The organism is Saccharothrix sp. S26, assembly GCF_021390395.1.
Lineage (GTDB): Bacteria > Actinomycetota > Actinomycetes > Mycobacteriales > Pseudonocardiaceae > Actinosynnema.
The window spans coordinates 1-222,597 of sequence record NZ_JAJUWT010000019.1 but is presented as its reverse complement, the minus strand read 5'-3'; the positions used below and the strand labels follow the sequence as shown (position 1 = coordinate 222,597).

General features: G+C 72.2%; 157 protein-coding genes and 4 pseudogenes. 84 read left to right on the top strand and 77 right to left on the bottom strand.

Going from position 1 to position 222,597, the window contains the following annotated elements; translation table 11 throughout:
• Together LZG04_RS28760 and LZG04_RS28755 are read right to left on the bottom strand one after the other, a co-directional pair.
• Nucleotides 1-260 (bottom strand): endo-1,4-beta-xylanase (locus LZG04_RS28760; protein WP_233822636.1); only part of this gene is annotated, 260 nt, incomplete at its 3' end.
• Between the two features lie 712 nt (nt 261-972).
• The gene (locus LZG04_RS28755) at nt 973-2,019 is read right to left on the bottom strand and encodes a hypothetical protein (RefSeq protein ID WP_233822653.1); all 1,047 of its coding nucleotides are present in this window, start codon (nt 2,017-2,019) and stop codon (nt 973-975) included.
• Between LZG04_RS28755 and LZG04_RS28750 the strand changes: the two genes are divergently transcribed.
• Nucleotides 1,900-2,631 (top strand): sugar kinase, encoded by a 732-nt coding sequence (locus tag LZG04_RS28750; protein WP_308199371.1) that lies wholly within the window; start codon nt 1,900-1,902, stop codon nt 2,629-2,631. The genes LZG04_RS28755 and LZG04_RS28750 overlap by 120 nt on opposite strands.
• 259 nt (nt 2,632-2,890) lie before the next feature.
• Here the strand turns inward: LZG04_RS28750 and LZG04_RS28745 are convergent, their stop codons facing one another.
• The 3 genes from LZG04_RS28745 to LZG04_RS28735 all read right to left on the bottom strand — a co-directional run bounded on the left by LZG04_RS28745 (nt 2,891) and on the right by LZG04_RS28735 (nt 9,833).
• A complete protein-coding gene (locus tag LZG04_RS28745; RefSeq protein WP_267938192.1) occupies nt 2,891-4,114 on the bottom strand; it encodes a glucuronoxylanase in 1,224 nt (407 codons plus the stop codon).
• 557 nt (nt 4,115-4,671) lie between these two features.
• On the bottom strand, nt 4,672-7,077 hold the full coding sequence (locus LZG04_RS28740; protein ID WP_233822631.1) for an RICIN domain-containing protein: 2,406 nt from the start codon (nt 7,075-7,077) through the stop codon (nt 4,672-4,674).
• Nucleotides 7,078-7,265: 188 nt separating this feature from the next.
• Nucleotides 7,266-9,833, bottom strand: coding sequence for a hypothetical protein (locus LZG04_RS28735; protein WP_233822629.1), 2,568 nt, complete (start codon nt 9,831-9,833; stop codon nt 7,266-7,268).
• A gap of 661 nt (nt 9,834-10,494) precedes the next feature.
• Here LZG04_RS28735 and LZG04_RS28730 point away from each other — a divergent pair.
• From LZG04_RS28730 to LZG04_RS28700, 7 genes are all read left to right on the top strand, one after another.
• Entirely contained in the window at nt 10,495-10,710 is a 216-nt protein-coding gene (locus LZG04_RS28730; RefSeq protein WP_233822627.1) for a hypothetical protein, read from the top strand.
• A 45-nt stretch (nt 10,711-10,755) separates the two neighbouring features.
• Nucleotides 10,756-11,223: a hypothetical protein gene (locus LZG04_RS28725; RefSeq protein WP_233822625.1), complete on the top strand. Its 468-nt coding sequence runs from the start codon at nt 10,756-10,758 to the stop codon at nt 11,221-11,223.
• 401 nt (nt 11,224-11,624) lie between these two features.
• Nucleotides 11,625-13,355: a carbohydrate-binding protein gene (locus LZG04_RS28720; protein WP_233822623.1), complete on the top strand. Its 1,731-nt coding sequence runs from the start codon at nt 11,625-11,627 to the stop codon at nt 13,353-13,355.
• Nucleotides 13,356-13,366: 11 nt separating this feature from the next.
• A complete protein-coding gene (locus tag LZG04_RS28715) occupies nt 13,367-15,592 on the top strand; it encodes a CBM35 domain-containing protein (protein WP_233822621.1) in 2,226 nt (741 codons plus the stop codon).
• 244 nt (nt 15,593-15,836) lie between these two features.
• Nucleotides 15,837-16,370 (top strand): RICIN domain-containing protein, encoded by a 534-nt coding sequence (locus LZG04_RS42720; protein WP_233822619.1) that lies wholly within the window; start codon nt 15,837-15,839, stop codon nt 16,368-16,370.
• A 57-nt stretch (nt 16,371-16,427) separates the two neighbouring features.
• The gene (locus LZG04_RS28705) at nt 16,428-16,682 is read left to right on the top strand and encodes a hypothetical protein (RefSeq protein ID WP_233822617.1); all 255 of its coding nucleotides are present in this window, start codon (nt 16,428-16,430) and stop codon (nt 16,680-16,682) included.
• A 331-nt stretch (nt 16,683-17,013) separates the two neighbouring features.
• Nucleotides 17,014-17,193 carry a hypothetical protein gene (locus LZG04_RS28700; RefSeq protein WP_233822615.1) on the top strand — a complete coding sequence of 60 codons (180 nt, stop codon included), beginning with the start codon at nt 17,014-17,016 and terminating at the stop codon, nt 17,191-17,193.
• Nucleotides 17,194-17,561: 368 nt separating this feature from the next.
• Here LZG04_RS28700 and LZG04_RS28695 read toward each other — a convergent pair whose 3' ends face one another.
• The gene (locus tag LZG04_RS28695; RefSeq protein WP_233822613.1) at nt 17,562-20,126 is read right to left on the bottom strand and encodes a sugar-binding domain-containing protein; all 2,565 of its coding nucleotides are present in this window, start codon (nt 20,124-20,126) and stop codon (nt 17,562-17,564) included.
• A 92-nt stretch (nt 20,127-20,218) separates the two neighbouring features.
• Nucleotides 20,219-22,378, bottom strand: a complete 2,160-nt coding sequence (locus LZG04_RS28690) for a carbohydrate-binding protein (RefSeq protein ID WP_233822610.1) — start codon at nt 22,376-22,378, stop codon at nt 20,219-20,221.
• Between the two features lie 483 nt (nt 22,379-22,861).
• Here LZG04_RS28690 and LZG04_RS42035 point away from each other — a divergent pair, with 483 nt between their 5' ends.
• From LZG04_RS42035 to LZG04_RS28680, 3 genes are all read left to right on the top strand, one after another.
• Nucleotides 22,862-22,990 carry a hypothetical protein gene (locus tag LZG04_RS42035; protein ID WP_267938188.1) on the top strand — a complete coding sequence of 43 codons (129 nt, stop codon included), beginning with the start codon at nt 22,862-22,864 and terminating at the stop codon, nt 22,988-22,990.
• A gap of 306 nt (nt 22,991-23,296) precedes the next feature.
• Nucleotides 23,297-24,253 (top strand): hypothetical protein, encoded by a 957-nt coding sequence (locus LZG04_RS28685; protein WP_233822608.1) that lies wholly within the window; start codon nt 23,297-23,299, stop codon nt 24,251-24,253.
• A 1,377-nt stretch (nt 24,254-25,630) separates the two neighbouring features.
• Nucleotides 25,631-27,067 (top strand): RICIN domain-containing protein, encoded by a 1,437-nt coding sequence (locus LZG04_RS28680; protein ID WP_233822606.1) that lies wholly within the window; start codon nt 25,631-25,633, stop codon nt 27,065-27,067.
• 133 nt (nt 27,068-27,200) lie between these two features.
• On the opposite strand, the pseudogene LZG04_RS28675 reads toward LZG04_RS28680, so the two are convergent.
• From LZG04_RS28675 to LZG04_RS28645, 7 genes and pseudogenes are all read right to left on the bottom strand, one after another.
• A pseudogene (locus LZG04_RS28675) lies at nt 27,201-27,323 on the bottom strand (SGNH hydrolase); the annotation flags it as partial.
• Between the two features lie 740 nt (nt 27,324-28,063).
• Nucleotides 28,064-29,662, bottom strand: a complete 1,599-nt coding sequence (locus tag LZG04_RS28670) for a ricin-type beta-trefoil lectin domain protein (RefSeq protein ID WP_374202905.1) — start codon at nt 29,660-29,662, stop codon at nt 28,064-28,066.
• 725 nt (nt 29,663-30,387) lie between these two features.
• Nucleotides 30,388-32,496, bottom strand: a complete 2,109-nt coding sequence (locus LZG04_RS28665) for a family 43 glycosylhydrolase (RefSeq protein WP_233822602.1) — start codon at nt 32,494-32,496, stop codon at nt 30,388-30,390.
• 137 nt (nt 32,497-32,633) lie between these two features.
• The gene (locus tag LZG04_RS28660; RefSeq protein WP_233822646.1) at nt 32,634-34,019 is read right to left on the bottom strand and encodes an endo-1,4-beta-xylanase; all 1,386 of its coding nucleotides are present in this window, start codon (nt 34,017-34,019) and stop codon (nt 32,634-32,636) included.
• A gap of 397 nt (nt 34,020-34,416) precedes the next feature.
• Nucleotides 34,417-35,262, bottom strand: coding sequence for a carbohydrate ABC transporter permease (locus LZG04_RS28655; protein WP_233822599.1), 846 nt, complete (start codon nt 35,260-35,262; stop codon nt 34,417-34,419).
• A 133-nt stretch (nt 35,263-35,395) separates the two neighbouring features.
• Entirely contained in the window at nt 35,396-36,238 is an 843-nt protein-coding gene (locus tag LZG04_RS28650) for a carbohydrate ABC transporter permease (RefSeq protein WP_233822597.1), read from the bottom strand.
• Nucleotides 36,239-36,245: 7 nt separating this feature from the next.
• A complete protein-coding gene (locus tag LZG04_RS28645) occupies nt 36,246-37,586 on the bottom strand; it encodes an ABC transporter substrate-binding protein (protein WP_233822595.1) in 1,341 nt (446 codons plus the stop codon).
• Nucleotides 37,587-37,690: 104 nt separating this feature from the next.
• Between LZG04_RS28645 and LZG04_RS28640 the strand changes: the two genes are divergently transcribed.
• The 8 genes from LZG04_RS28640 (at nt 37,691) to LZG04_RS28605 (ending at nt 48,836) form a co-directional block, all read left to right on the top strand.
• Entirely contained in the window at nt 37,691-38,794 is a 1,104-nt protein-coding gene (locus tag LZG04_RS28640; RefSeq protein WP_233822593.1) for a LacI family DNA-binding transcriptional regulator, read from the top strand.
• Between the two features lie 512 nt (nt 38,795-39,306).
• A complete protein-coding gene (locus tag LZG04_RS28635) occupies nt 39,307-40,953 on the top strand; it encodes a ricin-type beta-trefoil lectin domain protein (RefSeq protein WP_233822591.1) in 1,647 nt (548 codons plus the stop codon).
• Nucleotides 40,954-41,005: 52 nt separating this feature from the next.
• Nucleotides 41,006-42,463: a family 43 glycosylhydrolase gene (locus tag LZG04_RS42715; RefSeq protein ID WP_233822588.1), complete on the top strand. Its 1,458-nt coding sequence runs from the start codon at nt 41,006-41,008 to the stop codon at nt 42,461-42,463.
• Between the two features lie 41 nt (nt 42,464-42,504).
• Nucleotides 42,505-43,887 (top strand): glycoside hydrolase family 43 protein, encoded by a 1,383-nt coding sequence (locus LZG04_RS28625; protein WP_233822586.1) that lies wholly within the window; start codon nt 42,505-42,507, stop codon nt 43,885-43,887.
• 312 nt (nt 43,888-44,199) lie between these two features.
• Nucleotides 44,200-45,465: an ABC transporter substrate-binding protein gene (locus LZG04_RS28620; protein ID WP_233822584.1), complete on the top strand. Its 1,266-nt coding sequence runs from the start codon at nt 44,200-44,202 to the stop codon at nt 45,463-45,465.
• Nucleotides 45,462-46,421: a carbohydrate ABC transporter permease gene (locus LZG04_RS28615; protein ID WP_233822582.1), complete on the top strand. Its 960-nt coding sequence runs from the start codon at nt 45,462-45,464 to the stop codon at nt 46,419-46,421. Before LZG04_RS28620 ends, LZG04_RS28615 begins: the two co-directional genes overlap by 4 nt.
• Nucleotides 46,418-47,266: a carbohydrate ABC transporter permease gene (locus LZG04_RS28610; protein ID WP_233822580.1), complete on the top strand. Its 849-nt coding sequence runs from the start codon at nt 46,418-46,420 to the stop codon at nt 47,264-47,266. Before LZG04_RS28615 ends, LZG04_RS28610 begins: the two co-directional genes overlap by 4 nt.
• Before the next feature lie 25 nt (nt 47,267-47,291).
• On the top strand, nt 47,292-48,836 hold the full coding sequence (locus tag LZG04_RS28605; RefSeq protein WP_233822578.1) for a glycoside hydrolase family 43 protein: 1,545 nt from the start codon (nt 47,292-47,294) through the stop codon (nt 48,834-48,836).
• 318 nt (nt 48,837-49,154) lie between these two features.
• Here the strand turns inward: LZG04_RS28605 and LZG04_RS28600 are convergent, their stop codons facing one another.
• The 6 genes from LZG04_RS28600 to LZG04_RS28575 form a co-directional block, all read right to left on the bottom strand.
• The gene (locus tag LZG04_RS28600) at nt 49,155-49,499 is read right to left on the bottom strand and encodes a hypothetical protein (RefSeq protein WP_233822576.1); all 345 of its coding nucleotides are present in this window, start codon (nt 49,497-49,499) and stop codon (nt 49,155-49,157) included.
• An 80-nt stretch (nt 49,500-49,579) separates the two neighbouring features.
• Complete coding sequence (locus tag LZG04_RS28595) at nt 49,580-50,899, bottom strand: ricin-type beta-trefoil lectin domain protein (RefSeq protein ID WP_233822574.1); 1,320 nt, start codon at nt 50,897-50,899, stop codon at nt 49,580-49,582.
• Between the two features lie 35 nt (nt 50,900-50,934).
• Nucleotides 50,935-51,630, bottom strand: a complete 696-nt coding sequence (locus LZG04_RS28590; protein WP_233822572.1) for a hypothetical protein — start codon at nt 51,628-51,630, stop codon at nt 50,935-50,937.
• 72 nt (nt 51,631-51,702) lie between these two features.
• Nucleotides 51,703-55,170 carry a ThuA domain-containing protein gene (locus LZG04_RS28585; protein ID WP_233822570.1) on the bottom strand — a complete coding sequence of 1,156 codons (3,468 nt, stop codon included), beginning with the start codon at nt 55,168-55,170 and terminating at the stop codon, nt 51,703-51,705.
• 396 nt (nt 55,171-55,566) lie between these two features.
• Nucleotides 55,567-56,283, bottom strand: a complete 717-nt coding sequence (locus LZG04_RS28580) for a FadR/GntR family transcriptional regulator (protein WP_233822568.1) — start codon at nt 56,281-56,283, stop codon at nt 55,567-55,569.
• Nucleotides 56,284-56,544: 261 nt separating this feature from the next.
• Nucleotides 56,545-59,403 (bottom strand): glycoside hydrolase N-terminal domain-containing protein, encoded by a 2,859-nt coding sequence (locus LZG04_RS28575; RefSeq protein WP_233822566.1) that lies wholly within the window; start codon nt 59,401-59,403, stop codon nt 56,545-56,547.
• A 428-nt stretch (nt 59,404-59,831) separates the two neighbouring features.
• On the opposite strand from LZG04_RS28575, the gene LZG04_RS28570 reads away from it, so the two are divergent.
• The 5 genes from LZG04_RS28570 to LZG04_RS28550 all read left to right on the top strand — a co-directional run bounded on the left by LZG04_RS28570 (nt 59,832) and on the right by LZG04_RS28550 (nt 68,430).
• Entirely contained in the window at nt 59,832-62,627 is a 2,796-nt protein-coding gene (locus LZG04_RS28570; RefSeq protein ID WP_233822564.1) for a PQQ-dependent sugar dehydrogenase, read from the top strand.
• 22 nt (nt 62,628-62,649) lie between these two features.
• Nucleotides 62,650-64,347: a ThuA domain-containing protein gene (locus LZG04_RS28565; RefSeq protein ID WP_233822562.1), complete on the top strand. Its 1,698-nt coding sequence runs from the start codon at nt 62,650-62,652 to the stop codon at nt 64,345-64,347.
• A 17-nt stretch (nt 64,348-64,364) separates the two neighbouring features.
• Nucleotides 64,365-65,735, top strand: coding sequence for an RICIN domain-containing protein (locus LZG04_RS28560; RefSeq protein ID WP_233822560.1), 1,371 nt, complete (start codon nt 64,365-64,367; stop codon nt 65,733-65,735).
• A gap of 190 nt (nt 65,736-65,925) precedes the next feature.
• Nucleotides 65,926-67,071 carry an inositol-3-phosphate synthase gene (locus tag LZG04_RS28555; protein WP_233822558.1) on the top strand — a complete coding sequence of 382 codons (1,146 nt, stop codon included), beginning with the start codon at nt 65,926-65,928 and terminating at the stop codon, nt 67,069-67,071.
• A gap of 69 nt (nt 67,072-67,140) precedes the next feature.
• Nucleotides 67,141-68,430, top strand: coding sequence for an EboA domain-containing protein (locus tag LZG04_RS28550; RefSeq protein ID WP_233822556.1), 1,290 nt, complete (start codon nt 67,141-67,143; stop codon nt 68,428-68,430).
• A 143-nt stretch (nt 68,431-68,573) separates the two neighbouring features.
• Here the strand turns inward: LZG04_RS28550 and LZG04_RS28545 are convergent, their stop codons facing one another.
• Complete coding sequence (locus tag LZG04_RS28545) at nt 68,574-69,629, bottom strand: LacI family DNA-binding transcriptional regulator (RefSeq protein WP_233822554.1); 1,056 nt, start codon at nt 69,627-69,629, stop codon at nt 68,574-68,576.
• A 278-nt stretch (nt 69,630-69,907) separates the two neighbouring features.
• Here LZG04_RS28545 and LZG04_RS28540 point away from each other — a divergent pair, with 278 nt between their 5' ends.
• The 7 genes from LZG04_RS28540 to LZG04_RS28510 all read left to right on the top strand — a co-directional run bounded on the left by LZG04_RS28540 (nt 69,908) and on the right by LZG04_RS28510 (nt 79,573).
• A complete protein-coding gene (locus tag LZG04_RS28540) occupies nt 69,908-71,176 on the top strand; it encodes an ABC transporter substrate-binding protein (protein ID WP_233822553.1) in 1,269 nt (422 codons plus the stop codon).
• Between the two features lie 2 nt (nt 71,177-71,178).
• Nucleotides 71,179-72,147: a carbohydrate ABC transporter permease gene (locus LZG04_RS28535; RefSeq protein WP_233822551.1), complete on the top strand. Its 969-nt coding sequence runs from the start codon at nt 71,179-71,181 to the stop codon at nt 72,145-72,147.
• Nucleotides 72,147-72,974, top strand: coding sequence for a carbohydrate ABC transporter permease (locus LZG04_RS28530; RefSeq protein WP_233822549.1), 828 nt, complete (start codon nt 72,147-72,149; stop codon nt 72,972-72,974). Before LZG04_RS28535 ends, LZG04_RS28530 begins: the two co-directional genes overlap by 1 nt.
• 1 nt (nt 72,975) lies before the next feature.
• The gene (locus LZG04_RS28525; RefSeq protein ID WP_233822547.1) at nt 72,976-74,163 is read left to right on the top strand and encodes a mandelate racemase/muconate lactonizing enzyme family protein; all 1,188 of its coding nucleotides are present in this window, start codon (nt 72,976-72,978) and stop codon (nt 74,161-74,163) included.
• 315 nt (nt 74,164-74,478) lie between these two features.
• Nucleotides 74,479-76,839, top strand: coding sequence for an RICIN domain-containing protein (locus LZG04_RS28520; RefSeq protein WP_233822545.1), 2,361 nt, complete (start codon nt 74,479-74,481; stop codon nt 76,837-76,839).
• A 115-nt stretch (nt 76,840-76,954) separates the two neighbouring features.
• Nucleotides 76,955-78,433, top strand: coding sequence for an arabinofuranosidase catalytic domain-containing protein (locus LZG04_RS28515; protein ID WP_233822543.1), 1,479 nt, complete (start codon nt 76,955-76,957; stop codon nt 78,431-78,433).
• Nucleotides 78,434-78,466: 33 nt separating this feature from the next.
• Nucleotides 78,467-79,573 carry a ricin-type beta-trefoil lectin domain protein gene (locus LZG04_RS28510; protein WP_233822541.1) on the top strand — a complete coding sequence of 369 codons (1,107 nt, stop codon included), beginning with the start codon at nt 78,467-78,469 and terminating at the stop codon, nt 79,571-79,573.
• A gap of 104 nt (nt 79,574-79,677) precedes the next feature.
• Here the strand turns inward: LZG04_RS28510 and LZG04_RS43140 are convergent.
• Both LZG04_RS43140 and LZG04_RS28500 read right to left on the bottom strand, forming a co-directional pair.
• A pseudogene (locus LZG04_RS43140) lies at nt 79,678-79,839 on the bottom strand (hypothetical protein); the annotation flags it as partial.
• Nucleotides 79,840-80,129: 290 nt separating this feature from the next.
• A complete protein-coding gene (locus LZG04_RS28500; RefSeq protein WP_233822539.1) occupies nt 80,130-81,140 on the bottom strand; it encodes a PaaX family transcriptional regulator C-terminal domain-containing protein in 1,011 nt (336 codons plus the stop codon).
• Between the two features lie 285 nt (nt 81,141-81,425).
• On the opposite strand from LZG04_RS28500, the gene LZG04_RS28495 reads away from it, so the two are divergent.
• A complete protein-coding gene (locus LZG04_RS28495; protein ID WP_233822537.1) occupies nt 81,426-82,775 on the top strand; it encodes a PHB depolymerase family esterase in 1,350 nt (449 codons plus the stop codon).
• 112 nt (nt 82,776-82,887) lie between these two features.
• On the opposite strand, the gene LZG04_RS28490 is transcribed toward LZG04_RS28495, so the two are convergent.
• Nucleotides 82,888-85,248 carry a family 43 glycosylhydrolase gene (locus LZG04_RS28490; protein ID WP_233822535.1) on the bottom strand — a complete coding sequence of 787 codons (2,361 nt, stop codon included), beginning with the start codon at nt 85,246-85,248 and terminating at the stop codon, nt 82,888-82,890.
• Between the two features lie 50 nt (nt 85,249-85,298).
• Nucleotides 85,299-88,103 carry a family 43 glycosylhydrolase gene (locus LZG04_RS28485; protein WP_233822533.1) on the bottom strand — a complete coding sequence of 935 codons (2,805 nt, stop codon included), beginning with the start codon at nt 88,101-88,103 and terminating at the stop codon, nt 85,299-85,301.
• 685 nt (nt 88,104-88,788) lie between these two features.
• Between LZG04_RS28485 and LZG04_RS28480 the strand changes: the two genes are divergently transcribed.
• From LZG04_RS28480 to LZG04_RS28470, 3 genes are all read left to right on the top strand, one after another.
• The gene (locus tag LZG04_RS28480) at nt 88,789-89,817 is read left to right on the top strand and encodes a LacI family DNA-binding transcriptional regulator (protein WP_233822531.1); all 1,029 of its coding nucleotides are present in this window, start codon (nt 88,789-88,791) and stop codon (nt 89,815-89,817) included.
• Between the two features lie 348 nt (nt 89,818-90,165).
• Nucleotides 90,166-91,959, top strand: a complete 1,794-nt coding sequence (locus LZG04_RS28475) for a glycoside hydrolase family 6 protein (protein ID WP_233822529.1) — start codon at nt 90,166-90,168, stop codon at nt 91,957-91,959.
• Nucleotides 91,960-91,970: 11 nt separating this feature from the next.
• On the top strand, nt 91,971-93,302 hold the full coding sequence (locus LZG04_RS28470) for a glycoside hydrolase family 6 protein (RefSeq protein ID WP_233822527.1): 1,332 nt from the start codon (nt 91,971-91,973) through the stop codon (nt 93,300-93,302).
• Between the two features lie 75 nt (nt 93,303-93,377).
• Here the strand turns inward: LZG04_RS28470 and LZG04_RS28465 are convergent, their stop codons facing one another.
• The 3 genes from LZG04_RS28465 to LZG04_RS28455 all read right to left on the bottom strand — a co-directional run bounded on the left by LZG04_RS28465 (nt 93,378) and on the right by LZG04_RS28455 (nt 97,265).
• Nucleotides 93,378-94,667: a cellulose binding domain-containing protein gene (locus LZG04_RS28465; protein ID WP_233822525.1), complete on the bottom strand. Its 1,290-nt coding sequence runs from the start codon at nt 94,665-94,667 to the stop codon at nt 93,378-93,380.
• Between the two features lie 4 nt (nt 94,668-94,671).
• Nucleotides 94,672-95,748 (bottom strand): LacI family DNA-binding transcriptional regulator, encoded by a 1,077-nt coding sequence (locus LZG04_RS28460; RefSeq protein WP_233822523.1) that lies wholly within the window; start codon nt 95,746-95,748, stop codon nt 94,672-94,674.
• Nucleotides 95,749-95,840: 92 nt separating this feature from the next.
• Nucleotides 95,841-97,265 (bottom strand): endo-1,4-beta-xylanase, encoded by a 1,425-nt coding sequence (locus tag LZG04_RS28455; protein WP_233822521.1) that lies wholly within the window; start codon nt 97,263-97,265, stop codon nt 95,841-95,843.
• Nucleotides 97,266-97,841: 576 nt separating this feature from the next.
• On the opposite strand from LZG04_RS28455, the gene LZG04_RS28450 reads away from it, so the two are divergent.
• Complete coding sequence (locus tag LZG04_RS28450) at nt 97,842-98,420, top strand: DUF1062 domain-containing protein (protein WP_233822517.1); 579 nt, start codon at nt 97,842-97,844, stop codon at nt 98,418-98,420.
• Nucleotides 98,421-98,490: 70 nt separating this feature from the next.
• Here the strand turns inward: LZG04_RS28450 and LZG04_RS28445 are convergent, their stop codons facing one another.
• Both LZG04_RS28445 and LZG04_RS28440 read right to left on the bottom strand, forming a co-directional pair.
• Nucleotides 98,491-98,763, bottom strand: a complete 273-nt coding sequence (locus LZG04_RS28445) for a GlsB/YeaQ/YmgE family stress response membrane protein (protein WP_141976457.1) — start codon at nt 98,761-98,763, stop codon at nt 98,491-98,493.
• Between the two features lie 88 nt (nt 98,764-98,851).
• Complete coding sequence (locus tag LZG04_RS28440) at nt 98,852-99,406, bottom strand: hypothetical protein (protein WP_233822515.1); 555 nt, start codon at nt 99,404-99,406, stop codon at nt 98,852-98,854.
• 458 nt (nt 99,407-99,864) lie between these two features.
• On the opposite strand from LZG04_RS28440, the gene rph reads away from it, so the two are divergent.
• Entirely contained in the window at nt 99,865-102,465 is a 2,601-nt protein-coding gene (gene rph / locus LZG04_RS28435) for a rifamycin-inactivating phosphotransferase (protein ID WP_233822513.1), read from the top strand.
• 70 nt (nt 102,466-102,535) lie between these two features.
• On the opposite strand, the gene LZG04_RS42020 is transcribed toward rph, so the two are convergent.
• The 4 genes from LZG04_RS42020 to LZG04_RS28420 all read right to left on the bottom strand — a co-directional run bounded on the left by LZG04_RS42020 (nt 102,536) and on the right by LZG04_RS28420 (nt 106,845).
• Entirely contained in the window at nt 102,536-102,667 is a 132-nt protein-coding gene (locus tag LZG04_RS42020; protein WP_267938174.1) for a hypothetical protein, read from the bottom strand.
• Nucleotides 102,668-103,297: 630 nt separating this feature from the next.
• Entirely contained in the window at nt 103,298-105,187 is a 1,890-nt protein-coding gene (locus LZG04_RS28430; protein WP_233822511.1) for a multicopper oxidase family protein, read from the bottom strand.
• A 208-nt stretch (nt 105,188-105,395) separates the two neighbouring features.
• Entirely contained in the window at nt 105,396-105,830 is a 435-nt protein-coding gene (locus LZG04_RS28425) for a VOC family protein (protein WP_233822509.1), read from the bottom strand.
• A gap of 4 nt (nt 105,831-105,834) precedes the next feature.
• Entirely contained in the window at nt 105,835-106,845 is a 1,011-nt protein-coding gene (locus LZG04_RS28420) for a PaaX family transcriptional regulator C-terminal domain-containing protein (RefSeq protein ID WP_233822507.1), read from the bottom strand.
• 259 nt (nt 106,846-107,104) lie between these two features.
• Here LZG04_RS28420 and LZG04_RS28415 point away from each other — a divergent pair, with 259 nt between their 5' ends.
• The gene (locus LZG04_RS28415; RefSeq protein ID WP_233822505.1) at nt 107,105-108,430 is read left to right on the top strand and encodes a cellulose binding domain-containing protein; all 1,326 of its coding nucleotides are present in this window, start codon (nt 107,105-107,107) and stop codon (nt 108,428-108,430) included.
• A 155-nt stretch (nt 108,431-108,585) separates the two neighbouring features.
• Here the strand turns inward: LZG04_RS28415 and LZG04_RS28410 are convergent, their stop codons facing one another.
• Both LZG04_RS28410 and LZG04_RS28405 read right to left on the bottom strand, forming a co-directional pair.
• Nucleotides 108,586-109,869 (bottom strand): RICIN domain-containing protein, encoded by a 1,284-nt coding sequence (locus tag LZG04_RS28410; RefSeq protein ID WP_233822502.1) that lies wholly within the window; start codon nt 109,867-109,869, stop codon nt 108,586-108,588.
• A gap of 68 nt (nt 109,870-109,937) precedes the next feature.
• Complete coding sequence (locus LZG04_RS28405; RefSeq protein WP_233822500.1) at nt 109,938-111,443, bottom strand: glycosyl hydrolase 53 family protein; 1,506 nt, start codon at nt 111,441-111,443, stop codon at nt 109,938-109,940.
• A 554-nt stretch (nt 111,444-111,997) separates the two neighbouring features.
• On the opposite strand from LZG04_RS28405, the gene LZG04_RS28400 reads away from it, so the two are divergent.
• Complete coding sequence (locus LZG04_RS28400) at nt 111,998-113,446, top strand: RICIN domain-containing protein (RefSeq protein WP_233822497.1); 1,449 nt, start codon at nt 111,998-112,000, stop codon at nt 113,444-113,446.
• Nucleotides 113,447-113,579: 133 nt separating this feature from the next.
• Complete coding sequence (locus tag LZG04_RS28395; protein ID WP_233822495.1) at nt 113,580-114,134, top strand: cysteine hydrolase family protein; 555 nt, start codon at nt 113,580-113,582, stop codon at nt 114,132-114,134.
• A 7-nt stretch (nt 114,135-114,141) separates the two neighbouring features.
• Here the strand turns inward: LZG04_RS28395 and LZG04_RS28390 are convergent, their stop codons facing one another.
• Nucleotides 114,142-114,744: a hypothetical protein gene (locus LZG04_RS28390; protein ID WP_233822493.1), complete on the bottom strand. Its 603-nt coding sequence runs from the start codon at nt 114,742-114,744 to the stop codon at nt 114,142-114,144.
• Nucleotides 114,745-114,808: 64 nt separating this feature from the next.
• On the opposite strand from LZG04_RS28390, the gene LZG04_RS28385 reads away from it, so the two are divergent.
• Nucleotides 114,809-116,008: a cytochrome P450 gene (locus LZG04_RS28385; RefSeq protein WP_233822491.1), complete on the top strand. Its 1,200-nt coding sequence runs from the start codon at nt 114,809-114,811 to the stop codon at nt 116,006-116,008.
• Between the two features lie 195 nt (nt 116,009-116,203).
• Here LZG04_RS28385 and LZG04_RS28380 read toward each other — a convergent pair whose 3' ends face one another.
• Nucleotides 116,204-117,175, bottom strand: coding sequence for a GNAT family N-acetyltransferase (locus LZG04_RS28380; protein WP_233822489.1), 972 nt, complete (start codon nt 117,173-117,175; stop codon nt 116,204-116,206).
• A 170-nt stretch (nt 117,176-117,345) separates the two neighbouring features.
• On the opposite strand from LZG04_RS28380, the gene LZG04_RS28375 reads away from it, so the two are divergent.
• Nucleotides 117,346-119,028, top strand: coding sequence for a cholesterol oxidase substrate-binding domain-containing protein (locus LZG04_RS28375; RefSeq protein WP_233822487.1), 1,683 nt, complete (start codon nt 117,346-117,348; stop codon nt 119,026-119,028).
• A 4-nt stretch (nt 119,029-119,032) separates the two neighbouring features.
• On the opposite strand, the gene LZG04_RS28370 is transcribed toward LZG04_RS28375, so the two are convergent.
• The 4 genes from LZG04_RS28370 to LZG04_RS28355 form a co-directional block, all read right to left on the bottom strand.
• On the bottom strand, nt 119,033-119,341 hold the full coding sequence (locus LZG04_RS28370) for a hypothetical protein (RefSeq protein ID WP_233822485.1): 309 nt from the start codon (nt 119,339-119,341) through the stop codon (nt 119,033-119,035).
• A gap of 99 nt (nt 119,342-119,440) precedes the next feature.
• Nucleotides 119,441-121,522, bottom strand: coding sequence for a xanthine dehydrogenase family protein molybdopterin-binding subunit (locus LZG04_RS28365; protein ID WP_233822483.1), 2,082 nt, complete (start codon nt 121,520-121,522; stop codon nt 119,441-119,443).
• Nucleotides 121,519-122,508: a xanthine dehydrogenase family protein subunit M gene (locus tag LZG04_RS28360; RefSeq protein WP_233822481.1), complete on the bottom strand. Its 990-nt coding sequence runs from the start codon at nt 122,506-122,508 to the stop codon at nt 121,519-121,521. Before LZG04_RS28360 ends, LZG04_RS28365 begins: the two co-directional genes overlap by 4 nt.
• Nucleotides 122,505-123,008, bottom strand: a complete 504-nt coding sequence (locus LZG04_RS28355; RefSeq protein WP_233822479.1) for a 2Fe-2S iron-sulfur cluster-binding protein — start codon at nt 123,006-123,008, stop codon at nt 122,505-122,507. Before LZG04_RS28355 ends, LZG04_RS28360 begins: the two co-directional genes overlap by 4 nt.
• A gap of 203 nt (nt 123,009-123,211) precedes the next feature.
• Between LZG04_RS28355 and LZG04_RS28350 the strand changes: the two genes are divergently transcribed.
• From LZG04_RS28350 to rhaS, 5 genes are all read left to right on the top strand, one after another.
• A complete protein-coding gene (locus tag LZG04_RS28350; protein WP_233822477.1) occupies nt 123,212-125,521 on the top strand; it encodes a glycoside hydrolase N-terminal domain-containing protein in 2,310 nt (769 codons plus the stop codon).
• A gap of 175 nt (nt 125,522-125,696) precedes the next feature.
• Nucleotides 125,697-127,187 (top strand): sugar ABC transporter ATP-binding protein, encoded by a 1,491-nt coding sequence (locus LZG04_RS28345; RefSeq protein ID WP_233822475.1) that lies wholly within the window; start codon nt 125,697-125,699, stop codon nt 127,185-127,187.
• On the top strand, nt 127,184-128,182 hold the full coding sequence (locus LZG04_RS28340) for an ABC transporter permease (RefSeq protein WP_233822473.1): 999 nt from the start codon (nt 127,184-127,186) through the stop codon (nt 128,180-128,182). Before LZG04_RS28345 ends, LZG04_RS28340 begins: the two co-directional genes overlap by 4 nt.
• A complete protein-coding gene (locus LZG04_RS28335; RefSeq protein ID WP_233822471.1) occupies nt 128,175-129,137 on the top strand; it encodes an ABC transporter permease in 963 nt (320 codons plus the stop codon). Before LZG04_RS28340 ends, LZG04_RS28335 begins: the two co-directional genes overlap by 8 nt.
• Before the next feature lie 12 nt (nt 129,138-129,149).
• Nucleotides 129,150-130,226: a rhamnose ABC transporter substrate-binding protein gene (rhaS, locus tag LZG04_RS28330; protein WP_233822469.1), complete on the top strand. Its 1,077-nt coding sequence runs from the start codon at nt 129,150-129,152 to the stop codon at nt 130,224-130,226.
• Nucleotides 130,227-130,230: 4 nt separating this feature from the next.
• Here the strand turns inward: rhaS and LZG04_RS28325 are convergent, their stop codons facing one another.
• Both LZG04_RS28325 and LZG04_RS28320 read right to left on the bottom strand, forming a co-directional pair.
• A complete protein-coding gene (locus tag LZG04_RS28325; protein ID WP_233822467.1) occupies nt 130,231-130,377 on the bottom strand; it encodes a hypothetical protein in 147 nt (48 codons plus the stop codon).
• 25 nt (nt 130,378-130,402) lie between these two features.
• Complete coding sequence (locus LZG04_RS28320) at nt 130,403-131,134, bottom strand: hypothetical protein (protein WP_233822465.1); 732 nt, start codon at nt 131,132-131,134, stop codon at nt 130,403-130,405.
• Between the two features lie 249 nt (nt 131,135-131,383).
• On the opposite strand from LZG04_RS28320, the gene LZG04_RS28315 reads away from it, so the two are divergent.
• Nucleotides 131,384-133,405: a HEAT repeat domain-containing protein gene (locus LZG04_RS28315; RefSeq protein WP_233822463.1), complete on the top strand. Its 2,022-nt coding sequence runs from the start codon at nt 131,384-131,386 to the stop codon at nt 133,403-133,405.
• Here LZG04_RS28315 and LZG04_RS28310 read toward each other — a convergent pair.
• Complete coding sequence (locus LZG04_RS28310; RefSeq protein ID WP_233822461.1) at nt 133,402-133,722, bottom strand: hypothetical protein; 321 nt, start codon at nt 133,720-133,722, stop codon at nt 133,402-133,404. The two genes, LZG04_RS28315 and LZG04_RS28310, sit on opposite strands and share 4 nt — an antisense overlap.
• Nucleotides 133,723-133,827: 105 nt before the next feature.
• Entirely contained in the window at nt 133,828-135,927 is a 2,100-nt protein-coding gene (locus LZG04_RS28305) for a cellulase family glycosylhydrolase (RefSeq protein ID WP_308199360.1), read from the bottom strand.
• Nucleotides 135,928-136,311: 384 nt separating this feature from the next.
• Between LZG04_RS28305 and LZG04_RS28295 the strand changes: the two genes are divergently transcribed.
• From LZG04_RS28295 to LZG04_RS28285, 3 genes are all read left to right on the top strand, one after another.
• Entirely contained in the window at nt 136,312-137,358 is a 1,047-nt protein-coding gene (locus tag LZG04_RS28295; RefSeq protein ID WP_233822459.1) for an ABC transporter substrate-binding protein, read from the top strand.
• A gap of 140 nt (nt 137,359-137,498) precedes the next feature.
• Nucleotides 137,499-138,218 (top strand): SDR family NAD(P)-dependent oxidoreductase, encoded by a 720-nt coding sequence (locus LZG04_RS28290; protein ID WP_233822457.1) that lies wholly within the window; start codon nt 137,499-137,501, stop codon nt 138,216-138,218.
• A 72-nt stretch (nt 138,219-138,290) separates the two neighbouring features.
• A complete protein-coding gene (locus tag LZG04_RS28285; RefSeq protein ID WP_233822455.1) occupies nt 138,291-139,556 on the top strand; it encodes a hypothetical protein in 1,266 nt (421 codons plus the stop codon).
• Between the two features lie 24 nt (nt 139,557-139,580).
• Here the strand turns inward: LZG04_RS28285 and LZG04_RS28280 are convergent, their stop codons facing one another.
• Nucleotides 139,581-139,724 carry a hypothetical protein gene (locus tag LZG04_RS28280; protein ID WP_233822453.1) on the bottom strand — a complete coding sequence of 48 codons (144 nt, stop codon included), beginning with the start codon at nt 139,722-139,724 and terminating at the stop codon, nt 139,581-139,583.
• A 145-nt stretch (nt 139,725-139,869) separates the two neighbouring features.
• Here LZG04_RS28280 and LZG04_RS28275 point away from each other — a divergent pair, with 145 nt between their 5' ends.
• The 3 genes and pseudogenes from LZG04_RS28275 to LZG04_RS28265 form a co-directional block, all read left to right on the top strand.
• Nucleotides 139,870-140,445, top strand: a complete 576-nt coding sequence (locus LZG04_RS28275; protein WP_233822451.1) for a TIGR00730 family Rossman fold protein — start codon at nt 139,870-139,872, stop codon at nt 140,443-140,445.
• A 73-nt stretch (nt 140,446-140,518) separates the two neighbouring features.
• A complete protein-coding gene (locus LZG04_RS28270) occupies nt 140,519-141,868 on the top strand; it encodes a serine hydrolase (RefSeq protein WP_233822449.1) in 1,350 nt (449 codons plus the stop codon).
• 76 nt (nt 141,869-141,944) lie between these two features.
• Nucleotides 141,945-142,160, top strand: a pseudogene (locus LZG04_RS28265) (ATP-binding protein); the annotation flags it as partial.
• Here the strand turns inward: LZG04_RS28265 and LZG04_RS28260 are convergent.
• A complete protein-coding gene (locus LZG04_RS28260) occupies nt 142,161-142,817 on the bottom strand; it encodes a pentapeptide repeat-containing protein (protein WP_233822447.1) in 657 nt (218 codons plus the stop codon). It lies immediately after the preceding pseudogene.
• A 96-nt stretch (nt 142,818-142,913) separates the two neighbouring features.
• Between LZG04_RS28260 and LZG04_RS28255 the strand changes: the two genes are divergently transcribed.
• The 4 genes from LZG04_RS28255 (at nt 142,914) to LZG04_RS28240 (ending at nt 148,442) form a co-directional block, all read left to right on the top strand.
• Complete coding sequence (locus LZG04_RS28255) at nt 142,914-144,665, top strand: hypothetical protein (protein WP_233822445.1); 1,752 nt, start codon at nt 142,914-142,916, stop codon at nt 144,663-144,665.
• 116 nt (nt 144,666-144,781) lie between these two features.
• Entirely contained in the window at nt 144,782-146,257 is a 1,476-nt protein-coding gene (locus LZG04_RS28250) for an ABC transporter substrate-binding protein (protein ID WP_233822443.1), read from the top strand.
• Nucleotides 146,254-148,014: an ABC transporter permease subunit gene (locus LZG04_RS28245; protein ID WP_233822441.1), complete on the top strand. Its 1,761-nt coding sequence runs from the start codon at nt 146,254-146,256 to the stop codon at nt 148,012-148,014. Before LZG04_RS28250 ends, LZG04_RS28245 begins: the two co-directional genes overlap by 4 nt.
• Nucleotides 148,011-148,442 (top strand): PPOX class F420-dependent oxidoreductase, encoded by a 432-nt coding sequence (locus LZG04_RS28240; RefSeq protein ID WP_233822439.1) that lies wholly within the window; start codon nt 148,011-148,013, stop codon nt 148,440-148,442. Before LZG04_RS28245 ends, LZG04_RS28240 begins: the two co-directional genes overlap by 4 nt.
• 47 nt (nt 148,443-148,489) lie before the next feature.
• On the opposite strand, the gene LZG04_RS28235 is transcribed toward LZG04_RS28240, so the two are convergent.
• Genes LZG04_RS28235 through LZG04_RS28225 form a run of 3 tightly spaced genes read right to left on the bottom strand, consistent with a single transcriptional unit; the run spans nt 148,490 to nt 153,394 of the window.
• Nucleotides 148,490-149,077 carry a nitroreductase family protein gene (locus tag LZG04_RS28235; RefSeq protein WP_233822642.1) on the bottom strand — a complete coding sequence of 196 codons (588 nt, stop codon included), beginning with the start codon at nt 149,075-149,077 and terminating at the stop codon, nt 148,490-148,492.
• 31 nt (nt 149,078-149,108) lie between these two features.
• Nucleotides 149,109-151,745, bottom strand: coding sequence for an RNA repair domain-containing protein (locus LZG04_RS42015; RefSeq protein ID WP_267938163.1), 2,637 nt, complete (start codon nt 151,743-151,745; stop codon nt 149,109-149,111).
• On the bottom strand, nt 151,745-153,394 hold the full coding sequence (locus LZG04_RS28225) for an RNA ligase family protein (protein WP_233822437.1): 1,650 nt from the start codon (nt 153,392-153,394) through the stop codon (nt 151,745-151,747). The genes LZG04_RS42015 and LZG04_RS28225 overlap by 1 nt, the downstream gene beginning before the upstream one ends.
• Before the next feature lie 187 nt (nt 153,395-153,581).
• Here LZG04_RS28225 and htpG point away from each other — a divergent pair, with 187 nt between their 5' ends.
• Nucleotides 153,582-155,402 (top strand): molecular chaperone HtpG, encoded by a 1,821-nt coding sequence (gene htpG / locus LZG04_RS28220; protein ID WP_233822640.1) that lies wholly within the window; start codon nt 153,582-153,584, stop codon nt 155,400-155,402.
• 21 nt (nt 155,403-155,423) lie between these two features.
• Here htpG and LZG04_RS28215 read toward each other — a convergent pair whose 3' ends face one another.
• Nucleotides 155,424-156,137 carry an alpha/beta fold hydrolase gene (locus tag LZG04_RS28215; protein WP_233822435.1) on the bottom strand — a complete coding sequence of 238 codons (714 nt, stop codon included), beginning with the start codon at nt 156,135-156,137 and terminating at the stop codon, nt 155,424-155,426.
• A gap of 394 nt (nt 156,138-156,531) precedes the next feature.
• Here LZG04_RS28215 and LZG04_RS28210 point away from each other — a divergent pair, with 394 nt between their 5' ends.
• The 6 genes from LZG04_RS28210 to LZG04_RS28185 all read left to right on the top strand — a co-directional run bounded on the left by LZG04_RS28210 (nt 156,532) and on the right by LZG04_RS28185 (nt 160,884).
• Complete coding sequence (locus LZG04_RS28210; RefSeq protein WP_233822433.1) at nt 156,532-156,783, top strand: hypothetical protein; 252 nt, start codon at nt 156,532-156,534, stop codon at nt 156,781-156,783.
• A 33-nt stretch (nt 156,784-156,816) separates the two neighbouring features.
• Nucleotides 156,817-157,158: a helix-turn-helix transcriptional regulator gene (locus tag LZG04_RS28205; RefSeq protein ID WP_233822431.1), complete on the top strand. Its 342-nt coding sequence runs from the start codon at nt 156,817-156,819 to the stop codon at nt 157,156-157,158.
• A 172-nt stretch (nt 157,159-157,330) separates the two neighbouring features.
• Nucleotides 157,331-158,242 carry an SDR family NAD(P)-dependent oxidoreductase gene (locus tag LZG04_RS28200; protein WP_233822429.1) on the top strand — a complete coding sequence of 304 codons (912 nt, stop codon included), beginning with the start codon at nt 157,331-157,333 and terminating at the stop codon, nt 158,240-158,242.
• A 1-nt stretch (nt 158,243) separates the two neighbouring features.
• On the top strand, nt 158,244-159,137 hold the full coding sequence (locus LZG04_RS28195; RefSeq protein WP_233822427.1) for an amidohydrolase family protein: 894 nt from the start codon (nt 158,244-158,246) through the stop codon (nt 159,135-159,137).
• A complete protein-coding gene (locus LZG04_RS28190) occupies nt 159,134-159,592 on the top strand; it encodes a MaoC family dehydratase (protein WP_233822425.1) in 459 nt (152 codons plus the stop codon). Before LZG04_RS28195 ends, LZG04_RS28190 begins: the two co-directional genes overlap by 4 nt.
• A gap of 8 nt (nt 159,593-159,600) precedes the next feature.
• Nucleotides 159,601-160,884 (top strand): MFS transporter, encoded by a 1,284-nt coding sequence (locus LZG04_RS28185; protein ID WP_233822423.1) that lies wholly within the window; start codon nt 159,601-159,603, stop codon nt 160,882-160,884.
• 82 nt (nt 160,885-160,966) lie between these two features.
• On the opposite strand, the gene LZG04_RS28180 is transcribed toward LZG04_RS28185, so the two are convergent.
• Nucleotides 160,967-161,749: an IclR family transcriptional regulator gene (locus LZG04_RS28180; RefSeq protein ID WP_233822420.1), complete on the bottom strand. Its 783-nt coding sequence runs from the start codon at nt 161,747-161,749 to the stop codon at nt 160,967-160,969.
• A 121-nt stretch (nt 161,750-161,870) separates the two neighbouring features.
• On the opposite strand from LZG04_RS28180, the gene LZG04_RS28175 reads away from it, so the two are divergent.
• Nucleotides 161,871-163,043, top strand: coding sequence for a 4-hydroxybenzoate 3-monooxygenase (locus LZG04_RS28175; protein ID WP_233822418.1), 1,173 nt, complete (start codon nt 161,871-161,873; stop codon nt 163,041-163,043).
• A 557-nt stretch (nt 163,044-163,600) separates the two neighbouring features.
• On the top strand, nt 163,601-164,989 hold the full coding sequence (locus tag LZG04_RS28170; protein WP_233822416.1) for an endo-1,4-beta-xylanase: 1,389 nt from the start codon (nt 163,601-163,603) through the stop codon (nt 164,987-164,989).
• A gap of 62 nt (nt 164,990-165,051) precedes the next feature.
• Here LZG04_RS28170 and LZG04_RS28165 read toward each other — a convergent pair whose 3' ends face one another.
• A complete protein-coding gene (locus LZG04_RS28165; RefSeq protein ID WP_233822414.1) occupies nt 165,052-165,471 on the bottom strand; it encodes a hypothetical protein in 420 nt (139 codons plus the stop codon).
• 84 nt (nt 165,472-165,555) lie between these two features.
• On the opposite strand from LZG04_RS28165, the gene LZG04_RS28160 reads away from it, so the two are divergent.
• The 4 genes from LZG04_RS28160 (at nt 165,556) to LZG04_RS28145 (ending at nt 168,975) form a co-directional block, all read left to right on the top strand.
• Nucleotides 165,556-165,897, top strand: a complete 342-nt coding sequence (locus LZG04_RS28160; RefSeq protein WP_233822412.1) for a PadR family transcriptional regulator — start codon at nt 165,556-165,558, stop codon at nt 165,895-165,897.
• On the top strand, nt 165,894-166,556 hold the full coding sequence (locus LZG04_RS28155) for a permease prefix domain 1-containing protein (protein WP_233822410.1): 663 nt from the start codon (nt 165,894-165,896) through the stop codon (nt 166,554-166,556). The genes LZG04_RS28160 and LZG04_RS28155 overlap by 4 nt, the downstream gene beginning before the upstream one ends.
• Nucleotides 166,557-166,739: 183 nt before the next feature.
• The gene (locus LZG04_RS28150) at nt 166,740-168,149 is read left to right on the top strand and encodes a cellulase family glycosylhydrolase (protein WP_233822408.1); all 1,410 of its coding nucleotides are present in this window, start codon (nt 166,740-166,742) and stop codon (nt 168,147-168,149) included.
• A 151-nt stretch (nt 168,150-168,300) separates the two neighbouring features.
• Nucleotides 168,301-168,975 carry a hypothetical protein gene (locus LZG04_RS28145; RefSeq protein WP_233822406.1) on the top strand — a complete coding sequence of 225 codons (675 nt, stop codon included), beginning with the start codon at nt 168,301-168,303 and terminating at the stop codon, nt 168,973-168,975.
• A 452-nt stretch (nt 168,976-169,427) separates the two neighbouring features.
• Here LZG04_RS28145 and LZG04_RS28140 read toward each other — a convergent pair whose 3' ends face one another.
• From LZG04_RS28140 to LZG04_RS28130, 3 genes are all read right to left on the bottom strand, one after another.
• Nucleotides 169,428-169,730 (bottom strand): SelT/SelW/SelH family protein, encoded by a 303-nt coding sequence (locus LZG04_RS28140; protein ID WP_233822404.1) that lies wholly within the window; start codon nt 169,728-169,730, stop codon nt 169,428-169,430.
• Between the two features lie 217 nt (nt 169,731-169,947).
• The gene (locus LZG04_RS28135; RefSeq protein WP_233822402.1) at nt 169,948-170,253 is read right to left on the bottom strand and encodes a hypothetical protein; all 306 of its coding nucleotides are present in this window, start codon (nt 170,251-170,253) and stop codon (nt 169,948-169,950) included.
• 58 nt (nt 170,254-170,311) lie between these two features.
• Entirely contained in the window at nt 170,312-173,080 is a 2,769-nt protein-coding gene (locus LZG04_RS28130) for an AAA family ATPase (protein ID WP_233822400.1), read from the bottom strand.
• 92 nt (nt 173,081-173,172) lie between these two features.
• On the opposite strand from LZG04_RS28130, the gene LZG04_RS28125 reads away from it, so the two are divergent.
• Both LZG04_RS28125 and mmuM read left to right on the top strand, forming a co-directional pair.
• On the top strand, nt 173,173-173,772 hold the full coding sequence (locus LZG04_RS28125; protein ID WP_233822398.1) for a phosphoribosylanthranilate isomerase: 600 nt from the start codon (nt 173,173-173,175) through the stop codon (nt 173,770-173,772).
• A gap of 26 nt (nt 173,773-173,798) precedes the next feature.
• Nucleotides 173,799-174,704 (top strand): homocysteine S-methyltransferase, encoded by a 906-nt coding sequence (gene mmuM, locus LZG04_RS28120; protein WP_233822396.1) that lies wholly within the window; start codon nt 173,799-173,801, stop codon nt 174,702-174,704.
• Nucleotides 174,705-174,896: 192 nt separating this feature from the next.
• On the opposite strand, the gene LZG04_RS28115 is transcribed toward mmuM, so the two are convergent.
• Nucleotides 174,897-175,640 carry an SDR family oxidoreductase gene (locus LZG04_RS28115; protein WP_233822394.1) on the bottom strand — a complete coding sequence of 248 codons (744 nt, stop codon included), beginning with the start codon at nt 175,638-175,640 and terminating at the stop codon, nt 174,897-174,899.
• Nucleotides 175,641-175,808: 168 nt separating this feature from the next.
• Here LZG04_RS28115 and LZG04_RS28110 point away from each other — a divergent pair, with 168 nt between their 5' ends.
• From LZG04_RS28110 to LZG04_RS28090, 5 genes are all read left to right on the top strand, one after another.
• Entirely contained in the window at nt 175,809-176,198 is a 390-nt protein-coding gene (locus LZG04_RS28110; RefSeq protein ID WP_233822392.1) for a cytochrome d ubiquinol oxidase subunit II, read from the top strand.
• A gap of 7 nt (nt 176,199-176,205) precedes the next feature.
• Nucleotides 176,206-176,877, top strand: coding sequence for a TetR/AcrR family transcriptional regulator (locus LZG04_RS28105; RefSeq protein ID WP_233822390.1), 672 nt, complete (start codon nt 176,206-176,208; stop codon nt 176,875-176,877).
• A gap of 102 nt (nt 176,878-176,979) precedes the next feature.
• Entirely contained in the window at nt 176,980-178,194 is a 1,215-nt protein-coding gene (locus LZG04_RS28100; RefSeq protein WP_233822388.1) for a cytochrome P450, read from the top strand.
• 25 nt (nt 178,195-178,219) lie between these two features.
• Entirely contained in the window at nt 178,220-178,420 is a 201-nt protein-coding gene (locus LZG04_RS28095) for a ferredoxin (RefSeq protein ID WP_233822386.1), read from the top strand.
• Complete coding sequence (locus tag LZG04_RS28090; RefSeq protein WP_233822383.1) at nt 178,417-179,595, top strand: FAD-dependent oxidoreductase; 1,179 nt, start codon at nt 178,417-178,419, stop codon at nt 179,593-179,595. Before LZG04_RS28095 ends, LZG04_RS28090 begins: the two co-directional genes overlap by 4 nt.
• A 33-nt stretch (nt 179,596-179,628) precedes the next feature.
• On the opposite strand, the gene LZG04_RS28085 is transcribed toward LZG04_RS28090, so the two are convergent.
• From LZG04_RS28085 to LZG04_RS28070, 4 genes are all read right to left on the bottom strand, one after another.
• Nucleotides 179,629-180,276, bottom strand: coding sequence for a hypothetical protein (locus LZG04_RS28085; protein WP_233822381.1), 648 nt, complete (start codon nt 180,274-180,276; stop codon nt 179,629-179,631).
• Between the two features lie 108 nt (nt 180,277-180,384).
• Entirely contained in the window at nt 180,385-181,080 is a 696-nt protein-coding gene (locus LZG04_RS28080) for an alpha/beta hydrolase (RefSeq protein ID WP_233822373.1), read from the bottom strand.
• A 235-nt stretch (nt 181,081-181,315) separates the two neighbouring features.
• Complete coding sequence (locus tag LZG04_RS28075) at nt 181,316-181,843, bottom strand: DUF6630 family protein (RefSeq protein WP_233822371.1); 528 nt, start codon at nt 181,841-181,843, stop codon at nt 181,316-181,318.
• Nucleotides 181,844-181,900: 57 nt separating this feature from the next.
• Nucleotides 181,901-183,082, bottom strand: a complete 1,182-nt coding sequence (locus tag LZG04_RS28070) for a GDSL-type esterase/lipase family protein (RefSeq protein WP_233822369.1) — start codon at nt 183,080-183,082, stop codon at nt 181,901-181,903.
• A gap of 215 nt (nt 183,083-183,297) precedes the next feature.
• On the opposite strand from LZG04_RS28070, the gene LZG04_RS28065 reads away from it, so the two are divergent.
• Complete coding sequence (locus tag LZG04_RS28065; RefSeq protein WP_233822367.1) at nt 183,298-184,119, top strand: peptidoglycan DD-metalloendopeptidase family protein; 822 nt, start codon at nt 183,298-183,300, stop codon at nt 184,117-184,119.
• A 292-nt stretch (nt 184,120-184,411) separates the two neighbouring features.
• Here the strand turns inward: LZG04_RS28065 and LZG04_RS28060 are convergent, their stop codons facing one another.
• From LZG04_RS28060 to LZG04_RS43130, 4 genes are all read right to left on the bottom strand, one after another.
• Nucleotides 184,412-185,200: an NPP1 family protein gene (locus LZG04_RS28060; protein ID WP_233822365.1), complete on the bottom strand. Its 789-nt coding sequence runs from the start codon at nt 185,198-185,200 to the stop codon at nt 184,412-184,414.
• 185 nt (nt 185,201-185,385) lie between these two features.
• Nucleotides 185,386-185,883 carry a hypothetical protein gene (locus LZG04_RS28055; RefSeq protein ID WP_233822363.1) on the bottom strand — a complete coding sequence of 166 codons (498 nt, stop codon included), beginning with the start codon at nt 185,881-185,883 and terminating at the stop codon, nt 185,386-185,388.
• Nucleotides 185,884-186,128: 245 nt separating this feature from the next.
• The gene (locus LZG04_RS43135; RefSeq protein WP_374202901.1) at nt 186,129-186,824 is read right to left on the bottom strand and encodes an asparagine synthase-related protein; all 696 of its coding nucleotides are present in this window, start codon (nt 186,822-186,824) and stop codon (nt 186,129-186,131) included.
• Nucleotides 186,712-187,221, bottom strand: coding sequence for an asparagine synthase-related protein (locus LZG04_RS43130; protein WP_374202900.1), 510 nt, complete (start codon nt 187,219-187,221; stop codon nt 186,712-186,714). The genes LZG04_RS43135 and LZG04_RS43130 overlap by 113 nt, the downstream gene beginning before the upstream one ends.
• 17 nt (nt 187,222-187,238) lie before the next feature.
• Here LZG04_RS43130 and LZG04_RS43125 point away from each other — a divergent pair, with 17 nt between their 5' ends.
• Entirely contained in the window at nt 187,239-187,445 is a 207-nt protein-coding gene (locus LZG04_RS43125) for a hypothetical protein (protein ID WP_233822651.1), read from the top strand.
• Between the two features lie 5 nt (nt 187,446-187,450).
• Here the strand turns inward: LZG04_RS43125 and LZG04_RS43120 are convergent.
• Together LZG04_RS43120 and LZG04_RS28035 are read right to left on the bottom strand one after the other, a co-directional pair.
• A pseudogene (locus LZG04_RS43120) lies at nt 187,451-187,816 on the bottom strand (asparagine synthetase B); the annotation flags it as partial.
• Nucleotides 187,817-188,168: 352 nt separating this feature from the next.
• A complete protein-coding gene (locus LZG04_RS28035; protein WP_308199352.1) occupies nt 188,169-189,434 on the bottom strand; it encodes a substrate-binding domain-containing protein in 1,266 nt (421 codons plus the stop codon).
• Nucleotides 189,435-189,581: 147 nt separating this feature from the next.
• On the opposite strand from LZG04_RS28035, the gene LZG04_RS28030 reads away from it, so the two are divergent.
• From LZG04_RS28030 to LZG04_RS28015, 4 genes are all read left to right on the top strand, one after another.
• Nucleotides 189,582-190,886: a tachylectin-related carbohydrate-binding protein gene (locus LZG04_RS28030; protein ID WP_233822361.1), complete on the top strand. Its 1,305-nt coding sequence runs from the start codon at nt 189,582-189,584 to the stop codon at nt 190,884-190,886.
• Nucleotides 190,887-190,907: 21 nt separating this feature from the next.
• A complete protein-coding gene (locus tag LZG04_RS28025) occupies nt 190,908-192,170 on the top strand; it encodes a M23 family metallopeptidase (RefSeq protein ID WP_233822359.1) in 1,263 nt (420 codons plus the stop codon).
• A gap of 67 nt (nt 192,171-192,237) precedes the next feature.
• On the top strand, nt 192,238-193,209 hold the full coding sequence (locus LZG04_RS28020; RefSeq protein WP_233822351.1) for a magnesium transporter CorA family protein: 972 nt from the start codon (nt 192,238-192,240) through the stop codon (nt 193,207-193,209).
• Between the two features lie 19 nt (nt 193,210-193,228).
• Nucleotides 193,229-193,540, top strand: a complete 312-nt coding sequence (locus LZG04_RS28015) for a DUF4342 domain-containing protein (RefSeq protein ID WP_233822349.1) — start codon at nt 193,229-193,231, stop codon at nt 193,538-193,540.
• A 145-nt stretch (nt 193,541-193,685) separates the two neighbouring features.
• On the opposite strand, the gene LZG04_RS28010 is transcribed toward LZG04_RS28015, so the two are convergent.
• From LZG04_RS28010 to LZG04_RS27970, 9 genes are all read right to left on the bottom strand, one after another.
• Nucleotides 193,686-194,450 (bottom strand): DUF899 domain-containing protein, encoded by a 765-nt coding sequence (locus LZG04_RS28010; protein ID WP_233822347.1) that lies wholly within the window; start codon nt 194,448-194,450, stop codon nt 193,686-193,688.
• Nucleotides 194,451-194,545: 95 nt separating this feature from the next.
• On the bottom strand, nt 194,546-194,923 hold the full coding sequence (locus tag LZG04_RS28005; RefSeq protein ID WP_233822345.1) for a metalloregulator ArsR/SmtB family transcription factor: 378 nt from the start codon (nt 194,921-194,923) through the stop codon (nt 194,546-194,548).
• 5 nt (nt 194,924-194,928) lie between these two features.
• Nucleotides 194,929-195,360 carry an SRPBCC domain-containing protein gene (locus tag LZG04_RS28000; protein WP_233822343.1) on the bottom strand — a complete coding sequence of 144 codons (432 nt, stop codon included), beginning with the start codon at nt 195,358-195,360 and terminating at the stop codon, nt 194,929-194,931.
• A gap of 86 nt (nt 195,361-195,446) precedes the next feature.
• Nucleotides 195,447-195,971, bottom strand: coding sequence for a hypothetical protein (locus LZG04_RS27995; RefSeq protein WP_233822340.1), 525 nt, complete (start codon nt 195,969-195,971; stop codon nt 195,447-195,449).
• Between the two features lie 142 nt (nt 195,972-196,113).
• Complete coding sequence (locus LZG04_RS27990) at nt 196,114-197,175, bottom strand: branched-chain amino acid aminotransferase (protein WP_233822337.1); 1,062 nt, start codon at nt 197,173-197,175, stop codon at nt 196,114-196,116.
• A 28-nt stretch (nt 197,176-197,203) separates the two neighbouring features.
• Complete coding sequence (locus LZG04_RS27985) at nt 197,204-197,572, bottom strand: nuclear transport factor 2 family protein (RefSeq protein ID WP_233822335.1); 369 nt, start codon at nt 197,570-197,572, stop codon at nt 197,204-197,206.
• 26 nt (nt 197,573-197,598) lie between these two features.
• Complete coding sequence (locus LZG04_RS27980; protein ID WP_233822333.1) at nt 197,599-207,834, bottom strand: non-ribosomal peptide synthetase; 10,236 nt, start codon at nt 207,832-207,834, stop codon at nt 197,599-197,601.
• Complete coding sequence (locus LZG04_RS27975; protein ID WP_233822331.1) at nt 207,831-222,089, bottom strand: non-ribosomal peptide synthetase; 14,259 nt, start codon at nt 222,087-222,089, stop codon at nt 207,831-207,833. The genes LZG04_RS27980 and LZG04_RS27975 overlap by 4 nt, the downstream gene beginning before the upstream one ends.
• Before the next feature lie 40 nt (nt 222,090-222,129).
• Entirely contained in the window at nt 222,130-222,336 is a 207-nt protein-coding gene (locus LZG04_RS27970) for an MbtH family protein (RefSeq protein ID WP_233822329.1), read from the bottom strand.
• Nucleotides 222,337-222,597: the final 261 nt, after the last annotated feature.

Below are 222,597 nucleotides of genomic sequence, written 5' to 3'. Positions count from 1 at the left end.
TCGGTCGCGTCCATCTTCATCTCGTTCTCGGCCGTGACCATGTTGAACTCACGGTTGAGAATGCCGACGTAGGTGGAGTCGCCCAGCTTGTTCGCGGCCACCGCCGTGCCGAAGTAGCGGCCGCTCTGCTGTGCCGCCGCGGCGAGCGTCGAGGCGGCGCCGCTGGCGGGCGACGCCACGAGGACCGCTGCGCCCGCGGCTGCGGCCACCAAGGTCGACACGAGGGCGACTCGTGAGACTGACTTCGCTGTCAGCGTCATGTTTGGCACTTTCTGGGGGAGCACCCGCGTGGGACGCGGGTGGCAGGGGACGGAGGGTCGGAGTTCGAAACGTTAAGCAGTATTAGCCGAAACAGTTTGGCCGATCAAGGCTCGGTCATGCCCGCCTCCGACGCTCGTTCACCGACATGAACTCCCGCAGGTTGAGCGGCACGGACCTCTCAGGCCGGATGAAGGTGCAGCTCAAGGAACGCTTAAGCGGTTCGGTTTCCGGATCGTTCACGAAGCCTCGCCGGGGGTCCGACGCGGAAAAATATCGAGAAAATTCGAAAGTATTTTCGCAAATTTCGGCTGGTCGGCGACCTCGCGTGGGTGCGTCGGCACGGTGTGGAAGCCGAAAAGGGCGGCGGTCCCGACGGCCTCGCCGTGCCGGTGAACGCCGGGCCGAGCGGGGTGAAGGTCACGCCGTCGGTGCTGCAGGAGAACCGGTTGGACCGGGGTTGGAGGTCGGCGCTGATCCGCAGCCAGACCCGGCCACCGCCGACGACTCGACCCACTGGGCGTCGGTGACGTCGCTGGGACACCGCCTCGTCCGTCGAGTGGGCTGGTGGGAGGCGGACGAGCGGCGGACCGGCAGAGCGACGCTCGCCAACGTCCGACCTACCAGGAGCTCCTTCGTCCGCGCAACCAAGGGCCTTCGTCCGCCCATGCTCGGGAACGGGACACCTGTCCCTCCTTTCGCGGGGTGGCGGGGTCATCGGCCGCGGAGCAGGGTGTTGCACTCGCGTTGGAGTGCGACGTCCTGCCACATGGGGTGGTGGGGTGCGGCGTTGGAGCACACGACCGAGCCCCATGCGCCGACGCGCGCGGCTTCGCGGGCGGCGGTGCGGCAGAAGGCGGCGCCGACGGGTCCTTCCTCGAAGGTGCCGTGCAGCGGTGTGTAGCCGATCCAGCCTTCGCCGAACACGAGCGGCACAGCGGTTTCGGCGGCCCAGTCGGCGGCGGCGTCGATCCAGGTGGTGAGCTGCTGGTGCATGGCGGTGCGGTGGGTGGCGTAGCGGTCGTAGAGCCAGGCGTCCCACTTGGCGGGGTCGCACCAGTCGTGCACGTAGACCTCGCGTCGGCCGACGATCGTCGTCTCCAGCCGCCACCGCTGGTCGGGTGGCGGTAGCCAGCCGTCGAAGTCGGGAGCACCGGGTCGCAGCAGTTCCCGGTGCGCACGGTCCTGCGGGAACGGGCGGGACGGGTCACGCAGGGCGAACTCGTCGAGCAGTTCGTCCAGCACGCCGTAGACGTAGGGGTGGAACACCGCGACGTCCACGCCGCGGGGGATGCCGCGCATCGAGCCGACCGGCACCCGCGCGTGATTCACCGTGACGAGCCGGTCGGGGTGGCGCTGCTTGAATCGCGCGATCCCGCGTTCCAACCGAGGCCGCAGGGCGACCACGGGGTCATCCTCGAGGTCGTCGGCGAGGTGTCCGGCTTGGACCTCGTTGTGCAGTTCGACGAACGCCACGCGGGAGTCGAGGCCGTGCGTCGCGAGGAAGTCCACCAGATCGGCCAGCGCGTCCGCCAGCGCCACGGCGCGGTCCTCGGGGTCGATCGCCATCACCGCGTCGAACCAGGCGCGCTCCAGGGCGAACGACGGGCTCTGCTGGTACTCCCAGCTGGACAGGATGACGTGGCAGTCGTGCCGCCGCGCGGCGCGGAACAGCGCCAGCAGCCTTGCGACCCGGACGCGCCCACCGGGCTGGTCCTGTTCGAGCAGCGCACCCCCGACGTCACTCGCGTCCTCTACCACCGCGCCGGGTCCGCCGGGTCGCGCTTGGACAGTGACGACGTGGCGGCGGGTTCGGACTGCGACGCACGCCTGCTGCACCTCGCCGGCATCACCCCGGCCCTGAGCACCACCGCTCTCGACGCCGTGCACGCCGCCCTGCTCCACGCCCGCGAACGGCGCTGGAGGGTGTCGTTCGACGTCAACTTCCGCGCCAAGCCGTGGTCGGCCGACCGCGCCGCCGCCGTGCTCTCGCCCTCGGCCTGGAGGGCGGATGTGGTGATCGGCTCGCCGGACGAGCTCGACCTCGTGGGCGGACCCGACGTGCTGCTGGCGGCCGGCGTCGCCGAACTGGTGACCAAGCGAGGCGCCGACGGCGCCTCGCTGCGAACCCACGACGGGCACTGGACCGCGCCCCCGCACCGGGTCACCGTCGTCGACACCGTCGGCGCGGGCGACGCCTTCACCGCCGGTTACCTGTCCGGGCTGCTCGACGACCTGGCTCCGGAGGAACGCCTGGCCCGGGGGAACGTGACCGGCGCGTTCGCCGTGATGGCCACCGGCGACTGGGAAGGACTGCCGACCAGGGACGAGCTGTCGCTGCTCGCGTTGGGCGACGGGGTGGCGTTGCGCTGACCGGCGCTCCGCGACCCGACCACGGCGCGTGCCGGCATCGCCCAACCCGGGCGCGGTCCTCGAAGCCGTGGGACCGGCCGCCCTCACCGTTCCCCGTCAACGCCGGCCGACGGGCGTTGGGGCCCGAGACGCACCCCTGTGCCCTCGAATCCGGCTACCGCGACTTCCCCCGACGGAGCTCCTGGTAGATCGGGCGGTGTCTGTTCGCCGCTCTACCAGGAGCTCCGTTGTTGTCGTGCCCGATGCCCGCGGGCTGCCGTCAGCCGATGAGGAAGGTCCTGATGCTGTGGGCGGCGAGTTGGGCGCCGAAGGTGCCGTTCGACATGGTGATGGTGCTGTCCTGGGAGAGGGTTCGCGTGGCGGTGGTGGTCCAGGTCGGGATGGTCGCGGAGGTGGTGTCGCGGACGGTGAACGGCAGGTAGACCGCGGACGGGTTCTTGTTGACGGCGACGATGACGACCCTGGACCCGCTCTTGAACGCCGTGATGTAGACGTTCGACTGCGGGTTCGCGGTCGCGGTGATCCGCTGGTAACCAGAGCGGACCCACTTGGAGTAGTGGGCCATGTTGGCGCCGCGCTTGCTGATCTGTCCGTCTTCGCGCATCGGGCCGTAGGAGCGGCGGATGTACCACCACACGTAGGTCTGGAAGCGGCCGTGGACCAGCGCGCGGTGCATGTGTTCGCCGACGTCGAGTGCCTGGGGCCAGAGGTCGGCGGAGTCGGTGCTGTTGGGGTGGTAGACCTCGGTCATCCACAGTTCCTTGCCGCCGCCCTTCTCGCGGAACAGCGGGTAGGGCAGGTCCTCGGTCCTGGTGCCGTAGAGGTGGGCGCCGATGATGTCGACGTTCGCCAGCGCGGCGGGGTCGTTGAGGATGGGATCGGAAGCGCTCTTGCGGTACTGGAACGACTCGGGCGCGATGACCCTGGTGTTGATCGAGCCCGCGTTCTCGCGCAGGAACCGCACCATCTCGCTGGGGGTCCACGCGGTCCAGTCGTGCGCGTAGTCCGGCTCGTTCTGCACGGAGATCCCGTACAGGTTCACCCCGTTGTTCCGCATGAAGGTGGAGAAGTCGTTGAGGTGCTGCGCGTAGGCGGCGTAGGCGTTGTAGCGCAGGCGCCTGCCCCCGGAGAAGGTCTCGGTCATCGACGCGGGCGGGTTCCACGGCGAGGCGAAGACCTTGGCCCCCAGCTCGGCGGCACGTCTGGCCGTGGCGACCTCGCGGCTCCAGGTGGCGCGGTCCTCGGGGACGGGGATGCGCAGCACGGTGAAGCCCAGCTGCCCGGTGCCGTTGCCGAAGGCGGTCTCGCGTTGGGAGGCGGTGAGGTCGCCGATCCAGCCGGGGTGGTTCATGCCGCCGAACCCGAGGATCGTCTGCTGCACGACCGACGGTTCGACCAGCACACCGGCCTGCGCCGAGGCGGGTCTGGCCACCGCCAGCGCCGGCAGCGCGACACCCGCCGCCAGCAACGACCGCCGACGCAACAGACCCGAACCCGGGTCTCCGGATCGGTCTCGACGTGATTCCACGGTTCCTCCACAGAATTTGGGCTTGTTCGGATCCGGCGGTCGTCGGGTGCCAGGGCGGGGTGATCGCCCGATCGGTCACCACACCGCCGCCAGGAGACCCGGGGCGTGAGCAGATGTGCGAGGCCCAGGGCAGGGGTAAATCGCAAGCGCCGAGGCCGATCACCGCTACGGGGACGGGCCGGCCGGCTGTCGTCCACGTCCTCCCCTCGTGGTTCGGCGCGACCGCCGCGGTGGCCGAGCGCGGGTGGGTGAGCGATTCGCGGCGGAACCGGGCACCGGAGAACACGCGTCCCGTGCGGGCGGAGGCAGAGCACGGCTGGTCGCTGGAGCGCGAGGACTCCGGGCGCAGGACGATTGAACCGACTCGATCTCTGTTGACCCTAGGCAGGAAAGGTCTGGCGAAGCAATGCTCGAAGACCGTCGAAAACGTTCGACAGTCCTTGATGCCTCCGGGGGTGGAGGGGCGGGCATCCTGTCGCACCGCCCCTCCACCGCGTTGGGTGGTCACCGGATCAGGAGATCCTGACCAGTCGCCACTGCTGGTTGGTTCCTCCGGTGGCGGGCCACTGGGTGACGGCGGCGCCGTCGGCGGTGGAGTTGCCGGAGACGTCGAGCAGGTAGCCGTTGGAGCGGGATTCGATGAAGTAGCCGCCGTTGTCGGTCGGTGCGACCTGCCATTGCTGGTGGGCACCGCCGCCGGCGGTCCAGAGGTTCAGCTGGGTGCCCGGCCAGGTGGTGGCGTTGGGGATGTCGAGGGCTTTGCCGCTGCCGATGCCGGTGATGGTGTAGTAGCCGGCGCTGTTGCGGGCCAGGGCCCACTGTTGGTGGGTGCCCCCGCCATAGGTCCACTGGTCGACCAGGGTGCCGTCGCCGGTCTCCGCCCGGACGGCGTCCAGGGCCTTGCCGCTGCCGACGCTGACGATCCGGTAGGTGCCGGACAGGTCGGGCACCGTGCCGGGCGTGATGGACAGGTTGGCGTACTGCACGGGGTGGTAGCCGGCCGTGCCGAGGCCGACCATGCCGCCGCCGTAGCTGCGGTCGGTGATCGTGGCGACCGTCCTCCCGTCGATCCTGGCGGTGATCGCGGTGGCTTGGAAGGCGAGGGAGAGGTTGTGCCAGGTGTTCGTGCCGGGAGCGGCCACCGTGCCGCTCGCCAGGGTGGTCCAGGTCCAGGACGTGTTCGTCTTCGTCAGCGACCAGGCGCCGGTGTCGGACAGGCGCAGGTGGTAGGCGTTCAGGCCGCCGTTGTTGCGCGATTGGGTGCCGACCCGGCCCAAGACCTCGGCGGCGCTGCCGCTCCTCTCCAGCAGCACGTCCGCGCTGACGGTGTAGTCGCTCCAGCCCAGCTCGCCCATGATGGTGTAGGGCTGGGTGCTCGACTCGTGGGTCCACTTGATCGGTTGGACCTGCGCCATCTGCCGCAGGCACCGGCCGCCGCGGCCACCGGCGCAGGCGGCCGATTCGAACGCGCCGTTCATGGAGGCGAAGTACCTGGCCTCACGCCCGGCGCCGTAACCGGCGAAGGAGTCGGTGTAGGGCAGGCCGAGCCGGCTGCGCTGGGGGCTGGTCGTGACACCCGCGCCCTGACCGGTGGTGGTGGTCACCGTGTAGACGCGGCCGGGTTCCATCCTGAGCGTGTACGTCCCGCCGACGGCCGCCAGGTCGGCACCGCGGACCATGCTCGGGCTGGTCCTCGTGGTGGACAGGTCGGTGGACCACACGCGCAGGGCGCCGCCGGGCAGACCACCGGCAACCTTGAGCGTGACCGTCTGCGGCTCGGTGGCGGTGGTCGTCTCGAAGACGGTGCTCCACGCGCCCTTGTCGGGTGCGGCGTAGCTGACGTAGCTGCCGTTGACGCGGTTGCCGCCGAGGTAGCCGGTCGAGCTGTCGAGGTACTTCCAGCCCGGGGCGGTGAACTGCGCGGTCTGGGCGATCGCCCAGGTGGTGCGGCCCACGCTGTAGGCGCCGGACCACGGCTGGTCGGCGGTGACCAGGCCCACGGTCTCGAAGTCGAGGTTCCGGTAGAGGGACGCGACGATCGGCCAGTTGATGTAGGCGGTGGTCTTGGCGTCGATGTAGCCGCGGTTGAGGGCTCGGGCGACCGGGGCGGCGCCGGTCTCCGCGTCCTGGGAGCCGTTCTCGCTGGCCCAGATCGGCTTGCCGAGCGTCTGGGCGTCCGACGTGGACGAGCAGGCCGTCATCTCGGAGATGCCACCGCACGTGTAGTGGCCACCGGCGACGTCCACCGCGTTGTACAGGGCGCTGTTCCTCTTCATGTCGGTGGCGATCGTCCAGGCGTTGGCGCCCCAGTTGTCGCCGCCGACCAGCTTGGTCGAGGTGTAGCCGTTGGACTTCAGCGCCGCTTTGAGGTTGACGTACCAGGTGGCGTCGTAGGTCTTCTCGTTCCACCCGCCGAGGTACTCGACGGTCAGCCCGCGCTGCTTGGCGCAGCCCAGCCAGGACAGGTAGTAGTCGATCATGTCCTGCGAGTGGAAGTTGCCGTTGCCGACCCAGCCGGGTGCGCCCCAGGGCATGGCCACGAACTTGATCCGCGCGTTGCGGGCCTTGGCCTGCTCCATCAGCCACCACTGGTAGCCGGCGTCGCAGTTGACCACGCCTCTGGTGTGCTGGTGGCTGGCCTCGGCGCCGTCGGTGGAGTTGGTGTCGCCGCCGATCTCCACCTTGAGGATCTGCAGGTTCGCGCCGTAGCCGGGCTTGAACAGGTAGTCGAGCACTTCATCGCGTTGCGCGGTGGGGTAGTCGTACAGCAGGCGGGTGTTGCCGCCACCGCCGCTGATCGCGCCGACGCCGTCGAACGTGCGCCCGCCGCTCGCGCCGTCCACGGTGATCGCGGTGGTGGCGGCGGACGCGGGGACGGGAGCGCTCAGCAGGGCCGCGCCGATGAGCGGGACGGTCACGACCGCGATCCGCCTCGCGTGTCGTCTGTGTCGGGGCAGGGGCGTGCGCAAGGTGGTCCTCCGGTGGTCATGGTCTCGAAGGGTGGTCGGAGCGCGTCGATGACCGCGATGGGCCGACGCGGTGGGACGCGCGGCCCGGGTGGAGCCCCGGCCGACGAAGGGCCGGCCGGGGCGCGACGCAGCCGCGGTCAGTTCGCCGGGGTGACGGACTTCGCGGCGAGCAGCGGTGAGATCCCGACCCAGTCGACGTTCGGCGCCCAGCCGGTGCTGTTGCCGAAAACGAGGGCGCCGGACGCGGTGGTCAGGTCGATCGGCGAGGTCTCCGCCCAGAACCCGTTCCACGTGTAGTTGTGGCGGTAGGGGGCGCGGGTCGTCCGCCCGCCGGCCTCGCCGGCGGTCATGAACCTGGTGATCGCGTCCGTGTTGTAGGCGTGGCCGGTGTTCTTGTCGGCTTGTGCGTAGGCGACGGTCAGGTTGTACTGGCCCGCGGTGCGGGTGGCGGCGGGGCGCGGCACCGTGAAGGTGCTGCCGTTGCCCAGCCACCCCACGTAAGAGCCCCGGGAGGCCCATGGGCTCGCCTCGACCCGTGCACCGCCGCTCAACAGGCCGGCCTCCGCCTCGACCACGACCGACCTCTGGTCGGCGCCGGCCGCGCGGACCGACGTCAGCGTGCCCAGGGTGACCGGGGTCGATCCGCCGTTGGTCAGGACCACCTTGGTGATGCCGGCCCTGAGGTGGACGGTCAGCGAGCCCTCGTACGTGCCGCCGCCGGTCGCGGACAGCTCACCGCCGGCCACGCCGCGGTCGGACAGCGCGATGTCCACCCTGCTGCCACCGGCGGAGGTCCACCGGGTGGACAGCGCGTAGTAGGCGTCCTCGGCCGCGGACACCCACGTGGTCGCCCTCTCCCCGGGGTTCAGCGTGAGCGCACGCGGTGATCGCAGTGCGACGGGTGGGGTGTGGACGACGGTGCCGCCGGTGCGGCGGGCGTCGGCGAGCGGGTAGGCGGTCCTCTCCGGACCGGTGACCTCGGCGAGGTCGATGCGGTCGAGGGTGATGTTGGACGGCGCCCCGATGAAGCCCCCGGGGTTGCTGGTGCGCAGCGAGATCCGGTGCGTGCCGGCCGTGAGCTGGACGGGCGTGTCGAGCCTGCCGCGGTACTGCCAGTTCAGCGTGGCGGGGAAGGTCAGGTCCTGCCTGTGGGCGTTGTCGACGTAGAGGGCCTGCTTGCCGACGAAGCCCCCGGTCCCGTAGATCACGCCGAGCCGGTAAGTGCCGTCGCGCGGGACGGTGGCGGTCACGGTCACCCGCGAGGCCGCCTTGTCCAGGTAACCCACGTCCTTGCCGCCCGAAGCGGTGTACCGCTGCGGGTCGCCGTCCTGCGTGACGACCACGGCGTTCTCGACGATCCCGGATTCGGCCTCCTGCCGGGTCGACCACGGTTCGTCGGCAGTCGGGGCGGCGCCGGTGCCGGCGGGGGTGATGCTCACCCGGTAGGCGGCGAGTCGGTCGCCTCCGGGGACCGGGACCGTCAACCGGCCGTTCACGACGGGAAGGCGGGAGGCCGCCACGACGGGCGGCCGGCCGGCGTCGCCCTCGTAGCCGGTCCAGGCAACCTTGGACACGCGCACGTCGACCGTGCCGCCGAACACCGAGGTGTCGATGCCGGTGACGGCGACGGCGACCGGGTTGGCGGTGCCGCCGAGCAGGACGGTGGCCTCGCGGTCCGCGCGGTCGAGCGTGGCCAGGCCCTGGAGGGTGTCGCGGGTGTTCGGTCGCGGCGGGGTGACGCGGACCGTGTCGCCGGACAGGTCGGCGTACCACTTGGTCAGCCACCAGCCGCCGTTGGCGCGGGCGGTGCGCACGGCCTGGTCGCTGAGGTTGCCGGCGACCGACCAGAAGGCCAACTGACCGTCGACCTTGCCGTCCTCCAGCATGCTGATCCACTGGATCATCTGACCGGGCACGGAGGTGTCGCGGCGGTTGGAGTACTCGGTGATGTTGACCGGCCGGGGGCTGATGCCCAGTGAGCGTTCGATGGAGCGGTAGTCGGCCAGGTGCGCGCGGAAGCTGTTGAGCGACTCGGGTGAGAGCTCGTGCCAGGTGGTGATGTCGGGCAGCACGTTGTTGGCCGCCGCGTAGGCGAAGAAGTCCCGCAGCCGGCCGGGGTTGTAGTACGACTCACCGGGACCGTCGATGCGGGCATTGGGCAGCACGGACTTCACCAGGCGGTAGATCCGCGTCCAGTCGGAGAAGAACTTCTGCTTGCGGCCGGCCCAGTCGCCGTACCAGATCCAGTCGGGCTCGTTGAAGATCGTCCACACGAACCGGTCGCGGTCGGGGCGCCGTGCGACGACGTCGAGCTGGGCCCGGACCTTGGCGGCGTAGTCCTCGATGCCCAGGTCCTGGTACGGCCAGGCGCTGTAGGCGTCCTGGGAGTTGATGTAGATGTCGGTGCCACCGGAGGCGAAGAAGTCCTCGGCCACGACGATCGCGTCACCGTTGGGGTGCTGTTCGCCGTCGGGTGGCTTCTGGGCGATGGTGCGGGGCTCCATGCCTGCGATGAGGTCGCGGGAGGGCACGCCCGGGTCGCCGAGTCCGTAAAGCACGCCGGTGGCGCCCCCGTGGAACGCGCCGGTGGAGGAGGCCAGGTCCACGGTCAGCGTCTCCGCGGCCTGGGCGGTCGCTGCGGTGGGGGAAAGGCCCGCCAGGGCCAGTGCGGTGACGGCCGCACCGACCCCGATTCGGTGTCTCATCGAAACTCCGCTCTGAGTCGCGATCATCTCCAACAGCGCGTCGACCTGCTCGGCGGCCCTCGTCCCGTCCGGGGCGTGGGCCGCTTGGTGAGGACGGGTAGTGATGGACACTGGACGCCTGACGCGCTCCATGGAACGTTCCATCAACGTGACAGCCCCATCACTGCGGCGTCAACGGCGATTTGGGTAACGAACTCGCAACGCCGACTGGTCGGCATCGTTCTGGAGTCGCCGTCGACGTGCTCCGGTTGGGGCGTCTTTCGTGCGTGATGATCGGTTTGCCGGGATTGGCGGGGGAGTCCGCCTCGCCCTGTCGGCCTGGCGAGCGCCACGCGGCTGCGTTGGACTGGTCGGGGTAAAACGCTTACCCACCGCATGGGATCGTGGACAACCTGTTGACCGCGCAGGATGGATGCTCGTACCGTAGCGCCGAGGTAAGCGTTTACATGGTCGCTGGCGACGTGTGCCGGGCGCTCGACCACATCCGATCCGTGCCCGCGATCCGGGCTCCGCGATCGACCCGGTACGAGGTGGTCCGCCGACGACCGGGGAAGTGCGAACAGGTCCTGCCCGCGAGGAAGCAAGGTCGACCCCGCGTGCAGAGCGGGCTCCGGATGCCCGCGCAGTGGGCTCTCAGCCCGTTCCGCCATCAGGAGTGCACATGATGCCTGTCCGTCGGTACAACGTGGTCCGACGAGGTTCGACGCTCGCCGCGGTGCTCGCCGTCGCCCAGTCCCGGGTCGTGGTCCACCGGCCGCACGCGGAGGCCGCACCGGGACCGTCGTCCACCAACCCGGCCGTGCTCGCGCCCAACAGTGCGGATCCCACGCTGGTGCAGCCCGACGGCCGGCACTGCTCCACCGGGAACACGATGTGAGGCCCGCACCTGGAGCAGATCGGCAGTCGTCGGTACCTGTGCTCGGTGGAGCCGGCGGGCGCGCCCCGGCGCACCCACGTGCTGGAGAGCGCGGGCAACGACTCGGGGCCCCGCACCTGTCGGGGCATCCTGAACCTGTTGCCCGACAACGGGTGGGCGATCGACGGGGCGGTGCTCATGCCCAACGGGGCGCTCTGCTCCCGCTACTCGGCCTTCCACGCCGACGGGCCGCAGTCGATCCACCGCGTACCCGGGAGCAGCCCGATCTCGGTGTCAGCCTTCGGCACCCTGATCTCGGCCTCGGCCTCGGCCTCGGCCCCGGCCCCGGCCTCGGTCCCGGCCCCGGCTCTGGCGCGGGAGTGGGAAGGACAGCCGGTCACCGAGCGGCCGTTCGCGTTGCAGCGGGGCGGCCGCACCTTCCCGACTTGTTCGGCCGGCTGCTGCGGCACTCGGGACGACAAGCTGGTCATGCCGGAGTACCGCGGCAGCGCCCCGCTATCGGCGTCGTCCTGAGCGAAGTCCCCGAACCCGATCTTCCGGCGCAACGACGCCGCCTGCGTTTTCGGCCACGGCCACCGTTCCCTTCGGCTGTCGTCACCTGAACGACCATCGCGCCGGGTCGTCGGGTGCGCTTGGAGCCCGCGCCCAGCGCTGCCGCGCGAAGTTCTCCGCATCCCTCCGCATCTCCGATCGGAAGGACATCGACCGTGGACGACAGCACAGCCACCATCGCGGCGCGGCGTGTTGCTCGGCGCGGCGGCAGGACCTGTCCACCATCCTCAAGGGCTGCGGCATCACCGCGATCAGCCTGGGGCAGCAGCGCGTGCGACCTGAGCACCCGCAGCCCGACCGCCGCCCCGGACGGCTTGCCGAACGTGTGACACCGACATCACCAAGAATCCGAGGAGAACCCCGTGCACCTCACAACGCGGTGGCGTGCCGTCCACGTCGTCACCGCCTCCGCAGTCCTCGCCCTGAGCGCCGTGATCGTGCCCGGCACGGCCTCGGCGGCCGGGAACACCTACTACGTCGCACCCACCGGCAACGACAGCGCCGCGGGCACCCGGACGGCGCCCTTCGCGTCCATCGCCCGCGCGCAGGCCGTAGCCACGCCGGGCGACACGGTCTACTTCCGCGGCGGGACCTACGCCTACACCAAGGCGAACTCGGCTTGCGCGAGCCGGACGGCCAGGGTGGACGCGATCACCCTGAACAAGAGCGGCACGGACGGCAACCCGATCCGCTACTGGGCCTACCCGGGGGAGCGGCCGGTGTTCGACTTCTCGCGGATGACGGACGACTGCCGGATCAAGGGCTTCGACGTCACCGGCAGCCGGCTGCACCTCAAGGGCTTGGAAGTGACCGGTGTGCGGCAGAACAACAACCTGAACGCCGAGTCCTGGGGGATTTGGATCTCGGGCAGCTACAACACCTTCGAATCCATCGACACCCACCACCACATGGGTGCCGGCCTGTTCATCCAGAACGGACGCGACAACCTCGTGCTCAACTCGGACTCGCACGAGAACTACGACGCGAACAGCTCGGACGGGCCCGGTGAGAACGCCGACGGGTTCGGCGCGCACATCAAGGCGGGCAACCCCGGCAACGTGTTCCGCGGCAACCGGGCGTGGTGGAACGCTGACGACGGGTTCGACCTCATCAGCGCCTACTCGTCGGTGACCATCGAGAACTCCTGGTCGTGGCGCAACGGGTACGTGCCGGGCACCACCACGAGCGCGGGCAACGGTTCCGGTTTCAAGTCCGGTGGCTACGGCGGCGACTACGACCCCGGCGCGGTCAAGCACACCGTCCGCAACTCGGTGGCCTTCCTCAACAAGGCGGCGGGTTTCTACAACAACCACCACCCGGTGGTCAACGACTACTTCAACAACACGGGCTTCGGCAACCGCCCCAACTTCGACATGCGGGGAGTCGACCCCAGCGGCGCGACCGTCGGCCGGGGCAACCTGCGCAACAACATCGCCTACAACGGCACCGCCACGGCGAACATGACCGGCACCAGCGCCTCGCACAACTCCTGGAACCTGGGTCTGCCCCTGTCGGACGCGCAGTTCCAGAGCGTGTCGACCTCCGGCTGGAACGCTCCCCGCCAAGCCGACGGCAGCCTTCCCGTGCTGCCGCACCTGCGCCTGGCCGCGAGCAGCAGCCTGATCGACAAGGGCGTGAACGTCGGGCTGCCCTACGCGGGAGCGGCACCGGACCTCGGCGCCTTCGAGCAGTCCGGCGGCGCACCGACGCCCGTGCGTCACGAGGTGGAGAGCGCGCCCGCGGTGTGTCAGGGCACGGTCGACTCGAACCAGGGGGGTTTCACGGGCACCGGGTTCTGCAATGGTACGGCGGCTGTGGGGGCGTATGTCCAGTTCACGGTGAATGCGGTGCAGGCTGGTGTGGTGGTGTTGGGTGTGCGGTTCGCCAACGGTCACAGCAGTGGGACCGCTCGCCCGGCGAATCTGGTGGTCAACGGGTCGGTGGTGGGCGCGGTCTCGTTCGAGTCCACCGGGGCGTGGACGACCTGGTCGACCAAGAGCCTCACCGCCTCCCTGAGCGCCGGGAGCAACACCGTGCACCTCGAACCCACCACCGCCGACGGCCTGCCCAACGTCGACCACCTCACCCTGTGAAAGGCATCAAGATGACCAGGACATCACGCACGCCCGTGAAACGGCGCGTGCTGACCGCAGCCGCACTGCTGTTCGCGTCCGTGCTGGCGCCGCAGCCGGTGCTCGCCACGGCGCAGCCCGTCGCCGAAACCGCTCCGGCCGCCGAGGACGCTCAGGTCGTCGAGGACACCGCAGCCGATCCGCACGGTCTCAAGAAGACGGTCGCCGACTACCGGACCCGCGTCCCGGCCAAGTACACCACCGACTCCTGGAAGCCCTTCGCCAAGGCGCTGACCACGGCGGACGACATCGTGAAGAACCCCTCGGCGAGCGCGACGGAAGCCGCCGCGGCGAAGACGGCCCTGATCACCGCCGCCGGCGACCTGGATGCCGCGGACGAGGGCACGTTCCAGACCATCACCAACAACACGTTCTGGAACGACACGAGCGGCAACCCGATCTACTCGCAGGGCGGCGGTGTCTTCAAGTTCGGCGACACGTACTACTGGTACGGCGTGCACTACCGCGGTGCGGAGAGCTACCGCGCCAACCCGACCCGAAAGTACGACGGCGAAGTCTCGTTCGTCTCGATCCCGGTGTACTCGTCCAGGGATCTGGTGAACTGGAAGTTCGAGAACCGCGTGGCGACCCGCTCGACCGCCATCCACAACGGCAACACCCTCGCCGCGGCGGGGTGGGTCGGGCGGCTCGGGGTCGGGTACAACGAGAACACCGGCAAGTACGTCCTCGCCACGCAGGCCTACGTCGGCGGCGAGCACGGGGTGCTGCTCCTGCAGGGCAACACCCCCACCGCCAACTTCACCTACGGCTACTTCCAAGGCCAGATCGTCAACTCGCCGACGACCGGCACCGGCGACCAGACCGTCTTCACCGACGACGACGGCAAGGACTACCTGATCTTCTCCAACCGCGAAGGACGGTCCCGCGGCTTCGTGGCCAAGTTCCGCGAGTCCGACTCGCTGCGGATCGAGCCGGCCGTGGAGATCCGCCGCGGTGACGGCCGCGAGGGCAACGCCATGTTCAAGCTCGACGGCAGGTACTACCACGCCGCCTCGGACCTGCACGGCTGGAACACCTCGGTCAACTACGTCAACGAGTCGACCGGCGGCAACATCCAAGGTTCCTACTCGAGCGAGTTCGTTCTTCCCGGTACCGAGATGGACTACAGCCACGTCACCCAGACGGGGTTCTTCGTCACCGTGAAGGGAACCAAGCAGAACACGGTGATCTACGCGGGCGACCGCTGGGCCGACTTCGCCTGGAACGGCATCGGCTACAACCAGTGGGTGCCGATCACCAAGACCGGGGCGAGGCCCCAGTTCCACTCGGTGAGCCAGTGGCAGTTCAACATCACGACCGGTGAGTGGCGGGTCGGTCCGGACAACAACTACGTCCTCAACCCCGACTTCCAGGCCGACCGGGTCTCCGTCTCCACGCTGACCGGCTGGACCAACTTCCGCGAGTCCGGGCCGACCTCGTTCGTGACCAACAACGTCGCCGGTGCGAACGGGTCCCGTTTCGCGATGCAGGTCGGCGCCGGCCAGTCCTACGCCGGTGGTGCGCGGCAGCGGATCACGATTCCGGCAGGCACGTACAAGATGTCCCTGTACGCCAAGACGTCCGGGTCGCTCAGCGCCGCGCAGATGACGGTCACCGACGCCGCCGGCAACGCGCGCACGCTCAACATCCCGGCGTCCAGCGGCTTCACCCGCCGCGAGCTCGCGAACATCCCGCTGGCCGCCGGCACCGCCACCGTCACCATCCGGGCCGCCAGCGGCAACGGCTACCTCACCGTCGACCAGCTCGGCCTGGTCAGGACCGACGGGACGACGCCGGTGGCGCAGCGCTACGAGGCGGAGAGCGCGCCCGCGGTGTGTCAGGGCACGGTCGACTCGAACCAGGGGGGTTTCACGGGCACCGGGTTCTGCAATGGTACGGCGGCTGTGGGGGCGTATGTCCAGTTCACGGTGAATGCGGTGCAGGCTGGTGTGGTGGTGTTGGGTGTGCGGTTCGCCAACGGTCACAGCAGTGGGACCGCTCGCCCGGCGAATCTGGTGGTCAACGGGTCGGTGGTGGGCGCGGTCTCGTTCGAGTCCACCGGGGCGTGGACGACCTGGTCGACCAAGAGCCTCACCGCCTCTTTGAACGCGGGGAGCAACACCGTGCGCCTCGAACCCACCACCGCCGACGGCCTGCCCAACGTCGACCACCTCGACGTCGCGCCGGCCACCGCCTGATCCTGCTGTTGGCGTGGGTCGGGACGTGGGTGATCCCCTCGTCCCGACCCCGCACGCGTGCGATACGAGACCCGAGGAACGCGAGCCGGTCCCCGCAGAACGGCATCCTCGCCACCGGTGTGCTCGTGGCTCCCGCGCTGATCGCCGTGCCGTCGGCGAGCGCCACGAACCCGATCATCACCGACCCGTCCGCGCACGTCTGCAACAGCCGGGTGCACCTCTACCTCACCGACGATCGAACCTGGTGGACTGGACCGACCACGGTGACGTGTTCCCGGTCGCGGGCGCGTTCTGGGTGAGCCGGTACGCCTGGGGCGCCCGGTGCCGCGGAGCGCAACGACCGCTACCTGCTCTACCTGCCGTGGACTGGACCAAGATCGGGGTGGCGGTCTCCTCGTCGCCGAAGGGCCCGTTCTCCGACGCCCAGGTGACCGGTGCGATGCAGTACGGCGAGGCGCCGAACCTGCACAAGGTCGGCGGCACCTACTACTTCACCTACTCGACCGGCCGGCCGGGCCAGATCCACTACGCCACCGGGACCTCGCTGCTGGTGACTGCGGACCGGGCCGAGCGGTCACGTCGAGGTGATCAACCGCGCCAACGGCTCGTGCCTGGACGTGTCGGGCGGGTCGACGGCGCGAGCGTGGTGCAGCACGGCTGCCACGGCGGTGACAACCAGCAGTGGACCGTGCGCCGGATCGACCCGACCACCATGTCGCTGGTCAACCGCCGCAGCGGCAAGTGCCTCGACGTCCCCGGCGGGCGAGCCGGAGGGTGAACTCGACGTCCAGCGCCGGCTCGCCGACCGAGACCATGATGTCGCTGCGGTCGGCCGGTGATTGGCGTCTGGCTCGCCTCCGGCCAGGGAACCCCGCCGCGTGACCCGGGCGTCCCGGCCCCGCCCGCCGACGAGTGGCCGGACACCGGCGTGAACCTCGTCCTGCCGGTGCTCGGCGGGACGGCGGCGCTGGTGCTCGACCTGCTCGCGCTGCGCTTCGGCAGGGCTGATCGAGGTCCGTCCCGGCTCGGGCCGGAGGGCCGCGGTGCGCCGCCGTTGGCCCCCGCGACCCTCCGGGGCTCGGCGGGCTAGGAGAACTTGATCCAGTTGACGCTGACGTACTCGCGTCGACGTACCAGCGCAGCACCTGCGGGCTGACCGAGGCGTCCCACTCGAAGCGGTAGGTGTGGAAGTTGCCGGTGCAGGAGGTGTGGGGGCACTGTGCGGTGGCGCCAGGCCGGTGGTCTCGTTGCACGCGCCGCCGGGGTTGACGCCGCAGTGCAGGGCGCCCCAAGCCTTGTCGGCGCCGTTGACGTTCTCCATCACGTCGAGCCCGCCGATCGACGGCCAGTTCCAGTAGTCGCCGCGGTAGGGCGAGCCGAGCGCCCAGAACGCGGGCCAGTAGCCCAGGGCGGCGTTGCCGGTGACGCTGGGCATCTGGACGCGGCCCTCGATGGCCATCTTCCCGCCCGCGGGCGGTGTGAAGTTCGCGCGCTGGGTCTCGATGCGACCGGAGGTCCAAGTGCCCGAGCTGTCGCGCAGGGCCGTGATCTTCAGGTTGCCCGAGCCGTCCAAGGCGATGTTGCGGGTGTCGGTGGTGTAGTTCTGGATCTCGCCGGTGCCCCAGTTCCCGGCGCCGCCGGGGTAGCCGTGGCCGGTGTCGAGGATCCAGTTCTGCGACGACGGCAGCGTGCCCGCGCTGCCGGTGAAGTCGTCGCTCCACTGCAACGTCCACCCCGACGGCGTGGACGGCACCGACGCGGCGGCCTGGCTTCGTGCTCATGTGACCTCCTTTTCACTGGTGGAGCATCAGGAGAGCGCTCTCATGGAAGGTCACAATAGGCCGCTCGGTCCTGTCGGCACCGCCTTTCACGGGAGCGGGAAGGGGTTGTGCCTGGTAGGGCACCTTGATCGCTTAAGCGATGGTTGTGCTGCCCGGCACGGCCAACGCACTTGAGCGCCTAAGTCGATTCAGTAGCCGCTCGGCATCTGCGTGGTGAGCCCACCGGGCAGGGTGATCGCGCTGGAGGTGACGGTCGCGGTGGCCGCGGTCAGACCTGCGGACGTGGCCTGGAGGGTGAGCGTGCCGGCGGTGCGCGTGACGCGGACGAAGACGCGGTTGATGCCGGCCTCCGTGTCGACGTAGGACTTGTGGACGCTGCCGGGCTTGCGGGGGTTGAATCCGCCGAGGAACTGGCCGGGACCGGTCAGGGTGAAGTCGACGCGGGCCTGGTGGGTGGGCATCCGGCGGCCCTGGGCGTCGACCGCTTCGACGTCGAAGAACGCGATGTCGCTGCCGTCGGCGCGCAGGCCGTCCGGGGAGGTGTGCGCGGTGAGCTTGAGCGCCGTGGCCGGACCGGTCGTCGTCTTGGTGGTGCGGGTGACCTCGCGGTCGGTCGAGTCGTAGCCCACAGCGGTGATCGTGCCGGACTGCCACCGCACCGAGGGGAACGAGTGCAGGAAGTCGTTGACGGGCCTGGTGCTGCTGCCGACCGAGGTGCCGTTGACGAGCAGCTGGACCCGGCGCACGTGCGCGGACGCCATGACGTAGACGGTCTTCGTCGTGTTGGCGGGGTAAGTCCAGTGTCCGATGATGTGGATGTCCGGGGTGCCGCTCTGCATGACGCGGTAGGTGTGCAGCGACTCCTTGGGGATGCGCACCGCGTCGACGCGGCCGGACAGGCGGGCGCACTCCCAGTTGTACTGGCGGCCGTGCTGGTTGGAGTCCGCCCAGATCAACGCGGCCGCGCCGGAGTAGCGGCGGTCGCCGGGCCCCTGGATGCGCTGGCTCCAGAACTCGCCGCGGGTGGAGGCGGCGACGGGGCCCGCGAACTGCTCCGACTGCCAGTGCCAGGTGGCGTCGGGCCCGGTCTGGTAGCCGAAGTCCGGCGGTGAGTAGTCGTCCCACACCCGCCGCGGTGCCTCGTCACGGGTGTATTCGCACTCGATGATCGGCTTGCGGTCGCGCGCGTAGACCGAGTAGTGCCGGTTGAGCATGGTGCCGACCCACTCGGCCGCGTCCACGACGGCCGTGCCGCCGTAGCCGGGGTCGTCGCTGATGGCGCGGCACCCCATGGCGCGGCCACCGTGCGGGTCCCAGGTCTTGCGGAGGGCGGTCATCTGGGTCATGTGCGCGGCGGTGATCCAGTTGTTGCCCGCCTCCCAGAACAGGATGCTCGGGCTGTTGCGGAAGTAGATGATCGAGTCGCGCATGACCTCGACCCGCTGGTCCCACTGGCGGCCGGTGGCGTCGCGCTCCTTGTCACCGGCCGGTTGGATCGACACGATGCCGTGCCGATCGGTCATGCGGATGTTGGCCGGGGTGGCGGCGATGTGCATCCACCGGATGAGGTTGGCGTTGCTCTCGCGGATCATCTGCCCGTCGAGCTGGGTCATCCACTCCGGGACCGCGCCGCCGATGGCGGCCCACTCGTTGGTGGCGCGGATCGCGTAGCCGGTGAGGAACACGTGCTTGTCGTTGATGAACACACCGCCGTTGCTGGTGCCGCCGCGCAGCGTGACCTTGCGGAACCCGGTCCTGATCGGGTACGCGTCCACCACCGCGCCGTTCTCGCTCAGCACCACTTCGACGGTGTAGAGGTGCGGGTTCCCGGGTTCCCAGAAGTCCAGCCCGTCCACCGTCCCGCCGACCTTGACGGTCTGCGTCTGGCCGGCGGCGAGCGTGACCGGGCTCGCGGTGAGGGTTCGGAGGGTGTTCCCGGCGGCGTCGACGACGTTGGCCGACACGGTGACGGTCCGGGCCGTGCTCTGCTCGTTGCGGACCTGCGCCTCGGCGGTGACGGTGGCGCTGCGCCCGCTGATGGAGAAGTCGGACGCGTAGACGTAGGTGCCGGTGGTGCGCAGGTTCGTGTAGAGGGGCAGGGTGAAGTAGGTCTTCGGCAGCACGTAGAGCCGCACGTTGCGGGTCAGGCCGCCGTAGGTGGGGTTGAAGTCGCGGCTGTCCCACTGGAACGAGGTGTTGGTGGCCTGCTCGGGACGCCACTTCGTGTTGTCCGCCTTGACCGCGATCACGTTCTCCACGCCGAACCGCACCTGCGCGGTGATGTCGAACCCGAACGGGGTGACGCCGTACTCGTACAGCCCGACCTGCACGCCGTTGACGTAGACCGTGGCCGCCTGGCGCACGCCCTCGAACTCGACGAGCACCTTCGACCCCGCCTGCTCGGCCGGCAGGGTGAACCGCTTGCGGTACCAGGTGATCTGCATGGCCACGCTCGACTCACCCGAGCTGGTGATGTAGTTGTCGAACGAGTCGACGTCGTTGTACGTGTGCGGCACGCTGACCTTGGCCCAGGCCGAGTCGTCGAACGACACCGCCTGCGCTCCGGGCACGTCCTGCTGGACGAACCGCCAGAAGGGGTTGAGGTTGTAGACCGTCCGGCTCGACGGGGTGGCCGCGGTCGCCTCGCTCACCGTGCCGAGCACGCCGGAGGCCGCGGCGACCGCCGCGCCCATGCCCGCCAGCACGCTCCTGCGGCTCACGTGGCCGGCGGGGTGTTCCGTTGTGGTGTCCATGGTTGCGCTCCCGTGCTTGGAGGTGTGGACGTGGAGGCGGCGGGGCGCGGTGGCGGCGGCCCGCGGCACGCGGGGTGCCGCGGGCCGACTCGTCACCTCGACTGGTAGGTGATCCTCGGTCGGGGCGGGGTGGCCATGCCCGCGCCGATGAAGTAGTCGACGTGGTTGGACTGGATGTAGCCCTTGAGGGTCATGGCGTTGCGGTAGGCCGGGTTGTGGGCCAACGTGTAGAGCCTGGTGCTGGACGGGATGTTCGTGGTGAAGATGATGAGTTCGTTGAACGCGGCGTTGGTGTAGAGGACCTCTTCGCGCCAGTCGCCGAAGATGTCGCCCTGCAGCACGGGGGAGTTGCCCTGGGCCGCGTCGACCGCGCCGTAGTTCGAGGTGGTGAGCAGCCGCGGCACGCTGTTGGTCGTGGTCGGGCTGGTCGGGTTCCACTTCTCGAACTTGCCGTCGTTGAGCAGTTCCATGGTGGTGTCGCCGTCCCAGTGCAGGCCCAGCTGCGGCCAGGGCTGCAACGACGTGCTGGACTGGGTGAGCCGGTTGGTCGAGGCGTTGTAGAGGCCGTCGAAGGACCAGACCTCCATGCCGGGGTGGCGCGGGTCGACGTCACCGGCCATGCCGCGCCCGACGTCGGCGACGCCGGAGCCGGTGTGGCGCCAGATGATGTTGCCGTTGGCCGCGTCGTAGTAGTACTCGCGAAGGCCGCTGGGGTTGTCCTGCTGGACGCCGTAACCCTCCAGGCCGGGGCGGTTGGGGTCGATGTCGGTGATGTGGAAGCGGTCGCCGTGCACGACGCCCGCCGGGCCGAGCGAGTAGCGCAGGGTGCCGTTGCCGTTGAGCACGAACCCGATCTCGGCGATCTCGTCGCGGCCGTCGCCGTCCACGTCGATGATGCGGGTGTTGTGCCCGTCGGGCAGGTCCTGGTTGCCGCGCAGGAACTTCCACTGCATGGTGAGCGCGCTGCCGGTGAAGCGCCAGGCGGTGAACATGAGGTTGAAGCCGCCGTTGCCGATGCGGTTCTTCATGAACGCGACCAGGCTGGGGTTCACGCCGTCGAGGTAGCCCACGCCGAAGCGCGCGTACATCGGGCCGTCGGCCAGGTAGTCGGTCGGCACCGGCGCGGTGGCGCGCGGCGCGCCGGTCAGGCCGTCCAGGATCGCGATGAACTGGCGGTTGTTGTCGCTGTTGGTGAACCTCACGCCGTTGCCGAACGTGACGCCGTTGGCGATGCGGACGGCGACCTCGGCGCGGCCGTCGCCGTCGAGGTCCTGGACGGTGACGCCGTCGTTGTGGCCGACGTCGATGGTGGCGGAGCCGCCCTCGATGTTGTTCTGGTTGGTGCTGTTGGGCCCCATGTCGACCTGCCAGAGGAACCGGCCGTCGCGGCGGTAGGCCTCGATCTTCTGCGGCGAGGTCTGCCGGTCGAGCACGTAGTCGTACTCGCCGTCGCCGTCGAGGTCGCCCACCCACAGGAACTTCACCGCGCCGCCCGCGCGCAGCGGCACGCGCACCACCGGCTCGGTGGCCGCGTTGGCGCGCAGCGTGAACGCGCCGCCGGCCGGCTGCTCCACGCCGTCGACCACGGGCCGGACCTGGTAGCTGTTGGACTGCGACAGGTTGGCCGTCGAGTCGACGTAGTTGGTGCCGCCGGTCAGCACGGACCCGTTGAGCTTGACCTCGGCGCCGCCCCCGGTCGAGCGGTAGACGTTGAAGCCGATGCCGGTCGGGTCCAGGCCGAGCAACCGCCAGGACACCAGCACCTGGCCGGCGCCCGACCGCACGGCCACGACACCGCGGCCGAGGCTCTCCATCCGCCGGGCCGTCGGGTCGCCGCCGCCGTCCGCGGTGGTGGCGTCCAGGTAGTCGACGTTGGGCAGCCCGCCCGAGGTGGTCGCGGCGAGCCGGACGGTGTTGGCGCCCGCGTTCACCGGCACGGTCAGCGTCCGGGTGGCCCAGACGTTCCAGCCGCCGGTGTTGTCGAACGCCACGCCGGTGTGGCGGACCGTGCCGTTGACGCTGATGTCGGCCGGTCGGCCGACGGCGTTGCCGTTGGCGTAGCGGATGTCCAGGGTCGCGGTGCCCGCGCTCGCCGCGGTGACGGTGAACTGGGCCGAGGCGCCGACGGCGGCGGCACTGTCGCAGAAGCCGGTGCCGGAGTAGCCGGAGTGGTTCGACGCGATGGTCCCGTCGCACGTGGCGGACTCGGCCTCGTGGCGGACGGTCGCGGCGTGGGCCGGTGAGGTGGACACCGCGGTGATCGCGGCGACGGCGAAGGTCGCGACGGAAGCTGCGACGGACGCCCTTGTCAGTCGTGTCATTCGATGCCTTCGGGTGAGTGGTGGAGGCAGCGGGGAGAGGCGGTGCCGGAAGGGGCCCGGCCGAGGATAAAACGTTTACACCGTGCCGTCAACGAGCGGGGCGAGCTGGCTTACCGTAAGGGATTCGTGCGGGTGGAAACGTTTACACGAAGTTGCCGGCTGCCCGCTCTTGCCGGCGGCGAAAAACTTGCGCTACGGTGATCTGGGAGCGCTCCCGGAAAGGTCGCCGGCACCCGACCGCAGACGGGTGATTCCACCCTGTTCACGCGGATGCGACTCGGGAGACGATGGAGGAGCTCGGGCCATGCCCGCACCGCCGACCGGTCCGGTGACGTTCAGGGCCTGTCGCCGGTCGGTGACCGTCCCCGTCGAGGTGGCCGTCCTGCCGGACCGGGTGCTCGCCGCCTCGGAGGCATGCCGTCCCGGCAGACGTACGACGTGTGCTCGGCCGTCGCGGTCGGCGGCACGGCGATCCCGCGCCTCACCCCGACCGGCGTGACCGAGACCTCGGACTGCGGCGAACCGCTCGACACCCGGCCGTGAACCGCACGTCGTCGCAGGTTTGCGAGTTCCGCACACCCTGCACTTCTGCTCGTGCAGCCACACGTCCTGGCCGCGGGCCATGGGGGACACCGCGATGCACCAACGGCATCTCGTGGACGGCGTGGAAGCTCGACGTCGGCACCGACACCACGAACCTGCTCTCCTCGGGCGCACCGGTGACCGGCGGGTGGAACGACTACCTCCGCGGCCACGGCCGGCCTGTTCCTGTCAGGCCCTCGGTCGACCCTGCCTCCTCGGTCAGACTTCGGGCTCGCTGGACACGGATCACGCACCGGGGAGAGGTAGATGCGACGACGTTCGTTCTTCATCGCGGCAGCCGTGGCGGTGGGCTCGGTGGGTGCCGGGACTGCCCGGGCCGAACACCGGGGCTTCCCCGCCGTGCTCCGACCGGCTGCGGCCGACCTGTTCCCGGAGGGGGTGGCGTGGGACCACAGCAGGCGGGCGTTGCTCGTCGGATCCTTCGCCGGGCCGGGCGCGCCGGTGCCGACGATCTCGGCGGTGGGCCGGGACGGGGTGGCGACGACCATCGTCAGAGATCCGGAGGTGCGCGGTTTCTTCGGGCTCGAGGTCGATGAGCGGCGGGACCGGATCGTGGCCGTGGCGGGCAACCCCGCGGGTGCCGAGACGTTCGGGCTGGCTGTCTACGACCTCCACACCGGCGAGCGCGAACAGCTGATCACCTTGTCGGGTGAGCCCGTCGGCGCGCGATCGGTCAACGACGTGGCGATCGGGCCGGACGGCACCGCCTACGTCACCGACCCGCTCGGAGGCGCGATCCACGCCGTGGACACCGCGGGCCGGATCGCGACGCTGGTCCGGGACCCGCGGCTGGCAGGCAGCGGCTTCGGGGTGAACGGGATCGTCTGGCACCCACGCGGCTACCTGCTCACCGTCGTCTACAGCCTCGGCACGCTGTACCGGGTGTCGCGCACGGGCGAGGTGAGCCAGGTGAGGACGCCGGAGCCCTTGGTCGGCGGTGACGGCCTCGCGCTGCGCCCCGACGGCAGGCTGATCGTGGTCACCAACACGATGGGCGGCCCCGGGACCAACGCGGTGAGGGAGTTCCGGCTCGCCGCCGACGCGCGGTTCGCGGTGCCGGTCCGCGGGTTCGCCCCGTGGCCCGACCCCGCGCCGACCACCGTCGCCGTCACACCGCACGGCGCCTACGTCCTCGACGGCCACCTGGACATCTTCTTCACCCCGGGCGGAACGACCACGGACTTCGTCCTGCGTCGGATCTGACCTACCGCCTTGGGGTTCGCTGAATCCTGGTCTGGTGTGTTCGTCGACAACTCGGTGGCTCGTGCGCCACCAGACCGCCTGCGACGGCCCACCCGCGCCGTCGGCCCAACAGGTCGAGAACACCCGCCTCGTCAGCGGGAGGACCGGGTCCAGGGGCCGGGAGAGGCTCGCAGCACACCCGCAGACGCCGCGTCCTGGTCGCGGAGACCCGGGTTCGACCCCACGACGGGCGGCGCAACCGGTTGGACGACCCAGCCCACGGCGGGCAGTTCCCGATCGCCCTGGCCCACGTCACGACGGTCGTGGGGCGGGCCGCGCAGCCGTCGAATCCCAGGTGGTCTCGTCCAACCGATCTGCCCCGTTGTGGGGAAACCGAGATGTCCGAGCCGTGCTCCGATGCCGCAGTCGCGCGATCTTGGCGGCGGTTCGTGCTACCGGTGGCACGCGATGTCGAAGTCGTTGTGGCGGTTGGTGTCCCACCGAGTGGACCTGATCTCGGCGTCGACCGAGCGTCGGGCCCAAGGTGTTCTGGGGCATCTGCGGTGCACTCCTTGTCGGGCAGGGAGCGAGAGGTGCGGCAGGCGGACAGCGGGCGGAGAGGCTGTGAACGTGCACAGTATCCGTCCGTGTCACAGGTGTAAACAGGGGCGATTTTGCTCGGTTTGCGGGGGCGGTGGGGCTCTAGGTGACTGTGCACGTTCCCAGGTTATGGTCCATCCGTCGTAACCGTGAAGTGGCGATCGCCGTGGTCTGCAACGCTCGAAACTCTTTCGACGAAGCCGTTGACACCGGGACGGCGGCGTTCGTATCGTCTGCTCGTACCGTTGGAGCGGATGTTCTGGGCCCCAACGGGTTCCGGACACCGCGCAGATCATGCGAGTGGCTTGACCGACTACGTGACAACAAGTTGGACGGCGCTTTCCAGCGCCGCTTGAATCGTTTCAGTTTCATCCTTACCGGCGGCATCGCTGGGAACGTTCCCAGGGCCTGCGACAAGGAGCAATGGTGCTCACGAACTCGTTCAGGACGGAGGGGCATCGGCCCGGTCGTTCCCACACTCCCAGAGCGTGGCCCGGGGCCGGAACGCGACCTCCACCGTGCCAGGGACGTGCGTGACGATGTCCGATGTGGACCCGAACCGGCTCGTTCCGGTCATCGGCCCGCACCGTCTCCAGCGCCGCCCGCAACACCACCCGCCTCGCGGCCGGTCGACCTCTCGTCGGACAGCGGCGGACGGCAAAGCGTTGCGGCCGTGCTGGAGCACGAGCTCCGGTACCGCGAGCGCTCACCTCCCTGGTCTGTCGACCAACGTTGCTGCCGGACCACGGCGGTCGACGGGAGGCGACCACTGAAAGCCCCCGTCGGAAGGGACGCGACATGAGAATCAACAGGTGGTTGCCGGCACTCGGGGCGGCGCTCGGCCTGGCCGTGGGCGGGGTGGCCGTGGTGGCCGCTCCGGCGCAGGCGGCACCGGTCACCGTCACCAACGGCACGCAGTTCACCGACACCTCCGGCGCGGTCGTGCACGCGCACGGCGGCGGCGTGCTGAAGGTCGGCGAGTACTACTACTGGTTCGGCGAGAACCGCAACCCGAACAACACGTTCCGCGCGGTCTCGGTCTACCGCTCGACCGACCTGCGCAACTGGGAGTTCCGCAACAACGTGCTGACCCAGTCGTCGGCGGCCGAGCTCCAAGTGGCCAACATCGAGCGGCCGAAGGTGATCTACAACGCGAGCACCGGCCGGTTCGTGATGTGGATGCACAAGGAGAACGGGTCGAACTACAGCGAGGCGCGGGCGGCGGTCGCGTCGTCGGCCACCGTGGACGGCGCGTACACCTACCACGGCAGCTTCCGCCCGCTCGGCCGGCACATGTCGCGTGACATCACGCTCTACAACGACAACGGCACCGCGTACATGATCTCGGCCGCTGACGAGAACCGCGACCTGCACATCTACCGGCTCACGTCGGACTATTTGAATACGGCCGGCTTGGTCGGCAACTTCTGGAACAACGCCATCCGCGAGGCGCCGGCCATGTTCAAGCGTGGCAACACCTACTTCCTGCTCACCTCGGGCGCGACGAACTGGAACCCCAACCAGGCGCAGTACGCCACCGCGTCGAGCATCTCGGGTCCGTGGTCGGGTTGGACCAACGTCGGCAACAGCACCACGTTCAGCTCCCAGCCCGCCTACGTGCTGCCGATCCAGGGCACCTCGACGACGAGCTACCTGTACATGGGCGACCGTTGGGCCGGGGCCTGGGGCGGACCGGTCAACGACTCGCAGTACGTGTGGCTGCCGATCACGTTCCCCTCGAACACGAGCATGAGCCTGAGCTGGTCCCCGTCGATCACCATCGACACGGCCGCCGGCACGATCACGGCCGACTCGCCCGCGTACCACCGGCTCACCGCCCGGCACAGCGGCAAGGTGATGGACGTGGTCAGCAGCTCCACCGCCAACAGCGCCGAGGTCAAGCAGTACGCGTGGAACGGCGGCGGCAACCAGAAGTGGGAGTTCCAGGACGCCGGCGGCGGCTACGTGCGCCTGGTCAACCAGAACTCCGGCAAGTGCCTGGACGTCGCGTCCGCGTCCACCGCGGACGGCGCGAACGTCGTCCAGTACACCTGCGGGAGCGGGACCAACCAGCAGTGGCAGTGGGTCGCGACCGGCAGCTACTTCCAGCTGCGGGCCCGGCACAGCGGCAAGTGCCTCGACGTGGCCGGCGCCAACACCGCGGACGGCGCCGACATCCAGCAGTACACCTGCGGCACCGGCACCAACCAGCAGTGGACCAGGACCCAGTCGTGATTCGGTACGACCCCGCCATCCCGACGTGACCGCCGCGGCGGTGGTGGGCCGGGCGCCGGCGAGGCGTCCCCGGCCCACCACCCTGCCGGGTCCACTTCTGGTTGTCGGTGCCGCCGCACGTCCACAGCAGCACCGCGGTGCAGTTCGCGGTGCCCGCGCAGTCCACGTCCAGGCACAGCCCGGACTCCCGATCGACCACAGCGCCGTCGGAGTCGAGGTCCCACTGCCGATTCGCGCCGCCGTTGCAGTCCCGGATCTCGACCGGGGCACCCGGGGCCTGGCGTGGGTACGTCGAGGCACTTGTTGCCGTAAACCTGCAACGCGCCGTTGCGCAACGGGCGGCGCGGCGCGCTCGGCGTCACCTTGATCGGTTCGATCAGGTACCAGCCCCAGTTGCCGGTCACCGTGATCGTGTTGTCGCCCGGCCGCGGCAGCGTCTTGTCGACCCGCCAGGCTCGACTCGACCACGGTGGCGTTCAGGACACCGGTCTCGGGCTCGATCCACAGGTCGGCCGCCGCCGCGGCCCGAAAGGCGACGGCAGCAGTGCGGCCACGAGTACGGATCTCCCGTCAGTGCTCCCTTCACGTCGTTGGTCAGGGTAGGTCCGCGGTGCGGATGGTCTGCGGGGGTCGGCGACCGCGGCCGCCGGCCTGTGCGCACCACGCCGCAGTCAGTCGTACGACGCCACTCTCGGCCGGAAGTCCCGGATCGACCACGAGGACGGCCCGCTACCGACGCCGGCCGCACTGACCCACACCGCACGGCCTCATGTCCGGTGTCTGTGGTGAAGACGGAATCTTTCCTGCGTGCTGCCGGGGCCACGTGTTCGATGCGGATGTCGCGGCGGTGCGGGGACGTGACGTCGCCGCACCGCCGCGACCAGCAGTCGGATCAGGGCGTCGTGCAGGCCGAGCTGTCGAGTCGGACCGGGTGGTCGAGGCGTTGGTGTCGTCCCGGTCGGCGGTGAACCCGGGGCCCGCGGTCGAACCCGGGGATCAGGTGCGGGTCCAGCGCTGGTTGGTGCCGCCGTGGCAGTCCCAGATGATGACCTTGGTGCCGTTGGCGGTGGCACCGCCGTTGACGTCCAGGCACTTGCCCGACGCCACCGCTGTCACGCTGCCGTCGGAGTTGAGGCGGAACTGCTGGTTGCCCTGGCCGTTGCAGTCCCACAACGTCACGGCGGTGCCGTTGGCCGTGGCCTGGTTGTAGACGTCCAGGCACTTCGTGCCGTTGTAGGCGCGCAGTTCACCGGCCGCGGTGGTGGTGAAGCGCTGGTTGGTCTGGTTGTTGCAGTCCCAGATCTGGGCCAGGGCGCCGTTGGTCGGCGTGCTGCCGGGGATGTCCAGGCAGCGGCCGGAGCTCTGACCCACCAGGGAGAACGAGGTGGGCGTGGTGCCCCCGCCGCTGACGATGTACACCGCCGTGCCGTGCGCGGGGACGCTGGCCGAGATGGTGCCCGACGTGGTGGTCGTGCCGTTGGTCCAAGCGTCGCGCAACGTGAACGAGCTGCCCGACAGGCCGATCGCGCTCGCCGTGGTCGAGACGGTGGTCGTGCCGCCACCCTGGTTGAACAAGGCGACCGCGACGTTGCCGTTGGCCAGCCGCTTGGCCAGTACGCGCCGCGTGCCGTCGTTGGAGATCTGCACGGCCTGCAACCCGAGCGGGTCCTGGTTGATGGCGATGAGGTTGGCGTTCTTCAGGATCGTCTGCGTGGCGGCGTCCATGTTGCGCAGGTCGTTGCCGGCGATGAGGGGTGAGGCCATGACGGCCCACAGGGCGAAGTGGCTGCGCATCTCGGTGTCGGTCATGCCGCCGCGGCCGACCTCCATCATGTCGGGGTCGTTGAACCCGCCGGGCCTGGCGTAGGAGGCGAGCGGGACGGTGACGTTGACGATGTTCTGGATGCCCATCGGGTACCCGTTCGTCTGCCCGGTGTCCCACTTGTTGGTGATGTCCTCGGTGGTGCGCCACATGTTCGCCACGTCACCCCAGTTCCGCCGGGGTCCGGTCTTGTCGTGGATGCTGTTGGAGTTGATGCTGTAGACGATCGGGCGGCCGGTGGCGCGCAGCGCGTCGCGCATCTTGGCGAACGTGCGCACCTGGTCGTCGATCGTGCCGCTGGGCGAGCACCAGTCGTACTTGAGGAAGTCCACGCCCCACGCGGCGAACTGGCGGGCGTCCTGCTCCTCGTGGCCCAGCGCCCCGGTCGAACCGGGGTAGGAGTTGAAGTACTGGGCGCACGTCTCGGCCAGCGGCGCCTGGTAGATCCCGAACTTGAGCCCCTTGGCGTGGATGTAGTCGCCCAGGGCCTTCATCCCGCTGGGGAACCGGCTCGGGTCGCCCTGCAGGTTGCCCGCCGAGTCCCGGTTGGGGTTCATCCAGCAGTCGTCCACCACCACGTACTGGTAGCCCGCGTCACGCATCCCGGAGCCGGCCATCGTGTCGGCCATCTGCTTGATCAGCGTCTCGTTGATGTTGCAGCCGAACGTGTTCCACGAGTTCCACCCCATCGGCGGGGTGCGCGCCACTCCGTTCTCCAACGCTTGCGCGGACGACGTGTGCAGTACCGCGGTCATGCCGGACAGCAGCAGCATGCCTGCCGCCAACAGCGTCGCCGCCCTGCGGGTACGGGGAAGTCGTGTTGCTGTCACCCTGATCTCGCTCCTCGGTGCGTAAGGCATTCCGACTGCCATCCGTGTCGACGCACGGCCGGGCAGAGCACTGCCCGGTGGTCCGGAATCGCGGGTTCGACCGATCTGCCGGCGGGCTGTGACGCGGCGGCTTCCCTCAGCGGCGCAGGCTTCGGCGGAGCCAGTGTCGCACCTCATGTTCACGCTCACAAGACAGTGCTCACCCTGAGGTGCACCCGGAAACCGGACCGAATCCCCATTTGAGACGTGCACCGCGCAAAGGCTCAGGTGCTGCTCTTCGTTCAGCAGCAAGCGGTTGCATAGTCAAGCGTTTGATCACGCGAGGTGTAGTTGAACGCTAACAATATGCTGGGCGGCCCCGCGATCCGCGACGGCGTTGTCCTGGGCCTCGACGACCAGGCCCGTGCGCGGACCGTCGGCGGTGGCCCGCCCGACCACGCGCCGTGAGGCGATGCCGATCACCGTGGCCGGGTGGAGCCACCCTTCCGGATGTGAGCATGGGTTGTGTCGCCGCACGAGCGGCTGTCGATCTCCCTTGGTGCGCGGGGCGCAGCTTGTCAGGGGTGTCGAGTTCCTCCCTGTGCGACACGCTGACGTGCTTCGGACGACCCTGGGCCCCGCTCGCGCGTGCGGAGCGGGGCACCGGGTCCCAGGTGCGGTCGGCGACGTTATGGAGTGGTCAGGTCGAACTTGCGCACGGTCACCGCGCCGCCCAGTGCCTGGGTGGCGAAGTTGAAGATCCCGAAGCGGTAGCCCATGAAGAACTGCCAGGTGTTGTTGAGGGTGAACGTCGGGCCGAGCGGGGTGAAGTTCGTGCCGTCGGTGCTGTAGGAGAAGCGGGCGACCCGGTTGGACCCGGGTTGGATGTCGGCGTTGATCCGCAGCCAGACCCGGCCACCGCTGACCGCGGCGCTCGCGGCCTCCGTGCCGGTGCTGGTGGTGCGCCAACTGCCGTCCATGGCCAGACCGTTGGTCATCACCACGCGGGTCTGGCCGTTGTCCCGCCGGACGCCGATCCACGCCGACGACTGGCGCAGCATCGCCAGGCCCGACCGGTCGCCGTCACGCATGGTGCTGTAGTCCAGCTCGATGGTGGCGGTGGACGTCGGGCCCTGGATGCGGTGGGTCAGAGTGTTGCGGGCCGCGTAGAGGTCGTTGGTGACGGTGGCCGTCTGCAACCTCAACCCGTTGTTCACCGAGTACCGGGTCGTGTCCGGGTCGTGGTTCCACTCCCACTGCGGGCCCAGCGCCGTGCCGGCGAACGTGTCGGTCCCCGTGAGCGGCTTGACCGGGCGGGTCGGCAGCGGCGAGGGGTAGTTCACGCCCCACCGGCCGTTGACGGTCTGCAGCGTCGGCCAGCCGTCCGCGGTCCAGGTGATCGGGGCGAGGGCGGGCACCCGGCCGCCGGGGTAGGCGTCGACGAACGACATGTAGTACCAGGACCCGGTCTGCGTCTGGACCAGGCCGCCCTGGTGCGGCACGCCACCGCCGGGGATCGGGCCCGGCAGGTCGAGCAGCACCTGGCGCACGGTGTACGGGCCGAACGGGCCGTTGTCGGACTTGAGCACGTACTGGCCGTTGGCGGGCCGGGTCAGCCAGATGTAGTAGCTGCCGTTGCGCTTGTAGAACCTCGCGCCCTCCAGCGTCCCGATGTTCGACGGGGTCTGGAACACCTGCTGCGCGCGGACCTGGGTGCGGCCGTCGGCGGAGAGCTGCGCGACGCTGATCGTGCTGTTGCCGTAGGCGACGTACATCGTGTCGTTGTCGTCGACGAGCATGCCCGCGTCGTAGTAGCAGTTGTCGATCTGGGCGTGCCGGTTCCACGGGCCCTCGACGCTGGTCGCCGTGTAGATGTAGGTGTCGTTGAAGTCGATGCACCCGGCCCAGTAGTACGTCTTGTTGCTCGGCCGGTACTGCAGGGTCGACGCCCAGATCCCGTTGACGTAGGCCCGCTGCCCGTTGGTCAGGTCGTACTTGGTGCCGAAGTCCAGCGACGGCACCGAGTGCCCGGCGAACTCCCAGTTCACCAGGTCGTACGAGCGCAGGATCGGTGCGCCGGGCGAGTAGTGCATGGTCGACGCGGTCATGTAGTAGGCGTCACCGACCCGGATGACCTCGACGTCGGCGAAGTCCTGCCACACCACCGGGTTGGTGTACTGGCCGCCCGGTTGCTGCGAGGTCGTAGTCGTGGTGGTGGGGCCGGTCCCGCCGACGCGGACGAGCTGCCACTGCTGGTTGGCGCCGCCCCAGTCGCTGTACTGGACGATGTTGCCGCCGTCCGCCGTGGACGCGCCCTGCACCTCGACGGCCTTGTTGCTGTTGCGGTTGATCAGCCGCACGTAGCCGCCGTCGGAGTCGGCCAGCCGGAACTGCTGGTTGGTGCCGTTGCCGTCGGACCACTGGACGATGTTCGCGCCGTCGGCGGTGGAGAAGTTGTAGACGTCGAGCACCTTGCCGGAGTGGCGTGACTTGACGCGGTAGTAGCCGCCGCCGGAGTCGACGAACTGCCACTGCTGCTGGTTGCCGTCGTTGCGGGTCCACTGCGTGATGCGCGCGCCGTCGTTGGTGGCCAGGTTGTAGACGTCCAACGCCTTGCCGCTGTTGCGGTTGACCAGCACGTACCACGCGTTCGTGTCGACGGTCGCCGCCGAGCTGGTCGCCGAGCTGAAGACGACCATCACACCGCCGAGCACGACCGCGGCCACCACCGCGGCCATCCGCGACAACCGGGCGCGTCGGCGCGCCAGGCGTCGTGGGAGTTCATCGGGGACGGACATGACTGCTCCTTACCCGCCGCGTCGGGCGGCGTCGGAAGACCGGAGCCCCCGCACGCGGTGCGGGGGCTCCGGGTCCGGTCAACAGGGTGAGTCGGTCTGGGGCCCAGACCCGTGCGGTGGGGCGGTCGGGGGTCGGATCACCCGACGCGGACGAGCTGCCACTGCTGGTTGGCGCCGCCCCAGTCGCTGTACTGCACGACGTTGCCGCCGTCGGCGGTCGACGCGCCCTGCACCTCGACGGCCTTGCCGCTGTTGCGGTTGATCAGGCGGACGTAACCGCTCGCGTCCACCGCACGGAACTGCTGGTTCGCGCCGTTGCCGTCGGACCACTGGACGATGTTCGCGCCGTCGGCGGTGGAGAAGTTGTAGACGTCGAGCACCTTGCCGGACAGCCGCGACTTCACCCGGTAGTAGCCGCCGCCGGAGTCGACGAACTGCCACTGCTGCTGGTTGCCGTCGTTGCGCGTCCACTGCGTGATGCGCGCCCCGTCGTTGGTGGCCAGGTTGTAGACGTCCAACGCCTTGCCGCTGTTGCGGTTGACCAGCACGTACCACGCGGTGGTGTCGATGACGCCCGGCTGGCTCGAGCCCTCGTTGAGGGCGTTGAGCACCGCGGTGTAGGCGGCCTTCTTGTTGCCCGAGGCGTCGAACAGCAGCGGGTTCTGCCCGGTGCGCCACGAGTCGCTGTCGCGGATGCCCCAGACGGTGATGCCGTTGCACCGGGCGACGGCCAGGCACGCACGCGTGACGGCGGCGTAGGCGTTGGCCTGGTTGGACCCGGAGATGTCGAGCTCGGTGATCTGCACGTCCACGCCGAGGTCGGCGAAGCGCTGGAGGTTGGCCTGGTAGTCAGACGGCGCGGAGTTGGTCAGGTGGGACTGGAAGCCCACGCAGTCGATCGGCACGCCGCGGGCCTTGAAGTCGCGCACCATGTTGTAGATGCCGGTCGACTTCGGGTTGATGCTGTCGGTGTTGTAGTCGTTGTAGCAGAGCTTCGCGCCCGGGTCGGCCGCGCGGGCGGTGCGGAACGCGACCTCGATCCAGTCGTTGCCGGTGCGCTGGAGGTTGGAGTCGCGCCGCCCGCCGCTGGTGCCGTCGGCGAACGCCTCGTTGACCACGTCCCAGGAGTGGATCTTGCCCCGGTAGTACGTGGCGACCCGGGTGATGTGGTTGACCATGGCCTGGCGCAGCGCGGAGCCCTCCATGCGCTGCATCCAGCCCGGCTGCTGCGAGTGCCACGCCAGCGTGTGGCCGCGCACCTTCATGCCGCGGCTGATGGCGTGGTTGACGATCCGGTCGCCGTTGGTGAACGTGAACTGGCCCTGGTTGGGCTCGGTCGCGTCCATCTTCATCTCGTTCTCGGCGGTGACGCTGTTGAACTCGCGGTTCAGGATCGTCGTGTACGTGCTGTCGCCGAGCTTGCCCGCCGCGACGGCGGCGCCGAAGTACCGGCCCTTCTCCGCCGCCGAAGCACCCAGCGTCGTGCCGGCCATGGCCTGGCCGCCGAACACCACCGTCATCATGGTGGTCACGAGTCCCGCGACGAGCAGCAACGCCGTTGTTCTCGGTCGACGCGCGGGCGTCGACCGAATGACCGCTCGTGTCGATTGATTCATCACATGTCCTTAAACACCTGGTGTTAGCGTTAACAACCTTGGGTTTTGATCATCCTCGGTTCGAATGTGATGGCATTGAAGCGCGGTAGTCGGCGCGAAGAGCGCGCGCCTTACCTCTCAGACTGTGAAGGATGACACACGGGCGGTCAAGACGTTACGAAAACATTTCGTGCTGGTAGGCGGCTTCGGTACGACACTGTTGCGCCGTTCGGGCCGGGACGGCGGGCCGTCCAGGGCTGTGGTCAGGTCGAATGTCGTTCGACGGTGAATGCCCAGGCCGAAGCTAAAGTTAGCGCAAACACTTTTAGCTCACCGGGACGTCGTTCCGCGATTGCGTCGGCCGGCGTCCGGCGGGGCGGCCGAATTCGGGCAGTCGGCGGTGCAGCAGCACGACCACCGGCAGCAGCGGCGCGACGAGGAGCAGCGACCCGGCGCACAGCAGGGGGACGTCCGTGCCCCAACGGCCCTGGAACGCGCCGAGCGCGCCCGCCGCCGTGCGCCGCGCCGGGTCGTCCACCAGCACGATCGCCAGCAGGAAGTGGTTCCACGTCCACACGAACAGCAGGACCGCCAGCGGCGACAGCGCGGGCCCGGCCAGGGGCAGGTGCACCCGCCGGAACAGCTGCCACGGGCCGGCCCCGTCCAAGCGCGCGCTGTCGGACAGCTCGGGCGGCACGCCGGCGAAGTGGGCGCGCAGCCAGAACACCGCGAACGGCAGGTGCACCGCGACCAGCGCCGCGACCAGGCCCCACCGGGTGTCGAGCAGGCCGAGGTCGCGGACCTGGTGGTACAGCGGGGTGACGATGGCCTCCAACGGCAGCACGAGCCCCACCGCGAACAGCGCGAACACCACCCGGTGACCGGTGAACCGCAGGTGCCCGAGCGCGTAGCCCGCCGGCGCGGCCAGCGCCAGCGTCACCCCGACCACCCCGAGCGCGACCAGCCCGCTCGACGCCAGCGGGCCGGCCACCCGCCCGTCCCGCCACGCGGTCGCGAAGTTCGACCAGTGCGGGTCGTCGGGCCAGGTGAGGCCCCGAGGGTAGGAGCCGGGCGGGTGCAGCGCCGTGACGAAGAGGTCGGCGAACGGCAGGAGGGTGACGACCACCAGCGCCACCAGCACCAACCTGCCCGCGCCCCGCCCGGTGTTCATCGCGCCCACCGGGGGAAGCACGTGATGACGACCGACCCCACGACCGCCGGCCCGCGTGCGGTCGGCCGGGTTTTCATCGCGTCGGCGCGGGTGCGATGACCGCCGGCACCACGATCACCGGCCCACCCGGCGTTCACCGGGCCCACCGCAACACGGGCGTGATCACGGCCAGGACCAGCACCACGAGCACCACCGCCAGCGCCGACGCCAGGCCCACCTCGCGCTGGGCGAACGCGAGCTGGAACACCTCCAGCCCCGGCACCGACGTGGCCCGGGCCGGGCCGCCCTGGGTGGTGACGTAGACGATGTCGAAGCTCGCCAGCGCCGCGACCGCCGTCACGGCCACGCACACGCCGACCTGCCGCCGCACGCCCGGCAGCGTCACCGCGCGGAACTCCCGCCAGGGGCCCGCGCCGTCCAGCCGTGCCGCCTCGTACAGCGCCGGGTCGATCCGGTCCACGCCCGACAGCAGCACCGTCGTGCACAGGCCCAGCAGCACCCACGCCCCGATCACGCCCACCGCCGCCAGCGCGGTCGTCGAGTCGCCCAGCCACGCCCGCGTCACGCCGCCCAGGCCGACCGCGGCCAACAGCCGGTTCACCGCGCCCGTGGACGACAGCAGCAGGCTCCACGCGAACCCCGCGGCCACCAGCGGCGTGGCCTGGGGCAGCAGCAGGACCGCCCGCACCGGCCGGCTCGCCCTGGCGCGCCGGACCACCGCGGCGGCCAGCAGGCCCAGCGGCACCGGCACCCCGGTGAAGAACAAGACCAGCACGAGCGCGTGCCCGAGCGTGCCGTGCAGGTCCGGGTCGGTCAGCACCGCGCGGTAGTTGTCCCAGCCGACCCAGGTGGACGGGCCGACCCCGTCCCACCGGTACAGCGAGTACTGGACCGTCGAGGCCAGCGGCCGCAGCACGAACACCGCGTACACCACCAGCGCGGGCAGCGTGAACAGCCAGCCGACCAGCCGCGACACCGCGACCTCACCGGCCGATCTGGTCGGCGTAGTCGGCCTGCACCCCGCGCAGCAGCTCCTCCGGGCCCGAGCCGCCCTCGGCCAGCTCCTGCAAGCGCGGCGTCCAGCTCTCGGCCAGGACGGCGCCGGTGGCGTTGGCCATGAAGTCCATGCCCGTGCCGTCCGCGACGACCCGGGACGCGGCGGCGAGGGTGGCGGCCGTGACCGAACCCGGCTCGACCGCGGGCAGCGGCGCGTCCACCGGACCCAGGGGCAGCGAACCGGCCACCCGCACGGTCGTCTCGCGCGCCACGCGGTCCGTGACCGCCCAGTCGAGGAAGAACGCGGCGCAGTCGGCGTGCGCCGCGCCCGCCGGGATGCCGAAGGTCGGCGGACCGGACATCGCCGCACGCGGCTCGCCCGCGCGCACCGGCGGCATGAGGAAGAAGCCGACCCGGCCGGGCATCCGCCGGTCCAGCGCGGCGGACTCCCAGTCGCCGTCGAGCATGAACAACGCCCGGCCGGAGGTGAACCGGTCGACCATCCGCGCGTAGTCGGTGGCGTTGAGGTCGGCGTCGAAGTACCCGGCGCGCAGCCACCGCTGGAGGTGCCGCACGGCCTCGGCGTTGGTGGCCGTGTCGATGGTCGCCCCCGGCTGCTGGAAGGTCCAGTCGTCGATCGCGGACGGGGAGCCGTAGGCGGCCATGAGGCTTTGCAGCGGGAAGACGAGCCCGGCCGTCGCACCGGAGTTGAACCCGGCCAGCGGCGTGATGCCCGCGTCCTTCGCCCGCGCCAGCGCGTCGTCGAACTCGGCCAGCGTCGCCGGTTCGCGCAACCCGATCCGCGCCGCCAGGTCCTTGTTGTAGAACACCCCGGTCACGCTGGTGGAGAAGCCCATCGCGTACAGCGGGCCCACCCCGCGCGGACGCCCGCCCGGGCCGACCCGCATCGGCCTCAGCTGCGCCGCGGGCCAGTCGTCCCAGCCGAACGACGCGGCGTAGCCGTCGAGGTCGCGCAGCAGGCCGTCGCCCGCCAGGTCGGACACCTGCGGCAGCCGCACGAGGTCCGGCGGGTTGTCGGCGAGCAGGCGCGGCGCGTTGCGCGTGAGCACCGCGTACTGCTCCTCGCGCACGTCCCACGTCACGTTCGGGTGCTGCCGGGTGAACTCCTCGGTGAGGGCAGCGGCCAGCGGGAAACCGGTCTCGAACCGGGCCCGCAGCACCACCGGCTCCACGCCGCAGCCCGGTCGCGGTACCGCGGTCGCCGACGCGGGGTGGGTGAGCTCGCCGCCGGGAGCCGCGCAGCCGACCGGCGCGACCGCCAGCGCGGCGGCGATCGCGAGTGGACCGAACCGTCCCCGACCGCGCAACTCGTCTCCCTCGCCTGTGCTAAAACGTGTTAGCCTCCCGGAGTTTCGGGTTGGCGCGGCCGCGTGTCAAGCGCCGCGGTGTCCGATGAGGACGGAGGATCGCGGTGGGGCGACGACGCATCACGCTGGCCGACGTGGCCAAGGCGACCGGTGTCTCGACCACGACCGTGTCCCTGGTGCTCGCCGGTCGCGGGCGCGACCTGCGCATCTCCGAGGAGGTGGAGCGCCGCGTGCGCTCCACCGCGCAGGAGCTGGGCTACCGCCGCAACACCCTCTCGGTCGGCCTGCGCACGGGCCGCACCCAGACGATCGGGTTCGTGTCCGACACCGTGGCGTCGTCCCTGCTGGCCGGCAACATGATCAAGGGCGCGCTGGATGCCGCCCACGAGCGGGGCTTCATGCTGTTCTTCGGCGAGAGCGGCGGCGACCCCGACGTCGAGCGGGCGCTGGTCGAGGCGATGCACGACCGCCAGGTCGACGGCATCATCTTCGCCGCGATGTACACCCGCCGGGTCGCCGTGCCCGAGGGCTTGGACGACGGCCCGGCGGTCCTGCTCAACGCCCTGCCCGCGGCGTACTCGACCGTGCCCGCCGTGCTGCCCGACGAGGTGGAGGCGGGCCGGGCCGCCGCACGGGTCCTGGTCGACGCGGGCCACCGCGACGGCGTCCACGTGGTCGGCGCGGGGCCGCGGCTGCGGGACGTGCCGCCCAACAGCATCGCCGCCACCGAGCGCCTGATCGGCATCCACGAGGTGTTCCGCGCCGCCGGTGTCGAGCCGGCGAGCGCCCGCCAGTGCCCGAAGTGGATGCCGGAGAACGGCTACGAGACCACCCGGGAGATCCTGCGCCACCACCGCCCGCGCGCCCTGCTCTGCCTGAACGACCGCCTCGCGTTCGGCGCGTACCAGGCGCTGGCCGAGGCGGGGCTGTCCGTCCCGGACGACGTGTCCGTGGTGTCCTTCGACGACCACCCCATCGCCTCGTGGGTGCGGCCGCGCCTGACGACCATCGCCCTGCCCCACCAGGAGCTCGGCGCGAAAGCGGTGGAGGTGCTCTTCGCGGCGTCGGAGCGGCGCAGGCGCGGCAAGGGCGCGCCCGTGGTGCACCGCGTGCCGATGTCGGTCCGGCCCGGCGAGTCGGTGAAACCGGTCGGGCCGGTGCCGCCCGGGGGTCGCAACGCCGTTGTTCACGCTCACAACCCCAAATGATCCACTGGTCGCGTTCAATGGGCTGAACGGAGCAACTTCGGCATGATAGCGTCTCAGCTGCGCGGATATCGCGAGTGCCACCACGCTTCGGAACCGATTTTGTCGGCCTTCCGCTAAAGTTAGCGCTCACAATTTTAGCTTTGACCCCGCTGTCGGCGCGTAGTTACATTGGCGTGACGATCAAGGCCGCTCCGCTGCGGGCGCAACCCCGCCCCGCCTCGCCGAGCGCCGCACTGAGCGCCGTCAACGACGACGTGGGGACACTTCCGATGCGACGAATGCACTGGCGCCGATCGCGACCGACGCTTCCCGCCGACACCGGGTCCCCCCGCGCCCGGCCTCGCCCCCGATCCCCGATCCGCGGGAGCCGACCCGGTGCGCGTGACGCCGCCCGGGTGCTCACCGGCTTTCCGGGGTGAGGCCACCACGACCGCCGCCGACCACCCACCCACCGGCGCGGGAGGACCCTGCCCGTCACGGCGTCCTCCCCGTCACCTCGGAAAGGGACGATGATGTCCACTCCAGCACGCAGACGACTCCTCGGCCTGGCCGCGGCCGCCCTGGCGGTGTTGGGCGTGGTCACCGCGACCCACGCCGAGCCGGTCGCCCAGGCCGCGCCCGGCAGCCCGGCGCTCACCCCGCCGATGGGGTGGAACAGTTGGAACAGCTTCGGCTGCGGCATCACCGAGGCACAGGTCCGGCAGGCCGCCGACGCGATGGTCTCCTCGGGCATGCGCGACGCCGGCTACCAGTACGTGGTGGTCGACGACTGCTGGTTCGACCCGAACCGCGACTCGTCGGGCAACCTGCGCGCCCACCCGACCAAGTTCCCGTCCGGCATGAAGGCGCTGGGCGACTACATCCACTCGAAGGGCCTGAAGTTCGGCATCTACCAGGCGCCCAACGAGAAGACGTGCGCCCAGGGCGTCGGCACGTTCCCCGGTGCCACCGGCAGCAAGGGGCACGAGGTCCAGGACGCCCGCAGCTTCGCGTCCTGGGGCGTGGACTACCTCAAGTACGACTGGTGCTCCGGCAGCGGCACCCGTGACGAGCAGGTCGCCCGGTTCACCATCATGCGCGACGCGCTGCGCGCCACCGGCCGCCCGATCGTCTACAGCATCAACTCCAACAGCTTCCACGCGCCCACGGGCGACAAGTACGACTGGGGCGAGGTCGCCGACCTCTGGCGCACCACCGAGGACCTGCTCGACATCTGGCAGAACGGCAACACCAACAGCTACCCGATGGGCGTGGGCAACGTCCTCGACGTCACCGCTCCGCTGGCCGCGCAGACCGGACCGGGCAACTGGAACGATCCCGACATGCTGGTGGTCGGCCGACCCGGTCTGACGCTGACCGAGTCGCGCACCCACTTCGCCCTGTGGGCGCTGATGGCCGCGCCCCTCATGGCGGGCAACGACATCCGCACCATGTCCGCGGACATCAGCGCCGTGCTGCGCAACCCGCGCCTGATCGCGGTCAACCAGGACCGGCTCGGCGCGGGCGGGCGGCGCGTGCGCGACGACGGCAACACCGAGGTCTTCGCCAAGGCGCTGAGCGACGGCTCCGTCGCGGTCGGCCTGATCAACCGGGGCAGCGCGACGAGCACCATCAGCACCACCGCCGCGCAGGTCGGCCTGACCGGAGGCTCGTTCACCCTCACCGACCTGTGGACCGGCGCCACGACGAGCAGCACGGGCCCGATCTCGGCCAGCGTGCCGGCGCACGGCTCGGCCGTCTTCAAGGTCTCCGGCGGTGCGCCCGCCGCGGCCACCACCTCGCGCCTGCGCGGCACCGGCTCCGGTCGGTGCGCGGACGTGGACAACGCCTCGACCGCGGCCGGCGCGGCCACCCTCATCTGGGACTGCCACACCGCGGCCAACCAGCTGTGGACGTCGTGGGCCAACGGCGAGATCCGCGTCTTCGGCGACAAGTGCCTGGACGCCTACAACCAGGGCACCGCCAACGGCACGCGCGTGATCATCTGGTCGTGCAACGGCCAGGACAACCAGAAGTGGACGTTCTCCTCCGACGGGTCGGTCCGCAACGTCCGCGCCGGGCTCTGCCTCGACGTCAACCAGGCGGGCACGGCCAACGGCTCGACGCTGATCCTGTGGACCTGCAACGGCCAGGCCAACCAGAAGTGGACCCGCGTCTGACCCGGACGCCCGACCCGACCAGCCCCACGACCTCGACACCAGGGGGAGCACCGTGCCCGCCTACCTCAGTCCCGTGATCGGCGGACACCACCCGGACGCCAGCGTGTGCCGGGTGGGGGAGGACCACTACCTGGTGTGCTCCAGCTTCGAGTACTTCCCGGCGGTGCCGATCTGCCACAGCCGCGACCTGGTGCGGTGGCGGCAGATCGGCAACGTCCTCGCCCGCCCGGACCAGGTGCGGCTGCCCGCCGACGTGCCCGCGTCCAGGGGCATCCGCACGCCGACGATCCGCCACCACGACGGGCGGTTCCACGTGATCGCGACCAACGCGTCGGCGGGCGGCACGTTCCTGGTCACCGCCGAGCGCCCCACCGGGCCGTGGTCGGACCCGGTGCGGGTCGACCTGCCCGGCGACGCACCCGACCTGGCGTGGGACGACGACGGCGGGTGTTGGTGCGTCACGCCCGCCGGGCAGGTGGCGCGCATCAACCCGACCACGGGCGCGGTGCTGGACGGGCCGTGGCAGGCGTGGCCCGGTGGTCGTGGCCGGGGCACGCCGCGCCTGCACCGCGTCGGCGACTGGTGGTACCTGGTGTCCGCGCACCGGCACGGGCTCGACGTGGCCCGCGCGCGCACGCCCCGCGGACCGTTCGAGCCGGCGCCCGCCGACCTCGGGGGCCCCCCGATCCGCGGCGCGGACCGGGCGGACCTCGTGGACACCCCGGACGGGCAGTGGTGGCTGGTGCTGTCCGGCGCCCGCCCGGACGCCCACGGGACCGGGCCCGAGACCGTCCTGGCGCGCGTGCGGCAGGAGGACGGGTGGCTCGTCGTCGACGGCGACGCGGGCGTGCCGCCGGTGCCCGAGTCGCGCCACCCGTCGCCGCCACCGCGCGAGGACTTCGACGAGTTCACCCTGGACCCGTGCTGGATCTCGCCGCGGGAGCGCCGGCACGGGTCGTGGTCGTTGACCGAACGCCCGGGCTGGCTGACGCTGCGCGCCACCGGGGACACCCTCGACCGCCCCGGCTGCACGTTCTTCGGCCGTCGGCTGCGGGACCGCGACTCGCGCGTGTCGGTGCGGCTCGACCCCGGCACGGCCCGGGCGGGCCTGAGCATCCGGTGCGACGAGGCGCACCACTACGACCTGGAGGTCGTGTCCGGCCGGGTGGACGTGGTCGCGCGGATCGGCCCGGTGCGCCAGGTCGTGGCCAGCCGGACCGTGCACCCCGGGCCGGTCACGCTCACCGTCGTCACCCGCACGGACGACCTCGTGCCGCCGTCGTTCGTGCGGCCGACGGACGAGCCGACGGGTGTCGAGCCCACCGGACCCGACACCATCGCGTTCCACGTCGACGACGACCCCGGACCGCTGGCCGAGCTGAACGGGCGGTACCTGTCGCCGGCGTTCACCGGTGGCCCCGCCGGGAGGGTCGTCGGCATGTACGTCACCCGCGGCGTGGCGGCCTTCGACTGGTTCGACCACCGCGACCGGCTCACGCCCGCCGGGTGAGACCCGTGACCGCCGACCACCATCCCCCCTCGGAGGTTCCCGTGAGAACAACAGTGCCGTTGTCATCGCTCCCGCGGCGCGCCGGCGCGCTGCTCACCGCCGTCTTCTGCGCGCTGGTGCTCGCGCCCGCGGTGGCCAAGGCGGACAACCCGATCGTGCAGCACATCTACACCGCCGACCCGGCCCCGCTGGTCCACAACGGACGGGTGTACCTCTACACCGGGCACGACGAGGACGGCTCGACCTGGTTCACCATGAAGGAGTGGCGGGTCTGGTCCTCCGACGACATGGTGAACTGGACCGACCACGGCTCGCCGCTGAACATCGGCACGTTCGCGTGGGCGAGCAAGGACGCGTGGGCCGGTCAGGCGATCCAGCGCAACGGCAAGTTCTACTGGTACGTGCCGGTGGTCAACCGGGCCACCGGCCGGATGGCGATCGGCGTGGCCGTGGCCGACAGTCCCACCGGCCCGTTCCGCGACGCCATCGGCCGGCCGCTGGTGGAGAACGGCGAGATCGACCCGACCGTCTTCATCGACGACAACGGCCAGGCGTACCTGTACTGGGGCAACCCGAACCTGTGGTACGTGCGGCTCAACGCCGACATGACCTCCTTCTCCGGCAGCCCCACCCAGATCCCGCTGACCACGGCCGGGTTCGGCTCCCGCAGCGGTGACGCGAGCAGGCCGACGCTGTACGAGGAAGGGCCGTGGGTGTACAAGCGCAACGGCCTGTACTACAACGTCTTCGCCGCCAAGTGCTGCTCGGAGTTCATCGCCTACTCCACCGCGCCCAGCCCCACCGGGCCGTGGACCTACCGCGGCACGATCATGCCGACGCAGGGCTCCAGCTTCACCAACCACGCGGGCATCGTGGACTTCAAGGGCAGCTCGTACTTCTTCTACCACAACGGCGCGCTGCCGGGCGGCGGCGGCTTCACCCGCTCCGTGGCGGTGGAGAAGTTCACCTACAACGCCGACGGCACGATCCCGACCATAAACATGACCACGGGCGGTGCGCCGCAGGCCGGCACGCTCAACCCCTACGTGCGCCAGGAGGCCGAGACGATCGCCTGGGGTTCGGGCATCGAGACCGAGCCGTCGTCCGAGGGCGGGATGAACGTCGGCTGGATCGAGAACGGCGACTACGTCAAGGTCAAGGGCGTCGCGTTCGGCACGGGCGCGAGGACGTTCAGCGCGCGGGTCGCGTCGGCCGGGTCCGGTGGCACCGTCGAGGTCCGGGTGGACGGTCCGAACGGTCCGGTGGTGGGGCGCTGCGGCGTGTCCGGCACCGGCGGCTGGCAGAACTGGACCACGGTGTCCTGCGCGGTCAGCGGCGCGACCGGAACGCGGGACCTCTACCTCCGGTTCGCGGGCGGCAGCGGTTACCTGTTCAACGTGAACTGGTGGCAGTTCACGGCGTGACGCGGAGCGGGACGACCTCCGTCGCGGACTTCATTCTCCGAACTTACATAGTTCGCGCTCACAGCGAACCTGGTCGGGGAACCGCCGACGGAGGTCGTCTTCCATGGTTGTCACGAGGTGCCAACGGTTCTTGACGGGTGTTGTGACACAGCTTACTGTCGTGAGCGCTAACAATCGGAGTTGAGGCCGAAAGTTTCGCACCAGCCGGTGCGGCCGGTGCTCGGCCCGGTTGCCGCACAATCGCCGACCCGCGGTGGCCAGCTGTTCGGTGGCGGTGCCTCCTGTTCCTCGCCCAACGTTGGAGATAGCGTCGTGACACTCCGCTTGCCCCTGCTCTGCTCAGCCGTGATCCTGGCCCTGCTCGCTGCCTGCACACCCGGCACGGGCGGCGGCGGGGGAGGGGACGGCAAGTCGTTCGAGTTCTGGTCGTTCTCCGCGATCAACCAGAAGTTGACCGTGGACGCCTACCAGGCCAAGCACCCGGACGTGCAGATCAAGCTGACCGAGGTGGGCACGTCGACCGAGACCGCCCAGTCGCTGACCACGGCGCTGGCCGGCGGCAAGGTGCCGGACCTGGTGCTCATCCAGGGCGACAACCTGCCGCAGTTCGTGGAGCAGCCGCAGAACTTCGTCGACCTGCGGACGCTGGGCGCGGACGACATCAAGGGCGACTACCTCGACTGGGTGTGGAAGCAGAGCGTCGCCAAGGACGGCGAGGTGCTGGGCGTGCCCACCGACGTGGGCGGCATGGCGGTGGCCTACCGGACCGACCTGTTCGCCGCCGCCGGGCTGCCCACCGACCGCGAGGCCGTGAGCGCCCTGTGGCCCACGTGGGACGCGTTCATCGAGACGGGCAAGCGGTACAAGCAGGCCACCGGCAAGGCGTTCACCGACAACGCCGCCACCAGCGTGTTCTACCAGGCGGTCAACCAGGTCTCGGAGAAGTACTACAGCCAGGACCGCAAGCTCGTCTACTCCACCAACCCGCAGGTGAAGGCGGCGTTCGACCTGGGCATCAAGGCCGCCACCTCCGGCATCACCGCCGGGCAGACCTCGTTCGAGACCGCGTGGAGCGCCGGCATGGCGCAGGGCCAGTACGCGGCCGTGTCCGCGCCGTCGTGGATGCTCAACAGCATCCGCAGCACCGCGCCCGACACCAAGGGCAAGTGGGACATCGCCCGCATCCCCGGCGGCTCCGGCAACTGGGGCGGCAGCTACCTCGCCATCCCGAAGCGCGCGAAGAACCCGCAGGCCGCGTGGGAGTACATCAAGGAGATGCAGTCGCCGCAGGGCCAGTTGGAGCACTTCGCCCGGGTCGGCGCGCTGCCGTCGACGCCGTCGGTCTACAAGGACGACAAGCTCACCTCGGCCAAGGACCCGTTCTTCTCCGACGCGCCGACCGGCAAGATCTACACCGACTCGCTGCTCGAGCTGAAGCCGTTCTACATCGGCCCCGACAGCGCGGCCATCGGCCAGGAGTTCCTCAACGCCATCACCAACGTGGAGCAGAGCGGCGGCAACCCGGCCACCGCGTGGGACGACGCCATCCGCAACATCAAGACCGCCATCGGCGAGTGACGACCGTGACCACCACGCTGCTGCCCGCCCCGTCGGCGGCGCTGCCGCCCCCGGCCTCCCCGCGAGGCCGGGGGTGGGGCGAGCGCCTGTCGGCCTACGCCTACATCGCGCCGTTCTTCGTGCTCTTCGCGGTGTTCGGGCTGTTCCCGTTCGCCTTCACGTTCTACGTCGCCCTGTTCGACTGGAACCCGATCGGTGACCAGGTGTTCATCGGGGTGGACAACTTCACCCGCATGTTCGCCGACCCCCGGTTCTGGAACGCGGCCGGCAACACGGTGAGCATCTGGGCGCTGTCCACGGTCCCGCAGCTGCTGCTGGCCCTGGTGCTCGCGCACGTGCTCAACCACGCCCGGCTGCGGGCCGCGCTGTTCTTCCGGATGTCGGTGCTGGTCCCGTACATCACGTCGGTCGCCGCCACCGCGGTCGTGTTCGCGCAGCTGTTCGACCGCGACTACGGCCTGCTCAACTGGCTGCTCGGGCTCGTCGGCGTCGAGCCGATCGACTTCGTCCAGTCCACGTGGGGCAGCCACGTGCTCATCGCCACGATGGTGACCTGGCGGTGGTTCGGCTACACCACCCTGCTCTACCTCGCCTCGCTGCAAGCGGTGCCGCGCTCGGTGTTCGAGGCGGCGGCCATCGACGGCGCGGGGCCGTGGCAGCTCTTCCGCCACATCACCGTCCCGGCGCTGCGGCCAGTGATCATCTTCACCGTGGTCACCTCGACCATCGGCGGCTTGCAGATCTTCACCGAGCCGCTGCTGATCGCCACCGGCGCGCCGCTGACCTGCGGCGCGGTGCGGCAGTGCCAGACGCTGACGCTGTTCCTCTACGAGCAGGGCTTCGGGCAGTTCGAGTTCGGCTACGGCTCGGCGATCGGCGTGGCGCTGTTCGTCATGGTCGTGGCGATCGCGGCGGTCAACTACCTGCTGTCCACCCGGATCAAGGCGGACCGATGACGAGCACCGCGCCGCGCCGCCGGCACCTCGGACGGGTCCGGTGGTGGACCTACCTGCTGCTCGGGCTCGCCGCCGCGATCTGCCTGTTCCCGCTGTACTGGATGTTCATCGTCGCCACCACCGACACGGCGACCGCGACGAAGATGCCGCCGGAGGTCGTGCCGGGCGGCAACTTCTTCCACCTGGCCGGCCTGGTGCTGGAGACCGTGCCGTTCGTGCAGGCGTTGCTCAACAGCCTGTTCGTGGCCACGGCCATCGGGGTCGGCCAGGCGGTGCTGTGCGCGTTGGCCGGGTTCGCCTTCGCCAAGCTGCGCTTCCCCGGCCGCAACACCCTGTTCCTGATCGTCGTGCTGACGATGACCGTGCCGACCCAGCTCTCCGTGATCCCGCAGTACCTGATCATGTCGGAGCTGGGCTGGGTGGACACCCTGCAAGCCCTGATCGTGCCGGGCCTGGCGAGCGCGTTCGGGATCTTCTGGATGCGCCAGCACATCTCCGCCACGATCAGCGACGAGCTGCTCCAGGCCGCCCGGATCGACGGTGCCGGCACGTGGCAGGTGTTCTGGCGCATCGCGTTCCCGATCGTGCGGCCGGCGGCGTTCGTGCTGGGCCTGTTCGGGTTCGTCACCGCGTGGAACGACTTCCTGTGGCCGTTCATCGTGCTCAAGTCGCCCGAGCGCTACACCGCGCAGATCGCGATCAAGGCGTTGCAGAACAGCTACGACGTCGACCTCGGCCTGGCCATGTCCGGCTCGTTCCTGGCGACCATCCCGCTGGTCGTGCTGTTCGTCCTGGTCGGGCGGCGCATGGTCGCGGGCATCCTGGACGGCGCGTTCAAGGGCTGACGGCCCCCGCAGAACAAGGAAAACGATGACTTCACCGAAGTCCGAGGCGGACTTCTACGACAACCCCGTGATCCCCGGATTCCACCCCGACCCCAGCGTGTGCCGGGTGGGGGAGGACTACTACCTGGTGTGCTCCAGCTTCGAGTACTTCCCGGGCGTGCCGCTGTTCCACAGCCGTGACCTCGCGCACTGGCGGCAGATCGGCAACGTCCTGGACCGGCCGTCCCAGCTGCCGCTGCCGGCCGACGCGATGGCGTCCGACGGCATCTACGCGCCGACGATCCGCCACCACGACGGCCGCTTCTGGATGATCACCACGAACGTCTCGCACGGCGGCAACTTCATCGTCACCGCCGAACGCCCCGAGGGGCCGTGGTCGGACCCGGTGTGGATCGACCTGCCCGGTATCGACCCCGACCTGGCGTGGGACTCCGAAGGCAACTGCTGGTGCGCCTTCGCGGGCGCGCACGGGCCCGACTTCTCCGGCGTGCAGATCGCCCGCATCGACCCCGAGGCGGGCAAGGTGCTGGAAGGGCCGACCCCCGCCTGGGCGGGCACCGGGTTGCAGTGGCCGGAAGCGCCGCACCTGTACCGCGTCGGCGAGTGGTGGTACCTGATGATCGCCGAGGGTGGCACCGAACGCGGCCACACCGTGGCGATGGCGCGGTCCCGTTCGCCGAGGGGGCCGTGGGAGGGCGCGCCGGGCAACCCGATCCTGTCGCACCGCAGCACGAACCACCCGATCCAGAGCACCGGCCACGCCGACCTCGTCACCACCCCGGACGGCCGGTGGTGGATGGTGCTGCTGGCCACGCGTCCCGTCGGGTACAGCCCCAAGTTCCACGTCCTCGGCCGGGAGACGTTCCTGACGCCGGTGGACTGGGAGTCGGACTGGCCGCGCGTCGGTCCCGTCAAGCTGCGGGAACGCGTGCCGGTCGCGGTGACGCGGGCGGAGGCGGAACCGGGGCGGGACGACTTCGACGGGCCCGCGCTCGACCCCCGGTGGATCTCGCCGCGGTCGCGCCCGGAGGGCACGTGGTCGCTGGAGCAGCGGCCGGGGTGGCTCGCGCTGCACGCCACCGGCTCGACGCTGGACAGGCCGGGCTGCACGTTCCTCGGCCGGCGGCAGCAGCACACCGCGAGCCGGACCGCCGTCCTGCTGGACCACGCCGCCGGCCGCGCCGGCCTGTCGGTGCGCTTGGACGAGGGCCACCACTACGACCTGGAGGTGGCCGACGGCCAGGCCCAGGTGATCGCCCGCATCGGTCCGTTGCGCCAAACGGTGGCCACCCGCGCCGTGCCGCAGGGCCCGGTGACGCTCACGGTGACCACCCGCCCGTCCCGCCGGTGGCCTGCGGCGGAGGAACCGTCGGGCCTGCACGTCGCCGCACCGGACTACGTGGCGTTCCACGTCGGCGACGACCCGGAACCACTGGCGGAACTGGACGGCAGGTACCTGTCCACGGAAGTCGCCACCGGCTTCACGGGCCGCGTGATCGGCATGTACGTCACCGAGGGCACCGCCTGGTTCGACTGGTTCGACCACGGTCCGCTCGAGGAGCTGGAGTAACGACCCCCGTGCCGGCGGTGTCCCGACCACGAGGGGTGACCGGGACACCGCTCGGCGCTGCGGCCACTGCGGATCGCCGCAGGGCTGTCGCGCGCGGCCGGCTGCCGGATCGCGGCGGAGCTCGACCGCTGAGGGAACCGGGCCGAACCTGCCGCGCAGGGAACTACCTCGGGATCGCCGCGGCTGTCCCACGCGGCCCGCCACCGGAAATCCCGCCGGAAACCGCCGCCACGACTGCGACACGAACCCGACCGGGGCTTCCGCACCGGGACCGCCCTGGGGATCCGCATGCCAGGGGCCCGCATCGAGCGCTGCCGCCTACCTGCCGCCGCCGCGCGCCTGCTGCCTGTCGCGCGCCTGCTGCCACCGCCACCACCCGCTGCCCAGCGCCGCCTGCTGCACGTCGCCTGCCTGCCACCCGCCGCTTGCCCACCACTCGCCGCTTGCCCACCACCCGCCGCCTGCCTGCGGCCCGCGGGCTGCCGTCGCCTGCCTGCCGCTTGCCGCCTGCCTATCGCGCGCCTGCTGCCTACCCGCCGCCCGCCTGCCTGCTGCCGCCTGCCGTGCCACCCGCCGCCCGTGCCACCCGCCGCCCGTGCCACCCGCCGCCTGCTGCCGCCTGCCGCCTGCCGCCCGCCTGCGCCCCCTGCCGGAGGACTTCATCGAGCGCTCCCGCTCAGGGCCCGCTGCCAGAACCGCCGCCGGGCTGCCGCGAAGCAGTCCGGCGGCGGTCGGGGGGTGGGCTAAGCCCTGGCCCAGCGCTGGTTGGCGCCGGTGTGGCAGGTCCAGACGATCACGGCCGTGCCGTTGGCCGTGCTCGCGCCGTTCACATCCAGGCACAGTCCGTTCTGGGCGTTGCTGATCGTGCCGTTGTCGTTGAGGTTCCACTGCTGGTTCGTGCCGCCGGTGCAGGACTGGATCCGGACCGCGGTGCCGGCGGTGGCGTTGGCCGGCACGTCGAGGCACTTGCCCAGCACCTGCAGGGCCTTGTTGTTCTGGGTGAACTGCTGGTTCGTGCCGCCGCCGCAGTCCCAGATGATCATCGCCGTGCCGTTGGCCGAGTTCGCGCCGTTGACGTCCAGGCACCGGCCGCTGGCCTCGCCGCGCAGCCGGAACGTCGTCGGGACCGGAGGCTGCTCGCCGGTGAAGAACTTCCACACCTCGCCCTTGACCCAGCTGCGCGCACCGGACTCGCAGCCGCGGCACCCGTCCACCGGACCCTGCTGGTGCCCGCCGTCGAACGGGGCCCACACGACCGGGTACCCGGCCCGGCACCCCGTGTACGCGGTGGTGATGTGGGTGGCGCTGCCCGCGGTCGGCTCGGGCGGGTTCTGGGCCGTGCAGCCGTTGTTGCGGACCCACCTGTCGCGCTGGGCGCGGCCACTGCCGATGTTGTCGCCGATGCCGTGGATGCCCATGTAGGCCACGGGTGCGGTGCCGCCCGCGCAGCCGCTGATCTCACCGGGCGAGGCGATGGCGGCGATGGCGCGGAACATCGTCGGACGGGAGCACGCGAGCGAGATGCTCATCGCGCCGCCGTAGCTGAAGCCGAGCGCGAAGCGCTGCGTGGTGTCGACGCAGAGGTCGTCCTCGATCCGCTTCATCATGGCGTCGACGAAAGCGACGTCCTCGCCGCCGGAGTTGCCCCAGCCGTTGTTGAGGCCCTGGGGCGCGACGAAGATCGCGGTGTTGTTCGCCAGCCGGCGCAACCCATAGTGGGCGTAGACGTCCCCGTCGCTGCCGCCGCCGGCGACCTGCTCCATGGTGCCGCCCAGCCAGTGGAACCCGAAGACCAACCGGTGCTGGTAGGTGTTGTTGTAGTTGTCGGGGATGCTCAGGATGAAGCTGCGGTTCTTGCCGCCGCTCTGGATGGTGTGCGTGCCGCTGCGCAAGGTCGGCGCCTTGCCGCAGCCCGCGGTCGCGGCGGCGGTGGTGACGGTGTCCGGTGGCGCCGGCGCGGCGGTCGCGGACGCGGTGGTCGTGGCCGTCACGCCGGCCAGGAGCAGCGCGGCCGCGGCGGCCGTCGACGCCCACCGGCGGTGTGCGCGGTTGTCCTTCGTCACGGGTGTGCTCCCGTTCTCGGTGTGGTTGTGCTCGGTCATCGATGGCCTTCCGGCGCGGTGTCGGCCGGGATCGTCCCGGCGGACGGCCCGGACGGCAGGTGCACGTGCACGTGCCCCTTGCCCGCGCCGATGCTGATCACGTCCAACTGGAGCGCGGCGACCGACCAGGCGCGCAGCGCCAGCGTGCGCTGCGCGCCGGCCAGGACCAGCAGGTCGCGCGACAGCGGCTCGGGCGCGCCGACGGCGGCGGCGAAACCGTCCACCGCGGCGGCCAACTGCCCGACGGCCGTGCGCAGCCCGGTGCGGGCGACGTTCACGCCGTTGCCCGCGGACGGCGTCTCCTCGTACCGCCGCACCTCCGCGGCCACCACGTCACGCCACCCGCGCACGTCGTCCATCGTCGGTGCGGCGGCCGGCGCGGAGTCGTCGAGCGGGGACGCCTTGGCCATGGCCTCCAGCACCGGGGTCAAGCGCTCCCGGCCGCCCCTGGCCAGCTCGATCAACGCCCCGACCTGCTCGACGTCGCGCCGCGCCTCCTCGTCCTGCAACTCGGCGATCCGGCGCTGCGTCGCATCCGGCCCGGTGGTCCACGACCCGGACACGAACGCCACGGCGAACCCGAGCGCGAACGCGGTGACCAGCGCGGTGATCGAACCCCAGAGGGGTCGTGCCGCGACGCGGCCGGCGGGCTTGCCCGACCGTGCCCGCCCGACCGGCGTGGTCCTGCCCATGACGCTCCTCCTCGGCACGCGGTGGGACGGTCCGCGGCCCCGGCACGCGCCGGGGCCGCGGACCACTGGGGGTCAGGACAGCGTCCACCGCTGGTTGGTGCCGCCGTTGCAGGTCCAGATGATCAACTGGGTGCCGTCGGCCGAGCTGCCGCCGTTGGCGTCCAGGCACTTGCCGCCGTTGCGGATCGTGCCGTCCGACTGCACCGACCAGTTCTGGGCGGACGAGCCGTTGCAGCTCCACAGTTGCGCGAGCGCGCCGTCCGCGGTGCCGTTGACGTTGAGGCACTTGCCCAGGGCCTGGAGCGTCTGCCCGGTGCGCGTCCACGTCTGGTTGGCCCCGCCGTTGCACGTCCACAGCTGGACCTTCGCGCCGTCGGCGGTGCTGCTGCCGTTGACGTCGACGCACTTGCCGCCGATGCCGACGATCCGGTTCGTGCCGCCACCCGTCCCCGGCGTGCCGACCCCGTTGCCGATGAACGTCAGGGAGTCGACGTCGAAGGAGTTGGTCGACCCGGTCTTGAACACCAGGAACAGCTCGGTGGTGCCACCGGGGTTGGTGACGTTGACCGCGGGTGTGCCCGCGTAGTTGTCCCAGCCGCCGGTGCTCGGCACCGGGACCGTGGCGATCAGCGCACCCGTCGGCGAGCCGGCGCGCAGCTCGACCGACCCGCCGCCGCTCGGCGACGACAGCCGCAGCGAGACCTGGTTGACGCCGGTCAGGTTGTACGGCGTGAACGAGATCCAGTCGTTGTTGCTGATGTCACCCACCCGGCCGCCGGACTCGGCGCCGGCCTGCGCCACGACCCGCACCCCGGACGAGCCGGTGAAGTACTCGGCCTGCTTGCGCTTGGGCTGGAGCAGCACCTTGCGGCTGCCCTCCAGCGCCGGCACGCCGGTCGCGCCGTTGTCGGTGTACTTGCTCGCCGCCACCCAGAACGAGTTCAGCTCGGCGTGCGCGGTGTCGGTCTCCGCCTTGAGCGTGCCCGAGCAGCCGGGGATCGGCGCGAGGTCGTGCCCGTGCTGGTCGTGACCCAGCGCCGGGGTGGTGGTCACCCGGGCGCAGTCGATCGCGCTGTCCTCGGGATCGGTGACCGTGACCGTGTACGGGATCGTGTCGCCCCAGCCGAACACACCGCCGTCGGGGATGCTCAAGTTCACCGTGGGCGCGGTGTTGCCCGAGGTCACGACCACGCTGGTGACACCCGACTTCCCGCCCACGTCGGTGACGGTCAGCTTGGCGTTGAACTGCCCCCGGCCGGTGTAGGTGTGCATGGGGTTGGCCTCGGTCGACGTGGTGCCGTCACCGAACTCCCACCGGTAGGTCACCGGCCCGCCCTCCGGGTCGCCGGAGCCCGCGCTGGAGAACCGGACCGTCAGCGGCGAGGAACCCGAGGTGGGCGTGCCGGTGGCGGTCGCGACGGGACTGCGGTCGCCGCTCTTGTAGTCGATGCGGTAGAGCCCGGAGTCCGGGTTGTCCCGCCCGTACCCGGAGCCCCACTCCAGCAGGTACATCGCGCCGTCCGGGCCGAACTTCATGTCCAGCGGCGACTTGAAGCTCAGGTTCGGCAGGAAGTCGTTGATCTTCAACAGCTTCCCGTCCTGGCCGACGCGGAACTCCCACATCCGGTTGCGCGACCACTCGCCGAAGAACGGCGTCTGGTCGAAGTAGGCCGGGAACTTGGTGGGGGAGGGGTTGTTCGGGTCGTACTGGTAGATCGGGAACGCGCCGGGCGCCTCGCCGCCGGAAGGGCTGCCCATCTCCGGGAACTTGTTGCCGTTCGCGCCGTTGCCGTACCAGACCTCGGCCTTGCGCGCGGCCGGCAGGTCGGTCAGGCCGGTGTTGTTGGGCGAGTTGTTCACCGGGCGGTCGCAGTTGAACTTCGCGCCCGACTGGCCGGTGGCGAAGTTGTAGTCGTTGAACGGGATGTTGTCGCCGATGCAGTACGGCCAGCCGTAGAAGCCGGGCGAGGTGATGACGTTCCACTCCACGATCCCGCCGGGACCGCGGTTGGCGTTGTCGTTGGCGGCGTCCGGGCCGTAGTCGGCCGCGTAGATCGTGCCCGTGGTCGGGTGCACGGAGAACCGGAACGGGTTGCGGAAGCCCATCGCGTAGATCTCGGGCCTGGTCTTGGCCGTGCCCGGCGCGAACATGTTGCCCGCCGGGATCGTGTAGGTCCCGTTGGCCTCCGGGTGGATGCGCAGGATCTTGCCCCGCAGGTCGTTGGTGTTGGCCGCGGTGGCCTGGACGTCGTTGTTCGACCAGCCCGGTCGCTCGTCGATCGGCGCGTAGCCGTCGGAGCGGTGCGGCTGCACGTCGTCGCCGGTGCCGATGTAGAGGTTGCCGTTCGGCCCGAACGCGATGTAGCCGCCCGTGTGGCCGGGCTCCGGCGCCTGCCGCGACGACGGCACCTTCATCAGGATCCGCTCGCTGGCCAGGTCGAGCGCGTCACCGACCACGGTGAACCGGGAAACCCGCGCGATGTCCTCGCCGCCGCCTGCGGGCGAGTACATCAGGTAGATCCACTTCGTGGTGGCGAAGTTCGGGTCCAGCGCGAGGCCGGTCAGGCCGTCCTCACCGCCGGTGTAGACGCTCAGCGTGGCCGCGGTGACGGTGGTGCGGGTGTCGGGCTTGTAGACCTTCACCTTGCCGCCGTACTCGGCGTAGAACACGCGGCCGTCCTTGGCCACGTCCAGCTCCGCCGGGCCGACGGTGTTATCGTCCAGCGCCACCTTCTCGAAGCTGCTCCACACCGTGGGGCCGCAGTCGGCCTGCACCTTGCCGCCCGCCGACTCCACGCCGCCCTTGACGTGCTCGCGGAACAGCGGCTCGGAGTAGCTGGACGCCTGGTGGCCCATGGCGGTGGCCCACAGCCGGCCGCCCTCGAAGTTGCGGCACCACGAGATCGGGTGGTCGTAGCCCATCCGGCTCGTGCCGGGGTCGTACGTCGTCTCGTCGGCGGTGACCAGCACGTGCGCGTTGCCGCGGACCGAGCGGGTGAAGTTGTACCACTCCTCGGTGCGCGTCCAGCGGTCCGGCAGCGCCGCGCCGGACGGGTGCTTGCGGTCGGCGACCTTGGCGGTGCCGGACACCGTGGCCGAGTGCTGGGTCATGGTCGCGCCGAGCATCTGGTCCCACCACGGGAACTGCTGCTCGATGTTCATGTCCGTCGCGTTGTGGATCGCGACGAACCCGCCGCCGCCGCGCATGTACTTCTGCGCCGCGGCGCGCTGGGCGTCGTTGTCCCACACCATGCCCGACGTCTGGAGCATGACGACCACGTCGAACGTGGCGAGCGAGGCGTCGTTGAAGATCGACGAGTCCTCGCTGCGCGTCAGCTCCCACTCGTTCTGGGCGGCCAACTGCTCGAACATCGTGATGCCGGCGGGAATCGAGTCGTGTCGGTAGGCCCCGGCGGCGGTCTTGCTGAACAGCAGCACGTGGAACCCTTCGGGGTGCGCGGGTGCCGGCGCGGCGGCCAGCCCCATCAGCACCAGCGCGCAACCTGCTGTCGCAAGCAGGCGCGCGAACCTGTGTCGCATTGCCACTCCTCTGGGGCACTGGAACGACGACGGATCGGATTACGCGGCGGCGGTGTGCACAGCAGGCGCAGGGTCGGACTCATCCTCCGGTGCCGGAGCGGCTCGGTGAGTCGGACACGGTGGACTGCCGCGCCGGGGCGGAACGAGGGCGGATGCAGGTCGAACCGGCGCGGCGCACGGCACCGCGCCGGTTCGGTTTCGGATTCCAGTCAGCCTGTGGCGGTCCTGGAGCTCGACCGCTGAGGACGCACGACCGGTGCGATGGCGCCCTGCGCACCCGGTGTAGTACAGCGAAGCGCAACTTCGCTGAGATTTGTAGCACACATCCGAGCGATGAGTCCAGACGCGACGAAGCCGCCCCGCGACGGACGGCGAGGCGGTCGGCGTCGGCGTCGGTCAGCCGAAGAGGCGGCGCTGGATCTCGCTGCGGTAGTCCTGCAAGGTGTTGTCGATGTGCACGCCGGCGGCCCGCGCGGCGGCTTCGGGGTCGCCGTCGCGGATCGCGTGGTAGATCGCGAGGTGCTCCTCGACCGCCTCCGCCGCGTGCCCGCCGACGGTGCCGTGCAGGCCGATCGTGCTGGACTGGCGTTGCAGGCGGCGGGCTTCCCGCACCGCGGCGACGAGGAACTGGTTGTGCGACGCCGCGGCCACGGCGAGGTGGAACTCCTCGTCGCCGCGGTCGAACAGGGCGATCTGCCCGGTCACGTGGCCGTGCCGGCAGGTCTCGGCCGCCTCGCCGATGGCGCGCAGCTCGGCCGGGGTCGCGTGGGTCGCGGCCAGCCTGCTGGCCGCCGTCTCCTGCACGCGGCGGAACTCGAACAGCATGTAGACGTGGTCGAGGTCGGTCGGCAGGAAGAACCCGCCCCACCGCGACGAGCCGAGCATGCCCTCGTCGTCGGCCACGTACAGCCCGCGACCCTTGTGCGCCCGCACCCGGCCGATCGCGGAGAGGATCTTGACGGCCTCCCGGACCACCGTGCGGCTGGTGCCCATCCGGGCGGCCAGCTCGTTCTCGGTGGGCATCCGGTCGCCCGGCCGCAGCTCCAGCTCGGCGATGAGCTGCAGGATCTGCTCCGCGACCAGCTCGTAGCCGGGCCGGTACGGGCCGGTCACCGGGGTGGCTCCCGGCCGGCCGGGAGACCCGCCGGTGGGGTCTCCCGGCGCGACTGCGCCATCCGTCAACGCCGCTCCTTCGTGACGGGTCGCCTGAAGACGACGGCTCAACACCGTTAGGACAGCTTACATCCGACCGGTCAGCCGCAGGAGCGAGGTGGCCGGTATGAGTAGTACTCATCGGTGTTGTGCCGACGTCGACGCGTCGGGGCAGCGGGTGGTGGACGCCTCCTCGGGGTGGGTCGGGCGGAACGCCGGTGGTCAGACGCGCTGGAGCTGGAAGCGCTGGTTGGAGCCGCCGGTGAGGGTCCACTGCGAGATGCGGGCGCCGTCGGCCGTGGACGCGGACCACACGTCCATCGCGAGCCCGCTCTGCTGGTTGACCAGGCTCACCACGCCGCCGCCGTGGTCGACCAGCCGCCACAGCTGGTTCGGGGTACCGGCGTCGCGCTGCTGGGTGATGTCCGCGCCGGTGCCCGTGCCCGAGACCTGGAGCACCAGTCCGCTGTGCCGGGCCCGGACGCGGTAGTGGTCGCCGGAGGGCAGGAAGTCGAACTGCTGGTTCAGGCCGGTCGTGGCCGCCCACTGGACCAGGGCGGCGCCGACGGCGGTCGAGGCGCCGCTGATGTCGGCCCGCTTGCCGCTGTGCTGCGCCACGAGGCGGTAGTTCACGCCCGGCTCGACCAGCGGCGGACGTCCCTGCGAGGTCGCCCGGTAGGTGCGGCCCGCCTGCCCGGCGAACCGGACCACGTCGGCCTCGACCCGTTCCGGCTGGACCACCACGCCACCGGTCTCGTCACGCAGCTCGAACGCGCCGGTGAACACCCGGCTGCGCACCTTGACCGCGCCGTCCCGGTCGGGGGTCACGGACAGCTCCGTCGCCCAACCGCCGCTCCACGCGGCCCCGACGGTGTACCCGCCCCGGCCGCGCAGCCCCGACACCCTCCCGGTCGGCCAGGCGGGCGGCAGCGCGGGCAGGACGTGCAGCTCGCCGTTGTGGCTGTGCAGCAGCATCTCGGCGATGCCGGATGTCGCGCCGAAGTTGCCGTCGATCTGGAACGGCGGGTGCAGGTCGAACATGTTGGGCGCGAGCCGGTCGGGTGTGACCAGGGAGCGGATCAGGTCGTGCGCCCGGGTGCCCTCCTCCATCCGGGCCCAGTAGTTGATCTTCCAGGCCAGCGACCACCCCGTGCCCGCGTCACCGCGCAGCTGGAGGGTGCGCCGGGCGGCCTCGAACAGCTGGGGCGTGCCCCGCTTGGTGATCTGGTTGCTCGGGTGCAGGCCGTACAGGTGGGAGACGTGCCGGTGGTTCGGCTCGGTCTCGACCCAGTCGTACAGCCACTCCATGACGTTGCCGCGGGAGCCGACCCGGGTGGGCGCGAGCCGCGCGCTCGTCGCCCGGACCCGCGACCGGAAGTCCTCGTCCACCCCCAGCACCTCCGAGGCGCGTGCGCAGCCCTCGAACAGGTCGCGCAGGATCTGCATGTCCATCGTCGGACCGGCGCAGACGCTGGCGTTGGCGTGGTGGGGCAGCTCCGGTGAGTTCGACGGGTTGGTGACCAGCCACTTCAGCCTCGGCTCCTCGACCAGCGTGTCGAGGAAGAACTGGGCGGCGCCCTTCACCGCGGGGTAGTAGGACCGCAGGAACGCGACGTCGCCGGTGAACAGGTAGTGGTCCCACACCATGGTGGCCAGCCACGCACCGCCGGTCTGCCACATGCCCCAGAGGGCGCCGTCGACGACCGAGGAGCCCCGCCACCCGTCGGTGTTGTGGTGGGTGACCCAGCCGCCCGCGCCGTACTGCGCCTTCGCCGTGCGGGCGCCGGTCACGGTCAGGTCGTTCATCATGCGGAACACCGGCTCGTGGCACTCGGCCAGGTTCGTCGAGTCGGCCGGCCAGTAGTTCATCGGCAGGTTGGCGTTGATCGTGTACTTCGAGTCCCACGACGGGGCCATCTGGTCGTTCCAGATGCCCTGGAGGTTGGCCGGCTGGGTGCCCGGCCGCGACGACGAGATCAGCAGGTAGCGGCCGTACTGGAAGAGCAGGGCCGAGAACTGCGGGTCGGTGGTGCTGTTGTGCTGGGCGATCCGGACGTCGGTCGGCTGGTCCGCCGCCGCGGTGCGGCCGACGTCGAGGGTGACGCGGCCGAACAGCCGCTGGTAGTCGGCCACGTGGCGGCTGCGCAGCGCGTCGTAGGTCAGGCCCTGGGCGCCGCTGAGGCGGCCGCGGGCGATGCCCTGGTAGTCGCCCGCGACGTTGCGGTAGTCGACGTAGCTGGTGCCGATCGAGATCAGCAGCGTCACGCTGGTCGCGTTGGTCACCCGCAACGTACCGCCGGAGCTGCTGGTGGTCCCGCCCTCGGCGATCGCCTTGGCCAGCGCGAGGAACCGCACGGAGCCCGCGATGCCGCGCTGGTCGCCCGACCGGCCGTCCAACCCGATCGTCGTGCCGTCCGGGCTGGAGGCGGTCGCCCGCTGGGGCGTGCCGAACGCGGCCGTGAACGAGATGGAGCCCGGCGTCTCGGCCGTCAGGCGCACCGCGATCACCTGGTCGGGGGCACTGGCGATCACCTCGCGCCGGTACCGGACGTTGTTGGCCGTGTAGGTCACCACCGCGGTCGCGGTGGTCAGGTCGAGCCACCGCTGGTAGCCGGAGACGCCGCTCGCGGTGGGGAAGGTGAGCCGCAGGTCGCCGACGGGTTGGTAGGCGAGCTGGCCCGCCGGGCTGCCCAGCATCGCCTGGTCGATGAGGCCCTGCGCCTGCGTCCACTGGTCGGCGAACACCAGCCGCCTGATCTCCGGCAGCGCGGCCGCGCCCCGGGTATTGGTGTAGTCGTGGGGACCGCCGGCCCACACCGTGTCCTCGTTGAGCTGCAACCGCTCGGCGTCGACGTTGCCGTACACCATCGCGCCGAGGCGGCCGTTGCCGACCGGCAGCGCGCGCAGCCAGTCCGTCCCGGCCCCCTCGTCGTACCACAACGCCAGGTCGTTCACCGCGCGCACGGCCGGCGGCGCGACCGACTCGGCGCGGGCGACCGCGGTCCACGCCCCCGGCGCGAGCGCGGCCCCGGCGCCCGCCGCGCCGAGCTTCATCAAACTCCTGCGGGGCAAATCCGTCATCGGAGGATCCTCCAAAGGGGACGGTCGTGGACGCGCCGGCGGTGTGGTGGGCGGAGACCTCGCGACCGGAGCCTGCGGGCAACGTAGCCACGGCCGATCGCGGCCGTCAATCATCGGCGACTGCTCAATGTGAGCGCTAACAATTTAGCACCGCCCTGACCTCATCGAATCTGTATTCGACGAGGACGATTGTTCGTGCAACGGTGAAATGCCTGGTCATCGAATGGTTAGCGCTAACATTTTTAGCAGCCCTGAGCGTTGACGCCCGGTGTCGGCGGTGGTTACGGTGCCGAACGGGTGCCGGTCTCGCGCGCCCCTTCCGGTCCGCCCGTCGACGATGACGAGGAGACGCTGCCATGCGACGATACCCTTTTGCCGCCGGGCGGATAGCCGGTACTGGACGATCCATAAAGGACAGATTCCGGGCGTTGACGACCGCCGCCCTGCTGGTGGCCGCCGGCGTGGTCACGACGGTCGTGGGCTCCTCCTCCCCGGCCGCCGCGCACGCCGTCAACGCGGCCGACTTCCAGCAGGTCGAGCTGGCGCGCGGGGTCGCCGAGATGGGCGAGCCGATGACGCTCGCCGTGCTGCCGGACCGCTCGGTGCTGCACACCTCGCGCAACGGGACGCTGCGCCGCACCACCGCCGAGGGCGTCACCAGCGTGATCGGCAACGTCCCGGTCTACACCCACGACGAGGAGGGGTTGCAGGGCATCGGGGTCGACCCGGGCTTCGCGACCAACCGGCACATCTTCCTGTTCTACGCGCCGCCGCTGAACACCCCCGGCGGTGACGCGCCGGCCACCGGGACGGACTTCTCGGCGTGGAAGGGCGTCAACCGGCTGGCCCGGTTCACCCTCAACGCCGACTACACGCTGAACCTGGCCAGCCAGGTCACCGTGCTGGAGGTCGGCACCGACCGGGGCATGTGCTGCCACGTCGGCGGTGACATCGACTTCGACGCGGCGGGCAACCTGTACCTGTCCACCGGCGACGACTCGAACCCGTTCGACTCCGGCGGCTACACCCCGATCGACGAGCGGACCAACCGCAACCCCACCTACGACGCGCAGCGCAGCGCCGGCAACACCAACGACCTGCGCGGCAAGGTGCTGCGGATCAAGGTCAACGCCGACGGGTCGTACTCGATCCCGCCCGGCAACCTCTTCGCGCCCGGCACCGCGGGCACCCGCCCCGAGATCTACGCGATGGGCCTGCGCAACCCGTTCCGCTTCAACGTCGACAAGGCGACCGGGGCGATCTACCTCGGCGAGTACGGCCCCGACGCGGGCACGAGCAGCTCCACCCGCGGGCCCGCCGGCATGGTCGAGTTCAACCGGATCACCTCGGCGGGCAACTTCGGCTGGCCGTACTGCGTCGGCTCGAACACCACCGCCGAGGCGTACGTGGACTACACGTTCCCGTCCGGCCCGTCCGGCAGCCGGTTCAACTGCGCCGCGCCGGTCAACAACTCGCCGCGCAACACCGGGCTGGGCACCCTGCCCGCCGCGCGCGCGGCGTGGATCAAGTACGACAACTGCTCCTTCGCCGCGTTCGGCTGCGGCTCGGAGTCCCCGATGAGCGCGCCGGTGTACCGGTACGACGCGGCCAACCCGTCGTCGGTCAAGTTCCCGGCCGCGCTGGACGGGCACGTCTTCGCCACCGAGTTCGGCCGCCGCTGGATCAAGACCATCGACGTCAACGCCGACGGCTCGGCCGGGCAGGTCAGCGACTTCCCGTGGCGCGGCACGCAGGTGATGGACGCCGCGTTCGGCCCGGACGGCGCGCTCTACGTGCTGGACTACGGCACCGGCTGGGGCAGCGGCGACGCGAGCTCCGCGCTGTACCGCATCGAGTACAACCCGGCCGGGAACAAGGCGCCGACCGCGCGGGCCGCGGCCGACCGCACCTCCGGCAGCGCACCGCTGACGGTGAACTTCTCGTCGGCGGGCTCCTCCGACCCCGAGGGCGGCGCGCTGAGCTACTCGTGGAACTTCGGCGACGGCACCACGTCCACGGCGGCCAACCCGAGCCACACCTACACCGCCAACGGCCAGTTCTCCGCGACCCTCACGGTCACCGATCCCGGTGGGCGCTCGGGCGCGGCCACGGTGTCGATCTCGGTCGGCAACACCGCGCCCACCGTCCGGATCGACGGGCCGGCCAACGGCACGCTGTTCAGCTTCGGCGACGCGGTGCCGTACACGATCACCGCGTCGGACCGGGAGGACGGCACGATCGACTGCCAGCGGGTGAAGATGAGCTACGTGCTGGGCCACGACAGCCACGGCCACCCGATCACCACCCAGACCGGCTGCTCGGGCACGTTGCAGATCCCGGTGGACGGCGAGCACGACACGGCGGCGAACCTGTTCGCGGTGCTCGACGCCGAGTACACCGACCTGGGCGCGAACGGCCAGCCGCCGGTGACCACGCACACGCAGCACGTGCTGCAACTGCGGCACCGCCAGGCCGAGCACTACTCGACCCAGTCCGGCACCGCCCTGTACGACAAGGCGGCGGCCGAGGGCGGGCGGACCGTCGGCGACATCCAGAACGGCGACTGGATCGCGTTCCAGCCCTACGCGCTGGGCGGCGTCAACAGGTTCACCGCCAGGGTCTCGTCCGCGGGCTCGGGCGGCACGCTGTCCGTGCGCACCGGCTCGCCCACCGGACCGGTGCTCGGCACCGTGACCGTGCCGGTGACCGGCGGCTGGGAGACCTTCACCGACGTCTCCACCGCGCTGTCCAACGTGCCGACCGGCACCGTCACGCTCTACCTCACCTTCGCCGGCGGCACGGGCACGCTCTTCGACGTCGACGCGTACACGTTCGGCACGTCGGCCGCGACCCGCACCGGGCCGATCGTCGGCGCGTCGGGCAAGTGCGTGGACGTCAACGGGGGCGGCACGGCGGACGGCACGAAGGTGCAGCTGTGGACCTGCAACAGCGGCGCGAACCAGCGCTGGACGGTGACCGGGTCGACGTTGCGGGCGCTGGACAAGTGCCTCGACGCGGCCGGCACCGGTGACGGCGCGCTGGTGCGGCTGTGGACGTGCAACGGCGGCGCCGGCCAGAACTGGATCGCGGGCGCGAACGGGTCGTTGGTGAACGCGCAGTCCGGCAAGTGCCTGGACGCCAACGGCGCGAGCTCGGCCGACGGCACGCAGTTGATCATCTGGAGCTGCCACGGCGGCACCAACCAGCGCTGGACCCTGCCCTGACCAACCGCGAGGACGGCGAACGATGAGACGCTCACTGACCCGACGCGTGATCGGCCTGGCCGCGGCCGCGATCACGGTCACCGCGCTCAGCTCCAGCCCACCGGCCGTCGCCGCGGACGCGCCGTACGACGTGCTGGTGTTCTCCAAGACCGCGGGCTTCCGCCACGACGCGATCCCCGCGGGCATCCAGCTGATCCGCGACCTCGGCGCGGCCAACAGCTTCACGGTCACCGCCACCGAGGACTCGGCCCAGTTCACCACCAGCAACCTGGCCCGGTTCGAGGCCGTGGTGTTCCTCAACACCACCGGTGACGTGCTCAACGCCACCCAGCAGACGGCGTTCGAGTCCTACGTCCGGGGCGGCGGCGGGTACGTCGGCGTGCACTCGGCGTCCGACACCGAGTACGACTGGCCGTTCTACGGCGAGCTGGTCGGCACGTACTTCAGCTCCCACCCGGCCATCCAGCAGGCGACGGTCCGGGTGGAGAACCGGGCGCACGCGGCCACCGCGCACCTGAGCCCGGCCTGGACGCGGACCGACGAGTGGTACAACTTCCGCGGCAACGTCCGGTCCACGGCCCGGGTGCTGGCCACCCTCGACGAGTCGACCTACAGCGGCGGCTCGATGGGCGGCGACCACCCCCACACGTGGTGCAAGACCGTGCAGGCTGGGCGCTCGTTCTACACCGGCAGCGGTCACACGCAGGCCAGTTACGCCGAGCCCGGGTTCCGCGCCATGATCCTCGGCGGCATCCGGTACGCGGCCAACCGCACCAAGGCCGACTGCCGGCCGGAGACCGGCTACACCGCGCTGTACAACGGCTCCACCACGGGCTGGTCGCAGGTCGGCCCGGGCGGGTTCAGCAACAGCGACGGCACGCTGACCTCGTTCGGCGGGCAGGGCCTGCTGTGGTACAGCGGGCGGGAGTTCCGCTCGTACTCGCTCAAGCTGGACTGGCGGCTCGCGGGCGACGACAACTCCGGCGTCCTGGTCGGCTTCCCGGCGGGCTCCGACCCGAACTCCGCGCTGGCCAACGGCTACGAGGTGCAGATCGACGCCACCGACACCGCGGACAAGACCACGGGTGCGGTCTACGGGGTCAAGGCCGCCGACCAGGCCGCCCGTGACGCCGCGCTGAACCCGCCGGGCGAGTGGAACACCTTCGAGCTGCTGGTCGAGGGCGAGCGCCTGCGGGTGTTCCTCAACGGCGTGCAGGTCAACGACTTCACCAACACCGACCCCGCCCGGTCGCTGACCTCCGGGCACATCGGCCTGCAGAACCACGGCGACGGCGACGACGCGTCGTTCCGCAACGTCCGGATCAAGGAGCTGGGCGGCACGACGCCGCGCACCGGGCCGATCGTCGCCGCCTCGGGCAAGTGCGTGGACGTCAGCGGCGGCAGCACGGCCGACGGCGCGCGGATCCAGCTGTGGAGCTGCAACGGTGGCGCCAACCAGCGCTGGACCGTCAACGGGACGACGTTGCGGGCGTTCGACAAGTGCCTCGACGCCTCCGGCACCGCCAACGGCGCGGCCGTGCGGCTGTGGACGTGCAACGGCGGCGGCGGTCAGAACTGGACCGCGGGCGCGAACGGGTCGCTGGTGAACACCCAGTCGGGCAAGTGCCTGGACGCCAACGGCGGCAGCTCCGCCGACGGCACGCAGTTGATCATCTGGACCTGCCACGGCGGCACCAACCAGCGGTGGACCCTGCCGTGAACCGAAGGAGTGCTCCGATGAAAGCCAGCGGTGAGGCGTCAGCCCCCACCCAGACCCGTCGACGGCGACCGGTGACGTCCGCCGTGGCGGCCGTGGTCCTCGCGGCCGGTGTCGTCACCGTGCTGCCCGCGACCCAGGCGTCGGCGGCGACGGTCGACCCGACCGCGTGGTACGTCCTGGTCAACCGCACCAGCGGCAAGGCGCTCGACCTGGTGGGCTCGTCCACCGCCGACGGCGCGCGGATCACCCAGTGGACGCGCCACGACGCGACCAACCAGCAGTGGCAGTTCGTGGACTCCGGCGGCGGCTACTACCGGATCCGGTCCCGCCACTCCGGCAAGGTCCTCGACGTGTCCGGCCAGTCGACCGCCGACGGTGCCGCGATCCAGCAGTGGACCGACCACGGCGGCACCAACCAGCAGTTCCGGCTGGCCGACTCCGACGGCGGCCACGTGCGGCTGATCGCGCGCCACAGCGGCAAGGCGGTGGAGGTGCAGGGCGCGTCCACCGCGGACAACGCCAACATCGTGCAGTACTCCGACACCGGCGGCGGCAACCAGCAGTGGCAGTTGGCCAAGGTGTCGGGCGGCGGCGACCCCGGCGGCAGCGGCTGCGGCAAGGCGCCGACGTTGCGCAGTGGCACGCACACGATCCAGAGCGGTGGCAAGAGCCGCAGCTTCATCCTGCGCATCCCCGACGGTTACGACAACGCCCGTCCGTACCGGTTGATCTTCGGGTTCCACTGGCGTGGCGGCACGATGAACGACGTGTCGTCGGGTGGTACGAGTGGGACGGCGTGGTCGTACTACGGGATGCAGGAGCAGTCGAACAACAGCGCGATCCTGGTCGCGCCGCAGGGCCTGGGCAACGGCTGGGCCAACTCCGGCGGCGAGGACGTCACGTTCACCGACGACATGATCCGGCTGATCGAGAGCAACCTGTGCGTCGACCCGAAGCTCCGCTTCGCCATGGGCTTCAGCTACGGCGGTGGCATGAGCTACGCGTTGGCGTGCACCCGGGCGACGGTGTTCCGGGCCGTGGTGGTGTACTCGGGTGCGCAGTTGAGCGGTTGTTCGGGCGGTACCCAGCCGATCGCGTACTTCGGCATCCACGGCATCTCGGACAACGTGCTCAACATCTCGATGGGGCGGCAGTTGCGGGACAAGTTCGTGGCGAACAACGGGTGTGCCGCGCAGAGCCCGCGCGAACCCGCGCCGGGCAGCCGCACCCACATCACGACGGCGTACTCGTGCCGTGCGGGCTACCCGGTGCAGTGGGCGGCCTTCGACGGCGGGCACGGGCCCGGTCCGGTCGACGGCTGCGCGTGCGAGGACGGCGTCCGGACGTGGACCAAGGGCGAGGCCTGGAGGTTCATCTCGCAGTTCTGACCCCAGCGGTCACCGGCCCTGGTTCCCGTCCGCCGACAGCGGACGGGGGCCAGGGCTTCCCGGGTTGGCGACCGGCGCACGCCGCACCGGGTCGAACGGCCGGTCGCCTCGCGGCCGCACTTCCTCGGTGCCGCAGGTGCGGCGGCCGGGATCCAACGCGCCGGAAGCAGCCGAGAGCGGAGTGGGAACCATGGTGGAAGAGACCACCGGACTGTGGTTGGTCGGCGCGCGCGGGTCGGTCGCGACGACCGCGGTGAGCGGGTTGCTGGCCCTGCGCGCGGGGCTCGCGCCGGCGATCGGGTGCGTCACGGAGCTGCCCGAGCTGGCCGGTGTCGCGCTGCCCGCGTGGTCGGAGCTCGTCGTCGGCGGGCACGACGTCGCGCAGACACCGCTGGACAAGCGGGCCGAGCTGCTGGCCGAGGGCGGTGTGCTGCCGCACCACCTGCTGGACAGCATCGCACCCGGGCTGCGCGAGGTGGACGGCGAGATCCGGACGGCGAGCTTCGACGGCGTGCAGGCCGACGTGGCCCGGCGGTTGGCCGCCGACATCGCCGAGTTCCGCCGGCGGCGCGGGCTGAGCCGCGTCGTCGTGGTCGACGTGTCGTCCACCGAGCCGCCCGTGCCGCCGCAGCCCGAGCACGCCGACCTGGCCGCGCTGGAACGGGCGCTGGCCGACCCCGGCCGGCGCGTGCTGCCGCCCAGCTCGCTGGCCGCCTACGCGGCGCTCACGGCGGGCTGCCCGTTCGTGCAGTTCACGCCGTCGACCGGGATCGCGCTGCCCGCGTTGGACGAGCTGGCCCGGCGGCAGGGCCTGCCCTACGCCGGGCGGGACGGCAAGACCGGCGAGACCCTGGTGCGCACGGTGCTCGCGCCGATGTTCGCCGCGCGGGCGCTGCGCGTCCGGTCGTGGGCGGGCACGAACCTGCTCGGCGGTGGCGACGGCGCGACGCTGGAGGACCCGGCGCACGCCGACAGCAAGCTGAAGACGAAGGCGAGCGGCCTCGCGGCCCTGCTCGGCGGCGAGGTGACCGCGCCCCTGCACATCGACAACGTGCCCGACCTCGGTGAGACGAAGACCGCCTGGGACCACGTGTCGTTCGAGGGGTTCCTGGGCGCGCGGATGAGCCTGCAGTTCACCTGGACCGGGCTGGACTCGGCCCTGGCGGCACCGCTGGTGCTCGACCTCGCCCGGCTGGTCGCCGCGGCGGACGCGGCGGGGGAGAGCGGCGCGCTGGGCGCGCTGGCGTTCTTCTTCAAGGATCCGCTGGGTTCCGACGAGCACCGCTTCGCCGAGCAAACGCGCGCGCTGCACGAGTGGGCGCGGGGGTTGGGGTGAGGGGGTGGTGGCTCCCGTGCCGCACCGGGTGGTGGAGCCGTCGGCCGCGGGCCCGGAGGTGAGCCCGGCGTGACGTTCCACCTCGGTTACGGCACCAACGGGTTCGCCGACCACCGCCTCGACGACGCGCTCTCGATCATCGCGGGCCTCGGCTACACGGCCGTGGAGGTCACGCTCGACCACCACCTGGACCCGTTCGCCGTCGACATCGGCGCGCGGACCGGACGGCTCGCGGCCCGGCTGTCGGCGCTGGGGCTGCGCGCCGTCGTGGAGGCCGGGTCGCGGCACCTGCGCGAGGACCGGGAAGGGCGGGTCGACTTCCTGGTGCGCGCGAAGTGGATCGCGGCCGACCTCGGCGCGGGCTGCGTGTCGTTCCGGTCGGGTGCCGGGTCCGCGGCCGACCGGGAGCAGGTGAAGTCCGTCCTCGCCACCGCGCTGGACGGCGGGCCGGACGTGCCGCTCGCGCTGGAGCCCGAGCCCGGCATGGCGGTGGCGCGGCTGGACGAGGCGTTGCGGCTGTGCGCCGAGCTGGGCCACCCGGAGCCGCTGGGCGTCACCGTGGACGTGGGGCACTGCGTCGCGGTGGAGTGGCAGGACGCGGCGGCCTGCCTGCGCCGGGCGGGCGGGTTGCTGAGGAACGTGCACCTGGACGACATGCTGCCCGGCGTGCACGAGCACCTGGAGTTCGGCGAAGGGCGGCTGGACCTGCCCGACACCCTCGCGGCGCTGACCGGGATCGGCTACACCGGCGTCGCGGCCGTGGAGCTGCCCCGGCACAGCCGCGCCGCGCCCGTGGTGGCGAGCCGGGCGTTCGAGTCGCTGCGCACCGCGCACTGGCTGGCCCGCGCCGAACAGGAGGTGAGGTCTGATCCGTCGACCATCCGGACCCTGTTCCCCGCGGTGGGCCGGGCGGTGCGCGCGGGGGTGTGCGAGGCCCGGACGCGGCTGCTCATCGCCTACGTCGACAGCTGTGACGACGCGGCCGAAGGGCTCGCCGCGCTCTACCGGCACGGCACGTCGGCCGAACGCCTCGGCGTGCTGCGAAGCCTCGCCGGGATCGGTGACCGCGTGCCGCACACGGGGGTCGAGCTGGTCGAACAGGCCCTGCGCGGCAACGAGGCCGGGCTGGTCGCGGCGGCCATGGGGCCGTTCGCCGCGCGGCACCTCGACCAGCGCGCGTGGCGGCACGGGGTGCTGAAGTGCCTGCTCATGGGCATCCCGCTGACCGTGGTGAGCGACCTCGACCGGCGTGCCGACGACGAGCTGCGGCGCGGGGTGTCCGCGTTCGCCGACGAACGCCGCGCGACCGGCCGATCGGTGCCCGGCGACGTCCTCGACCTGCTCGCGACGTCCGACTGACCCGCCGGGCCCGGTCGGTCGAGCACGGCGTCGAGCGGGTGTCGACGGACTCGCCGCCGACCCGGCCGTGCCGTCCCCGGTCGAGCGTTGGTTTCCTGTCGCCTGTCGAGGGCGGACGTGCGGCCACACCGTCCAGCGGGCGCTCAGCCGGGCGGTGCGACGGAACCGCGGTCCCGGACCGGCATCGGGACGTAGTGCCGCCTGGCCCGGTCGGGTCGGCGCTCGTCCGCCCGACCGTCCTCGGCGAACAGGAGGTCCACGGCCTTCGCGCCGAGCTCGTGGCGCGGCAGGGCGACGGTGGTGAGGCCGGGGCGCAGCCACGCGGCCACGGGGTGGTCGTCGAACGAGACGACGGAGACGTCGTCCGGCACGCGCAGGCCGGCGTCCTGCAACGCCTGGTAGGCGCCGAACGCGAGCCGGTCGTCCAGGCAGATCAACGCGCGGGGCCGGGTGCGGCCCAGCAGGTCGCGCGTGGCGTCGAAGCCGTGCTCCGGCAGCCACCACCGGCACGGCCGCCCGCTCTCCACCTCGACGCCCACCGCGGCCAGCTCCTGGCGGATGCCGGTGAGCCGGTCGAGGACCGCGGACCGTCCCGGCGGGACGTCGTCGCCGTCCGCGCCGGCGCCGATCACGTGGATGCCCTCGCCGTGGCCCGCGTCGAGCAGCACCCGCGCGGCGGCCCGGCCGCCCTGGACCTCGTCGGGTAAGACCGACAGCAGCGGCGACGGCTCCCGCGGCACCACGTTGAGCAGCACCGCCGGGCCGGTGTCGAGGCCGGCCGGCACGCTGATCGCCCGGGTGTGCGCCGAGGCCAGCACGATGCCGTCGACCGGGTAGCCGTGCATCGTCTCGATCAACGTGCGCTCCAGGCCGGCGTCACCCTCGGTCTCGCCGAACAGCAACGTCACGCCGTGCCGCCGCGCCGCGCCGAGCGCGCCCGCGACCATGTCGCCCGCCAACCGCGAGCTGGCGACCGCATCGGACACGAACGCGATCGTCCGCGTCCGCACCCCGCGGTGCGCCAGCGAGGCCCGGTTGCGGCGGTACTCCATCTCGGTCGCGGCCTCGCGGACCCGGCGCTGCACCTCCTCGGAGATGCGCAGGTCGCGGCCCCGTCCGGAGAGCACCAGCGACACCGTGGTCTGGGAGACGCCGACGACCTTCGCGACGTCGGCCAACGTGACCCGTCGTGCGCGCAACGTCGACCTCCCACCGCCTCGTGGGCCCGGAGCTCCGACGAGCCGGAGCTCGCCTGGATGAGTCAGACTCATCCGGCCACTGGTCCTGGCCCTCCATCACAGCTCTTGTGTTGCCACGCCGTCAAGAGGAACAGCGCAGTTGGCGCGGACGACCGCATTAAGTACGACTCATCGTTCCCAGATGGCCGGTGGATCAGTATGCTGCGGAGTGGTTTCGTCGGCGCAACCAAAGCCGGCCGGGTGGGTCACCCGGCCGCTGTCTGGAGAAGTGATCAGCGATGGGGCAGCGCGCACTGTGGTCGGCCGTCCTGGTCCTCGGGTTGGCGTTGAGCGCCGGCTGCGGCAGCGCGGGGGTGTCCTCCTCGCCCGGCGGCGCGGCTGACAAGCTCGTGGTCTGGGACTGGAAGTCCGGCGACCCCGCCGCGAAGGCCTACGTCGACAAGGCGAAGGCCGACTTCGCCAAGGGCCACCCCGGTGTCGAGGTCGAGTTCGTCGCGCAACCGTTCGACCAGTACTACACGTTGCTCGGCGCGGCGATCCAGGCGGGCAAGGGCCCCGACGTCATCCTCTTCAACGGCGGCGGCCAGCTCCGCGACCGCGCCGACTCGCTGGTGCCGCTGGACGACTACGTCGCCGCGGACCGGCAGCGGCTGGCCGGGTGGGACGCGTTCGCCGAGGACGGCAAGACCTACGCCTCGCCCGTGACGCTGCAAGGACATCCCTTGTACTACAACAAGGCGCTGTACGAGCAGGCGGGACTGGACCCGGAGGCGCCCGCCGCGACGTGGGACGAGTTCGTCCGGGACTGCGGCGTCATCACGGACAAGACCGGCGCGAAGTGCTTCGCCGTGGGCAACAAGGAAGGCATCGGCATCCAGTTCTTCCTGTCCGCCATGGGATCCGCGGTGCTGACGCCCGACGAGTACGACCGGTGGATCGCGGGGAAGCGGGACTGGACCTCGCCGGCCGTGAAGCGGATCTTCGAGCTCTGGCGGCAGGTCGACGCGTCCGGGCTGAACAACGACGGGGTCAACTCCACCGCGATGTTCAACGACGCGTTCGCGGTGTTCCAGTCCGCCAAGGCCGCGCACGTCGTCGGCCTGATGTCGGACGTGGGGCACTGGAAGGACTTCGCCGAGTTCCTCGACCCCGCCGACGTGGGCGTGATGGCGGCCCCGGTGGTCGACCCGGCCGCGAAGCCGAGCCTGCCGTACGACGGCGGCATCGGTTACGGCGTCGCCAAGTGGACGCGCGACCCGAAGCTCGCCGCCGACCTGGTGCGGTCGTTGACGTCGACCGAGGCGTTGCAGGCCTTCTACGCGGACGCCGGCGCGATCGCGGCCGACACCACGATCGACGTCTCCGCCGCCGGACCGGCCGTCACCGCGATCTCGAAGGGCCTGGCCACCGGCAAGCCCGCGCTGCACGTCGCGCTGCCGAGCAAGACCGTCGACCTGATGGGACGGCTGTCGCAGCAACTGCTCAGCGGCTCGGTCACGGTGGACGAGGCCGTGGCGCAGCTGGCCGCCTCCGACGCGGCGAGCTGACCGTGTCGCCCGGAGCACCGCCGTCACCCGTCCGCCCGGCCCCGGCCACGCCGTCCCAGGGCCAGGCGCGGGACACGGCGCCCCGCCGCCGACCGCGTCGTCGGCGCGGGTCGCGGACCGAGCGGCTCGCGCCGTTCGTCCTCCTCGCGCCCGCCGTGCTGATCATCGTCGTGCTGCGCCTGTGGCCGCTGGTGCTGGGGGTCAACTTCTCCTTCACCGGCGACGGCGACCGCAACGGCACGCCGGTCGGGCTGGACAACTACGTGACGTTGTTCGCCGACCCGCTGTTCCGCACCGCGTTGCGCAACGTCGGCCTGCTGGTGCTGCTGCTCCCGGTCGCGGTGGCGATCCCGGGGCTGCTCGCCACGTTCATCTACCTGCGCACACCGGGGCACCGGGTCTACCGGGCCGTGTACTTCTTCCCGGCCGTGCTGTCCCCGGTGATCGTGGGCGCGATCTTCAACCTGCTGCTGGCCCACGACGGTCCGGTCAACGAGGTGCTCGGCGCGGTCGGGCTCGGGTCGGTGGACTGGCTCGGCGATCCGGACGTGGCCATCTTCGCGGTCGCGGGCGTGCACGTCTGGGCCACGTTCGGCATGGCGCTGGTGGTCTTCCTGGCCGGGTTCGCGAACCTCGACCCGTCGCTGCTGGACGCGGCGCGGGTGGACGGCGCGTCCCTGGCGCAGTCCATCCGGCACGTGATCGTGCCGGGGCTGACCCGCACCATCCAATTCGTCTTCGTCACCACCATGATCGGGATGCTGACCTCGATGTTCGGCCTGCTGTTCGTGATGACCAGCGGCGGGCCGGAGGGCTCCACCTACCTGCCGGAGTACTACATCTGGGTGCAGCAGGGGCAGTTCAACCAGCCCGCGCTCGCCTCCGCGGCGTCCACGGCGCTGTTCCTGATCATGCTGCTGGTGGGGCTGGCCCAGATCGGCGTGCTGCGGCGCGCGGGCAGGGAGGTCTGATGGCCGGCCGGAGGTGGTCGAGGTGGGTCGTCGCGGTCCCGATGGCCGCGCTCGCGCTGGCGACGGTCTACCCCATGGTGTTCACCACCAACGTGGCCATGAAGACCCGCCGCGAGTACGTGCTCGACCGGTTCTCCCTGACCGACTCCCTGCGGTGGGACAACATCGCCTCGGCGTGGACGAGCGTCGGCATGTCCCGGTACTTCCTGAACTCGACCGTCGTGGTGACGTGCTCGGTCGCGTTGCTGCTGCTGTTCGGGTCGATGGCCGGGTTCGCGCTCGCCCGGCTGCGGTTCCGCGGCTCGTCCGCGCTCTACCTCGGCTTCCTGGCCGCGCTGTTCGTCCCGTTCCAGGTGATCATGGTGCCGTTGACCCGGGTCATGGCCGACACCGGGCTCGTCGACACCTACCCGGGGCTGGTCCTGGCGTACGTGGCGCAGTTCCTGCCGTTCACCGTCTTCCTGATGACCAGCTACTACTCGACCGTGCCCGCCGAGGTGGTGGACGCGGCCCGGATCGACGGCAACACCGCGTTCGGCGTCTACTGGCGGATCATGCTGCCCATGGGCGTGCCGGCGCTGATCTCGGTCGGCGTCCTCAACGCCCTGTTCTGCTGGAACGACGTGCTCATCTCCCTGCTCATGATGCCGTCGGCGGAGCACCGCACGCTCATGGTCGGGGTCACCTCCCTGCGGGGGCAGTACTCGGACGACATCCCCGTGTTCGCCTCGGGCGTGCTGATCGCCGCGGTGCCCGTCCTCGTCGTCTACCTGTTCCTGCAGCGCCAGATCGCCGACGGCGTCAGCGCCGGAGCAACGAAGGGCTGATATGCGCATCACCGGTTATCGGACCCTCACGACCGTCAAGGCCTGGGGCAGGCCGGTCGGGGACGCCAACGGCGTCTTCGCCGACGGTGTCATCCGGGTGCCGATCGTCCTCGTGGAGACCGACGTCGGCATCACCGGCGTCGGCCTCGGACCGCACGTCGAGATCGAGACCGTGTTCGCCGCCATCGAGGGCGAGGACCCGCGCGGCGTCACCGCCCTGTACGACCGGATGCTGCGCCGGGTGTTCAAGGCGGGCCACGCGGGCGCGGTGTTCGGCACCATCGGCGCCCTCGACACCGCGCTGTGGGACATCAAGGCGCAGGCCGCCGGCGAACCGCTGTGGCGGCTGCTCGGCGGCCGCGACCGCCGCGTGCCCGCCTACGCCTCGGGCCTGTGCATCGGGCTGGGCGACGACGAGCTCGTGGCGGCCTACGAGGCCTACGCCGCCCACGGGCTGCGGGTGGCGAAGATCAAGGGCGGGCTGGACGTCGACCGCGACCGCGACCGGCTCATCCTGGTGCGCGACGTGCTCACCGCCGCCGGTCGCGGCACGCGGCCGGGGCTGATGATCGACGTCAACGAGGCCCTGACCCGCAAGCAGGCCGTCCGCCACGTCGCCGAGCTGGAGCGCACGCTCGACCTGATCTGGGTCGAGGAGCCGGTGCGGCGGTGGGACGCGGAGGGGCACGCGGCCGTCAGCCGAGGGATCCGGGCGTCGGTCGCCACGGGGGAGAACCTGACCGGGCTGGAGCAGTACCGGCCGCTGATCGCGGCGGGAGCGGTCGACGTGGTGCAGGCGGGCGCGGGGTGGGGCGTGACCCACTTCCTGCGGGTGGCGGCCCTGGCGCACGCGCACGACCTGCCCGTGAGCCCGATCGGCAACTCGCCGGTCGGCCTGCTGCACGCGGCCACGTCCGTGCCGAACCACCTGGTCAGCGAGTTGCAGGAGCTGCAGCCGCCGTCCGGTCTGTCGTTCGACCTGCACATCGAGGACGGCGCGTTCGTGCTGGGTGACAGCCCGGGGCTGGGCGTGAGGGTCGACGAGGAAGCGATCCTCGCCGCGGGCCTGGGGCTGGCCGCCCCGCCCTCCGACGGCCCGCACGTGCGACCGGAACGCGCCGGGCAACGCCTGCTGGCGGTGGTGCGCGACTCGATCACGCCCGACCGCCTGGACGCCCTGCCGTCCTGACCGACGTCCGGGCGACCGCCACCGGACCGCACTCCGATCCGCCGCTCGGCCGGCCACCCCGGCGGGCTTCCCGAGCCGCCGCTCCAACCGGCCGCCTCCGCCGGCTGCCCTCGTCACGACTTCCCGACCCGCCTGCCTTCCCCGACTCGCCCTCGCAACCGCGGCTTCCCGGCACCTGCCCCGCCCGCAGCCCGATTCGTGGCTCCGCTTCGGACCCACCTCGCTCATCCCGCCGCACCGACCGGCCATCAGACCGCCGCACACCATGTTCCCCCCGCCAGGAGGTCCCCCTTGTTCGCGTCCTCGTCCTCTGCGGTGCGCAGGGCCTTGTCGGCCGGAGCCGCCGCCGCGGTGGTGGCCGCGGTGGTGGCCCTCGCGCCACCCGCGCAAGCCGCCACCACGACCCTCTACGCGTCACCCACCGGCAGCGGCACCGCTTGTTCCGCCGCGCAGCCCTGCTCCTTGCCCGCCGCACAGGCCGCCGTGCGGTCGCAGAACAGCTCGATGTCCGGCGACATCGTCGTGCAGTTGGCCGACGGGGTGTACCGGCTCACCGAACCCCTGCGGCTGACCGCGGCGGACTCCGGCACGAACGGCTACCGCGTGCTGTGGCAGGCCGCGCCCTCCGCGCGTCCGGTGATCAGCGGCGCGCGTGCCGTCACCGGCTGGACCCTCGCCGACGCCGGCAGGAACATCTGGCGCGCGAACGTCCCCACCGGGCTCGACTCGCGCCAGCTGTACGTCAACGGCGCGATCGCGACCCGCGCCCGCACGCAGGTGAACCGGGCCGACTTCACGTTCACCAGCACCGGCATGAGGTTCTCCAACTCCGCCCTGGGCTACCTGAACAACCTGGCCAACCAGAACCGGGTCGAGGTGGAGAGCGTCAACTCCTTCACCGACCGCTACTCGCCGGTGCAGAGCATCAGCGGGAACTTCCTCACCATGCAGCAGCCCGCGTGGAACAACAACACCTTCGGCTACGACACGCTCAGCCAGCCGCACCGGGCCGGGCCGTTCTACCTCGCCAACGCCTACGAGTTCCTGGACTCGCCGGGGGAGTGGCACCTCAACCCCGGCACGGGCGCGTTGTCCTACATCCCGTTGGCCGGGCAGAACATGAGCGCGGTCAGCGTGGAGCTGCCCACGCTCCAGTCACTGGTCCAGGTCGGCGGCACCTATGACGCGCCCGCGCACCACATCTCGTTCACCGGCATCACCTTCACCGGCACGAGCTGGCTCGGACCCAGCAGCAACCAGGGTTACGCCGACCAGCAGACCGGCAGCTACATCGCGGGCAACTGGAACTGGCCGGCCGACCGGCTGACCTCCTGCCAGAACGGCTGCACGCAGTTCGAGGCGGCCCGCCCGCACTGGAACCAGATGCCCGCGGCGGTGCAGGTCTCGGCCGCCAACAACATCACGTTCAGCGAGTCGCAGTTCGTCAACCTGGGCCAGACGGCCATCGGCATCGGCAACGACGCCAACGCCCACGGCAGCGGCGTCGGCCTGGGCGCGAGCAGCATCACCGTCACCCGGTCCGAGATCGCCCGCAGCTCGGCGGGCGGCATCGTGGTCGGCGGCGTGCGCGCCGACGCGCACCACCCGAGCGACCAGCGGATGGTCAACCGGGACATCACCGTCAGCTACAACCGCATCCACGACCTCGGCGTCGAGTACCGGGGCAACGTCTCGGTGCTCAACACCTATGTCAGCACCGCCACCGTGGCGCACAACGAGGTCTACAACATGCCGTACTCCGGCATGTCCATCGGTTACGGCTGGGGCGCCAACGACGCGGGCGGCAACAACAACTACGCCAACCGGGGGCTCTACAACTACCAGCCGCGTTACACGACACCCACCACGGCGTCGAACAACCGGCTCATCAACAACTACATCCACGACGTGATGCAGCAGATGAACGACGGCGGCTGCATCTACACGCTGGCGTGGAACCCGAACGCCTCGATCAGCGGGAACCACTGCCTGCGAACCAACGGCTACTTCGGGCTCTACTTCGACGAGGGATCGAAGTACTACTCCGCGACCGGCAACGTCTTCTCCAACACCGGCACGTGGGCCACGGCCAACTACTGGGGTGGCGAGAACATGGGCAACTGGACGCTGACCAACAACTGGTCGACCAACAGCAGCACGAACATCACCAACGGCGACCGCGGCAACGTGGTGTCCGGCAACGTCGTGGTCACCAACGGCAACTGGCCGTCGGGCGCGCAGGCGGTGATGGCCAACGCCGGTCCCGGTGGCGGCAGCGTCGGCGGCCCGCAGAACGCCATGCTGGTGGGCGGTCAGTCGGGTCGCTGCCTCGAGGTGGCCGCCGGCAGTGGCAACGGCGCGCAGGCCCGGCTGTGGGACTGCGCCGGCGGGGCGAACCAGCGCTGGACGTACACCTCGGGCAAGCAGCTCGTGGTGAACGGGAACAAGTGCCTCGACGCCAGCGGCAGGGGCACCACCAACGGCACCGCGGCGATCATCTGGGACTGCAACGGCCAGGCGAACCAGCAGTGGAACGTCAACGCCAACGGCACCATCACCGGCGTGCAGTCCGGGCTGTGCCTGGACGCCAGCGGCCAGGCCACCGCCAACGGCACGCTCATCCAGCTCTGGTCGTGCCACGGCGGCACGAACCAGCAGTGGAGCGTGCGCAACTGACACCACCGCGCGGGGGTCGGACCTCCCGACCCCCGCGCCACGCCCGAAGCCGCCGCCACGACGCCAAAGGAGCATGACCGTGCAACCTCCACGCGTTCGTCCAGCAGGATCGTCGATGCGCCGGTGGCGTGCACGCGCGGCGATGCGCCTGCGCGTGGCGCTGGCGGTGGCGTTGTTGCCCGCGGCCGCGGTGGCGGTGGCCGCGCCGACCGCCGCGTCGGCCGCCGGCACCGGGCCGTGCGACATCTACGCCTCGGGTGGCACGCCGTGCGTGGCCGCCCACAGCACGACCCGCGCGCTGTACGGCTCCTACGCGGGCAACCTTTACCAGGTCCGGCGCTCGTCGGACAACACGACCAGGGACATCGGCGTGACGGCCGTCGGCGGCACCGCGAACGCGGCGGCCCAGGACTCGTTCTGCGCCGGCACCACGTGCGTGATCACGGTGGTCTACGACCAGTCCGGCCGGGGCAACGACCTGTGGTACCAGGGCTCGACGGTGGTGCCCGGCTCCACCCAGAGCAGGCCCGCGGTCGCCACCTCGGAGTCGCTGTCCGTGGGTGGCGGCAAGGCGTACTCGCTCTACATCAACCCCGGCAACAGCTACTGGCGCGACGGCCACCTGACCGGCGTGCCGACCGGTAGCGCGCCCGAGGGCATGTACATGGTGACCAGCGGCACGCACGTCAACAACGGGTGCTGCTTCGACTACGGCAACAGCGAGACGACCCGCAGCGCCGACGCGGCCGGCGCGATGGACGCGATCAACTTCAGCACCCAGTGCTGGTTCGGCGGGTGCTCCGGCACCGGCCCGTGGGTGCAGGCCGACCTGGAGTGGGGCCTGTACCCCGGTGGCAGCCAGTCGTGGAACCCGAACCAGCGCGCGTTCCCGAACAGGTTCGTCACCGCCATGTTGAAGAACAACGGGACCACGCGGTTCGCGCTCAAGGGCGGCGACGCGCAGGCGGGCAGCCTGACCACCCTCTGGGACGGCCCGCTGCCCAACGGCTACAGCCCCATGAAGAAGCAGGGCGCGATCATCCTGGGCAGCGGCGGCGACTGCTGCAAGCCGGGCGGCGGCGCGAACCTCAGCGCGGGGACGTTCTACGAAGGGGCCATGGTCGCGGGCTACCCCTCGGACGCGACCGAGAACGCGGTGCAGGCCAACGTCATCGCGGCCGGGTACAGCACCGGCGCCACCACCCCCGGCGGCGCGGTGCGCGCGGTGGGCGCGGGCAAGTGCCTCGACGTGCCGGACGGCACGGTGGGCGCGCAGGCCCGGATCTGGGACTGCCGGGGCGGTGCGAACCAGACCTGGACCCGCACGTCGTCGGGGCAGCTGGCGGTGTTCGACGGTAGTGCCCAGCGCTGCCTCGACGCGTACGGTCAGGGGACCGGCGCGGGCACCAGGGTGGTCATCTGGTCCTGCAACGGTCAGGCCAACCAGCGGTGGAACGTCAACGCCAACGGCACGATCACCGGCGCGCAGTCCGGCCTGTGCCTGGACGTGTCGGGGGCGTCCACCGCCAACGGGGCGCAGGTGCAGCTGTGGACCTGCCACGGCGGCGCCAACCAGCAGTGGAACCTCACCTGACGCCCGACCGGGCGCCGAACCACAGGAGAACGCATGCGACCACGCTTCCGGACGCTCGCCGCCGCGGCGGCGGCGGTGCTCACCGCCGCGCTGCTGCCACTGGGCACCGCGTCCGCAGAGTCCAACGGCGGGGTGCGGGTCATGCCGCTGGGTGACTCCATCACCGAGGGCACGCAGGTGCCCGGCGGCTACCGGATCGGGCTGTGGCAGCGGTTCGGGTCCGGCAACTACCGGGTCGACTTCGTCGGCTCGCAGTTCAACGGCCCCGCCTCGCTCGGCGACCACGACCACCAGGGCCACCCGGGGTGGCGCATCGACCAGATCGACGCCAACGTCGTCACCTGGTTGCGCAACACCAACCCGCGCACGGTGCTGCTGCACATCGGCACCAACGACATCCTGCAGAACTACAACGTGGCCAACGCGCCCGCCCGCCTGTCGGCGCTGATCGACCGCATCACGGCGACCGTGCCGAACGCCGACGTGTTCGTCGCGACGATCATCCCGCTGTCCAACTCCGGGCAGGAGGCCGCCGCCCGCAACTACAACGCCGCCATCCCCGGCATCGTGCAGGGCAAGGTGAACGCGGGCAAGCGGGTGCGCCTGGTGGACATGCACGCCGCGTTGACCACGGCCGACCTGATCGACGGCGTGCACCCCACCGCCACCGGCTACGACAAGATGGCCGCGACCTGGTACGCGGCCCTGCGGGCGGTGCCGGGCAGCATCGGCGACCCGGTCGCGTCGCAGGGCAGGCAGGTCGTCGGCGTGCCCTCGGGCCGCTGCCTCGACGTGCCGGGCTCGTCGACCACCAACGGCACCCAGCTGCAGCTGTGGGACTGCCACGGCCAGCCCAACCAGTCGTGGACGCAGACCTCCAACCGGCAGCTCGTCGTGTTCGGCACCAAGTGCCTCGACGCCTACGGTCGCGGCACGACCAACGGCACCCAGGTCGTGATTTGGGACTGCCACGGCGACACCAACCAGCAGTGGAACGTCAACGCCAACGGCACGATCACCAACGTGCTGTCCGGCCTGTGCCTGGACGCGTCGAACTTCGGCACGGGCAACGGGACCAAGCTGGTCCTGTGGTCGTGCAGCGGCCAGTCCAACCAGCAGTGGACGGTGCGCGCGGCGTGACCCCAGGAGGCCGGGCTCCCCGTCGGCGGGGGCCCGGCCTCGTCGTGCCGGGCGGGCGACCCGGTCCGGTCCGGAGTCCTGCTCGGTGTCGCGTGGCTGTACCCGGCCTTGCACGGAGAAGTCGCTGTACGCACGAGGTCCGGTTCCACGACGACGTCCGCATACTCCAGTGCGCTGCGGTACCCGTCGACGCGGGCACGGCTGCACAGCGTGGTCGTGGGCCCGGAGATCACCGAGATCCGGCGCTGTCCGAGCGCGGGCAGGTGCCGGGTCGCGGCCGGCCCAGTTCGCCGACAGCCCGGCCGGCACGAGGATCACGCCGAGCGGGCGGCGGGCCGGCAGGTCGTCGAACCACTCGCGCCGCGGCCGGTGCTCGCCGCCCAGCTCGGACAGCACCACGGCGGCGCGCTCGTCGGCCGCGGCCGGCTCGACGCCGCGGATGACCTCGGTCGACCACGCCGGGTGCATCTCGTGGAACACCAGGTCGATCGTGCTTCGTCGGCTGGCGGGTGTGTCGGCGCGGTGTGGGATCGGTGTCGTCGTGTTGGGCGCGTGGTCAGGGGCCGGTGGGTGAGCCGGAACGGTCCGCTGCGCAGTCCTGCTCGGCGTCGGGCGCCCACGCGCCCTGGAGGCCGATGAGCATGTCCTCGACGGTGTGGGCGCGCACGTCGGTGAGCGGATCGGTGGTGAAGCGGCTCGCGACGGCCCGCACGTGGTCCTGGGCGGGGCCGGCCAGGCCGTCGTAGACCGCGGTGAACACCTCCCGCGCGGGTTCGCGCGGCCAGCCCGGTGGCAGCAGCCGCAGCGGCAGGCGGGGGTCGAGGATCGGCAGCCGGCGGTAGGTGTCCATGACCTCGGTGCGGGCGCGGACCGCCTCGACCCCGGTGATCCGACCGGCCCGGATGTCGGGCAGCAGCGGCCGCCAGCGCCGGAGGAAGTCCTCGTAGTGGCGGGCGATCGCGGCGGTGTCCCAGGCGTCGAGCGGGTCGCGGCCGGTGGAGTTGCCGAGGTCGACGTGGCGGGCGCGGAAGACGGTCATGGCGCCGAAGGCCAGCTCGGCCAGGTGCGCCCTGGTCTTGTCGGTGAGGTCGTGCGGTGAGACCCACAGGCCGTCGTAGAGGGGCGCGCAGCCGAACCAGCGCAGCCAGGTGCGCAGTTCGCGCCGGCGGGAGACCGCGTCCTGCGGCACCGAGAAGGCGATCAACGTCCACCGGCCGTCCCACGGCTCGTCGGCCGCGGCCGCGGCGACGATGGAGCGACCACCGGCGGCCAGGTTGAGCGCGGCGGCCGTCGTGAGCCGGTAGGAGCTGTTGCGGCCCTGCTTGCTGCCTTCGAGCACGCCGCGGCGGGCGAGCCTGCTGATGGTGGTGCGGGCCCCGGCGTGGCTGACGCCGGCCTCGGCCAGCAGCGCCACGATCGCCGCCGACGGCAGCCACCCCCTGGCGCGCAACGTGTAGTCGGCCAGCAAGGTCACGGTCAGGCCCTGGGGCGAGTTGCCGGACTGCCGTCGGGGAAGCCGGACCGAGTCGTCCGGGAAGATCTCCTCGATATCGTACGGGCTGGTCACGGCGGCTCCGGCGGTGGCTCGGACAGGTCGTCGCCACCGACCCTAATCCGCCGCGCGGCACGCCGACCGGTCAAGACGGTCGATTGACAGTTTCCGGGCCGAACGGCAGGCTAACTGTCACACGATGGACGGGATCCGACCGGCCGGGACCGCGCGCTCGACCGCACCGGCCGGTCAACCGCCGGACACGTCCACGCGTGCAGCTCCCACCGCCGCACCGCGGGTCGCACCAGGGCCCGCGGGCCAGCCCTGTCCGGCCGTGCGCGAACCAAAGGAGTCAAGCGCATGAAGGTCACACCGAGTCTCATGCTCGCCGCGGCGACGTCACTGGTCGTGGCGGGCCTCGTCGCCGTCGCGCCCACGCCCGCCTCCGCGGCCTCGTTGACCGAGGTCACGAACTTCGGCGCCAACCCGGGCGGGATGCGGATGCACGTCTACGTGCCCGACTCACGCCCGACCAACCCCGGCATCGTCGTGGCCATGCACGGCTGCGGCGGCTCGGGCCCCGGCTTCTACTCCGGCAGCGAGTTCGCCTCGCTGGCCGACCGGCACGGTTTCGTCGTCATCTACCCCAGCGCCCAGCAGGAGGCCGGGTTCGGCAAGTGCTTCGACACCTGGTCCGACGCGGCCAAGCGCCGCGGCGGCGGCAGCGACCCGGTGTCGATCGTGTCCATGGTGACCTACGTCCAGCAGCGCTACGGCGGCGACCCGAACCGGGTCTACGCCACCGGCTCGTCGTCGGGCGGCATGATGACCAACCACATGCTGGCCCTGTACCCGGACGTGTTCAAGGCCGGCGCGGCGTTCATGGGCGTGCCCTACAACTGCTTCGCCAACGCCGCCGACTACCCGCCCGGCAGCAGCCGGTGCACCGGCGGCGGTGGCGCCAACCGCACCCCGCAGGAGTGGGGTGACGCGGTGCGCCAGGCGTACCCCGGCTACACCGGCGTCCGGCCGCGCGTGCAGCTCTGGCACGGCACCAACGACACCCTCGTGCCGTACGCGCTGCTCCAGGAGTCGATCGAGCAGTGGACCAACGTGTTCGGGCTGAGCCAGACCCCGTCGTCCACGGACACCCCGCAGTCCGGCTGGAACCGCCGCCGCTACAACGACTCCTCGGGCGCCACCAAGGTCGAGGCGTACAGCATCCAGGGCGCCGGGCACAGCCTGCCGTCGACCGGCATGGCCGCCCAGGCGATCGCGTTCTTCGGCCTCGACCGCCCCGTCGATCCGACCAGCACCACGACCACCACTTCGACGACGACCACCACCACCACGACCAGCACCACGACCACCACGACCACCACGGGTGGCAACGGCTCGTGCCGCGTCACGAGCACCGTCAACGCCTGGAACACCGGCCTGACCGAGTCGATCACCATCACCAACACCGGCGCCACCGCGGTCAACGGCTGGTCGCTCGTGTTCACCCTGCCGGGCGGGCAGACCATCACCTCCGGCTGGAGCGCCACCTACTCGCCGACCTCCGGCCAGGTCACCGCCAAGAACGTGGCCTACAACGCCTCGATCCCGCCGAACGGCTCCATCGGCATCGGCTTCCAGGCCACCCACGGCGGCAACACCGCCAAGCCGGCGTCGTTCACCCTCAACGGCACGCCCTGCGCCACCGCCTGACCCACCGGACCAGGACCACCCACGACGCCACCGGCTGAACCGGGGCCGTGCGAGGGGAGCGCTCCGCACGGGGCGAGGTGGCCCGGGACACCCGGGCCACCTCGCCGAGCGGTCAGCGGCAGGTGCGCGCCGCGTACGGCACCGACACCTCGACCGACTCCTCACGCCCGTCGACGGTGGCGGTCGCGGTGACCGTCGCCGCGCCGGCGGGCAGGGCCCGTTCCCGGGTCATGAACGGGTGGAAGCGGGTCTTGCCCGGCTCGACGTCGTCGAACGACTTCGAGCCGTACGCCGTCTCGACGACCGCGTCGACCGGCACGGCCTCGCCGTTGGTCACCCGCACGGTCAGCATGACGTTCGGGCCGGCGCACCGCGTGTCCGCGGAGCCCTCGACCTTCAGCGACGGCTTGGTGAACCGCCAGTTGTCGACCTCCACCAGGTCCTGGCCGTCGGGCCCGACGAACGTGAAGTACACGTCGTGCACGCCCGAGACGCCGGACAGCTCGGTCCCGACCTCGGCCCACTGCCCGACCGGCCCGTCGACCGGGATGGTCGCGACCACCGGGCCGGCGCGGTCGTCCAGGCGGACCTGGATGCCCGTGCCCGCCGTCAACGGCTTGACGCGGGCGGACACGCCGGTCGCGCCGGTGCCGAAGTCCGCCGACGACAGCGACGTCCAGTCACCGTTGTCCACGTCGTGCAGCGCCAACTGCGGCACGTCGTCGACCGCGTTGAGCCGCTTGGTGGCCAGGCCCTGCTGCCACGCGATGGTCTCGGCCTCGACCACCCGGTAGGGGTCGAGCCGGCGGATCTGCTCGACGCCGTCGAAGGTGCCCAGCACCTCCTTCACCGTGCCGTCCGCGTTGAACTCGAGCTTCGCGATGTGCGGGCTGCGGAAGCCCTGCGTCGCGCCGCCGGTGATGCGGCGGTTCAGCGTCTGCGCGTGGTAGGTGAAGTAGTACTCACCGCCCAGCTCGAAGACGGACTGGTGGTTGTTGCCGCCCGCGCCGAAGTAGACGCCCGGGTTCTTGAAGATGACGCCCGCGTACTTCTCCGGCGTCCACGGGCCCATCGGGCTGTCGGCCATCAGGTAGGCGATCGCGCCGGTCGGCGGGCCGTTGGGGTCGATCGGGCCGCCGAAGCCGAAGTTGGACGAGTAGGAGTAGTAGTACTTGCCCTCGCGCTTGAAGACGTGGCCCGCCTCGAACATCAGCGGCGCGTCGATGGTCTCGGCCGCGCCCTCGGTGCTGATCATGTCGTCGCCGAGCTTGATGACGCGGGTCGACTTCGGGTGGTTGGTGTTCTCGTAGGAGTTGGACCCGTCGTTGCCGCCGCCACCGAAGTACAGGTAGCCCTGGCCGTCGTCGTCGATGAACACGCCCGGGTCGAACAGCCAGTTGCGGCCGTCCGACGCGCCCGGCGTCTGGGCGGTGATGAGCAGGCTGCCGCGTTCGTCGCGCCACGGGCCCAGCGGCGAGTCGCCGACCAGCACGCCGGTCGCGGCACCGTTGTTGGCGAAGTAGAGGAAGAACTGCTCCTTGCCGTCGACGACCTTGCTCTCGACCGCGGGTGCCCACGACTGCGAGGCGTACTTCGCCAGGCCGTTCGGCCCGGCGACCGCGATCTCGCCGTGGTCGGTCCAGTTGACCAGGTCGTCGGAGGAGATCACGGTGATCGTGTTGATGCCGCCGTAGGTGTTGGTCGGCGAGATCCCGTCCGGGCCCGGGTTGTACACCTGGGTGTCGTTGGTCATGTAGACGTAGACGCGGCCGCCGTGCACGAACGCGTTGCCGTCGGCACCGAACTTGTGGGAGATCAGCGGGTTGCCCTCACCGGGGTTCTTGCCGAGCACCTCGATGGTGGTGGACGGCGTGAACTCGCGCAGGACGACGTCGTCGACCTTGAAGTCCATCAGGTGGACCGCGGGCGCGGAGGCCGGGTCGGCCGTCCACGGCGTCTCGACGAACACGCGGGGCGTGGTGACCGCCTGGCCCGCCGGGATCGTGAACGTGCCCTGGAGCAGGCCCCACTGGCCGCGCGGCACCGTGCCGGTGCCCAGGTTGGTGTAGGTCGAGCCGCCGTAGTGCATGGTGACGAAGAACTGCTTGGTCGCCGGGCTGGCCGGGTTCTCGTACTTCACCCGGGCGGTGACGGTGTAGGTCTTGCCCGCCCGCACCTTGCCCGCGAGGTCCTGCGCCGGTCCGGAACCGGTGGTCTTGCGGTTGGTCACCAGCACCGCGCCGGTGCCCGCGTAGGCGTCACCGGTGGGCGCGAGGGTCGCGCCGTCGGTGGCGTTGCCGTTGTTGACGGTCCACCCGGACAGGCCGTCCTCGAAGCCCGGGTTGGTGATGAGGTTCGGTCCGGCGGCCGCCGCCGTCGGCGCTGCCGCGAGGCCGCCCGAGAGCAGGGCTCCGACGGCGGCGAGGACGACGGCCCTGCGCCGTCTCGACCGATGTGGACGTTGTCGGTGCACGTGGTTCTCCTTGTTCTGCGTGTGCGGATCGTTCCGGGTGCGTGGGTCGCTCACCGGCAGGTGCGCGCCGAGTAGGGGGCCGAGAGCTCGACCGTGCGCGGCTCGCCGTCGACCGTCGCCGAGGCGGTCACCGTCGCCGAACCGGCCGGCACGTCCCGCGCACGGGTCGTGAACGGGTGGGAACGGGTCTTGCCCGGCTCGACGTCGTGGAAGGACTTCGTCCCGTACGGGGTGCCGACCGAGATGTCCACCGGGACGGCTTCGTGGTTGACGACCTCGACGGTCACCATCACGTGGGGCCCGGCGCACCGGGTGTGCGCGGAGGCCGCCACGGCGACGGGGAACCGCGCCACGCCCAACCGGGCCAGCTCCAGGCTCAACGCCCGCTCGGGCGCGTCGACCTGGTTCTGCGTGCCGAACGCGCCCGCCCGCGCGGCCTGCGCCTTGTCCAGCGCGGCCCGCATCGCGGCCCACGCGTCGGCGGGGTAGTGGTGCTCGTCGAGGGAACGCGCGTGCGCGATCGCGGCGTCCAGGCGGCCGGTGTCCAGCGGCTTGCCCTCGGCGGTCAGCGTGTCGCTCAGCAGGTAGTGGTCGAAGTCGACGTGCCCGCCCGCCTGTCGGGTCGCGTAGTTGAACAAGCCCCACCGGTGGCCCATGAAGTGGGCCAGGCTGCCGTCGAGCGCCTGCGGCCCGACGCGGTCGCCCAGCTCGTGCCAGGTGAGCCCGTCCAGGCTGTAGTGGAAGGTGGTCCACCCCTGGCCGGTCGGCGCGTCGAACTCGACGTCACCCTTGAGGTGGACGGCGGTCGCGTCGCCGAGCGGGACCGCCGTGCCGGGCACGAAGCTCTCCGCGGTCGCCTGGTCGAAGGTGACCGGGAACGGCTGCACCCGGTTGACCACCCCGAGCGTGGCGCGCCCGTCCACCCGTTTCACGGCCACGTAGGAGAAGCCGCGGTTGTACATCGCCAGGCCGGCGACGTCACCGTCCCGCATCCCGGAGAAGTCGAGCTTGGTCTCCGCCGACGACCTCGGCCCGAACGTGCGCTGCGACAGCGTGTTGCGAGCCTGTTCGAACCACGTCAGCTCGGCCCGGTTGGACAGCTTGGTGTAGACGTAGTCGCCGGTGACGACCTTGCCGGTGGTGAGGCGCAACCACCCCTCGCGGTCGGTGAGGGACCAGTAGCGGTTGTCCGGGGCGTGGTTCCACTGCCAGGTGGGGTCGAGCCGCGAGCCGTTGGGCCTGATCTCCGCCTCGGTCGGGTGCTCGGTGGTCACCGGCTGTCCCACCACCGAGACGTCGTCCACCAGGTACTCGACGGTGGACGAGGGCGGCTGCGGGTTGCCCCACGGCGTCTCGATCGCGAACTTCACCTTGCCGGTCGCGGCCGTGCTCGGGACGGTGTACCGGCCGGAGACCGTCGTCCAGCGGCCGGCCGGGACGTCGCCCGCGGCCATCACCTGGACGCCCGCGCCCCAGTCCGCGACCAGGTTGAACCGCACGGTCGCCGGGCCCGCGGCGTACTTCACCTTCGCCGAGACCTGGTAGGTGACGCCGCGTTGCAGCACGCCGTCCAGCGACTGGTTCGGCCCGGAGCCGTTGAGGGTCCGGTTGCCCACCCGCAGGGCCGTCGACCCGGTCGCCGGGTCGGTCCGGTCGAGGCTCAGGGAAGCGCCGAACTGGGCGACCCACGGCGAGGGGTCCGCCGACTCGAAGCCGGGGTTGCGCACCAGCTCGACGCCCAGCAGCGACTCGTCGACCCGGGGCGGGGCCGGGATCGTCCACCGTTCGTCCATGTAGGCCTTGTGCGGCGCGTCGTTGGCGAAGTCGTCCGAGGAGACGACGCTCTTCTGCCGCTCCAGCGCCTCCTGCGCTGGGCTCAACCGGATCGGCTTGTCGAACACGCCGTCCACCGGCACCACGCCGTCGTGGCCGAAGGTGGGCCAGCCGTCCTGCCACGTGGCCGGGATGAGCGCGGGGATGCGGCCGACCGGGAACGAGTCGCGGAAGAACATGCCGTGCCAGTCGGTCCGGCCGTCGTCACGCGTGATCGGCACCAGGCTGCCCTGGGCGAAGCCGTTCGAGTTCAGCACGCCGCGCGCCTGGTAGGGGTTGGCGCCGTCGGTGGTCGCGTACCGGCCGAGCAGGTGCGGCGAGCGGAAGAGCACGACCTGGCGGCCCTGCCCGGCGGGCCACGTGATGATCACGACGTAGTAGTTGCCGTCGATGTACTGCACCTGCGCGCCCTCGAACAGCCCGCCCAGGAACGGTGAGCCGGGGTAGTCCGCGGGCCGCAGGACGTCCGGGTACTCCGCCACCACCTTGGTCAGGCCGCTGTCCAGCTTGACCGCGCTGGTCGAGCCCGACCCGTAGAAGATGTAGGGCGTGCCGCCGTCGCGGTCGTCGAAGAACAGCGACGGGTCGTGGAAGGCGCGCCCCAGCGGCAGCCGGGTCCAGGCGCCGTCCTCGATGTCGTCGGTGGTGTAGAGGTAGGAGCCGCCGAGGTTGTTGGTGTTGAAGGCGACGTAGAACTTGCCGCGGTGGTAGCGCAGCGACGACGCCCACTGCCCCTGGCCGTAGGAGTTCTGGCCGTTGCGCAGCGAGAACGAGTCGCCGATGTCCGCCCGGTCGAAGACGTAGTTGACGATCTCCCAGTTGACCAGGTCGTAGGACTTCATGATCGGCGCGCCGGGGCTGAGGTGCATCGTCGTGCTGATCATGTAGTAGACGTCGCGGCCCTCGTCGTTCTCCGCCGCCGGCACCCGCTCGACGCTGACGTCGGGCACGTCGGAGTCGAGCAGGGGCACGGAATAGGTCCCGTCGCCCCGGTCGGTGGACGTGTACGAGGACCGGGGCATCCATTCCTCCGCTGCCTGGGCGGGCGGGCTGACCGAGGCGAGGACCGCCGCCAGGGCGACCAGGGCGGCGGTCGGCCGTCTCCGGTGCGGGCGGCGGGCATGTCGACGGTGGGCGGGAAAGGGCATGTACGACTCCAGACGCGGTCGTGGGGGAGCGGCGCGCGAGTTCCGGGCAGCACGGGGCGAGGACACATGTGACCGTTAACATCCGGGCCCGCGAAAACCCGGTGATCGGCGGTCGAGGTGTCCTGGTGAACGGCATGGGTCGGCGATGTCAACGCGATGTTGCCCGACAGTGTTAGCGATAACACAAAGGGGTGTCAAGGCTGACCTGCGACGCGGCGCTGGGCGCGGGGCGGGTCCGCGAAACATTTGCGTGGCCGGTGGGCGCGACCAGCGGTGATGGCCGCTAAAAAATGGTGCTCGAATCTTTAGCGCACCCCCGCGTTGACTCCACAAATGGGCCGTGACTACATTGGGATGCTGATCACCGCCGATCAGTCCCGAAGTCGAAACAGTTCGATCGCGGGCCGCCGTTCACCGCTGTGGCACCCCGTTGACGACGACGTCGGGAGTTCCCCTGCGCTGGACCCGGCGGTGCGCTCCGCGCTGCTCGGTCCCTGGTTCGGCGGGAACGAGCGTGGAGGGGGCGGTAGTGGGGAACAGGACATCCGGTGCGCCTGCGATGGCCGACGTCGCCCGGCTCGCCGGGGTTTCGCACCAGACGGTGTCGCGGGTGCTCAACGGGCACCCGTACGTGCAGGAGCAGACGCGCTTACGCGTGCAGGCCGCGATCGACGAGCTGGGCTACCGGCCGAACCGGGTCGCCCGCGCGCTGGTCACCGGCCGCTCCCAGCTGATCGGCGTGGTGGCCCAGAACACGACCCTGTGCGGGCCGGTCTCGCTGCTGGCGGCGTTCGAGCAGGTCGCGGTGGCGGCCGGCTTCGTGGTGACCGCCCACCGGGTGAACGTGCTGGACCGCGAGTCGATCACCAAGGCGTTGGAGCGGCACCGCGACCAGCGGGTGGCGGGCATCGTCGTCATCGCGCCCACGGCGTCGGCGCACGACGCGGTGGACACCGTGCCGCCCGGCGTGCCGCTGGTGATGGTCGACGGCGACGCCGAGCGCTCGACGCCGCTGGTGCGGGTGGACCAGGAGGCCGGGGCGCTCGCCGCGACCACCCACCTGCTGGAGGCGGGCCACCGCACGGTGTGGCACGTGTCCGGGCCCTCGGACTGGTTCGACAGCCTCGGCCGCATCAAGGGCTGGCGGTCGGCGCTGGAGGCGGCGGGCGCGGAGGTGCCGCCGCTCGTCCCGGCCGACTGGAGCGCCGCGTCCGGGTACCGCGCGGGCCAGGTCCTGGCGCGGATGCCCGAGGTCACGGCCATCTTCGCGGCGAACGACCACCTGGCGCTGGGCATCCTGCGCGCGATGAGCGAGCGCGGCCGCCGGGTGCCGCACGACGTGAGCATCGTGGGCTTCGACGACGTGCCGGAGGCGGCCTACTTCATCCCGCCGCTGACCACCGTCCGGCCGGACTTCGGCGCGGTCGCCCGCGACGCCCTGGAGCTGCTGATGGCGCAGATCGCGGGCGACCCGGTGGACGAGGTGCGCCGGGCCTCCACGCCGCTGCTGGTGCCGCGCGACAGCGTCCGACCGCCGGCGCGACCGCGCCGGCGCGTCGCCGAACCGGTCCGGCGCACACCTTCCTGAAAAACTTGCGAAACTGTCTCCCGGTGCGCCCCGGCGAACTCGCGCGCGGTGTGAGCTAAATTCCGCGCGCTATTTTTTAGCCGGGGCCGGCGATTGACTGCGTGATCGCGCCGTGGCTAGATTGAATCGAAGTCGGACCCCTGAATGTGACGGCAGTCGTCGGCGCGCACTCGTGGCGGGCCGACCTGGCGGCGCGAGTGGTCGCGCCTTTCCTCGATTCCGGGTCGAACAGTCTTCCGGTCATGCCGCCGTGGCGGGTGACAATCGGCGACCACACGACTGGGAGCGCTCCCGGAAACGCTGACCCCCTATCCCCCAACACAGCAACGACGCTGCGAGGACATCGGAATGAGAGCAACGAACCTGGCACGCGGCGGCGCCGCTGCCGCCGCCTTGACCCTGTCCGCGGGGCTGTTGACGCTGGCGAGCACCTCGGCCAGCGCGGCTCCGGGATGTTCGGTCGACTACCGGGTCAACCAGTGGGACACCGGCTTCACGGCCACCGTCACGCTGAAGAACCTCGGTGACCCGATCTCCAGCGGCTGGACCCTGGAGTGGGACTTCCCGGGCAACCAGAAGATCACCAACGGCTGGAGCGCCACGTACTCGCAGTCCGGCCAGCACGTGAGCGCGAAGAACCCCTCGTGGGCGGCGTCCCTGCCCACGGGCGGCTCGGCGAGCATCGGCTTCAACGCCTCGTACTCGTCCGCGAACCCCGCTCCCACGAGCTTCAAGCTCAACGGCACCACGTGCGGCGACGGGCCCACGACCACCACGTCCACGTCGACGTCGACCTCCACGTCCACGTCCACCACGACGTCGACGACCACCACGACGACCACGACCACGACGACGGACACGAACCCCGGCGTGCACGTGGCCAACCCGTACGTCGGCGCCAAGGGCTACCTCAACCCCGACTACGTGGCGAACGTCAACAACCTGGCCGACGCGACCGGCGGCGCCCTCGGCACGTCCATGCGCAAGGTCGCCCAGAACTCCACCGCCGTGTGGATGGACCGCATCGGCGCCATCACCGCCGGGCGCGGGCTGACCGGCCACCTCGACGAGGCGCTGCGGCAGGCCGCCGGCGGCACGCCGGTCGTGATCCAGGTCGTCGTCTACGACCTGCCCAACCGCGACTGCGCGGCGCTCGCGTCCAACGGCGAGCTCAAGGTCAGCGAGAACGGCCTGGCGCGCTACAAGGCCGAGTACATCGACCCCATCGCCGCGATCCTGGCCGACCCGAAGTACCGCTCCCTGCGGATCGTCGGGATCATCGAGCCGGACTCGCTGCCGAACCTCGTGACGAACCTGAGCAAGCCCAAGTGCGCCGAGGCCAACTCCAGCGGCGCCTACGTCCAGGGCATCCAGTACGCCCTGAACAAGCTCAGCGCCATCCCGAACGTCTACAACTACGTGGACATCGCGCACTCCGGGTGGCTGGGCTGGGACTCCAACATGGGCCCCGCGGTGCAGCTGATCGCCAACACCATCAAGGGCACCACCAAGGGCGTCAACAGCGTGGACGGCTTCGTGTCCAACATGGCCAACACCTCGCCCACCGACGAGCCGAACCTGCCCGACCCGAACCTCACCGTCGGCAGCCAGCAGCTGCGGTCGGCCACGTTCTACCAGTGGAACCCGTACTTCGACGAGGCCGACTTCGGCACCGAGATGCGCAACCGGTTCATCGCGGCCGGTTTCCCCAGCGGCATCGGCATGCTGATCGACACCTCCCGCAACGGCTGGGGCGGCCCGAACCGGCCCACCGCGGCCACCGGGTCCACTGTGGACGCCTACGTGAACTCCGGCCGGGTGGACCGCAAGCTGCACCGCGGCAACTGGTGCAACCAGGCGGGCGCCGGCATCGGCGAGCGGCCCACCGCCGCGCCGCGACCGGGCTTCGACGCCTACGTGTGGATCAAGCCTCCGGGTGAGTCGGACGGCATCGCGACCAAGACCGACGGCCCGAACGAGGAGGGCAAGCAGCACGACCCGATGTGCGACCCGGCGTACCGCGGTGACGACCAGGCCAACGGCGGCAACCTGACCGGCGCCATGCCGGGCGCGCCGCACGCCGGCGTGTGGTTCCCGGCCGGGTTCACCTCGCTCGTGCAGAACGCGTACCCGGCGCTGTGAGGGGACACGCGATGACGCGGACGAAGCGCGCGTTCGGCGCGTGCGCCCTGTCCGGCGCGCTCGTGGCCGGCGCCGTGGCGCTGGTCGTGGGCGGCGGCACGGCCGCCCAGGCCGCCGACTCGGCGTTCTACGTCGACCCGTCGAGCTCCAGCGCGAAGTGGGTCGCCGCCAACCCCGGCGACTCGCGGGCGGCGGTGATCCGGGACCGGATCGCCTCGGTGCCGCAGGCGCGGTGGTACACCACCAACACCTCGACGGTCCGCTCGGAGGTCAGCTCGTTCGTCGGTGCGGCGGCGTCGGCGGGGAAGATCCCGATCCTGGTGGTCTACAACATCCCCAACCGCGACTGCGGTGGCGCCAGCGGTGGCGGCGCGCCGTCGCACTCGGCGTACCGGGCCTGGGTGGACGAGGTCGCGGCGGGCCTGGCGGGCCGCCCGGCGGCGATCATCCTCGAACCGGACGTGCTGCCGATCATGAGCAACTGCCAGAGCTCGACGCAGCAGGCCGAGACCCGGGCGTCGATGGCGTACGCGGGCAAGAAGCTCAAGTCCGGCTCCGCGCAGGCCAAGGTGTACTTCGACATCGGCAACTCCGCGTGGCTGAGCCCGTCGGAGGCGGCCAACCGGCTGCGCGCCGCCGACGTGTCCAACAGCGCCGACGGCATCGCGTCGAACGTGTCGAACTACCGCAGCACGCCCGACGAGGTCGCCTACACCAAGAACATCCTCAACGCCCTCGGCGACAGCAGGCTCAAGGCCGTGATCGACACCAGCCGCAACGGCAACGGCCCGCTGGGCACCGAGTGGTGCGACCCCGCCGGTCGGGCGATCGGCAGGCCCAGCACGGCCGACACCGGGGACTCCCGGATCGCCGCGTTCCTGTGGGTCAAGCTGCCCGGTGAGGCGGACGGCTGCATCGCGCCCGCCGGCCAGTTCGTGCCGCAGCGCGCGTACGACCTGGCCATCGCGGCCGGACCGACGTCGACCAGCACGACGACGTCGACCACCACCACCACCACGAGCAACAACCCCGGCAGCGGCTGCACGGTGACCCACCGCGTGGTCAGCCAGTGGTCGGGCGGGTACACCGGCGAGATCGTGATCGGGAACCGGGGACCGGCCCTCACCGGCTGGACCCTCACCTTCTCGGCGCCGGGCGTGTCCGTCACGCAGGGCTGGAACGGGACGTGGAGCGACACGGGTGACGCGGTCCGTGTCTCCAACGCGTCCTGGAACGGTTCGCTCCCGACCGGTGGGTCGACGACCATCGGTTACAACGCGAACTACAACGGAACCTCGCCGCCGTTCTCGTCACCCGCCTTGAACGGCACCGCGTGTTCCTGATTCCGTAACCGGCCCTGAGCGCGGTTCCCCGTCCGAACATCGCCTCCGTCGGACGGGGAACCGCGTGCGCCGGCGTCAGAAGTTCTTGCGCTGCACGCTCCACGGCGCCTTGGCGGCCAGCCCCGACGGGTCGAGGACGTAGGCGCGCGCCGTCGGGTTGGCGTTGAGCACCATGTCGAGGAAGTGGACGAGCACCGTCATGCCGTCGGCCATCTGGCTGCCGCCGATGAAGCCGCCGTGCCCGGCCTCGGGCTGCCTGGCCAGCACGGCGGGGACGGTGGCCAGGTCGTAGGTGGCCTGGTTGTTGGCGTAGGCGATGTCGGAGGGGCCGCCGTCGAGGAACAGGGCGGGTGTGTGCAGCTTGCCGACCTCGGAGCGCGGGTAGCCGAACGACCCGTCGGCGAAGAACCCGCTGTTCAGCGAGACCACGGCGGCCACGCGCCGGTCCTGGGCGGCGACGAGCGCCTCCAGGCCGCCGCACGAGTGACCCGCGGTGGCCACCTTGACCAGGTCCAGGCGCTGCCACAGCGGGGAGCCCGGGCGGGCGTGCTCCCGTTCGGCCCACGAGATCGCGTCGGTCAGCAGGGACGGGATGGGGGAGCCGCTGGGCAGGCCGTTGGGCGAACCGTCGACCGAGCCGATGTCGACCACCACGAAGCCCTTCGACGCGATGAACGTCAACGCCCGCGTCACCTCGCTGTTGTTCGTGTGCGCGCACGCGCCGTTGCCGAACGCCAGCACGGGCAGCGGGCGGCCGAGCGCCTGCGGGTTCGACGGCCGGAACACCGTGTACCGGTTGTCGCCGAACGCGCCCTCACGGGTCACCGGGAAGTTGTTCTCCGCCATCGGCCGCGCGGGCGGCGCCGTCGTGGTCGTGGTCGTGGTCGTGGTCGTGCTCGTGGTGGTCGTTGTTGTTGTGGATGTCGTCGTTGTCGTTGTCGTTGTCGTGCCGGTGCAGACGACACCGTTGAGGGTGAACGAGGACGGGACCGCCGCAGGTGCGCTCGTGGTGGCGTTGAAGCCGAACGAGACGGTCGCGCCGGTGGCGAGGCCGCCGTTCCACGCCGCGTTGGCCACGGTCACCTGGGCGCCCGACTGGGTGTGGGTCCCGTTCCACGACTGCGTGATCCGCTCGTCGCCGCGGAACGCCCACGACAGCCGCCACCCGCTCACCGCGTCACCCAGGTTGGTGACGGCGACGGTCGCGCCGAACCCGCCGGGCCACTGCGAGGGGACCGAGTAGTCGACCCGGCACCCGGCGGCCGCGGCGGCGGGCTGGGGCCAGGCCAGCGCCGCGGTGGTCACCGCGACGGCGGCGACGACCGCCGCCGCGGCCGGTCGGATCGGGGAGTGCTGTGCACGCACGTGATCACTTCTCCTTCGAGGGGTGTGCCGGGATCGGCGGGTCAGCCGGTCGGGCGGCGCGTGTGCCGTCGTGCCAGTGGCGGGCGGGCGGGTGCGACGTGCTCGCGCGGTGGACCAGCGAGGTGGGCAGGACGAGCCGGTGGTGCGGCGGTGGTTCGAGGCGGGCGATCCCGATCGCCATCAGGGTCGCCTCGGCGGCCATGTCGGCCAGGGGTTGGCGGACCGTGGTCAGGCCCGGGGTGACCCACACGGCCGGCGGCAGGTCGTCGAAGCCGACCACGCTGAGGTCGTCGGGCACGCGCAGCCCCAGGTCGTAGGCGGCCTGGTACACGCCCAGGGCTTGGGCGTCGTTGCCGGCGAAGACGGCGGTCGGCGGGTCGGGCAGGCGCAGCAGGCGGTGGGTGTGCCTGCGGCCCTCCTCGACCTGGTAGTCGCCTTCGCGGATCAGGGCCGGGTCCGGCGCGATGCCCGCGGCCAGCAGCGCCGCGCGGTAACCGTCCAGGCGCGCCCGCCCGGACAGCGCACCACCCGGGCCGGTGATCGCCGCGATCCGCCGGTGCCCCAGCTCCAGCAGGTGCCGGGTCGCGGCCAGGCCGCCCTCGTGGTTGGCCGCGCGCACGGTCGGGATCTCGGGGCCGGGCTCGGTGAGCGGGTCCACCTGCACGACGGGGATGGCCCGGCCCGCCAGGCGGGCGCGTTGCTCGTCGGTCGGACCGCACAGCACCGCCACGACGCACCGGGACCGGTGCAGCAGGGCGTTCTCGACCCACTTGCCGTCGAACGCGTGCCCGCCCGCGAGTTCGGACACGACCACGGCCATGCGGTGGGCGTCGGCGGCGCGCCGTGCGCCCCGGATGACCTCCATCGCGTACGGGCCGGCCAGTTCGTGCAGGACCAGCTCCAGCAGCGGCGCGGTGACGAACCGGGTCCGCGGCCGGTAGCCGTGGGCCAGCATGATCTCCTCGACCGCGGCGCGGGTGTCGGCCGCGACGTCGCTGCGGCCGTTGAAGACCTTCGACACCGTGGCCGTGGAGACCCCGGCCAGTTCCGCTATCCGGGCGATGGTGTGCGCGGGCTTCATGGGCGGCGTCCTGGCTCCGGTCGGCGGTGGGCGGTTCGGCGGACGCGCGACACCGGCGGTCGGACGGGGTCCGACCGCCGGTGTCGCGGTGCTCAGCGCGAGGTGCAGGTGAGGGAGAGCGCCCCCGCGGTCCCGTTGGCCTGGAAGCCGAACTCGGTGGAACCGCCGGCCGGGAGGCCGCCGTTGTAGGCGACGTTGCCGAACGTCACCGTGCCGGTGCTGCCGCTGCGCTCGGAGTTCCAGGAGTTGACGATCGTCACGCCCGGCGGCAGCGCCAGCGACGCGGACCAGCCGTTGACCGCGGCCGAGCCCGCCGTGACCTTGATCGTGGCCACGAAGCCCGAGCTCCACTGGTCGAGCGCGGACACGGAGGCGGAGCAGCCGGCCGGCCCCTGCGTGGTCGACGTGGTCGTCGTCGTGCTCGTCGTGGTCGTGGTGGTGCTCGTGGTCGTCGTCGTGCTGCTGGTAGTGGTGGTAGTCGTCGTGGTGGACGTGGTCGGGGCCGCGTTCAGGGCGTTCAGCACCGAGGTGTAGGCGGCCTTCTTGTTGCCGTTGTTGTCGAACAGCAGCGGCGTGCCGTAGGAGCGCCACGAGTCGCTGTCGCGGATGCCCCACACGGTGATGCCGGTGCAGCGCGTGACGGCCAGGCACGCCTTGACGACGCGCTCGTAGTTCTGGGCTTGGGCGGTGCCGGAGCCTTCGATGTCCAGTTCGGTGATCTGCACGTCGACGCCGAGGTTGGCGAAGTTCTGCAGGGTCGTCTGGTAGTTGGAGGGCACGGGGCTCTGGCTGTTGAAGTGGGACTGCAGGCCGACGCAGTCGATGGGCACGCCGCGTTGCTTGAAGTCCTGGACCATGCGGTAGACGGCCTGGGTCTTGGCGTGGGTCCAGTCGTCGGTGTTGTAGTCGTTGTAGCAGAGCTTCGCACCCGGGTCGGCCGCACGCGCCGCCCGGAAGGCCGCCTCGATCCAGTCGTTGCCGGTGCGCTGGAGGTTCGAGTCGCGACGCGCACCGGTGGAACCGTCGGCGAACGCCTCGTTCACCACGTCCCAGGCGTAGATCTTGCCGCGGTAGTAGGTGGCGACCTGCGTGACGTGGTTCAGCATCGCCTGCCGCAACGCCGAACCGCTCATGCTCTGCATCCAAGCCGGCTGCTGGGAGTGCCACGCCAACGTGTGCCCGCGGACCCGCATGCCCTGGCCGCGGGCGTGGTTCACGATCCGGTCGGCGTTGGTGTAGGTGAACCTGCCCTGCTGCGGCTCGGTCGCGTCGATCTTCATCTCGTTCTCGGCCGTGACCATGTTGAACTCACGGTTGAGGATTCCCACGTACGTCGAGTCGCCGAGCCTGCCGCCGGCGACCGCGGTGCCGAAGTACCGGCCGCTCTGCGCCGCCGACGCGCCGAGCGTGCTCGCGGCCGAGGCCGTCGTCGCGGTGAGGACCACGGCACTGCCGGTGGCGGCCACCAAGGCTGTCACGAGCGCGGCTCGTGACACTGACCTCGCTGTCAGCTTCATGTGTGACACCTTCTGGAGTGCACCCGTCGCGTTCGGCGGCGGGTGGTGGTGAGAGAACGGGACATCCAGGCGGTGCTCGAAGTGAACCACCGATTGTTCACGCTCACAAGACGGTGAGGGCACTGGCGGTTTTCGCAAACTCGCTTGCTAAAGGTTGCTAAAAGCCCGTGATTGCTCCGTTCGCGGCAACCGGGTCGGGCCATTGGCGGCGTGGCGTTGTTAGCGCAAACATTTCGTACGGCTCGGATAATCCGTTGCCGGTGCGCCGAGGGGTCGCCATCATGGCGAACATGCAGAAGTGATCAGTGACGCACGTGGGGGAGCGCCGGCGGGGCCGAGCCGCTCCGCGCCTCCCACCACCGTGCCGCTCGGAGCCCGCAACGCCTGACCGGCGCGGGTTCCGCTCACCCGACGTGGTGTGCCACGTCGTGCCCGCGCGCCGCCGTGACCCGTCCTCGGGACGTCGGCCGCACGTCACTGGATCCGAGAGGCGATGCCGCGCGCCCGATCGCGCCGTGCCGTCCTGCACGAACCCTGGAGTTCCCCATCACCACGAACGACGTCCACCACACCGACGTGTCCGGCCTCGACCGGAAAGCCCTGTGGGTGGTCAAGGAACTGGGCCTGCCCGCCATCGTCACGCCGTGCGTGGCGTGCCGGTCCACGCGCCACCACCCCACCGGCAAGGTCCGGGAGAACGCGAGCGGCAAGCTCCTCGACGTGTGGCTGCTGATCGGGTGCGCGCGGTGCGGCCGCACGGCGAAGATCCCCGTGCACGAACGGGTCCACGTGCAGGCGCTCGACCGCGAGCGGCTGGTGATGTTCGAGGACAACGACCCGGCGATCGTCCGGCTCTTGGCCATGGACACCGCACTGGCCGCCAAGTCCGCCTACCGGCTCGACTGGAGCGGTACGTGGGAGCTGGAGACCGATTCGCCGTTCTACCGGCCGGAGGAGGACCGGCCAGGGCTCGAGGTCATCGTCAGGTTCGAGTTGCCCGCGCCGGTCCGGGTCGAGAAGCTGCTCATGGCCGGGTTCGGCCTGAGCCGGGCCGCCGTGCGCGGGATGGTCGCCTCCGGGCGCATCCGCCTGCCCCTGGCCGTCGACGCCAAGGCGCGTGAGGACTTCACCTTCTCGGTCGTCGCGTCCGGGTGAGTCCGGTGACGGCAAGCGTCGGGCCCGCCGGCGAACAGCCGGCGGGCCCGTGCGCTGTGGTGGTGCGACGTCAGCCGTGGGCGCGGTGGCCCCGGCTGGTGACGAGGTGGTAGACGGCCAGCACGACGACCGAGCCGAGGATGGCCAGCAGCCAGGTGCTCAGGTCGAAGAAGCTGCCGATGTCGGAGCCGAAGATGGCGCGGCCGATGAAGCCGCCGATGATGGCGCCCACGATGCCGAGCAGCATGGTGATGACGATGCCGCCGGGGTCCTTGCCGGGCATGACGGCCTTGGCGATGGCGCCGGCGATGAGACCCAGAACGATCCAACCCAGGATGCCCACGGTGCTTCCTTGTCCTCGTGCCGCGTCGTCTCCTGCTGCGACGCGGCGTGATCGTTACCGGACCCTGGTTGCCCATCCCGCGTGGATTTCACACCTGTGGAGGTCGACTCACCGCGAGGACCGACCCCGCCACCACCGCCCACCTGCGCATCCGTGCCGCGTACAGCCGACGGTTCAGCGGCCCGAGCAGCACGGCCACCACCTCGTCCGCACGCGGCCGCACACCGAGGCGCAGCAACGACCGCAGGTGCGCGACCCTCGTGCGGTGGGGATCACCACCCCGCTCGAACCGCCGCCACGCGCGGGCCCGCGCACGTCCGTCGGCCGACGCGAGCCGCACGGCGAACGCCAGGCGGGCGCGCCGCACCGGGGCCGACGCGCGCGGGTCCGCCGAGTCGAACGGGCGGTTGACCGAATCGGCGCAGAACCGGTGCTCGGGCCACGCGCCCGGGACGGCGGGCCGGGCCGGCGTCGCGGCGACCAGGGGCGCGGCCGGGTGGTCGGCGGGCCACCGCGGGTCTACCTCCAGCCCGCACCACCAGCACAGCGCCTCCGGGTCCACGGCGGCCGGCGCGTGGTCCAGCGGCACGGCCTGCGGACGGTGCGCGAACGGGTGAGTCGTGATGTGGACGGCGAACTCCATGATCGTCAAGTTACCGCCGCGCCCCGACCCGAACGGCCCTGATCAGCGTGCCGCACCGAAAGTTCGGCCGAGGTGATCGGCTCTGCCGATCACCGACCGTCCACCTGGGACCGCTCGTCATGGCGGAACCGACGCCTACCGCTGAACGGGCGATCGGAGGTGTGATCGGTCACGACGGTGTCCACGGCGGCCGAGGCGCGACCGGGGGTCGTCGTACGCGAGAGGGGGCCGGACCCGGCCCGAGCGGGGGAGCGCTGCTGTCCACCTGGGGGAACGTCACCGCGCGGCGATCGACGGCGGGAAGAGGGCGCGTTTGGACGGGCGATCTTCTCCCGCCATGTTCAACATATAGCGCACGGTGGGTCTTGCGGCAAGGCCCCGGTGATGCCGCAGAATCTCCGGCCTATGCCACGACCTGCGCAAACGGGTCGTGGTGAACGGACGGGGGAAGGCGAAGAATGGGCAACCACGTGCTCGGTCTCGAGGAGATCGACCAGACGCAGGTCGCGGTCGTCGGTGGCAAGGGCGCGCACCTGGGTGAGCTCTCGCGCATCGAGGGCGTCCAGGTGCCGGCCGGCTTCTGCGTCACGACGGAGGCGTTCCGGCGGATCGTCGAGGACGCGCCGTCGATCGACGGCCTGCTGGACCGGCTGTCGCGGCTCGACCCGGACGACCGGGAGGCGATCCGCGCGGGCAGCGCGCAGGTCCGACAGGCCCTCGAAGGGGTCGCCGTCCCCGACGACGTGGCGGCGGCGGTCACCGGCGCGCTCGCCCGGCTCGGCGAGGACGCGCCCTGCGCGGTCCGGTCGAGCGCGACGGCGGAGGACCTGCCCGGGGCCTCCTTCGCGGGCCAGCAGGACACCTACCTCAACGTCGTGGGGCCGGCGGAGGTGCTCCGGCACGTCAGCCGGTGCTGGGCGTCGCTGTTCACCGAGCGGGCGGTGACCTACCGGCTGCGCAACGGCTTCGACCACCGCGAGGTTCACATGGCCGTGGTCGTGCAGCGGATGGTGTTCCCGGAGGCGTCCGGGGTGCTGTTCACGGCCGACCCGGTCACGTCCAACCGGAAGGTCGCGACCGTGGAGGCGTGCTTCGGCCTCGGCGAAGCCCTGGTCTCCGGCCTGGTCAACGCCGACTCCTATACGGTGCGGGACGACGAGGTCGTCGCCAAGGCGGTCGCCACCAAGGAGGTCGCGCTCGTCGCCGCACCGGACGGCGGGACGCGGGAGCAGGCGGTCGAGCCCGCGCGCCGGGAGCGGCCCGCGTTGACCGACGAGCAGGCCGTGCGGCTGGTGCGGCTCGGCCGGCGGATCGAAGCGCACTTCGGTCGTCCCCAGGACATCGAGTGGTGCCTGGTCGACGACGGGTTCCGGATCGTCCAGAGCAGGCCGATCACCACCTTGTTCCCGATCCCGGAGGCCGCCGACCGGGACAACCACGTCTACGTCTCCGTCGGCCACCAGCAGATGATGACCGACGCGATGAAGCCGCTGGGCCTGTCGCTGTGGCAGATGACGACCCCTCGACCCATGGCCGAGGCGGGCGGGCGGCTGTTCGTCGACGTCACCCGGTTGCTGGGCTCGCCGGCGGGCCGTGCCGCCTTCCTCGGCGTGGCCGGGAAGTCCGACCCGCTCATGGGTGACGCGCTGCGCACCCTCCTCGACCGCGACGGCTTCGTGCCGGCGCTGCCGCAGGACAGCCCCGTCCAGGCGGTGCCCGGCGCGGAGCCGGTCGGGATCGAGGCCGACCCGGCGCTGGTCACGGAGTTGATCCAGCGCGGTGAGGAGTCGATCGCCGCGCTCGCGCGCGACATCCGCGGCAAGTCCGGGACGCGGCTGCTCGACTTCATCCTGGCCGACCTGCCGGAGCTGAAGCGGATCCTGTTCGACCCGCGCAGCCACGACGTGATCATGGCCGGGATGCAGGCGGCGTGGTGGCTCAACGAGCGGCTGCTGGAGTGGCTGGGGGAGAAGAACGCGGCGGACGCGCTCTCGCAGTCCGTGCCCCACAACGTGACCTCGGAGATGGGGTTGGCGCTGCTCGACGTGGCCGACGTGATCCGGCCGCACCCGCAGGTCGTCGCCTTCCTGCGCGACGTCGAGGACGACGACTTCCTCGACCGGCTCGACGGCCTCGACGGCGGCCGCGAGGCGCGTGACGCGATCGTCGGCTACCTCGACAAGTACGGCATGCGCTGCGTCGGCGAGATCGACATCACCAGGCCGCGGTGGAGCGAACGGCCGACCATGCTCCTGCCCCTGCTGCTGTCCAACATCAGGAACCTCGAGCCGGGGGCCGGTGCGCGCCGGTTCGAGCAGGGGCGGCAGGAGGCGTGGAAGAAGGAGCAGGACGTGCTGGAGCGCCTGCGCGCCCTGCCCGACGGCGAGCGCAAGGCCGAGGAGACCAAGCGGAAGATCGACCTCGTCCGCACGTTCAGCGGGTACCGCGAGTACCCGAAGTACGGCATGGTCAGCCGCTACTTCCTCTACAAGCGGGCGTTGCTGGAGGAGGCGGAGCGCCTCGTGCGGGCCGGCGTGCTGGGTGAGCGGGAGGACGTCTACTTCCTGAGGTTCGAGGAGCTCCGGGAGGTCGTGCGGACCGGGCGGGCCGACGAAGGGCTCATCCGCCGGCGCAAGGACGCGTTCAGGTCCTACCAGGCGCTCACGCCACCGCGGGTGCTCACCTCGGACGGCGAGGCCCTCACCGGGGCGTACCGGCGCGACGACCTGCCGCCCGGCGCGCTGGTCGGCCTGCCGGTGTCCGCGGGCACCGTCGAAGGCCGGGCCAGGGTCATCCTCGACATGGCGACCGCCGACGTCGAACCGGGCGACATCCTGGTCACCGCGCACACCGATCCCAGCTGGTCGCCCCTGTTCGTGGCCATCGCGGGCCTGGTCACCGAGGTCGGCGGCCTGATGACCCACGGCGCGGTGGTCGCGCGCGAGTACGGCCTGCCCGCCGTCGTCGGGGTGGAAGGCGCCACGCGGCTGATCCGGGACGGTCAGCGGATCCGGGTGAACGGCACGGACGGGTACGTCGAGCTCGTCGAGGCGACGTGACGGGCTGAGCACGGGGCCGCACCGGCACCTGGCCGGTGCGGCCCGTCGCGGTCCGTGACGCGGCGGATCGTCAGAAGCCCCACGGGTCCGGGTGGGGCTCCAGCCCGGGGCCGACCAGGTCCAGCAACCGGTCGACCAACCAGCCGTTCCAGTGGGCCTTCGTGGACTGTGGCGCCCGGAACGCCGGGAAGCGGGTCGGCACCGCGTCGGCGCGGATCGCGGACTCCCTGCACGCCGTTCCACTCCGGCTCCGACGACGCCTCCGCGTCCAGGCAGTCGACGACCTCCACCAGGAACAGCGACCACTCGTCGCTCTCGACGCGTCGACGCGCTGCGGTTGCAGGCGACCGGCCGACTCGAAGTCGGCCCGGAACCCTCCGCGATCCGGCGGCCGACGATCGGGGCCTCGTCCGCGCCGGGCGAGAACTCCACCGCGCGCCACGACGGGTCGCCGACCCACTCGGCCTCGACACCGTCCGGGTAGTCGTCCGGCGAACCGGACAGCTGCCGGCGGATGACCCGGGTCAGCTCGCCGCCGACGGTCAAGGCCCGGTAGTGGCCCCGGTCCGCGGAGGTGCTCCGGGAGCAGGCGGTACACCGCGCGGTCGTGGGGGAGGTCGGCCATCACGTTGATGTCCACGCCGTGCGCGTCCGGCAGGTCCCTGCTCTTCGCGCCCGACGACCGGTCGATCGGCGTCGGCGTCCGCTCGATGGCGACCCCGCCTGTCGCACCGGCTCGATCTTCTGCCATCTCGATGACTTTAGTACAGACCAAAGATGACCGCCTCGGAATCGAATGCGATCCCGAGGCGGTCCGGTGGGAGAGCGGCTCTTACCGAGCGTCGCCCTCGTGGCTGCGGGTGTCGTTCGCCGCTTCGCCGTGGTGGTGGCCGCCGCCGAAGCGGTGGACGTGGAAGCGCGCCGCCTCGGCCGGCATCACCACGAAGGGCCGCATCATGCCCTCGTCCTCGTGGTCGAGGATGTGGCAGTGGTACATGAACTCGCCCGTCGCGCCGGCGAAGTGGCCCGCGATGGTCAGCCACTCGCCGGGGCCCACCAGGTAGGTGTCCTTCCAGCCCTCGTCGCGCTGGTCCAGCGGCCTGCCCGGGCCCGGCACGGGCAGCGGCGCGGTGGTGCCGCCGATCGCCACGTCGAAGCCCGTGACGTTGCCGGTGGCCGCGTCCCGCGGGTACTGGTTGCGGGCCAGGGCCTGGAACTGCGCCATGTGGACGTGCATCGGGTGTGCTGGACCGCCCAGGTGGATGAAGTTCCACACCGCCCAGCGGCCGTGGTCGACGAACACGCTCGTGGTGTCGTCGAACAGGCTCGCGACCCGTTCGAACGTGCGCACCAGCCCGCTGTTCGGGTCGGTGAGCTGGATGATCCCGGCGGCGGGCAGTTCCGCGGGGATCCGGTCGGGGTCGGTGATCTCGTGCAGCTCCCACAGCTGCGGGTGGCCCTCGCCCGCGGTGCCGGGCGGCACCAGTCCGATGTGGACGTGGTCGTGGTCGTCGGGGACCGTGGTGCCGTGGTGCAGCCGCACGTAGGACTCCGACAGCTTCGCCGGCAACCGGAACCGGTCGTGCCGGTCGCGGTCCTCGACCCGGAACTGCATGACCGACGGCTCCGGCGCGGCCGTCGGGTGCGCGTTGGTCAGCCGCACCCGCCTGCCGCGCAGCCGGGAGAAGTCGACCAGCAGGTCGGCCCGCTCGGCCGGGGCGAGCACCAACCCGCCCGAGGGCAGCGGGGCGGGCGCGGGCAGCAGGCCGCCGTCCGTGCCGATCTGGCGCACGGCGTCGTCCAGCGGTTCGCCGGTCTCGTCGTCGACCAGGCGCAGCTGGTAGGTGCGCGCGTTCGAGGCGTTGACCAGGCGGAACCGGTACCAGCGCGCCTCGACGTCCAGGTGCGGCCAGATCACCCCGTTGACCAGCGTGAACGGCCCGCTGAACGGCAGGTGCAGCACCTGGCCCGACGGTGTGGTCAGGTAGGGCACCTTGTAGAGCAGCTGCCCGGTGAGCGCGCCCGTGGCGTCGGTGTCGAGGTTGCGGTCGGTGATCACCAGCGGCACCTCGTGCTCGCCCGAGGGCAGGTCGAGCGCGGCTTCCTCCTCGTCGCGGACCAGGTACGCGCCGACCAGGCCCGCGTGGACGGTGAAGCGGGTGATCGCCATGGCGTGGTCGTGGTACCAGAGCGTGGTGGCCCGCTGCCGGTTCGGGTACTCGGCGAGCTGCGAAGCCTCTTTGAGCACCGCGTTGTGCGCCCACCCGTCGTTGCCGGCGCCGGTGAGCGCGCCGTGCAGGTGCACCACCGTCCACGACGGCAGGTCGGACACCCCGTCGACCAGCTCGACGCCCTCGGGCAGCGTGCCGTCCGGCGCGCGGAAGCCGGGGCTGTTCTGGGGCGTGGACGCGAGCGGCGCCCGCACCGCGATCAGCGGGATCTTCCCCTCGATCTCGTTGGTCCAGGACACGCGCAGCCGGCGTCCGCTGCGCACCTCGATGGTGGGGCCCGGGAAGTGGCCGTCGTAGGTCCACACGGCGGTGGGCGGCAGTTGCGAGTGCAGGCGCACGGACGTGCGGACCATGGTCACGGTGAGCGCGTCCTGGTGCCACCACGAGTGCGGCCGGATCACCGGCGGCACGCGCAACGGGTCCAGGAACCTGGTGAGGCCGAAGGTGGGCCCGTCGGCGACGGACAAGGGCGTGCTGATGAGTTCGGTCATGAGAATTGCCCCCCGGCAATCTGCTGCGCGCGGCCCACCCGCCCCCGGAGGGGCGGGTGGCGCGCTATCCCCCCTGCGCGGGGTCCGGCTCCCCAACCGGAAACCCCCGACACAGGAGAAGAGGGGGCGGCGCGGCGCTGGATACACCGGGGCGGGGAATTCGTCCCGAGCCCGCGGACGCCGTGGTGGTGGACGCGGTGGTGGCGCGTCAGTCGAGGCAGAACTCGTTGCCCTCGACGTCCTGCATGACCAGGCACGACTCGTTGTCCCCGTCGGCGAGCAGCAGTTCCACCCGTGTCGCGCCGAGCGGGATCAGCCGGGCGCACTCGGCTTCCAGGGCGGCGACGCGCTCCTCGCCGACGAGCCCGGTGCCGACCCGGACGTCGAGGTGCACCCGGTTCTTGACGACCTTCCCCTCGGGGACGCGCTGGAAGTACAGCCTCGGGCCCACGCCCGTGGGGTCGACGCAGGCGAACGCGGCGCCCCGCTTCTCGGGCGGCAGCGAGTTGTTGAAGTCGTCCCAGGTGGCGAAGCCGTTCGGCGCGGGCGGCACGACGTAGCCGAGCACGTCGCACCAGAAGCGGCCGACCCGCTCGGGGTCCGCGCAGTCGAAGGTGACCTGGAACTGTTTGACCGACGCCATGGCCTCACCCTAATGCGGGGTGCGGTGAGCCGTGGGATGACCCGGTGACCGCGGGTGCGGCGAGGCCGATGCCGGTGGCCATCTCGGCGATGGTGTGCGCGCGGATGTCGGGGCGCGGTTCGCCGGTGATCCGTGCGGCGGCGGCCCGCACGTGGTCCTGGGCGGGTTCGGCCAACCCGTCGTACACGGCGAGGAACACCTCCCGGGCGCGGGCGCGGGGCCAGTCGGGTGGCAGGAGCCGGGTCGGGAGCCGGGGGTCGAGGGCCGGGAAGCGGCGGTAGGTGTCCATCACCTCGGTGCGGGCCCGGACGGCGTCGGCGCCGGTGATGTCGCCCGCGTGGACGCGCGGTGTCAGCGGGGTCCAGCGCCGGATGAACTCCTCGTACCGCTCGGCGATGGCGGGGAGGTCCCAGGCGTGGATGGGGTCGCGGGTGGCGTTCGACGTGAACGGCAGTTGCTTCGCGCGGAACGCGGTCGTGACGCCGGGCGTGAGCGCGACGAGCTCGGCGTGGTCGGCCGGTGCCGGCGGGTGCGGGGACACCCAGATGCCGTCGTAGAGCGGTGCGTAGCCCAGCCAGCGCAGTTGGGCGCGCAGCGCGGTGCGCCGGGTCTCCTCCTGCGTGGGCATGGTGAAGGCGATGACCGTCCACTCGCCGTCCCAGGAGTCCGGTGCGGCGGCGAACGACGCGATGGACGTGCCGCCGCGGGACAGGTTCGCGGCGGCCGGTCCGGTCAGCCGGTAGGAGCTGTGCCGGCCGTGACGGCTGCCCTCCAGCACGCCCCGGCGGGCCAGTCGGCTGACGGCGGTCCGCGCCGCGCCTGCGGTCACGCCGAACTCGCCGAGCAGGGCCACGATCGCCGCGGTCGGCAACCACGCGCGGGCGTGGACGGTGTAGTCGGCGATCAGCGTCACCGCCAGGCCCTGGGGCGAGCTGCCGGTCTGCCGGCGTGGCAGCCGCACGGGACCGGCGTCGACGTCGGGGAAGATCTCTTCGACGTTGAACGGGCTGACCACGGTCGCGCTCCCCCACCTATCGAGACCGATCGTTGACACTTCTCGGGCGTCCGACAAGACTATGTGACACATGGGTTCGATGCGAGCCGGCGGTGCACGACCGGCGCAGCCGCGGCCGGTCGATCCGATCTCCGCCCGCGGCGCTCAACACCCTCCGCGACCGTGATGCCGCTACCTCACGGCTCGTCATCGGGGTTGGCACCGGATCAGGCGACTGTCGAGCCTGTCCGTCGCACTCTCTCTTCAGGAGGTATGCGCAGTGTCAGGACTGGAAGGCACTTCCCCGGCGACGGGCGCGGCCGGGACGGGCCGTGCCGGCGCGGGGCGCTGGTGGCCGCGGGGCGCGGCCGCGGCCGCCGCGGTGATCATGTTAGGCGCGTTGGCGATCGTGGGCGGCACCCGTCCGGCGACCGGCGCGGACAACCCGTACCAGCGGGGTCCGGACCCGACGCCCGCCAGCGTCTCGGCCGGTCGGGGCACCTTCGCCACCGCGCAGGTCTCCGTCGGTGCGGGCAACGGCTTCGGCGGCGGGGTGATCTACTACCCGACCGACACCAGCCAGGGCACGTTCGGCGCGATCGCGGTCGTGCCCGGCTACACCGCCACGTGGGCCGCCGAGGGCGCGTGGATGGGGCACTGGCTGGCGTCGTACGGGTTCGTCGTCATCGGCATCGACACCAACACGCGCAACGACTGGGACACCGCCCGCGGCACCCAGTTGCTGGCGGCGTTGGACTACCTGACCCAGCGCAGCTCCGTGCGCGACCGGGTCGACGCCACGCGGACGGCCGTGATGGGCCACTCGATGGGCGGCGGCGGTGCGGCGTACGCGTCGCTCCAGCGGCCCTCGTTGAAGACCTCGGTGGGGCTCGCGCCGTTCAGCCCGTCGCAGAACCTGACGACCACGCGCGTGCCGACCATGCTGCTGTCCGGGCAGAACGACGGCACGGTGACGCCGTCCAGCGTGCAGAACCTCTACAACGGCATCCCGGCCGGTGTGGAGAAGGCGTACCTGGAGCTGACCGGCGCGGGCCACGGCTTCCCCACGTCGAACAACCCGACGATGATGCGCACGGTCATCCCGTGGTTCAAGATCTTCGTCGACAGCGACACCCGCTACACGCAGTTCCTGTGCCCGCTGGCGGACTCCAACGGCATCCGGACCTACCAGAGCACCTGCCCGCTGGTGCCGTCCACGCCGCCGACCACCACGACGACGCCCACCTCGACCACCACGACGTCGACCACGAGCACCACGCCCACCACCACGACCACGACGCCGCAGCCCGGTGGGGCGTGCAGCGCCACCTACCGCACCGTCAACTCGTGGTCCGGTGGCTACCAGGGCGAGGTCACGGTGACCGCCGGCACGTCGGCCGTCACGGGGTGGACGGTCCGGTGGTCGCTGGGCAGCGGTCAGACCATCAGCCAGGTCTGGAACGGCACGCTCACCGTCGACGGACCGACCGCGTCCGTGCGCAACGTCTCGTACAACGGCTCGCTGGGAGCCAACGCGTCGACCACGTTCGGCTTCATCGGCGGCGGCACCCCGCCCACGTCCACCTTGTCCTGCACCAGTCCGTGACCCGATAGGTCGTGCTTGGCCGGACGCCGGGTGGCGGCTCTCGCCCCCGGCGTCCTTCTGCGTCCACTGGGAACGACTACCGGCCACTTCCTCGGGCAAGGCGTCGGGGCACCGCTCGGGCGGGTGGCGAGCGGTGCCCCGATCGGTCCTCCGGGTCAGACCCGGCGGCGGGTGAAGCGCTGGTTGGCGTTGCCGTTGTAGGTGTAGAGGGCGATGCGCGCGCCGTCGGCGGTGGAGAACTCCCAGACGTCCAGGGCCAGGCCGGACTCGCGGTTGACCAGGCTGATCACGTCACTGCCGTGGTCGACCACGCGCCACTGCTGGCCGGTGGCGCCGCTGTCGGGCTGCTGCACGACGTCGGAGCCGTTGGTGGTGCCGGTCGGCTGGAGGAACAGCCCGCTGTGCCGGGCCTTGAGGCGGACGTGCCCGTCGCCCGCGTCGACGAACTCGAACTGCTGGTTGGGTCCGTTGTTCCCGGCCCACTGGACGAGCCGGGCCCCCGCGGCGGTGGAGGCTTCGTTGACGTCGGCGGCCTTGCCGCTGTGCTGGGCGAGCAGGGTGTAGGCGGCCGGGCCGCCGGGGGTGCTGCCCAGTTGCGCCTCCCACCGGGTGTTGGAACCGGACGCGTCGGCGGGGAGGCGGTCGCGGGCGGCGGTGTCGCCGTACATGGTCCAGCGGGCCCAGTCCACGACGGTGCGCGGGAAGCGCTGGTCGCTCCAGAAGCTGGTGTGGCTGCCGCCGACGAAGGTGAGGAACGCCTTGGGCCAGGCCATCTCCGCGTACGCCTGCCGCGCCGAGGAGTACGAGGTGGTCGAGTCCTTGTCGCCGTGGACGAACAGCACCTTGGCGTTGACGCTGGAGGACGGGTTGCCCATGTCCACGCAGGACTGGGGGTTGGCGGAGACGATGCGGCTGTCCGGCCAGGACGTGAGCAGGCCGTGGGTGGTCATGCCGCCCAGGGAGTGGCCGGAGACGCCGACGCCGATCGAGGTGTTGATGTGCCCGGCCAGTGGCCCGCTGGTGTTGAGGGCGAGGGTGTTGGTGAGGATCTGGGAGACGTCCTTGGAGGTGTTGCCGTTGTTGACGTCGGCGAAGTTGTGGTTGAAGTGCGGCGCGGGGACGATGAAGCCGGCCGAGGCCAGGGCGCTGATGATGAACAGGGAGCCCTGGGGGCTGCTGCCGTAGCCGTGGGTGAAGTTGTAGATCGGGAAGACGCCGTTGGCCGGGGTGCCGTTGGTGACGGGGCTGCCGCCGGCCGCGCCGGTGGCGGGGTAGTAGACGTAGGTGGTGCACGGTCGGCTGCCGCGGGTCCAGTCGTAGCGCCGCACGCCGACCGCGAACGGTGTGGTCGGTGCGGTGGCCGACGTTCCGACGGAGGCGAGGGCGTGGCCCGTGCCGAGCAGGGACAGGCCGAGGCCCGCCGCTCCTGCCGTGCCCATCCTGAGGAACGTACGCCGTTGCAGGGTCATCATCGACTCCTTGGTTTCGGGGGTTTTCGGGTGCGGCGTCACGGGAGCCAGCGGATGTCGGGGTTGATCCGGCCGTTGCGGTCGAAGACGGCCATGTTGTCCCACTCGTTGCCGGAGTTGGCGATGTCGGTCGGGTTCCAGCCGTTGCCGGGCACGGCGTACCAGGTCGGCTCCCAGTAGAAGACGCCGGATGCGCCGGCGTTGCGGGCGGTGGTCTGCACGGCGGCGAAGTTGGCCTGCTGCCCGGCTTGCGTGGCCGGGTGACCCGAGCACGGCTGGGAGGACGTGACGACGTTGGCGGTGCTGTCGTGGTTGGTCGTGGTGAATGGGTAGGCGGTCTCCACGATGACGACCGGTTTGCCGTAGCGCGACTTCATGTCGGAGACGACGTTCGCCATGTTCGCCATGCCGCCGTGCCAGAAGCAGTAGTACGACAGGCCGGTGACGTCCCACTGGACGCCCTGGGCGCGGATGCCGTCGTAGAACGAGCGGGCCCCGCTCTCGACCCGCGCGGTGTGGATGACGACCTGGGTGCCGCTGTTGCACGCCTTGGTGGCGTTGTAGCCGGCCTTCAGCAGCAGCCCGAGGTTGTAGTAGTTGCCGTTGACGACCCGGCCGTCGTCCCAGAGCATGCCGGTGTTGATCTCGTTGCCGATCTGCACGCTGTCGGGCGCGGTGCCCTGGGCCTTGAGGCTGGTGCACACGTCGTAGGTGTGGTTGTAGACGTCGGTCTGGAGCTGGGTGATGCCGTGGTCGGCCCACGCGGCGGGCTTGAACTGCTTGCCCGGGTCGGCCCAGGTGTCGGAGTAGTGGAAGTCCACCATCAGCTTCAGGCCCTTGGCCTTCACCGTGCGCGCGTACTGCAGGACCTTGTCCTTGTTGTTGTAGCCGCTGCGCGGGTTGTTCCAGATGCGCAGTCGGGCGTAGTTGACGCCGGCGCTCTTGAGGATGTCCAGCGGGTCGGCCTGGACGCCGTCGGGCCGGTAGAACCTCGTGCCCAGGTCGGCGGCCCGCTGCAACGTCGACACGTCCGCGCCGCGCATGATCGAGGTGTCGCCGACGTCGGTCGTGGTCACTTCGAGGTGGTCCACGTTGGCCAGTCCGCCGGCGGTGGTCGCGGCCAGCCGCACGGTGTTCGAGCCCGCGTTCAGCGGCACGGTCACGGTCTTGGTCGCCCACGTGGTCCACGCGCCGGTGGCGTCGAACGCCACGCCGGCCTGCGCCACCGTGCCGTTGACGCTCAGGTCGCCGGGCCGGTTCGCGCCGCTTCCGTTGGCGTAGCGGAACCCCAGCGTCGCCGTGCCCTCGGTCGGCGCGGTCACCGTGAACGAGACCGCGCTGCCGACGGCGTTCGACGTGTCGCAGAAACCGCTGCCGGAGTAGCCGGAGTGGTTCGAGGCGACGACGCCACCGCACACCGCGGGCGCGGACTCCGCTTCGTACCGGTTCGTCGCGGCGGTCGCGGTGACCGGCAGCGCGACGACCGCACCGGCCAAGGCGGTCACCACCGCCGCGGCCGACGAGATCCGTGAAGCCATCCTCATTGATGCTCCTTTGCGCACAGTTCCGTCATGGACCCCGCGGGTCCGGGCCCGAGGTGGACTCGCGATCGCGGGCCACCTCACCGCGGCCGGTGGCGGCCGGAGGAGGCGCGGCACACGAGGCCAGCGGCCGAAGACGCTGTGAACGTGCACAGTATCCGGCCGGGTCACGTATGTAAACACATCGAACATCCTTGGTAGCACTGGACAAACGGACCAACGATGACTGTGCACGTTCCCATCGACTAGGCCGTTCGAGCGAACGTCCAGGACGGGTGCGAAAATGTTTCGAAGAACCGTTGACACCGAGGCGACCCGTTCGTACCGTCGTTTGGATAGCGCTTTCCGCAGCGGTGCCGGCCGCGCGGCGAAAGGCTGTGCGAGTCACCTCAATCGAATGTTCGACACCTCGTCCCATACGAGATGCGTCCATTGACGGCGGTGTGAAACCAGCGACACGATCTCCTCCGGAGAAAGTCCTCCCACCCGGCGGCGCTGCCGCTGTGCCAACTCAGGGGAAAGGCACGCACATGACATTGTCGTCATGCGGTGCGGTCGTGCGATCGGCACTGGTGCTCGCCGTGGGCGCGGTCGCGGCGCTCGCACCGGTCGCACCGCAGGCCCAGGCCGCCACCGTCGACACCACGGCCACGTACGCCGTCGTCGCACGGCACAGCGGCAAGGCGATGCAGGTCCAGTCCACTGCGGACGGTGGCGCGGTGGTGCAGTCGACGCGGGTCGACTCGGCCGCGCAGCAGTTCCAGTTCGTCGACTCCGGCGGCGGCTACTACCGGCTCAAGTCGCGTTACAGCGGCAAGGTGGTGGACGTGTCGGGTTCGTCCACGGCCAACGGCGCGGACGTCGTGCAGTGGACCGACAAGAACGCGGCCAACCAGCAGTTCAGCCTGGTGGACACCGACAGCGGGTACGTGCGGATCGTCAACCGCAACAGCGGCAAGGCTTTGGACGTGTGGGAGCGCTCGACCGCCGACGGAGCGCGCGTGTCCCAGTACGACGTCAACGGCGGCACGAACCAGCAGTGGCAGCTCGTCCGGCTCGGCGGCGGTGACACGCCCGGCGGCAACGGCTCGCCCACCGACCCGAACGTCAAGTACTTCGGCCGCTGGAACACCGCCGACCCGACCGCGTACGTCTCCGAGTGGGCGGGCGCCTACCTGGTCGTCGGGTTCACCGGGCGCACGGTGCAGCTGCGCCAGCGCAACACGATCGACTTCTTCGTCAGCATCGACGGCGGACCGGACGTCGCCTACGTCAACCGCAGCGGCACGGTGAACCTGACGCCCACCCCGTTGGCGGCGGGCAACCACACGCTGCGCGTGTCCTACCGACCGGTCGCGGGCTCCTACCGGGGCGACGCGGTCTACCGGGGCATCCAGTTGGACGCCGGCGCGACGACGTTCGCGCCGCCCGTGCCGGCGAAGACCGTCGAGTTCGTCGGCGACTCCATCACCGTGGGCCAGCAGTCGTCCAAGCAGGCGTTGACCGCCTACGGCTGGCTGGTCGGCGAGCGCCTGGGCACGGGACACACCCAGATCGCGGTGGGCGGCGCGTGCCTGGTCTCCGCGGCCGACGGCTGCATCGGCATGAGCGACCGGTTCCTCAAGACCGGGATCACGAACAACACCGACTGGAACTTCTCCCGGTACACCGCGAACGTCGTGGTGATCAACCTGGGCACCAACGACGTCGGCCACAGCGTGTCCGGCGCGCAGTTCCAGAGCGCCTACGTCACGCTGATCCAGCGCGCCCGGCAGAAGTACCCGGACGCCACCATCCTGGCGATGCAGACCTTCCGCAAGCGCTACATCCCCGAGACGCAGGCGGCCGTGCGCCTGGCCAACGACCCGAAGGTGCGGTTCGTCGACACCACGGGCTGGATCGTGGAGTCGACCGACACCACCGACAACGTCCACCCGAACGACCAGGGCCACCGCAAGATCGCCGACCGCCTGGCGCCGATCGTGTCCGCCGCGCTCGCCGGCTGAACCGATCGCGCACGCCGCACCGCCCGGGGCCGTCCCGCCCCGGGCGGTGCGTCCACATCGGTATGATCACCGCCGTCGGGATGGCTGTCCTGTTGGCCGCGGGGCGCCGGGGGCTGAGGGCCGGGAGCCTGTCGTGACCACCGCACTGATCATCGGGGACGTCCAGCGGGGCATCACCGGCAACTACCCGTTCGCCGCGCGGGTCGTGCCGACGCTCACCGGGTTGCTGCCCCGCGCCCGTGCGGCCGGCGTCCTGGTCGTGTTCGTGCGCATCGCGTTCCGCCGCAACCAGGCGGACCTGCCGCCCGGCAACGCGCTGTACCGGTCGTTCTTCGACGCCGGTGAGGCGTTCCACGAGGGCTCGGCCGGCACGGACCTCGCCCTGCCGGTCGCCGACGAGGACGTCGTCGTGGTCAAGCGCCGCGCGAGCGCGTTCGCCGGCACCGACCTCGACCTGGTGCTGCGCGCGGCCGGTGTCGGCTCGGTCGCGGTCGCCGGGGTCGCGACCAGCGCGATGGTCGCCGCCACGTGCTACGACGCGGCCGACCGCGGCTACGCGGTGACCGTGCTGCGTGACGGCTGCGCCGACGGCGACGAGGAGATGCACGACTTCTTCGTGGACGCCGTCTTCCCCAGCCGGGGGTTCGAGGTCGTGCCCTGCGCCGAGTGGCCCGGCGACCGCGCCTGACCCCCCGTCAGGCGGGTGCGGAGTCGCCGCACAGGAACGCGTACAGGGCGTCACCCGTGGGCACGGGCTGGTCGGCCGCGTGGCGGACCACCCACGGGCACGCGTCGTCGGCCAGGCCGCAGGTGTCGGAGTTCCCGCCCTGCGCCGGCACCACCAGGCGGTCGCCCACCCGCCAGGCGGCGTGGTGCCACTCGTCGTCGTGCGTGCCGACGAGGTGCGGGACACCCGACCTCGCGGTCAACCGCGCCGCGGCCTCGCGGTGGCGCGCGTCGAACCCGGCTCGCGTGGCGAGCACGTCGGCCGGCCGCGCGCGGACACCAGGGTCGCGGACGTCCTGGTCCTCGGGGTCGCGCTCGTCGAGGCAGGTGGCGAACGGGTGGAAGAAGCCGACCACCTCGTCCGCGTCGAACCTCCTGGCCACGCCGACCCACCGGTGGTCATCCACGGCGAACTGATACTCCGCCCCGCCGTGGAACTCCTCGGCCACCGACCGCCCCTCGGGCAGCGGCCACCCGATCGCCACCCACGCCTCGTTCAGCGCGATCCACACCAGTGACATGCGCCGGGAACGCAGGGCGTGCACGGCGGGCCGCACCGGCCGTTCGCGCATCCGGTCACTGCACAACCCGTACAGTGTCTTGTACGGTACGTGATCATCCGGTAACGATGAGTGCGTGTCGATACACGTGTTGGACCTGAGCGGCCGGGACATCCAGGCCGAGGCGGCGGCCCTGCGCGCCCGCGGCCCGGCGACGCGGGTCGAGCTGCCGGGAGGGGTGCGCGCGTGGGTGGTCGGTGACCTGGACCTGGTGCGCCGGCTGCTCTCCGACCCCCGCGTCTCCAAGGACGCTCGCCGGCACTGGCCCGGCCTCGCGGGCATCTCCGAGGACTGGCCGCTGTACCTGTGGGTCGCGGCGCGCAACATGTTCACCTCCTACGGCGCCGAGCACCGCAGGCTGCGCACGTTGATCTCCAAGGGGTTCACCGCCCGCCGCGCCGAGGCGATGCGGCCGGACGTGGAGCGGATCGTCGCCGACCTCGTCGACGGGCTCGCCGCCGGACCGGACGTGGTCGACGCTCGCGCCGAGTTCGCCTACCCGCTGCCGATCGAGGTCATCTGCCGGTTGATGGGCGTGCCCGACGACGCGCGCCCCGAGCTGCGCCGGATCGTGGACAGCCTGTTCGTCACCACGACCACGCCCGAGGAGGCGATCGCCAACCAGGTCCTGCTCTACGAGATCCTCAACGACCTGGTGGCCGCCAAGCGGGCCACCCCCGGTGACGACCTGACCAGCGGCCTGATCGCCGCCCGCGCCGAGGACGACGCCAGGCTGACCGAGGCCGAGCTGGTCGACACCCTGATCATGATGATCGCCGCCGGCCACGAGACCACGGTCAACCTCCTCGACCAGGCCGTCACCGCGCTGCTCACCCACCCCGACCAGCTGCGCCTGGTCACCTCCGGCGAGCGGACGTGGACCGACGTGATCGAGGAGGCGTTGCGCTGGCAGGCCCCGGTGGCCAACCTGCCGCTGCGCTACGCCGTGGAGGACCTGGAGCTGGACGGCGTGACGATCCGCCGCGGCGAGGCGATCCTCGTGGGCTACGCGGCGGTGGGCCGCGACCCGGCCCACCACGGCGACACCGCGGGGGAGTTCGACATCACCCGCGCGGACAAGACGCACCTGTCCTTCGGCCACGGCGTGCACTACTGCCTGGGTGCGCCACTGGCCCGCATCGAGGCGGAGGTGGCGCTGCCCGCGTTGTTCGACCGCTTCCCCGACCTCGCGCTCGCCGTGCCGGTCGAGGAGCTGGAGCCGGTCCCGTCGTTCATCTCCAACGGCCACCGCACCCTGCCGGTCAGGCTGCGCTAGCCGCTCCGGCACGACGCGGTGGAGAACGCGGCCACCCCTCCGTCCGGTGACCGGGTGGACCACCTCGCCGATCGGGGAACCCCCGTCACCGGGTGGCAGCCCACCGCGCGCGGGCGCGCGGTGGCAGCTCGCCACGAGCGTCGAAGCCCTCTCGCCCTCGTGGTCGCGCGGACCGCGCCCGGGGGGCGCCGACGATCACACTTCGAGCGCCCAGCGCACGTGCCGCATCGTCGGTGTGAAGCCGGCCCGTTCGAAGAGCCCGGACGCCCCGAAAGGACTCGCCGAGTCCACGCTCGCAGTGGCCCGGTCGTAGCCGTGGTCGGCGGCGGCACGCAGCGCGTGTCCGACCAACGCGCCCGCGACGCCGCGCTCGCGGTGCCGCCGCAGCGTCCCGATGAGCATGAACCGGGCGTCACGGACGCCGGTCGCCGCCGTGTCGGCGTCCCAGCACATGGTCACCAGCACGCCCACCGCGGTCCCGGCCGCCGCGTCCCGCAGCAGGAAGCTGACCTCCGGCCGGAACGTCTGGTTGGTGATCTTGTTCCGCCAGGCGTCCGCCGGCATCGGCGTCGCACCCCAGTGGTCCTGGTAGGACTCGTTGCGGACGGACCGGAACTCCTCGTCGTTCGCCGCCGACCACGGCTCGACCCGCAGCCCGTCGGGAATCGCCGCGTCGGGGATCGCCTCGCCCAGCGGGTGTTCCAGGTACTCGTAGTAGCGGACCGGCTCGAAGCCGTGAGAGCGCAGGAGTTCGGCGAGGCCGGCGATGTGCTCGCCCTTGTGCACGTCGACCACGAGCTTCGACGTCGGGTGGTGCAGGTCGTGCACGACCTTCGCCGCCGCCACCCCGGCCGAGACGAGCGCGGTGCCCAGGCCCCGCCGCCGGTGGTCGGGGTGGACCCCACCGTCGAGGAAGACCCGGTGCACCTCGTCCGCGGTCGGCTTGTGGCGGACCTTCATGAAGCCGACCATCACGTCACCGTCGAAGACCGCGAGGCTCGCGCGCCCCAGGTCCGCGTAGGGGTCGATCAGCTCCTGGAGGGTGTCCTCCTCGGTGTAGTGCTCGCCGATCCGGTCGACGGCCTCCATGGCGTTGAGGAGGTCGGCCGACACCTTGGCGTCGTCGCGGGTGAGCGGCCGCCACGTCAGGGAGGGTTGTGCGCGCATGCGGCGGGACGGTATTGCCCGCACGTGCCGGCTGTCGCTTCGTTTTCGGGTCGCCCCCGGTGATCGGATCCTTGACCGGCCGCGCCATCCGAGACGATCCCGGTGCGCTGTTCGGCCCAACCTCCCGGCGGCGCCGCGCGGCCCGTCGGCGGCGCACTTATGGTCGGATCATGAGCCCCGCCTTCTCCCGCCGCGGCTTCCTCGGAGCCGCCGCCTGGTTACCCGTCGGCGCGCTCCTGCCCGGTCAGGTGTCGGCCGACCCGCCGCCCGCGTTCCCCTCGGGGATCGAGCTGTACCGGCAGGCGTACCGGAACTGGGCGGGCGAGATCCGCACCGACGACCTGTGGACCTGCGCGCCACGCACACCGGCCGACGTGGTGCTGCTGGCGAACTGGGCGCACGGCCAGGGCTTCACCCTGCGACCGAAGGGCTTCCGGCACGGGTGGGCGCCGCTGACCGTCACCGCGGGCACCACCGACGCGGACCGGGTCGTGCTGGTGGACACCACCCGGCACCTCACGGCCATGACCCTCCTGCCGGGCGCGGTGCGGACGCAGACCGGCGCGTCGATGGACGAGCTGCTGGCGTTCCTGGAGGACGCGGGCCTGGGCGTGACCAACACCCCCGCGCCGGGCGACCTGACCGTCGGCGGCGTGCTCGCGATCAACGGCCACGGCACGTCCGTCCCGGCGGTGGGGGAGACCCTGCCGGCCGGCCACACCTACGGCTCGCTGAGCAACCTGATCCTCTCGCTGACCGCCGTGGTGTGGGACGGCGGCGAGTACCGGTTGCGCACGTTCCGGCGCGACGAGCCCGAGTGCGCCGCGCTGCTGACCCACGTCGGCCGCGCGTTCCTGACCGAGGTGACGCTCCGCGTGGGTGCGAACCGGAACCTGCGCTGCGTGAGCCGGGTCGACATCCCGGCCCGCGAGCTGTTCGCGCCACCCGGCAGCGGCGCGACCCGCACGCTCGCGAGCTTCCTCGACGAGGCGGGCCGGGTCGAGGCGATCTGGTTCGCCTTCACCGACCACCCGTGGCTCAAGACGTGGAGCGTCGCGCCGACCAAGCCGCCGACCTCGCGGCACGTCGTCACGCCCTACAACTACGTGTTCTCCGACAACGTGCCCAAGGCGGTGTCCGACCTCGCCGACCTGCTCATCACCGGCGCGTGGGCGCTCACCCCGACGTTCGGGCAGTTGCAGTACACGACCGCGGCCACCGGGCTGACCGCCACGCTCACCACCGACCTGTGGGGCGCGTCGAAGAACCTGATGCTCTACGTCAAGCCCACCACCCTGCGCGAGACGGCGAACGGCTACGCGGTGCTGACCAGCCGGGCCGAGGTGCAGCGCGTGGTCAGCGACTTCGCCACCTACTACGAAGACCTGCTGCTGGCCTACCAGAGCCGCGGGTTGTTCCCCGTCACCGGCCAGGTGGAGATCCGCGTCGGCGGCCTCGACGACCCGGCGCACGTGGGCGTGCCCGGCGCGCAGGCGCCCGCGCTGTCGGCCGTGCGGCCGCGCGAGGACCACCCGGAGTGGGACGTCGCGGTGTGGTTCGACGTGCTGACCTTCCCGACCGCGCCGGGCGCGGCGGCGTTCTACCGGGAGCTGGAGCGGTTCTTCTTCACCCGGTACACCGGCTCGTACGCGTTCACGCGGGCCGAGTGGTCCAAGGGCTGGGCCTACACCGACCAGGCGGCGTGGGCCGACCACACCGTGCTCACCTCGACCGTGCCCGACTCCTACCGGCAGGGCCCGAACCCGACCTGGGACGCCGCCCGCGCGACGCTCAACGCGGTCGACCCGCACCGGGTGTTCAGCAACCCGTTCCTGGACGTGCTGCTGCCCTGAGCCCCTACCGGGAGGCCTTCGCCAGTTCTTTCAGCACGGCGTCAAGCGGCCGCCGGGTGAGCCGTCCGGGCGGGGTCCAGGTGTGCACCACGTCCGCGGCCTTGACGACGCTCGCCTGGTCGAGCCGGACCCAGTAGTCGTCGACCCAGGTCTTGGCCTCGACGGCCCGGGCGCTGCCGTCCGGCTTCGGCTTCGCCGTGCCGAACGGGGCCACCAGCACCGCGTCCGCGCCGTCGAGGGTCAGGCCGACCCGCAGGACGAGGACCTTGCGGTGGTTGTGCTTCATGATCATGCCGACGTGCTTCGCTGCCATGCGGTGAGTCCTCCGAAAGAGGTGGAGTTCGCACCGTAGGCACTACCGAGAGTGGTGGGCGAGGGCCGAACGGACCAACTCGTCCGCGCACGGCTGCGGTCAGAGGAAGTGGTCCAGCGTGATCGGCAGGTCGCGGACGCGGACGCCGGTGGCGTGGTGGGCGGCGTTCGCGATGGCGGCGGCGGTGCCGACGATGCCGATCTCGCCGACGCCTTTGGTGCCCATGGGGTTGGTGTGCGGGTCGTGCTCCTCGACCCAGTGCGCCTCGACGCGTGGCACGTCGGCGTTGGTGGCGATGTGGTACTCGGCGAAGTCGTGGTTGACCACGTGGCCGAACCGCTCGTCCACGACGCTGTGCTCGTGCAGCGCCATGGACAGGCCCATGGTCATGCCGCCGACGAGCTGCGACCGGGCCAGGCGCGGGTTGACCACGCGGCCGACCGCGAACACGCCCAGCAGCCTGGCCACCCGCACCTCGCCGGTGTCGACGTGCACCCGGACCTCGGCGAACTGCGCGCCGAACGCGTGCATCGCGTACCGGCCGGCGGCGGGGTTGTCCGGCATCCCGGCCCGGACCTCGTCACCCGCGGCGGGGTCGTCGCCGAACCGCTCCCGCAACGCCTCCGCCGCGGCCACCACGGTCGAGCCCCACGACGTGATGCCGGACGACCCGCCCGCCACCGACGCCTCGGGCAGCGCCGTGTCACCGATGCGCAGCTCCACGTCGCCGAAGTCCACGCCCAGCGCGTCGGCCGCGACCTGCGCCAGCGACGTCCACGTGCCGGTGCCGAGGTCGGCCGCGCCGATCCGGACCAGGTAACGGCCCGGTCCCGTGCAGCGGATCGCGGCGACCGAGCCCGGCGTCCGGCTCACCGGGTAGGTCGACGCCGCCACCCCGGTGCCGACGAGCCACCCCGCCTCCTCGCGGGCGCGCGGCGTCGGGTCGCGGTGCTCCCAGCCGAACCGGCGGGCGCCCTCGCGCAGGCAGGCGACCAGGTTGCGGCTGGAGAACGGCTTGCCCGTCTCCGGGTCCACGTCCGGCTCGTTGCGGACGCGGAACTCCACCGGGTCGACGCCGCAGGCCGCGGCGAGCTCGTCCACCGCCACCTCGGGCCCGAACATGCCGGGGCACTCGCCGGGTGCGCGCATCCACGACGGCACCGGGACGTCCAGCGCGGCCAGCCGATGGGTCGTGCGGCGGTTCGGCGCGGCGTACATCATCCGGGTGGGCCGGGCGGTCTGCTCGGCGAACTCCTTGACGCGGGAGGTCTGGGACACCGCGTCCAGCGCGACCGCGGCCAGCCGCCCGTCCGCGTCGCACCCCATCCGGACCCGTTGGACCGTCGGCGTCCGGTAGCCGACCAGCGAGAACATCTGCTGCCGGGTGAGCGCGAGCTTGACCGGTGTGCCGGGCACCGCCCGCGCGGCCATCGCGGCGACGATCGCGTGCACGTGCGCGGTGCCCTTCGCGCCGAAGCCGCCGCCGACGTGCGGCGAGATGACGTGCACCCGGCGCGGGTCCAGCCCGAGCACCTTCGCCGTCGCCTGGCGGGTGGTGTGCACGCCCTGCGTCGAGTCGTAGAGGACCAGGTCGCCGTCCAGCCACAGGGCCGTCGTGGTGTGCGGCTCCATCGGGTTGTTGTTGTACCAGGCCGTGGTGTAGGTCTGGTCGAGCGTGAACGGCGAGTGCGCGAGGCCCGTGCCGAGGTCTCCCCGCGAGGTGTCGGTGTCCGCGCCCCCGTTCACCTTCTCCGGCGCGTACAGGTCGTCGCGGTCGGCGCTCAGGTGCACGTCGTGCGGCCGCGGGTCGATCCGGACGCGGACCAGCGCCGCGGCTTCGCGGGCGATCTCGCGGGTGCGCGCCACCACCGCCGCGACGACCTGGCCGCGGAACGCCACGTCGTGCGACTGCAACGCGGCCAGCTCCGCGTCCCGCGCGGACGCCAGGCGCGGCGCGTTGTCCGGGGTCAGCACGGCCAGCACCCCGTCCAGGGCTCGCGCCGCGCCCACCTCCACCTCGGTGAGCACGCCTCGGGCGACCTCGGCCTGCACCAGGTGCAGGTGCGCGGGGTCCACCACGTGCTGGTCACCCGCGTACCGGGCGGTGCCGGTCACCTTGGCCGGACCGTCGACGCGCCGGGGTGACCGGCCGAGCACGCGCGGCCGCAGCAGGTCCGTCATCGTTCCCCCCGGCTCAGCTCGCGCAACGCCGACACGACGAGGTTGCGGGTCAGCGGCACCTTGAAACCGTTGCCCGCCAACGGTGCCGCGCCGGCCAGCTCCGCGTCGATCGCCCGCCGGAACACCTCCTCGCCGGTCCGCTCGCCGCGCAGGACGTCCTCCGCCCGTCGGGCGCGCCACGGCTTGTGCGCCACACCGCCCAACGCGATCCGCACGTCCCGCACCACGCCCCGTTCGACCCGCAGCACGGCGGCGACCGACACCAGGGCGAACGCGAACGACGCCCGGTCGCGCACCTTCCGGTACAGCGACCGCGTGCCCGGCGGCAACGGCGGCAGGTCGACCCACGTGATCAGGTCGGCGGGTGACAGCACGGTGTCGCGGTGCGGCTCGTCGCCGGGCAACCGGTGCAGCTCCACCAGCGGCACGACCCGCCGCCCGCCCTCGCCCAGCACGGCGACCTGCGCGTCGAGCGCGGCCATCGCGACCGCCATGTCGGACGGGTGCGTGGCCACGCAGTGCGCGGACGCGCCCAGGATCGCGTGGTGCCGGGTGTAGCCGCCGATCGCCGAGCACCCCGTGCCGGGCTCGCGCTTGTTGCACGGTGTGGTGATGTCCTGGAAGTACACGCACCGGGTGCGTTGCAGCAGGTTCCCGCCGGTCGTGGCGAGGTTGCGGATCTGCCCGGACGCGCCCGACAGCACCGCGCGGGCCAGCACCGGGTAGTCGCGCCGCACGACCGGGTGCGCGGCCAGGTCGGTGTTGCGCACGGTCGCGCCGACCCGCAGGCCGCCGTCCGGCAGCTCGTCCACGGCGTCCAGCGGCAACCGGCTGATGTCGACCAGGACGTCGGGCGCGACGAGGCCGAGCTTGAGGTGGTCGACCAGGTTGGTCCCGCCGGCGAGGAACGCCACGCCGGACCACCCGGTCGCGGCGGCGACGGCGCTCTCGGGGTCGGGCGCGCGCCGGTAGTCGAACGGCATCACCGCGCACCGTCCCGCACCGCGGCCACGATCCCGACGTACGCGCCGCACCGGCACAGGTTCCCGCTCATCCGCTCGCGGACCTCGTCGTCGGTCGCCTCCACCGGCCCGGTGAGGTCCGCGGTGACCGCGCTCGGGTGACCGGCCGCCAGCTCGTCCAGCACGCCGACGGCCGAGCACACCTGCCCCGGCGTGCAGAAACCGCACTGCAACGCGTCCCGCTCCAGGAACGCCTCCTGCACCGGGTGCAGCCGCTCGCCGTCGGCGAGCCCTTCGGCCGTGGTAACCTCAGCCCCGTCGTGCGCCACCGCGAGCGCCAGGCACGTGATCGCCCGCCGCCCGTCGAGCAGCACCGTGCAAGCCCCGCATTGACCGTGGTCGCAGCCCTTCTTGGGGGCGAGGGCTCCGACCCCGTCGCGCAACGCGTCCAGCAACGTCGTCCGGGTGTCCACGCGCAGCCGCCTGCGCCGACCGTCCACGCGCAGCTCGATCTCACCGTCCACGGCCCGGCTCCTCCGACTCGACGTCACCCTGGGCTTCCCGGGCTCCGGCGGGCCAACCCGCGATCCACCGAACGGTTCAGCCATCCGATGTATGTGCGCCGCTTGCCGTCTGAAGGAGCGTCCGACTGGCGAAGGACTATCGATACTTCGGATGTCTTGTTACCGTCACGCACGGATGCAGGTGCGGACGAGGCGGAGGCCGGGTGGACCAGCGGACGCTCACGCTCTGGTACGACGAGCCCGCGACCGACTGGGAGACCGAGTCGCTGCCCATCGGCAACGGCGCGCTCGGCGGCGGTGTGTTCGGCGGGGTGGAACGGGAGAGGGTGCAGCTCAACGAGAAGACGTTGTGGACCGGTGGGCCCGGCTCCGCTGAGGGGTACGACTTCGGCAACTGGACCAGCCCCCGGCCCCACGCGCTCGCCGGGGTGCGGGAGCTGGTCGAGCGGGACCACCGGGTCTCGCCGGACGCCGTCGCGGCGGCGTTGGGGCAGCGGCGGCGGGGGTTCGGGGCCCACCAGCCGTTCGGCGAGCTGGTCCTGGCGCTCACCGACCCGCCCGCCGAGGTCGCGGACTACCGGCGGGCCCTGGACCTGTCCCGCGCGGTCGCCTCGGTGACGTACCGGGCGGACGGCGCGCGCTACACCAGGGAGTACTTCGCCAGTGCCGCCGACGGGGTGATCGTAGCCCGGCTGTCCGCCGACCGCCCCGGCCGGATCGGCTTCACCGCCTCGATCACCGCACCGGACAACCGCTCGCAACGTTTCACGGCGAAGTGCGGGCGTGCGGTGTTCACCGGAGCGCTGCACGACAACGGAATGCGCTTCGAATCGCAGCTCCAGGTGCTCCACGACGGCGGCACGCGCACCGACAACCCCGACGGCACCGTCACCGTGGCCGACGCCGACCGCGCGGTGCTGGTGTTCGCCGCGGGCACCGACTACGCCCAGGGCCACCCGACCTACCGCGGCCCCGACCCGCACGAGCGCGTCCGGCGGACCGTCGACGCGGCCTCGGCCAAGGGCTGGCACGTGCTGCTCGACGCCCACCTGCGCGACTACCGCGCGTTGTTCGACCGCGTCCGGCTCGACCTCGGCCACCAGCCGGTCGACGTGCCCACCGACGACCTGCTGCGCGGTTACGCCACCGCGCCCGCCCCGGCCCGCCGGGCGCTGGAAGCCCTGTACTTCCAGTACGGCCGCTACCTGCTGATCTCCTCGTCCCGACCCGGCTCGCTGCCCGCGAACCTGCAAGGCGGGTGGAACAACTCCGTGACGCCGCCGTGGAGCGCCGACTACCACCTGAACATCAACCTCCAGATGAACTACTGGCCCGCCGAGACGACGAACCTCGCCGAGACCACCGAGCCCCTGTTCGACTTCGTGGACGCGCTGCGCGAACCCGGCGCGGTCACCGCGCGCGAGGTGCACGGCGGCCGCGGCTGGGTGGTGCACAACGAGACCAACCCGTTCGGCTTCACCGGTGTGCACGACTGGCCGACCGCGTTCTGGTTCCCCGAGGCGGGCGCGTGGCTCGCGCTGCACCACTACGAGCACTACCTGTTCACCAAGGACGAGGTGTTCCTGCGCGAGCGGGCGTACCCGGTGCTGAAAGGGCTCGCCGAGTTCTGGCTCGACGCGCTGCGGGTCGACCCGCGCGACGGCACGCTCGTCGTCACGCCCGGCTACTCGCCCGAGCACGGCGACTTCACCGCGGGACCGGCCATGTCGCAGCAGATCGTGCGGCAGTTGTTCGCCCACGTCGTCTCCACCGCCGACGACGTGGGCGACACCGCGTTCGGGGCCGAGGTCCGCGCGGCACTCGACCGCCTGGACCCCGGCACGCGGATCGGCTCGTGGGGCCAGGTGCAGGAGTGGAAGGACGACCGGGACGACCCCACCGACACCCACCGGCACGTGTCGCACCTGTTCGCCCTGTTCCCCGGCAACGCGATCAGCTTGCGCACCACGCCCGAACTCGCCGCCGCCGCGAAGACCTCGCTGACCGCGCGCGGCGACGGCGGCACCGGGTGGAGCAAGGCGTGGAAGATCAACTTCTGGGCGCGGCTGCTCGACGGCGACCACGCGCACCGGATGCTCGCCGAGCAGTTGACCGGCAGCACCACCGCGAACCTCTGGGACACGCACCCGCCGTTCCAGGTCGACGGCAACTTCGGCGCGACCTCCGGCGTGGCGGAGATGCTGCTCCAGAGCCACGAGGGCGTGGTGCACGTGCTGCCCGCCCTGCCCGCCGAGTGGCATGACGGCTCGTACACGGGCCTGCGGGCACGCGGTGACGTCACGGTCGACGTGCGGTGGTCCGACGGCGCGGCCCGGGAGATCACCCTGACCACCGGCCAGGACGGTCCCGTCACGGTCCGCAGCACCCTGTTCGGCGGCCACGTCCGCTTGGTGGACGCCCGAACGGGCCACCCGACGCCGACCCACGCCAACGGTGACACCATCACCTTCACCGCCCACGCGGGCCACCGCTACACCGCCACCGCCCGCTGACCACGCCGTGCGCGTGGTGAAGTTCCACCAGGGGCACGCGCGTCCGCCGTCGAAACCCGCCGGCCTCTGGAACGTGGCAGCCGCAGCGGTGCCTTGACGGGTTCCGCTCGACCTGGCTAGCGTCGGCGGCATGGAATGAAACGTTTCAGGACGCCTCCGGAGAGCGAGGTCCCAGGTGAGCCCGGTGCTCCAGCTCCGCGACGTCAGCAAGTCGTTCCAGGCCGTGCGGGCCCTGCGCGGCGTCTCCCTCTCCCTGCACCCCGGCGAGGTGCACGCCCTGGCCGGTGAGAACGGCGCGGGCAAGTCGACCGTCGTGCGGATCATCGGCGGCGAGCACCGGCCGGACGCGGGGGAGCTGCTGCTCGACGGCGAGCCCGCGCGGTTCTCCTCGCCGCGGGACGCCCGGCAGCGCGGGGTCGCGGTCATCCACCAGGAACCCGTGCAGTTCCCGGACCTCAGCGTGGCCGAGAACGTCTTCATGGGCAGGCAGCCCCTGCGCCGCGGCCGACGCATCGACCGGCGCGAGATGCACCGGCGCGCGGCGGAGCTGTTCGACCGCCTCGGCGTGCCCCTCGACCCGACCCGACCGACCAGGGGCCTGTCGATCGCCGACCAGCAGATCATCGAGATCGCCAAGGCGCTGTCGGCGGACGCGCGCGTGATCGTCATGGACGAGCCGACCGCCGCGCTGTCCGCGGTCGAGGCGCAACGGCTGTTCCGGGTGGCGCGCGGCCTGGCCGGGCGCGGGGCCGCGCTGCTGTTCATCTCGCACCGGCTGGAGGAGATGTACCAGCTGTGCGACCGGGTCACGGTGCTGCGCGACGGCGCGCTCGTGTCGACCGACCCCATGGCGGAGGTGCCGCACGACGAGCTGGTGCGGCGCATGGTCGGCCGTTCCGTCGAGCAGCTCTACCCCGAGCGGCGCGCGGACGTCGGCGAGCCGCGGCTGGTGGTCGAGGGGCTGACCAGGGTCGGGGTGTTCCGCGACATCTCGTTCACCGTGCGGCGGGGCGAGGTCGTCGGCCTCGCCGGGCTGGTCGGCTCCGGCCGCACGGAGGTGGCGCGGGCGGTGTTCGGGGTGGACGGGCGGGACGCGGGCACGGTGTCGGTGGACGGGGTGGCGCTGCCCGCCGGCGACCCGCGCGCCGCCATCGACCGCGGTGTCGCGCTGGTGCCGGAGGACCGCCGCGAGCAGGGCCTGGTGCTGGAGCTGTCGATCGAGCGCAACGCGAGCCTGGCCCGACTGCGGGACGTCTCGCCCGGCTGGATCACCCGCCGTGCGCGGGAACGGGCGCTGGCGCGGAGGTGGGGGGAGCGGCTGTCGTTGAAGGCCGGTCGCCTCACCGACCCGGCGGCCACGTTGTCCGGCGGCAACCAGCAGAAGGTCGTGCTGGGCAAGTGGCTGGCCACCGAGCCGTCCGTGCTGATCGTGGACGAACCGACCCGGGGCATCGACATCGGCACGAAGGTCGAGGTGCACGCCCTGCTGTCCCGGCTCGCGGCCGACGGCCTGGCCGTGCTGCTGATCTCCTCCGAGCTGCCCGAGGTGCTCGGCATGGCCGACCGGGTGCTGGTGATGCACGAGGGCCGGATCACCGCGGAACTGCCCGCGGCCGACGCCACCGAGGAATCCGTGATGCGCGCGGCGACGGGGGGCGGGGCATGAGGCTGCGCGCGTTGCTGTCCGGGCGTGAGCTGAGCATCGTGATCGCGCTCGTCGTGGTGGTCGGGGTAACCGCGGCGGTGCGGCCCGCGTTCCTCAACGCGCAGGGGCTGCACGACCTGTTCCTCAACGCATCCGTCATCGCCCTGCTGGCCATCGGCCAGGCGCTGCTGGTGATCACCCGGAACATCGACCTGTCCGTGGGCTCGGTGATGGGGCTGACCGCGTTCCTGTCGGGACAGCTCTTCCTCGCCGACGTCGACACGCCGGTCGTCCTGGTGGTGGTGGCGGGGATGGCGCTGGGCGCGGCCTGCGGCGCGGTCAACGGCGCGCTGGTCGCGGTGGCGAAGGTGCCCGCGCTGGTGGTCACGCTCGGCACGCTGTACGTGTTCCGCGGCCTGGACTACGGCTGGGCCAGTGCGACCGGCGTGCGGCAGGTCAACGCCGACCAGATGGCGCCGGAGTTCCTGGCGTTCGGCAGCGGCGCGGTGCTCGGCGTCCCCAACCTCACGCTGATCGCGCTGGTGGCGCTGCTGGTGACGGGGTACGCGCTGCACAACTGGCGGTCCGGGCGCGAGCTGTACGCGATCGGGTCGAACCCGGAGGCCGCGCGGCTGGCGGGCATCCCGGCGGGCCGGCGCGTGTTCACCGCGTTCGTCGTGTCCGGCGCGCTGGTCGGGTTGGCGGGCGTGCTGCACGCGGCGTACTTCGGCACGATCAACGCCTCCGTCGGCACCGGCCGCGAGCTGGCGGTGGTGGCCGCGGTCGTGGTGGGTGGCGTGGCGATCTTCGGCGGCAGCGGCTCGGTGCGGGGCGCGGTGCTCGGCGCGCTGCTGCTGACCACGATCACCAGCGCGTTGCCGATCCTGGGCGTGCCCGCGTTCTGGCAACGCGCGGTCGACGGCGCGGCGCTGCTGCTGGCCATCTCGCTGGACCGGGCCGTGATGCTGCGGGTGGCCGCCCGGCTGCGGCGGGAGAGGGGGCTGCGCCGTGCGTGAGAAGGTGGTGCGCTGGGAGGTCGTGCTGCTCCTGCTGTGCGGCGCGGTGTTCGCGTTCGGCTCGTCGGGCACGCCCGGTTTCGCCGACGCGGGCAACATCGCCTTCCTGTTGCAGGACTTCGCCGAGGTGGCGTTGCTGGCGATGGCGCTGCTGCCGATCGTGCTCACCGGCGAGATCGACCTGTCGGTGGCGTCGATCCTGGGTTTCTGCTCGGCGCTGATCGGCGTGCTGTGGGACGCGGGCGTGCCGTTCGAGACGATCGTGCCGCTGGCGCTGGTCGCGGGCGCGGTGCTGGGTTCGGTCAACGCGGCGCTGGTCGTGTGGTTCGGGTTGCCGGCGCTGGCCGTCACCATCGGCACGCTCGGCCTGTACCGGGGCCTGGCCTACGGGGTGCTCGGCGACGGCGCGGTGACCGGTTTCCCGGAGAACTACCGGCCGTTCGCCACCGACGCGATCCCCGGCACGTTCCTGCCTTACACCATGATCCCGGTGCTGCTGGTCGGGCTGCTGGCCGCGCTGGTCGTGCACCACACGCCGGTGGGGCGATCGCTGTACGCCATCGGCCTGGGTGAGCAGACCGCGCGGTTCTCGGGCATCCGGGTGCACCGGGTCAAGTTCGCGTTGTTCGTCGTGTCGGGCGTGCTGTGCGCGGTGGCGTCGCTGATCTACACGCTGAGGTACAACAGCGCCCGCGCGGACAACGCGGCGGGCATGGAGCTGATCGCGGTCACGGCGGTCCTGCTCGGCGGTGTGTCGATCTTCGGCGGCCGCGGCACGGTGCTGGGCGTGGCGAGCGCGTTGCTGCTCATGGCGGGCCTGCGCAACGTGCTGTTCCTCGACGACGTCACCAACGAGGTGCAGAACGTGATCAACGGCCTGCTGCTGATCGTGTCGGTGCTCGTGCCGGTGGCCGCCAACACGCTGCGGGGACGTCGTCGCCCGCGGCTCGGATGAGGAGGACCAACGATGATCCGTTCCGCGTCGGTGACGAAGGTGGCGGGCGCGGTGCTCGCGCTCGTGCTGGTCGGTGCGTGCGGCGGCACGACCAAGGACTCCTCGGCGGGGACCGCCGCGGGCGGCTCGACCGGCGTCGGGCGGACCGCCGACCCGGACGCGCCGATCAAGGAGGGGGTGAAGGTCGCGTTCCTGCCCAAGGAGGTCGACAACCCCTACGAGATCATCATGGACAAGGGCGGCATCGAGGCGGTCACCGAGCTCAAGGGCGAGGGCAAGGAGGTCGGCCCGTCCGACGCCTCGGCCTCGTCCCAGGTGTCGTACATCAACACGCTCGTGCAGCAGCGGCAGGACGCGATCGTGATCGCGGCGAACGACCCGAACGCCGTCGCGCCCGCGTTGAAGGACGCGATGGCCAAGGGCATCGCCGTGGTGACGGTCGACTCCGACGCCGCACCGGACGCGCGGCAGGTGTTCGTCAACCAGGCGGACTCCGAGGAGATCGGGCGGTCGCAGATCAGGCTGGTCTCCGCGCAGGTCGGCGGTCGGGGCAAGATCGCCATCCTGTCCGCGACGCCGAACGCCACGAACCAGAACACGTGGATCGAGTTCATGAAGGACGAGCTCGCCAAGCCCGAGCACGCGGGGCTGGAGCTGGTCAAGGTGGCGTACGGGGACGACGACGACCAGAAGTCGTTCCAGGAGACGCAGGCGCTGTTGCAGTCCATCCCGGACTTGAAGGGCATCGTGTCACCGACCACGGTCGGCATCTCGGCCGCCGCGCGGTACCTCTCGTCGTCGCCCTACAAGGGCAAGGTGGCGTTGACCGGGCTGGGCACGCCGAACCAGATGCGGCAGTTCGTGAAGGACGGCACCGTGACGGCGTTCGCGCTGTGGGACCCGAGCGAGCTGGGCTACCTGGCCGGTCACGCCGCCGCCGCGCTCGCGTCCGGCCGGATCACCGGGGCCGAGGGCGAGAAGTTCAGCGCGGGCAGGCTCGGCGAGCGGACCATCGGCGCGAAGGGCGAGGTGATCCTCGGCCCGCCGACGACGTTCGACGCGGGCAACATCGACGAGTTCGACTTCTGACCGGTCACGGCTGCTTGAGGCGGTCCAGCACCGACCTGGCCTGTGATCGTGCGATCCCGGACAGGTCGTCCAGCGTCAGCGGTCCATCGCCACGTGCGCGGTGGACCGCGACCTGGACCTCCACCGACACGTTGCCGTCCTGCACCTCCACGATGCAGCTCGCCGCGGGCGCCGGGTCAGTGGTGGCGATGCCGCGCCAGCGGTTGCGGGCGCCGAGCCCGGGGATCGTGCCGGTGCTCCACCCCTGCTGAGCTGTCCCGGTGTCCCCCCCTGTCGTATCCCGGTGGCTCTCCGGCGGAGGTGAACTCGACGCTGACGCCGATGCCAGCCTCGTCGGTCGTGACGCCGTCGACGGGGGACGTGCTGGTGTACCGCAGGGTGCACGTCAGGCTGCCACCGAAACCGCCGTCCGGCGGGTGCTCCGCGTGCACCGGCGGGGTCGGCGTGGAGGACCACCTCAGCAACGGCGTGGGGTCGAGCAGGTCGCAGGCGTTGGTGATCGCGCTCATCGAGTACTCGCCGGATGGCGCGGAAGGCGGGGCGGTCGTGGCCGGGACCCGGCTCGGCGCGGCCGGAACCGACGTGGACCCGGCCTCGGTGGACGAGCCGCCGCCCACGGCGAGCCCGATCACGACCCCGACGCCCAGCACCGCGACCAGCCCGATCACGAGTCCGGCCTTGGCGCCGCCGGGCGAGGCCGGGGGAGTGGGACCGGGGGTCGGGACCGGGGCGTGTTCGGGCACGGGCGTGGGCGAGCCCGCGACGACGCCGGGCGTGGCCGGAGCAGGGCCGTGCGTGCCCCACACCAGCTCGACCCGACGCACCGGGATCGGGTCCGACGGCCCGGCGGCGGGCTCGGGGTCGTCCGCGACGCGGCGGTCGTCGGCTTCCTCGGGGTGATCGGTCATCGGTGCCGTACCTCGTTGTGCCGCATCACGTCCCCCCTGGTCCTGTGGGCGCGGTGCACTGGGGAACTGTCCTCGCGGTGGCCGGTCGATCGTAGTGGATCCGTGTGCCTCGCGGTCGGCGATCGATCACGAGGGCGCAGCCCGCCGGCTGAGGCCGCGACGAACCCGGTCCACGCCGCTGCGGACAGCTCCTCCGCGGTGCGGTTGTGGCGTCACGGCGCTTCGGTACGGGCGGGTAGCCTCCGCGGAGTGGATCTCTTCCCCGGCTTGGACGACGTCGACTGGCACGCGGTGGCACACGCGTACGGCCCGGCCGACGACGTGCCGGGCCTGCTGCGCGGCCTCGTGTCCGACGACCCGGCGGTGCGCGAGTCGGCGTTGGACGGCATGTACGGCGCTGTGCACCACCAGGGAGATGTCTACGACAGCACGGTCGCCGCGCTCCCGTTCCTGCTGGGGCTCCTCGACCACGCCGGTCTGCCGGGGCGGGCCGGGGTGGTCGGGTTCCTGGCGAGCGTCGGTGAGGCGGACGGGGAACCGGGCTCGTGGCAGGGACGGGCCGTCGAGGCGGTCCGGGCCGCGTTCCCGCTGTTCCTGACCCTGTTGGACGATCCCGAGCCGGCCGTGCGCAAAGCCGCGTGCGAGGCGCTGGCGGTGTGCCGGGCGGACGCCGCGCAGGCAGCCGACGCGTTGGGCGAGCGGATGCGGGTCGAGACCGACGCCGACGTGCGGTCCGCCGTCGTGGCCGCACTCGGGACGATCGGTGCGCACGGGTGGCTCACCGGTCAGGCCGCGGTGGACCTGGCCCGGCGGCTCGCGACCGCGGCGGTCGAGCACGCCGACCCGGCGGTGCGCCTCGGCGCGCTCGCCGAGCTGGCCGCCTCGGCCCCGGACGTGTTGCCCGACGACGTGCCCGCCTTCGCGCTGGACGCGTTCGCGCGGCTCTACGCCACCGGAACGCCGACCGCCGAGCCCGCGGGCTTCTCCACCCCCACGTTGCTCGGCAGGCTCCGCGAGCAGGCCGAGGAAGAGGCGGCCGGTCGGCGTGCGTCCGAGGCGTTCCCCTTGCTGGCCAGGCTGAGCCGGGCCCTCGGCGACCGGGTCGAGGACCGCACCCGGCTGCTCGTCCCGCTGCTGGAGTCACCCGACTGGGAGCAGCGGCTCGACGCCGTCCGGGTCGCGACCGCCCTGGTCGAGCACTGGCGCGGCGACCACCGGGAGCTGGTCCGCCTGGTCGCCGACCAGCTCCTCGCCCCGGAACCGCGGCTGCCGCCGGCCGCCGCGACCGCGCTGCGCCACCTCGGCCCCGTCGCCGCGCCCGCCGCCGATCAGCTCGCGCGCGGCGTCGAGGCCGCGCCCCGGGAATCGGGCCCGGACGGACCACCGGCCTGGATCACGGTGTGGCCGGCCGGCGGGTCGAGCGTGGGGCCCGCGCTGCGGACGTTGGCGGAGCTGGGCGACCCGAGGGCGTTGCCGCCCCTGCGGTGGGCGCTCGAACGCCCGGAGCCGCCCTCGGACATCGGTCACGCCGTGCGCGCGCTCGGCCCGTCGGCGGCCGACCTCGTGCCGGTGATCCGGGCGCGGTTGCGCGACCTGCCGACCGCGGAGGGGCACGATCCCGTCCGGGGCGGCCTGCTGCTGGCGCTGGGCGCGGTGGGGGAGGCGGCGGTTCCTGCCGTGGGGGACGTCGTGCGGCACCTGCCCGAGTACACCGCCCTGGGCGCCCTCGGAGCGCTCGGCGCCCACGCCGTCGAAGCGATCGGGGCGCTGCACGCCCTGCTCGACGACGCCGAGCCGCGGCTCGCCGCCGAGGTGGCGGGCGCGCTGTGGCGGGTGGAGGGCGACCCGGACCGCGTGCTGCCGACGTTGTCGCGCCACCTCGACCACGTCAAGGCGGTGGAGGTGATGTCCGAACTGGGGCCGGCTGCCGCCGCGCACCTGCCCGCGCTGCGATCACGGCTGAGCCCGCCCGACCCGACCGGGTGGCTGGACCTGTTCGTGGCGCGGGCGTCCTGGCGGGCGGCCGGTGACGCCGAGGCCGCGGTGGAGCTGCTGTCCGCCGCCTGGCGCAAGAACGTGCACGTCCGCCTCCCGGTCGCGCGCTGCCTGGCCGAGCTGGGACGGGCGGCCGAGCCGATCGCGCCGTTGCTGCGCGAGGAACTGGGACGCCCGCGGCGGCACGGCTCGGCGGACGACGGGTGGAGCAGCGGGACCGTCACGGCCGACGAAGAGCTGGTGCGGCTGTGCCGGGACGTGCTCGCGGCGCTCTAGGTCGGACTCCACTGCGAGAAGGCGACGAGGAACAGCGCGAGGACCGCGAAGACGGCCACGAAGCCGAACGTGCCCGCGAGGAGCAGCCCGGTGCCGACCGACCTCCACGGCGGCCGGAAGAACTTGAGCACGCACCCCAGCACGATCGAACCGACCGCGACCCCGATGAACGCGTAGGCGTACTGCCCACCGCGCCAACCGGCGTCCCAGAGGTACCGGCCCTGGTAGGCCGCCACCACGGCGACCTGCAAGGCGAACGGCACCGCGAACCCCGCGAGCGCCACCCCGGGCCGTTTGCGCTGCTCGACGTCGACCACGCGCCCAGTGTCACCGCCCCACGGCCCCGCGCGCATGAGTAGCACTACGCGAACCGGCGGCCCGGAGCGTGGTGCTCCGGGCCGCCGGCCGTCGTGCCCGAGGGGTCAGGCGGTGGTGCCGGTGACCGTCGAGCCGGACTTGGTGACGTAGTAGGTCACCGTGGCGCCGCTCCAGTAGTGGAACGTGAGCGTCACCCGCGAGCCGTCCGTGACCTCGGCGAAGAACTCCGGCTTCAGCGTGGTCGTGTTGGCCGTGTAGTTCGGCGCGAACGTCACGTCGAACTCCTTGTACGAGGTCCAGTTGTGCGGGCCGGCGTTGCTGCCGTCGGCGTACTTGGCCTCCATCGTGGCCAACTGGTCGCCGCGGAACTGGGTCGGGATGGCGAACGCGCTCGTCGTCCCGGTCGCGTTCTGCAGCACCGGCGTGTCGTAGGTGACCAGGTTGATCCGCCACGGCACGCCCGCCGAGAACCGGGCCGACAGCGTCGCGTTGGTGCCGTACGCCCGCGACCCGCTCAACCGGGTGATCGTCGCCGCCTTGATGGTCAGCTGGTCGCCGCTGACGGTGTAGTCCGTGCCGCGCACCAGGTCGGTGGTGCCCTGGCGCAACCCGACGAACGACGTGCCGTTCAGGTTGAGCGTCAGCGTTTTGTCGGTGACGGCCGAGGACTTCGCGCTGAACACCTGGTCCGACGACGCCGTGCCGGACCGGGTCGTCCAGCTCGACTTGATCTGCGCGGCCAGCTCCGGGTCGCTCCACTGGTACGAGGTGCGGCCGAAGTGCTGGCCGTTGTCCCAGAGCATCGTGGTGATCTTCTTGGTGCGGGCGTAGTAGCCGAGGAACTCGAAGAACTTCAGCTTCTCGCCCTGCTGGATGGTGCCCGTGTGCCGGTCGAAGCCCAGCAGCCCGTACTCGCCGAGGATGACCGGGATGCCGCGCGCCACGAACGCGTTGTACATGCGGTCGAACGAGTCGGTCAGGTCCTTCTGCACGGTGGCGTCGAACTTCGTCCCGCCCGCCACGTTCACGCTGAACGGCCAGTAGCCGTAGAAGTGGAACGTCGCGATGAGGTTCGGGTCGTTGAGGGCGTTGAACGTGGCGACCAGCTCGTCCACCCGCGCCTGCTCCGAGGACGTGTGCAGGGTGGGCAGGACCAGCAGGCGGGTGGCGTTGTTGCCGCCCGAGCCGCGCACGATCCGGTGGAACGACTTGTTCAGCTCGTCCAGCAGCTGCGCGTTCTGCGCGTCACCGGAGCTGTTGGCGAACTGCGGTTCGTTGACGCTCTCCAGCATGAGCTTGGGCGAGGAGTCGCGGAACGTGCTCGCGATCTGCGTCCAGGCCGCGTTGTAGCGGGCCAGCACGTTCGCGCGGTCGGTCGGCATCGCGTTGATCCACTGCCACGAGTCGTGGTGGATGTTGATCATCACGTAGAAGCCGTCGGCCAACGCCCAGCCCACGACCTCCTTGACGCGCGCCAGGTACGCCGCCTCGATCGTGTAGCCGGGCGCGCCGCCCTGGTGCGCGCTCCACGTGACCGGGATGCGGATGCTCTTGAAGCCCTGCGCCCGGACGTTGTCCAGCAGCGCCTCGGTGATCCGCGGGTTGCCCCACGAGGTCTCGTCGGCGCCGGTGGCGTCCAGCGAGTTGCCCAGGTTCCAGCCTGGCTGCATCTCCGCGACCCTCGCCATGGCGTCGCCCACCGGCGGGTTGGTGGTCGTGGTGGTGGTGGTCGTCGTCGTTGTGGTGGTCGTCGTGGTCGTCGTCGTGTCGCCGGTGCAGGTGACGCCGTTGAGCGCGAACGACGTGGGAGCCGTGTTCGAGCCCGTCCACGAGCCGTTGAAGCCGAACGAGACCGTGCCGCCGGTGGCGATGCTGCCGTTGTAGCTGACGTTGGTGGCGGTGACCTGGCCGCCGGACGCCGTGACGGTCGCGTTCCACGCCTGGGTGACGGTCTGGCCGGCCGGGAACGCCCACGTGAGCCGCCACCCGCCGGTGATCGGGTCGCCCAGGTTGGTGATGGCCACGTTGCCGGTGAAGCCGCCCTGCCACTGGCTGGGCACGGAGTACGCCACCCGGCACCCGGCCGCCGCCTGGGCGTCGGTCACCGCGACAACGCCCATGCCCGCGAGCAACGACGCCATTCCGGTGGCCAGCAGGCCAACCCGCCAACGGATCTTCCTGAGCTTGTCGCGCATATCGGCCATGACGCTCCTCGTAATCGCCTGCGGCAGCGGGAGGGGTGGGAACCGAACGCGCGCGGGCGACGAGCCCGGCCGCGGTGGGGATCCAGATGCGCCGGTCGCCGCACGGCGCACCCGCGTGCCGCGCCCGTCGGACCGGTCGCGGCGGCGTGTTCCAGCGCTGCCTCGCCATGATGTTGACCGTGCCGGATGATCGGCGCAAGGGTTTCGACGCTAATCGACTCGGCGCCGTCGGCGATGAATTCGGAATCGTGCCAGCGAGTCGAAAGAATTCGACGTGACCGCCGTTCGGCATTCGACAAATCGGTCGAACTGGTTCGACGATCGGTGGTCGAACCCGCCGGGATCGCCCGATCGTGGCGGGTGCGGCGTCGCTAGGTTGCCGCCGTGCCCCGACCCAAGATCGGCGTCGTCCTCGCGGCGACCGGACGCCTGTCCCCGCTCGGCGCGCCGCTGGAGTACGTCGCCACCGGCCTGCCGTGGCCCGTCGACGTGGAGCTGCGCGACAGCGGCTCGACGCCCGAAGGCGCACGCGCGGCGGTGCGGTCGTTGGCCGGGGTCGGTGCGCGGGTCGTGGTCACGTTGGGCGGCACGGCGACGTTGCCCGCCGTGGTGGACGCCTGCGCCGAGCGCGAGGTGCCGTGCGTGTCCACGACGCTGCCCTGGCAGGTGTTCGACGCCGGGCGGCGGCCGGGTCCGGCGTTCCACTTCTGCTGGGGCCTGGACGACATCGCGGCCGTGTTCGCCGACCTGTGGGAGCGCCTCGGCCCCGCCCGGGCGGTCGGCTGCGTGTGGAACGACGGCACGCAGGGCGACGCGCTGCGGCGGTGGTTCGCGCCCGTCGCCGCCGCGCGCGGGCACCACCTGGTCGACCTGCCGTACCGGGAGTCGAGCGGCGTCGTGCCGGCCGTCGGTGACGTGGAGGTGGTGACCAGCGCGGCGACCGCCGCCGACCTGGCCGCCGTGGTGCGCGCGCGGCGGCCGCGGCTGGTGACGTGCTCGCGGTGGCTGACCTACCCGTTCGGCGTGGCGCGGCACGGCCTGGACCGGGTCGCCACGATCGTGTCGTGGACGCCCGGGCACGAGCACGTCGGGTCGGGCGGGCGGACGCCGCGCGACCTCGCGCGCGCCTACGAGCGGGCCACCGGGTCGCCGTGGCTGCAACCGCTCGGGCTCGCGCACGCGTTGTTCGAGGTGGCGGTGCACGCGGCGCAGGAGGCCGACTCGCCCGGGGCGGTCGCCGACGTGCTGGCGCGCACGCGGCTGGCCACGATCGCCGGCGTGCTCGACTGGACCGCCGGACCCGCGCCCGGCGTGGCCACCGTGGCGTTGGCGGGCGGGCAGTGGCGCGGCGGGCCGCGGCCCTCGCTGGTGGTGGTGGACAACCGCCGCGCACCTCTCGTGCCGGTGTCCGGCGACCTGCTGGTCGATTAGCGCCGTGACCGGAAATGGCTGCCCGGAAAATCTCCCCGCTGGTCACGGATGCGAACCGGGTCACGAATGTGAACAATCGCCGGAATTGTTCGGCCGTGGAGGGGATCGACCTCGTCGAATTCCGCTGATACGAATCAGGCATGACGAGAACAGCGGTCGTGACCGGTGGCGGGACGGGTATCGGCAGGGCGGTGGCCGCCGCGTTGGTGAAGCAGGGCCTGGACGTCGTGATCACCGGCAGGCGGGAGGACATGCTGGTCGCCGCCGCGGCCGAGATCGGTGCGCGTGCGGTCGTGTTCGACGCCGCCGACCCGGCGCAGGTGCACGCGGCGGCGGCCGAGCTGCCCGAACGCGTCGACGTGCTGGTGAACAACGCCGGCGGCAACGTCGCCCGCCGCCGCCCCGCGCCCGAGGGGCTGGCCGACGTGCGCGAGCTGTGGCTGGCGAACTTCGAGGCGAACGTGCTCACCGCCGTCCTGGTGACGACCGCCCTGCAACCGCGACTGGCCGACGACGCCAGGGTCGTCACCATCGGCTCCATCGCGGCCAGGCGGGGATCGGGCAGCTACGGCGCGGCCAAGGCCGCGATCGAGGCGTGGACCGCCGACCTGGCGTTCGCGCTGGGTGGGCGCGGCATCACGGTCAACGTGGTGTCGCCGGGCGTCACCGAGGAGACCGAGTTCTTCGGCGGGACCCTGTCCGAGGACCGGCGCCGGAAGCTGGTCGGCAACCCGGCCAACGGCCGCACCGGCACCCCCGCCGACGTCGCCGCCGTCGTCATCTTCCTGACCTCGCCGGAAGCGGGCCACGTCACGGGTCAGGTGATCGGCGTCAACGGCGGCGCCGGCCTGGGCCGCTGACGGGCGCTCCCAGATTCCTCCCAGCCCCGGCCGGCACGGTGACCCCTTCACGACCTCGGGGAAGGGGAGCTCATGAGGGGCAGGCGCAGATCGGGGACGAGGTGGCTCGCCGCACTGGGCGCGGCCGTGCTCGCAGTCGTGGGCACGGCCGCACCCGCAGCGGCCGAACCCGTCGAGACCATCACGGCCGGGCAGTTCACCATGCGATGGACCGACACGACGTACATGGCGGAGCACATCGGCATGGTGAAGACCAGCCTCAGCGCCGTGCTCGCGTCCGCCGACTGGCAGGCGACGCGGCGCGGGTCGTGCGCGGCGAGCGCCATGGGCTCGACCGCCCGGCCCGCGGACTGGTGGTGCTTCACCTCCGGCGACAACAGCACGCAGGAGTGGATCCCGCAGGGCGTCTCGTCGGTGAACGACGCCCAGGAGGACCAGGTGTGGGGCTCGTACAAGGGCATCATGGTCAGTTGGTACGACGACGAAAGCTACGTGGGCAGCCCGGCCAACGAGGACGACGACCACGTCCTGAAGAAGGGCGTGCGGGTCAGCGTGCTCAACACCGAGACCGGCAAGTACAAGCACATCCTGCTGGTGGAGCCGGTGTCGGGCGACAACGGCGAGGTGAGCTACCAACCCGTCCAACTGCACGCGGGCGGGATGGTCTGGTACGGCCGCTACCTCTACCTCGCCGACACCGCCCGGGGCATCCGCCAGTTCAGCCTCGACGCGATCTACGACCTGGTGGACGACCCGCGTGGTGACAGCACGAACAAGTACCTCGTCGGCTACGAGCCGGTGGCGAACAAGTTCTACAGCCACGGGTACCGGTACGTGATGGCGCAAAGCGGGACGTGGAAGAGCCCGACCGCGTGGGCGGGCGGCTGCGAGACCTCCGGGCCGTTGCGCAACTCGTGGCTGTCCCTCGACCGGGCGGCCGTGCCGGACCGGCTGGTGACGGGCGAGTTCTGCGAGAAGGAGAGCGGACAGGCCGGGCGGGTGGTCGCCTGGGACCTCAGCGACCACCGGATCGCGTCGAGCGGCGGCGTGGCCACGGCCGACAGCGCGTTCCGGCAACCCGGTCTCACCGGCGGGGTGGGCAACCGCACCCAGGGCGGTCTGACCACCGACGGCGGCACGACGTGGCACTTCAACGCCTCCGACGGCAGCAACCCCGGCCGTCTGCGGACCTGGCGGCTCGGGTCCTCCTGGTCGCTCGTCCGTGACGTCGCGACGGCGATCGGCCCGGAGGACCTGTCCGCTTGGCGGGACACCGGCCTGATCTGGTCGGTGTCGGAGTACGCGGGCAAGCGCATGCTCTACGGGCTGGTGGCCTGACGCGCTGGTCGGCCGCCTTCACCGTCACCAGGCGTTCGACGGTGCCCAGCTTCGCGGCACGGTGACGCCCGCCGCCTCCACCAGTGGCCTGGGGCGGCGGGTCTGGTGGTCGCCGATCAGCCGCAAGGCGGGGTGCAGCTCGGCGATGGCCGCGCGGTCGTCCGGCACGCGAGGGTGCACCCGACGGTGCCGCCCGCCGAACTGGAGGCGTCCGCACAGCCGGATGTCCTCGTCGCACCGGGGCGCGTACCCGTCCCGCCTGGCACGCCACCGCCCGTCCGCGGTGTCCTCCCGATGCGCCTAACCTGCGCCCATGCGGGTGTGCGTGTTCTGCGGTTCCTCCAGCGGACGGGTGCGGCACGTCGAGGTGGCCCGGCAGGTGGGCCGCGCGGTGGCCGAACGGGGCATCGAGCTCGTCTACGGCGGCGGCCGGGTCGGCACGATGGGCGCGTTGGCCGACGGGGCGCTGGCCGCGGGCGGGTCGGTCATCGGGGTGATCCCGCGCAGCCTGGTCGACTGGGAGGTCGCGCACGGAAATCTCACGCAACTGCACGTCGTGGACTCCATGCACGCGCGCAAGGCGTTGATGGCCGAGCTGGCCGACGCCTTCATCACGCTGCCGGGCGGCGCGGGCACCCTGGAAGAGCTGTTCGAGGTGTGGACGTGGGCGCAACTGGGCCTGCACGCCAAGCCGGTCGCGCTGCTGGACGTCGACGGCTACTTCACGCACCTGATCAGGATGGTCGACCACATGGTCGCGGAAGGGTTCCTCAAGCCGCCCTATCGGGACATGCTCCTGGTGGACGACGATTTCGACCGGCTCCTCACCCGGTGCGGCGAGTACCGCACGCCGGATTACGAGTGGACCGACGACGAGCCGCTGCCGTAGATCACGGAAATCGGTACGGTGGGCAATGCGAAGGCTTTTCGCAAATGTTTCGCGCCACCGGGGGGAGCCGGCGATGGACATCAACCACTGGCAGCGGAGGCTGACGGAGCTGTGCGAGGCGCACCGGGTGCCCGGCGCGTCCTTGGCCGTCCTGGTCGACGGCGAGATCCACGAGTGCGCGACCGGGGTGCTGCACCGCGGCACCGGGGTGGAGGCCACCGCGGACTCGTTGTTCCAGATCGGCTCGATCACCAAGCTCTACACCGCGACGCTGATCATGCAGCTGGTCGCCGAGGGCGCGCTCGACCTGGACGCGCCGGTGGTGTCCGTGCTGCCCGAGTTCGCCGTGGCCGACGCCGTGGCGACCAAGACCGTGACGCCGCGCCACCTGCTGTCGCACACCAGCGGCATCGACGGTGACTTCTTCCACGACACCGGGCGCGGCGACGACTGCGTGGCCGCCTACGTCGCGGCGTGCGCGCGGCTGGGCCAGATCCACCCGCCGGGCGCGACGATGTCCTACTGCAACAGCGGGTTCACCGTGCTCGGCCGGATCGTCGAGGTGCTGACCGGCCGGGTGTGGGACGACGCCCTGCGCGAACGCCTGCTCGACCCGATCGGCGCGCGCAGCACCGTGACGCTGCCCGAGGACGTGCTGCGGTTCCGCTCGGCCCTGGGTCACCTCGGCGAGCCCGGTGACGAGCCCGTGCCCTCGCCGGTGTGGGGGCTGTCCCGCTCCGCCGGACCGGCCGGGACGATCAACGCCACCGCCGCCGACGTCGTCCGCTTCGCCCGCCTGCACCTCGACGGCGGCCGGGCGCCCGACGGCACGGTGGTCCTGCCCGCCGAGCGGGTGGCCGAGATGCACCGGCCGTTCGTGCAACTGCCCGCGAGCCACGCGCACCACATGTGCTGGGGCCTCGGGTGGATCGTCTACGACTGGCCCGGCGGGCGGGTGCACGGGCACGACGGCGCGACCGTCGGGCAGAAGGCGTACCTGCGGGTGGTCCCCGAGGCCGGGGTCGCGGTCGCGCTGCTCACGAACGGCGGCGTGCCGGCCGAGGTCTACCAGCGGCTGTTCACCGAGCTGCTGACCGAGCACGCCGGCGTGGCCGTGCCGAACTTCGAGCCGCCCGCCGACCCGCCCGCGGCGGACCTCTCCCGCTACGTCGGCTCCTACGTGCGCGAGGGCTACGACGTGCAGGTGACCGAGCGGGACGGCGTGCTGAACCTGCGCGGCGAGAGCACCGGCGAGCTGGCCTCGATCAACGCGGTGACCAACGCCGTGCTGGTGCCGGTGGAGGACGGCCTGTTCGCCGCGCGGCGCAACGAGCACGAGCCGTGGGCACCGGTCGTCTTCTACACGCTGCCGGACGGCACGCCCTACCTGCACTTCGGCATGCGCGCCACGCCCCGGAGCTAGGGGTACGGCCACCCGTTCGGGCGGCACACCTTGCCGTCCGCCGGGATCACCACGCCCTGCGGCACGCCCGCGAGAGGTGGCCGACACCGGCGTCGGCATCGCCCCGGACGACCTGCCGCACGTGTTCGACCGGTTCTGGCGGGCCGACAAGTCGCGCAGCCTCAGCACGGGTGGCGGCGGGCTCGGTCTCGCGATCACGCGGCACCTGGTGGAGGCGCACGGCGGCGCGGTGACGGTGTCCAGCGGACCGGGCGCGGGCTCGACGTTCCGCATCACGCTGCCCGTGCCGTGATCAGGCGTCCTTGACGGTGATGCCGAGCGTGCCCGCGAACGCGGGCGCGAGGTCCAGCGCCTGGGTGAGCGTGATGGTCGCGCCGCGCAACGAGCCGAACCCGTCGCGGATGCCCAGCTCGGCGGCGTCGCGCAGGTCCACCCGCTCGAGCCGCACGCCCTCGAACCGGAGGTCTTCCAGCGTGGAGCCCGGGAAGGTGACGCCGGTCAGCTCGGCTTCGGTGAGGTCCACGTCGCGCAGGACGCTGTTGACGAACGAGACGTCGCGCAGCGCCGCGCCGCGCAGGTTCACCGAGACGAGCTTGCAGCCGAAGAACGTGACGCGGCTCAGCCCCGCCTCGAACATCGCCACCCCGGCGAACGCGCTGTTGACCACTTCCGCGTCCAGCCACCCGGTCTCGGCCAGGTCGGTGCCGATGACCTGCACGCCGTGCAGCCACACGTCGTTGAACCGCGCCCGCCGCAGCGACCCGTCCGTGAACCGGACGCCGGCCAGCGCCGACTCGCTGAACCTGGCGTTGCCCGCCGCGGGTTCGGCGAACTCCCGGTCGGTGAAGTGGACGACGTTGTAGTCGCCACCGGACCGCAGCCCGGACCCGTCGTGCTCTTCCAGGTAGGCGGCGAACGGCAGGTCCGCGAGCGCCCGGGGTTCGCGCATGCGCGGATCGTAGTGGTCCACCGCGGTGGTTTGTCGCAGAACGGGACGCGGCGGCGATACCGGAGAGGGGGGACGGTCGCAGAAAGGAACCACCGCATGTCCCGATTACGAAGATCCGCCGGTGCCCTGCTGCTGTCGGTCGTCGTCTGCGCGAGCGCCTCGACCGGACCTGCCTTCGCCGGCACCGACGCACCACCGGCCGCCGGAGCTCCGCTCGCCCATGAACCGGCTGCCGAAGTCCCTGCCGTCGCCGAACCGGTCGTCGCCGAACCGGTCGTCGATGCTCCGGTCGCCGGGGAGCCGGGTGCCGACAAGCCGGGTGCCGACAAGCCGGGTGCCGACAAGCCGGGTGCCAGGTCGGCGCCGGTCGCCGTCGAGCCCGTCGCCGACCCCGTGGCGGCCACGGTCGACCTGACCATCTCGGTCACCTTCGACAAGCCCGAGTTCTTCGTCGACGAGCAGGTCGTCGCCCGAGCCAGGGTGACCAACCGCGGCACCACCACCGCGACCGGCACGTGGCTGCTGACCTCCGGGAACGTGGTGGACCGCGAGTGGACCGGCTTCCCCGACCGCGTCGAGCCCGGCCAGACGGTGGAAGGCGTCCTGACCTCCTGGGTCCGGACCGCCGACGCCGTGCTCACGCTCGAAGTCGAGGTCCACGGCGCGCAGCCGGACGCGAACCCGGCCGACAACACGACCACGGCCAGCGTGCCCATGAAGGTGCACCGCGGCGGCTACACCGGGGTCGTCTACGGCGACCGCGACGGCGACAAAGCGATGGACCCGGGCGAGGCCCTGGCCGGCTTGACGATCACCGCCACCGGCGGCGTTCCCCGGGACTCCTACACCGCGACGACCGACCCGGCCGGCCGCTTCACGTTCCGCGACCTGCCGCGTGGCAGCTACACGACCTCGATCGACTCGGTCCAGTGGGTGTTCCAGCCGCCCGGGGTCGACGTCGGCGGCGCGGACGAGCCGGACGTGGTGCTGCGCGGCGCGTGGCGGGTGACCTCGGTCCTCACCGCGGCGGCGAGCTTCGACCGGCAGACCTACCGGCTGGGCGAGACCGCGCGCCTGTCGCTGGTCCTGACCAACGGCGGGCCGGACCCCATCCCGGGGATCACCGCCCAGTGCTACTCGACCGGCGCGGCCCTGCCCGACCTCGGTGACCTGGTCGACGTGGGCGTCACCGTGCCCGCGCACGCCACCTGGACCACCAGCACGTCGATCGGGATCGACGCCGAGGCCGCGGAGGGCGGCGCGCTGGTGGTCGGGTGCACGTTCGGCTCGCCGCCGAACTCCAACGGCACCGTCTCCGCGCGGGCGATCGCGCGGGTGCCGGGCGCCCGGGCGGACCGGGTCGTCGGCCAGGTCGGCTTCTCCGGCCGCCTGCCGGCCATGAGCCCCCGACCCGGGCCGCCGCTGCCGAACGTGAAGGTGTACCTGAAGGACCAGGTCACGGGTGCGGTCATCGTGCGGGCGACCACCGACGCGCAGGGCCGCTTCGAGTTCCGGGACGTGCCGGCGGGTGTGCACGACTTCGGCCTCGTCGGGCCGTACGCGTCGCTGTCCGGCGAACGGTTCCAGGAGGTCCACGTGCGAGCCGGCCCGTTCCAGGACCTCAACTTCCTCTACGTGACCCACGGACCGGACCAGCCTGATCCGGACCCCGCGCCGCGGCCCGGCGACCCGTCCGCGCCCGCACCGCCGGCCGGGCCGGGTCACCGGCCGACGCTCGCCGCGACGGGCGCGAACGTGGCCTGGCTCGCCCCGGGGCGGGCTGCTCGTGCTGGTCGCGGGCATCGGCTTGGTGGTGCCCGCGGTGCGCAGGCGCGCCTGACCAAGTGACAACGGGGGCGGGCCCGTGCGGCCCGCCCCGCGTGGCGGTGCCCACATCCACTACTGAGAACGATAATCATGTTGTTAGGTTCACGGGGCCCTGTCACCGAACGCTGGGACGACCTGTGCGCCACCGCTCCGCCGCCGCCCTCGCGGCCTGTGCCCTGTTGCTGACCGGGTGTTCCACCACCCCGAGCGCGGAAGGGGCCGACGGGCGGATCAAGCTCGCGATGCTGCAACCGCCCCGGTCCGGCCTGACCCCGTTCAGCGACGACGCGTTCAAGCTCTCCCGCTGGTCCACCGCGGAAACGCTGGTCACCCTCGACGCGGACGGCAACGCGCAGCCGGGCCTGGCCACCGGGTGGCGCCGGATCTCCGACCACGCGTGGGAGTTCACCGTCCGCCAGGGCGTCACCTTCCACGACGGCAGCGCGCTGACCGCCGCCGCCGTCACCAACACCTTGACCCGCGCCACCACCGCCTCGCCCAAGCCGCGCATCCTCGACGGCGTCGAGCTGACCGCCGAAGCGGTGGGGGAGAACGTCGTCGTCACCACCGGGACACCGGACCCCCTGGTGCCCCAACGGCTCTCGTCGCCGCAGTTGGCCATCCTCGCCGAGAGCGCCTACCGCGCCGATGGCAAGGTCGACCCGGTCGGCACCGGCACCGGCCCGTTCGAGCTGGTCGCGGTCGACGGCACGACCACCGCCACGCTCGACCGCTACGACGGCTACTGGGGCCGCAAGGCCGAGGCCGCGGGCATCGACGTCTCGTTCGTCCCCGACGGCACCGCCCGCGCCGCCGCGATCCGCGGCGGCGAGGCGCACATCGCGGAGGCCGTGCCCGTCTCGCAGGCGGCGTTGCTCGACCCCGCCACCATCACCGAGGTGCCGATGCCGCGCACCAACACCCTGTACCTGAACACGAAGTCGGGACCGTTCCGGGACCAGGGCCTGCGCGCCGCCGCGCGGGAGGCCGTCGACGCCGACGAGATCGTCCGGGGCGTCTACGAGAGCCGGGCCGACGTCGCCCGGGGCCTGCTCGGACCGGCGCTGCCGTGGGCCGCCGCCGGGCGCGTGCCGCTCGCCGACCGCACGCGCGCCGCCGACCCGAAGGGTACGGCGATCACCCTGGCCACGTTCTCCGACCGCGCCGAGCTGCCCGAGGTCGCCTCCGTGCTGCAACAGCAGCTCGAGGACGCCGGGTTCACCGTGACGCAGGTCGTCCGCGAGTACGCGCACATCGAGGAGGACGCGCTGGCCGGTGCGTTCGACGCGTTCATCCTGTCCCGGGCGACCGTGCTGGACTCGGGTGACCCCGTGGCCTACCTCCAGTCGGACTTCACCTGCGCGGGCTCGTTCAACCTCGCCCAGCTGTGCGACGGCGACGTGGACGCGGCCGTGCGGACGGCCGCCGCGACCGAGGCGGGCGACCAGCGCCGGGCCGCGATCCTGGCGGCCGAGGCGGCGGTGCTGCGGACCGATGCCGCGATCCCGATGCTGCACGAGCGGGTGATCCAGGGCGACGCGACCTCGGTGGTCGACTCGGCCAAGGACCCGCGCGAGCGGACGTTGATCACCTCCGCCACCCGGCTGCGGTGACCGCGCTCGTCTCCCGCACGTGCGGGCTCGCCGCGGTCGTCGCCGTGATCGGGCTGCTGCCCTGGCTGTCCGGGCGCGACCCGGCGCTGTCGGTGCTGCGCGCCCGTTCCGCCGAGCAGGAACCGACGGCGGAGGCGCTGGGCGCGGTGCGCCGCGAACTGGGGCTGGACGCCGGGCCGGTGGCGTTGTTCGGCCGGTGGCTCGGCGACGCGCTGCGCGGCGACCTCGGCCGGTCGTGGGTCGGGGGCGGCGAGGTGCTGCCCGCGGTGCTGGCCGCGTCGGGCGTGTCGCTGGCGCTGATGGGCGCGGCGCTGGTCGTGGCGCTGGCGCTGGCCTGTGCGTTGTCGGCGACGACCTGCACGCGTGGCGCGCGGGGCACGGCACGTGCCCGCACCGGCGGCGCGGCGGCCGTGCTCGCCGCGCTGCCCGAGTTCCTGGTGGCCACGGTGCTGCTGGTGGTGTTGTCGGTGTGGCTGGGCTGGTTCCCGCCGTACGGCTGGCAGGGGCCGCAACACCTGGTGCTGCCCGCGTTGGCGTTGGGCCTGCCCGCGGGCGGCATCCTGGGCCGGCTGGTGGACGACGCCCTGCCCGCCGTGTTCGAGGAGCGCTGGGTCGTGCTGTGGCGGTCGTGGGGCTGCTCGCCGGGCGTCATCGGGCGGGCCGCGGCACGGCGTGCGCTGCCGGCCGTGCTGCCGCAGTTCGGGCTGGTCGCCGTGGGGCTCACCGGGGGAGCGGTCGCGGTGGAGGTGGTGTTCGCCGTGCCGGGGCTGGGCCGGACGGCGTTGGGCGCGGCGGAGTCGCAGGACCTGCCGTTGCTGCAAGGATCCGTGCTGGTCCTGGTGCTGCTCGGGCTGGTGGGCGGTGCGCTCGTGGCCGGTGTGCGGCGGCGGATGCTCGGCGCGGCGTTGCGCGCGGCGGCGCTGACCGCCCCACCGCCCGTGACGACGCCGGCCGGTCGGTGGCACCGGGTGGTCCTCGCGGTCAGCACGGCGGTGCCCGCGGTCGTCGTCTGCTGGGGACTGCCGGGTGAGCCGCTGCGGGTGGACCCGTCCGCGCGGTTGTCGCCGCCGAGCTGGGCGCACCCGTTCGGCACGGACGCGCTGGGGCGTGACGTCCTGGCCAGGGTGGGGCACGGCGCGGCGGCCACGCTCACCGTGACGGTGCTGGTGTGCGCGTGCTCGTTCGCCGTGGCGCTGGTCGTCGGTTTCCTGCCGGGCCTGGCGGAGGGCGCCGCGGAGACCGCCAACGCCGTGCCGCCGGTGATCGCGGGCATCCTGGTCGCGGCGATCGCCGGCCCCGGCCCGGTGGGCGCGTCCCTCGCGGTCGGCCTGGTGTCCTGGCCACCGCTGGCCGCGCACGCGGCGGCCCTGGTGCGGGAGAACCGCGCGGCCGCGCACGTCGCCGCGCTGCGCGCCCTGGGCGCCGGTCCGACGTGGGTGCTGACCCGGCACGTCCTGCCCGCGGTGGCCGGACCGGTCGCCCGCCACGCCGTGCTGCGCCTGCCGGGCATCGCGTTGGCGTTGGCGTCACTGGGTTTCCTGGGGCTGGGCACCCCGCCGCCCGCTCCGGAGTGGGGCCTGATGCTGGCCGAGTCCTTGCCGTACCTGGAACGCGCGCCGTGGGCCGCCCTCGCCCCGACCGCGATGCTGGTGCTCCTGGCGATCTCCGCGGTCTCGCTGTCGACCGCGCGGTTCACTCGAACGAGAGCCGGGAACGCGGAATACCGGGCCGTCCGCCGCGGGTTGGTGCCGGCATGACCGACACAGGGTTCGACCCGCACGCGCTGCTGGCCGAGAGCAGGATCGCCGTGCTCGCCACGATCAAGGCCGACGGCCGCCCGCAGCTGTCCCCGATCATGCCCGCCTACGACCGGGACGCGAACGCCATCAGGGTGTCGACCACGGAGGGCACCGCCAAGGTCGCGAACCTGCGCCGCGATCCCCGCGTGGCGCTGGAGGTGACCAGCTCGGACGGCTGGGAGTGGGCCACCGTCGAGGGCACGGCCACGATCACCGGCCCCGGCGACGACCCGAACGGGCCGGAGGTCGAGGCGCTGGTGGAGTACTACCGGGCCGCCGCGGGCGAGCACCCCGACTGGGACGAGTACCGGTCGGCCATGGTGGCCGACCGCCGCGTGCTGCTGACGATCTCGATCGACAAGGTGTACGGCCAGAAGGTCGACTGACCCCGCCGCCCGTGCGGTTCCCGGCGGGGGAACCGCACGGGGAAGGGCTACCAGCGCCCGAAGCGCACGGCGTCGTCGAACGGGCGGCGCCGGCGGGTCCGCGGCGAACCGCCCGGCGAGGCGTCCTGCTCCGCGCCGTGCCCGATCGCGATCGCGCCGATCGGCACGTGGGTGTCCGGCACGCCGAACTCCGCGCGCACCCGGTCGAAGTCGTCCGCGCCGATGCCGAAGTACACCGCGCCGAGCCCTTCGTCGACCGCGGTCTGCAAGACCAGCAAGACCGCCATGCCCGTGTCGACGTACCAGAACGGCACCGGCCAGCGGTCCTCGCTGCGGTCGGTCCACCCCTTGTCCGGTTCGGCGTACCGGTCGAGGTAGGCGTCCTTCACCGCGAACGCGACCACGACCACCGGCGCCGTCTTCACCGTGTCGTAGGTCCACAGGTGCGACAGCGACCCGTAGAACGACGCCGTCTCCTCGCCCCGCAGCACGAGGAACGCCTGGCCCTGCGAGTACCCGGCCGACGGGCCGCGCAACGCGTTGCGCATGATCCGCCGCACGCTCTCGTCCGACACCGGCTCGTCGGTGAACTCGCGCACCATCCGCCTGCGCCGCACCACGTCCTGGAACTCCACGACAACCCCCGTCTCCTCGGTCGGCACCGGGTCAGCGCAGGGTCGGCACCTCACCGTTGCCCACCCGGACGACGTCGACACCGCGCAGCCCGCTCCGCCACGAGGCAACCACATCGGCGAGCACGGCGGCAGACACCGGACGGCGGCCCAACCCGATCGCGAACCGCACCGCGTCCGGCCCTCGCCGGACGGGCCGGGGCCACGCGTGCACGTCCGCCGTCCCGGCCGCCTCCAGTGCCGCGAGCAACGCCCGCACCCGGCCGCGCACCGGGCCGACCAGGCCGTGCGGCACGGTGACCAGCGCCCACGCGGCGTGCACGCGGTGCGCGTCCGGCGGTGCGGCCAGCCCGGCAGCCCCGGACTCCGCGATCTCCCACGCCCGGTACAGCTCGGCGGTCAGCAGGTCGCGGAACCCCGCGCCGACCTGCTCGGTGCACGAGCGCACCGGCGCGGTCGGCGTCAGGATCGTCACCGGGGCCCCGGTGCGCGCCGGGGACGTCGTCAACCCGATCGCGTCACGCCAGTCCCACGCGGCCCACGTGGCGAAGAACCCGGTCAGCAGGTCCGGCCCGGACCACTCGCGCACGGTACGCGCGGCGAGCACCGACCAGCCCAACCCCGGCACGCCGCCGAACGGCGCGGAGTCCAGGCCGCGCGCCCGCGCCCACGCCTTGACCGCCCGCGCGAGCCGCGCGAACTCCCCGGCACGGCCGCCGACCGCCGCCGACACCGCCTCGGCGTCACCGACCGCGCTCAACGCCACCCCGTCGTCACCGGCCACCGCGAGGTCGACCCCGAGCCCGTCGACCTCCAGCCGGAACCCGGGCGACCGCGCGCCGACCACCGGCCGGACCGCGACCCCGGGCAGGGCGGCGGTCACCCGTTCGGCCACCGCCGCCGGCCGGGCCGCCTCGACGACCAGGTCGAGGTCCGCGTCGGGCAACCCGCAGCCCATCCGCCGCGAGCCGACGACGTGCACCACGTCCAGCGCGTCGGACAGGGCGCGGGTGACGCGGTCAGCCACGGCGTCCAGCGCCGGCCCCGGTGCGGCGGCAGGCTCCTCGAACCACCGCACCTCGCCCGTGCCCAACGCGATCGCCGCGCGGGGCAGCATCGGCCCGTCACCCCGCCGCGACAGCACCACCACCTCGTCCACCCGGTCCGACCGGGGACCGATCCCCTCCGCCGCGGGCCGCGACCCGCCGACCGTCAGGTGCGGGGTGAACCCCTCCCGGGTCCGGCAGGCGGGGAACCGCCGGCGCACCGCGTCGTGCAGCGCCGTCCACGGCGTGCCGCCGGCCGCGGCCGGGTCGAGCCAGACCACGCCGTGCCCGAACTCCCGCACGCCGGCCACCCGCACCGGGAACGGCGGCACGCCGGCGACCTCCTCGGCCAGCAGCGGCACGGCCCGCTCGAACTCGGACTCGGCGACGAAGCCGAACAGCAGCGTCACGTGCGGCGGCCAGCGGTCGGCCCGCCGGTCGTGCTCCCGGCGGACCCGGTCGACCTCCGGCCACGGCCCCGGCAGCCACACCACGGCCGTGCGCGGCGTCGGCGGCGAGTCCAGCACGTCGCCGTGCTCCGGCACGACGACCGCCAACCGCGCCAGCACCCCGTAGTGATCGGAGGCGAACAACCCGGCCGCGGGCCGGTCTCCCACCAGTTCGGCCCCGACGCACCGCAGCCGTCCGCGCAGGAACACCCGGTCCAGCCGCGACCGCCTGCCGGTCAGCGACGACACCGCGGCCAGCGGGTTCGCCACCGGGTCGAACGTCGGCGGCTCGTCGTCCCGCGCCTGGAGCCAGGCGTCGCGCATCCCGAGCGCCTCGGCCGGTCGCCGTCCGCCGTCGTTGAAGTCGCCGACCAGCGCCACCTCGCCCTCGACCCCGGTGAACGCCTCCGCGACCCGGGCGAGCTGGGCCCGCCGCTTGGCCGGGCCGTTCGTGGTGTGATCGCTGGTCAGGTGCGTGGCGGCGACGACGAGCGGCCCGCTCGCGGTCTCCACCACGACCGCGCTCACGGCCTTGTGCGAGCCCAGCGGCAACCGCGCGGCCTCCAGCACCGGCAACCTGCTCAACACCACCAGGCCGGTGCGGTCGACGTCGGGCCCGGTCGGGTCGACGTCGACGGTGTACGCCGCCCGCACCCACGGCTGGGCCAGGAGCGCGGCGAGCAGGTCCGGTTCCACCTCCTGCAACGCGATGACGTCCGCGTCGGCCGCGGCCAGCTCGCCGAACAGCAGGGGACGGCGGCGGGCGGTGTCGATGCGGTCGCGGTCGTAGCGGTCCCACAGCACGTTCCACGTCAGCACGGTCACGGTGGCCGCGGGGGTGCCGGTGGGCTCGGCGGGCGCCCAGCCGTGCAGCGGGTCCCAGGCGTGCGGGGTGCTCGCGGTGAACAGCGGCGCGCGCAGGCGGCGCGGTGCGCGCACCCGGCCGGCGCCCGACTCGCCGACCCGGTCCAGCCCCGTGGCCCGGTCCCACACCACCTCGCCGTCCGCCTCCACGAACAGCACCCGGTGCCACGGCACCTCGCCGCCCGGCGTGAACGCGGGCAACGCCACCCGCTTGGGCCGCGCCCCGCGCTGCTGCACGCCGAGCACGAACCGGGCCGGGTCGAACCGGGCGTCCCAGCGGATCTGGTGGTAGACCTCCTCGCTCGTGCGCATCACGGCTCCCCGTCGTCCACGACGCCGTCCGCGCCGACGTGCCAGGTGCGGTGGGCGTGCCACGGGTACGGCGGGCTGAACCGGTGGGCCTGCGCGGCGAGCACCGCGGCCGGCACGGGGTGCGGCCGCGTGCCGTTGCGCCGGGCGACCTCCCGTTCGTCGACCAGCACCACCGCGTGCGTCACCATGGCATCGTGCCGCCGTGCGACCGCGTGCACCACCGCCCGCTGCGGCTCGACCAGCGACGTCGCGTCCCACACCACGGTCCGGTGAGCGCGCAGCGCGACGTCGAGCCGGTCCAGCCCGGCCCGCAGCACCCGCGCGTTGGCCCGCTGGTCGGACCGGTCGCCCGCCTCGCCGCGCAGGTCGTCCAACGACACGCGCACGTCGGCGGCCAAGCCGGCGGCGAACGTCGACTTGCCGCTGCCCGACAGCCCCACCAGGTGCACCAGCGCCGGGAAGTCGCCGGAGCGCCACCGCCACGTCGCCGCCACCGCCTCGTCCACGCCCAGCACCCGCCCGGCCCGGGTGCTCGCGTCCCGCGCCTCGGCCCAGCACCGGTCGGCGGCCGGGCCGGACAGGCGTTCCCGCAGCCCCGAGCGCAGCCGGTCGAACGACTCGACGTCCTCGGCGTGCAGCGCGGACCAGGCCACGTGGTCACGCGCGGCCTGGTCGGGCGCGACGGCGGCCGACACCGCGTGCAGCACGTCGAGGTCCACCGCGGTCGACAGGCGCAGCAACCCGGCCCGCCGGGCGTCGTCCGGGAACGGCCGGTGCAGCAGCCCGTGCAGCCCCACGACGTCACCGACGCGCCGCGCCACCCGGACCCCCACCGGGCCCGCCAGCAGCGACATCACCCGCCCGCGCCGAACCCGGTGCAGCGCCGCCGCGAGCACGCCCACCAACCGGGCCTCACCGGTCGACGACGACGCCACCGCCGAGGCCGCCTCCACGTCACCGTCGACCCCGACCACCGCGAGCAGCGCCGGTACGTCCACGGGCGCGCCCGACCGCACGTCCCAGAGCACCGACGACGGCGCGAGCCCGTTCGCCACCACCGGCGCCGTCATCCAGTGCCGGTCGGTCCGCACGTGGTGCGGCCGCACCCACTTGGCCACGCGCCGCCCGAACTCCTCGCGTGCGAACCCCTCGACGGTCCGCACCACGAACCCCTCCTGCCGGGCCGTGTCGACGCGCAACCGGCGCAGCGCGCGCTCGTCGAACACACCGCGCCACAGCACCGGGGGAACGGGCACCCCCACGTCCCGCAGGAAGCGGACCGTCCGGTCCCAGTCGAGGCAGCGGTCGCCGTCCCACACCGAGAACCCGTAGAACCAGCTCTCCAGCCCTTCGTACCCGATCGAGTGACGTGCGTGGACGTTCTCGCCGCAGATCCGCCACCCTCCGGGCAGCCGTGCCCCGATCCGCCCCTGCAACCCCTTGACCCACGACCGGGACGGGTGGTGCGCCGAGTCGAGCGACCGCGCGTGCAGCCCGTCGGCGTAGAGGGTGGTGTTCTCCCCGTCGAGCTTCTCGGTGACCACCACGTCACGGCCGCGCAGCCCGTCCAGGTCGGCGACCCGCACGTCGTCGGCCGACGCGCCGGGCGACCACGGCAGGTGGGGCGTGCGCGGGTAGGCCGTCCGCATTACCCCTCCCGCCGCCGGATACCGCGTGAACGATAGGGAGCCCGACCCGCCCGATCGACCGGTTTTCGGCTCCGCGCCCGCCGGGCCGGCGACTGGATACGATGACGGGTCGACGAAGGTCGGAAGAGAAAGGACGAACGTGGAAACGCTCGAGTTCCAGTCGGAGGCGCGTCAGCTCCTGCGGCTGATGATCCACTCGGTCTACTCGAACAAGGACACGTTCCTGCGCGAGCTGGTGTCCAACGCCTCCGACGCGCTGGACAAGCTCAGGCTGGAGACGTTCCGCGATAAGGCCCTGGTCGCGGACACGTCGGACCTCCACATCGCCATCGAGGTCGACCGGGAGGCGCGCACCCTCACCATCCGGGACAACGGCATCGGCATGACCCGCGAGGACGTGATCGGGCTCATCGGCACGATCGCGAAGTCCGGCACCGCCGAGTTCCTGCAGAAGCTGAAGGAGTCGAAGGACGCCGCCGCCTCGCAGGACCTCATCGGCCAGTTCGGCATCGGCTTCTACTCCTCGTTCATGGTCGCCGACAAGGTCACCCTGGTGACCAGGCACCCGCGTGCCGAGGGCGTGCGCTGGGAGTCGACCGGCGAGGGCACCTACACGATCGAGGACGTCGAGGACGCGCCGCAGGGCACCTCCGTGACGCTGCACCTCAAGCCGGCCGACCCCGAGGACCACCTGGCCGACTACACGTCGACCGCCAAGATCACCGAGATCGTCAAGCGGTACGCCGACTTCATCACCTGGCCGATCAGGATGGCCAAGGAGGACGGCGCCGAGCCGGCCACGATCAACTCGCGCAAGGCGCTGTGGGCGCGGCCCGCCTCCGAGGTCACCGAGGACGAGTACACCGAGTTCTACCGGCACGTCAGCCACGACTGGAACAAGCCCCTCGAGACCATCCGCATGCACGGCGAGGGCGTGTTCGAGTACCAGGCGCTGCTGTTCATCCCGTCCCAGGCGCCGCTGGACCTGTTCATGCGCGAGCGCAAGCGGGGCGTGCAGCTCTACGTCAAGCGCGTCTTCATCATGGACGACTGCGAAGAGCTGATGCCGGAGTACCTGCGGTTCGTCAAGGGCGTGGTGGACGCCCAGGACCTGTCGCTGAACGTGTCGCGCGAGCTGCTCCAGCAGGACCGCCAGATCCAGCTCGTGCGCCGCCGGCTGGTGAAGAAGGTGCTGTCCACCGTCAAGGGCCTGATGACCGACAAGCCGGAGTCGTACGAGACGTTCTGGCGCGAGTTCGGCAGCGCGGTCAAGGAGGGCCTGCTCAGCGACCCGGACAACCGCGACGCGATCCTCGACATCGCCTCGTTCGCCTCCACGGCCGACGCCGAGAAGCCGACCACGCTCGCGCAGTACCTCGAGCGGATGAAGGACGACCAGCAGCACATCTACTACATGACCGGCGACTCGCGGGCCACCGTGGAGAACTCGCCGCACCTGGAGGCGCTGCGGGCCAAGGGCTTCGAGGTGCTGATCCTCACCGACCCGATCGACGAGATGTGGGTCGACGCGGTGCCGGGGTACAAGGAGAAGACGTTCCAGTCGATCGCCAAGGGCCAGGTGGACCTGGAGACCGACGAGGAGAAGGCGCGGACCGAGCAGCGGCAGAAGGACTTCGCCGACTTCCTGGGGTGGATGACGACCACCCTGTCCGACAAGGTCAAGGAGGTGCGGCTGTCCTCGCGCCTGACCACCTCGCCCGCGTGCGTCGTCGGCGATGCCCACGACCTGACCCCGACCCTGGAGAAGATGTACCGGGCGATGGGCCAGGAGCTGCCGCCGGTCAAGCGGATCCTCGAGCTCAACCCCGACCACGCCCTGGTGGCGGGCCTGCACAAGGCGTTCACCGACCGCGGCGGCGAGGACGCGTCCCTCGCCGAGTCCGCCGAGCTGGTCCACGGCATGGCGCTGCTGGCCGAGGGCGGCGACCTGCCGGACCCGTCCCGCTTCGTCCGGCTCATGTCCGAGCACCTGGAACGGGCTTTCTGAGGTCCTGGCGAGGGCTCCCGGTCACCGCCGGGAGCCCTCGCGGACGAGGTCCAGCACCCACCCGACGACCTGGTCGCGGTCCTGCGGGCGCAGGGTCGCGTCGTGCCCGGCGTTCGGCAGGGTGCGGACGTCGGCGCGGGGCAGCAGGGTGCGGAGGCGGTCGGCGGCGAGGGCCGCGTCGTGGACGGCGCCGCGCGCGCCGAACACCGCCGGCACGGGCACCCGCACGGGGCGCAGCTCGTCGTCGGCGGGCCGCGCCCGCAACGGCACGCGTGGCCGGTACTCCCGGATCGCGGCCAGGACCAGCCGCGCGTCCGGCCGGTGTGACAGGTCCGCGCCGACGGCCCGGCGCAGGAACCACCGCCACTCCCGCTCCCGGTGGACGACCGCGCCGACCAGGCCGATCGCGATCAGGGTCCGGCGGAACGGCGCGGTCACCGCGGTGGGGTCGAGCAGGGTGATCGACGCGATCCGGTCGGGTGCGTGGATCGCCTGGTTGACCGCCTGCCACCCGCCGCTGGAAGCGCCGACCAGGTGCACGCCGGTCAGGCCGAGGCGGTCGAGCACGTCGTGCAGCCACCGGGCGCGGTCGGGGCGGTCCCGCAAGGGCGCGGTCTGCACGCTCCGACCCGCCTCGCCCAGGACGTCGACGGTGTGCACCGGGTGGTGCGCGGCCAACGCCGGGATCAAGTGCGCGTAGCACGCCGACGTGGCCATGAGCCCGGGCAGCAGCACGATCGGCGGCCCGTCGCCGTCCCGAAGCGGTAGACGCGGGTGGTGCCGTGCCGGGTCTCGACGTCGTGCACGCCGTCGGGGTCGGGCACTCGCCCGTCGCCCGTTCGTACGCGGCGAAGTACCGCGCCCGGCCCGCCTGGCTCTTGAACTCGCCTACCTGTGACATGGGTGGACCCCCTTCGCTTCGGAGGAGGCCGACGTCAGGTGCCGGGCCGGGACGTCGCACGGGCTCCGGCCGAGCGCGTGTTCGGCCTGCCGGACCCGAGCTTGGCCGGTCACGTGCTGTCTTACACCGCGCACGACTACCCGCGGATGGACCTGATTCCGTGGCGGGTGGCCCCGCTCGGCGTGGTCGTGCTGACGGTGGAACTCCGAAGCGCCGCCGGTCCGCCGGGTGATCCCGCCGGACCCGCGCGCGGGCCGGGACGTGCCGGCGTCGCCGGTCATGGGGCTGCGCGACCGCCCGTGGGCGGTGGAGCAGGCGGGCCCGTCGCGGGGGATCACCGTCGCGATGACCCCCGTGGCCGCGTACGCGGTGCTCGGCCTGCCGCTGCGGGAGTTGGCCAACGCCGAGGTCGGTCTCGCCGACCTGCTCGGCCGTGACGCGACGCGGCTGACCGAGCGGATCGCCGAGGCCGGCGACTGACCGACCCGCTTCCGGCACCTCGACCGCTACCTCGTGACCCGGCTGCGGCACGGCCCCGCGCCGACCAGGCAGGTGCACGGGACGTGGCGGCGGGTGACCGGGTCGGCGGGCCGCGTGCGCATCGACGCACTCGCCGACGAGGTCGGCTGGACCCGTAGGCACCTCGACGCCGGGTTCCGCGAGCAGATCGGCCTGTCGCCCAAGAAGGTCGCCCGCATCGCCCGGCTCCACCGCGCGGCATCCCTGCTGCCCGGGGCATCCGACTGGGCCGAGGTCGCGCACACGTGCGGCTACGCCGACCAGCCCCACCTCAACCGCGACTTCCGGGCGCTCACCGGCTGCACGCCCACCGAGTACCTCGCCGGCCCGGCCTGACCCGGCCTCCGGTCGCCGTACCGGGCTGCCCGCGATCGAGGCGCTCGTCGGTGGCACCGCACCGATCGCCTCCGCCGCCCTCCTCCTCGACCGGCCGCCGGTTCCACCTGCCCGCGAAACGATATTGGGCAGAGTGTGGACGGCCGTCACGAAACTGCCGTATGTTCCCGTCATGGACTTGCGAGGGAAGGTCGCGGTGGTCACCGGCAGTGGTCGGGGGTTGGGCCGGGCGTACGCGGAAGCCCTGGCCAGGGCCGGAGCGGCGGTCGTGGTCAACGATGTGGACGCGGAGGCCGCGAGCGCGGTCGTGAAGGGGATCGCGGCGGAAGGTGGACGGGCGGTGGCCGTGGTCGCGCCGGTCGGTCCCACCGAGACCGCGGACCGGTTGGTCGCGACCGCCGTGGCCGAGTTCGGCGGGCTCGACGTGCTGGTCGCCAACGCGGGCATCCTGCGCGACAAGGTGCTGTGGAAGATGTCGGACGACGACTTCGACGCGGTAGTCGACGTGCACCTGCGCGGCACGTTCACCTGCGCCCGCGCGGCGGCGGTGCGGATGCGGGAGCAGGGCCGGGGCGGCAGCCTCGTGCTGATCTCGTCGCCCGCGGGCCAGCGCGGCAACTTCGGGCAGACCAACTACGCGGCGGCGAAGGCCGGCATCGTGGCCATGGCCCGCACCTGGTCGCTGGAGCTGGCCCGCGCGGGGATCGCGGTCAACGCCGTGGTGCCGATCGCGGCGACCGAGATGACCCGCACCATCCCGGCGTTCGCGCCGATCATCGAGGAGGCCGAGCGCACCGGCGCGCCGTTCCCGGACTGGCTGCGCAAGGACGAGGGCCTGGGCACGGTCGAGGACGTCGCCTCGCTGATCGTCTTCCTCGCCTCCGACGCGGCGCGCGACATCACCGGGCAGGCCATCGGCATCGGCGGCGACCGGCTGTCCCTCTGGGCGCACCCCCGCGAGAAGGCGGTGGCGCTCGCCGACGGCGGGTGGAGCGCGCGGGCCATCGCCGAGCAGTGGGCCACCGGCGTCGGCGCGGAGCCCGAGACCTCCGGCATCCCGGCCCCGCACCCGCCGGCGGCCTGACGTGGGCCTCGCCTTGGACGACCTGGTGGCCATCGACGTCCACACCCACGCCGAGGTGTCGAGGGACGGCCGCACCGCGTTGAGCCCCGAGCTGCTGGCGGCGTCGGAGAAGTACTTCGGCGCGCACGGGCACCGCAACCCGACCGTCGACGAGATCGCGGCGCACTACCGGGAACGGCGGATGGCGGCGGTCGTCTTCACCGTCGACGCCGAGCACGCCACCGGACACCCGCGCATCGCCAACGAGGAGGTCGCGCAGAACTGCGCCGAGCACCCCGACGTGCTCATCCCGTTCGCCAGCGTCGACCCGTGGAAGGGACGCGCGGGCGCACGGGAGGCGCGCAGGCTGGTCGAGCGGCACGGCGTGCGCGGCTTCAAGTTCCACCCCAGCCTCCAGGGCTTCGCGCCGAACGACCCGATGGCCTACCCGCTGTACGAGGTGATCGAGGAGCTGGGCGTGCCCGCGCTGTTCCACAGCGGCCAGACCGGGATCGGCGCGGGCGTGCCCGGCGGTGGCGGCATCCGGCTGAAGTACTCCGACCCGATGCTCGTGGACGACGTCGCGGTGGACTTCCCGCAGCTGCGGATCGTGCTCGCGCACCCGTCGTTCCCGTGGCAGGACGAGGCGCTGGCGGTGGCCACGCACAAGCCGCACGTGCACATCGACCTGTCCGGGTGGTCGCCCAAGTACTTCCCGCCGCAGCTGGTCCGCTACGCCAACACGCTGTTGCAGGACAAGGTCCTGTTCGGCTCGGACTACCCCGTGATCACCCCCGACCGCTGGCTGGCCGACTTCGACGCGCTGGAGATCAAGCCCGCCGTCCGACCCAAGATCCTCAAGCTCAACGCGGCCAGGCTGCTCGGCCTCGACACCACGACCCCGGAGCGCGCATGACCACCACCGTGAACGGCAAGGCCGACCTGCTCGCGCTGACCGGGCGCGACCTCGGGCACACCGCCTGGCGCGAGATCACCCAGGACCGGATCGACACGTTCGCCGACGCCACCGACGACCACCAGTGGATCCACGTCGACCCCGGTCGGGCGGCCTCCGGGCCGTTCGGCGCCACCATCGCGCACGGCTACCTGACGTTGGCGCTGATCATCCCCCTGTTCGGCGAGCTGCTGGCCATCGAGGGCGTGCGGATGAGCGTCAACTACGGACTGGAGAAGGTGCGCTTCCCCAACCCGGTGCGCGTCGGCGACAAGATCAGGCTCGCCGGCCGCGTCGTCTCGACCGAGGAGGTCGCGGGCGACGGCGTCGCGCTGGTGGTGGACTTCACCGTCGAGATCGACGGCTCGGACAAGCCGGCGTGCGTCGCGCGCGCCGTGTACCGGCACTACACCTGAGGACCGCCATGCCGAACGTCCAACTTCGCCGCGCCGTCGCGTCGAGCTTCCTCGGCAGCGTGATCGAGTACTACGACTTCCTGCTGTACGCCACCGCGTCCGCCGTGGTGTTCAACAAGGTCTTCTTCTCCTCCCTCGACCCGCTCGTGGCCACGATCGCGAGCTTCGGCACGTTCGCCACCGGCTACCTGGCCCGCCCGCTCGGCGGTGTCCTGTTCGGACACTTCGGCGACCTGCTCGGCCGCAAGCGGATGCTCGTGCTCACCATGACGCTCATGGGGGTGGCGAGCTTCCTCATCGGCCTGCTGCCGACCTACGCCCAGGTGGGCGCGCTCGCGCCGGTGGGCCTGGTCGTGCTGCGCGTGGTGCAGGGCATCGCGGTCGGCGGCGAGTGGGGCGGCGCGGTGCTGATGTCGGCCGAGCACGCCACCCGGCGGCGAGGGCTGTGGGCCGGGTTCACCAACGCGGGCGCGCCGTGCGGGATGGTGCTGTCCACCCTGGCGCTGACCGCGACCGCCGCGGCGGTGGGCGAGCGGGCGTTCCTGGACTGGGGCTGGCGGATCCCGTTCCTGATCAGCATCGTGCTGCTCGGCGTCGGGTTGTTCGTGCGGCACCGGGTCGAGGAGACGCCCGCGTTCCGCGCGGTGGTGCGCGAGACGGGCGTCCGTCGGCGCGTTCCGGTGGTGGAAGTGCTGCGCGACCACCCGCGCGTGCTGCTGCTGGGCATCGGCGTGGGGCTGGCGGCGTTCGTCGCGCAGTCGACGTTGACGACTTTCGTCCTGGCGCACGGCGTGGCGGCCGGTCACGCGCGCCAGACCGTGCTCAACGCGCTCACGCTGTCCTCGGCCTGCGCGGTCGTGGGCATCCTCGGCTGGTCGGCGGTGTCGGACCGGTTCGGCAGGCGTCCGGTGGTGGTGGCCGGCGCGGTGGCGATGGCGGCGTTCGCGTTCGTGCTGTTCCCGTTGGTGGACAGCGGTGACCCGGCGTTGCTGACCTTCGCGCTGGTGCTGGGCCAGGGCGTGCTGCACCCGATGATGTACGGCCCGCTCGCGGCCCTGTACAGCGAGCTGTTCAGCACGGAGAACCGGTACACGGGCGCGTCGCTGGGCTACCAGGTCGCCGGGCTGGGCGCGGGCATCGCGCCGCTGCTGTTCGCCGAGATCCAGCGGGCCAGCGGGGGGCAGGGGCTGGTGCTGGTTTCGTCGTGCATCGCCGGCTTCTGCGCCCTCACCGTCGTGTGCGTGCTCGCCTTGAAGGAGACCAACACCCGCACCCTCCAACCCGCCCTCTAACCCGCGAGTCCTACGTTCAGAACGCGTGTGTCCTACACTCAGAACGCGCGTGTCCTACGTTCAGGACCCCCGAATTTAACGCTCAGGTCACGTCGACCGCCCGGTGCGCCGCGTCCTCCAGCCGCCGGGCGATCGCGTCGGCGGCCGCACGCAGATCGGGGACGAGGCGGTGCAGGTCCGTCCGCACCGAACGGACGACGATGCCCAGCGCACCGGCCGGTTCGTGCCCGTCGGCCGGGATCGCGACGGCGACCGAGCACGAGCCGAGCGTCATCTCCTCGTTCGTCACCGCGTACCCGCGCTCCACAGTGGCACGCAGCTCGCGCACCAGCCGCGCCCGTTCGGTGATCGTGTAACGGGTGAACCGGGGCAGGGGGCGTTCCAGGTACCGCCGCACGAACCCCGCGTCGGCACGGGCCAGCAGCGCCTTGCCGACACCCGTCGAGTGCAGCGGCAGCCGTGCGCCGATCCGGGAGATCACGGGCACCGACCGGTGCCCGGACAGCTTCTCCACGTACAGCGCGTCGTACCCGTCGTGCACGGCCAGGTGGATGTTCTCACGGGTCGCCTCGTACAGGTCCTGCATGAACGGCAACGCGATCTCGCGCAGCCGACCGGCCACTGGGGACAGCGTCGCGGCCTCCCACAGCCGCAACCCGATGCTGTAGTACCCCTCCGCGTCACGTTCCAGCGCACCCCACGACACCAGCTCCCCGGTCAACCGGTGCACGGTGGCCAGCGGCAGGTCCGCGCGCCGCGCCAGCTCGGTCAGCTTGAGCCGGGGGTGGGCGGAGTCGAACACCCCGAGCAGCGCCAGCGCCCGCCCGGCCATCGACCGCCGGGGCGCGTCGCGGTTGACCGCCATGCCGTCTCCTTCGAACGCCGGGTCTCGAACGTAACCGCGCCCCCGTCTCGAAATCGCCGCCACTTTCACCCAGTGGAAGGCGATCCTGGCGCACGGTCGCGCGCCGTCCTTGGGTTGTCCCATGCGAACTCGAGTCGGAATCGTCGGCGCCGGCCCCGCCGGACTGGTGCTGTCCCACTTGCTGGCCGAACGCGGCATCGACTCCGTGGTGGTCGAGACGCGCGGCCGTGCGGCGATCGAGCAGACCATCCGCGCCGGTGTCCTGGAGCAGGGCACGGTGGAGCTGCTGACCTCCCTTGGCGTCGGCGCGCGGGCGTTGGCCGAGGGCGCGCGGCACGAGGGGATCGAGCTGCGGTTCGGCGGGCAGGGGCACCGGATCGACTTCACCGGGCTCACCGGCCGCGCGGTCTGGCTCTACCCGCAGCACGAGGTGCTCAAGGACCTCATCGCGGCACGGCTGGCGGGCGGCGCGGACATCCGGTTCGAAGCGCGTGACGTGACGCTGCACGCCATCACGTCCGACGAACCGGTCATCTCGTTCACCGACACCGACGGCACGCCGGTGGAGCTGCGCTGCGACGTCATCGCCGGCTGCGACGGCTCGTCGGGCGTCAGCAGGCGCGCCATCCCGGACGACGCGCGCACCGACTACTTCCGCGCCTACCCGTTCGGGTGGTTCGGCATCCTGGCCGAGGCACCGCCGTCGTCGAAGGAGCTGGTCTACGCGCACTCCGCGCGCGGTTTCGCGCTGATCAGCACGCGGACCCCGCAGGTGCAGCGGATGTACTTCCAGTGCGATCCCGACGAACGCGCCGAGGACTGGAGCGACGACCGGATCTGGGCCGAGCTGAACGCGCGGGTCGCGGGCGACGGCTTCAGCCTGGCCGAGGGCCGCATCTTCGACCGGGGCGTGATCCCGATGCGCAGCTACGTGTGCGAGCCGATGCGGCACGGTCGGCTGTTCCTGGCGGGCGACGCCGCGCACGTCGTGCCGCCGACGGGCGCGAAGGGCCTCAACCTCGCGGTGGCGGACGTGGTCGTGCTGGCCCGTGCGCTGGAGGAGCACTTCGCCACGGGCGCGACCGAGCCGCTGGACGCCTACGGCCCCACCGCGTCCCGCCGGGTGTGGCGGGCGCAGCACTTCTCGTGGTGGATGACGTCGATGCTGCACACCGATCCGGCCGGCTCCCCGTTCGACCTCAAGCGGCAGTTGGGCGAGCTGGAGCTGGTCACGTCCAGCACGGCCGCCGCCACGCACCTCGCCGAGGCGTACACGGGCTGGCCCCTCGGGTGAACGGGACGGTAGCGAAATACGGGCGATCGGGCTAATGCGCGTCCGGTGATCGGAGCATTCACGTCGAGAAAGTTGCGAACATTGTTTCGAAGACTTTCGAAGACGGCCGACCCTAATCCACGACAGGTCTCCCGTCGTCCGCAGTGGAGTTCCGGCGGCCTTGCTATGGTGCCTCAACAGGCTTTTTGATATACACGGCCGAATCGGGGCCGGTTGATCGCGCTCGACCGGTCCGGTTCGCCACTCGTGCGGTGATCGTCGCAGGTCCGCGCGTGCGCGCTGGTTCGGTGCTTGCCAGACCTATCTGTTTCGGTTAATACTTCTAAAAGTTTCAGGCCGGACGCGGTCGGGTGCCGCCCCCGACGGTGTCCGCCTGCGCTGAGCACGCTCTGGAGGATCGACTCAACCCACTGTCGTTGGCGGGGAGGAATCCCGTGGCACCGGGCCCTCCTCGGCCAAGTGAGCGGATCCGGACCACCCCGCCCCGGCGGTTCCGGGTCGCCCGAGCAACCAACCACCACCTGCCGAACCCGCAGGTGCTCCCAGAAGGTGCAAACATGAAGCTGACATCGAGGTCAGTGTTGCGAGCGGCACTCGTGTCGACGTTGGTGACCGCCACCACGGGTGCCGCGGTGCTCCTGGCGACGTCGGCCAGCGCCGGCACCACCCTCGGCGCCTCGGCGGCCGAGTCGGGTCGCTACTTCGGTACGGCCGTCGCCGCGAACAAGCTCAGCGACTCCACGTACGTCGGCATCCTCAACCGTGAGTTCAACATGGTCACGGCCGAGAACGAGATGAAGATCGACGCGACCGAGCCGCAGCAGGGGCAGTTCAGCTACGCCAACGCCGACCGGATCGTGAACCACGCCCGCGGCCAGGGCATGCGGGTCCGCGGGCACACGTTGGCGTGGCACTCGCAGCAGCCCGGCTGGATGCAGAACATGTCCGGCACCGCGCTGCGCAACGCCATGCTCAACCACGTCACGCAGGTCGCCACCTACTACCGCGGCAAGATCTACGCGTGGGACGTGGTGAACGAGGCGTTCGCCGACGGTTCCACCGGTGCGCGTCGCGACTCGAACCTCCAGCGGACCGGTGACGACTGGATCGAGGCGGCCTTCCGGGCGGCGCGTGCGGCCGACCCGGGTGCGAAGCTCTGCTACAACGACTACAACACCGACGACTGGACCCACGCCAAGACCCAGGCCGTCTACCGGATGGTCCAGGACTTCAAGCAGCGCGGCGTGCCCATCGACTGCGTCGGCCTGCAGTCCCACTTCAACAGCCAGAGCCCCGTGCCCTCCAACTACCAGACGACCCTGCAGAACTTCGCCAACCTCGGCGTCGACGTGCAGATCACCGAACTGGACATCGAAGGCTCCGGCACCGCCCAGGCCCAGAACTACGAGCGCGTCGTCAAGGCGTGCCTGGCCGTCACGCGCTGCACCGGCATCACCGTGTGGGGCATCCGCGACACGGACTCGTGGCGCTCCTCGGGCACCCCGCTGCTGTTCGACGGCTCGGGCAACAAGAAGGCCGCCTACACCTCCACGCTGAACGCCCTCAACTCGGGCGGTTCCACCGTGCCCACGTCGACCACGACGTCCACGACGGAGCCGACCGGCCCCACCACGACGACCACGATCCCCGGTCCGGGTGGCTGCACCGCCTCGGTGTCGCTGAACTCCTGGAACGGCGGCTTCGTCGCCACGGTGAAGGTCACCGCCGGGTCGTCGGCGATCAACGGGTGGACGGTCACGACGAACCTGCCGTCCGGCGCGTCGGTCACCAACGCGTGGAACGCCGACCGCTCCGGCAACAGCGGCGCGGTCCAGTGGCGCAACGTCAGCTACAACGGCCGCCTCGCGGCCGGGACGTCGACCGAGTTCGGCTTCCAGGGCACGGGTTCGGCCTCGGGCCTGACGCCGACCTGCGCCGCCGGCTGATCAAGTAGGGCACCTGCCCGGTGCGGGGACACCGTGTCGTCCTCGCACCGGGCGCAGCCGCGTCACGCCCCCGTAGTGGAGCCGGGGCGCACGATCATCAGCACGACCACGACCGCCCACAGCAGGTTGAACACGCCGGTAGTCATGGCCAGCCGCTTGGCCGCGCCGGTCGCGCCGTCGAGCACGCGGCGCTGCGCGGGCAGGATCGACAGCGCCAGCACGCCCGCGGCCGCCGCCGTCAGCACGACCGACACGAGCAGCCACGCGTCACCGAGGACGCCCAGGCTCGCGCCCGTGGCCACGCCGAAGACCGGGACGGCCACGCCGAGCACGGCGTACGTGCGGCACGTCCGGTGCAGGAACACGGCGACCCCGGTCGCGGACTCCCGCGCGAAGCGGGGGAACAGCGAGGCCGCCACCGCGATCGGCCCGACGGCGAGGATCGCGGCGATGACGTGCACCGAGAGCAGCAGCTTGGTCACCAGGGCTCCTTGTTGCGTAGACAGCCAACGTATGTCGGCTGCCAATAGGTACCACACCTACGTAGCTGTGTAGGCTGCCAACCCATGAAGGCGGACGCGGTGCGCGGGCACCTGGACGCGATGCTGCTGGCGGTGCTCGAACCCGGACCGCTGCACGGCTACGCGATCATCACGGCGGTGCAGCAGCGCAGCGGCGGGGCGCTCGAACTGCGCACCGGCACCGTCTACCCGGCGTTGAACCGGCTGGAGCGCTCGGGCTTGCTGCGCAGCCGCTGGCAGCCCGTGTCCGACCGGCCGCGCCGGTGCTACGAGCTCACCGAAGCCGGGCGGCGCGGCCTGGCCGACGCGCGTTCGACCTGGCAGGAGTTCACCGCCACCATCGGTGCGGTGCTGGACCTGACCGCGACGGCGAGGCGCGCCACGTGAGCGCCGGGCCGCACGTCGACCCGGTCGAGGACTACCTGGCGACGCTGACCGCGTCCCTGCACGGCCCCGTGCGGGCGAAGGCCGCCATGATGCGCGAGGTGCGCGACGGGCTCGTGGACGCGGTGGAGGCGCAGACCTGCTTCGGCGTGCCCTACGCCCAAGCCGCCCACCGCGCGGTGCGCGACTTCGGCCCGGCGGACGAGATCGCGCCGTCGTTCCAGCGGGAGCTGACCATCGCCCAGACCCGCCGCACCGCCCGCGCGGCCGCGGTGACCGTGCCGGTCCTGGCGCTGTGCCTGTTCCTGGTGCGGGCCGGCGACCCGGAGTGGCGGCTGGGCGCGCTCGCCGCCCACCTGACCGTCGTGGCGACCGCGGCCGGCCTGCTCGCCGTGACCGCACTCGTGGTGACCGGCCCGTTGACCCGCCTGCTGCCCACCCCGCACCGGCTGCCGTCGGCGGTGGCGTGGACGGCGACCGCCGCCGCGGTGGGCATGGCGGTCGCCGCGGTCGCGCTGGGCGTCACCTCGGCCCTGTCCGCCGACTGGCCGCTGACGGCGTGCGCCGGCGTGCTGGCCATCGCTGCTCACGGCGTGGTCGCCGCATCGGCCCGCGATTGCCGTGAATGCGCGCGGGCGGGCCGTTCCCCTCGTGCTCGGTGACGCGTCCGACCGACTGCGCCTGGTCGTCGCGCACCTCCTGGTCCCGGCCGGTTCGCCACGCAACGTCACCGGCGGATGTCACTCCGCGAGACGGTCTCTGTACTTGGCCGCACTTCCCGGTGTACGTTCCCCGACGGGTCTGGGAGCGCTCCCAGACATAGTCGAACGATGAGGAGGGGCTCAGTGAAGCGCTCCACCGCAGTGCTTGCGGCTTGCGCGGTGGCCCTCGGTTCCGCGGCGACGATGTTGCCGAACGCCGTGGCCGCCGCCCAAGGTTGCAAGGTTGACTACACCGTCACCAGCCAGTGGTCCGGCGGGTTCCAGGCCAGTGTCAAGGTCACCAACCTCGGTGACACCGTGTCCGGCTGGACGCTCGCCATCGCGTTCCCGAACACCTCGCAGCGGGTGACCCAGGGCTGGAACGCCACCTGGACCCAGTCGGGTTCGACCGCCAACGCCACCAACGTCGACTGGAACCGGACGCTGGGCACCGGCGGTTCCACCGACCTCGGGTTCGTCGGCTCGTACTCGGGCAGCAACCCCACGCCGACCTCGTTCACGCTCAACGGCGTGGCCTGCACGGGTTCCACGACGTCGGCGAGCACCACGAGCACGACCACCACCACGACGACGACCACCACCCCGCCGGTCGGCCGCACGCCGGTCGAGATCAACGGCCAGTTGCGGGTCTGCGGCGTGAACCTGTGCAACCAGTACAACCGCCCGATCCAGCTGCGCGGCATGAGCACGCACGGCATCCAGTGGTTCGACAAGTGCTACAACAACAACTCGTTGAACGCGCTGGCCAACGACTGGAAGTCCGACCTGCTGCGCATCGCGATGTACGTGCAGGAGCAGGGCTACGAGACCAACCCGTCCGGGTTCACCAGCCGCGTCAACAGCCTGGTCGACATGGCCGAGGCGCGCGGGATGTACGCGATGATCGACTTCCACATCCTCACGCCGGGTGACCCGAACTACAACATCGACCGCGCCAAGACGTTCTTCGCCTCCGTGGCGCAGCGCAACGCGGCCAAGAAGAACGTGATCTACGAGATCGCGAACGAGCCGAACGGCGTGAGCTGGGCGGCGATCAAGAGCTACGCCGAGCAGGTCATCCCGGTGATCCGCGCGGCCGACCCGGACGCCGTGGTCATCGTCGGCACGCGGGCGTGGTCGTCGCTGGGCGTCTCCGAGGGCTCCAACGAGACCGAGGTCATCAACAACCCGGTCAACGCCACCAACATCATGTACGCGTTCCACTTCTACGCCGCGTCCCACAAGGACAACTACCGCGCCACGGTCAGCCGTGCGGCCTCGCGGCTGCCGCTGTTCGTGACCGAGTTCGGGACGGTCCTGGCCACGGGTGGCGGCACGTTCGACCGGACGAGCACCATCGCCTGGTTGGACCTGCTGGACCAGCTCAAGATCGGTTACGCGAACTGGACGTACTCGGACGCGAACGAGAGCAGTGCGGCGCTGCGCCCGGGCACGTGCAACGGCGGCGACTACTCGAGCAGCGGTGTGCTGACCGAGTCGGGTGCGCTGTTGAAGAGCCGGATCAGCACGGCGGACAACTTCCCGACCAGCTGACCGCTGCTCCACTGAGGACGGGGCCCCGCGTTGCCGCGCGGGGCCCCGTCGTCGCTCGATCGGGTGGCCCACTTGGCGAAGGGGCCGGAATTGTCGGTGCCCGCCGCTAACTTGCCGATCGGGGGCACGAACCGATCAGGGGGAGCGAGTCATGGCGGACATCATCTACCGGGATCCTCAGGGGCGGCTCAGGTCGTCTCGCGGCAAGAAGACCGGTGCTGGGACCGTGGTGGCGGCCGGGGCGCTGGTGCTGGGCTTGGTCGGCGCCACGGGCGCGGCCGGTGGCGGTGGGGTGCTCGGGTCGAGCGCGGGCGGTTCGGCGGGGTCGTCGAGCCTGGCGGCGCGCGAGCTGGACGGGCGGAAGGCGGCGAAGCGGGGCGACCGTGACGGCGCGTGGCAGCGGTTGGGGCTGCGGAGGTTGGACGACAAGCTGCGGCGGCAGGCGGAGTGCCTGTCCGCGTCGCACGGCGAGGTGAGGGAATTCTTCCTGCGCACCCCGTGCACGTCGTTGGACCGCATGGTGATCGCGGTGGGGGACGGGGCGGGCAACAACGCCGTGGTGTCGGTGGCGTGGGTGGGCTTCCGCGGCACCCGTGACCTGCGGGCGTTCAAGCGGATCGAGGACCGTCACGGCAGCGGTGACATCCACCCGCTGGGCGCGTCGTTGTTGGGCTTGGCGGACATCAGGTTCACGGGCCACAACTACGGCACCGACACCAACGGCACGACGATCACGATCGCCGAAGCCGAACAGGTCACCGGCCACCTCGACCCCTGGGTGTTGGACGCGCTGGCCGAAATCACCGCCCACTTACCGCGCCCCTGATCGCGGAGCTTGCGGTCGCTGCGCTCACGGCCGCTGCGCTCGTGGTCGCCGCGCTTGCGGTCGTGGTGCTTGCGGTCGCTGCGCTCACGGCCGCTGCGCTCGTGGTCGCCGCGCTTGCGGTCGTGGTGCTTGCGGTCGCTGCGCTCGTGGTCGCCGCGCTTGCGGTCGTGGTGTTTGCGGTCGCGGTAAGTGGTCGCCGTGCTTGTGGTCGCGGCGCTGGTGATCGAGGCTCGTGACCGCTGCGTGCGTGACCGCTGCGCTTGTGGTCGCTGCGCTTGTGGTCGCTGTGCTCGTGGTCGTGGTGTCGGTGGTCGCGGCGCTGGTGATCGAGGCCCGGGACGGCTGCGCGCGTGAGCGCTGGTCTCGTGGTCGCCGAGCTTGTGGTCGCTGCGCGCCTGATCACCGCGCTCGTGGCCGCCGTGTCGGAGACCGCGTCCCCGACCGACTCCCGCCTACCGGGGCGAGGACTTCCGGCCGCGGTCGGTGTGTCCGAGATCCCGGTCTGGAGCGACCCGGTCCCGCACGAGCTGCTTGAGCACCGCGAGGTCGGGGAAGCCGTCCTGTTCCTTGCGGGACCAGAGCGTCTCGCCGTCGAGCCGGACGTCGAACACGCCACCCGTGCCGGGCACGAGCGCGACCTCGCCGAGCTCGGTGGTGAACGTGGTCAACAGCTCCTGCGCCGTCCACCCGGCGCGCAGCAACCACCGGCACTGCGTGCAGTACTCGATCTCCAGGCGGGGCTCTCTCACGGTCACCACGCCAGTATCACCACCCACCCACCATCCCGCCGACCCCCGGTGGCCACCATCACGCTGGTCCGACCGCCGAACGGTCGCGTCGGTGCTCGCCAGGCGTGGGCAGGGTGCGGGGCCGGTGTCAGCCCCCAGGTGTGACACCGGCCCCGGTCGGCGAGAGCGCGTGGGATGCTCTTCGCCGGGTCATCGACGGCAGTGGCGGGGTTGGCGCGATCCGTCACGCGGGTTCGAGCTCGGTGGGCCGTTCCACCGGCACGGCGGTGGCCTCGACGATCCGTTCGAACGACACCCCGGCCCGGTCGAAGACGTGTTCCAGGGCTTCGACGTCGTCGGCGGCGAACACGCCGAAGTAGCTGTCGTCACCCGGCACGGCCAGGCAGCACCGCATGGTCACGGGACGGGCGCACCCGTCGGCGGCGGCACGCACGGCGGCCATCGCGGCGGCCACCTCGCGCGGGTTCGCCGCGTGCAGGTAGCACTCCGCCAGGAACAGCCTGGTCGGCTCCACTCCGGTAACGGTCATGCGCACCACCCTCACCCCCGCACCGCCACCGGCGAATCGGGGACCGACCCCACAGTTGCTACTCGCGCAGGAACGCCAACCGGGCCAGCTCACGACGCGTGCGCACCCCGGTCTTGCGGAAGATGCGGGTCAGGTGCGCCTCGACCGTCTTCTCCGTCACGTACGCCGCCCCCGCCACCTCCCGGTTGCTCATCCCGGCCGCCACCAACCGCGCGATCCGCAGCTCGGTGGCGGTCAGCTCGTGCTCGTCACCCCGGCGCAACCCGAGCCGGCCCACCTCCCCGTCCACCTCCCGCACCCACGACGGCGCACCGAGCCGGTCGAACGCCCGCCGTGCCGCCAGCAACGCCTCCCGCGCCGCGAGCTTCATCCGACGCCGCCGCAGCACCCTCCCGCGCACCAGGTCGGTGCGCGCCCGCTCGAACGGCATCGGCAGCCGACCCAACGCCTCGGCGGCCGCCGCCAACGCCTCGTCCGCACCCTCCGGATCACCCCACGCCATCCGCACGAGCGCTCGCGACCTGGCCGCGACCACCGTGATCCACGGTCGGGGCGCGCGGTCGCGCCGCTGCTCCAGCTCCGCCAGCAGCCGGGTCGCCTCGGCGTGCTCTCCCAGCTCCACCACGGCCTCGACCAGGTCGCCGTACAGCGTGCTGATCGGGAAGTCGGCCATGCCCACCTCCGCGCACAACGCCACCGCCGCCGCCAGGTGGTCACGTGCCGCGCCGGGCTCGTGCCGTGACAGCGCGACGAACCCGAGCACGGCCCGCTGGTGCACGACGACCCACGGGTCGCCCAGCCCCGAGGCCACCTCCAACCCCCGGCCCGCCGCGTCGAGCGCCCGCTCCCACCGGCCGCGATGCGCGTCGACCAGCGCACGGGCGTAGAGCGCGTAGGCGAACCACGGCCGCTGCCCGGTCTGCTCCGCCGCCTCCACGGCCTCGTCCGCCCGCAGCCCGGCCCGCGCCCAGTCACCCAGCCACACGTCCAGCTCGGCCAGGTGGACCAGCTCGTGCATGGCCACGGCCTCGTCCTCGCGCGCGGTCTCCTCCTGGTGCGCGGCCTCGATCAGCGCACGTCCCCGCTCCGGGTCCAGGTACTTCGTCAGCACGCGCAGGGTGCTGCGGGCCATCCGCGCCTCACGCGCCTGGCTCGTCGGCGACACCAGCGCCGCGCCCCGCTCGACGTCGTCGGTGAACAGCCCGACCCCGGCCAGCAGCCGGTAGTACGCGCTGGAGATCAGGATGCACGCCACCAGGTCGGCGGGCACGGCGTCCTCGTGCCCCGCGATCGCCTCCAGCGCCTGCTCGGTGTTGCGGCACCGCAGCCGGGTGTCGTCCTGGCAGAACAACGACCGCCGCAGGAACGCGGTGGCCCGCAGCACCGGGTCGTCGCCCACGTGCGCCAGCGCCTGGTCGGTCAACGCCGTCGCCTCGACCGGGCCGTCCTCGAAGAACACCACGATCGCCAGGTCCAGCAGCACCGCCGCGCGCTCCGGCCCTGCGGGCACGTCCCGCACGTCGAACGTCCCCACCAGCTCGCGCGCGCCCGCCGCGTCACCGGCGAAGTACCGGCACACCACCGCCGAGGCCAGCAGGACGGCCCGGTGTCGTGGGTCCGCCGCGTGCGCCCCGGCCAGCTCCCACAGCCGGGCCGCGGTGCTGGGCGCGTTGCGCGCTTGGGCGCTGCGCGCCGCCTCACCCAACGCCTCGGCCACCGCCGGGTCCGGCCCGTCGGTGCTCAACGCCAGGTGCAGCGCGCGGGTCTCCGGGTCGTCCACGACCTCGGCCAGCCTGCGGTGGACGCGCCGACGCCTGCTCGCGGACGCGGCGGAGAACAGGGTGGAGCTCAGCAGCGGGTGGGTGAACCGGATCGCGCCCGACACGACCTCGATCACGCCGTGGTCCTCGGCGTCGACCAGCGCGTCCTCGGCGCGCCCCGGGTCCTCCGACGCCCGGCGCACCAGGTCCACGGTCGGGTGCGACAACGCCGCCGCGCACAGCAGCGCGTCCCGGCAGTGGTCGGGCAGCGCGGCGAGCCGGTCGGACAGCAGCTCCTCGACGGCGCGCGTCGTGGGCAGGGGCAGGCCGAACGCGCCCGGCTCGGGCAGCGCGAGGGCGATCTCCAACGCGTAGAACGGGTTGCCGCCGCTGGCCCGCTGGAGGCGGATCAGCGTCGGCCGGGGCAACGGCGTGCCGAGGTGCGCGCGGACCAGCCGGTGCAGCGCGCCGATGCTCAACCCGGCCGGCCGCAGGTGCACCAGGTCGTCCCGCCCGGCCAACCCCAGCGGCACGTCCCCGTCAGTCGAACGGACCGACACCACCACCGCGACGTGCTCGTCGGCCAACCGGCGCACCACGTACTCCAGGACGGTGGCGGTGGGCTCGTCCAGCCACTGCACGTCGTCCACCGCCAGCACCACCGGAGCCGCCGCGGCCATCGCCCGCACCACGTTGAGCACGGCCACGTGCACCGCCCGCGGGTCGCCCGGCCCGCCCTCCGCGTCACGGCGCAGCAACGCGACCTCCAACGCCGTGCGCTGCGGCCCGGGTAATCGCGCGATCAGCTCGTCGTCCACGCGTTCGGCCAGGTCGATCAGGCCGCCGTAGGACAGCCGCGCCTCCGGCTGGGCGGGTCGGCACGACAGCACGGCGTAGCCGCGCCGTTCGGCGTCCCGCAGCACGTGCTCCCACAACGCGGTCTTGCCGATGCCCGCCTCGCCGGACAAGACCAGGCACGTGGTGCCCGTCCGGGCCCGGTCCAGCACGTCGGCCGCCACCGCGACCTCGGGCTCCCGCCCGACCAGCTCCCGACCGGTCTGCCGCACGCGCGCCACCTCCCCGCCGCGGTGGACGCAGCGCCACACCCACTATCACGGCGCGATCGGGGCACGGGAAGCCCACCGCTAGGGTCTTCGGCATGTACGTGAAGTTGTGCGGGCTGCGCACCCCGGCCGACGTCGCGACCGCCGTGGACGCGGGGGCCGACGCGGTCGGCTTCGTGCTCAGCGCGAGCGTCCGCCAGGTCGACCTCGACACCGCGCGGCGACTGGTGCGCGAGGTGCCGCCGCACGTGCTGTCGATCGGCGTGTTCAGCGGTGTGGCGGCGGCGGACGTGCGGCGGCTCGCCGAGGAGTCCGGCATCGGCGCGGTCCAGCTGCACGGCGACTACCCGAAGGTCGCGTTCGACGAGGTGGCCGCGGCCGGGGTGCCGCTGGTCCGGGCGGTGTCCCTGACAGCGGACACCGACGTGCGGGTCGGTGCTTACGGCGAGCAAATGCTGCTGCTCGACTCGCCGCAGGCGGGTTCGGGGCACCGCTGGGACCTGGCCGCGCTCGACGGGGCCAGGCCCGAGGGCCGGTGGTTGCTCGCGGGCGGCCTGGGCGTGGACAACGTGGCCGAGGCCGTCGCGCGCGCCCGCCCGTGGGGCGTGGACGTGTCCAGCGGCATCGAGGCGAGCCGCGGGGTCAAGGACCACGGGCTCATGCGCGCGTTCGTCGCCGCCGCGCGGTCCGCCTGACCTCAGCCGGTCTGTAGGGTCGTGACGTGCCCCGGGAACGACTGTCCGACGCGCTGGCCCGTCGCGTGGTGGTGCTGGACGGCGGCCTGTCGACCGCGCTCACCGCGGTCGGGCACGACCTGTCCGACTCGCTGTGGTCGGCCCGCCTGCTGCTGACCGACCCGGACGCGATCCGGGCCGCTCACCTGGCCTACTACCGGGCCGGCGCAGAGGTCGCGATCACGTCCAGCTACCAGGCGACGTTCGAGGGCTTCGGCCGGCGCGGGCTGGGCGAGGCGGAGACGGCCGGCCTGCTGCGCGACAGCGTGGCGCTCGCCCGCCGTGCGGCGTCCGAAGTGGACGGGCCGCGGTGGGTGGCGGCGTCGGTGGGCCCGTACGGCGCGATGCTCGCCGACGGTTCGGAGTACCGCGGGCGGTACGGGCTGTCGATGGGTGCGCTGGAGTCGTTCCACCGGCCCCGGATCGAGGTGCTGGCCGACGCGGGGGCCGACGTGCTCGCGGTCGAGACGATCCCGGACGTCGAGGAGGCCGAGGCCGTGCTGCGGGTGGTCGCCGGTTCGGGCGTGCCGCTGTGGCTGTCCTACAGCGCGCGGGGCACGCGGACGTGCGCCGGCCAGCCGTTGACCGAGGCGTTCGAGGTGGTGCGCGACGTGGCCGAGGTGGTGGCGGTCGGCGTCAACTGCTGCGACCCGGCGGACGTGGACGAGGCCGTGGCGACCGCCCGGCGGATCACCGGCAAGCCCGTCGTGGTGTACCCGAACAGCGGCGAGACCTGGGACGCGACCGCCCGCGCCTGGACCGGCGCACCGGCCTTCGAGCCCGCGCGGGTGGCCGGCTGGGTGGCGGGCGGCGCGCGGCTGGTGGGTGGCTGCTGCCAGGTCGGACCGGGGACGATCGCGGACCTGGCGGCCGTGTTGTCGGCTGACCGCTGACCCCGGCGCGGTGGGGGCGTGGCTGCGCTGAGGGCGGCGTGCGCCGGTGGTGCCGCGCCCGTTCGTGGGGTTGGCCGCCGGGTTGTCGGGCTGATCGCCGAGGCTGGGCCGTGGCCGCTGGTGGAACCGACTGGCGTCCTGCCGGGTGATCGGTGCGGCTGGTCGCGTCCGGTCGCGTGACCGGTGGCGGTGTCAGCCGCGGCCGATGAAGGGCATCGTGGTGGCCATGACGGTCATGAACTGGACGTTGGCCTCCAGGGGCAGGGCCGCCATGTAGCGGACCGCGTCGGCGACGTGCGCGACGTCCATGGTCGGCTCGGCGGCGATCGTGCCGTCGGCCTGCCGGACGCCCGCGGTCATGCGTTCGGTCATCGGGGTGGCGGCGTTGCCGATGTCGATCTGGCCGCACGCGATGCGGTGGCGACGGCCCTCCAGCGAGATCGACTTCGTCAGGCCGGTGATGGCGTGCTTGCTCGCGTTGTACGCGACGGCGTCCGGGCGCGGGGTGTGGGCCGACACCGAGCCGTTGTTGATGATCCGACCGCCCTGCGGGTCCTGGTCGCGCATCACCCGGTACGCGGCGCGGGCGCACAGGAACGCGCCGGTCAGGTTCGTGTCGATCACCGTCGACCACTGGTCGAGGGTGAACTCCTCCAACGGCGTGGCCGCGACGTTCGTGCCGGCGTTGTTGAACAGCACGTCGACCCGTCCCCACCGCTCCCGCACGGCGTCGAACAACGCGTCGACCGACGCCTCCACCGTGATGTCGGTCGGCACGACGAGCACGCGGTCGGGCTCCACGCCGGCGGCGGTCTCGGCCAACGGGTCCGCGCGGCGGCCCGCCAGCGCCACCCGGTGCCCGGCGTCGAGCAGCGCGCGGGCGACCACGCGGCCGACGCCCGAACCCGCGCCCGTCACCACGGAAACCGGGGCCATGGCGTCCTCCTCCCAGCCGGCACGCCACCGGAGCCTAATCGGCCCGGCAGCGAGGTCGGGGTGGACCTGACGCTCGAACGGGTGATCAGCGGCCGAGTCGCGGGACGGCCCGATGCCTGGTGTCATGTTCCGGGTGACTGGGCCGCCGGGTGCACGGTTCCCGGTGAGGTGACGGGCGCGGTCGGCCTCGCGGGCATCCTGGTGTTGCGGGCCGACGCGCCGCTGCTCTACACCGGCCTCACCGGTCGGGGCCTGCCGGTGGTGCTGCTCTCGGTGGCGGCCGGGGTGGCGGCGATCGTGCTGCTGGCGCTGCGCCGGTACGCGCTCGCACGGGTCGTGTCCGCGGTGGCGGTGGTGGCGATCCTGGTGGGGTGGGCGGTCGGCCAGTACCCGTACGTGCTGCTGCCCGGCCTGACCATCGAGCAGGCCGCGCAGGGCCGCCCGACCCTGACGGCCCTGCTCGTCGCGCTCACCGTCGGCGCGGTCGTGCTCATCCCGGCGCTGGTGTACCTCTACACCCTGTTCCAACGTCCGACCAGCGCTGATCGGGCCGGGTGACGGTACGGTGTCGACCGTGGTGGCGGACGTCGGCAGAACACCCCGGGCGGAGCAGGTCGGAGCGACGCGGCACCAGATCCTGACCACGGCGGAACGGCTGTTCGCCGAGCAGGGCCTGTACGCGGTGTCGAACCGGCAGATCAGCGCGGCCGCCGGGCAGGGCAACAACACCGCGGTCGGCTACCACTTCGGCACCAAGGCCGACCTCGTCCGGGCGATCATGCTCCGGCACACCTCCCGCATCGAGTCGCTGCGGCAGGACGCGGTGGCCGCCGTCGCCGGGTCGCGGGAGGTGCGGGACTGGGTGGCGTGCCTGGTGCGGCCGGTGACCACCTACCTCGCGTCGCTGGGCGACCCGACCTGGTTCGCCCGGTTCAGCGCGCAGGTCATGACCGACCCGGCGTTCCGCGTGATCATGGCCGAGGAGGCGCTGGCCGGAACCTCGTTGCGGCTCGTGGTGGACAACCTCATCGCGCTGCTGCCCGACATGCCCGCCGACGTGCGCGAGGACCGCGCCGCCATGGTCCGCCACCTCATCGTGCACGTCTGCGCGGAGCGCGAGCGGGCGCTGGCCGAGGGCACCGCCACGCCGAGGCCCACCTGGGACGAGGCGGCGACCGGCCTGATCGACGCCATCACCGGCCTGTGGACCGCCCCGTACACCGAACACCGCCGGTAACGGCCCTTCCCTACGCGCTTGAGCCATCACGTTGCGTCGCACCCCGATCGCCGGCACTCTTAAGTCAGTCGATTGACTCAAAATCTGAGGAGGCGGTTGCCGGTGGCGCTCGGAGACACCGACCACGTGCTGGACTACCCGATCCCGAGCCCGGCCGCGCTGGAACCGCCCGCGGAGTGGGCGCGGCTGCGGCAGGGCTGCCCGGTCGCCCACGTGCGCCTGCCCAGCGGTGACGCGGCGACGCTGCTGACCCGCTACGACGACGTCAAGCACGTGCTGTCCGACCCGAGGTTCACCCGCGACCTCAACGCACCCGACGCGGCCCGGATCGCGGCGAACGAGTCCGGCGGCGTGTTCAACAGCGGCCTGGGCCGGGCCCTGCGCGAGGAGCACCACCAGCAGTGGCGGCGGATGGTCGGCAAGTGGTTCACCGCCAAGCGCATGACGGCGCTGCGGCCGGGCATCGAGGCGATGGCCGAACGGCTCGTCGACGGCATGGTGGCGAGCGGCGCGCCCGCCGACCTCAAGGCGGCGCTCGGGTTCCCGCTGCCGGTGTGGGTCATCTGCGACATGCTCGGCGTGCCGGAGAGCGACCGGGACAAGTTCGCCTACTGGTCCAACACGCTGCTCAGCCTCACCCGCTACACGCAGGCCGAGATCGACGCCGCGCAGGCCGAGTTCGCCGACTACATGGGCGCCCACATCGCCGCCACCAGGCAGGACCCGGGCGACGACCTGATCAGCGAGCTGATCGCCGCCGCGGCGGGCGCGGGTGGCGTGATGCCGGACGAGGCGTTGCTGGCCACCGCGCAGGGGCTGCTGGTCGCCGGGCACGAGACCACGGCCAACATGATCGGCAAGATGGTCGGGATGCTGCTGGCCGACCGGGCGCGGTGGGAAGCGCTGCTCGCCGACCCGTCCCTGGTGCGCACGGCGGTCGAGGAGGCGTTGCGGGCCGACGCCAACCCCGGCTTCGGCATTCCCCGCTACATCACCGAGGACGCCGAGGTCGGCGGCACGGTGATCCCGCGCGGCACGACGGTGGTGTGCAACCTGGCCGCGGCCAACCGCGACGAGGACGCCTTCGCCCGCGCCGACGAGCTGGACCTGGCCCGCACCCCGAACACGCACCTGGCGTTCGGCGCGGGCGCGCACTCGTGCCTCGGGCAGTCCCTGGCCCGAACCGAGTTGCAGGCCGTGCTGGACGTGCTCCTGCGCCGCCTGCCCACGCTGGAGCTGGCCGTGCCCGCGGCCGAGCTGGAGCGCGTCGACGGCCTGGTCGTCGGCGGGCTGCGGGCACTGCCCGTCCGCTGGTGACCGGGACAACCGAGAGGAGTGCGAGATGCAGGTCCGGGTGGACGAAGACAAGTGCTGCGGGGCGGGCTCGTGCGTGCTGGCCGCGCCCGAGGTGTTCGACCAGCGCGACGAGGACGGCGTCGTGGTGCTGCTCGACCCCGAACCCGCCGAGCACCTGCACGCCGCGGTCCGCGAGGCCGCCGAGGTGTGCCCGGCGGCGGCGATCGCGCTGGGGACGCGGGCGTGAGCACGGTGTCCGACGTGCTCGTCGTCGGAGCCTCGGCGGCCGGCCTGGCCACCGCCGAGGCGTTGCGCCGCAAGGGTTTCACCGGCGGGCTGACCCTGCTGGGCGACGAGGCGGAGCCGCCCTACGACCGGCCGCCGCTGTCCAAGCAGGTCCTCTCCGGAGCGTGGGAGCCCGAACGGGCGCGCCTGCGCGACCGGGACGCGCTCGACGCGTTGGGCGCCACGTTCGCGCTCGGCGACCCGGCGGTGTCCCTGGACCTGACCACGCGCGGCGTCCGAACGGCCTCGGGGGCGGTGCTGCGGGCCGACGCCGTGGTCGTGGCCACCGGCGTGCGGCCGAGGGTGCTGCCCGACCAGGCAGGGCTCGGCGGTGTGCACGTGCTGCGCACGCTGGCCGACGCGGTGGCGCTGCGATCCGACCTGCGCAACGCCGGCCGGCTCGTCGTGGTGGGTGACGGCGTGCTCGGCGCGGAGGTCGCCGCCACGGCCCGCGGCCTGGGCGTGGACGTCACGCTCGCCGGGCCGCAGCCCGCGCCGCTGGCCGCCCAACTCGGTCCGCTCGCCGCCGGCCTGCTCGCCGACCTCCACGCCGAGCACGGCGTCCGGCTGCGCCTCAACGCCGCCGTGGTCGGCCTGGTCGGGCGGGACGGCCGCGTCACGGGTGTCCGGTTGGCGGACGGCGACGTGCTCCCGGCCGACGTGGTCGTGGTCGCGCTGGGGGCCGTCCCGAACACCGAATGGCTGCTCGACAGCGGACTGGTGATCGACAACGGTGTGGTGTGCGACGCGGGGTGCCGTGCCGCGGCCGGCGTCTACGCGGTCGGTGACGTGGCGCGGTGGCACCACGAGCGCCTGGGGGCGTCGCTGCGGCTGGAGAACCGCACCAACGCCACCGAACAGGCGGGCGTCGTGGCGGACAACGTCCTGGGCGCGGACCGCGCCTACCTGCCCGTGCCGTACTTCTGGACCGACCAGTTCGACGCCAAGCTCCAGGTCTTCGGCGTCCTGCCCGCCGACGCGGAGGTGTCCGTCGAGGACGGTGACGTCACCGCCCGCCGGTTCGTCGCGGTCTACCGGCGTGCGGGCGAGCCCGTGGGCGTGCTCGGCTGGAACATGCCCAAACAGGCACGTCAGCTTCGGCAACGCGCGCTCGGCCAAGCCGCCGTGCCACGATGACCGGCACGTGGGGCCGCGGTCGACGACCGGCGGTCACGACATCCAGGTGATCGGCGACTTGTCGTAGCCGTCGCCCTTGTTGTACTCCGCGCCGGCCACCGCCGAGCCCTCGCGCGCACCCTGGAGCACACAGGTCTCGTACTTCGCGCCCGCCGTGGTGAAGTCCTTCTTCGCCGACTCCGACGCGCACTGCTTGGTCTCGCCGGTGATGATGACGCCCGTGCCCTTGCCGTCCGCGCCGACCGCGCGCAGGCTCACCGAGCTGTAGGCCAGGTCGGTGCCGCCGACGTTCTCGACGGTGACGCGGATGTAGTACGGCGTGATGCCCTTGGCCTTCTCGCCGAACGCCGCCAGGTCGGCGTTGTCGCCCTTCTCGATCGCGGTGACGGTGAGCGCGATCGTGCCGTTCTTGTCCGTGCCGTACTTGAACGGCACCACGGCGCGCTCGCCGACCTTCAGCTCCGCGCCGGGCGCGGTGACGTCACCGACGGGCGCGTCCTTGGCGGTGGTGGTCGTGGTCGAGCTCTTCGCCGCGGCGCTGGAGGTGGTCTCGGTCGACGCCTCGGTGGTGGCCGCGGTCACCGCGGTGCCGGAGGTCGAGCCGCCGCACGCCGACAGCAGGAGCGCGAGCGCGCCCACGGAAGCGACCAATGTGCGGTTGACGTGCGTGAACGACTGCATGGGCGGCACCGTAGCCGTGGTCGGGCAGGCGCACTGTGGTCCGTTCGCACCACAGACGCCTGTGCCGTCCGCCACAGCGGGGGCGGGCGGCACAGGCGTCCGGATGGGTCAGCCCAGGTTCTTGCGCTGCACGTCCCACTCGGTCGCGCACAGGCCGCAGTTCGCGCCGACGAACTGGGCCCTGCCGGCTTGGTCGCCCTTGAGCTGCCACTTCAGCCAGTGCGCGCCGACCCGGCCGAACTCGCCGCCGTTGGGCTGGTCGAACGTGCCGAAGTGCCCGACGTCCAGGTTGCCCATGAACGCGGGCAGCCCGGCGGGCAGGCGACGCCAGTCGTCCATCGCGTTCTCGTAGGCGATGTCGGTGGGCCCGCCGATGAAGTACGCGATCGGCACGCGCAGCCGCTGCAACAGGTGGTTCTGCGAGTCGCCGAGCAGGCCGCTGTTCCACAGCACGGTGGTGGTCAGCCGCGGGTCGGACGCGACCTCGTAGGTCTCGATGCCGCCGCACGACTGGCCCATCACGGCGATCTTGGTGGTGTCGATCCTGCCGTAGTACTCGCTCGTGCGCCGCGAGTTCTCCGCGATCGCCCAGTCGATGGAGTCGAGGAGCATGTCGGAGTCGGTGGACCCGCTGCCGCCCGGCCGGCCGTTGGCGATGACCAGGAAGCCGTGCGACGCCCACTCGGTGAGGATGTTCTCGAACCACGTCCCGTCCGCGCGGCACGCGCCGTTGCCCCAGGCCACGATGGGCAGCTTGACGCCCGCGGGCAGGGTGTCGGGCCGGTAGACCGTGTGGTTGGTCAACCGCAGGGTCGTCTCGTAGCCGGCCGGGTAGGGCCCGGACCCGCCCGCGGCCGACGGTGGCGCACCACACCCGCCGACGACCAGCGACCGCGCGTGGGACCGGCGAAACCGCCGATGCCCACCACCGGTGCCGGCGAGGGACACGGCTCACCGCGCCGGTGGTCGCACCCATCGGGCTCGGTGGACCCGAAGGGCCGCGCCGATGGCAGTGCTCACCCGCGTCGGGCTCCGCGTCCTACGACGGCGACGTGGCGGGCGCGCCGAGGACGCTCGCGGTGAAGGGGGTGGCGGCGGCCAGGGCGCGCAGGTCGTCGGCGTGGCCGTTCGGGAGCAGGACCAGCGGGTAGCAGTCGGACTCGATGTCGAGCACGGCGAGGGTGGTCCCGGTGGCGCGCAGCTGTGCGCCCGCGCGTTCGAGGAAGTCGTAGGCGGGCAGGTCGGCGACGTCGGCGGACCAGGACCAGGCGCCCGCGTCGGCGGGGCTGGAGCGCAGCTCGCGCAGCTGGGCGACGATCTCGTCCCCCGCCTCCTTCCAGTCCACCTCGGCGAGCAGGCCGTGGTCGGTGAGGGCGTCGACCAGGGCGATCCACGCCAGGTCGGGGATCGGCTCGTCGATGCCGCGCTCGTCCAGCCGGTCGGCGTGCGCCTCGACGTAGCCGGACGGGTCGTCGTGGGCGCTCGCCACCCGGTCGGCCACCTGCGGCACACCGGGTGCCAACAGGGCGGCCAAGCCGACCAGCGCGTCCCGAACCGTTGACGACACGTGTCCCTCCTCGTTGCACGGGGGCCGTGATCGTAACCAGGTCCGGGCGGGAGGCGATCAGAGGTCGGGGGAGCGGTTGATCGCGGTCAACGTCATCCGGCCCGGGCCCGCGTCGGGGGTGTTGTGGCACGCGTGGTTCCCGGTGGCCTTCTGGTGCATCAGGCGAAGGCACGTGCCGAGCGCGCGTTGGCCGTAGTGGTTGGGGTGCATGCTCTCCTGCCGATCACCCTGCGCGGAGTAGCCCGTGACGACCCACCGCACCCACTCCGCCTCCGTGCCGGGCAGCGGGTTGGCGGCGCTGTTGGCGTCCGTCGCCTGCCGGGAGCCGGACGCGCACACCTCGCGGCCGTCGAACGCGTCGCGCAGGTCGAGGAACCGCACACCGCGGTTCGCGGCCACCTGCGCGAGCTGGTCGGCGATCGTGGGCACGAGCTGCTTGCGCGCCCAGTCCGCGTCGCTGTTCCAGACCGGGCAGCCGCCCTGCGACCACCGCGGCCCGCTCTCCGGGATGCGGAAGCCGGCGGCGGCCGGCATCGGAGCGGGGTAGGACTGGAGCACGAACTGGTAGGTGCCGGTGCCCTGGGCGGCGTTGACGACCTCCTTGATCGCCTTGATCGTCGCGCCGACGTCCGCGCGGAGCTGGTCCAGCTGCCCGGCGATGGTGGAGTCCCACTTCGGCGCGCACCGGTAGGACGACAGGTAACCCTTGGCGCAGTCGGCGATGATGTCGCCGAACCCCAGGTCGTTGCCGCCGATCGACAGCACGACCAGCTTCACCTGGTGGTCGCGGACGGCCGCGCGCAGCAGCTCGACCTGGTCGGGCTGGTTGCGCGCCGGGTCGCCGTCGCGCACGTCGGCCGTCGTCGCGCCGGAACAGGCCAGGTTGATCGCGGTGACGTCGGGGATGGCGGCGCTGACGATCTCGGCCGACGTGGAGCGGTGGCACATGTTCGCGCCGTCGTGGGTGTCGCCGTAGACCCGTTGCGGATCCGTGGTGCAGCCGCTCCCGTCGCACTTGGTGGCCAGGTCGGTGCCCCACTTGTCGCCGGAGTTCTCCAGCGCGTTGCCGCGCCACCGACCGGCTTCGCCGGAGATGTAGCTGTCGCCCAGCGAGATGACCGCCGGGGTCTTGGCGACCTCGGTGCTGGGGAGGGCGGCGGCGGTCAGGGCGGTGGCCTGGGAGGCGGTGATCAGGACGGCGGCGGCGACGGCGACGCGGCGGCGGAAGGCACCGGACATCGGCCTCAACTCCTTGGTGCGGTCAGGCCACGGTAGGAGCGGGAGTCGTCCCGGGAGAACGGCGTGCGAGCCGGAGCACCCGTTGGTGCGGCGAGGTCACCCTGGCCAGGTGACCCCGGCTCGCGGACGGTGACGGATGCCGGTGCGCGTGCACCCGGATGGCCGTCGGTCGAACGCACCCTGTCCGCGCGCCGCACCGTCCCTACGTTCGAGTCATGACCAACCACGGGTTGAGCAGGCGCACCTTGTTGCACGGGACCGTGGCGGCCGGTGTCGTCACCGCGGTCGGCGCGGGCTCGGCGCAGGCCGCCGTGCCGGGGTTCTACCACCCCTTCACCGGCTACCCGATCACGGGCACCTGGCAGGACCACCTCGACCGCGGCTCGCTCGGCGGCATCGACTTCGGCATGGCCGTCGGCACCCGGCTGCCCGCAGCCGGTGGGGGCGTGGTCACGAACATCCCGAACAACGGCACGGGCGGCCACACCGTCACCATCCAGCACGACAACGGCTACCGCACCCAGTACATGCACCTGTCCCAGTTCCTCGTGGCCACCGGCACGCGGGTGGCCATGGGCGGTGTCGTCGGCCTGTCCGGCGGCGCGCCCGGCGCGCCCGGGTCCGGCTCGTCCACCGGGCCGCACCTGCACTGGCACATGATCGACCCGAGCGGCACGCGCATCAACCCGCTGACCTACCTCGGCAGCGGCACGGGCCTGCCGAAGACCTCGACCGAGCAGGACGGCGTGCCGGGTTCGATCCTGTGGAAGCGGGCGCAGAACTGGCTGCGCCTCGAACACGGCTACACCGGCCCGATCGACGGCGTGCCCGGCTCCAACACCTACGCGGCGCTGCAACGGGCCATGCGCGCGTACGGCTACACGGGGCCGATCGACGGCGTGCCCGGCTCCAACACGTGGGCGGCGGTGCAGCGGCTGGCCGCGAGGTGGGGTTACACCGGCCCGATCGACGGTGTGATGGGCCCGAACTCGTGGCGCGGCTTCGCCCGCTTCCTCAACCAGGACAAGTACGACTGAGCCGTCATGCGGCCCGACGCCCGGACCGCCGCCGTGGCCAGGTGGTGGCACGGCGGGTTGTGCTCGCGGGGCGCGAGCGCGGGAACAACGCGCGAACCGGCAGGGGTCGACGATGGCGGGGATCACCGGACGTGATGGCTCGGGGATGCGTGGAGCCGCGGGAACTGGCGTGACCCTGTTCGACCGCGGCGGGCTGGACACCTCCGAAGCGCTGGGGTGCGAGCAGGAACGCTGCGACGTCCACCTCACCGGGTGACGCGGAACCCCGCCCGGACGGGGTTCCGCGCCGGGATCAGGCGTTCGGGTCGAACGGGATGCCGCTCGGCTTGGCCTGGGCGAGGTTGTGCGCGAACGCGCCGTCCTTGATGGCCAGGCTCGCGCTGCCGAAGTCCGCGGCGACCAGGATGTCCCGGATGCCGGCGGGGAAGCGGTCCCAGCTGACCAGGTCCGGGTACTGCCACGTGCCGTAGTGGTTCTCCGGCTGCTCGCTCGCGCCCGCGAGGCGGAAGCAGTGCGTGCTCAGGCCGTCCTTGTGGTAGACGATCTTGGGGTGGGTGCCCTCCCACGCCACCTGGGACCGCGGGTAGGTGGAGTACTTGCCGTGCGCGGAGGTGGAGACGTACTGCGCCTGGTCGCCGCTGACCCACACGACCACGTGCTCGATGTCGTGCCGGTGGCCGCAGCAGTCGATGCCCGGCACGGCCTGGTCCTTCTCGAAGTACAGGTCGTAGAGGTAGGCGCACCAGCCGTTGTTGCACTTGGAGCGCGAGTAGGAGTTGGTGTTGTCCAGGTCGGACTGGTCGCGGCACTGGCCGTTGAGCGCGCCGGAGTTCTTCAGCCCGGTGGCCACCGCCCCGGTGGGCGAGATCGCCGGGGTCGGGTAGCAGCCGTCGGTGTCGTAGTCGAACGCCGGCTGCCACTTGCCGTCGGCGGCGGCGTGGTCGGCGGGCAGCGCCCGCGGCGGCTCGGCCCACGCGGCCGCGGGCACGAGCACCGCGAGCAGCGTCGCGCCCACCAGGGCGCTGAGCAGTCGCACGGCGGTTCGGGACGGGTGCGTCATCTGGGCGGTCACGACGACCATGCCCTCCATCCGGTGTCGAGTGGCACGGCGGCGGAGTCGGCCGGTGTCGCGGAGGTCATCGGCCGGCACCGAGGTTCCCGGCCGGGGCCCGACGTCGTCAACCCGTCGATGGTCGCGCCGAGGCGAACAGGCGGCGAACATCGGCCGACCGGGTGGCGGGGGCCGCCACCCGGTCGGCGGACCCGCTAGTTGAACGGGTTGTCGTAGAACGCGCCGCGGGACACCGGCGTCGCGGTGGAGCCCGAGAAGTGCAGCCCCTCGTAGACCAGCCCGATGTTCTGCACGACCCCGGAGTACGGCAGGTCGGCGTTGACGACGCCGGACAGGCCGTGCCCGCCTCCGCACGCCTCGGGCCGGTAGCCGTCCTCGCGGGAGTACCACTGGTGGAAGGCGCCGTTGACGTTGACCGTCAGCTTGGTGCTCGTGTAGCTGGACTGGCGGCACAGCGTCAGGTCGAGCCGGTACATCGAGTTGCCGTCGTCGAACCGGACCGTGCCGACCAGTCGGCCGACCAGCGTGGTGTAGCCGCTCGGGGAGTAGCCCCTGAGCTGGATGTCGACCGGCTGCGCGGGACCGTAGGCGGCCTGCGCGGGTGCGGCCGCCAACGAGGCGCCGAGGAACACGGCGAGCGTGAGGGCGGAGAGGTGGGACAGGCGTCTGCGTAAGCCGCTGCTCCGAGGCATGTACGCGCTCCTTGTGTGAACGAGGGCGGCGCCGCGCGCGCTGGGAGCGGACGCGGCGGTTGTGGCTTGAGCAGGGTGAACGGCGAATCACCCGATCACCATCCCCTGTCCAGGCGCAACCGCGAAGTTGGTCCGTTGCGCGGCAGCGGTATGCCTCCGCCGAGAGGCGGCGGGTTCGCACGACCGGACCGGATTGCGCAAGGTTTCGCAATGCCGGACTCGGTCGCCGACGACGCCTGGGGGCATTACGAGAGCGTCAGGTCCGGGCGGTAGAGGTCCAGCCACACGCCGAAGTCGAGCGCGCGTTCCAGGCCGAGCCGCGTCACGCGGTCGACGGCGGCCGGCTCCCGGCCGGTCACCTCCCGCAGCCACTCGCGGTCCACCAGCTCGAACACGCCGTGACCCCGGTCGGACAGCAGCTCCTCGGCCTGCGCCTGCAACTGGCGCACGTAGTACGGGTCCTGGGTGGACGGGTAAGGGCTCTTCACCCGCCAGGCGACCGACTCCGGCAGCACGTCCTTCACCGCGCTGCGCAGCAGGCTCTTCTCCCGGCCGTCGTGGTGCTTGAACGACCAGGGCGCGTTGTAGACGTACTCGACCAGCCGGTGGTCGCAGAACGGCACCCGCACCTCCAGTCCGACCGCCATGCTCAACCGGTCCTTGCGGTCGAGCAGGAACCGCAGGAACCGGGTCAGGTGCAGGTGGATCATGATCCGCATCCGGTGCTCGTGGTCGTCCTCGGCGTCACCGCGCTCGACGTCGAGCACCGCGCTCTCGTACTGGGCGCGCCGGAACGCCTCCAGCGCCAGCCGTCCAGCACCGACCGGTTCAACCCGTGGCCGTCCTTGTCGATCGGGCCGACGTTGAACGCGATCCACGGGAACGCGCGCGCCCGCTGGACCTCGGGGGTGTGGATGTGGCGGTAGCGCCGAACAGCTCATCGGCCGACTCGCCGGACAGCGCCACGGTCGACCGCTTCCGGATCTCCTTGAACAGCAGGTACAGCGACAGGTCCATGTCGCCGAGGGTCAGCGGCACGTCCCGCGCGGTCAGCACGGCCCGGCGGACCGCGGGGTCGGCCGGCGTCTTCGGGTCGAGCACGATGTCGGCGTGCTCCGAGCCGACGTGGTCCACCACGTCCCGCACGAACGGGGTGTCCGGGGTGTCGCGCAGGTCGTCGGGCTCGAAGTTCTCGGCCTGGCCCGTGAAGTCGACCGCGAAGGTCCGCACCCGCTCCCCGCCCAGGTGGCCCGCGGCCAGCGCGGTCAGCGCGCCGGAGTCCAGCCCGCCCGACAGCAGCAGGCAGCGCGGCACGTCGGCGACGAGCTGCCGCCGCACGGCCCAGCCGCCAGTACGTGCGCTCGCGGACCCCGCCGGCGTCGACCGTCACCACGGTCCCCGGCTCGACCTGCCGCATGCCCGCCCAGATCGCGTGGCCCGGTGTGAAGGTGTACGCCAGCGACTCCCGCACACCACCGGCGTCGACCACCCGCTTGGCCAGCGGGTTGGCCAGGATCGCCTTCGGCTCGGAGCCGAACAGGATCCCGTCGGACGTCCGGTAGTGGTAGAGCGGCTTGATGCCGAGCCGGTCGCGGACCAGGACCAGCTCGCGCTCCCGCTCGTCCCAGATCGCGAACGCGTACATGCCGTTGAGCCGGTCGGCCACCGCCGCGCCCCAGCGCAGGTACCCGCGTAACACCACCTCGGTGTCGCTCGCCGTGGCGAACCGCTCGCCCGCCCCGACCAGCTCGTCGCGCAGCTCGGCGAAGTTGTAGACCTCGCCGCTGTAGACCAGCGACACCTCGCCGTCGGGTGTGCGCACCGACATCGGCTGCGCGCCGCCGGGCAGGTCGATCACGGCCAGCCGCCGGTGGCCGAGCGCGGCGTGGTGGCCGAACCAGGTTCCGGAGGCGTCCGGGCCGCGGCAGGCCATCGTCGCGGTCATCGCGTCGAGCACCTCCCGCTCACGGGTGAGGTCGCGGTCGAACGAGACCCAGCCGGTGATTCCGCACATCGTCGTGCCTCCTGTGGTGTTCGCGAGAGGTTCGGTCTTCCGCGGTCCGGCCGCGGCTTTCCGGACCCGTGCGCGTTGCCGCCAACCCGCATTTCCCAATCTGGCACCGAACTAGCGCGCTCGAAATGACCTGTTAGAACCACCGATCGATCCCGGCCGCCGGAAAACGGCGGAATGGCCGGGATGTCGGATTAGTTTCCCTTCCCGCCCGGGACGGTGACCGGCACTGTCCTCGAAACCGTTCGATCACCACGAGAAACGCTTCCGCACGTCACCGGGGCGGCGCGGTGCTGTCCCGGACGATGAGCGTGGTGGGCAGCTCGACTCTGGGCTGCGCGGGCGTGCGGCCCGCGGCCAGCGCCAGCACCAGCTCGGCGGCGGCCGCGCCCATCTCGACCATCGGCTGCCGCACGGTGGTCAACGGCGGCCCGCACCAGCGCACGGCGGGGATGTCGTCGAAGCCGACCACGCTGAGATCGTCCGGGACGCGCAGCCCCGCCTGCCGGGCGGCCTCGTAGACGCCCAGCGCCTGCAAGTCGTTGCCGCACAGCACGGCGGTGGGCGGGTCGGGCAGCCGCAGCAGCTCGCGGGCGTGGTCGAAGCCCTCCTCGAAGGCGAACCACTGCCCGACGCGCACCAGCCGCTCGTCCAGCGGCACGCCGTGCTCGTCCATCGCCGCGCGGATCCCGCCGAGCCTGGCCCGCGCGCACATCCGCTCGGGCGGACCCGCGATCACGGCGACGCGCTCGTGGCCGAGCGAGAGCACGTGCCGGGCCGCGGCGATGCCGCCGCTCCAGTTCGTCGCGCCGACCGACGGCACGGAGTGCTCCGGCTCGCCCGTCGGGTCCAACGCCACCAACGGGATGCCGCTGGTGGCCAGCAGGCCGAGCTGCTCGGTGGCGAAGCCCAGGTGCACCGCGACCACGCCGTGCGGCTGCCGTGCCAGCAGGTCGTGCGCCCAGGACCGGCCGGTCGCGGTCTGGCGGGCCGCGTCGGTGAACCCCACGGCCAGCCGGTGGCCGCCCGCGACCCGTTCCACGCCGTGCATCACCTCGACCGCCAGGTAGCTCTGCATGCCGAAGAAGACGACCTCCACGTTCGGCGCCCGCACGACCGCCTCCGGCCGCCGGTAGCCGTGCTCCCGCAGCGCCGCCTCCACCCGCCGCCGGGTCGCCGCCGCCACGCCGGGACGCCCGTTGAGCACCTTCGACACCGTCGGCGCGGACACCCCGGCCAGCCGCGCGACCGCCGCGACGGTCAGCTCACCGCGCCGCCGACCCCGCCGTCGCGCGCCCGCCAGGGCGCCCGGCCGCTGCTCGACCCCCGGGTTGCGCCGCGCGTCCACCTCGGCCAGCAGCCGGGTTCGGACCGCCTCGGCCCGGCGTTGCGCGCCCGGCCCGGCGGGCACCGTCTCGGTCAGGTAGCGCCGCTTGCCGGTCTCGCGGTCGACTCCGGCGTACACCCGGACCCGCAACGACCCGCTCGGCAGCCGTTCGACCTCGCCCCGCGCCTGCCGCCGCGCACCCGGAGTTCCCATGGAGCCGACGGTACCGAAATTCCGGCTCCACGACGAGCCTTCGATGGCTCCACGAAAACGCGATCTCCCTCTTCTCTCGAGTTAGCGACTTGTTAGAGCGCCCTGTGAGGGTCGCGCTCACACAGGACTCACCGGGGAAGGACGAACATGACCGGAATCTCGATCAGAGCGGCGACCGCGGCGGTGGTCGCCGTCCTCGCCGCCGCGACGGTCGCCGTCACCGCCGCGCACGCCGAGACCGTGACCACCGCCTCCGCGATCGGCGGCCAGATCACCAGGACCGAGGTGCTGGCCAGGGCCACCGACTGGTACAACCGCCGCCACGACGCCGACCTGACCTACGACTGGGACGCCAAGGCGTGGGACGTCGGCCGCACGCGCCAGTACCGGCGCGACTGCTCCGGCTACGTCGGCATGGCCTGGCACCTGGGCTCCGACCCGAACACCGACGGCCTGGACTCCCCGACCCTCACCGTCCCGATCCCACGCGCCGACCTGCGCCCCGGCGACCTGCTCAACGACCGGGTGAACGACGACGGCGGGCGCTACCCGTACCACGCGATCCTGTTCGGCGGCTGGGAGAACGCGGCCAAGACGACGTTCTGGTACTACAGCTTCGGCTCGACGCCGATCGACAAGGTCACCGGCGCGTCGTTCGGCCAGGCCACGCTGTCGGGCCACCCGACCTCGCAGTACCAGGCGCTGCGCTACCGCAAGATCGTCGACGACCAGGTCTCCGGCACCGCCTCGATCTACGGCGTCCTGGCCGACGGCCGCCTCACCTACACGGCCGTGGACGCGGCCGACGGCACCCGCACGCACGGCGCGGTGACGTCCGGCGCGTCGTTGGGCTTCGTGCCGAAGGCGATGGCGACGCTGAACTTCAACACGCTGCTGGTCACCTCACCCAGCGGTCAGCTCTACCGGGTCGACGTGATCACCAACAACACCTCGCTCGCGTTCAACGCGCCCGTGCTGCTCGGTGGCGGCTGGACCCACGACCTGCTGGCCTACGACGGTCGCGGCAGCCTCTACGGCATCGCGGCCGGCACGCTGCGCCGCTACGCCGTCCCGGTGCACAAACCGGCGGCGGGTGACATCACCAGCGACGGCGTGATCGACAGCGGGTTCACGCTCAAGACGCTCACCGCCACGGGCCCGGACTGGCTGCTGGGCACGACCAGTGGCGGCGAGCTGCTGTCCTACAAGATCCGGGGCGCGGGCGACTGGACCCGCTACGAGTTGAAGTCCTCGACCTGGCAGGTGTTCACCGACCTGGTCTCGCCGGGCGGCGGCGTGTACTTCGGGCACAACGCCGAGGGCGCGCTCTACCGCTACCTCGACGACGACCCGTTCGACGGCAGCGGCGCGGACCTGCGCGGACTCGACGCCGTGGACGCGCAGGGCTGGTCGCAGGTGCTGCTGTCCGCGCAACCGGCGACCGTCGCCTGATCGACTGGAGGAGACGTGAAGATGCACAAGGGGATCAGCGCGGCCGTCATGGCCGTGACCGCGAGCGTGGTGGTGGCGGTGCCGGCCCAGGCGGCGGCTCCGCTGTTCCAGCTGCCGTTCCCGTGCGGCCAGACCTGGCGGGGCGACTCGGACGGCAGCAGCGCCCACGAGTCGTGGGAGATCGACTTCAACCGCGGCTCGGGGTCCGACGACCTGGGCGACCCGGTCGTCGCGGCGGCGGCCGGCGTGGTGCGGACGGCGTCGCACCAGGGCTCGGCCAACGGCTACGGCAACCTGGTCAAGATCGAGCACAGCGGCGGCTACTTCACCTACTACGCCCACCTGGACTCGATGGCGGTCTCGGTGGGCCAGAGCGTGGCGCAGGGCGCGACCATCGGCGCGGTCGGCAACACCAGCAGGCCGGGCAACGACATCAGCCCGCACCTGCACTACGAGGTCCGGCTGGGTTCCAGCTACCCGAGCAACATCCAACCCGCCTACTTCAACGGTGTGCGGTTCGGCTACCCGGACCAGACGCTGACGTCCCGCAACTGCGGCGGCGGTGTCTCGGGCACGGCGTCGATCTACGGCGCGACCTCCGACGGCCGCCTGACCTACACCGCCGTCGACGCGGCCACCGGCGACCGCACGCACGGCGCGGTCGTGTCCGGTGCGGCGTTGGGCTTCGTGCCGAAGGCGATGGCGACGCTGAACTTCAACACGCTGCTGGTCACGTCCACCGCGGGCCGGCTCTACCGGGTCGACGTGATCACGAACAACACGTCGTTGACGTACAACGCGCCGGTGCTGCTCGGCGGTGGTTGGACGCACGACCTGCTGGCCTACGACGGCAGCGGGAGCCTGTACGGGATCGCCGACGGCACGCTGCGCCGTTACACGGTCTCGGCCACGAAGCCGGCGGTCGGTGACATCACCAGCGATGGCGTGATCGACAGCGGGTTCACGCTCAAGACGCTCACCGCGACCGGCCCGGACTGGCTGCTGGGCACGACCAGTGGCGGCGAGCTGCTGTCCTACAAGATCCGGGGCGCGGGGGACTGGAGCCGGTACGAGCTGCGGTCGAGCACGTGGCAGGTCTTCCGGCACCTGCTGTCGGCCGGTGGCGGCGTCTACTTCGGACACGACGCCGACGGCGGCCTGCTGCGCTACACCGACGCCGACCCGTACGACGGCAGCGGTGCCGACCTGCGCGGACCGGACACCGTGGACGCGCAGGGCTGGACGCAGGTGCTGCTGTCCGCCCGTCCGGGCACGGTGAGCTGAGCGGGCGACCCCGGCCGCGGTCCTCGCCGAACCGCGGCCGGGGTCGGCCGTCGCTACTGTGGCACCCGTGCCACGAAACCGCCTGTACCGCGACGGCACGCTCGCGGAGGAGGACTTCCCGGTCGCCGACGTGCCGCGGCTGCTGCGCGACGAGGACGCCGTCGTCTGGCTGGACCTGTGCGGCCCCTCGGAGGCGGACCTGGCGGCCTTGGCGGAGGAGCTGGGCCTGCACGCCACGTCGGTCGAAGACGCCCTGGAGAACCACGAGCGGCCCAAGCTGCACCAGTACGACACGCACCTGCTGGTGAACGCCTACGCGGTGAGCCTGGACGAGCGGTCTGGCCGGTTGACCGCGGCGGAGCTGTCGGCGTTCGTGACGCCCCGGGCGCTGGTCACGGTCCGCAACGACGACCGGTTCGACATGGACGCCGTGACCAGGCGGTGGGACGAGTCGGCGAGCCTGGCCGGCAGCGGGGTCGGGTTCCTGCTGCACGGGCTGCTGGACGTGATCGTGGACAGCCACTTCGACGCCGTGCAGGCGTTGGACGACCACATCGAGGGCCTGGAGGACCTCGTGTTCGCCGAGCGCCCGGACGACCCCGACATGCAGCGGCGGGCGTTGGCGATGCGCAAGTCGCTGGTGATGTTGCGCCGGGTCGTGCTGCCGATGCGGGACGTGCTCAGCGGCCTGATGCGCCGCGACCACGCCGTGGTCGACACCCGGATGACGCCGTACTACCAGGACGTCTACGACCACGTGCTGCGCGCGTCGGAGTGGACGGAGTCGTTGCGGGACATGGTCGCGACCATCCGCGACATCCAGCTCAACCTCCAGGGCAACCGGCTGAACCTGATCATGAAGAAGGTGACCGGCTGGGCGGCGATCATCGCCGTGCCGACCGCCGTGACCGGCTTCTACGGCCAGAACGTGCCGTACCCCGGTTTCGACGAGGTGTGGGGCTTCTGGACGTCCACGATCGCCATGCTGCTGCTGTCGGCCGGGCTGTACGCCCTGTTCAAGCGACGCGATTGGATCTGAGCGAGCGGCGACCGGCAGGATGGTCGGCGAGGAGGGGGTGGAGATGGTGGAGCAGGGCGTCGACGCGCTGACGGAGAAGATCAAGCAGCTCGTGCACGAGGGCAACACGCGCCGGGTGGTGGTGCGCAACGGCCAGGGCGAGCCGGTGCTGGACATCCCGGTGACGGCGGGCGTGGTGGCCGCGGTCGCCGCACCGGTGGTGACGGCCGTGGCGGCGTTCGCCGCGCTCGCTGGGCCGTGGTCGGTGGGCGTGGAGGGGCCGGAGGACGGCGCGCCGGCCGGTTCGGACGAAACGGCGTCGGACGAGGCTGGGCCGACCGGGACCGGCTGAGCACCGGGCCGGGATCGCAGGGGCTCGATGGCCGGGCGGCCGCTCACCGGAGCGGTTGCCCGGTCATCGCCGTGCCGCGGGTCGTGCGGTGTACGTCCGGTGCGGAGTCCGGCACGCGGGTGGGGTTCCTCCGCGTTCCGGCTCGTCAGTGGCAGCAGTCGTCGTGCGTCGCCGTCGGGCGCACGGAGGTCACCGTGCCCTCGGCTTCGGCGACCTTCTCCAGCCAACCCTCGGCCGGGCCCGCGTCGCTGTACTCGTCGTGCCAGTTCCACCACGCGTACGGCGGCGTCCGGGGGTAGCCCTCGGGCGAGTCCTCCCAGTCCTCCTGCCGCCCGAGCGCGGTGATGTCGAGGTAGCTGAACGTGCTGCCCAACGCCTCGTCGCCCCGGCCGTTGACGAAGTACGTGCGGAACACGCGGTCGCCCTCGCGGAGGAACGCGTTGGTGCCGTGCCACTCGTCCACGCCGAAGTCGGCGTCGAAGTCGTCCAGCAGGGTGACCCAGGGCATCGTCCACCCCATCCGCGCCTTCAACCGCTCGATGTCGGCCTGCGGCGCGCGTGAGGCGAACGCCAGGGTGGTGTCGCGGGCGTGGAGGTGGGCGACGTGCCCGACCTGGTCGGCCGTCACGAGCGAGCAGCCGCGGCACGCGTGGTCGGGCCAGCCGTACACGCCCGGCTCGTAGAACGCGCGGTAGACGACGAGCTGCCGGCGGCCCTCGAACAGGTCGAGCAGGCTCATCCGCCCGCGCGGGGTGTCGAAGGCGTACTCCTCGTCCACCGCCAGCCACGGCATCCGCCGGCGCGCCGCGGCCATGGCGTCCTTGGCCCGGGTCAGCTCCTTCTCCCGCACCAGCAGCTCCTGCCGGGCTTGCTCCCAGGCTGCCGGGGAGACGATCGGCGGGGTCTTCATCGTGGAGGTCCACCTTCCAGGTTCACGCGCGCGGTCCGGGTCGCCGGCGTCGATGGGCGGCGGCACGCCGGCTCACGGCAGCGGGCGGTCCGTGGTCAGCCGCGGTTCTTCGGTGTCGTGCCCGGTGGTGCCGCGGTCGGGGCACTGCGGTCGAGGTGGTCCTTGAGCGCGCTGAGCGGGCCGTCCCAGTCACGCGCCAGTGAGGCCAGGTACTGCTGGGCCACCTGCATCGGCGCGGAACGCAGCCGGAAGCGGACTCGCCGCCGCTCGCCGGGCTCCGCCGTCACCAGGCCCACCTCGGTGAGCAGGGCCAGGTGCTTCGCGATCGCCTGGCGGGTGATGGGCAGGCGGTCGGCCAGGTCCGTGGCCGTGGCCGGGCCACCCGACGCGAGTGCGGCCAGGATGGTCCGTCGGGTCGGGTCGGCCAGGGCGGTGAAGACCTGTTCGGCGACCGCTTCGCCGTCGCGCGGCATCGGCGTCAGGCGGGCGCGAGGTGGTCGACCAGCTCTCCCAGCTCGCTCGCCCAACCCTTCGTGTGCGCGTCGTACCCCTTGCCGTAGGCGTCGTCCGGCAGTTGCGAGAACCCGGTCTCCACGACCGTGAGCCGGGTGCCCGCGGCCACTTCCTCCAGCGTGAACTCGACGTACGTGCGGCGCGGGTCGTCGGAGGGCATCCCGAAGACCGGCCAGGTGAAGCCGAAGACCGTCGGTTTCTCGACCCGCTCCACCCTCATCTCGACGGAGTGCCCGTCGTCCCAGCTCATCCGGGCGGTGCCGCCCGGGCGCAGGGCGATCGAGGCCTCGTGGCCGAACCACGCGCCCAACCCCTCGGCCGTGGTGAGCGCCGCCCAGACCTCGACCGGGGTGCGGGCGATCTCGACGACGCGCTCGATGCGATCAGGAAAACCCATCACGGCCTCTCACGAGTGGCAACCATTCGGTTGCCGACCGTATCGCAACCAAATGGTTGCGTCAACGACCGCGGTGGGTGGGGACGTCAGACCCCCACGGTCAGGGCGCCGAACAGGCTCAGCCCGGTGATGCCGGTGGTGGCGCAGCGCAGCGGGTCGGGGTTGACCGCGTCCAGCTGCATCTTCGCCGGTTCGGTGGCGAACGTGCCGGAGGTGATCGAACCCAGCAGCACGATGACGATGTTCGCGCCGACCCGGCTGGACGTCCGGTTGTACGAGTAGGTGCTCGGCTCGACGCCCGGGTCGTTCCACGTGAAGACCCGCGTGCCCGCACCCTGGTAGAACAGCGAGGTGCAGCTGTAGTTCGGCAGTTCGGCCGTCTCGGTGTAGGAGCCGGTGGCGGCGGGGCCGCCGACGCAGGTGAAGAGCTGACCCTTGACCGTGACCGTGACGGTCTTCGGGGTGTTGGTCACCGGTTCGCTGAACGTCACGACCTCGTTGGTCAGGCAGGTCGCCACGGCCGCCGCGTGGGCGGTCGGCCCGAGGCCGGACAGCGCCGCGGTCAGGCCCGCGGTCGCGCAGAGGGCGGTGACGGCTTTGCTCGCGTTCATCGGTGAACCTCCCGGCGTACGGCCCTGCGGGACACCCGTGCCATCGGCGACGCCTCGCGAGGCGTTACCGGGCGATCACCGAACGTCACCCGGATGGGGGCGGGCCGGGTCGCACCGACTCGGCCCGCGTCGCCCGTCCCGGTCAGCACACGCGGTGCAGCCAGCCGTCCACGTCCGGCACGCGGCCGTGCTGGAGGTCGACCAGGGCGGTGCGCAGGGCGCCGGTCACCGGCCCCATCCCGCCGTCGCCCACGGTGAAGTCGCCGTCCACGTCACGCACCTGCCCCACCGGCGTCACCACCGCCGCCGTGCCGCAGGCGAACACCTCCGTGATCTCGCCCGCCTCGCACCCGGCCCGCCACTGGTCCACCGACACCGGTCGCTCGGCGACCCGGTAGCCCAGGCGCGCGGCCATGCGCAGCAACGAGTCCCGCGTCACGCCGGGCAGCAGCGTGCCGGTCAACGGCGTGGTGAACACCTCCGCGCCGGGGCCCGAGCCGCGCACGAAGAACAGGTTCATGCCGCCCATCTCCTCGACCCACTTGCGCTCGGCCTGGTCCAGCCACACCACCTGCTGGCAGCCCGCCTCCTGCGCCTTGCGCTGCGCCACGAACGACGGCCCGTAGTTCGCCGCGCACTTCACGTCGCCCGTGCCGCCGGGCATGGCCCGCGCCTGGTCGCGCGACACGAGCACCGACACCGGCCGCACCACGTCGCCGAAGAACCCGCCCGCGACGAACGCCATGACCAGGAACAGGTACTCCTCCGAGGGCCGCAGCATCAGGTTCGCGTCCGTGCCGAACATCAGCGGGCGCAGGTAGAGGCTGTGGTCGGGGTGGTCGGACAGCTCGCCGTGGTCGGCGGCGACCAGCCGGTCCACGCCGTCGACGTAGAGCTGCTCGGGCAGCGACGGCATCGCCAGGCGCGCGGCGGACCGGTTGAAGCGCCGCGCGTTCTCCCACGGCCGGAACGCCGCCACCGAGCCGTCCTGCTGCCGGAACGCCTTCATGCCCTCGAAGATCACCTGCCCGTAGTGCAGGCCCAGCGTCGCCGGGTGCAGCGACAGGTTGTCCATCGGCAGCAGGTCGCCGTCGTGCCAGCCCAGGTCGGGGGAGTACTTGAGGCTGTACAGGTGCGGGGTGAACGCGGCACCGTGGCCGGGCGAGGCGGCGGCGGTGGCGGGCTTGTTCAGCAGAGAGGTCATGGCGGTGCTCCGATCGGGGAAGTGGGTGTCAGACGAGGGGGGCGAAGAAGAACGTCTCGCGCTTGCTGAAGCGGCCGTCCGCGGCGAGGGTGAAGAAGTCGGCGTAGCGCAGGCTGGTCGGCGAGCCGTCGCGCAGCACGCCCTCGAACGACCCGCGCACGGCGACCTGGTCGCCTTCCAGCACCACGGACTCGACGCGGTGCTCGCCCTCCCGGATCACCCGCACGTGCGTGTAGAAGTGCGCCACGCCGTCGTGGCCGGCGACCGGCGGGTAGCCGGGGCGGTGGTAGGTGGTGTCCTCGGTGAACATGGCGACGAGCGCGGTCACGTCGCCGGTGTCGACGAACCGGTAGAAGTCGTGCACCAGGGCGGCTTCGCGGGTCAGGGCTGCGGTCATGGCGGTGCTCCTCGGTACTCGTTCTCTCAGGGGTGGGTTTCCAGGTGTGCGGCGAGCGCCGCGCCGACCACGGCCAGCGGGCCGGGTCGGGTCAGGTCGCCGTGCCGGCAGTCGACGTCGTGCACGGCGACGTCGCCGGTGACGTGCGCGCGCCAGTCGGCGGGCACGGGGGACAGGTCGGTCTTGTCGGCCGTGGCGGCGAAGAACAGCGCGTCGCCGTCGAAGCGGGCGGTGGTGCCCTCGCCCATCAGGGTCAGGTTGTCGGCGAAGACCTCGGCGAGGTCGGCGAGCCGCGCCGGCACCACGTCGGCGAGCGGTCCGTCCGCGACGCGTGCCGCGAAGTCCGCCACCGACCCGGGCGCGGGTTCGTCCGGGTAGCCGAGGGAGCGCAGCAGCGCGGCCAGCACCCGCGGGTCGCGGGCGGAGTGCACCTCGCCGGTCGCGGCGGTGGGGTAGCCGTCCAGCAGCGCCAGGGTGGCCACCTGCTCGCCCTCCTCGCGCAGGGCGGCGGCCATCGCGTGCGCCACGCCCGCGCCGAACGACCAGCCGAGCAGGTGGTACGGCCCGTTCGGCTGCACGGCCCGCACCTGGTCGAGGTAGTCCTTGACCATCTCGGCCAGGCTCGTGGGCCGGGCGTCGGGCTGCGACAGGCCGCGGGCCTGCACCGCGTACACGGGCCGGTCGGGCAGGTGCGGCAGCAGACCCGCGTACACCCAGCCGACGCCCGCCGCCGGGTGCACGCAGAACAGCGGCGCGGCGGACCCGTTGGCGCGCAGGGGGAGCAGCACGGCGGGCGGCTCGTCCTCGGCGGGTCCTTCGTGCAGCCGCCGGGCCATCGCGGCGACCGTGGGCGCCTCGAACACCGCCCGCACGCCCAGCCGCACGCCGAACTCCACGCCGATCCGCGCCACCAGCCGAGTCGCCAGCAGGGAGTGGCCGCCCAGGTCGAAGAACCCGTCGTCCACGCCCACCGCGGGCACGCCCAGCGCCTCGGCGAACAACGTCGCCAGCGCCTCCTCGGCGGGCGTGGACGGTGCGCGTCCGGCGGACCGGACGACCGGCGCGGGCAGTGCCTTGCGGTCCAGCTTGCCGCTCGGGCCGACCGGGAGGTCGTCGAGCACCACCACGGCCCACGGCACCATGTGCTCGGGCAGCCGGGACGCGGTGTGCGCGCGCAGCTCCGACTGCTCCGGCACGCGGTCACGGGCCACGACGTAGGCGACGAGCCGCAGGTCGCCGGGCGCGTGCTCGCGGGCGACCACGGCGGCACGTGCCACGTCCGGGTGGGCCTGGAGCACGGCGGCGACCTCGTCCGGCTCGATCCGCTGGCCGCGGATCTTCACCTGGTCGTCGGCGCGCGACAGGTACTCCAGCACCCCTTCGCCGCACCACCGCACCACGTCGCCGGTCCGGTACAGCCGCGCGCCCGGCGCGAACGGCGACGCGACGAACCGCTGCGCGGTGAGCCCCGGCCGCGCGTGGTAGCCGCGGGCCAGTTGCACGCCCGCCAGGTACAGCTCGCCGGGCACACCGGGCGGCACCGGCCGCAACCGGTCGTCCAGCACGTGCACGCCCGTGTTCCACACCGGACGTCCGATCGGGACGGTCGCCGTGGTCTCGTCGCCCCGCACCGCGTGCGCGGTCACGTCCACCGCCGCCTCGGTCGGACCGTACAGGTTGTGCAGCCCCGCGTCGGACACCGCGGCGAACCGGCGGGCCAGCGCGGTCGGCAGGGCCTCGCCGCTGCACACCACCCGGGTGAGGCTCGGGCACCGCTCGCCCGACCCCTCCAGGTGCGCGACGAACGCGTCCAGCATCGACGGCACGAAGTGCGCGGTGGTGACGCCCTCGCGGCGGATCACGTCGGCCAGGTACGCGGGGTCGCGGTGCCCGTCCGGGCGGGCCACGACGAGCGCCGCGCCCACCTGGAAGGGCCAGAAGAACTCCCACACCGACACGTCGAAGCTCGACGGCGTCTTCTGCACCACGCGGTCGTCCGGGCCGAGCCGGTACTCGTCCTGCATCCACAGCAGCCGGTTGACGATCGCCCGGTGCTCGACCACCACGCCCTTGGGGCGGCCGGTGGAACCGGACGTGTAGATGACGTAGGCCGGGTCGCCGCCGCGGACCTCCGGCAGCGCCACCGCCGGCCCGTCCTCGAGGTCGCGGAGGGCGTCCGCGTCGAGGACCAGCACGGGGTCGGCGTCGGCCAGCATGAACGCCACCCGGTCGGCCGGGTAGCCGGGGTCCACGGGCAGGTAGGCCGCACCCGCCCGGTGCACGGCGTGCAGCGCCACGACCAGGTCCACCGACCGCGGCAGCAGCACGGCCACGACCCGCTCCCGAGCCGCGCCCTTCGCGTGCAGGGCCGCCGCGAGCCGGTCGATCCGCGCGTCGAGCTCGGCGTAGGTGAGCTGCCGGTCCACGTCGACCAAGGCGACGGCGTCGGGCGTGCGGCGGGCCTGGGCGGAGAACAACGCGGGCAGGGTGGCGTCCGGCACGGTCCGCGCGGTGTCGTTCCAGGCCACGACGATCCGGTCGCGCGCGGCCTCGCCGAGGACGTCCACGTCGTGCAGCCGGACGTCCGGGTCCGCGGTGACGGCGGTCAGCACGCGGACCAGCCGGTCGGCCAGGGAGCGGGCGGTGCCGGCGTCGAACAGGTCCTCCCGGTAGAGCAGGGCCCCTTCGACGCCGGCGGGCGAGCCGTCGCCGGCGCGGGTCTCGCGCAGGCCGACGCTCAGGTCGAACGCCGTGGTGCCGGACGTGACGCCGACCGGCTCCACCACCAGGCCGGGCAGGGTGAGGTGGGCGTCACCGGTGTTCTGGAGGGTCAGCAGCACCTGGCACAGCGGGTGGCGGGTCAGCGAGCGGGGCGGGTTGAGCCGCTCCACGAGCCGTTCGAACGGCACGTCCTGGTGGTCGTAGGCGGCGAGGTCGGTGTCTCGGACGCGGGTGAGCAGTTGGGCGAAGGTGGGGTCGCCGGAGGTGTCGGTGCGCAGGACGAGGGTGTTGACGAAGAAGCCGACGAGGTCGTCCAGTGCTTCGTCGGTGCGGCCCGCGACGGGTGTGCCGATCGGGATGTCCGTGCCCGCGCCCATCCTGGTCAACAGGGTCGCGAACGCGGCCTGGAACACCATGAACGGCGTGGTGCGCGTGCGCCGGGCCAGGTCGAGCACGGCGCGGTGCAGGTCGGCGTCCAGCACCAGCGGCACGCGTCCGCCGGTCTGCGCGGACGTCGTGGGTCGGGGCCGGTCCGCGGGCAGTTCCAGTTCGTCGGGCACGCCGGCGAGCGCGTCGGCCCAGAACGCGATCCGGTGCGCGAAGGGGCCGTCCGGGTCGTCCTCGTCGCCGAGCAGTTGTCGTTGCCACAGCGTGTAGTCGGCGTACTGGACGGGCAGCGGTGTCCAGTCGGGCGCGCGGTCGGTGTGGCGGGCGGTGTAGGCGGTGGTGAGGTCGCGCAGCAGCGGCCCCATCGACCAGCCGTCGCCGGCGATGTGGTGCAGGACGAGCAGGAGCACGTGGTCGTCGTCGGCCAGCCGTACCAGGGCGGTGCGCAGCGGCAGGTCCGAGGTCAGGTCGAACGGGGTGGAGACGATCCGGTGCAGCGTCGCGTCGAGGTCGTCGGGTGCGCGGTCGAGCAGCGTGAACGGCGCGGTGACGTCGTGGCGGACGTGCTGGTGGGGCGTGCCGCCGACCTCGGGGAACACCGTGCGCAACGCCTCGTGCCGGTCGACCACGTCGGCGAGCGCGGCGCGCAGCGCGGTCACGTCCAACCCGCCGTGCAGCCGCAACGCGACCGGTACCGCGTAGCTGGGGTTCCGCTCGTCCAGCCGGTTCACGAACCATAGGCGGCGTTGCGCGAAGGACAGCGGGACCAGGTCCGGGCGGGCCGCCGGGCGGAGGGCGGGTCGGGCGGGCGTGCCGCGGTCCAGGCACGTGGTGAGGCCGGCGGGCGTGGGGTGGGCGAACAGGTCGGCCACGGCCAGTTCGGCGTCCAGGGCGGTGCGGACGCGGCTGACCAGGCGGGTGGCCAGCAGGGAGTGCCCGCCCAGGTCGAAGAAATCGTCGTCCGGCCCCACCGCGGGCACGCCCAGCAGTTCGGCGAACAGGCCGCAGAGGATCTCCTCGCGGGGGGTGCGGGGCGCGCGGTGGCCGGTGACCAGCTCCGGCGCGGGCAGGGCCCGGCGGTCGAGCTTGCCGTTGGGGGTCAACGGGAGGGCGTCGAGCACGACGAGCGCGGTGGGCACCATGTGCTCGGGCAGGAGGGTCGCGAGGTGGGCCCGCAGAGCCGCCGTGTCCAGCGATCCGCGCGCGACCACGTACCCGACCAGGGTCTTCAGCCCGGGCCGGTCCTCGCGGACCACGACTGTGGCGTGCGCCACCGCCGGGTGGCCGGCCAGCACGGACTCGACCTCGCCCAACTCGATCCGGAACCCGCGCAGCTTCACCTGCTGGTCGGCCCGACCGGCGAACTCCAACTCGCCCCGCGAAGTCCACCGCACCAGGTCGCCGGTCCGGTACATGCGCTCACCCGGCTCACCGAAGGGACATGCGACGAACCGCTCGGCCGTCAACCCCGGCCGGTCGTGGTAACCCCGCGCCAGCCCGGCGCCGGCGAGGTACAACTCGCCGACCACCCCGACCGGCACGGGCCGCAACCGCGCGTCCACCACGAACGCGCGGGTGTTGGCAACCGGCCGCCCGATCGACGGCGCGACATCGGACCGGGCGCTGTCGGACCGGGGGCTGATGGATGGGAGGTTGTCGGACCCCAGGTTGTCGGACTCCACGGCGTCGGACCGGAGGGTGTCGGACCGGAGGGTGTCGGACCGGAGGGTGTCGGACCGGAGGGTGTCGGACCGCAGGCTGTCGGACCGCAGGCTGTTGGGCCGGGGGTTGTCGGACCGGGGCCTGTCGGGCCGGGGGCTGATGGATCGGAGGGTGTCAGACTGGGGGCTGTCGAACCCTAGGGTGTCGGAGCGCACCGTGTCGGACCCCGCGGTTACGTCGCCCGCCGTCGCCACCACCGAGAACTCGGTCGGACCGTAGTGGTTGACCAGGCGGAACGGTGTGGTCGCCGGTGGGCGGCGGTGCAGGGCGTCGCCGCCCGTCAGCACGGCGCGCAGCGCGGTCGGTCGGGCCGCGAGGTCGTCCAGCACGAGTTCCAGCCGGGGTGTCGGCAGGAAGCACGTGGTCAGGCCCGTGTCGGCGATCCACCCCACCAGTGCGTCGCCGTCGGCCAGCACCGGGGCGTCGGGCAGGTGCACGGACGCGCCCGCCACCAACTGCGGCCACACCTCCCACACCGCCGCGTCGAAGCCCTGAGCCGCCACCTGGCCGGTGCGGTCGGCCGGCGTGATGCCGTAGGCCCGCACGTGCCACGCGCACAGGTCGGCCAGCCCGCGGTGGTCGACCACCACGCCCTTGGGGCGGCCCGTCGAACCGGACGTGTAGATCACGTAAGCGGCGTCGGTCGGGTGCACGGGCACGTCCACGGCCGGCGCGTCCGGCAAGTCCTCCAGGCACACAATCGACGGCCCTGCCACCAAGTCCCGCAACGCCCGCTCGGTCACCACGACCGGCGCGGCGGAGTCGGTGAGCATGTGCGCCAGCCGTTCGGCCGGGTAGTCGGGGTCCAGAGGCAGGTAGGCCGCGCCGACCCGCAGCACGCCCAGCAGCGCGGCGATGCCTGCGGGCGAGCGGCGCAGGCACACGCCGACCACCGAGCCGGGCCGCACGCCGAGCGCGAGCAGGCGGGATGCCACCCGGTTCGCCGAGGAGTCCAGCCCGGCGAACGTCAGCTCGCCGACGGCGGGCGCGTCGGGCGTCTCCCGCACCCACCGCGCCACCTGCGCCGGCACGGACTCCCAGGCGTCGACGGGCGTGGCGGTGTCGTTCCATGCCGCGAGCACCCGGTCCCGCTCACCGGGCACGAGCACGTCGAGGTCGCTCAGCCGGGTGGCCGGGTCGGCGCTGGCGAGCAGGCGTTCCAGCCGCGTCACCAGCGACCGGGCGGTGTCGTGGTCGAACAGGTCGACGGCGTACTCCAGGTTCGCGGTGAGCCCGTCGTCGTGCTCGGTGACCGCCAGCACCAGGTCGAACTTGGCCGTGCCGGTCCACGTCGGCACCGGCTCCACGGCCAGGCCGGGCAACGCGGACCCGCCACCGGCGTTGTTCTGCACCACCAACGTCACCTGGAACAACGGGTGCCGCGACAGCGACCGCGCCGGGTTCAGCTCCTCCACGACCCGTTCGAACGGCACGTCCTGGTGGTCGTAGGCGGCCAGGTCGGCGGCGCGCACGCGGGCCAGCAGCTCGCCGAACGCGGGGTCGCCGGAGGTGTCGGCGCGCAGCACGAGGGTGTTGACGAAGAACCCGACGGCGTCGTCCAGCGCTTCGTCGGTGCGACCGGCGACCGGCGAGCCGATCGGGATGTCCGTGCCCGCGCCCAACCGGGTCAGCAGCGCGGCGAGGGCGGCGTGCAGGACCATGAAGGTGGTGCTGCCGGTCGCGTCGGCCAACGCGCGCACCGCGTCCTTGATGCCGGGCCCGAACTCGGCCGCCACCAGCCCGCCCCGCCCGGACGGCACCGCCGGTCGGGGCCGGTCCGCCGGCAGGTCCAGCTGCTCGGGCACGCCGGCGAGCGCGTCGCGCCAGAACGCGAGCTGGGTGGATCCGAGGCTGCCCGGGTCGTCCTCGTCGCCGAGCAGTTGTCGTTGCCACAGCGCGTAGTCCGCGTACTGCACGGGCAGCGGTGCCCAGTCGGGCGCGTCACCGGCCGCACGGGCGGCGTAGGCGGTGGCGAGGTCGCGCAGCAGCGGGGCCTTGGACCAGCCGTCGCTGGCGATGTGGTGCAGCACCAGCACGAGCACGTGCTCCACGGGGGACACCACGAGCAGGTGCGCCAGCAGCGGCGGTTCCACGGCCAGGTCGAACGCGTGCGCCGACAGGTCCGCGATGTCGACGTCGTCGGCCGGCACGACCGCCAACCCCGGTGCCGCGTCGAGGATCCGTTGCACGGGCTCGCCGTCGATCGACGGGAACACCGTGCGCAGCGACTCGTGCCGGTCCACCACGTCGGCGAGGGCGGCGCGCAGCGCGGTCACGTCCAGCTCACCGCGCAGCCGCAGCGCCCACGGCGAGTTGTAGGCCGCCGAGCCGAGCTGGTCGAGCACCCACAGGCGGCGCTGCGCGAACGACAGCGGCAGCTCCTCGGGGCGGTCGGCCCGGCGCAGGGCGGGCCGGGTGGGGTGCGACGTCGTGAGCCGGGACGCGAGACCGCGCGGGGTCGGCGCGGCGAACAGGTCGCGGATGCGCAGTTCCGCGCCCAGCGCGCCGCGCACCCGGCCCACCAGGCGGGTCGCGAGCAGCGAGTGGCCGCCCAGGGCGAAGAAGTCGTCCTGGGCGCCCACGGGTCCGGGCAGGCCCAGGACCTGGGCGAACAACCCGCACAGGATCTCCTCCTGCGGGGTGCGCGGCTCGCCGTCACCCGCCGCGTACGAGGGCGCCGGCAGGGCACGCCGGTCCAGCTTGCCGTTCGGCGTGCGCGGCAACGCGTCCAGCACGACGACGGCCGACGGCACCAGGTGCTCGGGCAGGAGCCGCACGACGTGGTCGCGCGCTTCGGCGGGCGTGACGCCGCCGACGACGTAGGCGACCAGCCGGTCCTCGCGCACCACGACCGCCGCGCCGCTCACGTCCGGGTGCGCGGTCAGCGCGGCCTGCACCTCGGCGGGCTCGATCCGGAACCCGCGCAGCTTCACCTGGTCGTCCGCGCGGCCCGCGTACTCCAGCACGCCGTCGGGCCGCAGCCGCACCAGGTCACCGGTCCGGTACATCCGCCGCCCCGGCCGGGACGGGTCCGCGACGAACCGCTGCGCGGTCGCGGCCGGTGCGCCGAGGTAGCCGTGCGCGAGACCCGCGCCGGTCAGGTGCAGCTCGCCGACGCCGCCGGGCGGCACCAGCTCCAGCCGGCCGTCCAGCACGTAGCCGTGCTTGCCCGCGACGGGCCGGCCGATCGGCACGGACCGGGCCGACAGGTCGGCGGCGGTGATCTCGTGCGCGGTGCTGTAGCCCATGCTCTCGGCCGGCCCGTAGCCGTTGGTCAGCCGCACGTGCGGGTGGTCGCGCAGCGCTTTCGCCGCGTGCGCGGGCGACGCGGGCTCGCCACCGGTCATGGCGCGGCGCACGGTGGCGAACACCTCGGGGTGCTCGTCCAGCACGTGGTTGAACAGGCTGGCCGAAGCCTTGAACACCGTGACGCCGTGCTCGACCACGAGCCGGGCGATGTCGGCGGGGTCGGGCGGGCCGGCCGGGTGCAGCACGCACGTCCCGCCGTGCAGGAGCGCGCCGAGCAGCTCGGTGGCGAACGCGTCCCACGAGACCGGCGCGGCCTGGAGCCACACCTGGTCGGCGTCGAACTCGGCGTAGCCCTGGCCGGTGAGCGTGGCGACCAGCGCGCGGTGCGGCGCGAGCACGCCCTTCGGCTCGCCGGTCGAGCCGGAGGTGAACATGACCACGGCGGGCGACTCGGGGCGGACCCGCACTCCGGGTGCGTGGTCGGGGCCGGGCGCGTGCGGGTCGAGGACGTCGACCCCGTCCAGCGGTGCTCCGACGACGGTGGTGGCACCCGCCCGGCGCACCACCGCGCGCAGCCGCTCGACGGGGAACGCGGTGTCCAGCAGCGTGTAGCAACTGCCCGCCTTGAGCACGCCCAGCAGCGCGGCGACCAGCGCCGGCCCGCGGTCGAGGTGCACGCCCACGACCGCGTCGGCGGGCAGGTGGTGGGCGATCCGGTTGGCCCACCGGTCGAGCTCGGCGTAGGTGACGCGAACGCCGTCGTGGACGAGCGCGGTCTTCTCCGGTGTCGCGGCGGCTCGTGCGGCGAACAGCTCGTGCACGGTGGCGTCGACCCGGGCCGGCGGGGCGCCGACCAGGTCGGCGCGTTCGTCGTCGTCCAGCAGCGGCAGCGCGCCGATGCGGGTGTGCGGGTCGGCGGCCACCGCTTCCAGCAGCCGGACCAGCCGCCGGCCGAACGCGGCCACGGTGGACCGGTCGAACAGGTCGACCGAGTAGTCCCAGTCGACCCGCAGGCCGTCGGGCCGCTCGCGGAACCCGATGGTCATGTCGAACTTCACCGCGCCGGTGCCCAGGGACACCGGCTCGAACGACCCCGTGCGGCCGGCGGCGTCCTCGGTGCCGTGGACCAGCATCACCTGGAACAGCGGGTGGCGGGACAGCGAGCGCGGTGGGTTCAGCTCCTCCACGACCCGTTCGAACGGCACGTCCTGGTGGGAGTACGCGGTCAGGCCGGTGTCGCGCACCCTGGCGACGAGCTCGGCGAACGTGGGGTCGCCGGAGGTGTCGGTGCGCAGCACGAGGGTGTTGACGAAGAACCCGACCAGGTCGTCCAGTGCTTCGTCGGAGCGGCCCGCGACCGCCGTGCCGAGCGGCACGTCCGCGCCGCCGCCGTGCCGGGTGATCAACGCGGCCACCGCGGCCTGCGCCACCATGAACAGCGTGGCCCCGGTGTCGGCGGCGAGGTCGGCCAGGGCCCGGTGCACGTGCGCGGGCACGGTCAGCGGCACGGAGTCGCCGCGGTTCCCGGCCGTGGCCGGCCGCGCCCGGTCGGCCGGGAACCCGACCTCCACCGGCAGGTCCGCCAACGCCCGTGCCCAGTGCTCCACCTGCCGGGAGAACCGGCTGTCCGGGTCGTCGGGGTCACCCAGCAGGTCCTGCTGCCAGTAGGTGTAGTCGGCGTACTGCACGGGCAGTTCGGCGAACTCCGGCGCGCACCCGGCACGACGGGCGGTGTAGGCGGCCTCCAGGTCACGCGTGAACGGCCCGGTCGAGCCGCCGTCACCGGCGATGTGGTGCAGCAGCACCAGCAGCACGGCGTCGTCACCGTCGGTGCGGAACAGCCGGGCCAGCACCGGCGGCGCGGTGGTCAGGTCGAACACGTGCCGGGCCGCGTCCTCCAGCGCCGAGGTCAGCCCGGCCGCGGGCACGACCGCCACCGGCAGGTCCACCGGCCCGGCCGGGCGGATGTCCTGGCACGGCTCGCCGTCGACCTCCGGGTACGCCGTGCGCAGCACCTCGTGCCGGGCCACGACATCGCCCAGCGCGGCGCGCAGCGCGCCGACGTCGAGGTCGCCGGGCAGCCGCAGGGCGATCGGGATGTTGTAGGTCGCGCCGGGCTCGGCCCGGCTGAGGAACCACAGCCGACGCTGGGTGAACGACAGGGGGACGCTCGGCGCGCTCACTTGACCTCCTCCGGGCGGACCCGGCGCCGCAGCGCGGGGCGGGCCTGTTCCGCGTGGCCCAGGCGCTCGGCCAGCGCCGCCACGGTGCGGTTCTCGAACACGGACTTGATGGACAGCTCGGCGCCGAACGCCGTGCGCACCCGGCTGATCAGGCGGGTCACCAGCAGGGAGTGGCCGCCCAGGGCGAAGAAGTCGTCGTCCGCGCCGACCTCGCCGTCGAGCCCGAGGACTTCGGCGAACAACGCGCACATCACCTCTTCGCGCGGTGTCGCCGGTGCGCGCCCGGCCGGGCGGTCGAGGTAGTCGGGCGGCGGCAGGGCGGCCCGGTCGAGCTTGCCGTTGGCGTTGCGCGGCAGCACGTCCATCCGCACGTACGCGCTGGGGCGCAGGTGCTCGGGCAGGTGCTCCTCGGCGTGCGCCCGCAGCGACGCCGGGTCCGGCTCCGCGCCCGGCTCGGCCACCACGTAGGCCACCAGCCGCTTGTCACCGGGCCGGTCCTCCCGCACCACGACGGCCGCCTGCCGCACGGTCGGGTGGTGGGTCAGCGCGTTGGACACCTCGCCCGGCTCCACCCGGAACCCGCGGATCTTGATCTGGTCGTCGGCGCGGCCGAGGAAGTGCAGCACCCCGGACCGCCCCCGGTCGTCGGCCTGCCACTTCACCAGGTCGCCGGTGCGGTACATGCGCCGGCCGGGCTCGTAGGGGCAGGCGACGAACCGCTCGGCGGTCTGCGCCGGCGCGCCCAGGTAGCCGCGGGCCAGGCCGACACCGGTCATGTACAGCTCGCCGACGACACCGGGCGGCAGCAGGTTCAGGTGGGCGTCGAGGACGTAGAAGCCCTTGTTGACGATCGGTCGGCCGACCGGGATCGACGGCAGGTCGGTGTCCTCCAGCCGCACCCGGTGGCACACCGTGAAGATCATGTTCTCGACCGGCGAGTAGCCGTTGACCAGCCGCACGCCGGGGTGGCGGTCCAGCAGCTTGCGCAGGTGCGCCACGGACGCGGGCTCGCCGCCGGTCATGATCTGCCGCACCCCGGCCAGCGCGGTCGGGTACTCGTCGAGCAGGTGGTTGAGCAGGCTCGCGGACAGGTGCACGGTGGTGATCCGGTGCCGTGCCACGAGCTGTTCGACCAGCGCGGGCTCCGGTGTGGGCCCCGGCTGCAACACGCAGGTCGCACCGGCCAGCAACGGCCCGAACAGCTCCAGCGCGAACGCGTCCCACGACACCGGCGAGCACTGCAACCACACGTGGTCGGGGGAGAAGTCGACGTACTCCTGGCTGAGCAACGTGCCGACGAGGGCCCGGTGCGGCGCGACGACGCCCTTCGGCACGCCGGTCGACCCCGAGGTGAACATGACGCAGGCGACGTCCTCCGGTGACACCGCCACCCCCGGCGGTGTGGCGGGGTGCAGGGCGATGCGGGCGGCCGTGGCGGGGTCGTCCACCACCAGCGCGGGCACGTCCGGCAGCCGGTCGGCCGACGACGTGCCGGTCACGACCAGCGGTGTGCCGGTGCGGTCGGCCAGCTCGGCCAGCCGCCGGCGCGGGAACCGCGGGTCCAGCGCCGTGTACCCGGCGCCCGCGGTGAGCACGCCCAGCACGGCCACGACCAGGTCCACGTCGCGGTTCAGCAGGACGCCGACCACCTGCCCCGCCCGCACACCGCGCGCGACCAGCTCGTGCGCCAGGCGGTTGGCCCGGTCCACCAGCTCCCGGTACGTCACCCGCACGTCGCCGTGGACCAGCGCCACCGCGTCGGGCGTCCGCGCGGCCTGCGCCGCGACCAGCTCGTGCGCGCAACGGTCCACCGGCGCGTCGGCGTGGGTGTCGGTCCACGCCGCCAGCAGGCCCTGCCGCTCCTGCCGCGCCAGCAGCTCGGGTTGGCTGATCCGGGTGTCCGGCTCGGCGATGACGGCGGCGAACATCCTGGTCAGCCGGGCGGCGAGGGCGGTGGCCGTGCCGCGGTCGAACAGGTCGGTGGCGAACTCGAGGCTGCCGGTGATGCCGGCGGGCGCGCCGGTGTCATCGTGCTCCTCGCGCAGGCCCAGGGTCAGGTCGAACTTGGCGCTCGCGGTGTCCACCGGGGCGACCTCGGCGGTCAGGCCGGGCAGCTCCACCCGTCCCGCGGTGGTGTTCTGCAGGACCAGCATCACCTGGAACAGCGGGTGCCGGGACAGCGAGCGGGTGGGGTTGAGCTCTTCGACCAGTCGCTCGAACGGGACGTCCTGGTGGTCGTAGGCGGCGAGGTCGGTGTCCCGGACGCGGGCCAGCAGCTCGCGGAACGTCGGGTCGCCCGAAGTGTCCGTGCGCAGCACCAGGGTGTTGACGAAGAAGCCGACCAGCTCGTCCAACGCCTCGTCCACGCGACCCGCCACCGGGGAACCGGCGGGTACGTCGGTGCCCGCGCCGAGCCGGGTCAACAGGGCCGCGAACCCCGCCTGGAGCACCATGAACGGCGTGGTGCCGGTGCCGCGGGCCAGGTCGAGCAGCGCCCGGTGCAGGTCGGCGTCCAGCGCCACCGGCACCGAGTCGCCCCGGCCGGACGCCGACGCCGGGCGGGCCCGGTCGGCGGGCAGCGGCAGCTCGTCGGGCACACCGGCCAGCGCCTGCCGCCAGAACGCCAGTTGCCGGGCGAGCGGGCTGGTCGGGTCGTCCGGGTCGCCGAGCAGTTCCCGTTGCCACAGCGTGTAGTCGGCGTACTGGACGGGCAGGGGTGCCCAGTCGGGTGCGCGCCCGGCCAGCCGCGCGGTGTAGGCGTCGGTGAGGTCGCCGAGCAGCGGTCCCATCGACCAGCCGTCGCCCGCGATGTGGTGCAGCACCAGCAAGAGCACGTGGTCGTCGTCGGCGACCCGCAGCAACGACGCCCGCACGGGCAGCTCCGCGGTCAGGTCGAACGTCTGCCGTGCCGCCTCCGCCACCGCGCGGTCCACGTCGGCCACGTCGAGCACGGGCAGCGTCAGAGCCACGTCCGACGCCGGCCGGACCACCTGCTGCGGCACGCCGTCGATCGACGGGAACACCGTGCGCAGCGACTCGTGCCGCCGCACCACGTCGGTCAGCGCCGCGTGCAGCGCGCTCACGTCCAGCGCGCCGCGCAGCCGCACGGTGTGCGGCACGTTGTACGACGCGCCCGCGCCCTCCAGCTGGTCGATGAACCACAGCCGGGCCTGCGCGTACGACAGCGGGATCTCGTCCGGTCGGGGCGCGGGGGTCAGCGCGAGCCGGTCGGCCACCCGGTCCAGCCGGCCGCACAGCCCCGCCGGGGTCGGCGCGTCGAACAGGTCGCGGATCGCGAGCTCCGCGTCGAGCGCGGTCCGGACCCGGCCGACCAGCTTCGCCGCCAGCAGCGAGTGCCCGCCCAGCGCGAAGAAGTCGTCGTCCACGCCCACCCGGTCCGCCGCCAGGCCCAGCACGTCGGCGAACAGGCCGACCATGATCGTCTCGCGGGGCGTGCGCGGCGCGCGTCGGGCGGCACCGGAGTCGACCGCGGGCACGGGCAGCGCGGCCCGGTCGAGCTTGCCGTTGGCGTTGAGCGGGAGGCGGTCGAGCAGCACGTAGGCGGCGGGCCGCAGGTGGCTCGGCAGCACGGCCGCCGCGTGCGCCGCCAACGCCGCGCGGTCGGGTGCGGGCCCCGCCTCGGGCACGACGTAGGCGACCAGCCGCTTGTCGCCGGGCCGGTCCTCCCGGACCACGACCGCGCTGCGCCGCACCCGCGGGTGCGCGTCCACGGCGGCCTGCACCTCGCCGGGCTCGATCCGGAAGCCGCGGATCTTGACCTGGTCGTCCGCGCGGCCCACGAACTCCAACCGGCCGTCGTGCCGCCACTTCACCAGGTCGCCGGTGCGGTACATGCGCAGACCGGGTTCGAAGGGGCAGGCGACGAACCGCTCGGCGGTCAGCCCCGGCTCGCCCGCGTACCCGTGGGCCGACCCGGCCCCGGTGACGTACAGCTCGCCCGCGACACCGGGTGGGACGAGGCCGAGGCGGTCGTCCAGCACGTAGGACCGCTTGTCGGCCAACGCCAGGCCGATCGGCACCGGGCCGTCGGCGTCCTCCGGCCGCACGTCGTGGAAGCTCGTGTAGACCATGTGCTCGGCCGGCCCGTAGCCGTTGACGACCCGGACGCCGGGGTGCTCGCGCAGCAGCCTGGCCAGGTGCGGCGCGGACGCCGCCTCGCCGCCGGTCATGACCACCCGCAGCACGTCGAAGACGGCCGGGTGCTCGTCCAGCAGGTAGTTGAGCAGGCTCGCGGACAGGAACGTCGTGGTGACGCCGTGCTCGGCGACCAGGGCGGCGATCCGCGCCGGCTCCGGGGTCTGCCCCGGCTGCAGCACGCACGTCGCGCCGGACAGCAGCGCGCCGAACGCCTCCAGCACGAACCCGTCCCAGGGCAGCGGCGCGCTCTGCAACCACACCTGGTCCGGAGAGCCGTCGAAGAAGTCCTGCCCCACCAACGTGCGCACGATCGCGCGGTGCGGGGCGAGCACGCCCTTGGGCTTGCCGGTGGAACCGGACGTGAAGATGACGCACGCGGGCGCGGCCGGGTCGACGTGGACCGCGGGCGCGTGATCGGGCCGACCGCTCACGTCGGTCGCCAGGTCCAGCATCCGGTACGCGCCGTCCAGGCGGGTCAGGCCCGCCGCGTCGGTCACGACCGCGACCGCGTCGGCGGCCTGGAGGACCGCGGCCACGCGCTGGTCGGGGAAGCCGGGGTCGAGCAGCGTGACCGCCGCACCCGCCTTGAGCACCGCCAGCAGCGCCACCACCAGCCCGGTGTCGCGGCCGAGCAGGACGCCGACGAGGTCGCCGGGGCGCACGCCCGAGTCGAGCAGGTGGTGGGCCAGCCGGTTGGCCGCCGCGTCCAGCTCCCCGTAGGTCGTGCGGCGGCCGTCGAACACGATGGCGGTGGCGTCCGGTGTGGTGCGCGCGTGCGCGGCCACGACCTCGTGCGCCGTGCGGTGGTCGACCCGTCGTGCCGGTGCGCCCGGGGAGCCGGCCGTCAGCCGTTCCCGTTCGGCGGGGGTGAGCACGTCCAGCCGCCCGATCCGGGTGCCGGGATCGGATGCGACGACCCTGAGCACGGCCGCCAGCCGGTCCACGAGCGTGGTCGCCGTGGTGCGGTCGACCAGGTCGGCGGCGTACTCCAAGCCGCCCACCACGCCCGCCGGCGTGCCGTCGTCGTACTCCTCGCCGAGGCTGAGCGTGAGGTCGAACTTCGCCGCGCCCGTGTCGACCGGCGCGACCTCGACCTCCAAGCCGGGCAGCTCGGGCCTGGCACCCGCGTTGTTCTGCACCGCGAACGCGACCTGGAACAGCGGGTGCGTGCCGGGTGCGCGCACCGGGTTCAGCTCCTCGACCAGCCGGTCGAAGGGCAGGTCCTGGTGGTCGAACGCGGCCAGGTCGGTCTCGCGGACCCGGGCCAGCAGCTCGGCGAACGTCGGGTCGCCGGAGGTGTCCGTGCGCAGGACGAGGGTGTTGACGAAGAAGCCGACCAGGTCGTCCAGCGCCTCGTCCGCGCGGCCCGCGACCGGGGCGCCCAGCGGCACGTCCGTGCCCGCGCCCATCCTGGTCAGCACGGTCGCGAACGCGGCTTGGAGCACCATGAACAGCGTCACGCCGTGCGCTCGGGCCAGGTCGAGCAGCGCCCGGTGCAGGTCGGCGTCCAGCCGCACGTCCACCAGCCCGCCCGCGCCGCCCTCGGCCGTGCGGGGTCGGTCCAGCGGCAGCGGCACCTGGTGCGGCAGGTCGTGCAACGCCTGCCGCCAGAACGCCAGTTGCGCGTCGCCGGCGTCACCGAGCAGTTCCCGTTGCCACAGCGTGTAGTCGGCGTACTGGACGGGCAGTGGTGCCCAGTCGGGTGCGCCACCGGCCGCACGGGCGGTGTAGGCGGTGGCGAGGTCGCGCAGCAGCGGTCCCATCGACCAGCCGTCGCCGGCGATGTGGTGCAGCACCAGCAGCAGCACGTGGTTGTCGTCGGCACGCCGCAGCAGGTGGGCGCGCACGGGCGGCTCGGCGGTGAGGTCGAACGGCTCCCGCGCGGCCCGTGCGACCGCTCCGTCCACATCGGACTCGTCACGCACCGGGAGGTCCACGTCGGACGGCGGGCGCACGACCTGGCGCGGCTCGCCGTCGACCGACGGGAACACGGTCCGCAGTGCCTCGTGCCTGCCCACCACGTCGGTCAGCGCGGCGCGCAGCGCGGCCACGTCGAGGTCACCGCGCAGCCGGACGGTGTGCGCCACGTTGTAGGCGGGGTTCGGGCCGCGCAACTGGTCCACGAACCACAGCCGTGCCTGCGCCGGGGACAGCGGCGTCCACTCGGGGCGGTCCACCGGCCGCAGCGGCGTGCGGGCGGCGCGGGCCGAGCCGAGGCGTTCGGCCAGCGCGGCCGGTGTCGGGGCGTCGAACAGGTCGCGGATGCCCAGCTCCGCGTCGAGGGCCCGGCGGACGCGGCCGACCAGCTTCGCGGCCAGCAGCGAGTGCCCGCCGAGGTCGAAGAACCCGTCGTCGAGGCCCACCCGGTCCTCGGGCAGGCCGAGCACGTCGGCGAAGAGGCCGACGACGATCTGCTCGCGGGCCGTGCGCGGCCGGCGGTGGGCGGTCGGGGCCGCTTGGGGCGCGGGCAGCGCGGCGCGGTCGAGCTTGCCGTTCGGTGTCAACGGGAGCGCGTCGAGCGGCACGTACGCCGACGGGCGCAGGTGCTCGGGCAGCGCCGCCGCCGCGTGCGCCCGCACGTCGGGTGCGCCCGGCGCGACCACGTACGCGACGAGCCGCTTGTCACCGGGCCGGTCCTCGCGGACGACCACGACGGCGTCCACCACCTCGGGGTGCGCGGTGAGCACGGCCCGGACCTCGGCCGGCTCGACCCGGAAGCCGCGGATCTTGACCTGGTCGTCGGCGCGGCCCAGGAAGTCCAGCGTGCCGTCCGACCGCCACGCGACGAGGTCGCCGGTGCGGTACATGCGCCCGCCGGGCTCGAACGGGTCGGCCACGAACCGCTCGGCGGTCAGGCCGGGCGCGCCGAGGTAGCCGTGCGCCAGGCCGCCGGTCATGTAGACCTCGCCGGGCACGCCGACCGGCACGGGGTGGAGCCGGTGGTCGAGCACGTAGACCCGCTTGCCCGCGATCGGCGAACCGACCGGGATGGTCGCGCGCCGGGTGTCCTCGGGGCGGACCACGTGGCACAACGTGAAGATCATGTTCTCCACGGGCGAGTAGCCGTTGACCAGCCGCAGGTCGGGCCGGCTCGCCAGCAGTCGGCGCAGGTGCGCCACGGAGGCCGGCTCGCCGCCCGTCATGAGCTGCCGGACACCGCGCAGGGCGTCGGGGTGCTCGTCCAGCAGGTGGTTGAGCAGGCTCGCGGACAGGTGCGCGGTGGTGACGTCGTGCGCGGTGAGCAGGTCGGCGACCACCTCCGGGTCGGTGACGTGACCGGGCTGGAGCACGCAGGTACCGCCGTGCAGGAGCGGGCCGAACAGCTCCAGCGCGAACGCGTCCCACGAGACCGGCGAGCACTGGAGCCACACGTCGTCGGCGCCGAAGTCGACGTAGCGCTGGCCGGTGAGCGTGCCCACCAGGGCTTCGTGCGTGGCCAGGACGCCCTTGGGGGTGCCGGTCGAGCCCGACGTGAACATCACGAACGCCACGTCGGCGGGTGCCACGGCGACGGTCGGCGCGGACGCGGGGTGGGCGGCGATCACGTCGGCGTCCAGCACGACGGTCGGGACGTCCACCGAACCGGCCAGGTCGGTGCTCGTGACGACGACCGGCGCGGCGGTCCGCGTCACGACGGCGCGCAGCCGGTCGGCCGGGAACCTCGGGTCGAGCATCGTGCAGCCCGCCCCGGCGCTCAGCGCGGCCAGCACCGCGACGACCAGGTCGGTGCCGCGTTCGAGCAGGATGCCGACCACGTCGCCGGGCCGGACGCCGGTGGCGACGAGGTGGTGGGACAGCCGGTTCGCCCGCGCCACCAGCTCGGCGTAGGTGACGCGGTCGGTGCCGCAGACCAGGGCCGTGGCGTCGGGGGTGCGGCGTGCCTGCTCGGCGACCAGCGCGTGCGCGGTGGTGCCGGGCGTCCACGCCCCGCCGTCGTTCCAGGCCACCAGCACGTCGTGCCGTTCCGCCGAGGTCAGCAGGTCGATCGAGGTGATCGGGCGGTGGGGGTCGGCGGCGACGGCGGCGAGCAGCGTGGTGAAGCGGTCGAGGAGGCGTTCGGCCGAGTCGCGGTCGAACAGGTCGACCGCGTACTCCAGGTAGCCGCCGATGCCCTCGGCGGTCTCGGTCTCGGTCGCGGCCAGGGTCAGGTCGAACTTGGCCGCCGTGTTCGGCACCGGCTCCGGCACGCACGTCGCGCCCGCCAGGTCCACGGCGGCGTCGGCGTTGTTCTGCAACACCACCATCACCTGGAACAGCGGGTGCCGGGCGGGGCTGCGCACCGGGTTCAGCTCCTCGACCAGCCGCTCGAACGGCACGTCCTGGTGGTCGTAGGCGGCGAGGTCGGTGTCCCGGACGCGGGCCAGCAGTTGCGCGAACGTGGGGTCGCCGGAGGTGTCGGTGCGCAGGACGAGCGTGTTGACGAAGAAGCCCACGAGGTCGTCCAGCGCTTCATCGGCACGGCCCGCCACCGGGGTGCCGATCGGGATGTCCGTCCCTGCGCCCATCCTGGTCAACAGGGTCGCGAACGCGGCCTGGAGCACCATGAACAGCGTCACGCCGTGCGCCCGGGCCAGGTCCGCCAACGCCTGGCGCACGCCGTCGGGGACGTGCAGCGGCAGCGATTCGCCGCGGTGGCTCGGCACGGCCGGCCGGGGGTGGTCGGTGCGCAGGTCCAGGCCCTCGGGCAGACCGGCCAGCGCGGACCGCCAGTGCGCGAGGTCACGGGCCAGGCGGGACGTGGGGTCATCGGCCTCGCCGAGCAGGTCGCGCTGCCACCGCGCGTAGTCCACGTAGGACACCGGCAGCGGCGTCCAGTCGGGTTCCGCCCCACCCAGGCGGGCGGCGTAGGCGGTGGCCAGGTCGTCCAGCAGCGGGCGCAGCGACCAGCCGTCGCCCGCGATGTGGTGCAGCGTCACGAGCAGCACGCGGTCGGGCCCGGCGCCGAGCAGGTGCACCCGGATCGGCGGCCGGGTCGCGAGGTCGAACCGGTGGTCCGCCTCGGTCCGGAGCACCGGGTCCACGTCCTCGACCTCGTGCACGGTCAGCACGGACGTGACGGCGTCCTCGGGCAGCACGTGCTGGTACGGCTCGCCGTCGAAGACCGGGTACGCGGTGCGCAGCGGCTCGTGCCGCCGGACCACGTCGGTGACGGCGCGGTCCAGCGCGTCCACGTCCACCGGCCCGGCGACGCGGGCGGCGAACTGCACGTTGTACGTCGTGCCGCCGTCGACCTGGTCCAGGAACCACAACCGGGCCTGCGCCGGGGACAGCGGCGGGCGTTGCGGCCGTCCGCCGGCGACCAGCGCGGGCCGTGCCGCCGCCGCGCCGTCCAGGCGCAGCGCCAGGTCGGCGACCACGGGTGCGGCGAACACGTCCCGCACGCCGATCTCCACGCCGAACGCGGCCCGCACCCGGGCCACCAGCTTCGCCGCCAGCAGCGAGTGGCCGCCGAGCGCGAAGAAGTCGTCCTCCGGACCCACCCGCACGCCGAGCACGTCGGCGTACAGGCCGCACAGGATCTCCTCACGGGCACCGCGGGCCGCACGCCGGGACACGGCGACGTGGTCCGGCGCGGGCAGCGCGGCCCGGTCGAGCTTGCCGTTCGGGGTCAACGGCAGCGCGTCCACCAGCACGTACGCGGACGGCCGCAGGTGCTCCGGCACCAGGTCGGCCATGTGCGCGCGCAGCACCACCGCGTCCGGGGCGGTGCCCGCCTCGGGCACCACGTACGCCACCAGTTGCCCGTCCCGCACCACGACCGCGCTCTGCCGGACGCCCGCGTGCCGCTCGACCGCCGTGCGGACCTCGGCGGGCTCGACCCGGAAGCCGCGGATCTTGACCTGGTCGTCGGCGCGGCCCAGGAAGTCCAGCGTGCCGTCGGCACGCCACTTCACCAGGTCACCGGTGCGGTACATGCGGCCGCCGGGGGTGAACGGGTCGGCGACGAACCGTTCGGCGGTCAGGCCGGGCGCGCGGAGGTAGCCGTGGGCGAGCCCTCCGGTCATGTACGCCTCGCCGGGCACGCCGACCGGCACGGGGTGGAGCCGGTGGTCGAGCACGTAGACCCGCTTGCCCGCGATCGGCGAACCGACCGGGATCGTGGCCAGCGCCGTGTCCGCGACCGTGATCGCACGGCACAGCGTGAAGATCATGTTCTCCACGGGGGAGTAGCCGTTGACCAGCCGCAGGTCGGGCCGCGCCGCGAGCAGGCGGCCCACGTGCGCCACGGACGCGGGCTCGCCGCCGGTCATCAGTTGGCGGAGGCCGCGCAACGCCTCCGGGTGCTCGTCGACGAGGTGGTTGAGCAGGCTCGCGGAGAAGTGCGCGGTGGTGACGGCGTGCGCGGTCAGCAGCTCGGCGATGACGGCCGGGTCGGTGACGTGGCCGGGTTGCAGCACGCAGGTCGCGCCGTGCAGGAGCGGGCCGAACAGCTCCAGCGCGAACGCGTCCCACGAGACCGGCGAGCACTGGAGCCACACGTCGTCGGCGCCGAAGTCGACGTAGTCCTGCCCGGTGAGCGTGCCCACCAGCGACCGGTGCGTCGACAGCACGCCCTTCGGTTCGCCGGTGGAGCCGGAGGTGAACATGGCGCACGCCAGGTCGTCCGGGTGCACGGCGACGTCCGGCGCGGTGGCGGGCAGCGCGTCGTGCCCGGTGACGCGCAGGGTCGTCACGCCCGGGAAGTCCACCGCGGACACGACGTGGCGCAGCCCGGCTCTCTCCGCGACGGCGGTGAGCCGGCCGAGCGGGAACCTCGGGTCCAGCACGGTGTAGGCGGCGCCGGCCTTGAGCACCGCCAGCACGGCCGTGACCAGCGTCGCGTCCCGCTCCAGCAGCACGCCGACCACGTCACCCGGCGTGACGCCGGAGTCGACCAGGTGGTGGGCCAGGCGGTTGGCCGCCGCGTCCAGCTCGGCGTAGGTGACCGTGCCGCCCGCGACCAGCGCCACCGCGTCCGGCGTGCGCCGGGCCCGTTCGGCGAACACCACGTGCGCGGGTCGGTCGTCGCCGCGGGCCGGCGTGCCGTTCCACGTCGACAGCAGCCGTTCGCGCTCGTCGTCGGCGAGCAGGTCGATCGCGGTGACCGGGGTGTCGGGTGCGGTGGCGGCCGCCGTGAGCAACCGGGTCAGCGCGGCGGCGAAGCGCTCGGCGGTGGCGCGGTCGAACAGGTCGGTCGCGTACTTGAGCGCGCCGGTGAGGCCGTCGTCGGTCTCGGTGAGGTCGAGGGTGAGGTCGAACTTCGCCACGTCGAGGTCCACGACCCGGTGCTCGGCGCGCAGCCCGGCGAAGTCGGCCGTCGCGGGCGGTGTGTTCTGCAGGACCAGCATCACCTGGAACAGCGGGTGCCGGGACAGCGAGCGGGTGGGGTTGAGTTCTTCGACCAGCCGGTCGAACGGGACGTCCTGGTGGTCGTAGGCGGCGAGGTCGGTGTCCCGGACGCGGGCCAGCAGCTCGCGGAAGGTGGGGTCGCCGGAGGTGTCGGTGCGCAGCACGAGGGTGTTGACGAAGAACCCGACCAGCTCGTCCAGGGCTTCGTCGGTCCGGCCTGCGACGGGCGTGCCGATCGCCAGGTCCGTGCCCGCGCCCAGGCGGGTGAGCAGCGCGGCCACGGCGGCGTGCAGCACCATGAACACGGTGCTGCCGGTCCGCGCGGCCAGGGCCTTCATCGCCGCGTGCGGCCCGGCGGCCAGCGCCACCGGCACGGTGTCGCCGTGCGCGCCCCGGATCGCGGTGCGGGGCCGGTCGGTGGGCGGGGTCGACTCCTCGGGCAGGCCGGCCAGCGCCGTGCGCCAGTACTCGTGCCAGGAGTCCTGCTCCCACAGCGCGTAGTCGGCGTACTGCACGGGCAGCGCGGGCCAGTCGGGCGTGCCGCCGTCGAGCCGGGCCCGGTAGGCGGCGGCCAGGTCGCGCAGCAGCGGCGCGGTCGACCAGCCGTCGCCCGCGATGTGGTGCAGCACGAGCAGCAGCACGTGGTCGTCGTCGGCCAGGCGCAGCAGGTGGGCGCGCAGCGGTGGTTCGGCGGCGAGGTCGAACGGCACGGCCGCCAACTGCCGCACCAGCTCGTCGGTGTCCGCGCACGCGTGCTCGGACCAGACGGGTGCGACGGCGTCGAGGATCCGTTGCACGGGCGAGCCGTCCACCACGGGGAACACGGTCCGCAGCGACTCGTGCCGCGCCACCACGTCGCCGACGGCGGCACGCAGGGCGTCCGGGCGCAGGTCGCCGCGCAGCCGCACGGTCACCGGGATCGCGTAGGTCGCGCCGCCCTCGACCTGGTCGAGGAACCACAGCCGCGACTGGGCGAACGACAGCGGCAGCACGTCGGGCCGCGTGGTCGCGGTCACCGGCGGACGTGCGGCGGCGGCCGAAGGCAGCGCGGCGGCCAGCGCGCGGGCCGTGCGGGCGGCGAACACGTCGGCGATGCGCAGCTCCACGCCGAGCGCGGCGCGTGCCCGGCTCACCAGGGTCGCGACCAGCAGCGAGTGGCCGCCGAGGTCGAGGAAGTCGTCCAGCACGCCGACCGCGGGCAGGCCCAGCACGTCCGCGAACAGGCCGCACAACACCTCTTCGTGCACCGTGCGCGGCGCGTCGTCGGCGCTCGTCGTGACGGCGGGGGCGGGCAGCGCGGCGCGGTCCAGCTTCCCGGTGGCCGTGCGGGGCAACTCGTCGAGCACCACGACGGCCGAGGGCACGAGGTGCTCGGGCAGCAGTCCGGCGACGTGGGCGCGCAGCTCCCGGGGCGAGCCGCCGGCCACCACGTAGGCGACCAGGCGCTTGTCACCGGGCCGGTCCTCCCGGACCACGACCGCGGCCTGCCGCACCGCCGGGTGGCCGGTCAACGCGGCCCGCACCTCGCCGGGCTCCACCCGGAACCCGCGGATCTTGATTTGGTCGTCGGCGCGGCCGAGGAAGTCCACCGCGCCGTCCTCTCGCAGCCTGCCCAGGTCGCCCGTGCGGTACATGCGCGCGCCGGGCCGCGACGGGTCGGCCACGAACTGCTGCGCGGTCAGCCCCGGCTGCTTCAGGTAGCCGTGCGCCAGACCGCCGCTCATGTAGATCTCGCCGGTCTCACCGGCCGCGACGGGGCGCAGGTCCGGGCCGAGCAGGACGGCGGTCTTGCCCGCCAACGGCCTGCCCACGGGCACGGACGTGCCGCGCGCGTCGTCACGGGTGACGTCGTGGCACAGCGTGAAGATCATGTTCTCGACCGGCGAGTAGCCGTTGACCACCCGCAGGTCGGGGCGCAGGTCGAGCAGGGTGGCCAGGTGCCGGGTGGACGCGGCCTCGCCGCCGGTCAGCAGCACCCGCAGGCCGGCGAACGCCTCGGGGTGCTCGTCCAGCAGGAAGTTGAGCAGGCTGGCCGAGAAGTGTGCGGTGGTGACGCGGTGCTCGGCCACGAGGGCGGCGATCAGCGCCGGGTCGGGGGTCTCGCCGTCCTGCAACACGCACGTCGCGCCGTGCAGCAGGGGGCCGAACAGTTCCAGCGCGAACGCGTCCCACGAGACGGGGGAGCACTGCAACCAGACCTCGTCCGCGCTGAAGGCGGCGTAGTCCTGGCCGGTCAGCGTGCCGACGAGCGCCCGGTGCGGCGCCACGACGCCCTTGGGCTCACCGGTCGAGCCGGAGGTGAACATGACGCACGCGACGTCGTCGGGGGAGGTGGCGACCTCCGGCGGGGTGGCCGGGCGGCCGGCGACCTCGGGCGCGGTGGGGTCCACGACGGTGCGGTCCCCGGCGAGCACGTCGTCCGCCGCCACGACCACGGCGACGTCGGCCCGCTCGCACACCGAGATCAGCCGGGCGGCGGGGAAGCGAGGGTCGAGGACCGTGTACGCCGCGCCCGCCTTCAGCACCGCGAGCACCGCGACGACCAGCTCCACCCCGCGCGGCAGGCGCACGCCGACCACGTCACCCGGCCGCACCCCCGCGCCCGCCAGGTGGTGCGCCAGCCGGTTGGCGCGGGCGTCGAGCTCGGCGTAGGTCACCCGGGTCCGCCCGCTCACCAGTGCCGTGGCGTCGGGGGTCAGCCCGGCCTGGCGGGCGAAAAGGGCGTGCACGGCCGGGAGGGCCGTGTCGATCGGGTGTGTCGTGGTCACCGCAAACCAGCTCCCCAGTCGTCGCGTGTCGTGGGCGTCGTCAGCCGCGCAGGGCGGCGAGGCTCGCCGGGCGCAGGTCGGTCCAGGTGGTCTCGATGTGCTCCAGGCAGGCCGCGCGGGTGTCCGGGCCGTGGGTGACGTCCCAGCCGGCGGGCACGGCGATGTCGCCGGGCCACAGCGAGTGCTGGCCCTCGTCGTTGACGAGCACGAGGAACTCGCCGTCGGGGTTGTCGAAGGGGTTCGTCATCGTGGGCTCCTTGTCGTTGTGGGGCAACGGTTTCGCTGACAGGGCAACGCTAGGCGCGCGTGGGGCGCGGTTCCGGCAGTGCGGGCGGCAGCTAGGCGGCAGCTACGCCGTGGGCCGGGAACGACGACGGGGTCGGGGGGGACCGCACCACCCCCGTACCCCCCCCCCCCGAACCGGGCACCTTTAATAACACAACACGAAACCCGGTGCCCCCCCCGACCCCCCCACCCCCAACACCCTCGCCCCCCCCCCCCCCCCCAC

Bases quoted from the DNA above. Each gene is read 5' to 3' on its own strand.
- LZG04_RS28735 (WP_233822629.1), bottom strand. From the start codon at position 9,833: ATGAGACACCGAATCGGGGTCGGTGCGGCCGTCACCGCACTGGCCCTG.
- LZG04_RS28730 (WP_233822627.1), top strand. From the start codon at position 10,495: ATGATGCCTGTCCGTCGGTACAACGTGGTCCGACGAGGTTCGACGCTC.
- LZG04_RS28715 (WP_233822621.1), top strand. From the start codon at position 13,367: ATGACCAGGACATCACGCACGCCCGTGAAACGGCGCGTGCTGACCGCA.
- LZG04_RS28695 (WP_233822613.1), bottom strand. From the start codon at position 20,126: ATGGACACCACAACGGAACACCCCGCCGGCCACGTGAGCCGCAGGAGC.
- LZG04_RS42035 (WP_267938188.1), top strand. From the start codon at position 22,862: ATGCCGTCCCGGCAGACGTACGACGTGTGCTCGGCCGTCGCGGTCGGC.
- LZG04_RS28685 (WP_233822608.1), top strand. From the start codon at position 23,297: ATGCGACGACGTTCGTTCTTCATCGCGGCAGCCGTGGCGGTGGGCTCG.
- LZG04_RS28680 (WP_233822606.1), top strand. From the start codon at position 25,631: ATGAGAATCAACAGGTGGTTGCCGGCACTCGGGGCGGCGCTCGGCCTG.
- LZG04_RS28670 (WP_374202905.1), bottom strand. From the start codon at position 29,662: ATGCTGCTGCTGTCCGGCATGACCGCGGTACTGCACACGTCGTCCGCG.
- LZG04_RS28665 (WP_233822602.1), bottom strand. From the start codon at position 32,496: ATGTCCGTCCCCGATGAACTCCCACGACGCCTGGCGCGCCGACGCGCC.
- LZG04_RS28660 (WP_233822646.1), bottom strand. From the start codon at position 34,019: ATGATGACGGTGGTGTTCGGCGGCCAGGCCATGGCCGGCACGACGCTG.
- LZG04_RS28655 (WP_233822599.1), bottom strand. From the start codon at position 35,262: ATGAACACCGGGCGGGGCGCGGGCAGGTTGGTGCTGGTGGCGCTGGTG.
- LZG04_RS28635 (WP_233822591.1), top strand. From the start codon at position 39,307: ATGTCCACTCCAGCACGCAGACGACTCCTCGGCCTGGCCGCGGCCGCC.
- LZG04_RS28610 (WP_233822580.1), top strand. From the start codon at position 46,418: ATGACGAGCACCGCGCCGCGCCGCCGGCACCTCGGACGGGTCCGGTGG.
- LZG04_RS28605 (WP_233822578.1), top strand. From the start codon at position 47,292: ATGACTTCACCGAAGTCCGAGGCGGACTTCTACGACAACCCCGTGATC.
- LZG04_RS28600 (WP_233822576.1), bottom strand. From the start codon at position 49,499: ATGAAGTCCTCCGGCAGGGGGCGCAGGCGGGCGGCAGGCGGCAGGCGG.
- LZG04_RS28590 (WP_233822572.1), bottom strand. From the start codon at position 51,630: ATGGGCAGGACCACGCCGGTCGGGCGGGCACGGTCGGGCAAGCCCGCC.
- LZG04_RS28585 (WP_233822570.1), bottom strand. From the start codon at position 55,170: ATGCGACACAGGTTCGCGCGCCTGCTTGCGACAGCAGGTTGCGCGCTG.
- LZG04_RS28575 (WP_233822566.1), bottom strand. From the start codon at position 59,403: ATGACGGATTTGCCCCGCAGGAGTTTGATGAAGCTCGGCGCGGCGGGC.
- LZG04_RS28565 (WP_233822562.1), top strand. From the start codon at position 62,650: ATGAGACGCTCACTGACCCGACGCGTGATCGGCCTGGCCGCGGCCGCG.
- LZG04_RS28560 (WP_233822560.1), top strand. From the start codon at position 64,365: ATGAAAGCCAGCGGTGAGGCGTCAGCCCCCACCCAGACCCGTCGACGG.
- LZG04_RS28555 (WP_233822558.1), top strand. From the start codon at position 65,926: ATGGTGGAAGAGACCACCGGACTGTGGTTGGTCGGCGCGCGCGGGTCG.
- LZG04_RS28540 (WP_233822553.1), top strand. From the start codon at position 69,908: ATGGGGCAGCGCGCACTGTGGTCGGCCGTCCTGGTCCTCGGGTTGGCG.
- LZG04_RS28530 (WP_233822549.1), top strand. From the start codon at position 72,147: ATGGCCGGCCGGAGGTGGTCGAGGTGGGTCGTCGCGGTCCCGATGGCC.
- LZG04_RS28525 (WP_233822547.1), top strand. From the start codon at position 72,976: ATGCGCATCACCGGTTATCGGACCCTCACGACCGTCAAGGCCTGGGGC.
- LZG04_RS28515 (WP_233822543.1), top strand. From the start codon at position 76,955: ATGCGCCGGTGGCGTGCACGCGCGGCGATGCGCCTGCGCGTGGCGCTG.
- LZG04_RS28510 (WP_233822541.1), top strand. From the start codon at position 78,467: ATGCGACCACGCTTCCGGACGCTCGCCGCCGCGGCGGCGGCGGTGCTC.
- LZG04_RS28495 (WP_233822537.1), top strand. From the start codon at position 81,426: ATGAAGGTCACACCGAGTCTCATGCTCGCCGCGGCGACGTCACTGGTC.
- LZG04_RS28485 (WP_233822533.1), bottom strand. From the start codon at position 88,103: ATGCCCCGGTCCTCGTACACGTCCACCGACCGGGGCGACGGGACCTAT.
- LZG04_RS28480 (WP_233822531.1), top strand. From the start codon at position 88,789: ATGGCCGACGTCGCCCGGCTCGCCGGGGTTTCGCACCAGACGGTGTCG.
- LZG04_RS28475 (WP_233822529.1), top strand. From the start codon at position 90,166: ATGAGAGCAACGAACCTGGCACGCGGCGGCGCCGCTGCCGCCGCCTTG.
- LZG04_RS28470 (WP_233822527.1), top strand. From the start codon at position 91,971: ATGACGCGGACGAAGCGCGCGTTCGGCGCGTGCGCCCTGTCCGGCGCG.
- LZG04_RS28460 (WP_233822523.1), bottom strand. From the start codon at position 95,748: ATGAAGCCCGCGCACACCATCGCCCGGATAGCGGAACTGGCCGGGGTC.
- LZG04_RS28455 (WP_233822521.1), bottom strand. From the start codon at position 97,265: ATGAAGCTGACAGCGAGGTCAGTGTCACGAGCCGCGCTCGTGACAGCC.
- LZG04_RS28440 (WP_233822515.1), bottom strand. From the start codon at position 99,406: ATGGAGTTCGCCGTCCACATCACGACTCACCCGTTCGCGCACCGTCCG.
- rph (WP_233822513.1), top strand. From the start codon at position 99,865: ATGGGCAACCACGTGCTCGGTCTCGAGGAGATCGACCAGACGCAGGTC.
- LZG04_RS28430 (WP_233822511.1), bottom strand. From the start codon at position 105,187: ATGACCGAACTCATCAGCACGCCCTTGTCCGTCGCCGACGGGCCCACC.
- LZG04_RS28425 (WP_233822509.1), bottom strand. From the start codon at position 105,830: ATGGCGTCGGTCAAACAGTTCCAGGTCACCTTCGACTGCGCGGACCCC.
- LZG04_RS28410 (WP_233822502.1), bottom strand. From the start codon at position 109,869: ATGGGCACGGCAGGAGCGGCGGGCCTCGGCCTGTCCCTGCTCGGCACG.
- LZG04_RS28405 (WP_233822500.1), bottom strand. From the start codon at position 111,443: ATGAGGATGGCTTCACGGATCTCGTCGGCCGCGGCGGTGGTGACCGCC.
- LZG04_RS28390 (WP_233822493.1), bottom strand. From the start codon at position 114,744: ATGCGCGAACGGCCGGTGCGGCCCGCCGTGCACGCCCTGCGTTCCCGG.
- LZG04_RS28380 (WP_233822489.1), bottom strand. From the start codon at position 117,175: ATGCGCGCACAACCCTCCCTGACGTGGCGGCCGCTCACCCGCGACGAC.
- LZG04_RS28375 (WP_233822487.1), top strand. From the start codon at position 117,346: ATGAGCCCCGCCTTCTCCCGCCGCGGCTTCCTCGGAGCCGCCGCCTGG.
- LZG04_RS28370 (WP_233822485.1), bottom strand. From the start codon at position 119,341: ATGGCAGCGAAGCACGTCGGCATGATCATGAAGCACAACCACCGCAAG.
- LZG04_RS28365 (WP_233822483.1), bottom strand. From the start codon at position 121,522: ATGACGGACCTGCTGCGGCCGCGCGTGCTCGGCCGGTCACCCCGGCGC.
- LZG04_RS28340 (WP_233822473.1), top strand. From the start codon at position 127,184: ATGAGGCTGCGCGCGTTGCTGTCCGGGCGTGAGCTGAGCATCGTGATC.
- rhaS (WP_233822469.1), top strand. From the start codon at position 129,150: ATGATCCGTTCCGCGTCGGTGACGAAGGTGGCGGGCGCGGTGCTCGCG.
- LZG04_RS28320 (WP_233822465.1), bottom strand. From the start codon at position 131,134: ATGACCGATCACCCCGAGGAAGCCGACGACCGCCGCGTCGCGGACGAC.
- LZG04_RS28305 (WP_308199360.1), bottom strand. From the start codon at position 135,927: ATGGCCGATATGCGCGACAAGCTCAGGAAGATCCGTTGGCGGGTTGGC.
- LZG04_RS28290 (WP_233822457.1), top strand. From the start codon at position 137,499: ATGACGAGAACAGCGGTCGTGACCGGTGGCGGGACGGGTATCGGCAGG.
- LZG04_RS28285 (WP_233822455.1), top strand. From the start codon at position 138,291: ATGAGGGGCAGGCGCAGATCGGGGACGAGGTGGCTCGCCGCACTGGGC.
- LZG04_RS28275 (WP_233822451.1), top strand. From the start codon at position 139,870: ATGCGGGTGTGCGTGTTCTGCGGTTCCTCCAGCGGACGGGTGCGGCAC.
- LZG04_RS28270 (WP_233822449.1), top strand. From the start codon at position 140,519: ATGGACATCAACCACTGGCAGCGGAGGCTGACGGAGCTGTGCGAGGCG.
- LZG04_RS28260 (WP_233822447.1), bottom strand. From the start codon at position 142,817: ATGCGCGAACCCCGGGCGCTCGCGGACCTGCCGTTCGCCGCCTACCTG.
- LZG04_RS28255 (WP_233822445.1), top strand. From the start codon at position 142,914: ATGTCCCGATTACGAAGATCCGCCGGTGCCCTGCTGCTGTCGGTCGTC.
- LZG04_RS28240 (WP_233822439.1), top strand. From the start codon at position 148,011: ATGACCGACACAGGGTTCGACCCGCACGCGCTGCTGGCCGAGAGCAGG.
- LZG04_RS42015 (WP_267938163.1), bottom strand. From the start codon at position 151,745: ATGCGCACGAGCGAGGAGGTCTACCACCAGATCCGCTGGGACGCCCGG.
- LZG04_RS28225 (WP_233822437.1), bottom strand. From the start codon at position 153,394: ATGCGGACGGCCTACCCGCGCACGCCCCACCTGCCGTGGTCGCCCGGC.
- htpG (WP_233822640.1), top strand. From the start codon at position 153,582: ATGATCCACTCGGTCTACTCGAACAAGGACACGTTCCTGCGCGAGCTG.
- LZG04_RS28200 (WP_233822429.1), top strand. From the start codon at position 157,331: ATGGACTTGCGAGGGAAGGTCGCGGTGGTCACCGGCAGTGGTCGGGGG.
- LZG04_RS28190 (WP_233822425.1), top strand. From the start codon at position 159,134: ATGACCACCACCGTGAACGGCAAGGCCGACCTGCTCGCGCTGACCGGG.
- LZG04_RS28185 (WP_233822423.1), top strand. From the start codon at position 159,601: ATGCCGAACGTCCAACTTCGCCGCGCCGTCGCGTCGAGCTTCCTCGGC.
- LZG04_RS28180 (WP_233822420.1), bottom strand. From the start codon at position 161,749: ATGGCGGTCAACCGCGACGCGCCCCGGCGGTCGATGGCCGGGCGGGCG.
- LZG04_RS28175 (WP_233822418.1), top strand. From the start codon at position 161,871: ATGCGAACTCGAGTCGGAATCGTCGGCGCCGGCCCCGCCGGACTGGTG.
- LZG04_RS28170 (WP_233822416.1), top strand. From the start codon at position 163,601: ATGAAGCTGACATCGAGGTCAGTGTTGCGAGCGGCACTCGTGTCGACG.
- LZG04_RS28160 (WP_233822412.1), top strand. From the start codon at position 165,556: ATGAAGGCGGACGCGGTGCGCGGGCACCTGGACGCGATGCTGCTGGCG.
- LZG04_RS28145 (WP_233822406.1), top strand. From the start codon at position 168,301: ATGGCGGACATCATCTACCGGGATCCTCAGGGGCGGCTCAGGTCGTCT.
- LZG04_RS28135 (WP_233822402.1), bottom strand. From the start codon at position 170,253: ATGACCGTTACCGGAGTGGAGCCGACCAGGCTGTTCCTGGCGGAGTGC.
- LZG04_RS28125 (WP_233822398.1), top strand. From the start codon at position 173,173: ATGTACGTGAAGTTGTGCGGGCTGCGCACCCCGGCCGACGTCGCGACC.
- LZG04_RS28115 (WP_233822394.1), bottom strand. From the start codon at position 175,640: ATGGCCCCGGTTTCCGTGGTGACGGGCGCGGGTTCGGGCGTCGGCCGC.
- LZG04_RS28095 (WP_233822386.1), top strand. From the start codon at position 178,220: ATGCAGGTCCGGGTGGACGAAGACAAGTGCTGCGGGGCGGGCTCGTGC.
- LZG04_RS28085 (WP_233822381.1), bottom strand. From the start codon at position 180,276: ATGCAGTCGTTCACGCACGTCAACCGCACATTGGTCGCTTCCGTGGGC.
- LZG04_RS28070 (WP_233822369.1), bottom strand. From the start codon at position 183,082: ATGTCCGGTGCCTTCCGCCGCCGCGTCGCCGTCGCCGCCGCCGTCCTG.
- LZG04_RS28065 (WP_233822367.1), top strand. From the start codon at position 183,298: ATGACCAACCACGGGTTGAGCAGGCGCACCTTGTTGCACGGGACCGTG.
- LZG04_RS28060 (WP_233822365.1), bottom strand. From the start codon at position 185,200: ATGGTCGTCGTGACCGCCCAGATGACGCACCCGTCCCGAACCGCCGTG.
- LZG04_RS28055 (WP_233822363.1), bottom strand. From the start codon at position 185,883: ATGCCTCGGAGCAGCGGCTTACGCAGACGCCTGTCCCACCTCTCCGCC.
- LZG04_RS43135 (WP_374202901.1), bottom strand. From the start codon at position 186,824: ATGAGCTGTTCGGCGCTACCGCCACATCCACACCCCCGAGGTCCAGCG.
- LZG04_RS28035 (WP_308199352.1), bottom strand. From the start codon at position 189,434: ATGGGAACTCCGGGTGCGCGGCGGCAGGCGCGGGGCGAGGTCGAACGG.
- LZG04_RS28030 (WP_233822361.1), top strand. From the start codon at position 189,582: ATGACCGGAATCTCGATCAGAGCGGCGACCGCGGCGGTGGTCGCCGTC.
- LZG04_RS28025 (WP_233822359.1), top strand. From the start codon at position 190,908: ATGCACAAGGGGATCAGCGCGGCCGTCATGGCCGTGACCGCGAGCGTG.
- LZG04_RS28015 (WP_233822349.1), top strand. From the start codon at position 193,229: ATGGTCGGCGAGGAGGGGGTGGAGATGGTGGAGCAGGGCGTCGACGCG.
- LZG04_RS28010 (WP_233822347.1), bottom strand. From the start codon at position 194,450: ATGAAGACCCCGCCGATCGTCTCCCCGGCAGCCTGGGAGCAAGCCCGG.
- LZG04_RS28005 (WP_233822345.1), bottom strand. From the start codon at position 194,923: ATGCCGCGCGACGGCGAAGCGGTCGCCGAACAGGTCTTCACCGCCCTG.
- LZG04_RS28000 (WP_233822343.1), bottom strand. From the start codon at position 195,360: ATGGGTTTTCCTGATCGCATCGAGCGCGTCGTCGAGATCGCCCGCACC.
- LZG04_RS27995 (WP_233822340.1), bottom strand. From the start codon at position 195,971: ATGAACGCGAGCAAAGCCGTCACCGCCCTCTGCGCGACCGCGGGCCTG.
- LZG04_RS27990 (WP_233822337.1), bottom strand. From the start codon at position 197,175: ATGACCTCTCTGCTGAACAAGCCCGCCACCGCCGCCGCCTCGCCCGGC.
- LZG04_RS27985 (WP_233822335.1), bottom strand. From the start codon at position 197,572: ATGACCGCAGCCCTGACCCGCGAAGCCGCCCTGGTGCACGACTTCTAC.
- LZG04_RS27970 (WP_233822329.1), bottom strand. From the start codon at position 222,336: ATGACGAACCCCTTCGACAACCCCGACGGCGAGTTCCTCGTGCTCGTC.